Origin of the sequence: Pseudoneobacillus rhizosphaerae (assembly GCF_917563885.1) — a bacterium.
GTDB classification, from domain to species: Bacteria; Bacillota; Bacilli; order Bacillales; family Cytobacillaceae; genus Pseudoneobacillus; species Pseudoneobacillus rhizosphaerae.
Window position 1 is genome coordinate 57,672 of the sequence record NZ_CAKJTG010000005.1, and the last position, 185,121, is coordinate 242,792.

Consider the following 185,121-nt stretch of genomic DNA (forward strand, 5'->3'; position numbering starts at 1 on the left):
CGTCATGAGGAGCGCATCTAATGTAATATCTAATGCAAATACACTCGTATTAACGAAACGCAAGGAAACAGCATATAAAATCCCTGCAATGCCTGCAAAAATCCCAGAAATGATGCTAGCAATAATTTTATAATGTAATACTTGGTAGCCTAATGATTCTGTTCTTTGCTCATTTTCTCTAATTGCTTGCAGTACCCGACCCACCGGTGAATTCGTAAATCTACTTAATATTAGAAACACAGCTATCATACAGATCAAACAAATAAAATAAAAATCAGTTCGATCTTTTAATATCTCAGGCACCCTAAAGGTAAAGCCATCATTTCCATAAGTTAATGTTCTCCACTTTTCGGCTAGAACAAGGAATAAACCTGATAAGGATAACGTAAGCATCGCATAGAAATGGCTTTTCAATCTTAGTGTCAATAATCCAACAAAGAAACTAATAATAGCTGTTAACAAAATAGTCGTTAAAATGGCTAATACAAAGTTCAAATTAGTTGGTTCATAGCGCTTCATAAAAACCCCGATTGCATATGCCCCAATCCCAAAGTACATTGCATGCCCAAATGAAACAATCCCTGTAAAACCGAGTAAAAGATCATAACTCATGGCAAAAATAGAAAAAATAAAAACCTGTGTTAACAAAATAAATAAACTTCGAGAATCATGAACAAATGGTAAAAGGAGTAGAAAGGCAGCTATAATAAAGTAAATGGCGTTTGCACGATTGTTATAAGTCCATTTCATGTCTTTCACCCTTTCATCCCAAATAAACCTTGTGGTCTAAAAACTAAAACTACAGCCATTAACAGCATGTTTGCTGCTAAAGCCAAATCAGGTACATAGTAAGCCATAAACGAACCCGATAATCCAACTAATGCTGCAGCTAATAATGACCCTTTAAAGTTACCCATACCACCGATTACAACAACGATAAATGCCAATATCGCAAACTCTAACCCCATTTCAGCGTGAATCACTCCAGAATAAGGTCCTAAAAGCACGCCACCGAGAGCAGCCATACCAGCCCCAATCATAAAGACAAACATAAATACTTTTTGAATATTGATGCCTAGCGCCTGAACCATTTCTTTGTTCATAACTCCAGCACGAACAACCAAACCAATTTTCGTCTTGGACAACAAGAATTGAACGGCGGCAAATACTAACAACCCTACGAAAATAATAAACAATCGATACTTGATGATAATGACACCACCGATTTCCCAGCTTCCAACTAAATAATCTGGAGGGTTGGCAGATATTTGGTTAGGACCCCAAACAACCTTTAACATTTCAGATAAAACAAGCATCAATCCAAGTGTAATTAATATTTGTTGGACATGATTTCCATAAACAGGTTTAATAATCCATCTTTCTGTGAGAATTCCCAGTAAAAATCCAACGAGGATAGCACCTAAAATTCCAATAAAAAAACTTCCAGTCTTTGAATAGATCCAAATCCCACTATAAGCACCCCAAGCAAATAATCCACCATGAGCAAAATTAAGAACATCCATTAATCCCAAAATGAGAGTAAGCCCTGCTGCCAATAAAAAAATTAGCATGCCTGTTGCAAGCCCATTTAATGATAAGTTTAGTAAAACATCCAAAGATGAGCCCTCCTTCCTTAGGCAATGCCTAAATATTTCCTTCTCATATCTGCATCTTGTTTTAGTTGATTCATAACCCCATGACTTACGGTCCTACCGTCATCAATAATATAAAAACAGTCGCCTATAGTACTAGCCATCATGAAATTTTGTTCGACTAGAACGATAGTCGTTTGTTCTTTCATTTGGATAATCGATTCCATCACCTTTTCAACAACAATGGGTGCTAGTCCTTTACTTGGTTCGTCAATTAATAAAAGCTCATTATTGTTGATATATGCCCTTGCAATAGAGAGCATTTGTTTTTGCCCACCACTCAGTAGACCTCCAGGCTTTTTCCAAAACTTCTTTAAATCTGGAAATAAATCTAAAATCCAATCCATTCTATCTAATGTTTCTTGATTATCTTTTTGGATCGCTACCTTCATATTTTCCTCAACAGTTAAATCAGCAAATATCCCTTGGTCTTCGGGAACATATCCAATCCCTTTTTTAGCAACTAGATAGGTTGGTAGTTTTTTAATATCTTCCCCTTTATAGGTGATTGCCCCCTTCGAAGCGGGATTTAAGCCCATAATCGTTCTTAACGTTGTGGTTTTACCAGCCCCATTTCTACCTAGTAAAACCGTTACTTCTCCTTTTTTCACTTCAAGTGAAACACCCTGCAATATGTGATATTGACCAATGTAGGTTTCAACCGCATTTAGTTTCAAAAGCTCACTCATCGTGAAGACCTCCTAAATAAGCCGATTGAACCAATTCATTTTGCATAATTTCATTTGGGGTTCCATCAGCTAGTAATCTTCCATTAAATAACACCATGACTGAATCAGATAAATCTAGAATCATATCCATTTTGTGTTCTATTAATATTATCGTTCGGTTTCCTTGTTCTTTGATTTTTTTAATTACTTCCAAAATAGCCGGTACTTCTTCTAAAGACATCCCAGCAGTTGGTTCATCCAATAAAAGTACTTCAGTTTCCAAAGCAAGTAGCATGGCAATCTCAAGCTTTCTTTTTTCCCCGTGAGCAAGATTTTTAGCTAAGGAATCCTTTTTCTCATCTAATAAAACTAACTTCAACCAATCGATAGACTTTGTTTCAAAGTCCTTATATTTCTTAAAATGTGAAAACATCGTATAGCGTAACCCTCTTTGAGATTGAACAGCTAAACGGACATTTTCCAAGACGGTTAAATTGGGAAATACATTTGTAATTTGGAACGATCTCCCTATTCCTTCCCGAGTTCTTTTCGTAGGAGTAAATTTCGTAATATCCTTTCCATTGAATAGGATACTACCTTTAGATGGTGATAATTGACCACTTAGCAGGTTAAAAAAGGTTGTTTTACCTGCACCATTTGGACCAATTATTGACTTAAAATGGTTTTTGGGAACAGCAATTGTTACCCCATCAACAGCAATGTGTCCACCAAAGGTAATCGTCAAATCCTTTGTTTCAATCAAAGTAGTCATCATTTCACCTTCCTCGTTCTATAGAAATAATGAACTTCGGTAATTCTACCGAAGTTCATTATTTGGATTAATTTCTAATTGGAGGAGCTGTTTCTTCCGGTTTTAATTCACGAATTAATACTGGAACTGGGTAAGGTACTCCATCCTTTTTCTCTAGTTTAATTGCGTATAAACTTTGTAATGCTTGGTGATCTTCTGGACGGAAAGTCATTGTACCTTTAGGTGTTTCAAAGCTCATTCCTTCCATCGTACTAATTAATGTATCAGCGTTTGTATCACCTTCCGTTTTCTTTAACGCTTCCACAATCGCAATAGCTGCGCTCATACCACCAGGAGTGAAAAGGTCAGGTACATCGCCATTGAAACGCTTTTTATGCTCATCTACTAACCAAGTATTGATTTCATTTTGAGGAAGATCATGGTAATAAACTGAGAAACCTTCCATTCCAACCAACGCTTCCATTGTTGCTAGTGCTGGGATATCTGGTGCCCCTGTTGAAATTTTGATACCCTTTTCTTGCACTTTCATATCAGCAATTTGATTCCAAGGTGAGTTAGCCCCGGCCCATACTACGAATAAATAATCAGGTTTTGAATCAATGATCTTTTGGATATTTGAAGTGAAGTCAGTTGCGGCTGGATCAGCATATTCTTCATGAACAATATCTGCTCCAAGTTTTACAGCTGCTTCCTTAAATGCCGCTACTCCATCACGTCCAAAGGAATAATCTGGAGCTAAAGTAGCAATTTTTACTCCTTCACCAGCGATTGCTGCTGCACCTGCAACTGCATCCTGTGAAGAGTTACGAGCTGTACGGAAAATGTACTTATTAAACTCTGATCCTGTAATACTATCAGCTACAGCTGGCTCAACAACCATAATTTTTTCATATTCTTCTGCTAAAGGAAGAACAGCTAATGTATCTCCAGAACTTGAAGATCCTACTAGGAAATCAACAGCATCTTCTTCTAATAATTTTGTTGCTTTCTGAACTGCGACTTCTGGTTTTGTTTCAGTATCTTCGATAATTACTTCAATTTTTCTACCTGCAACCTCCATCGTTCCTTCAGTTGCATATTCTAAACCAAGTTCAAATCCTTGAATCGTTTGTTTTCCATAGGATTCAAGTCCACCAGTTTGAGAAGCTAGAAGACCGATTTTGATAGGCTCTGTGTTTTTCTCCTCTGTTGCTGGTTCGTCATTTCCTTTTGGTTCGTCAGATGTTTTTTCTGAACTGGAACTGCATGCGCTTACAAAAATCATTAGAAATGCAAGCAAATTAATAAAAATCGTTTTCCGTGATAATTTTTTCACGTTGTTGTTTCCCCCCTGTTTATATTTTTAAAAAATTTTAAAGCTTTGTCATTATCATATATAGGGGTAGTTACAATCGAGTTACAGAAATAAAGAGATGCAAAGATCGCATCTCTATTATTGTTAATATTAATACATCTGTTCATAAAATTTTGTTGACTCTAGGATCATTTCGTACATATGATGGGTTGGTTCTAAAGGTGAAACACCCAATTCTTCTTCTAAGATTTGAATACATTTTTCGTACCACTTAATTGCCTGTGGTCGGTTGTTCTTTCGATAATAGCAATACATTAATAGCCTGTAAGCTTCTTCCCATGTCCGGTCCCGTTCTAAAATACGTTCACACCAATTAATGGCCAAATCATAGTTTTCTTTTCTTACATGAAGTTGGGCCATTTTTTCTGCAGCTCGCAAATAGAATACTAGCATTCTCTCCCGTTTAGTTATACACCAATCTACATATCTTCGTTCTGTTAGGTATTCACCTCTGTATAACTCAAGACCTTTTTCTAACAATGGTATTGCTTTTACTGGATCTTGTTCATTTAGTCCTGTTTGAATCCATTCTTGAAACTGTACTGTATCTATTTCAATCGCTGCAATTGGATTTAAACCGTAGGATATTCCATCACGGATCACAAAAAACGGATTCGACCTTGGTTTCCGAAATGGTTCTAACACATGATTAAGAGCATTTAAAGCAACCTTGAAATCGCGGTCAGAACTAAGTTTATCCTGTGTGGGCCAAAGAATTTGTACAATTTCATCTTTCGCAAGAAGGTGAGCAGAATTCGTAATTAAAAGCTGAAACAATTCCTTGGCCTTCTCACGTTGCCAATCTTTTTCTCCTACTTCTTTTTCTCCTAACCAAATGCGAAAAGGTCCAAGAGTTTGAACTCGTATAGAGTATCCCGGATGAGAATCTATACTTCGTATGCCCATTTCTTGAAGTAATCTATTGGCAAAAGGACGTTCAATATTTTCCTTTGTGCATTCGATTAATAATGGAATAAAAGATTGTAAATCCTTAGGACCAAAGGTGGTTCTTTTATGTAAGAAAAACTCAAAATGATTTAATTCAACACTTTTTAAGAATAGTTTCATTTCATTTTTAAAGCCTTCAAAATCGTTAATCATATAAAACACATAAGCCTTCCAAAAATGACAGACCATTTCACCAAATATATCGTTGCAATCTTCGAATTCTTGTTTTGCCTTTTTAAAATAATCTAAAGCTTCTACTAGACGATTATTATAAGTACAAGCTAATCCCATAGCAAGAATTATTAAGGAAGAAAGCCAATGATCCTTTACTCTATCCGTTTCAATCAGCGCTAGATTACCAGCTTCAATCGCTCTTTCAAATTCACCATTCGTACCAAACAAAATACATAACCCCATTAGCGGTTCTGCCTTACCTCTTTCTATTTGTAGCTGTGACATCATTTCTAGGGCTGTTTCATAGCATTTTTTAGCAAGTAGGGAATCATATTTATTAATAATTTGAACAGCATGGCCCATTCGTATCCAGCCACAAGCTTCAACAAATGGTGCTTTCATAGCTACACCTAATTGAATACCCTCCTGAGCTAATGCCTTTGCTTCTTCTCCATTTCCCGTAAAAGAATGGATTAATGAAAGCAGTAAGTCTGTTTCCCGATGTGATTGTGGGAGAGCTACAGGGCTTTTCATTTGGTATGAATCCTTCCGTTGATAAAGGAGCTTTTTTGCTTTTTCAAATCTACCAGTACGCAAATAAATTCTAGCTTCTAAATTACTATACTGAATTGGAACATTTAGACCTTTAGCCCGAATTAACCATTTTTCCGCCTTTCCCGATTTACCTGAGTTTAATAGATTTTCTGCCAAAAGATGATAGAGTTTGCCTGTTTCTTCATTTGTACTATCGGTGCTTTTTTCCCGAAGGTCAATGGCTTCATATAGTAGTCGTTCTGCATGGTGGGGTTGAATCGTATCAAGGTATATGTTTGCCTTTCCTTCTAATACTCGGCTCATCCCAACTAGATTTTTCTTCTTATCGTATAAAACATATGCCTTTTGATAGCATGATTCTGCATCACTATAGTGTGATAAATACCGATTTACTTCACCCTTTAAATACCACAGATACTCATAGCGATTCATTTCATCAGAAGGTATGTTCGAAATATGTTCGAGTAGGCTAGCTAATTTTCCAGATTCCAGCAGTGTTAATCCTATATCTTGTAGAATGGAAGCGATAGCAGGAAAATGATTTATTTTTTTATAATGAAAAAGAGCTTGCTCCCACAAACCTTTTCTTTCAAAAAAACGGGCCGCCTTTTCATTAAGACTTAAAAATTGGGAGTAGTGGTTCTCTTTTACTTGCTTCTCTAAGAATTCCTTGAATAAAGCATGAAATCGAAATTGCTTATCGCCGATTTTTTGAATAAACAAATTCCTCTCGATTAATTGCTCAAGAAGTGAAAAGGATCCGGCTATTCCTATAATTTCATTACATATTTCCTCTGTTAGTTCCTCTAAAATACAAGTCTGCTCAAGAAATTGTTGTATCAAAGTAGGCTGCTTTGAATAAACCTCCATGGCAAGATACTGAAATAAATCACTTAAAGAAGAATATTCTTCTAAGCCTGAAAGGTTTTGATTATAAGGTACTTGCTGCGCTATCATACAAAGAGCTATGACCCATCCTTCAGTTAACTTGTAAATTTTCTCCAACTCAGAATGAGCTAGATCAATACCATAATTATCAACTAAAAGTAATTCCATTTCATCTATCGATAAAATCAAATCTTCTCTTGTTATTTCTAATAATTTCCCGCTAACCTTCATTTTCGTTAGCTGTTTCCACGATGGACGACTTCTACTTGAAATTACTATGTGGACATGAGAAGGAATATGTTCAAGAAACGTTTCCATCCAACGGTTTACTGTATATGAATGTTCTATTTGATGGAAATCATCTAGGATAATTGTCATTTCACTTCGAATAGCCAAAACATTATTAATAAATAATGAGCATAAAAGATTTATCTCTTCTTCCCGAATAAATCGATCCATCTCATCCATGTATGTTAATAATTCTTTACCAAAATCCGGATGTTTTTCACGGATAGAATGCGTTAAATACGTTAGAAAAGGGAGGATATCATCATCGGTTGATGAAATAGAATACCAGCTCCCCATTTGCTTTTCATCCATCATATTTAAAGATAAAGCAGTACTTTTGCCATAACCCGCACCAGCATGTATTAAGGTTAATGGAAAGTCCTTTATATTCTTTAATTTTCTAGTTAGTTTTGACCTTCTAATATAATTATCCTTTATAGCTGGAATCAATAGTTTTGTTTTAATAATAGGTATTTTCACCGATGTTCCTCCCTTCTGATTATTTATAATATTTACACTATTTTACCATATAAGAATAAATTAGTTAAAAAAAAATGCTGTTTTTGAAAAAACAAAATAAACAGAAAAAACTAGGAAGAATGACCTTCCTAGCAAGCTTTTACTCTTCTTCGACACCAAGTAGGAAATCAGGGTTTAAATCTTCAAACTCATCATCTAAATTGGTGCCCCATTCATCCTCGTCTCTGCAGTCACGGTGAACCTTAACACAAATCTTTGTTTCCCCAATAACCTCTACCATAAACTCTCTTTCAACGTGTACGATAATTTTGTTCCCATTAGGCGAAATAACTGCTTCACAGCAATTTGGTTGCTGTAAGACACGTGCAATGATTTCTTGATCATCAAAGCAATCAGGATCACGGTATTTAAGCTTAATGACATCTGTATAGGAAACGCGCTCCGTCACAACTTCTGTTCTTGTATTATCGCTAAAGGAGTACCAAACATTGATGTCATAGGAGCCGCTAATTTCTACCGTTTTACCGATTTTTTTCGCCTCGTATTTATGGTTGATAATCCAACATCCTAGGATGCTTGTTGGACTGTGTTCCGGGCGAATCGTATGATTGGACTGAGTGAATTTACGTCCTTTCGCTACGACCGCCTTCGCAAAAATCTCTCTGTATTCTCCCATATCGAGCGAACCCTCCTCATTCATTTTCATTTCATCCTATGCGTGATATTAGACTAGTGTGCGTGAAATATTTCTGCTACAGGATAAAAGTTTAGTCATAATTCATCTTATGCTTTTTTGGGTGGGATGTTCCTAATCGAAAGATAGTTCCTTTATCTTTAACATATTATGCATATCCATAGTCTGTTAGAATAAAAGATATCAACTAGATAGGCATCTAAAAATAAAGTCTTAAGTGAAGAAGATTAAATTTAATCCTGCAAGAAGAACGATATAAGAAGCTAATTTCTTTATGAGGTGGTTTGGTAATTTCTCAAACCAGTGTAAACCAAATTGAACACCTATTAATACTGGAATAATAGCAATTAATACATAAATTCCTAAAACATGATGAAAATCGCCATTTAACAAATGGAGAATAATTGTAAATAGGTTCGTTAATAAAAATACAGTTTGAAGATTAACATTATACTCAATCTTTTCAGAAAATCTAAGTAGAAGATAAATTACAAATACAGGTCCACCAACTGCAAAAACGCCACCAATCATACCACCTAAAAACCCAATGAATGCTGTGAATGTTTTCATTTTTATGATGTTTGAATCTGGGTTAATTGCATCCTTTTTAAAAAGGAAAAAAACAAATCCGATTAAGATTACCCCAAGTAATTTTTTCATAATTAATAAATCCCCAAATTCATTCAAGACAAAAAAGGAACAAATTCTACCTATAATAGCAAACAGTAAGATGTAACTAATTGCTTTCCAGCGAATCGAAGCTCTATATTTATAGACGATTTTTAATGAAATAACTGCTGTCGAAACAAGAACTAATAATGTACTATCCTTTAAAGGTAGTAGTAAAGGTAAAAAACTCATTGAAATCAAACCTAGTCCAAAGCCGCTTACTCCCTGAATAAAACTCCCAATCAATAAGACTGAAATAATGAAAAGTAATTCTCCATCAATACTGGCCACCTCCTAAAAATACAAATATCTTTCATTACAACAAGCAAGAGGCTTATCTCTAAATTGCTTTACATTTTGTTATATTACAGACTGCTTGTCACTATTCTATAAAAATGAGACTTGAGATTAATACTAAAACATGCATATCAAACAAGATAAAAAAATCCAGGCTACTAAAGTAGCCCGGATTTAATATTAATGATTATGGTCATGATCATGGTCGTGATCACAACTACCACTTTGATGTTTCACATTTGCACCAGTTTCAGCACGTAACACGTCTCCGCCAGTGGATTCGATTAATTCATCAGTAACTGTATTAGAAATAGTATTTGCAATTAACTGTAGCAATTCATTTACTTCAACTTGAGATTGTTTAAATTCTTTAACGATTGGAATCGCATCTAGCTCAGCCTCTATAGAAGCAATTTTATTTTCAACACGTTTTAGAGCTTCGGGTTTGCCATAATGTTGAAGGTTCACTGCTTGTTTTTGTAATCCCTTAATTTCGGAAATATATAAGCGAACATTTTCATTAGAATGGATTTGTGCTTCAGCACGTTTAAAGAAATCCACTTCTTCTGTTTCAGCAATCATGCTTGCTAGTTCTTTTGCTCGTGCAACGATTTCATCTTTTGTAAATTTTGCCAACTTAGTTCACCTCAACTAATTCTTCAACCATTTCTCCGTTTAATGACCATGTTTTTGTTTCTGTAATTCTCACTTTAACAATTTTGCCAATAGCAGTTTTAGGAGCTTTAAAATTAACAAGTTTACTTTTACTTGTATAACCAGCTAATACTTCAGGGTTATATTTACTTTCCCCTTCTACAAGTACTTCAACAATTTGCCCTTCGTATTTTTTCATAGCTGCAGCCGACATTTCGTTAACTAGGCTATTTAAGCGTTGTAGACGTTCTTTCTTAACTTCCATAGGTACATTATCTTCCATCTTAGCAGCAGGAGTACCCTCTCGTGGTGAATAAATAAATGTATAAGCTGTTTCAAAACCAACCTCACGATACAAAGACATTGTTTCTTCAAACTGCTCCTCTGTTTCATTTGGATATCCTACAATAATATCAGTCGTAAAGGAAACGTCTGGAATCGCTGCTTTAATTTTAGCCACTAGCTCCAAATATTGTTCGCGAGTATATTTACGAGCCATTATCTTTAAGACCTCAGTAGATCCAGATTGGACTGGAAGGTGAATATGGTTCATCAAGTTTCCACCACTAGCCAACACTTCAATTAAGCGATCATCAAAATCACGTGGATGGCTTGTCATGAAACGGACTCTAGGTATGTCAATTTTACGAATTTCCTGCATTAATTCGCCTAATCCGTATTGAATATCTTCAAAGTCCTTCCCATATGCATTTACATTTTGACCTAGTAAAGTAATTTCTTGATATCCTTGTGCAGCCAACTGACGTACTTCTTGGATTACGTCTTCTGGCCTACGACTTCTCTCTTTACCACGTGTATAGGGAACGATACAATACGTACAGAATTTATCACAGCCGTACATAATGTTTACCCAACCCTTAATATTCCCACGTCGTACTTTCGGTAAGTTCTCAATGACATCGCCTTCTTTTGACCAAACCTCAATAACAGTTTCTTTAGACATATATGCCTCATGAAGAATATTAGGCAAACGATGAATATTATGTGTACCAAATACCATGTCTACTTGTTGATAAGTCTTTAATATTTTGTTCACTACAGATTCTTCTTGTGACATACAACCACAAACACCGATAAGAAGATCAGGTCTTTCTTTTTTCAATGTCTTCAAGTGTCCTAGCTCACCAAATACTTTGTTTTCTGCATTTTCACGAATCGCACATGTATTTAGAAGAATGACATTGGCATCCTCTACTGTTGAAGTAATTTCATAGCCCAATGCCATGAAAATTCCAGCCATTACCTCTGTATCATGCTCGTTCATTTGGCAACCATAAGTACGAATATAAAATTTACGGCCATCTCCCATGTTGCGGAACTGTTCCGAAATTTGAAAATCAGAATGATATTTTACTTCTTCTTTTCCACGCTTCTTAGCATCCTTTAGTGAAGGAGCCTGTAGGACCGTTTCAAAGTATTGGCTATAATCCTTGGCGGATTTTTTGTCCGAAGAATTAGTAGACTCTACTTGTTGAGCTTCTAATCGCTGCTTTTCGTTCATTAGTTGGTAAATCCCCTTTCTAGTAAGTCAATAAAATGTTTGTTTACACGTGCTTTTTGCGTTTGCACATTATTATAGTATAAAGGTTTTATTTCTTTAAAACAATAGAAAAACGTGAGACACAAAAGGGGGATTCTAGTAACACTGTAGGCTATTTTATCGGAAGAACGGATATTTGAAAGTGATAATTATCACGAATTAATCTATTTCTATTAAAGTTAAAAATAATTTACTATCTGGTCAAATATTCACTTCTAGCATTCACCAGAAGAGGCAAGACTATATTCAAATGATGAAAGGAGGAAAAACTAGCTTATGACAGGCCAATATAAAAATCCAATTTTTGGTTATGCTTTTACAAACAATAATGATTCAGAAGCAAATGCAAAATTATCGGAAGACCGCTATGAAATTTATGTGAATAATGATTTTATCGGTTATAAGTCGTTAATGAATACAAGTGATGAATTATCAGATGTAGATGACTTTTTAAAAAGCCAAGGTATTAATGAGTTCCAAAGTCAGCTTGATGGAGACCATTACTATATTTCTGGAAGTGAAGCTGAAAGAATAAAAGATGTATTAAATGTATATTGTCAAAACCGTTAACAAAATCCGTAATATTGGAGAGATTACTATGTCAAAGCGAAATAGAATTCTTGTACCAGAAGCAAAAAAAGGATTAGATGAATTAAAAGCAACTATCGCGAACTCACAAAGTCCAGATTCTGCTAAATTTGAGGTGGCTGAGGAATTAGGTGTTCCATTGAAGCAAGGATATAATGGCGGACTGACTTCACATCAAGCTGGAAAGGTAGGAGGAAAATTAGGTGGAAGTATGGTCCGAGAACTTGTCAAAATGGCTCAGGAAAACTTAAGTAAAAATGGACCTCACTAAGTGATGAGGTCCATTTTTTTAATATGCCTTTGCCCAATATACCATTTGATTTGCTGTTACCCCACAGCAAACACATTTGTCAGAAACGGCTTCCTGTTCAAAAGGCATACAACGTGATGTTGCCCCCGTCTCTTCTTTTACCTTATCCTCACATTCACGATTTCCACACCACATAGCCTTTACAAATCCAGGTTTTGTTTCTAGGTTATTTTTTAAATGGTCTAAATTCGATGCGATAGATGTTCTCTCTTCTCTATGCTTACTAGCTTTTTGAAAAATATTTTTCTGAATGTCATCAAGAATTTGATTTAATTTTTCATCTAATTCTTCCATCGATACTATTATTTTTTCACCAGTATCTCTTCTAGCTAAAATGACTTGACCTTTTTCAATATCTTTTGGTCCTACCTCTAACCTTAAAGGAATTCCCTTCATTTCATACTCATTAAATTTCCAACCTGGCTTTTTATCACTTGCATCAATTTCCACACGGACCGATTTAGATAACCTATCCTTTAATTCATATGCAAAATCTAAAACACCCTCTTTGTGTTGAGCAATTGGCACAATCATCACTTGAGTTGGGGCTACCTTTGGGGGCATCACTAAGCCGCGATCATCCCCATGTACCATGATCATAGCACCGATGATTCGTGTGGTAAATCCCCATGAGGTTTGCTGGACATATTGAAGATTTCCTGCTTGATCGGTAAATTGAATTCCAAATGCCTTTGCAAAACCATCCCCTAAATGATGGGATGTACCTGATTGGAGTGCTTTGCCGTCATGCATTAAACTCTCAATTGTATAGGTGAATTTGGCTCCGGCAAATTTTTCCTTTTCAGTCTTTTGTCCTTTTATGACAGGTATTGCTAGGATATTTTCACAAACATCTGCATACACCTCTAGCATTCTTTTCGTTTCATCATGAGCTTCCTCGTCAGTAGCATGGCAAGTGTGACCTTCCTGCCAAAGAAACTCTAAAGTTCTTAGAAAAGGACGAGTAGTTTTTTCCCATCTAACAACGTTTGCCCATTGATTGTAAAGCTTTGGTAAATCACGGTAAGAATGAATGATATTTTTATAATGCTCGCAAAAAAGTACTTCAGAAGTAGGGCGAACACACCATCGTTCAGTTAGCTCCTCAGACCCACCATGGGTTACCCAAGCCACTTCAGGTGCGAAACCCTCAATATGGTCCTTTTCCTTTTGAAGTAAGCTCTCAGGGATGAATAATGGCATATATACATTCTCATGGCCTGTTTCTTTTATACGATGATCAAGTTCATTTTTAATATTCTCCCATAAGGCATATCCATAAGGTCGAATAATCATCGAACCACGGACACTCGAATAATCAATTAAATCAGCTTTTGTTACAACATCTGTATACCATTGGGCAAAATCTTCATCCATACTAGTAATATCTTTTACAAATTCTTTAGCCATCATGACACCTCAATTTTTATTATTTTTTAACGACAAAAAAAGCCTTAATCCCCTATAAAAGGGACCAAGGCTTGGCGGTACCACCCTAATTTGCAAAGCTTTTGCTTTACACACTCATCTTGATAACGGACATTATCCGCTGTGATCTTCAACTTATCCGATCCAGTGCTCAGAGGCAGGTTCAAGTGTATGTCCATAGGAGCCTTGCAGCAAGTGGCTCCCTCTCTAAAATAGACAATTAAACATTTTACTAATCCTCATCAATGCTCAATATAGTATTTTGCAAAATTATATAGTAGTCAAAATTAAATGTCAACTTACTTACCAATCTTACATTTTAGGTGCTTCCATACCCATTTGTGCCCATTCTTCTTTTGAAGGTCCATAGATACCAGGAATAGTTAAACCCGCTTGACGCATTAAAACCGTCATTTGACCACGGTGGTGTATTTGATGCTGGATTAAAAACTGTAGCATCATCCCATTTGTCATCTCTTGGCCAAAAAAGTCAACAGTTTGAGTTAGATTTTCATCTGTCCATTGATTTACGACCGCATTAAACAATGCCTCAGTTGCTTGGGAATAGCTATCTGCAATAAATTTAGCAGAGGGTGGCACTGGAAAATCTTCACTTTCTGCCACAAAAGCTAAATCTGACCCCGAGGTCATCGAACGAATGGCTGTCACAATATGCCATGAAACTCTTCCTAAAGTCCAATTTTCTTCAGTAATTTCTTGATTAAGTGATTCATCTGTTAGATTATTAAAAAGCTTTAGCGTTATTCCAGACTCGTACAACCATGATTTTAAGAAATCGTTTAATGAATAAAACATATAATATCCTCCTAAATGTATGTATATACTACTAATTCGTTATTCAATAATAATATTCCTGCTTAATTTTGTCGCACTTCCCAGTTTATTTTCACTTATAGATATGAACTAACCTTTTCAATATTCCCAGTTCAATTCATTTTACTACTTCTTTTAATAAAATATTTAGTGATGGCAAGATATTCCCGACTATACGATTTTGGTATAGCAATTGCTGGTGTATCCGCAGGTAATCCTGCTAATTTTAAACCTAAATCCTTTGCAATTAATTTTGCTCGATAAATATGAAAATCATTTGAAACTACTAATCCAGTTGTCAAATTATCTGGTATAAGTTTCATGGAATAGGTGATGTTTTCTACAGTATCGGTTGATTTAGATTCTAAAATAATCCTTTCTTCCTCAACACCTAGCTTTACTAACCCAATTTTAATCGCTAGGGCTTCTGTAATATCCTCCCCATCACCTTTTCCACCAGACGCAATAGCAATAGTAGTTTGATTGTCTTTTAAATATTGTGCAGCAGCATCTATCCTGTATTGAAGTGCTAAGGACGGTGTTGTACCTTTTACTCTTGCCCCAAGAATAATCATATAATCTACGTCTTTAGGAGCAACTAATAAACTATGCTCCCTTATTTTTAAATGTAAATAACCAAAATAGATAGAAATGAATAAAAAGACCGAAATAATTAGAATGACAATTTTTTTCTTCTTTTTCATTTTCTCAATCCAATCATATTTTATTTATTAGCTTTTCTCATAAAAAAATCCCGAGATTTACATCACGGGATTTTTTTACTTAATTATACGAATTCTGCTACTAGCTTATCAAAATGCGCTTGATCAAGTTTAAGATCAGATTGCGATAGAGGTTTTTCTGAATAACCTTGAACTAATTCTTGATACGATTTACGTTCTTTATCTTGGTAAATTAATCCTGTTACAAGACCATTATGTTTCATTAATGTTTGCATAGCCATTTCACGACTTGAAGAATCATAGCCTTCAACATCAGATAGCTTTGTTAAGTTTTCTTTAAACCAATCGTAAGTGTTTACTTTATTATAAGTTACACAAGGACTAAATACGTTGATTAAAGAGAAGCCTTTATGATTCAAACCTGCTTCAATTAATGCAGTTAAATCTTTTAAATCAGTTGAGAAACTTTGTGCAACAAACGTTGCCCCTACTGTTAATGCTGTTTCCATTGGAGAAATCGCTTGTTCGATTGATCCATTTGGAGTAGATTTTGTTTTAAAACCTGTAGCAGAACGTGGAGAAGTTTGTCCTTTTGTTAAACCGTAAATTTGGTTATCCATTACGATATAAGTGATATCTACATTACGACGGATTGCATGAATTGTGTGACCCATACCAATCGCAAAACCATCACCATCACCACCAGATGCGATAACAGTTAAGTCGCGGTTTGCCATTTTAACACCTTGTGCAATAGGTAATGAACGTCCATGGATACCATGGAATCCATAAGAATTGATATAACCAGAAATACGACCAGAACATCCGATACCTGAAATTACTGCTAAGTTTTCAGGTTCTAAACCAACATTAGCAGCTGCACGTTGAATAGCAGCCTGTACAGAGAAGTCGCCACAGCCTGGGCACCAGTTCGGTTTTACATCGTTACGAAATTCTTTAAAAGTGGCCACTCTAGAACAACTCCTTACATTTTGTGTGTACTTCATGTGGTAGGAACGGATTTCCGTCATACTTTAAGATTTTATGCATTTTTTCATGTTGGCTAACATTCATTTTCATAATGTTTGCTAATTGGCCAGTTGCATTATTTTCAATGATAGCAATTTTCTTTGCAGATTTAATTAGTGGCATAATTTCATCTGTTGGGAATGGGTGAATTAAACGCACATGTGCATGATTCACTTTAATTCCGTCGGCTTCTAAACGGCTCATTGCTTCTTCAATTGCACCACGAGTTGAATTGAAACCAACGATTAATAGATCAGCTTCTTCATGTGGAGCATTTTTATATACAGGTGTATTAAAACGAATATTTTCAACTTTACGGAATCGCTTATCCATTTGGGCATTTCTATTTGTAGCTGACTCAGACGGCTTTCCAGTTTCGTCGTGCTCTACTCCAGTAACATGGTGGATACCATTTTTCATACCTGGAATTACACGTGGTGAAACGCCATCTTCTGTTACTTCAAAACGTTTAAAATAGCCTTTGTTAGCGATTTCTGGTAATTCACCAGTTAATAGCTTTCCGCGTCTGATTTCAACTTTATCAAGTTCTAAAGGTTCAACAGTCTGTTTACCTAATGATAATTGAAGATCCGTTAACACGATAACTGGACATTGGTACTCTTCAGCAAGGTTTAATGCCTCAGCTGTATCGTAGAATGCCTCTTGAACAGTACTTGGTGCCATAACGATTTTCGGAATTTCACCATGTGTTCCATAAATCATCGCCATTAAATCTGATTGTTCTTGTTTTGTAGGTAATCCTGTTGACGGGCCTCCACGTTGTGTATCAATGATTACTAGCGGTTGCTCAGTTATTCCAGATAAACCGATTGCCTCCATTTTAAGAGATAATCCAGGTCCAGCTGAAGCTGTGATTGCACGTACACCACCGTAATTTGCCCCAATTGTCATAGTAACAGCTGCAATTTCATCTTCCGTTTGGATAACCGTTCCACCCAATGCAGGGAGGTTTTTAATTAAATATTCCATAATTTCAGAAGCTGGTGTAATTGGATAAGCAGCCATAAAGCGTGTACCGCCAGCTAAAGCTCCTAATGCGATTGCGTCATTACCAATCATAAATAAACGTTTTTTACCATCAGCCTTTTCTAACTGCATAGTTTCAACGTCACCAAGCTCTTTTTTCATATAATCAAAGCCAGCTTGAATGGCTTCCATATTTTTATCAACAACCTGTTGACCTTTACGACCAAAGATTTCTTTTACTACTTCTTCAAAAACTTTAATATCAAGGTCTAAAACTGCAGAAGTTGCTCCGATCGCAACCATGTTTTTCATAAGGGATGTTCCTAGTTCAGTTGCAATTTCTGTAAATGGTACCGCATACAAAGTTGCATTTGTATCTTCAGGCTTTTTAGGATCGAATTTCGAATCAGCCATCATAACACCATGGTCATGTAGCTCTTTGTAATTTAGATCAATTGTTTCTTGGTCAAAAGCAACAAGTACATCCAAATCGTCTGAAATAGAACGAACTTCTGTAGTGCTTACACGGATCTTATTGTTCGTATGTCCACCTTTAATACGTGATGAAAAGTGGCGATAACCATACAAGTAATATCCTAATCGGTTAAGTGCGATAGAAAATATTTCTCCGGTACTTTCAATACCTTCCCCTTGTTGCCCGCCAACTTTCCATGAAAGTTGCTTAATCATGACTTACACCCCTTTAGATATGTAAAAAACGTTATTATAGTAATGATAGTACTTAGCTTCCTTGGAATTAGACATTGAAATTCACAAGTCAATAATTTGGAAGGGTACTAAACGATTACAATTCTAGACCTATGAGCCCAAAAATGCAACCCTTTAACCTTAAATAATGAACAAAATAGGAATATTTTTTGATTTTTTAAAATAGGAATATATTTTTCTAAAAATTCAAAATTGGATAAATTAAAAACACATAAACCCATATACTAATGTTGTCCACAAATATAAAGGTAGCAAGAACAAATCAAAAGTATAGTATTCTTATATAAGACTGCTGACTCATAAAAGGAGGACCCACTTAAATAGTGAGTCCTCCTAGAAAACTTTTACTTTTATCTTGGTTCTACGATTAGTTTGATGGCTGTACGTTCTTCTCCATCAATCTTAATATCGGTAAATGCTGGGATACAAATTAAATCAACCCCGCTAGGTGCCACAAATCCTCTTGCAATCGCTACTGCCTTTACAGCTTGATTTAATGCACCCGCACCAATTGCTTGAATTTCTGCAGCACCCCGTTCACGCAGAACCCCGGCAAGCGCACCAGCTACCGAATTAGGATTAGATTTTGCTGAAACTTTTAAGATTTCCATTCCTAGCTCCTCCTTGTTTAATCCCGATAGGTGCATGTTTCTCCATGTACAATCAGGTAAATTAACAACTGATTAATAGGCTTTTTAACAACTCCCATTAATCGAAAGTGGATATAATCGGGTACTAAATGGGCAATTGGCAATTAAAGCACTAGCTTGCTTTAGTACTGATAAATCGTTCCACTGCTACTATATTCGAGGATAAAAACACATATTCCAGCTTGGACAAAATTTGTTAAAATAATAGAATTATTCTTTCATAACATAAAGAAACCTCCCAGTTATAGGAGGTTTCTTTATGTTATGAATAAAACGGCTTATCGTCATTGATTAATATTCGTTCGATTTTCTTTGCAAAGCCTGTTTTTTGATCAATTTCTATAAGTGCTGCGCTTAATAAAGCTCTTCCTGTTTTCGGCACTTCAAACCTGACTGGTAAATTTGTCAAAAACCTTTTAATAACTAAGTCCTTATCAACACCTAATATACCGTCATATGGCCCTGTCATACCAACATCAGTTAAGTAGGCCGTACCGTTAGGTAATATGCGATTGTCAGATGTTTGTACGTGGGTGTGCGTCCCAATTACTGCGGAAACACGACCATCTAAATACCAACCCATTGCCTGTTTTTCACTAGTAGCTTCTGCATGAAAATCAACAAAAATAATCGACGTCCTCTTTTTAGCTTGCTCTATCAATTCATCCGCTTTTTTAAATGGACAATCTATTGCAGCCATAAAAGTTCTGCCTTGTAAGCTAATAACAGCTACTTCAAGATCATTCATTTTCAGGTACACTATTCCTTTACCAGGATTCTCTTCAGGAAAATTAGCTGGTCTGACTAGATATTTTGCTTGGTCAATAAATTCAAAAATTTCTCGATTATCCCAAGTATGATTCCCCAAGGTGACGGCTTGTGCGCCAACCTCTAAAAATTGACGATATATTTCATTAGTAATCCCTTTTCCACCTGCAGCGTTTTCACCATTAATGATAGTTATATGAGGACGGTATTTTTCTTTCAATTTTGGAACGTATTCTTTTACCATTTCACGACCAGGTGACCCAACAACATCACCAACAAATAAAATATACATATAGGTTTCCTTTCTAAAAAAGCTTTTTTATACTTTACCACAAGGTTAGCACTTCTATTATTAGAAATCCTATGACCTGTATAAAAATAATAAAGCGATGCAAATGCACCGCTTTATTAATGTTTTATTTTGCATATTCTACGGCACGTGTTTCACGTATCACCGTTACTTTAATATGACCAGGATAATCTAGCTCTTCTTCTATCCGTTTACGAATATCACGGGCTAAACGATGTGCAGCTAAATCATCAATTGCTTCTGGTTTTACCATAATACGGATTTCACGACCTGCTTGAATCGCAAAGGATTTTTCAACGCCTTCATAAGACTCTGATATTTCCTCTAGCTTTTCTAAGCGACGAATATAATTTTCTAAAGTTTCACTTCTTGCCCCTGGTCTAGCCGCGGACAATGCATCTGCAGCTGCAACAAGTACAGCTATAACTGATGTGGGTTCTGTATCACCATGATGAGAAGCGATACTGTTTATAACAACGGCATTTTCCTTATACTTTGTTGCAAGCTCAACACCAATTTCAACATGGCTACCTTCAACCTCATGATCGATTGCCTTACCTATATCATGTAGAAGACCTGCACGTCTTGCCAACGTTACATCTTCCCCAAGTTCAGCTGCTAACAGACCTGCTAGGTAAGCGACCTCTGTTGAATGTTTTAATACATTTTGACCATAACTAGTACGGTATTTTAAACGACCTAGAATTTTAATTAAGTCTGGATGTAATCCATGTACACCAACTTCAAAAGTGGTTTGCTCACCGATTTCTCGGATATGTTCATCCACTTCACGGCGTGCTTTGTCAACCATTTCCTCGATACGTGCAGGATGGATTCGGCCATCTTGAACAAGCTTATCTAAGGCTAGGCGCGCTGTCTCACGTCTAATTGGGTCAAATCCGGATAAAATAACTGCTTCCGGAGTATCATCGATAATTAAATCAATTCCAGTAAGTGTTTCAAGAGTCCTGATATTGCGTCCTTCACGACCGATAATCCGACCTTTCATTTCATCATTAGGTAGGTTTACGACAGATACTGTAGTTTCTGCTACATGATCGGCTGCGCAACGCTGGATGGCTAGAGAAAGAATTTCTTTCGCCTTTTTATCGGATTCTTCTTTTGCACGACTTTCAGATTCTTTTACGATTAGTGCGATATCATGTGAAAGTTCTTGCTCGACACGGTCCAAAATAATTGCTTTTGCTTCATCTCTGGTTAAGCTGGAGATTCGTTCGAGTTCAGTTTGCTGTAATCGTACCATCTCGTCCACTTTGCTTTCCATCTCTTCAATATGCTGTTGTCTTTGGTTAAGAGAGTCATCTTTTTTCTCCAATTGAGTTTCACGTTTATTCAACGATTCATCCTTTCGGTCAAGATTCTCCTCTTTTTGCAGTAAACGATTTTCTTGTTTTTGCAGTTCATTTCTTCGTTCACGAACATCTCGTTCTGCTTCTGTACGAAGCTTGTGAATTTCATCCTTTGCTTCTAGCAAAGCTTCCTTTTTTAATGCATCCGCTTCACGTTTGCCTTCATCAAGAATTTGCTCTGCGGCACTCTTTGCACCAGCAATTTTTGCTTCCGCAGTGGATTTTCGAATAAAATAGCCAACAACTGCACCGACGATAAGGCTCAGCAAAATGGAGATGATGATTGTAATATTGTCCATCGTTACACCTCCTCTTGCTATGAACTATTTACGTTTTTAAGTGTCGGCATGTACATTGTTATATCTCAATATACAGCACAAGGCTTTTATACCTTTCAAAACTCATAAAAAATGTAAAATATACATATTTAATTGTATAGCTGCATATAGGGCATTGTCAAGGGTTTGTCTATTTAGGACTAGAAATATATAGAATAGATAATAATGATTTCTATTGTTTTTTGGGGTGAAAAATAGTTATTAATGTGCTTTTCATTATTTTTATATACAGTAAAGAGGACTAGAAAAATCTAGCCCTCTTGAATTTAATCTTCTAAAAGTTCAAACTGATCATCTTCTTCTACTTCTTCTGTAACTATTTTTTCACCATCAAGTCCAAAATGTTCACGGATTTTCGTCTGAATCTCCAAACGTATGGAAGGATTTTCCTTCAAGAATAACTTTGCATTCTCGCGCCCCTGCCCTATACGTTCATTGTTATAGGAATACCATGACCCACTCTTTAGAACGATATCAAGCTCTGATCCAATATCGACAATTTCGCCTTCTTTAGAAATACCTTCTCCATACATAATATCAACTTCAGCCGTACGGAATGGAGGCGCCACTTTATTTTTAACAATTTTAATTTTTGTTTTATTACCAACAATATCGGTACCCTGCTTTATTGCTTCAGCTCTACGCACTTCAAGACGTACTGTTGAATAGAACTTTAATGCGCGACCACCAGGTGTCGTCTCAGGATTACCAAACATAACCCCAATTTTCTCACGAACTTGGTTTATGAAAATAGCAATTGTATTCGACTTATTAATAGCACCGGAAAGCTTACGTAATGCCTGTGACATTAAGCGAGCTTGCAGACCCATATGAGAATCTCCCATTTCACCCTCAATTTCTGCTTTTGGTACTAGCGCTGCTACAGAGTCAACAACGATAATATCAATTGCCCCACTTCGAACAAGTGCTTCAGCAATCTCTAATGCCTGCTCCCCAGTATCTGGCTGAGATAAAAGTAACTCATCAATATTAACGCCAAGTTTTTGTGCATAACTAGGGTCTAGAGCATGCTCTGCGTCTATGAATGCAGCTTGTCCACCACCAGCTTGTACCTCTGCAATAGCATGCAGGGCAACAGTTGTTTTACCAGAGCTCTCAGGTCCATATACTTCAATAATTCGTCCACGTGGATATCCACCTACACCAAGAGCTGCATCAAGTGCTAATGATCCACTAGGAGAGGTTGATATTCTTCGGTCTGTTTGCTCCCCAAGTTTCATAACAGAACCTTTACCGAATTGCTTTTCTATTTGTTTCAGCGCCATTTCTAAGGCTGCTTTACGATCACTCACTTTATTTTCCTCCTTTAAATGATGTGAGAATAACCTATTTTCTAGCTTTCTCTCATCTTTTCCCTAACACTACTATAAACGTTTTTTTATAGTTTGTCGAGCAAAAAAACGAACACCTATTCGATTATTTTTTGGTAATAAATAGCCTCAAAATAATAGAATGAGAGAAGAAATTAACATTTTTATAAACATATACTCTCTAAAACACAAATTTAACAATTCGTCTGAAAAATAAAAACACAAGTGAGCTTCAGGATTGCTCAACTTGTGCATTAGTTAAATATTGCTTCAAAAAATGACAGCCAAATTTTACTGCTCTAGTACGGATGGCTTCTCTACTTCCAGCTAATTCTACCTTTTCAACAATTGGTTCATTGCCTTTCAAATAAATACCAATATATACTGTTCCAACAGGCTTGCCCTCAGATTCACTTGGACCAGCCACACCAGTGAAACTAATTCCTATATTAGAATTTAATTTATTAGCAACGTTTATTGCTAAGTCTCTTGCACATTCTTCACTCACAGCGCCCACTTGTTCAATTGTTAATGGATTTATATCAAGCAAGTCCATTTTTACTTCATTCGAATAACAAACTATCCCACCTTTTAAAAGATCGCCTGCCCCAGGTATTGCAGTAAATTGCTCCTGAAACTTACCACCTGTTAAACTTTCTGCACAAGCAATGGTTAATCCTTTAGTTTTTAAACTCGAAAAAGCTTCATCCATAAGGGATGTTGTATCATAGCCATAGAAAAATTGACCAACTCTTGAGCGTATTTTCTTTTCCACATCATCAATTAAACTTATTGCTTCATTTTTGTCTGGATGTTTCGCTGTTAACCTTAATGTCACTTCTCCATCTGAAGCTAAAGGAGCAATAGTAGGGTTAGTTTGAGAGTCAATTAAGTCTTCAATTTCTGTTTCTAATGCAGCCTCACCTATCCCAAAGAACCGTAGGACACGCGAGATGATTTCCTCATTAGTGTCAAGTTGCTTTAATAGAGTTTGACGGCCATAAGTCATAAACATCGGTTCCATTTCCTTCGGTGGACCAGGTAAAAGAATATAGATTTTCTCATTTTGTTTATAAAGCATCCCCGGAGCCATCCCATTATCATTTTGAAGTACATGACAATTTTCAAGAACAAGTGCTTGTTTTTTATTATTATCCGTCATAATTCGTCTCGTACGAGCAAAAAACTGCTCAATTGAATGAAGGGCGAACGGATTCATAACAAGTTTTGTGTTTAAATGTTTTGCTATTGTTTCTTTAGTCAAATCATCCTTTGTTGGTCCGAGGCCGCCTGTTAAAAGAATAATATCTGCTCTAGCTTCTGCATTTGTTAATGCTTGTTTAAGCCTATCGGGATTATCTCCTACAACTGTATGAAAATAAACATTAACCCCTAACTCCGCTAATTGTTGTGATAAAAAACGGGCATTCGTATTCACGATTTGCCCTAACAATAATTCTGACCCAACTGCTATGATTTCTGCATTCATTTTTTAGTTGTCCCCCTTATAACCAGAAAAGACTATTTAGAGTTTATAAATACTTCTTTATTTTTCACAAAATAATCCACGCCTGACCAAACCGTGAAAATCAATGCAATCCAAAGGGAAATTTCATCAAATGGAATTGAAAGTAACTCAAAAATAGTATTATGTAATAAAAAGGCAGAAATAGCAACAATTTGTGCCCACATTTTGATTTTACCTAGTGTTTTTGCTGCTGCTACTTCACCCTGGTCTGCTAAAACTAATCTAAGACCAGTTACTGCGAATTCACGACTAATGATCACAATTGCAATCCAAGAATCTATGTAACGAAGTTCTACTAACACAATTAACGCAGCAGATACTAGAAGCTTGTCTGCTAATGGGTCTAAAAACTTACCTAGATTGGTTACTAGATTGTGCTTCCTAGCGTAGTGGCCATCTACCCAATCTGTCGAAGCAGCAAAAATAAAAATTAATGCACCGACAAAGTGTGTAACTGGCATATCAACACCTAGAAAATACATATCTCCCCAATTGAAGGGGAAAAGCATTATGATTAAAAATAAGGGGATTAATAAAATCCTTGAAACTGTAATCTTATTTGGGATATTCATCCACAATAACCTCCAATTGCCATTTTAAACATGCGGAAGAATAGTCATTAACCGATGACTATTCTTCCTTAGGAACAAAACGGATAACAATATCTTGACGAACTTCTTCTGTTGGGGAAATGGCATATTCAATTTTTTGATCATTTATATAAATCTCAGTATTTGTAGAATTCCCAATAACCAGAGCTGCCTCAGTTTCTTTTGAATAATCAACTGTTTGGCTATCTACCTCATCTTTTTTCAACATACCTTGATAAAAGGAGAACCCTTTTCCATTTTTCATATTAACCCATGTTTCTCCAGTTGAAACAAGTTTTACATCAAAGCGATCAGCATTCTTTAACTCATATGTGGTTTTATAACCACTTGATGAAGCAACAATTACCTCTTGGGTAACCGTTTCTGACTGATCCTTAGTATCTTCTGTGATAGGGTCTTCTTCGATTGCTTTATCAGAACCTTCAACATTCTCATCATCATTTCCAGTCTTTTCATCAGAAGGTGTGTTCTTCTTTCCCTCATTTTTCTTCCCAGTATTATCCACTTCATATTTAACGGACTCTGCTCCTGTATCCAACGGCTCATTAGTCCTATCTCCGGCATTTTGTTGAACTAAATAATAAACTAATGCAGCTGCTCCAATTAGAAATACAGCAATTAATACTTTGGGTAGGGCATCTAATACCTTTCCATTTCCTTCTGAAATATCTTTCCTAGTTTTTACTCGTGAGAGCTCAGGTAGCTCGGTATTACCAACAGAAGGTACATCCTCTTTATAAAGATCAAAAATTTCTTCAGGATTTAAATCAACAGCTTCTGCGTATTGTTTAATAAATGCTCTAATATAAAATTTACCTGGCATTATACTGTAGTTTCCTTCTTCAATGCCTATTAAATATCGTTTTTGAATCTTTGTTACTTTTTGCAATTCTTCTAGGCTTATTCCTTTGATTTCTCGCGCTTCCTTTAGTCGACTACCTAATTCCGTCAAAGCTAACACCTTCCAATATATTAAGCTAATATTTCGTCCTTAACTAAAAATCAAATCCTCCAAAGTCCGAATCAGAGAATAATTGGTTTTGATTAACTACTTCATATGTAATTTCTTCTCCAGGATGACTTCGAAGCTCAATAATATAATCAAAATCATCAAGTGTATATTCAGTATTTTGCACGAAAATATCTGGGTGCTCTACAACTTTAACAGCTGGTAATCGCATAATTTCACGTACTAACTGCCAATGACGTTCGTTCGCTCTTCGGGTTGAGACGATTCCATCTAGAATAAAAAGATTATTCTCGTTATATTCATCCTCGATTAGTTGATTTCGTATAGTTTGTTTTAATAAGGTAGATGACACAAAAAGCCATCTTTTGTTTGCACAAACACTCGCTGCCACTATTGACTCGGTTTTACCTACCCTAGGCATACCACGGATTCCAATCAATTTATGTCCTTCTTGCTTATATAATTCTGCCATAAAATCAACTAATAAACCAAGTTCATCACGAGCAAACCGGAATGTTTTTTTGTCATCCGCATCTCTTTGTATATATCGCCCATGTCGTACAGCAAGACGGTCTCTGAGTTTGGGTTCTCGAAGTTTAATTACTTTTATTGTGTCCATTGTTTCCAAAATAGACTCTAGCCTTTGAATTTGATGATGATCTTTTGCCAAAATCAATAAACCACGACGACCTTCATCTACCCCATTAATTGTTACAATATTAATGGAAAGCATACCTAAAAGGGAAGATATGTCACCTAATAAACCAGGTCGATTTTTCTGAATCTCATATTCTAAGTACCATTCCGTTTTATCCATAAAAACCTCCTTAAGCCTATTGAGGACAAATTTTACCCTAAACCTTGTAACTATCATATATGATTTTAACTTAATAGGAAAGTAAAAACACATACAAGAACAACTCTTTAGCACTTAAATAAAAGGGGAGACTTTCCTTAAAGTACGGGAAGACTTAACGGAATAAAAAAAGAGAAGGAAATCCCTCTCTTTTTTGTTCTTGTTATTTTTGAACCAGTTTGACCATCATATTAGCTATGGCATGTTGCTCATCTTCGCTTGCTACTGACCAAAGGTCAGATAAGATTCTTTCTTGTTCGTTCTTAGGATCAACCTGAGCTGCAAGGTAGTCCCCAATTTGATAAGCAAGGTCATTAATTACACCCTTACTCATACCTTCAGTTTCAGCTTGGTCTAATCGATCTCCTAAGAAATCCTTCCATTGTTGCCAGTTATCTAATACAGACATAATTTGAATACCTCCTTAAAAGTAGTACAAGCTTATTATGTATCAGAAGGTATAGAATATACGTGTAAAAGATTTTGTTTCGTGAATGTTTTTTGAACAAAAAATTCTTTAACAATTTACTAGGTGTACCAGCCACCATTAATAGCTAAGACCTGTCCGGTTATATAAGAAGCTTTTTCAGATAATAAAAAGGATACACCGTTTGCAACTTCCTCTGGTCTTCCTAGCCTCCCCATTGGGATTTCCTCATTTATTAAGCTAATATCCTCTTCTGATAAATGACTGTTCATTAGGGTATTGATTGCACCTGGAGCAATTGCGTTCACTCTAATACCGTTCAAAGCTACTTCCTTGCTTAGGGCTTTTACAAACGAAATTTGGGCACCCTTTACGGTTGAATAAGCCACTTCGTATGCCCCTCCTGTTTGACCCCAAATAGAAGATATCACAATAATATTACCTTTTCTTTTATTAATAAGCTTAGGCAAAAGCAATTTAGTCAGAACTAATGGAGCTGAGACATGTACCTTTAACATCGCCTCAACTTCTACTTCATCAATATCTGTTAATAAACCGTAATGTGACTGACCCCCACAATGTACAATAGCGTCTAGAGCAAAGATATTGGATGTGATTTTACGATAGTCGTTCGATTCACTTAAATCTCCTTGAACCGGAATGTATTCACCTTGATACATTTGTAATTGTTCAAGAAGCCCCATTAATGTTTTTTCATTTTTATAGTAATGAAGATATAAATTATATCCTTCTTTTGCCAGCTGCAAAGCAATAGCTTGCCCTATCCCCCCGCTGGCACCCGTAATTAATACAAACTGACTCATATCATTTTCCTCATTTTTTACCCTTATTTTAACTCATTCTTCATATATTTAATAGTGAGGCATCAGAAAAAGGAATGACCAATTGGCCATTCCTTCCTATATGACTTATTTTTTAGGAACTACCTGACAAACCGTAAATCTTTCTTCTGAAATAAAGTCTGATGCTATTTTCTTTACATCTTCAAGCGTTATTTTTTCAAGGGTAGGCACGACATCAAAAAGATTCATTTCGTTAAAAGCGTAACGAGTAAATTGATTAGCAATATATTCAGGAGAGTTTACTGATCGTAAAAATGCACCAATTCTTTTCTTTTTCGCTTTAACTAATCCTTCTTCAGTAATTCCACTACCTGTTGCCGCATCCTTAAGCATTTTTTCAAGGGTTTCCTCCAAGCGATTAGGCTCCCCAGTATCTCCACCAAGCATAGCAAAACCGAAGCCTTGTTCAGAGGTAAAATCATATGAGAAGGTTTCATCAATAAGTCCTTCTGAATATAATTTCTGATAATTGTCTGAGCTCTTTCCAAAAAGTAAATCTAATAATAAATTGATAGCCAATTCATTTTTAAGCATCTCTTCTCCATTTAGCTGCTGATTAAGTGCTTTAATCCCTACTAAACACTTGGAAGTTTGCACATTCATTTCTAAAACTTTTTTCTTTTCAGCCACTTCATTTGGTTCATCTTCAAATTCTCTTTTTATTTCAGGCTGCTGCTCAATTGCCTTTTTGTCTTGATTTTCCTTAATGAACTTCATTGTATTTTCTACATCAACAGGACCAACAACAAACAATAACATGTTACTTGGGTGATAAAAAGTGTAATAGCATTGATAGAGCATATCCTTTGTAATTTTAGCAATTGAATCAATTGTTCCCGCTATATCGATTTTTACTGGATGGTTTTTGTACATATTTTGAATTAAACCAAAATATAATCTCCAGTCAGCATTGTCATCATACATCGTGATTTCTTGACCAATAATTCCTTTTTCCTTTTCAACCGTTTTTTCTGAAAAATACGGTTCTTGTACAAAGTCCATTAATGTTTCAAGATTTCTTTCGAAATTAGAGGTACTTGAAAATAAATAGGCTGTTCTTGTAAATGATGTAAACGCATTGGCAGATGCTCCCTGTTTGCTAAACTGTTGAAATACATCTCCATCTTCCTTTTCAAACAGTTTATGTTCTAAGAAATGAGCAATCCCATCAGGTACCTTCGTAAATTCAGCTTCTCCTTTTGGAACAAACTGATTATCTATAGACCCATATTTGGTTGTAAAAGTGGCAAAGGTTTTGTTAAACCCTTTTTTAGGTAATATATACACATCTAATCCATTATTTAGTTTTTCGTAATATAATTCTTCCTGAAGTTGATCAAAAGCTATTTTTTTCACTTTTGCTCCACCCCCATTCCCGTTAAGAAGTAGATAGTATCCATTTCTATTTTATTCGCTACAGCAACTATATCTTCTTTAGTCACCTTTTTCATGTCTCCAAGCCATTGATCCAAACTAATATTAACGTGGCTGACTACATTATGATAAAGTACCTCCACAATTCCTCGAGATGTATCGATTGTCTCTAACAATTGATTATCAATTACTGCCTTTGTTTGTTCGAGCTCTTCATCTGTAAAGTCGCCCTTTTTCATTGCTTCCATTTGTTCTTTAATAATACCAACTGCTTGATCATAATGATTAAAATCAATTCCTGACATCACCATCATAATTCCTTTATGACTTTCCATCCTACTCGCAGCATAGTAAGCTAAACTAGCTTTCTCTCGTACGTTTATAAATAATTTAGAGTGTGAAAATCCCCCAAATATTCCGTTAAAGATTTGAAGGGCAAAATAATCTGAATCACCGTATACGACATTAGTTCGATATCCAATATTTAGTTTTCCTTGCTTAATATCCTGCTCTTCTTTCACTACATGCACAGTCTGGATGTTTTTCTTTTCATAATTTGATATTACCTTTGGTGTACGTTGCTCGAATTGAAAAAGCTTACCGGCAATTTGCTCTACTTTATTTTCATCCACATCACCTATGACATATAAATCCAATTCATCTTCCTTTAAAGCTCTTTGATAAAATTGATATAAATTTTCTGAAGTAATGGAATCTACATCTTCCATTTTTCCATTAACATGAAGCGAGTAGGGCTCCATACCAAACATTTCTTCAACAAGCCTTAAATTTGAATAACGCATTTTATCATCGAAAACAGATTGAATCCGTTGTTTCAACGTCTTTTTCTCTTTCTCTACCGTTTCGGTTTGAAAATTATTATTTTGTATATTTGGATTTAGTAAGATTTCAGCCAAAAATTCCATAGCTTTTTCAAGTAATGGGGTTGGGTCCGATAAGAATTTTTCGTTTGCCACTTCGATACTAAAACTCATAATCTGATACTCGCCTTTTTTAGCTAAATCTACATATAAAGTAGTTCCATATAACCCATCTAAATATGACCTTAGTTCGGTAGTAGTAGGATATTTACTTGAGCTACTTTGTAATACATGTGGAAGTAATGCTCTTAAAGTAACATCTTCCTTTGTCAATGGTGCTTTCATCTTCCACACTATCGTATTGGTTTTATATTTTTCTGTCTTAACTAGATGAAGTTTATACCCCTTCATCTCCTTCACGCTTTCTGTTAAAACGGGCATAGAATGTCCTCCTTTACTAAATTACAACTACGCATTCGCACTATTTCATCATATGTAAATACATCTAAACTTATTTTCCCCTAATCTAAGATTTCAAAACATTATCCCTATTTTATATAATAAAAACACCTGACAACAAGTCAGGTGTATGGTTAATAATTTGATTATCTTTTCCCTTTAATATACGGTACGCCAGATGCTTTTGGTGCATCGGCACGACCAATAAATCCAGTTAAGGCAAGAATGGTTAATACATATGGTGCAATTAATAGGTACACACTTGGTATATTCTCAAGGAATGGTAAGCTCTTACCGATGATACTTAAGCTTTGAGCGAACCCGAAGAATAAGGCAGCTCCCATAACTCCTAGAGGATTCCACTTACCGAAAATTAATGCTGCTAGCGCCATGAAACCTTGCCCACTAATTGTTGCATGTCCGAAGTCAGATGAAATTGCTTGAGCGTAAACGCCTCCACCAATACCACCAAGAGCTCCAGAAAGGATAACTGCAATATATCTCATTCTAGTGACATTGATTCCCATCGTATCAGCAGCCATTGGATGTTCCCCTACTGCACGTAAACGAAGCCCAAATGGAGTTTTAAACATGATTACCCAAACAATAATTGCAACGAATATGGCAACATATGATGTGTAATAAGTATTAGAGAAGAAAAGATCTCCAATAACTGGAATGTCACTTAAAATAGGTATATCAATTTTACTAAAGCTTTTTTGAATAATATCTGTTTGACCTTTACCATAAATAAGCTTAACTAAGAAAAGTGCTAATCCGATGGATAACAAATTTATTGCCACACCAGATACGGTTTGATCTGCCCTAAAGGTAATAGAGGCAACTGCATGTAGAATGGAGAATATAGCACCCGCAACCATGGCTGCAAGTAAAGCAACCCAAGGTGTTGCATCTCCTAAAACACTATCAAATTGTAGGTTAAATACAATCGCTGTAAAAGCTCCAATAACCATTAAACCTTCAAGTCCAATATTTACTACTCCAGCACGTTCAGAAAAATTTCCACCTAAACCAGTGAAAATAAGTGGCGCTGCCCAAAGTAGGGTGGAAGGAATGATAATTAGTAAAATTTCCATTAAGCTCACTTATTTCACCCCCTTTTTACTAAAACGATCCATCACGATACGAATCATATAACTTGCTGCAACGAAGAATACAATCAACGCGATAATAATATCTACTAATTCATTCGGCACTCCAGATTCTAAAGGCATATTTAGAGACCCAACTTTTAATGCACCGAATAAAATGGCGGCTAAGATAACACCAAAAGCGGCATTTCCACCTAATAATGCAACTGCGATACCGTCAAATCCTACTCCTGTGAATCCACCTTTTACAGCTGCATATCCAAAAGTTCCTAAACCTTCCATAGCACCAGCAAGACCAGCAAATACACCTGAGATGACCATTGATAGAACAATGTTTTTGTTTACATTCATTCCTGAATATTGAGATGCATGTTGGTTAAATCCTACTGAACGTAATTCAAAACCACGAGTGGTTTTTTCCAATAAGAACCACATAAAAATGGCAGCAATAATTGCAATAAAAATTCCCCAGTGTAAGCGAGAAAAGTCTGTTAATTCTTCAAAAAACGGTGATCTTAACGATGCTGTTGCATGAATTTTTTCAGTTCTATCACCACTTGGCGATGGTAAATATCTACGAATAATGTAATTTGTTAAGTGTAAGGCAACATAGTTCATCATAATCGTAACGATTACCTCGTGAACGCGGAAACGAGCTTTTAATAATCCCGGTAAAAAAGCCCATAATCCACCAGCTACTGCTGCAGCAAGTACAGCTAAAGGTAAATGAATAAAACGAGGCAAATCAAAGGCAACACCTACCCAAACTGCTGCTAACCAACCAACAATTAACTGCCCTTCAACCCCAATATTGAATAGACCCGTTCTAAAAGCAAATGCCACTGCTAAACCTGCTAAAATATATGGCGTTACTTGACGAACAACTTCCCCAGTATAATATACTTCACCAAATGCACCGCTCCATAATGCCGAGTATGCAGCAATCGCATCGTAACCACTTATAAGCATTATAATTGTTCCAACTACAACCCCTAAAAGAACAGCAATAATCGGAATCGATAAATTTCTCAATCGATTAGACATTATTTACTTCACCTGCTTCCTTTCGCTTCGATCCAGCCATTAATAAACCAAGCTCCTGCTCGGTTGTTTCTTTCGGATCTACAATCGCAACAATCTTCCCTTCATAAATAACAGCAATTCGATCGCTAACATTCATGATTTCATCAAGCTCAAAGGATACTAACAACACCCCTTTGCCATTGTCGCGTTGCTCGATTAAACGTTTATGAATAAACTCAATTGCCCCTACATCAAGTCCACGTGTTGGCTGTGCAGCAATTAGTAAGTCTGGGTTTCTGTCAACTTCACGACCGATAATGGCTTTTTGTTGATTACCACCTGATAGTGCACGAGCTAAAGTAAATTCGCTGGGTGTACGAACATCAAATTCTTCAATTAAGCTTTTTGCTTTTTTATAAATATTTTTAAAATTTAATACACCCATTTTAGAATTAGGTTCCTGATAGTACGTTTGAAGTACCATGTTTTCACCAATTGGAAAATCAAGTACTAACCCGTGTTTATGTCTATCTTGAGGGATATGACCTATACCAGACTCTGTGATTTTCCGAGGAGATAATTTTGTAATTTCTTTACCATTAAGTTTGACAGATCCACTATCAATTTTACGAAGTCCTGTAATCGCTTCGATCAATTCAGATTGTCCATTACCATCTACTCCTGCAATACCGACAATCTCACCAGACCGTACTGTTAAATTCAAACCATTTACCGCACCTAGACCTCTGGAGTCTTTTACATGCAAATTTTCAATTTCGAATACATTGTGTTTAGGAGTTGCTTCCGTTTTTTCAGTAGTAAACGTTACTTCGCGTCCAACCATTAAACTAGCTAATTCATTTGGATTTGTTTCCGATACAGTAACAGTGCCAATTCCTTTACCTTTACGAATAACTGTACAACGATCACACACTTCCATAATTTCTTTAAGCTTATGCGTAATCAAAATGATGGATTTACCTTCTTTAATAAGCGTTTTCATGATTTGGATTAATTCACCGATTTCCTGTGGCGTTAAGACCGCAGTCGGTTCATCAAAGATTAGAATTTCTGCACCACGATAAAGCGTCTTAAGAATCTCCACCCTTTGTTGCATTCCAACGGATATATCAGCAATTTTTGCAGAAGGATCAACAGCTAAACCATATTTTTCTGAGATTGCACGAACATCATTCTCTGCTTTTTTAATATCAATCATACCTTTGGAAGTTGTTTCCTGTCCAAGAATGATGTTTTCTGTAACCGTAAATGGATCAACAAGCATAAAGTGTTGATGCACCATTCCGATACCTAAATCATTAGCAATATTAGGATTTGTAATATTGACAGGTTTTCCTTTAACGCGAATTTCACCTTTTTCAGGTTGATACAGTCCAAAAAGAACGTTCATTAACGTTGATTTTCCAGCACCATTTTCACCTAATAAAGCATGAATTTCCCCTTTTTTTACTTGAAGGGTAATGTTATCATTCGCAACAATGCCCGGAAATTCCTTACGAATGTTGAGCATTTCAATAACATATTCCATTATTTTCACTCCTTGCCCTAAAAAAGGAAATATTATACATAAGTAGTAAGAGGTCAGACCTTTAGATTTTATTAAAAAAGGGATTAACCCCTAGTCAGAATTTAAATCATTCCAACGTACTAAAATCTTAAATGAAAGGTAGAAAACTATATTTCCTATCTTTCAGTTAGGATTCTATAAAAGGATAAGCGGGCCGGCATTACAAGCCCGCTTATTCATAAAAACTATTAGATTATTTTACATCCTTACGGAATTCAGGAACTGTAATTTCTCCGCTAACAATTTTCGCTTTAAACTCTTCAACTTTAGCTTCGATGTCAGCTTTAGCAGCAACAGCATCGTTAATTGGAGCTAAACCAACACCCTCTTCAACTAAACCGTAAGTTGAAGCTTGACCGCCAGGGAATTCCCCTTTAGCAGCTTTAGCAGAAAGATCTTTAACCGCATTGTCTACACGCTTAAGTGCAGAAGTAATAATTACGTTATGCTCTGTTCCACCGATATCAACAATACCCTCAGCTGTTTGGTCTGAGTCAACTCCGATAGCCCAGTAATTTTTTGAAGGATCTTTCTTCTTAAGGTCACGTGCTTCCTTAAATAATCCGTTTCCAGTACCACCAGCAGCGTGGAAAATAACGTCAGCTCCACTAGAATACATTTTTGAAGCAATTGTTTGACCAAGTTCAGCTTTATCAAACGCTCCTGCATACTGAACATCAACTTTAATATCAGGCTTTACAGCTTTAACTCCTGCTAAGAAACCAGCTTCGAAACGCTCGATAACTGGAATTTCCATTCCACCGATAAAACCAATTTTATTAGATTCTGAAGTTAATGCAGCAGCAATACCAGCTAAGTAAGCAGCCTCTTGCTCTTTAAATAAAACGCTTGCAACGTTTGGTTGCTCAACTACAGCATCAATGATTGCAAAATTAGAGCCTGTTTGTTGACTAGCAACTGTATTTACAGCATCTTGCATCAAGAATCCAATACCGAAAACTAGGTCATAGCCTTGACGAGCAAGATTGTTAAGATTTGTTTCATAGTCAGCATCTGATTGAGATTGCAGGTAGCTATAGCCTTCTTTACCTTCAGATAATCCTGTTTCTGAACCAAAAGCTTGTAAACCTTCCCATGCAGATTGGTTGAATGATTTGTCATCAACTCCACCAACGTCTGTTACCATTGCAACAGTAAATGCTTCTTCAGTTGCTGGTGTTTCAGTTTCAGGCTTTTCACCAGTTGTTTCTTTTTCATCTTCTTTACCGCAAGCTCCTAAGATTGTTCCTGCTGTTAGAGCAAGAGATAAAGCTAAACCCATTTTACGCTTGTTCATCTTATATAACCCCCTATGATTGTTTAGTGATTTTTGTAAGAATGTTTTTTTAAGGCAATTATGATTCCGTTTTCATTTGTTCAAAAAACTTATACGCGTTTTCTCAACACATGAAAACTAAATTTGTCTGCCTTGAAATAGTTTACCGAAAATAGGACAGGTTCATCCATTTCATCAAAATGCATTTGCTTTAAAACGAGCAAAGCAGTTTCTGGTTCACATTCTAGAATAGGAGAAATTTTCTCATGATAACCAACCGGTTCGATATCTGCTACAGCATAAGTGATTTTTCGATCTGTAACATCTTCAATGATTGAAAAAATAGACTCCTCATCATGTGAAAACGTATCTGGCAAAATTCGTTTAGGAATTTTGTCCACACAATAAACGACCGGGTCACCGTTAGCTGTACGAACTCGCTCGATTACAACCATCTCCATATCTGGTGAACAAGAAAAGCGACGAATATCCTCTTCGGTAGGGTTCTCGGATGATGAACTTAGAAAAATAGTCCCTGGCTTCATATCAGCTTGTTTAATCATATTAGTGACACTGTTTAGTTGCTCGATTCCAGAGGTGAATAAAGGTCTTGCATTGACAAACGTCCCGACACCATGCCTTCGAATGATGACGTTTTCTTCTTCAAGAATTCTAAGTGCTTCTCGAAGTGTTGCTCGACTTACACCAAGTTGTTTTGCAAGATCAAATTCAGAAGGAAGTTTTTCTCTTTCTTTATATATTCCTTTCTCAATGTCTTGCTTTAATCGATCAATTACTTGTAAATACAGATGTCGGTTATCTAACTTGATTGACATGCAGTTTCCTCCAACTAATTCCCTAAGACATCAGACCTCAGATGTATTATCATTCCTACTAATCGAAAATACTATAACATTTTTCTGAGGATAAATAAATAGCGTTTCAATATTTTGTCGAAAAAAGGAGCATTCAACTTTTATGTCATAAATACTAGCACTATTTACCCAATTTTTATGGTATAATTCCCTACCGAAAACGACATTCACCTATACAACTGTCCATTACTAATAAATTATTTTTATTTTACAAAAATAGAACTAGGGATATATACCTAGTTCTAACTACTTGCTTCTTCTTTAGATTTATCCATTAAAACGACACGTGGTTTACTACCTTCATACGGACCCACTACTCCACGTGCCTCCATTTCATCAATAAGACGCGCAGCCCTTGTATACCCAATCCTAAATCTACGCTGTAACATAGATACTGAAGCTGTTTGCATTTCTAAAATTAAATCAACTGCTTCTTGGTATAGTTCATCTTCAACAGCTCCTGTGGTTTCGGGCACATCCTCTGGAATCATTTCCTCTTGATATTGTGCCTTTTGCTGTCCAATGACAAACCCGACTGTGTCCTCAACTTCACTATCTGATAAAAATGCCCCTTGGACCCTTATAGGTTTTGACGCACCCACAGGTAAAAACAACATATCTCCTCTGCCTAACAATTTTTCTGCTCCGCCCATATCAAGTATCGTTCTAGAATCGATTTGGCTAGAAACAGCAAAGGCAATTCGAGAAGGAATGTTTGCTTTAATAACCCCAGTAATGACATCAACAGAAGGTCTTTGTGTTGCTATGATTAGATGAATTCCTGCTGCTCGGGCCATCTGTGCAAGTCTCGTGATTGAATCTTCTACATCGGAAGAAGCGACCATCATTAAGTCCGCCAACTCATCCACAATTACCACAATATACGGAAGAAGAGGTTGTTTCTCTCCTTCTTCTTGGTTAATTCGCTTAATGTAATCGTTATAGCCTTCAATATTTCTAGTTCCTGTATGGGAAAATAAATCATATCTTCTTTCCATTTCATTTACGACCTTTTTTAAAGCTTGAGAAGCCTTTTTCGCATCTGTTACAACCGGTGCGAGTAAATGTGGAATACCGTTATAAACATTTAATTCTACCATTTTGGGATCAATCATCATAAGCTTAACCTCATGTGGTTTTGCCCTCATCAAAATACTGGTAATTATTCCATTGATACATACACTCTTACCGCTACCTGTAGCACCTGCTACTAATAAGTGAGGCATCTTATTTAATTCAGCCAGCACAGCTTCTCCAGTGATATCACGCCCTAAACCAATCAACAATTTAGAATCGGGTCTATCATTCTCTTTTGCTTCTAGCACTTCTCTTAAAGATACCATAGCCACTTCTGAATTTGGAACCTCAATTCCTATTGCACTTTTTCCTGGAATAGGTGCTTCCATACGAATATCCTTGGCAGCCAGTGCAAGTGCTAAATCATCGCTTAAACTTACAATTTTACTAACCTTTACCCCTACATCTGGATGAACTTCATACTTGGTAACTGCAGGTCCTAAATGGACTTGAGTCACTCTTGCTTTTACCCCAAAGCTTAGAAAGGTTCTTTCTAGCTTTGCAGCATTCGCATGGATTAATTCATATTCACCACTTTGATCTGTTTGCTTTGGTAGTTTTAAGATATGTAAAGGAGGGAGTTCATACGAATGATTCTCGACCTCAGTAAACGTAATAGGTGGAACACTTTCTTCTTCTTTTTCAGGAGAATTGATTGCATTTTTAGTTTTAACATCCTCTTTAGATGTATATGCCTTTTCTGTAAAGCTAGAAATAAGAGGCTCAGAATTAACCGAAACATTATTTATCGGCTTGGATGTAATGACTGGAACTGCTTGCAACTCATCAGTAACAGAATCAACTTCTTGCTTTTTCTTTTCAGCCTTATCTAACCTTTTTTGTTTCAATTTGTCACGTGAATCTGATATGTCAAGTAAAAATTGATTCCATTGTTTGGAAAAAAAGGTGGATACTGATAAGAAAATGCGCGCAACCGTATCTCCAAATGTTCTTCCCGTTAATAGTATAAAACCAATAATAATTAAAATAAAAGCTACTATTTTAGTACCGGTCTCAGCAAAAAGATAATAAGAGATAGCAAAAAATAAAGCTCCTACCATTCCACCGCCTAAATCACTAGTACTTGTTTCTCCGTTTATTTCCATCCTGTAAAGTTCCCATGTATTTGCAATGACACTAGGGTTCTCAAAATTACCTCCATTAGATAATAAGCTAAACAGAGTCATATGACTTAATAATAAAATAGAAATAACAATTAAATAAATACCCATTAACTTAACATGAAATAAATTAGGAATGTCCCTTTTAATCATAAAGAAGACACTAATACCTATTAATCCTAACAAGCTCAATATGTACCATTCACCTGTGAAAAATCGAAAGAAGAATACTGAAGTATTTCCGACAGCTCCCAGCTTTGCAATGGAAATAATTGAAAAAGCAAGTAGTGATAACCCTATCATTTCGTACTTTATTGTTTGTGTAAATTGCTCTTTCTTAATCCTTTGTCTGCGTTTTTTTTTCGCCAAGAATATCACCCAAAACTTTATTTATTGGAAATTAGAAAGCAGCCAATTTGGCTGCTTCACAAAATTGTACCTAATTATAACATACTAAAGAGGTTTGATAGAGAACAAGCTTATGTTAATAAGGAAATTTTAGCTCCTGGACAGCAACGCCCATCCAGATAATGATTGGGATCACTACTCATTACTCTTAATACCTGATAACAATTGTCTTCAGTTTGTTCAACTAATAATGGAATTCCATTATACTGAACCATCATCTGTTTACCAAATTCATTTTCGGCAGTCGGATAAATCAGCTCTGGAGGCATCATCGTGTATAGGATCATTGAATGATCACATCCTCTTTATCCTTTTGCAATTCAATTAGTTCATTTAATTTTTTAATTGCCTTCCCAATTCCTCCAACCTCATTAATTAAACCATTTTCAACCGCTTCTTTACCAATCACATTTGTCCCAATATCTCTCGTTAAATTACCCTTTGCAAACATTAATTCCTTAAAGGTTTCTTCAGTTATATTAGAATGACTTGTCACAAAATTAATAACTCGGTCCTGCATTTTATCTAGATATTCAAATGTTTGCGGAACTCCGATAACTAGACCTGTCAACCTAACGGGATGAATAGTCATTGTAGCTGTTTCAGCAATAAAAGAATAATTACAAGATACAGCGATTGGTACTCCTATAGAATGACCACCACCTAAGACAATTGAAACGGTAGGTTTTGATAAGGATGCAAGCATTTCTGAAATAGCTAATCCAGCTTCTACATCGCCTCCCACTGTATTAAGCACAATAATTAGACCCTCGATTTTAGGATTTTGTTCGATGGCAATTAATTGTGGAATAATATGTTCATACTTAGTTGTTTTATTTTGTGGTGGCAATGCAAGATGACCCTCTATTTGTCCTATAATAGTCAAACAATGTATTTTTGAATCATTAGAAAGTTGGGGAACATTAGTCTGACCAAGTTGTTGTATTTTTTCCATTAAACTTGATGGTTTGTCTTCTTTTCCAGGTTCTTGTGTTTCTTGGGTGGAATCATTTTTATATTGTTCGTGTTCCATTTTTTGATCTCCCTTCCATTGTGCAATATAGTTAGTATTATCCAACTCAGGTGATTAAATGTGGAATAATCCTTCCTTTTGTATTAAAAAATGCACTGGAGATCCAGTGCAGATTATACTTCTATTAATATTGGGATAATCATCGGTTTTCGTTTTGTTTTTTCAAACAAGAATTGATTTAGCTTTTCTCTAATTTCTTGCTTGATTCCTCCCCAATCAATAGATTCCTTTAATAAATACTTATCAACCGTTTCCTTAACAAGGGTATTTGAGTCTTTGATTAACTTCTCTGATTCACGAACATAAACAAAACCACGAGTAATCAATTCTGGGTCTCCGACTAATCGCTTCTCGGACTTTTTTATTGTTACAACGATGACTAATACCCCATCCTGTGAAAAAAGCTTGCGATCACGTAATACAATGTTCCCAACATCACCAACCCCAATACCATCAATTAAGACATTACCTGATGGTACTTTCCCATGATAGAAAATTTCTTCTTCATTAATTTCTATTACTTCTCCCTTTTCAGGAATAATAATATTATCAGATGGAATGCCCATTGACTTTGCAAGTTTTGCATGAGCTTTTAACATTCTATATTCACCGTGGATGGGAATAAAAAACTTAGGTTGCATAAGATTTATCATGAATTTTAATTCTTCTTGGCTGCCATGACTAGAAGCTTGTATTGTATGTTTACTTGAAATAACATTTGCCCCAGCACGATAAAGCATATCAATTATTTTATATAGAGCAACCTCACTACCTCTAGGCGGAGATCCAGCAAATAGAACTAGGTCTCCTTTTTTAAAATTAATTTGTTTGTGAATTTGTTTCGCCATTTTTTCTAATACTTCAAATAGGTCGCCCTGTCCCCCTGTCACTAGAACGATTACCTCTTCATCTTCAAATTGATTGATATCAGAAAAAGGAATGATTACATCTTCTTGAATTTCCAGATAACCAAGATTGACTGCAATATCATAAATCCTTCGCAAGCTTTTACCAGCGACAACAACTTTCCGATTATACTCATAGGCTATGTCGAAAATATGTTGAATTCGGTATATGTCAGATGAAAAGCAAGCGGCAATTACTCGCCCTTTTGCATTATTAAAAGCATCTAAGAGCTCCTTTTTTACAATTGCTTCTGATACTGTGTATCCAGGTCGATCCGCTTCAGTACTATCTGATAATAAGCAAAGAACCCCCTTTTCACCAACTTGTGCCATTTTTCCAATTTCAGGTTTATATAATTTAGTGGCCGCTTGATCAAATTTAAAATCTCCAGTAAAAACAATTGCCCCTTGACTAGTATGTATACTGATTCCTACTGAATCTGGAATGCTATGATTGGTTTGGAAAAATGATACTTCCACAGATCCGAACTGAAGTTTAGTATTAGAATCTATTTCTTCCATGTAAACATTTTCAAAAAAATCTTGGTCACTAAATTTTGCTTTAGCAAGTGCCAATGTCAATTTAGTTCCATACACTGGTACATCAACCCGACGAAGTAAATAAGAAAGTGCACCTATATGGTCTTCATGTCCATGTGTTAAAAAAATCGCTTTAACTCGATGTTTATTCTCTGCTAAGTAGGTTATATCTGGGATTACAATATCAATACCAAACATTTCATTTTCCGGAAACATTAATCCAGCATCGATGACAAATATGTCATCATCCACCTCGGCAACATACATATTTTTGCCAAATTCCCCTACTCCACCAAGAGCGACTAGTTTGATACTTCCGTTTTTTCTAATTACCAATTTTTTAGTCCTCCTATAAAATTCTCAGACAAGAAATTAATTAACTTTAGTATACTTGAAGAATGAAAATGTTTACAACTATATGAAAGCTCAAAAAATAAAGGTTGACCGTAAGATGATTACCATCTTAAAGGTCAACCTTTCAAGAAAAATTATAAGGTGTTAATTAAATCTGTAAGTGTCTTACGTTCTAGTTCAGTTAAAGAAACTAACGGTAGACGTACTGAACCAACATCTAAGCCCTTTAATTGTAGAGCTGTTTTAACTGGAGCCGGACTTGGTGCTGCAAAGAGCCCTTGCATAATTGGTAAAAGCTTTTGATGCATTTTAGCTGCCGTTTGGTTTTCACCAACTAAGAATGCCTGAATCATGTCTTGCATCTCATTTCCAATAATATGAGAAGCAACTGATACAATACCTACTCCACCAATTGATAAAACTGGGACAGTAATTCCATCATCCCCACTATACAGTAAAAAGTCTTCAGGTGTATTAGCAATGATATAAGACATTGCGTTAAGATCGCCACTAGCCTCTTTAACTGCAACGATATTCGGAATACTTGATAAACGAACGACTGTATCTGGTGAAATATTTACAACTGCGCGACCTGGAATATTGTATACCATTACTGGTAAACTCGTACTTTCTGCAACAGCTTTGAAATGTTGATATAACCCTTCTTGATTCGGTTTATTATAGTAAGGAGCAACAAGCATGATCGCATCGACACCAAGTTGCTCCGCTTTCTTCGTTAATTCGATTGAAGCATAAGTGTTATTGCTACCTGTACCAGCTATGACAGGAACACGCTTATTTACTACTTTGACAACATGTTGAAATAGAGCTAATTTTTCTTCTTTAGATAGGGTTGGTGACTCTCCTGTAGTCCCCGCCACTACAAGTGAATCAGAACCATTTTCAATTAAATGATTAATTAATTGAGTTGTTTTTGTAAAATCAATATGTCCCTTTTTGTCAAAAGGTGTTACCATTGCCGTAGATAGTCGACCAAATAATACCATAACTCCCACTCCTTATCTATTTATCGGTCCATTCAAATTCAACCGATTCTTCCTCTAATTGAAATACATCATGTAAAGCGTTCACTGCTAAGACTAAATCATCTTGTTTAACAAGAACCCAAATAGTAGTATGACTATCAGCTGATTGTAAAATGCGGATTCCTTTTTCAGATAAGGCCGTTACAATTTTAGAAGTTACACCTGGGACACCTGCCATTCCCGCTCCCACTACAGAAACCTTTGCACAATGTTTTTCAATAACTGGTTCATGGCCGATTTGTTTCAATAGTTGAATCGCTTTATTCGACATTTCATCTGTCACTGTATAAACAACACCATTAGGTGATATGTTAATAAAATCTACGCTAATTTTATTTTGTGCCATCGCCTTAAAAACTTCTGACTGTAAGTCATATTGATTTTTCTTAGCATAAACCTTTATTTGAGTTACATTTGAAACATGTGCAATTCCTGTAACTGGGCGTTCTTTAATATCTGTTCCATGAGTATTTTTATTAATAGTTGTTACAAGAGTTCCAAGTCCATCTGAATAGGTTGAGCGAATTCGGATAGGGATTTTTGCTTGCATCGCTATTTCTACAGCACGTGGATGTATGACCTTAGCACCTTGATAAGCCATATTACATACTTCCGTATAGGTGATCACAGATAAGGGTCTTGCATTTTCGGCTATCCTAGGATCAGCTGTCATAATACCATCTACATCTGTAAAAATATCAATCCATTCTGCATTTAATGCAGCTCCCAATGCAGCTGCAGATGTATCACTTCCGCCACGGCCTATCGTGGTTATATCACCATTTCTTGCGGCACCTTGAAATCCTGCTACAACGACTACGTCGTGTTTATCTAACTCTTTAATTAACCGATCACACTTCATATCAATTATTTTAGCATTAGAAAAGTCATCATTTGTTCTAAAGCCGGCTTGGGCACCCGTTAATGAGACAGCCTTAATTCCATTTTGCAAAAGTAGATTTGTAAAAACAATACTCGAAATCACTTCTCCACAAGATAAAAGCAAGTCCTGCTCTCTTTTACTAATAAGGTTTATATTTCCACCAATTAATGATAGCAGTGTATCAGTGGCATAGGGGTCACCTTTACGCCCCATCGCTGAAACAACTACAACGACTTTGTAATTTTCAGCTAATGCTTTTTTTATTTGGTGCTGTGCATGATCACGACTTTTCTCATCTCGAACAGAAGTACCACCAAATTTTTGAACGATTATTTTCATTCATCACACCTCTATACCTTTTTTAAATGGTCAGAGAATCTTTACTAATTTTTGACTAAACCAAGTTTAACTAAGCTTTCTGCAATTTGGACAGAATTCCAAGCAGCTCCTTTTAATAGATTGTCGGAAACAACCCACATATGGAACCCATGGTCTTCATCAATATCTTTTCTGATTCTTCCAACAAATACATCATTTTTACCGACACTGTAAGCAGGCATTGGATATAGTTGATTTTCAGGGTCATCTTGTAAAACAATACCTGGTGAAGCTTTTAATAGTTCTTTGATTTCACTTGAAGAAACCCCAGAAGAATTGATTTCAAAATAAACGGATTCTGAATGTCCAGTCTCAACAGGCAAACGAACGCAAGTAGCTGCCACTTGTAATTCTGGCATGTGCATTATTTTCTTTGTTTCATTAATCATTTTCATTTCTTCATAGGTAAATCCGTTTTCTGTAAATTTATCAATTTGTGGAATCGCATTAAAAGCAATTTGATAATGCTTTGGTTCTGACTTGACTGGTAGTACGCTAGGCTCATAACTATCCCCATTTAAGATTGCTTGAGCTTGCTCCTTCAATTCCTGGATAGCAGCTGCACCCGCACCAGAAACTGCCTGATACGTGGAAACAATTACTTTTTTCAATCCATATTTCTGACGAACTGGTTCTAGGGCAACGACCATTTGAATGGTAGAACAGTTTGGATTCGCAATAATCCCATTATGATTTTTCAAATCATATTCATTTACTTCTGGTACTACAAGTGGAATATTTTCATCCATACGAAAAGCACTCGTATTATCAATTACGATTGCTCCTCTTTTTACCGCTTCAGGTGCTAATTCCTTTGATACACTTCCACCAGCACTAAAAAGAGCAATATCTACCCCTTCAAAGCTTTCTGGTTTTGCTTCTTGAACGATATACTCGTTATCCTTAAACTGTACCTTTGAACCAGCAGACCTAGCTGATGATAGAAATGTAATCTTAGAAATCGCGAGATCACGGCTTTCGAGTGTTCGAATCATTTGTTGACCAACGGCTCCAGTAGCTCCCACTACAGCAATGTGTAATCCTTTTGTCTGTCCCATTAGTAATCCCCTTCCATTCCTTATACGAAATGAATACATTGTTTCTTAATAGATTGGAAATAGGAGGCACAGGTACGCCTCCTATTCATAATATGATTTATTTTATCATACAACCCTATTAAAGAATAATGTTTTATTAGGGTTTAATCTCCATCACGATATCTTTCTACAAGAACAGGCTGAAGCTGTCTACCTTCCATCGCTTCAATCACTGTATCTATCAGCATAGACATTCTAGCTACCATTGAATTTTGTTTTTTTACTGGGTCATCTTGACCAAAAGGAATGAAATATATATTTTTCGTTGCCATTAATCTCATTAAGTTAACTCCGTTTAAACCAAGGGCGTCATTTGTAGAGATACCTAATACAACTGGCTTTTGATTTCGAAGTGTAGCCTTAGCAGCCATTAAGACTGGTGAATCATTCATTGCGTTTGCAAATTTACTCATTGATACACCAGTTAGTGGCGCAATAACCATACAATCTAAAGGGAGTTTCGGCCCTAGTGGTTCAGCTTTTACGATTGAATCAATTGCTTTATTTCCAGTAAGGTCTTCAATTCGTTTGATCCAATCCTCACCTTTACCAAAGCGTGTATCTGTATTTTGAACGGTGAACGTGACTACTGGAATCACTTCTGCACCTGCATTCACTAACTTTTCTATTTCTGGATATACCGCATCATACGTACAATGCGAACCAGTTAACCCAAAACCGATTCGCTTTCCTTGTAAGTTCATGTTACTTCCCCTTTCTGCTCAATAAATCATCCTCTAGAAGTTGAGAAAGAACGTTTGCCAAAATTTGACCAGCTGTTTTCGGTGCAACAATACCTGGTAAACCTGGAGCTAATAGTGCTTTTATTCCTCGTTTTTCGGCATATCTAAAATCAGTTCCTCCAGGTTTTGATGCTAGATCAATAATTAAGGTATGTGCTGGCATCTTTGAAATGACAGTTGCATTAACAATCACAGTTGGTATTGTGTTAATTAAAATATCTACATCCTTAACTTCTGCCTCTAAGTTATTTAAATGAAAAGGCACTAATGCCATTTCGCTAATTCTGGCTAAATGCTCACTTTTGCGTGCACCAACCTTTACTTTTGCTCCTAAAGCTTGGAAGGTTCTCGCTACGCTCATACCAACCCGACCTAAACCTAATACAGTTACCCTTGAGCCGTGAATAGTAAAATCTGTATGCTGTATAGCCATCATAATTGTTCCTTCCACAGTTGGAATGGAATTATAAATAGCGACATCATCCCGCTCAAATAACTGTACTAACCGGCGATTTGCCTTTTTGGTAATTCCAGTTAAATAGGCATTACTAATACCAGAATAAATTGTGCAGTGAGCTGGTGTTTTCATAAGCATTTCTTCAATTAAAACGACCTTTTCGTTTGAGAAGATAGTCTCCACATGTCCTTCTAAATTTGTTCCAGGTACAGGAAGAATAATGGAGTCTACATGACTAAAATCGACTTCATCCACTTTCTCTTTTACTGCTCCTGTAAAGGCATGATCTAGCTGCTCAAAACCAACCAATGATAATTTTGCATCTAGTTCAGTTAATTTACGAATGATTTCTAGCTGCCTAGCATCTCCACCAATCACAGCTATTTGCATCCCTGTTAGCATATTTAAATATTCACCTTCTTTTTAAAAAAATCAAACAGGAAAGGACTTTCAATTTTTGTTTTGATTTTTTATTTGACCTACTTCAACATACTATGTATTGTTTTGAGAATCGGTGAGTCTTCCAAAATAAAAAAGCCCAAGCAATTTAAATAAAATTGCCTAGACTTTATTTTTACATCTCAGATTCATCATCAATATCAATAATAATCATATCGGTTCCTATTTTTTTTATATGCTTCCAAGGAACTCTCACTTCCCCACCTTGTCGCTTTAAACCAAACCATTTTAAAGAAGGAATTAGAAGTGCTTGGATTTGGCCCGATTTTTCGTTAATTTCTAAATCAGTTTGACCAAGAACCCCCAATCGTTCTGCTTTCTTTGCATCTACAATCTCTTTTCCACTTAACTCACTTAAACGCAAAGGTTTCCCCTCCTTTTACTATCTAATATAGTGTATAGGAAGTCCATCCAATTTAGACTATGTCAAAAAATAAAAAACCCTCACATAAAGGAGGGTTTAATTTTATGAAGTTTTAAGTCGACTTGGTAATTCACCATCGGGACTTACTAAAGCAACTGAGTATTGATCAGTGAAAATAGTATTCGCTAAACGATCAACACCATCTCTAGTTACTTGATCAATTTGATTTACGATTTCATCTAAAGAACGATGGCGTTTTATCATTAATTCATTTTTACCATTACGACTCATTCTACTATTAGTACTTTCTAAACTTAGCATTAAGCTTCCCTTTAGTTGCTCTTTACAATTTATGAGCTCTTTTTCAGTAATTCCTTCTTTTTTCAATTTCTCAAGAGTTTCTTGAATCGTATCAAACAAAAGATCTAATTGCTTTGCACCTGTACCGCCATAAATAGTTAAAATACCGCTATCCTGATACGCAGAGTGATAGGAGAAAACCGAATAAGCTAACCCCCGTTGTTCTCTAACCTCCTGAAACAATCTACTACTCATACTACCGCCTAGTACGTTATTTAAGACAATTAAACTATATATATCTTCGTGACCGACCTTTAGGCCTTCATATCCTAGACAAAGATGAGCTTGTTCTGTTTCTTTTTTACGTGTGATTTGGTTAGTTTGGAAAACGGGAATATTCTCAGTTTTCAGTGTGGTTCCAGCTTCATAAGAGCCAAAATATTTTTCAACTTCCTTAATAAATGCCTCAGAAACATTACCTGCAATTGAAATGACGACATTCTCAGGAGTGTATAAATCATGCATATACTGCTTTAACGTTTCCCCTGTAAAAGTGGCAAGCGTGTCTTCCGTACCAAGAATAGGATAACCAAGTGGATGGGTTCCATATATTGCTCTGCCTAATAAATCATGAACAATATCATCAGGTGTATCTTCATACATTTTGATTTCTTCATAAACCACATTCTTTTCTTTCTTTAACTCTTCTTCATCAAAGGTGGAATGAAAAAACATATCTGATAATACTTCGAGAGCAAAATCAGCATGAGTATCTAAAACCTTTGCATAATAACAAGTATATTCTTTTGATGTAAATGCATTTACTTGACCACCGATACTATCGAAGGATTCAGCTATCTCTCTTGCTGTCCTAGTTTTTGTCCCTTTAAAAAACATATGTTCTAAAAAGTGAGAAATTCCGTTACTTTCCGGCAACTCGTTACGTGACCCAGTTCCAATCCAAACACCGATTGCAACTGATCTTACTGTCGGAATATGTTCAAGAACGATTCTTACACCATTTTGACAAGTATATTTTTTGATCAATTAGATTCCTCCTAGTCATGGACAACATTACATGATGTCCAACTTAACGGTTACTTTAATAATTAGCATTACCTAAAATTGAAATGTTTTTCATAATTCTTTTTTCATCTAATACTTCCGAAACTGTACCGATTTGTAAATTTTTTGTTTTCAATTTATTAATTAGATAATCTAAGGATTTAGAGGTCGAATCAGTAGGATGCATTAATATCAATGCACCATTATGTACTTTTCCAAGTACTCGATTTAATAATGTTTCAACAGTCGGTTTTTGCCAATCAATTGTGTCAACACTCCACATAATTGTTCCCATATTTAATTCAGCAGCAATACCTACCGTTTCATCACGGTAGCTTCCAGAAGGTGGTGCAAACCACTTTGGTATGATTCCGGTTGTTGCCTTAATCACCTTATTTGTTTGAATCAATTCCTCTCGTGTTCGAGGAGAAGAAAGGATTTTCATATCTGGGTGTGAAAATGAATGATTACCTATTTCATGCCCAGCGGCTACAATCATTTGTGCGAGATCAGGATTCTTTTGGACCCATCTTCCTTCTAGAAAAAAAGTAACATGTATATTATGTTTTTTTAAAGTTTCAAGCATGTTTGAAAGGTACTCATTACCCCATGCTACATTAATAACAAATCCGACCATTGGTTTATCTGGATGACCTCTGTAAATAGGAGCAGGCGGTAAATCCTTTAAATGTACTTTAGGTTCTATCTGCTTAAAAACCAATTTTTTTTCATCAAAGGTATTTTGTTTTTTCATATTTTCTAAAGACGCAGTAATATCAACATCAAGTCCGTTGTAACCAGGCATGGCTTTCCAAACTTTATCAATTTTGGCATCAAGGGCTTGAATTTTATATTTTTTAGCTTGGATTTCAATTTCGTTTATTAATAAATTTTCAGCTTTTGAAACGGGTTTAGCCTCATTTTTTATCGATGACACGTAATCATGAATTAACGGGCTGTTTACCATGAAAATTGCAATTGCCACAATTAATATTATTCTTATGAATTTATTCATCATTTTACCAACTCCCTCCATAAAATTTATGAAAGGAAAGGACAAGGTAGAACAAAAAGTATGTTGGTGTCCAGCTGCAGCGCCTAGCCCCTCGAAGGAAAAAAAGTTCCTTTTTTCCTAGGTCATAAGCCAATCCCTGAATGAATGCAAAAAAACGCCAAATTTTCAGGTCTCGTCTTATGCTTGTCGGGGCTGATCGAGGCGCTTCCGCTTTTCTATGTACAAAGGGAAAAAGTCAGGGATTCCCTGACTTGCCTAAACATTTATTTCTGTTTTCCCATTTTATTGTTGTTCTGCTTTTTCTTTTTGCTCTTTTAATACTGCTTTTCGAGATAAGTTTACTCTACCTTGTTTATCAATTTCTGTAACCTTGACTAAGATTTCGTCACCTATTGCAACAACATCTTCAACTTTTCCTACACGTTCCTCAGCCAATTCTGAAATGTGAACAAGACCGTCTTTTCCAGCAAAGATTTCAACAAATGCACCGAATTTTTCAACTCGTTTTACTTTCCCTAGATACATTTGCCCTACTTCAACCTCGCGGACAATATCTTCAATTATTTTCTTAGCTTTTTTGTTCATTTCTTCATTTATAGACGAGATAAATACCGTACCATCCTGTTCGATATCGATTTTCACGCCAGTCTCTTCAATGATTTTATTGATTTGCTTACCACTTGGTCCAATTACATCTCTAATCTTATCAGGATTAATCGACATAGTTAGGATTTTTGGTGCATATTGTGATAAAGCAGATTTGGGCTCTGAGATAGTCGCAAGCATGGATCCAAGAATTTGCATTCTACCTGTTTTTGCTTGTTGAAGAGCTTCTTCAAGAATGACTCTTGATAGTCCTTCAATTTTAATATCCATTTGTAAGGCAGTAACACCTTTAGAAGTCCCAGCTACTTTGAAGTCCATATCTCCTAGATGATCTTCCATTCCTTGAATATCAGTTAACACAGTATAATGCTCTCCTGATTTAACTAGCCCCATCGCAATACCAGCTACAGGTGCTTTGATTGGAACACCTGCATCCATCATCGCTAGAGTACTTGCACAAATACTTGCTTGAGAAGTTGAACCATTTGATTCTAATACTTCTGAAACTAAACGAATCGTATAAGGGAAATCCTTCTCATCAGGAAGAATTGGTTCTAGCGCTTTTTCACCTAAAGCACCATGACCGATTTCACGACGACCTGGTCCTCTTGATGGTCCAGTTTCACCAACACTAAATTGAGGGAAATTATAGTGATGCATAAAACGCTTCTCTTCTTCAAGTCCTAAACCATCTAAAATTTGAACATCACCTAAAGCCCCAAGTGTACATACACTTAATGCCTGCGTTTGTCCACGTGTGAATAAACCTGATCCATGTGTACGTGGTAGTAATCCAATTTCTGAAGATAATGGGCGAATTTCGTCTGCCTTACGACCATCAGGACGTACCTTTTCTACGGTAATTAAGCGACGAACTTCTGCCTTAACTAACTTATCCAATACTTGCTTCACTTGTTTAAGTGTATCGGCATCTGCCTCTTCAGACTCATACTTTGCTAGTACTTCATTTTTAACGACTTTAATCGCATCTTCCCGTGCATGTTTTTCCTGTACTTGAATCGCTTTATTTAATTCTACCTCACACATATCGCGCACAGTAGCTTCGATTTCACTATTTATTTCGTATAAAGGAATATTACGTTTCTCTTTACCAATTTCTGCTACGATTTTTTCTTGAAACTCAATTAATCGTTTGATTTCTTCGTGGCCATGCATAATCGCTTCTAACATTACTTCTTCAGGTACTTCATTAGCAGCTGCTTCAACCATATTAATCGCATCTTTTGTACCCGCAACGGATAAATGGATATCACTTTGCTCAGCCTGTTCAACTGTAGGATTAATAATGAATTGCCCATCAATTCTTCCTACTATAACTCCTGCAATCGGCCCCTCAAAAGGAATATCCGATACACAAAGTGCTAAAGATGAGCCAAACATAGCTGCCATTTCAGACGAACAATTCTGATCTACGCTCATCACTATACTGATTACTTGAACATCGTTTCGGAATCCATCTGCAAACAATGGACGAATTGGACGGTCAATTAACCGACTTGCTAAAATAGCTTTTTCACTCGGACGCCCTTCACGCTTGATAAATCCTCCTGGAATTTTACCTACTGCATAAAGACGCTCTTCATAGTTTACAGTTAGTGGAAAAAAATCCAAATTCTTAGGTTCCTTAGAAGCTGTTGCAGTACTTAAAACCACTGTATCACCATAACGAATTAAAACCGCTCCACCTGCTTGTTTTGCAAGTTGACCATGTTCAACTGTAAGTTGTCGCCCTGCCCATTCTATTGAATAGCTGTGCTTTTCTTGTCCCATTTTTCTTATACCCCTCTCTATCTTCATGAAAAGGTAGCAAAAAATTCAGACATTTCTTGCTTTCCTCATTCGTTTAATTAAGTTTAATATAATAGCTATTTTACGTATTATTTAGTATGACCATTTCTCCAAATACTTAAAATCATTATGTATATGTATTTTTATCTTTAAACACTAAAAAAGCGGGATATATCCCGCTTCTTATCGTGTCTTATCTACGTAATCCAAGCTTAGTAATTAACTCGCGGTAACGTGCAACATCTTTATTACGAAGGTACGTTAAAAGATTACGACGTTTACCAACCATTTTCAAAAGACCGCGACGTGAATGATGGTCTTTCTTATGAGTGCGTAAGTGCTCATTTAAGTTATTGATAGATTCTGTAAGTACAGCGATCTGAACTTCAGCAGAACCAGTATCACTTTCATGAGTTTTGTACTCACTGATTAGTTCGTTTTTACGTTGTTGTGTGATTGCCATTTGTATTACCTCCTAGAATTTTTCAAATCCCCTGTTACCGAGCAAGCGTCGGAGAATCGACTTGCCAAGGAAAGGTTGATTTTTTAATACGTTATTAAGAATACAACTTTCTATAATAAAAAGCAAGTCTATCCAGCGCTTTTTATACTACAAAGTGGATCTTTCCAGATATTTAATAGAAGTATCTTTATCTATTTGAATTTGCTGTACCAATTCATCAATGCCGTTAAATTTCTGTTCTTTTCGAATAAATTTATGCCATTCAACATGAACTGTTTGCCCGTAAATATCTTGGTCAAAATTAAAAATGTGAACTTCAATGGACGGTTTATTGTCCTTCTCTAAATTAAAAGTTGGTTTAAAACCAATATTACAAACTCCATTATACCACTCATCTTTAACAAGGATTTTAACAGCATATACCCCTAGAGGCGGCAGTAGGTAATCTTCTTTTATTTCAATATTAGCTGTGGGAAATCCAATCGTTCGACCTCTCTTATCACCATGAATGACCTCACCAGTTGTCTGATAAAATCTACCAAGAAAAGAAGGTATTTTTTCCACTTTACCATCTGCAATAAGGGTACGAATCAAGGTGGAACCTATTTTCTCTCCTTCATTCGTAAGCTTAGATATGACTGTATATGAGAACTGGTTACGCGAGTGAAAAGGTAATGTTTCCATTGTACCCTTACCCATCCGCCCGTAACTAAAGTCAAATCCCGCAACTACATGCTTAATATTAAGACCGATGATAAAGAAATCAATAAATTCTTGAGGTAATAAATGGGCAAATTCTAATGAAAAATTGACAATGAAAACATAATCTATTCCTAAATCCTCTAATAGCTTGATTTTATCATTTAACGGACTTATATATTCCACATGCTGAACACTTTTCCCTAATACAACTGAAGGATGAGGATCAAATGTCATGACAGCACTTTTTAAGCCTAGCTTAAAAGCAGCTTGCTTTGCTTCTATAATAACTTTTTGATGTCCTAAATGAACCCCGTCAAAATATCCAAGAGCACAAGCAGAGGGAGGCATATTAGATATTTGATGAGGATGTTGCAAATTAATGACTTCCACTTGTGAATCACCTTTTTCTATAGGCTCTTTTCGTAAAAATTGTTGCTATTTGGTATAAATTAAAACCTCTGTCATAATAAGGATGATAATTTATTGAATAGGGAAAAGAGCACGAAATCCATATTCTATCCGGGAACAAAATGGTTTCGAAAAGCAACAATTTATGCGATAACAGCCACCTTTATTACAGTCCTTTTTCTAATGAATCATTCCTTAACACTTTCATTGGTTTTAATAATGAAGGTTTGGTTGGATGGTTCATATAAATGGCAAGGGCCTGTCCATGTACAGTCTCGACAATAATAGGACCATCTATATCTATTAATTCGTTCGGGGTAGGTAAGACAGCCCCATTCTTTACTTTCTCTGCTACTTTATCACTTATTGTTAATTTCGGCAAATGAGAGATACCAGCTTCAAGTGGATATAAGATTTTTTCAATTTCACCAGATTTCATGTGAGCTTCTACCTCTTCTATTGTAAAACAATCTTCTAGCTTAAAAGTCGCAGATTGGATTCTGGATAAATTTGACATATAGGCAGGAAAACCTAACTTTTCCCCAATCATTACTGCTAATGTTCTTATGTAAGTCCCTTTACTGCAAGAAACCCGAAATCTGAAGGATATTGTGTCACCTGAAAATTCATTTCTGTCATCTAATAATTCGATTGAATGAATATTTACTATTCGTGTTGGTCGTTCCACTTCTATCCCTTTTCTAGCATATTCATATAATCGTTTACCATTTACTTTTACGGCTGAATACATTGGTGGCGTTTGTTCAATTTCCCCTAGAAAAGAATTTAGAACTTCATTAATTACTTCTCTTGTGATTAGTTGGTCTACTACCTTTTTCTCAACCACTTCTCCTGAAGCATCTTCAGTTGTAGTTGAAAAGCCTATCGTTACTTCACCGTCGTATGATTTACCCGCATCTGTTATGTATTCAGCGATCTTTGTTGCTCTCCCAATACATATTGGAAGAACACCTGTAACATCAGGGTCAAGCGTCCCAGTATGTCCAACTTTTTTCGTTTTCAAAATTTTCCTTAGTTTAAACACACAATCATGAGATGTTAATCCAGCTGGCTTAAAAAGTGGAAGGATTCCTTCCATATTACCCCCTCCTTCTAAAAATCCATTACAAGAAGGGCTGACTCCAATAGGAAAGACAAATATTCCTTAAGAGACAGCCCTTTAATTAGTTCATATAATTATTCTTCCTCTTGATTTCCTCTAACATCGTTGTCATTTTGAAGTTGATGAAGAATGGTATTAATACGATTACCATATTCCATTGATTCATCCCATTCGAAAATAATTTCAGGGGTTTTACGAAGACGAATACGTTGACCTACTTCCGTACGGATGAAGCCTTTAGCCTTCGCTAAACCCTTTAATGTATTTTCTCTTTGTTCTTCATCTCCTAACACCGAGATATACACTTTCGCTTGCTGGAGATCTCCAGATACTTGAACGTCTGTAACGGTCACAAAACCAATACGTGGGTCTTTAATTTTCCGACCAATAATGTCGCTAAGTTCCTTTTTCATTTGTTCTCCAACTCTATTTGCTCTAACACTCATATGTTCACCTCATAATTAAAGCCATTCTAAAGCGGTGATAGTACGTTCTATCTCTGGAAAAGAATCAATAAATTTCAAGGCATTTTGTAATTCTGCTTCTGCTGGTACCTTTGCGGAAGCAACAGTCACAATAGCAATTTTTGACCGTTGCCATACATCTTGAAAATCGACTTCAGAGACAGAAACGTTAAATTTCTGCTTTAAACGTGTAAGAATGCGCTGCAAAACAGCTCGCTTCTCTTTTAAAGAATGGGCATCATAAATGATACATTCACATTCGGCAAAGCCGATTATCATTTACGTTCCACTTCCTCCATAATATACGCTTCAATGATGTCTCCTTCTTTTACATCATTAAAGTTTTTAATGGTAATTCCACATTCATAACCTTGGCTCACTTCTTTAGCATCATCTTTGAAACGTTTTAAATCATCGATAGCACCTTCAAATATGACAACACCATCGCGGATTAAACGAATACCACTATTTCGAGTGATTTTCCCGTCTGTTACATAAGAACCTGCGATTGTACCAACTTTAGATACTTTAAAAGTTTGACGAACTTCCGCTTGCCCGATCACTTTTTCAGCAAATTCAGGGTCAAGCATTCCCTTCATCGCAGTTTCAATTTCTTCCAATACTTTATAAATAATTCGATGTAAACGAACATCTACACTTTCAGCTTCAGCTGCACGTTTAGCATTTACATCTGGACGAACGTTGAAACCAATTACAATCGCATTGGATGCAGCAGCCAGTGAGATATCAGATTCAGTAATAGCCCCTACTGCAGAGTGAATAATCTTAACCTTAACACCCTCAACCTCTATCTTTTGGAGTGATGCACCTAAAGCTTCTGCGGAACCTTGAACATCAGCTTTGACTATCAAATTTAAATCCTTCAGCTCACCTTGTTTCATTTGTTCAAATAATGTTTCTAAGGTAACACGTGATTTTTCACCACGTTGAGCTAAAACTGCTTGTTGGGCACGAGATTCACCAACTTGGCGAGCAGTTTTTTCATCATTTAATACAACAAAACGGTCACCAGCTTGCGGAACATCACTTAGACCTGTCACTTCAACAGGTGTTGATGGACCAGCTTCTTTTACACGTCGACCAAGGTCGTTTACCATAGCACGCACACGTCCAAAGGTATTTCCAACTACAATTGGATCACCAATTTTCAATGTACCATTTTGGACTAATAGAGTTGCAACTGAGCCACGACCTTTATCTAGTTGAGCTTCAATGACAGTACCTACAGCATTCCGTTTAGGATTTGCTTTATATTCTTCTACTTCAGCTACAAGTAAAATCATTTCTAATAGTGTATCTATTCCTTCACCTTTTAACGCAGAGATTGGAACAAAAATAGTTTCTCCACCCCATGCTTCTGAAACTAGCCCATGTTCTGTTAATTCCTGCATAACACGTTCTGGATTTGCTGCTTCCTTATCCATCTTATTAACGGCGACAATAATTGGAACCTCGGCTGCCTTAGCATGGCTAATTGCTTCAACCGTTTGTGGTTTAACACCATCATCAGCAGCTACTACTAGAATCGTGATATCCGTAATTCTTGCTCCGCGTGCTCGCATCGTTGTGAAAGCCGCGTGACCCGGTGTATCAAGGAATGTTATTTTTTTATCCTTTTCTACTACTTGGTAAGCACCTATATGTTGGGTAATACCACCTGCTTCACCAGAAGTTACTTTTGTATTACGGATTGAATCTAAAAGGGTTGTTTTACCATGGTCAACGTGACCGATAATCGTTACTACCGCAGGTCGTTCAACAAGGTTTGCTCCCTCTTCCTCGACAAAGTAATTTTCAAGGTCTGTTATATCTATTTTGATTTCTTCTTCTACTTCAACGCCATATTCGCCTGCAATTAATTCGATAGCATCTTTATCAAGTGACTGATTAATGGTCGCCATTACCCCTAACAAAAACAGTTTCTTAATAATTTCAGATGGTTCACGATATAATTTTTTTGCAAGTTCAGCAACTGTTAAAGATTCAGTAAACGTAATTTTAGTTGGTAGCTCTTTTTCTTTTTTACGCTGAGGTTGAGCTTGAACCTGTTGGACAGGCTGTTGTCTTTTATTCTGATGACCTGGTTTACGATTTTTATTATTATTATTATTATTGTTGTTGTTATTGCTATTAGGTTTTGTAAAAACTTTATTTTCTTTTGATTGATACTCTTTATCATGCTTTTTTCCTTCAAGAGTCTTAGGTACCGTTTTTACTTTTACCTTTGTTGGATCTGTATTTTTATCATCTTCATCTACGATAGTTGTATTTGCTTTAGGAGTCTCATTACCCAATGTCTTCACCTGTTGTTGTGGTTTATTTTGTGGATTTTTGTTGCCAGCGTTCTTTTGCTGATGGTTAGAAGTTTGTGATTTAGATTGACCACTAGCATCATTTTTCTTATATAAATTATCTAATTTAATTAACGTGTCATCTTCTATTGTTGCCATATGGTTTGAAACCTCTATGTTTAATCCCTTTAATTTATCTATAACATCTTTACTTGAAACATTGTGTTTTTTGGCGTACTCATAAACACGTATTTTACTCATTCTTTCACCCCCGCAAAAATTAATCGAGCAACGTTACCAGTTTACCAGCAAATCCACCATCGAGAACTGCCACAACGACACGGGCCTCTTTCCCTATTGCCTGGCCCAATACCTCTCGATTTTCGACCATCTTAATGGGGACATTGTAATAATTACATTTGTCCGTTATTTTTTTCGTTGTATTTTGGGATGCATCTGCTGCTAGTAAAATCAGTTTCGCTTTACCATTTCGAACTTCCTTAAGGGCAAGCTCTTCACCTGAAATAATTTTACGTGCTCGATTGGCCAAGCCAAGCAATGACATCCATTGATTTGATTTCATCAGGATAGTCGTTTCTCCTTTTCGATTAGTTCTATTAATTCTTCATAAATAGAATCCTCGATATTTGCTTGTAAATGATTTGATAATATATTTTTCTTTTTGGCTAAAAGTATAGCCTCTGTTTCTTTAGATAAGTACGCACCACGACCCGATTTTTTACCAGTTAAATCGATACTTACTAATCCTTCTTTCGTGCGAACGATGCGAACAAGTTCTTTTTTGGGTTTCATTTCCCCAGTAGCCACGCATTTTCGCATAGGAACTTTTTTGCCTAGGTTCACATTCATCCACCTCTTTTAGTAATCATTATCTTCCTGGTATTCAATATCAAGATCTTCATCATCACCAAATAGTTTAAAAGATTCCTCACGAGGAAAAATCCCTGCTTCTCTTGCATCTGTTTCTGATTTGATGTCAATTTTCCAATTAGTTAATTTTGCAGCAAGTCGGGCATTTTGGCCCCTTTTACCTATCGCTAGTGATAACTGATAATCAGGTACCACAACGGTTGTAGCTTTATCATTTTCATTTACAATGACGTCAAGTACTTTGGAAGGACTTAAGGCATTTGCAACGAATACAACTGGATTATCAGACCATTTTACAATATCGATTTTTTCCCCTTTAAGCTCATTAACAATTGCTTGTACCCTTGATCCCTTTGGACCCACACAAGCACCAACTGGGTCAATGTCTTCGGATACAGAATGAACTGAAATTTTTGACCGGTCACCAGCTTCTCTGGCAACTGATTTAATTTCTACTGTCCCGTCATAAATTTCAGGTACTTCAATTTCGAATAATCTTTTTAATAAACCAGGATGGGTTCTAGATACATATATTTGAGGACCTTTTGTCGTCTTTTCAACCTTTGTAATAAAGACCTTTATTCGGTCATGAGGCTTGTATCGCTCATTTGGCATTTGTTCATTTATAGGAAGTAGGGCTTCAATTTTCCCTAAACTTACATAAATAAATTTTGAATCTAGTCTTTGAACAATCCCAGTCATGATATCTTCTTCACGATCAATAAATTCAGAATAGATAATTCCACGCTCTGCTTCACGAACTCTTTGGGTCACGACTTGCTTAGCTGTTTGTGCAGCGATACGACCAAAATCCTTAGGAGTTACTTCTAACTCAACTACATCTTCTACCTGGTAGTTAGGATTGATTCGTTGTGCATCTTCCACAGATATTTCTAAGCGAGGATCAAAAACTTGATCAACTACTTCTTTTCTAGCAAAAACACGCATTGTTCCTGTTCCAAGATTCATGTCTATACGGACATTCTGTGCTTGGTTAAAGTTTCGGCGATAGGCAGAAACTAAAGCTGCTTCAATAGCTTCGATTAAGATATCTCGAGAAATTCCTTTCTCTTTTTCTAAAATCAATAGAGCATCTAATAATTCACTGCTCATGAGACTTGTATCCCCCTTCAATGACACATCATCAATAATCTAAAGCTTAAAATAAAGTTTAGTTAGAAAGTAACTGCTAGCCGAGCACTGGCAACTTTATCATAAGGAATTTCCAATATTTTTTTTCTTGTCTTGATCTTAATTTCTATTTTTACGATTTCGTTTCTAAATTCTATTAAAGTTCCCTCAAAAGACTTTTCACCATCAATAGCTTCGTACGTTTTTAATAAAACATTTTTACCAATCGATTTTTGAAAATCTTTTTCTTTCTTTAGTGGTCGCTCTGCTCCTGGTGAGGAAACCTCAAGAAAGTAATTGTGCGGGATTGGGTCGAGTTCATCAAGTTTTTCGCTCAGCTTTTCACTAACAAGGCCACACTCTTCAATATCGACACCAGCGTCTTTATCTATATACACTCGAAGAAACCATTCTCTTCCTTCTTTAACATATTCGACATCGACCAATTCAAGCCCAGCAGCCGTAACAATTGGGGAGACTAATTCCGCAACTACCTCGGTAACTTTGCTCATATTTTACCTCCTTTGGACCTGACATTCCACTGTTAATTGCCAAAAAAATACATGTACACAAGACGAAAGAGTGGGTTTCCCCACTCTTGGTTACTAGAGTTTATACGTAGTATTTCCAATAAAACTATAACATAACCTGTTTTTTATTGCAAATAAGTAGCAGAAAAGGAGAGGCTTGGTAAAGCCCCTCCTTCTATACTAAAATAATGAAAGCTGATTCTGTTCTGGTAATGATTCTAAACAACCATGGTTGTCTAAAAATTCTAGAATCGTTTTAGATACCTTACCGCGTTGTTGAAGATCTTCTTTAGATAGGAATTCTCCATCCTCTCTGGCTTTTACGATATTAAACGCTGCGTTGGTTCCTAATCCTGGAATTGAATTAAATGGTGGGATTAACGAATCCCCTTCGATAAGAAATTCATCTGCACTTGATTTATATAAATCAATTTTTTTAAAGGAATAACCTCTTTCACTCATTTCTAACGCAAGTTCTAATACAGTTAAAGTGTTTTTTTCCTTGTTTGAAGCATCTAATCCCTTAACATTGATTTCATCGATTTTGGCTTTTATTGATTGCGAGCCTTTTACCATTGCATCAATATCAAAATCCTCTGCGCGAACGGTAAAATAAGCAGCGTAATATAAAAGTGCATGATGTACTTTAAAGTAGGCAATCCGCACCGCCATTAAAACATATGCTGCAGCATGGGCCTTAGGAAACATATATTTTATCTTTTTGCATGAATCAATGTACCATTCCGGTACACTGTTTTTTCTCATTTCTTCTTCCATATCTTCTGAAAGTCCTTTTCCTTTACGGACGGACTCCATAATTTTAAAGGCAAAGGCTGGTTCAAGTCCTTGGTAAATTAAATAAACCATAATATCATCACGACAACCTATTACTTCACTTAAATTACATATTTTTTGATGGATAAGTTCCTGTGCATTTCCTAGCCAAACGTCAGTACCATGTGATAAACCAGAAATCTGAACGAGCTCTGAAAAGGTTGTAGGTTTTGTATCTTCCAACATTTGACGAACGAACTTTGTCCCGAATTCAGGAATACCTAGAGTTCCAGTTTTACACATGATTTGTTCTTCGGTTACACCTAATGATTCTGTACCACTGAATATTTTCATTACCTCTGGATCATCTGTTGGAATTGTTTTAGGGTCTATTCCACTTAAATCCTGAAGCATACGAATGACCGTCGGATCATCGTGCCCCAAAATATCCAATTTTAATAGGTTATCATGGATGGAATGAAAATCAAAATGAGTAGTTTTCCATTCGGAAGTCTTATCATCCGCTGGAAACTGAATTGGAGAGAAATCGTATATGTCCATATAATCTGGAACAACGATAATTCCCCCTGGATGCTGTCCAGTAGTTCGTTTTACACCCGTACACCCTGAGGCTAAACGGTCAATTTCTGCCCCTCTTAATTGCAAATTATTTTCTTGTTGATACGCTTTTACATAACCGAATGCTGTTTTATCAGCTACTGTACCAATCGTACCAGCACGGAAGACATTATCTTCCCCGAACAATACTTTAGTATAGTTATGTGCACGAGGTTGGTATTCTCCGCTGAAATTGAGATCGATATCGGGTACTTTATCTCCCTTGAAACCTAGGAAAGTTTCAAATGGAATATCATGTCCATCTTTTGTATAGTGCTCCCCACAATTTGGACAATCTTTATCTGGGAGGTCAAAACCTGATCCAACTGATCCATCATTAAAAAATTCTGAGTGTTTACATGTCGGGCAAACATAATGTGGCGGAAGTGGATTAACTTCTGTAATTTCCTGCATCGTTGCAACAAGTGAGGATCCAACCGATCCACGAGAACCTACAAGATACCCGTCGTCTAATGATTTCTTTACTAGTTTATGAGATATTAAGTAAATTACGGCAAATCCATGCCCAATTATACTCTTTAATTCCTTTTCCAGTCTTGCTTCCACAATTTCCGGTAGTGAATCCCCATAAATACTTTTAGCACGAGCATAGCTCATTTCACGAACTTCATCATCTGCGCCTTCAATCTTAGGCGTATATAAATCATCCTTTATTGGTTTGATTGTTTCAATCATATCGGCAATCTTATTGGTGTTAGTCACTACTAATTCTTTTGCCTTCTCGGCCCCTAGGAAGGCGAATTCATCTAACATTTCATTCGTTGTACGAAAATGAACATCTGGAAGCTTATGACGATTTAATGGATTAGCTCCACCCTGTGAATTAACAAGAATTTTCCGATGAATTTTGTCTGTTTTATTTAAGTAATGAACATTACCTGTAGCCACAACAGGAATATCGAGTTTTTCACCTAATTGAACAATGTTCTTTAAGATATCTTCTAAAGCACGATTATCACGAACTAATTCCATTTCTAATAGATGAGCATACACAGGTTTAGGTTGAATTTCCAAATAATCATAGAAGCGTGCAATTTGCTCTACTTCTTCAGGACCTTTTTGCATCATCCCTTCAAATACCTCGCCTCTGTCACAAGCAGAACCCACAAGTAAACCTTCTCGATGCTTTTGCAAGACAGACCTAGGAATTCGTGGTACACGATAAAAATATTGAAGTTGCGAAATGGATACTAACTTAAATAAATTCTTTAACCCAACTTCTGTTTGAGCTAGAATTGTGCAGTGATACGGACGCGCTCTTTGAAAGGCGTTTCCTTGGCCCATATTATCATTTAATTGATCATGGTATTCGATTCCTTTTTCTAAAGCATCTTTTAGCATTTTTAAAAGTAAATATCCAGTAGCTTCCGCATCATATATTGCACGGTGATGCTGTGTTAACTCAATATCAAATTTTTTGGCTAAAGTATTAAGTCGATGGTTTTTAAATTCAGGATATAAATATCGTGCAAGTTCTAATGTATCAATAACAGGGTTTTTTACCTTTTCATGACCCATTCTCTTATATCCAACATTCAAAAATCCCATATCAAAGGAAGCATTGTGAGCAACAAAGATTGAGTCTCCAGTCCAGTCATGAAACTTTTGAAGTACTTCTTCAATTTCGGGTGCATTTTCAACCATATCATCCGTAATGCCTGTTAAATTAATAGTTGTAGCTGAGAGTCGATGGTGAGGATTGGCAAATGCTTCAAATCGGTCAATTACTTCACCGTCATAAATTTTTACCGCTGCCAATTCGATGATTTTATCGTAAACGGCTGATAATCCTGTAGTCTCAACGTCAAATACAACATAAGTATCTGAAGATAGCAGTCGATGTGAATCATTGTAAGCAATCGGGACGCCATCGTCTATAAGGTTTGCTTCCACACCATACAGTATTTTAATATCATTCTTCTTACCTGCGCCATAAGCTTCAGGAAAAGATTGAAGTACCGCATGATCTGTTACGGCAATCGCCTTATGTCCCCATTTTTTGGCTTGACTAATCAATGTACTGACTGATGTTACAGCATCCATTTGACTCATTGGAGTATGCAAATGGAGTTCGACACGTTTTTCTCCATCTGGAGAAGTGTCTTTTCTTTGGGGGCCTTTTATTTCATGTATGTCGTTTCCAATCATCACTAAGTCACGAACAAAGGTATCGTTTTGTACGCTGCCACGTACTTTTAACCACATACCTTTTTTAACTCGGCCGTAGGCAGCTGCGTCTTCTTTATCACGAGAAAACATTTTTACGATAATAGAGCTTGAATAGTCTGTAATCTTAAAGGTTAATAACGTACGTCCACTGCGGAGCTCTTTTGTTTCTGCATCAAACACAAAGCCCTCAATAGCAACTCTACGCTCTTCATCTACTATTTCAGCTAATCGTTTATATTCAGAATCATCTTTAATGGTTAATCCAATGGACAGAGGACCTTCATTATCACCATTACTCTGGTCTTGTTCAGTCTCCTTCTTCTGCATTTCAACCATTGCAATTAAAGCTTTCTCTTGATCTTCTTTCTGTTTTGCCTCTAAAAATTGCTGGTATTCTACAGAAGCACCTTCGTTATTTAATTCAGTATCGATAACCATTCCTGGGAATCCGTACGATTGGTATATGTTTGTAATCATATCAGCATACTTACGTTTTAGAGTTAACCCCTCAGTTTCATTTCGTACAGATATGATTATTTTTAAGCCCTGCACTTTAGGGAGTTGTTCGTTTAATAATTTTAGGAGTGGAGGTGAAATCCCATCTAATTCTTGAATACATGTATTCCAATATTCGGCAATAAGTTCATTCGTTACTTGTGGATTGAGCACGCTAATCGTATAAGAAACCTTAGCGATATGGGAAAATGTTTTTTGTAATTGGCTAGTAAATTGTCGATAAACTCCAAATGGTAAAATTTGTTCGAAGTTAAATTGAAAATGCCACTTCTGCTTTAATTTCTCAACTAGAACACGTTCAATTAATGCATTTTGAAAATGTTGAACATATACATCTTCAGTTAACTGTAATTGCTGTAATAAAATCTGAAAGCTCTCTTTTTTCTTAGAGGTAAGATTGCTCAATTTTTCACTCTCCCCTCGGGAATCTTGACCTTAAATAGGTTTATTTACTTTTAGGACATCAGTATTATATCATACTTAAATCAATCAATATGATTTTTAATTAGTAACAATTTTGGTATAAACAACATTAAAAAGAGTGCCTATTTATTTAGCAATAGGCACTCCTAAAAAAAATATTTAAAGTGATTTTACCAGGTCTGTTACCATAGTTAATAAATCAGCTTTTTGCACTTCATAAACTTCACCTGTTTTACGGACCTTAACCTCAACAATTCCTTCAGAAGCTTTTTTACCAACAGTGATTCGTAAAGGCAATCCAATTAAATCTGAGTCAGCAAATTTAACCCCTGGTCGCTCTTGACGCTCATCAAATAATACATCAAAACGACTCTGCTTTAAATGACTATATAGCTCCTCTGATAATTGGGCTTGTGCCTCGTCTTTCATATTGACAGCAATTAAATGAACATCGAAAGGAGCAAGGTTTACTGGCCAAACTAACCCATTTTCATCGTTAAATTGTTCAGCAACCGCCGCTAATGTTCTTGATACTCCAATTCCGTAGCAGCCCATTAACATCGGCTTAGTTCTACCATTTTCATCAAGGTAACTAGCATTCATTGCCTCACTATAGCGTGTGCCTAGTTTAAAGACATGACCAACCTCAATCCCTTTTGCAAAAACAATAGTCCCTTTTCCGTCTGGAGAAGGATCTCCCTCCTGGATAAAACGGAGGTCTACGAATTTGGTAACTTGGAAATCTCTGTTTGGATTTACGTTTGTATAATGGAAGTGTTCTTCATTAGCCCCACAAACACCATTCACAATCGATTCAACAGCGATATCAGCAATTATTTCAACATTAGAAATTCCGATGGGGCCAATTGAACCAATGGTACAAGCTAATACGGAATGAGCTTCTTCAGGACTCGCCAATTCAACTGAACTGGCATCAAGAATATTTTTAAGTTTAATATCATTTACTTCGTGATCTCCACGGACAAGAACTAAAACATATTTTTCATCTAATTTAAATAAAAGTGATTTAATACATTTTGCTGGACTTACACTTAAGAAGTTTGAAACATCTTCAATTGTTTTTTGATTAATTGTTTCAACCTTTTCTAAGGGTAGCTCTGCTTCACTACTCTTTTCATATTTTGCTACAACTGGAGCCATTTCAATATTTGCCGCAAAATCAGAAGAATCTGAGTATGCAATTGTATCTTCTCCAACATCAGATAAAACCATAAATTCGTGGGTGTCTTTCCCACCCATTGCACCTGAATCAGCAATTACTGCTCTAAAGTCAAGTTGACAACGGCTAAAAACATTTGAATAAGCCTGGTACATTTTGTTGTAAACATCATCTAAGCTTTCAGGATTGGAGTGAAAGGAATACGCGTCCTTCATTATAAACTCGCGTCCTCTTAACAACCCGAATCGCGGTCTCTTCTCATCACGAAATTTAGTTTGTATTTGATATAAAGTTAATGGAAGTCTTTTATAAGATTTAACTTCATCCCTAACTAAACTTGTAATCACTTCTTCATGTGTTGCCCCTAGCGCAAAGTCACGGTCATGACGGTCTTTTAACCGCATTAATTCTGGACCATAAGTATACCAACGTCCAGACTCTTGCCAAAACTCGGCTTGTTGAAGGGCAGGCATTAATAATTCGACTGCACCAGCTTCATTCATTTCTTCGCGAACAATTGCTTCAATTTTTCTAAGAACTATTTGAGCTAATGGTAAGTAACTATATACTCCACTTGCATTTTGGCGAATAAACCCAGCTCTTAAGAGTAATTGGTGGCTTTTCACTTCAGCATCTGAAGGAATTTCGCGTAGAGTAGGAATAAGTGTCATACTCTGTTTCATCTATTAGCACCTCTAAAATTTATATTTTATAAGAAAAACTTCTGAATATCATTCCATGTTACAACTAGCATTAACAACATTAATAAGGCAAAACCGATAAAATGGACCATTCCTTCTTTATGTCTGTCGATAGGTTTACCTCTTAATGCTTCAACACCAAAGAAAATAAGTCGTCCACCATCTAAAGCAGGGAGTGGTAAAAGATTCATTATACCTAAATTAATGCTTAAAATAGCTCCCCATTTCATTAAATTAAATATACCTGATTTCGCAACGGTATCAGTCGAAACATATATACCAACTGGACCCGAAAGCATATCAATTGAGAATTGGCCAGTAATCAGTTTTCCAACTTGGATGAAAATTTCTTTTGTCCAAAAATACGTTTGTTCAAATCCATATGTTAACGAGCGAACAGGTGATTTTTCAACTGGGCTATATACACCAATAATACCAATTGACTGATTCTCAGCTTCGACCTCTTTAGGAGTGACAGGAATTTCTAGTGCTTGACCATCACGGACAACAGAAAACATTAATTCTTTATTTGGACTTTGGCGAATGATTTCAACAACATCAGTCCATGTGGATATTTCAGCACTATCAATGGCCTCAACTTTATCCCCTTCCATTAGTCCCGCTTGTTTAGCAGCTCCATCATCCGTTAAATTACCAAGTGTTGGGTCATTCGCTGGTACTCCTTGAAATAAGGCAATAATAAGGAAAATAAAGAAAGCAAGGACAAAATTCATCAGAGGCCCAGCAAAAATAGCCATTGTTCGCTGACCTAGAGTTTTTGAAGCGAATTGACGATTATAAGGTGCAATTTGTGTTTCCGCCCCATCTTCCACGGCTACTGCCTTTGGACTAACCTGGAAATGGGTTAACACCTCATTATCATCCTCAGCATAACCACTAATCATCAAAGCATGGTCCAAATCAGCTTTTTCAACTTCTACAATTCGAGCACTTGGATATTTTTCCTTATTGTTTAAAATAATTTTATCAACAAGTCCATTATTAATGACTAAGCCTACTCGGTATCCTGGTTTTAACTCAATGGTTTCAGGATCTTCCCCAGCCATTCTGACAAATCCACCGATTGGTAGTAAACGAATTGTATAAACAGTTTCACCTTTTTTAAAAGAAATCACTTTAGGACCCATTCCGATCGCAAATTCACGACATAGAATGCCCGCTCTTTTAGCAAAAACAAAGTGACCTAATTCGTGAAAAAATACTAGAGCTCCAAAAATGACGATAAAGGCTATCACAGTACTCAATAAAAAAACCACCTTTTATTTGTGTCAAGCGCAAGCGTACTCCCCTTGTTGGAAAATATAAAGTCTTTTTCCTAGGTCACAAGCCGCTTCCGTTTTTATTAAAGAAGTGAACCTACGAGCTCTCTAGTCTCTTTATCAACCTCTTGTATGGTTGATAAGCTTGGGTTTGAAATATTGTCATGAGATTGAAGAGCTTTTTCGATTAACTCCTCGATTTCAAGGAATTTTATTTTCCCATCTAAAAAACCTGCAACTGCAACTTCATTTGCAGCATTTAATACAGATGGTAATGTTCCACCTTTTTTCCCAGCCTCATAAGCAAAAGCTAAACAACGAAAACGTTCAAAATCCATTTCTTTAAAATGGAGTCTTCCTATTTCGGCAAGGTTTAACCTTTTTTCTGTTTGAAGTGGGAGACGGTCAGGATAAGTTAAGGCATACTGGATAGGAACTCTCATGTCTGGAGTACCTAATTGAGCCATAATACTACTATCATGGAACTCAATCATCGAATGTATAATACTTTCTTTATGCAATAAAACTGAGATTTTATCATAAGGCATGGAAAACAACCAATGAGCCTCAATTACCTCTAATCCTTTATTCATCATGGTTGCTGAATCTATCGTAATCTTAGCACCCATCGACCAGTTCGGATGATTTAGTGCTTCCTTGACAGTAACACCTTTTAATTCACTTCTACTTTTATCTCTAAAGCTACCACCTGAAGCTGTTAATATCAGTCGTTCAATATTTTTTGATTTTTCTCCTTGCAATGCTTGAAAAATTGCTGAATGTTCACTATCAACTGGCAGTAATGAAACACCGTTTCTTTCGGCGGCCTCCATGACAATATGTCCGGCTGTTACAAGTGTTTCTTTATTTGCAATCGCAATTGTTTTTTTAGCTTCGATGGCTTGAAGAGTAGGGTAAAGACCAACACTCCCTAAAACAGCATTCACTAAAATATGTGCTTTTTCATAGGTAGCTACTTCTGTTAAACCTTCCTCACCATATGTAAATCGAGTATAAGGAAATTCTGCTTTTAACGTTTCATAACCTGATTTTTCTCCTGTCGCAACAAGTTCAGGCTTATGGTCGATAATCATCTTCCTAGCAAGGTCTATATTTTTCCCAACAGACATTGCAACCAGTTTAAAATTTTCTGGATGTTGGCTTATAACATCTAACGTCTGCTGACCAATTGAGCCTGTTGCTCCCAATAAACTTATTAATTTCAAAAAATTTCAACTCCAAATAAAAAATCAAGATATCAAATGCAAAAAGCTAATTAATGGCCAAACAAATAATAAACTATCAAACCGGTCTAATATGCCGCCATGTCCAGGTAGAATTCTTCCTGAATCCTTGACATTAAAATGTCGTTTTAATGCAGATTCGACTAAATCTCCAATTTGACCAAATATAGAGAGCACAATTGTAATTACAAACAGTTGTAAAAGTGAAGCATCAATGTCTGTAAAAACACTAAAAAGTGCAGCCACGATTACGGCACAAACTACACCACCAATTGATCCTTCGATAGTTTTATTCGGGCTAATTTCTGGCCACAGTTTCCGTTTTCCAAAAGCTTTACCAATAAAATAAGCACCTGAATCAGTTGCCCAAATCATAAATAATGAATAGAAAATATAGACGCGTCCTGCATCACGTGTCTCCATAAAATAATAAAATCCGAGACCTACATAGATAGTACCTAAAACAGAAAAACCAACATCTTCAAATGTGAATTTATTTTTTGTAGCTACTGTATAAGTCAAAAATAATAACACTACAATAAAGGCTAGTTCGACTTTTGTATAATCGAAGTCGTTTAAAAACTTTTGATAATCTTTCGGTAGAAGAAAAATCCAAAGTAAAACTATTGATAGGAGACCTGGTAATGTGAAAAGGCTAATATTCCTCATTTTTAACAATTCATACAATCCTACTGACGCCATGAGGTAGGTTAAAAATATGAAGGGTAACCCTCCATACATAACAATAGGGAGAAATACGGCCGCTGCTATAACTGCTGTTACGATTCTTTGCTTCATTAATAATTCAACACCTTTTTTATACTCCTCCAAATCTTCGTTGACGGCTTTGATATGCATCAACTGCATCTAAGAGATCTTCTTCATTAAAATCTGGCCATAACGTATCTGTAAACCAAAATTCGCTATACGCTAACTGCCAAAGCATAAAATTGCTTAATCGAATTTCGCCACTTGTACGGATTAATAGGTCAGGATCATTGAATTCAGAGGTCATTAAATAGGAAGAAAAGACATCTTCCGTTATTTCGTTTTCATTCATTATGCCACTTTTACAATCATTTAAGACATGCTTCACTGCTTCAAGTATTTCGACTCTACTCCCATAATTTAAAGCAAAGTTTAGAACTAGCCCTGTATTATCCTTTGTATCAACCATCGCCTTTTCAATTGCGTTCAAGGTATAAGTTGGAAGTTGTTCCTTGTTTCCCATCATTTTTACTTGTACATTTTCTTCGATTAATTCAGGTAAGAAGGTTCCTAAAAATTCTTCTGGTAGTTTCATTAAATAATCTACTTCTGATTTTGGCCTTTTCCAATTTTCGGTTGAAAACGCATAAAGTGTCAATACCTTAACCCCAAGTTGATTAGCTAATTTAGTTATTTTACGAACTACCTTCATTCCTTCATGATGGCCAGCAATTCTAGGTAATGCACGTCTTTTTGCCCATCGACCATTGCCATCCATGATAATAGCAATATGAGAAGGAATTGAGTGCTGCTTAGTGTTGACAATCCTATCTCGGAGAGTGGAAGAGTTAGAACTTTTCTTCCACAGATTGATTTTATTTAACATAAAACTTAACAGCTCCTCCAAATAAAGTAATCTTTCTCCGATAAAAATATAAAAATCCAGTTTATGAAAACTTTTAGAAGTTTTACCAAGATATCCTTTTTATCATACCAAAAATTCATAAAGATATCTCTATAAAATAACTTATGTCCCTGAAATGTAAAACAGAATAATTTTATGTACAGCACCATTATTTTAACACATTGATTTTAATTTAGAAAAACAGCCAAAAAAACCCCCTATAAAAGAGGGTCAGGTATTATACTTCTAATATTTCTTTTTCTTTGTCTTTTGTAATTTGATCGATTTTTGCAATATGATCGTCAGTTAATTTTTGAATGTCCTCAGAGTATCCACGTTGTGCATCCTCTGTGATTTCTCCATTTTTTTCCAACTTTTTCAAATCATCATTGGCATCTCGACGGATGTTACGAATCGCAATTTTTGCTTCTTCACTCTCTTTTTTCACGACTTTCACTAAATCTTTACGTCGCTCCTCTGTTAACTGAGGAATCATGATTCGAATAAGTGTACCATCGTTTGATGGGTTTAATCCTAAATCAGATTTAAGAATCGCTTTTTCAATATCACCTAAAACCGATCTATCGTATGGCTGAATAACTAGAAGTCGTGCTTCTGGTACACTGATACCAGCTAATTGATTTACAGGTGTAGGAGCACCATAATAATCAACATTTATACGGTCCAATAATGAGGCACTTGCTCTTCCTGCACGAACACTTGCAAGTTCTCTAGAATAAGATTGAATTGCTTTAGCCATCCGATCTTTAGTATTAGCAATGACTGATTTCGGCATGATTATTTCCCCCTCACAATTGTCCCTATATTTTCACCCATAATAACACGTTTAATATTGCCTTGCTCCATAACAGAGAAAACAATTAATGGAATATTATTATCCATACATAATGAAGATGCTGTAGAGTCCATTACTTCTAATCCCTCTTTTAAAACATCTAAGAAAGTAATTTCTTGATATTTTTTTGCATTCTTATCTATACGTGGATCAGCAGAATAAACTCCATCCACATTGTTTTTTGCCATTAAAATCACTTCAGCTTCAATTTCTGCTGCACGTAGAGAGGCTGTTGTATCTGTTGAGAAATAAGGATTACCTGTACCTGCTGCAAAAATGACAACACGTTTCTTCTCAAGATGTCGAATAGCACGTCGACGTATGTATGGTTCTGCAACTTGACGCATTTCAATTGAGGATTGTACGCGAGTTTCAACTCCAAGCTGTTCAAGGCTATCTTGTAAAGCAAGTGAGTTCATAACTGTTGCAAGCATGCCCATGTAATCGGCATTCGCACGATCCATCCCCATTTCACTACCTATCTTCCCTCGCCATATGTTACCGCCACCTACAACGACTGCAACTTCTACATTCAACTCAGCAATTTCTTTTACTTGATTGGCAATGGATTTTATCACAGATGGGTTAATTCCAAAGCCAGCATCTCCGGCTAACGCTTCCCCGCTTAACTTTAAAACAACACGTTTGTATTTAGGGCTACTCATAAGAACCTCCAAATATAGTTTACAGCAATTATATAAATTCTTGAAAAATAGGGAACACGCTGTGAGTGTCCCCTATTACTAATTTCTAAATTATATCAGATATTTATTATCTCTTAACTTGGTTCATAACTTCTTCAGCGAAATTATCTTCACGCTTTTCTAAACCTTCTCCAACTGCGTAACGAACGAATTCACGAACAGTTGCACCTTTAGATTCTACAAAAGCACGAACCTTTTGGTCAGGGTTTTTAACAAATGTTTGGTCAAGTAAACAAACATCTTCAAAATATTTACCTAAGCGGCCTTCAACCATTTTTGCTACGATATTTTCAGGCTTGCCTTCGTTAAGAGCTTGTTCAGTTAATACTTTACGCTCACGCTCTACTTCTTCTTGTGATACTTGATCACGAGACACATATAGAGGGTGCAGTGCAGCAGCATGCATAGAAACATCCTTTGCAGCACTAGCATCAGTAGTTCCTTCTAAAACTGTTAACACAGCAATACGTCCACCCATGTGTAAGTACTCACCAAATGCATCATTATCTGTTTTTGTTAAAATTTCAAAACGACGAAGGTTAATTTTCTCACCAATTTTTGCAATTGCAGCATTAATATGGTCAGCAACCGTAACTCCATTGTCCATTGTTTGAGCAGTAGCTTCCTCTACTGAAGCTGGCTTGTTTTTCAACAAATGTGCAGCTAGTTCTTTTACTAGAGTTTGGAAACCTTCGTTTTTAGCAACGAAATCTGTTTCTGAGTTCACTTCAAAAATAACAGCTTCGTTTCCTTCAGAAAGAATAGCAGTAGTTCCTTCAGCAGCAATACGGTCTGCTTTTTTTGCAGCAGAAGCAATACCTTTTTCACGTAAGAAATCGATTGCTTGTTCCATATCACCATTTGTTTCAGTAAGTGCTTTTTTACAATCTAACATTCCAGCACCAGTTTTTTCACGAAGTTCTTTTACCATTTGCGCAGTAACTGCCATTTGAGTAATTCCTCCTTAATAGGTTATAATATTAATTTTTCTCGAAAATATATGTACCATTTCTATATTGTTAACCATTTTCTCCACAGTTAACCAATGGCCAAATCTTTAAAAAAAGGTGATAAAGGGTGCTCCCTCTTATCACCTTTACTAGCACCTTTGTTATCTTTTAAAGCTAGAATTAAGCTTCAACAGCTGCTAATTCTTCACCTTGTTTTGACTCTAAAATAGCATCTGCAATTTTAGCAGTAATAAGTTTAACTGCACGGATTGCATCATCGTTAGCTGGGATCACATAATCGATTTCATCTGGATCACAGTTAGTATCAACGATACCAACGATAGGGATGTTTAATTTATGAGCTTCAGCAACTGCAATGCGTTCTTTACGAGGGTCAATGATGAATAATGCATCAGGAAGACCTTTCATATTCTTAATTCCACCAAGGAATTTTTCTAAACGCTCTTGCTCTTTCTTTAACTGAACAACTTCTTTTTTCGGTAATACTTCAAAAGTACCGTCTTCAGACATTCTTTCGATATCTTTTAAACGTGAAATACGTTTTTGAATTGTTTCGAAGTTTGTTAAAGTACCACCTAACCAACGTTGGTTAACATAGTACATTCCTGAACGTTCAGCTTCTTCTTTCACTGAATCTTGAGCTTGTTTCTTAGTACCAACGAAAAGCATTTTTCCGCCGTTTTCGCCAAGCTCTTTCACGAATTTGTAAGCTTCTTCGAACTTCTTAACTGTTTTTTGAAGATCGATGATGTAGATACCGTTACGCTCAGTGAAGATATATTTCTTCATTTTTGGGTTCCAACGGCGAGTTTGGTGACCGAAGTGTACACCAGCTTCAAGCAATTGCTTCATAGAAATTACTGACATGTTTGTTTCCTCCTAGGTTTATGATTCCTCCGCTCCGATCATTTTTAAATGATAACTGTTCAAGACAGCACCAATCATTTAAATCCAAGAGCGTGTGTAATAACACCATGAAATAATATAGCATAACTAGAATAGACAATCAAGTTATTCTTGAAAAATAATGGATTGTTTTTGCTTCTAGCACAGTGATTTTTGGCTCATTCGTGGAATGCGATAGCTTTCCACGCTTTCAGCGCAAGCTGAAAGAAGCATATATGGGATGAATCGGGTGAGGGAAAGCGAGCTTTCCTCCACCCGATTCATCCCATATATGCGCAAATGAGCCAAAAATCACCCTTTCAGGGTGAAATCAAAAAACCTGGATAGCTAATGCTACCCAGGTTTTTCCAAGCTGATTAGTTTTTTAATTTTTCTAACTCAAGTAAAAACTTATCATTAAGAACCTTAATATAAGTACCCTTCATACCTAAAGAACGAGACTCAATAACTCCAGCGCTCTCTAATTTACGAAGTGCATTTACGATTACTGAACGCGTAATTCCTACACGGTCAGCGATCTTAGAAGCAACTAGTAAGCCTTCGTTTCCATCTAACTCTTCAAAAATATGCTCAATAGCTTCTAATTCACTATACGACAATGAACTAATCGCCATTTGTACAACTGCCTTACTACGTGCTTCCTCTTCAATTTCTTCCGCTTTTTCGCGTAAAATTTCCATTCCAACAACAGTAGCACCGTACTCACCAAGAATTAGATCGTCATCATGAAATTGCTCTTCTAATCTTGCCAAAATCAACGTACCTAAACGTTCCCCACCACCATTAATCGGTACAATAGTAGTTAATCCGGTACGGAATAAATCTTTGTTTTCTACAGGGAAAACTGTATGCTCATTTTCAACATCTAAATTAGAAGATGTTTCTTGAATATTGAATAGGTTCTGTGTGTATTCTTCAGGAAATTGACGATTTTCAAGCATTTGCTTTATACGATCATTTTCAATTTGGTGGTGTATTGCAAATCCTAACAATTTCCCACGGCGACTAACCACGAAAATATTTGCTTCAATCACATCACTTAATGTTTCTGACATTTCTTTGAAGTTCACTGGTTTTCCAGCTGCTTTTTGCAATAAAGCATTAATCTTTCTAGTTTTTGATAATAAATTCATGGTACTTCCTCCTATTAATTCTACAATTAATTCTCTAATATATTTGTCATCCACTACTAAATAAAGGAGTCACTTTTTTGAATTGGTATTAAAAATACTTATAAAATAAATTGACTTAAGTCCTTATTTCTTGCTATTGCACCAAGTTTTTCCTCCACATATTGAGGAGTAATCGTTATTTTTTCCATTGTAATATCTGGTGCTTCGAAGGATAAATCTTCTAGTAGTTTTTCTAAAATGGTATGTAGTCTTCTAGCTCCGATATTATCTGTATTTTGATTTACCTCAAAAGCAACTTCAGCTATTTTACGTATAGCATCGTCAGAAAATTCAATTTGTATACCCTCAGTTTCCAACAATGCCGAATATTGCTTCACTAAAGCGTTATCAGGTTCAACTAAAATTCTATAGAAATCATCTACTGTCAATTTCGATAATTCTACTCGAATTGGAAAGCGCCCTTGAAGCTCAGGTATTAAATCAGATGGCTTTGCCATATGGAATGCTCCAGCTGCAATAAACAAAATATAATCAGTCTTTACAGAACCATATTTAGTTACAACAGTAGAACCTTCTACGACTGGCAAAATATCTCTCTGAACGCCTTCTCTAGAAACATCTGCAGATGATCCACCAGAATTTTTGCTAGCAATTTTATCAATTTCATCAATAAAAATGATTCCTGTTTGTTCAGCTTTTACAATAGCCTCTTGAGTAACCTCATCCATATCGATTAATTTTTGTGCTTCTTCGTTTGTTAATACCTTGCGAGCTTCTTTTACTGTTAATTTTCTTTTCTTTCGTTTTTTGGGCATGAGATTACTAAAAGCATCTTGCATATTCATTCCCATTTGCTCCATTCCAGAGCCTTGAAGCATATCAAACATAGATGGAGTTTGCTCATCAACTTCCACCGAAACCATTTCATTTTCCATCTCACCTAGATCTAATTTTTCTTTCAATACTCTTCGTTTTTCATGTAGAGTATATTCTTCATTAGGTGTCGCTTCTTGTTCTTGGCTGTTATTATTTCCTCCACCAAAAATAAGTTCCAATGGATTTTTAAAATTTGTCGTTTTCTTTGCTGACGGTGCTAGTAATTCTACTAGTCGTTCATTTGCATTTCGCTCTGCTCTATCTTTAACACTTAACATCTTTTCTTCTTTTACAAGTCTGACTGATGTTTCGACCAAATCACGGACCATTGACTCAACGTCACGTCCTACATAGCCGACCTCCGTGAATTTTGTCGCCTCAACCTTAATGAAGGGTGCTCCCACTAGCTTTGCCATGCGTCGAGCAATTTCAGTTTTTCCTACTCCAGTGGGTCCTATCATTAATATATTTTTAGGGATAATTTCTTCTTTTAATTTTTCATCTAAAAGATTACGACGGTATCGGTTTCTCAATGCAACAGCCACGGATTTCTTGGCGTCCTTTTGACCAATAATATATTGGTCTAGTTTTTCAACAATTTGACGGGGGGTTAAATTCGTTGCTTTTACCATGAACAATCCTCCTTTGCGGGTTAGAGCTCTTCAACGATAATATTTTCATTTGTGTAAACGCAAATTTCCGCGGCAATTTCTAAAGCAGCTTGAGCAATTTCCTTTGCAGTCAAATTATCTCCGCTGTATTTCTTTAAGCTACGACCAGCAGCAAGTGCATAATTCCCACCTGAACCTATGGCTAAAACTCCATCATCTGGCTCTATTACTTCCCCAGTACCAGATATTAAAAGCATATATTCATGATTCATAACGATTAACATGGCTTCTAATTTTCTTAATACTTTATCACTTCGCCATTCTTTAGCTAATTCTACTGCGGCACGTTGTAAATTACCGTTATACTCTTCTAATTTTCCTTCAAACATTTCAAAGAGCGTAAAGGCATCCGCTACAGACCCTGCAAAACCGGCAATTACTTTCCCATTAAACAACTTTCTAACCTTTCGTGCTGTGTGTTTCATCACTACTGCATTACCAAAGGTTACTTGACCATCGCCTGACATGGCGCATTCACCTTTATGCTGAATACCAAAAATGGTCGTTGCATGAAATTGAGACATTAATAAACCTCCTCTTAAAGCTACTTGAAACGTAAAAAATCATTGGAACAATTTACGCACGGGGATGATGATTCATATATGTCTTTCTTAAATACTCGTTACTAACATGTGTATACACCTGAGTTGATGATAAAAAAGCATGACCTAATAATTCCTGAACAGAGCGCATATCAGCGCCATTATTTAATAAATGAGTTGCAAATGAATGCCTCAGCATATGTGGATGAATTTTGCCGTTTAACGTAGATTTTTCAAACATGGAATTTAACACAGTTCGAACTCCTCTTTCAGTTAAAGGACCACCACGATAATTAACAAATAAAACATCGTGTGATTGCTTATTTGTTAGCAATTCTAATCTTCCATTTTGAATATACTGTTTTAAAGCTACATTTGCTTGTTTACCAAATGGAACATACCTATCTTTACTTCCTTTACCATGTACCAAGATTGTTGATAATGAAAAATCAAGATCTTTTATCCGTATTTGACAGCACTCACTTACTCGAATACCTGTCGCATAAAGTAATTCCAACAGCGCTTTATTTCTTTGACCAATTGGCGTAACTGTCTCACATGATTTAAATAACTGTTCTAGTTCCTCTTCGTAGAAAAATTCTGGAAGTCTTTTCTCTATTTTAGGAATAGATACAAGTGCGAAAGGATTATCCTGAATTAATTCTTCTCTTAACAGAAACTTGTAAAAACTTCTCAAACTAGAAATTCTCCTAGCAATCGTTTTTCTTGCCAATTTCCTCTCGAATAGGTTGGTAAGATAAAGTCTTGCATCCGAATATTGAACTTCAGAAATGGATGCAATCGATTGTTCAGACATGAACATAATAAATCCACAGATATCATGGTGGTAATGTTCAATTGTATATTTTGAGCAATTTTTCTCAATTTGTAAATATTCTATAAATAACTTTAAAGAATCGTTCACATCTTTTAACATTATTCTCACCTCACAAAGGCTATTAAATAGTATCATACAATAATAGCCCTTGCAATTGATTTTACAAATTTTTCACAAAGTTCTGAATTGTTTCCAATGCTCTATTTGCATGTTGTTCATTTCTTTCTTGTTTCCCTCGGATTTTTTCAGGTAGTTCTGTAAATAACCCAAAGTTAGCGTTCATCGGCTGGAAGTTTTTAGCATTTGTAGTAGTTATGTAACGAGCCATACTACCAATTGCCGTTTCATGAGGGAATTCTAGAGTATCTTTTCCTTCCACCAATCTCGCTGCATTAATCCCCGCAACTAAACCACTTGCGGCTGATTCAACATACCCTTCTACTCCTGTCATTTGACCAGCAAAAAATAAATCATGCCGCTCTCTAAATTGATACGTAGCATTTAATACCTTCGGAGAGTTAATAAATGTATTTCGATGCATGACACCATAACGAACTATTTCTGCATTTTCTAAACCAGGGATCAATTGTAAAACTTCCTTTTGTGGACCCCATTTTAAATGTGTCTGAAAACCTACAATATTATAAAGAGTACCTGCAGCATCATCTTGTCTCAGCTGAACAACAGCATATGGTCTTCTACCAGTACGAGGGTCTTCTAAACCAACTGGTTTCATTGGTCCAAATAACATCGTCTTTTTACCTCTGCTCGCCATGACTTCTATCGGCATACATCCTTCAAAGAAAATCTCCTTTTCAAATTCCTTTAAAGGAACAGTTTCTGCTGCAATTAGAGCCTCATAAAATCGATTAAACTCTTCTTCTGACATTGGACAATTTAAATAGGCGGCTTCCCCTTTATCATACCGTGATTTTAGGTATACCTTATCCATATTTATGCTATCTTTCTCGATTATAGGTGCAGCAGCATCATAAAAATACAAATAATCCTCACCTGTAATATTACGGAGGCTTGAAGAAAGTGCCTCGCTTGTTAAAGGTCCAGTTGCGATGATAGTTGGCCCTTCTGGAATCTCCTTCACCTCTTCATTAATAACAGTGACATTAGGATGGTTTTTTACTCGCTCTGTTACAAGTGCAGCAAATTCGTGTCGGTCAACTGCTAATGCGCCTCCGGCAGGTACCGCACAAGCATCAGCTGAACGAATAATAACAGAGTCAAGCTTCCTCATTTCTTCTTTTAAAACACCAACAGCATTCGTTAAAGTATTCGCCCGTAGCGAATTACTACATACTAATTCTGCAAATTTATCAGTATGATGGGCAGGTGTTTGTTTAACAGGACGCATTTCGTATAAATTTACGTTTATCCCTCTTTTGGCAATTTGCCAAGCAGCCTCACTTCCAGCCAACCCAGCTCCAATTACATTTACATAATGTTCACTCATGTATAGATCCTCCTGATAGAGAAAAAACTCTCTTTTACTATATTCTTGATTCATTATTATTTATTTTTTATTTATCTATCCACAATCATATCCATTTTGCATTGTACAATACCGAGTCTAAATAAAAAAGTTAAAAGGCTCGATTTCTATTAAAAAATCAAAAAGAGTGAGTTTAAACTCACCCTTAGCTTTGCGGTTCCTCTTTATAATCGCACTCCATACACTGAACTTGAACGCCTTTTTTCAATTTCTTTTCAACTAAGAGACTTTCACATTTTGGACAAGCTCTAGCAATTGGTTTATCCCAAGATAAAAAGTCACAGCCAGGAAATTGATCACAACCGTAAAAAATTCGGCGTTTTTTACTTTTTCGTTCAATAATATTTCCATTCTCACACTTTGGACATTTTACTCCAATTTCTTTTACAATTGGCTTTGTATTTCGACAGTCTGGGAAATTGCTACATGCCATGAATTTTCCGTACCGTCCCATTTTAAACACCATTGGACTTTTACATTCTTCACAATCTTCACCAGCTGGTTCGTCTTTAATTTCTACCTCTGCCATTTCTTTTTCGGCTTTTTGTAAATGAATTTCAAAATCTCTATAAAAATCATCAATAATTTTTACCCAATTTATCTTTCCATCTTCGATATCATCTAGTCCTTGTTCCATTTTCACAGTAAATGCAACATCGATAATTTCCGGGAAAAATTCGAGGATTAATTGGTGGATAATTTCCCCTAATTCAGTTGGAATAAACCGTTTATTATCTAGAGCGACATATCCACGTTTTTGAATGGTATCTAAAGTCGGCGCAAAGGTAGAAGGTCGACCTATACCAAGTTCTTCAAGCGTTTTTACCAGTCTAGCTTCTGTGTACCGTGGTGGCGGCTGGGTAAAATGCTGTTTCGGCTCAATGTCCTTTTTAATAACCTCGTCGCCGACTATCAGATTAGGTAACATTTTATCGCGATCTTCTGTTTGATCGTCCGTTCCCTCAACATATACCTTCATAAATCCTGGAAACTTAATCTTAGACCCATTTGCTCTAAAAATTACTTCTCCGTTCTTTAAATCTACACTCATCGTATCCATCACTGCTGAAGCCATTTGACTGGCAATAAATCTCTCCCAAATGAGCTTATATAATCGGAGTTGATCCCTTGACAAAAATTCCTTCATGGATTGAGGAGTTCTTAATGTACTTGTAGGTCTTACTGCTTCATGAGCATCCTGAGAATTTGTTTGTTTCTTTTCCTTTCGAAGAGTCTCAAGTAAATACTCACTACCAAAGGTTGTTTCAATGTATTGGTTAGCTTCTGTTTGAGCAACCTCTGAGACTCGAGTAGAATCGGTTCTCATATAAGTAATTAAACCTACTGTACCTTCTTTACCAAGTTCAATTCCTTCATAGAGCTGTTGCGCAAGCATCATTGTCTTTTTGGCCCGAAAATTTAATTTCCTGGCAGCTTCTTGCTGTAGAGACGAGGTTGTAAAAGGTGGCGCAGGATTCCGTTTTCGCTCCTTTTTAGTAACAGATTGAACGACAAACTTATTCCCTTTCATTTGTTTGAAAATTTCGCCAACTTCAACTTCAGAGTTTAACTCAACTTTTTTTCCACCAACACCAAAAAAGCTTGCTTCAAAGGATTCAATTCCTTTTAGAAAATCTCCATCAATGGTCCAATATTCTTCTGGATTAAAGCTATTAATTTCATTTTCACGGTCAATGATAAGTCGTACAGCAACAGATTGAACGCGCCCTGCACTTAAACCCTTCTTAACTTTCTTCCATAACAAAGGACTTATATTGTAACCAACCAATCTGTCAAGGATACGTCTTGCTTGTTGTGCATCAACTAAATCCATATTGATTGGTCTTGGATGCTTAAAGGATTCTTTAATTGCATCTTTTGTAATCTCATTAAATACTACTCGACAATCTGATGTTACATCAATGGCTAAGCTTTGGGCTAAGTGCCAAGCAATTGCCTCTCCTTCGCGATCCGGGTCGGCTGCCAGGTAGATTTTTTTGGCCTTTTTGGCAGCCATTTTTAATTCTTTTAAAATTGGCCCTTTACCACGAATGGTAATATATTTGGGCTCATAGTTGCCTTCTATATTTACCCCCATTTGACTTTTAGGTAAATCAATTAAATGTCCCATGGAAGCCTTTACTTTATATTTTTTTCCTAAATACCTTTCAATCGTTTTCGCTTTTGCGGGCGACTCCACGATTACTAAAAACTCCGACATCCATTAGTCCTCCTTAGAGGTATTAAAATATCCATTATTATTAACGAAGTAAACAGTCATTGTCAAATTTCTAACAACTTCTTAAGTTTTTTAAAAAAGAATTCATGTGAAGAAAACGTTTTCTTTTTGTCTACTTATCTTGCAAAATGTATGCCATAACTGAAATTTTTTCAACCTTTTTCCAAAAGATTCTTTTAAAACAACGAAAATAATCGATATTTTCACCTTTTTTTAGAAATTATTCTGCTTACTAGCCTATTCAAACTTAAACATTTTTCATCTTAATTCTGTTAGGATATCCTCCCCAGACATCACTAACTTAGCACCTTGTTGGATTAAATCATTTGTCCCTACAGAAGAGGGACCAAAAATACTCCCTGGTACGGCAAATACTTCCCTACCTTCTTGTAAAGCGTAATTGGCCGTAATAAGGGAACCACTTTTTCTTTTAGCCTCTACAATGATAGTGCCTTCACAAAGTCCACTTATTATTCGGTTTCTGGCGGGGAATTGCCATTTTGTTGGTCTCGTATCAGGAGGATATTCAGATAAAATTAAATGTTCACTAGCGAGTCTCTGGGCTAATAATTCATTTTCCTGTGGATAAATATGATTAAAGCCTCCCGCTATAACTGCGATAGTATCTCCACCATTATTTATTGTAGCCCTATGTGCTAAAGTATCTATTCCATTAGCTAGTCCACTTACAATTAAGATATCATGAGCTAATAATGGGGGAAGAATATAATCAATGACATTTTTCCCGTAGGTAGTAGCTTGTCGCGCACCAACGATTGCTAGCTTCCTAGTCTTATTAAGTAGTGAGGATTTCCCCTTAAGGAATAAACACCAGGGTGGTTGGAATATTTCCTTTAACAGTAGTGGATAACAATCATCAAAATAGGTGATCACTTCTATTCCATTGTTAGGATATTGGTTGATTTTATCGTGCAGATAATCAGGAAAGTACTCATACAAATAGAAATTAGATGATGGTTGGTTTGTCGAAAGGGAGAGTGATAATTGTCGAGGATATTGATGGGAGATATTCAACAGCATGGGATCCCGTTTAAGTGTATTGAATATCTCCTTCCAGGTTATGCCTGGAAAATGACAAAGATAAATAAGCTTTTTTCTGAAATCGTCCATATAGAAATCCCTCCAAAAAATATAGAAATAGCCCCTCTTAATTTAGAGGGGACTATGTTAATTCGTGATGTTAGATTTTAGTGTGTTTTACACTTTTCGTATAATCCATTTTCTTTCAATGCTTCAATTAATGTAACGCCCATTACAGATGGAGTGTCAGCAACTTTAATTCCACATTCGTTCATTACGCGGATTTTTTCGTCTGCTGTACCTTTACCACCAGAGATAATCGCACCAGCATGGCCCATACGCTTCCCTGGAGGTGCTGTACGTCCGCCAATAAAGCCTACTACTGGCTTAGTCATGTTAGCTTTTACCCACTCAGCAGCCTCTTCTTCAGCTGTTCCACCGATTTCACCAATCATGATGACAGCATATGTTTCTGGGTCTTCATTGAATGCTTTTAACACATCGATAAAGTCTGTTCCATTTACAGGATCTCCACCAATACCTACTGCTGTAGATTGACCAATACCAGCTTGAGTTAATTGATGAACCGCTTCATAAGTTAATGTCCCAGAACGAGACACAACCCCAACATGTCCTTTTGTATGGATGTAACCAGGCATAATACCAATTTTACACTCATCAGGAGTAATAACACCTGGGCAGTTTGGTCCAACAAGACGCGTTTTCTTACCTTCCATATAACGCTTCACTTTAACCATGTCTAAAACAGGGATATGCTCTGTAATACATATAGCAATATCAAGTTCAGCATCTACAGCCTCTAAAATTGCATCTGCAGCGAAAGCTGCTGGAACATAGATGACAGAAGCATTTGCACCTGTTACTTTAACTGCTTCTTCCAGCGTGTTAAAAACAGGTACTCCTTCAACTTCAGTACCACCTTTACCTGGAGTAACACCACCAACGATTTGAGTACCGTACTCTAGCATTTGTTTTGTATGGAATAGGGCTGTAGAACCCGTGATACCTTGAACAATGACTTTTGTATCTTTATTAATAAATACGCTCACGCCAAATTCTCCTTTCGAAATCCTATTTCACTAATGAAACAATCTTCTGTGCACCGTCTGCCATTGATTCAGCAGCAATAATATTTAGGCCAGATTCGTTTAAAATTTGCTTTCCTAAATCAACGTTTGTTCCTTCTAAACGAACAACTAGAGGTACAGATAAGCCCACTTGCTTCGCTGCTTCTACAACACCAGTAGCAATTACGTCACACTTCATAATTCCACCAAAGATATTAACAAAAATACCTTTTACGTTTGGATCTGATAGGATGATTTTGAACGCTTCTGTTACTTTCTCTGCTGTAGCGCCGCCCCCAACGTCAAGGAAGTTAGCCGGGTCGCCGCCATAATGCTTTACAATGTCCATAGTAGCCATTGCTAATCCAGCACCATTAACCATACAACCAATATTTCCATCTAATGAAATATAGCTTAAATCAAATTTAGAAGCTTCGATTTCTTTTGCATCTTCTTCATCTAAATCACGTAAAGCTAAAATATCTTTATGACGGTATAACGCATTAGCATCAAAGTTTAACTTAGCATCTAATGCCATTACTTTTCCATCACCCGTTACAACTAGCGGGTTAATCTCAGCAATAGAGCAATCCTTTTCAACAAATGCAGTGTAAAGACCCATCATAAATTTAACAGCTTGTCCAACTAGCTCTTTCGGGATGTTGATATTAAAAGCAATACGTCTAGCTTGGTATGCAGTTAAACCTACTACAGGATCAACTACTTCTTTAAAGATTTTTTCAGGAGTAGCTTCTGCCACTTCTTCAATCTCAGTTCCGCCCTCTTCTGAAGCCATTAATACAACTCTAGAAGTTGCACGATCAAGTACTAAACCAATATAGTATTCTTTTTTGATATCGCAACCTTCCTCGATAAGTAAGCGCTTTACTTCCTTACCTTCTGGTCCTGTTTGATGTGTAACAAGTGTTTTCCCTAAAATTTCAGTTGCATATGTACGAACATCATCAAGATTTTTAGCAACCTTAACACCGCCAGCCTTACCCCTTCCACCAGCGTGAATTTGAGCCTTCACAACAGAAATTTGTGTGCCAAGCTCTTTCGCAGCTTCTACAGCCTCTTCAACTGTGAATGCCACTTTACCGTTCGGAACTAGAACCCCGTACTGTCTGAGGATTTCTTTCCCTTGATACTCATGGATATTCATTTCCCATCCTCCTAATCAAACTGTTCAAAAAAATTACTGCGTTTTAATTTTATATAATGACACATACCTTGTCTACCTTAAAGCTCAAAAAATTATCTTTCTTAGGAAATTTCTCAATATAGTATTCCATTCAATCATGATTATTACTAGGTCAACAGTAAACCTTCATTAGTTATTTATTTTTCTAAAAAAGCAAATAAATTTCCTTCATCAAGCAGTAGCTCCTTAATTGGGGAAAAGCTTTTTCTATGAATGGGAGTGATTCCAAACTTTTCAATTGCTTCTAAATGATCTTTCGTCCCATATCCCATATTGTTTTGAAATTGATACTCTGGATACTTGGAAGCATATTCTTTCATCATTCTATCTCTTGTCACTTTAGCAACTATGGAGGCTGCTGCTATTGAAATACTTTTCGCATCACCTTTAATAATTGACTCCTCTAGATACGGCGTATGTAGCTTCATAGCGTCTATGAGCAGTACATCTGGATGTCTATTAAGTCCATGTATAGCGATGTTCATTGCCTTTTTTGTAGCCTCGTAAATATTAATATTATCGATAACCTCGGTCTCAATAATGCCTATCCCAATTGCTTTTGCTTTTTCTTGAATGACCTGATAATATTCATCTCTTTTTTTCTCAGAAAGTTTTTTAGAATCATCTATTCCACTTAAATAAAAATCATTTGGTAAAATTACTGCTGCTGCCACTACAGGTCCTGCTAACGGTCCCCTTCCTACTTCATCAACACCAGCAATCCATTCTTTACCACTACTTCGATATTTATTTTCATAATGATTCATTTCTAGAAATTTTTCCATCGCTTGTTTCTCAAGCTCAATCTTTTTCTCCCAGCGTGTTAATAGATGGATAACTCCCTTTCGATTATCCTTCCTCAGCTCGTTTATCAATGGATGATCATTCGACTTTATTTCTTTTAATATCTGCTCAACTTCAAGTATGGTTTTAGTAGACATGATAAGTTTCTCCTAATTAATCTATTACAAGCGTATCGTTGCAAAAATAAAAGCCCTCTTCACGAGGACTTATTATTCTTCAACTATAAGTATATCACTTGGACTTTCTAATGACACCCGTCCAAATTTTTCTGAGCGCATTTCTCGAACGACTAATTCTGAAACCTTATCATAGTCGACAAGTCCACCGCTAGCTAAACAACCACGTAATTTCCCAATATGTTCATATAGCTGAACTAAGTCATCAGGAATCTCCTTAAGCTTGTACCGTTCTTCTAACGATTTTGGATAACGTTTTTCAAGCATTCTTAAGGAGTAAACAGCAAGCTGCTCCAGATTTAAAATAGTGTCCTTAATAGCACCTGTAACCGCTAATTTCAACCCTACCTCTTGGTCTTCAAACTTTGGCCACAAGATTCCGGGAGTATCTAATAATTCTAACTCTTTCCCAACCTTAATCCATTGTTGGGCCTTTGTTACCCCGGGAGTATTCCCTGTTTTAGCAATGTTCTTTTTGGCTAAGCGATTAATAAGTGTTGACTTTCCTACGTTAGGAATCCCAACAATCATCGCCCGAATAGCTCTTGGTTTCACTATACCCTTCGCCTTCATCCGGTCGAACTTTTCTTGTAAAATTTCTTTAGCAGCGGAAACGATGGATTGCATACCTTCACCAGCATGAGAATTAATCGGTAGAGCTTTAATCCCTTTTTCAGCAAAATATTTGATCCACTCATTTGTGATTCTTACATCTGCCATATCCGCTTTATTTAATAACACTAAGCGTGGTTTATGTTGTGTAATTTCATCAATCATCGGATTTCTCGAGGATAATGGAATCCGGGCATCTAACAGTTCAAAAATGATATCAACAAGCTTTAGCTTTTCCGTGACCTCTCTACGAGCCTTGGCCATATGACCTGGAAACCATTGAATTGTCATAGAACAGTCACCTCCTAAAACGTCTATTTTACGATATGAAAATCTTCTGGTGGCCAATACACAATACTTGTGTTTCCAAGTACCTTCTCCATAGATACAGCCCCAATATGACGACTATCTTTACTAAATCGGCGATTGTCCCCCATTACAAATAAATGCCCTTCAGGTACCGTTTTTTCGCCAATCTTTTCTTCTAATGTAAACGGGTCTGTTAATGGCCCATCTATGACCTGTTTTTTGTATTCATCTAAGTAAGGCTCTTCATATGGTCTCCCATTTATGTACAGTGTATCATCCTTGTATTCCACTGTGTCACCTGGAAGGCCGATAATTCTTTTTATGTAGTCCTTATTTTCGGGTGCATGAAAAACAATGATATCAAAACGTTTAGGCTCTCCTATTTTGTAGTTAAGTTTGTTTACAATCATCCTATCTTGATCATGAAGTGTTGGCATCATGGACAAGCCATCCACAACTATTGGAGCAAAAAAGAAATAACGAATAACCGCCGCAAGCGCTACCGCGATAACAAGTGCTTTTGTCCACTCCCATATCTCACTCTTTTTCTTTGTCATCGTTTTCCCACCATTCTAAGATTAAAATTTCAATTAATACTTATTTTGTAAACAATGAGACATTTAAATAAAGGCTCTTTTCGTAAACTTTGTTGCTAATATTACTCAAATAAAATAAAAAACTACAGTAAAGCACAAAAATTTATTAAAATTACGAAAAGATGCCTCGAAACATTAATATGTAAGGGTTTAGACTAAGTTCGAAAAACTATTATCTTTGCGAAAACAGTCTTATTAAAAAAACTCAAATAAACTCTATAAAAAAAAGGCTTGTTAAACAAGCCTCTCTTTTTGAATAATTATCGAATTTCTTTAATACGCGCTTTTTTACCACGAAGATTACGTAGGTAGTATAGCTTCGCACGGCGAACTTTACCACGACGAATTACTTCTAGCTTCGCGATTTTTGGTGTGTGTACAGGGAATGTACGCTCAACGCCTACACCGTAAGAAACTTTACGTACTGTGAAAGTTTCGCTGATGCCACCACCACGACGCTTAATCACTACACCTTCAAACAACTGAATACGCTCACGAGTACCCTCGACAACCTTTACGTGTACACGTACAGTGTCTCCAGGACGGAAAGCAGGAAGATCAGTGCGAAGTTGTTCTTGTGTGATTTCTTTAATTAATTGTTGCATCGTTTTCAACTCCTCTCAACAGATGCTCTTACACGAATTTACTTGCAGCGGAACATCTAGATACAGACATAGACAAAGATACGCCCAAGTCACAAATAGTATCTTACCATAAGGACAATTAATTATCAATATTTTTTTGAATTTCTTCTAACCATTTTACCTGTTCTTTAGTAAGATCTATTTCCTTAAGCAGGTCTGGTCTTCTAGTAAGAGTTCGGCGAAGAGATTCCTTTGCACGCCATTCTTCAATATTTTTATGATTTCCAGAAATGATAACCTCGGGAACCTTCATCCCCCGAAAGTCAGCCGGTCGTGTATAATGTGGGTGCTCTAATAATCCCGTACTGAAGGAGTCCTTTTGGTGTGATTCTTCATTACCAAGAACTTCAGGTAGAAGTCGAACAACACTGTCGATGATAACCATTGCTCCAAGCTCTCCACCAGTAAGCACATAATCACCGATAGAAATCTCATCCGTCACTAAATGCTCGCGTATTCTCTCATCATAGCCCTCATAATGACCACAAATAAAGATAAGATGTTCTTCCTTGGCTAACTCCTCAGCTTTTTTCTGATTTAAGCGTTCTCCTTGAGGACAGAGTAAGATTACACGGCTTTTTTTCTCCTCATTATTGTTATTGATTGCTTTAACAGCATCAAAAATTGGTTGAGGTTTTAATACCATACCTGCTCCCCCACCGTATGGATAATCATCAACGGTCTGATGTTTATTATCTGAGAACTCCCTGAAATTTATAACATTATAGTGAACAGCTTTTTTTTCTGCAGCTTTTTTTAAAATAGAATGTCCGAGCACACCTTCAAACATCTCGGGAAATAAGGTTAAAACATCAATCTTCATCATGCAAGAAGACCTTCCATCGGTTCAATCAAAATCTTTTTGTTTTTCACGTCAATTTGTTTGACCACAGGCTCAATGAAAGGAATAAGAATTTCCTTACCACCTTTACCTTTAATTACCCAAACATCGTTTGCACCAGGCGTCAGGATTTCTTTAATCTTACCGATTTCCTCTCCACTAATGGTATAAACCTCGCAGCCAATAATCTCGTGAAAATAAAATTCATTTTCGTCTTCAAGAGGGTTCAATTGGCTTTCAGGGATTTTAAGAATCCCTCCCTTAAACTTCTCAACTACATTAATATCCTGGTGACCTTCAAACGTAAGTAAATCAAAATTTTTATGATTTCGATGACTTGCTACCTTCAGTTCTAAAGGATCCTTTTTTCCATCCATAAATAAAAATAACGTATTCCCAATTTTATAACGTTCATCTGCAAAATCCGTACTTGAAATGACACGAATTTCACCTTTTATTCCATGTGTATTTACTACTTTTCCAACATTAAACCAATTTATCATTCAATGATCACCTCTAGCGAATTTCTTGGACAATTCCATCTTTAATGACAATTTCCGCTTGGTTAATTTTATTCCAGCAATCCCCGACTTGGACGTCAATAATTGCTTGGACTTCCTTTTCTTTTATTTCACTACCTAACTCCAAATGGTTAAGCTGGTCAATTTGAAAACTGATCATATTCATTTTTTCGTTTCGTTTTTTTAGTTCATTTTCAAATTGACTTCGAATGTCTTTCACGAGCAATTTACTATTCTTTTCCAGTCTTTTCTGTTCGAATTGAAGCTGTTCACATTCTTTCCGAAGCCTATATAAATTTGACTCAAAGTTATTGAGGAGTTCTTTTTTACTGTTCTCAGTTAATACTTGTTTTACCACGACTGACTGAAGAATTTTCATAAAGGCACCTACAAAAAGCGAAAGCGCCTTGGTCAGCCCCGACAAGCATAAGACAAGCTCTGAAGGAAGGCGTTTTTTGCCTTCATTCAGGGATTGGCTTATGACCCAGGGAAAATTTTCTTTATTTTTCCCTCGAGGGGCTAGGCGCTGCAGCTAGATTTCATTTTATTTTTTATGTAAAAAAAAGAAGGGTTTCCCCTCCTTTTTTTGGCATTACTCGTTGATCTCTAAGAATATTTTCTTTTGCTGTGAGGTTCCTGCCGCATAGACAACAGTTCGTATCGCCTTTGCAACACGCCCTTGCTTTCCAATTACTTTTCCCATGTCATTCTTGTTGACAGAAAGCTGGTAGGTTACGCGAAAATCCTCTTCTACGACATTCACTTGAACATCTTCTGGATGATCTACAAGGGGCTTAACAATCGTTTCGATTAACTGTTTCATATGTCTAGGTTTCCTTTAATTACTTAGAGTTTTTAGCATTATGGAATTTTTCCATGATGCCTTCTTTAGAGAAAAGGTTACGAACTGTATCAGATGGTTTTGCACCATCTTGTAGCCATTTAAGAACTAATTCTTCATTGATTTGAACTGTAGCAGGTTGTGCAACTGGGTTGTAAGTTCCTACTACTTCAATGTAACGTCCGTCACGAGGAGAACGAGAATCTGCTACTACGATACGATAGAAAGGAGTCTTTTTTGCTCCCATACGCTTTAAACGAATTTTAACTGCCATTTTAATAAGCACCTCCGAATAGTTTCACACAAGATAGAATAATAACAGAAATAATATTAGTTTGTAAAGTGTTTTTTCTTTACATCCAATTTTTACTTAAAAATTGTCCAGATATAACGATAAGCTACAAACGTTTTTTTGCTTAAAAAGGTTTGAAAGGTAGTTTAAACCCGCCTTTTTTCTTGCCTTTTTGTTGCATACCCGTCATTTGTTTCATCATTTTTTTCATATCTTCAAATTGCTTTAAGAGGCGGTTAATTTCCGTTACGGAACGACCGCTACCTTTTGCAATTCGTTTCTTACGATTACCATTAATGATTTCCGGATGGATTTTTTCCGCCTTCGTCATCGATTGAATGATGGCTTCAACGTGAGCAATTTGCTTTTCGTCTACTTGAACATTGTTTAGCCCTTTAATTTTATTTGCGCCTGGCATCATTTTCAAGATTTCATCTAATGGTCCGAGTTTTCGAACTTGCCCTAATTGCTCTAGAAAATCGTCAAGAGTAAAGGAAGCAGTTCTCATTTTTTGCTCAAGATCCTTAGCCTTCTCTTCATCCACTGATGCCTGGGCTTTTTCAATTAAAGTTAAGACATCCCCCATACCGAGAATACGGGAAGCCATTCGTTCTGGGTGAAATGGCTCTATAGCATCCATTTTTTCGCCTAGACCGACAAATTTAATTGGTGTATTTGTGACTGCTCGAATCGATAATGCAGCCCCACCACGGGTATCACCATCTAATTTAGTTAACACAACACCAGTAAGACCCAATTGTTCATTAAAGCTTTGGGCAACGTTTACTGCATCTTGTCCAGTCATAGCATCTACGACTAGAAAGATTTCATCAGGCTTTGTCAATTCTTTAATGTTTTTTAATTCATCCATTAAATTTTCATCGACGTGAAGACGACCCGCTGTATCAATTAATACGTAATCGTTATGATCTTCTTTAGCCTTAATAATTGCTTGTTTAGCTATTTCGACAGGACTAACCTGATCCCCAAGCGAGAAGACTGGCATATTAAGTTGTTTCCCGAGAGTCTCTAGCTGTTTAATGGCAGCTGGACGATAAATATCAGCAGCAACTAGCAAGGGATTACGGTTATATTTTTTACGTATAAGATTTGCTAATTTACCGGAGGTTGTAGTTTTACCCGCACCTTGTAAACCAACCATCATAATTACAGTCGGCGGACGATGTGCAGAGGCAATTTTGCTGTTCTCTCCACCCATTAACTCAGTTAGTTCTTCTTGAACAACCTTAACAATTTGTTGACCTGGTGTTAAGCTTTTGAGTACTTCTTGCCCTACTGCTCTTTCACTTACTTTTTTGACAAAATCCTTGACAACCTTAAAATTCACGTCAGCCTCAAGTAAAGCTAAGCGAACTTCACGCATCATTTCTTTTACGTCTGCTTCATTAACTTTGCCTTTACCGCGAATTTTGTTAATTGTATTTTGCAGTCGGTCGGCTAATCCTTCAAATGCCATCAACGCCGCCTCCTAATCTAATTTCTCGAGTTCAGAAACTGCATGAATTATAGCTGAACGAGAGAGATTTTCCATAGCTGATAACTCTTTTAGCGCATGAATTAGCTTGTTTCTATCTTGAAATTTTTGAAATAACAGTAGCTTTTCTTCATACTCTTCTAACATCGTCTCGGTTCGCTTGATGTTATCATATACTGCTTGACGACTAACACTATACTCTTCAGCGATTTCCCCAAGTGAATAGTCATCTAAATAGTAGAGAGACATATAGCTTTGCTGCTTCGGTGTTAACAACGAATGATAAAAATCATACAAATAATTCATTCGAGTTGTCTTTTCAAGCATGCGAGCCTCCCCCTTGTTAAGTGAATAGCCTTTACAATACATAGTTTACACTAACATTTATCAGAGTGTCAAGATTATATCTTTACAGCAAGAAAAGCTGCAGCGCCTTTATCAAGGCGCTGCAGCTAGATCAGACAAAGTGCGATAGTCCGGGAATTATGCCTCTTCCTGGTCAATTAATTCTGAAAATAATCCATAAACATATTTCTCAGCATCAAATTCTTGAAGGTCATCCATCTTTTCACCAAGACCTACTAGTTTTACTGGTATTTTCAGTTCATTTCTTATTGCTAAAACGATTCCACCCTTTGCCGTTCCATCTAACTTTGAAAGAACAATCCCTGATACATTTGTTGCTTCTTTGAAGGTTTTTGCTTGAATTAATGCATTTTGGCCAGTTGTTGCATCTAAAACAAGTAGCACTTCATGTGGGGCACCTGGAACTTCTCGCTCAATCACTTTTTTTACCTTTTCAAGCTCTTTCATCAGGTTAACTTTATTTTGCAATCTTCCCGCCGTATCACATAGAAGTATATCTGCATTACGAGCTTTAGCTGAATGGACCGCATCAAACATTACGGCAGCTGGATCAGAGCCTGCTGCTTGTTTAATGACCTCAACCCCTACACGGTCTCCCCAAACTTCAAGTTGCTCGATCGCCCCTGCTCGGAAGGTATCACCTGCAGCCAATAGTACAGTTTTACCTTCTGATTTATATTTGTGAGCTAATTTACCAATGGTTGTCGTCTTACCTACACCATTTACGCCAACAAACAGAATAACAGTTAATGCATTTTCTTGAATGTTAATTTCAGTTGAAGTTTCGTCAGCTTCTCTATAGATTTCAACCAATTTCTCAGAAATCACGCTTTGAATATCTTTAGAATCTTGGATATTTTTACGTTTTACTTCCATTTTTAATTCATCAATTAGCTGCATCACTGTATCAAAACCTACATCAGCTTGAATAAGTATTTCCTCTAATTCTTCAAAAAACTCTTCATCCACTTTCCGATATCTAGCGACTAGTTCATTAACCTTACTAGAAAAGTTGTCTCTAGTTTTTGTTAAACCTTCTTTAAATTTCTCTGTAACTGTATCGGTTTGTTTTGTAATTTTTTCTTTTAACTTTTTAAAAAAACTCATCTTATCACTCACCTTTAAAATTACTCTACTTGAATTAATTCTTTTGAATCTTCTAATCTAACTGAAACTAGTTTGGAAACACCTGATTCTTGCATCGTTACACCGTATAATACGTCTGCACCTTCCATCGTTCCTTTGCGATGAGTGATGACTATAAATTGATTTTCGATGCTGTACCGTTTTAGGTATTGACTAAATCTGAAGACATTAGCATCATCAAGTGCTGCTTCGACTTCATCTAATACACAAAAAGGCACAGGTCGAACCTTTAATATTGCAAAAAGTAATGCAATAGCAGTTAATGCTCTTTCACCACCGGATAAAAGCCCTAAATTTTGAAGTTTTTTCCCTGGTGGTTGAGCAATGATTTCGACACCTGTGTTCAGTAAATCATCAGGATTTGTAAGCTTTAATTCTGCATGTCCACCTCCAAAAAGCACTTGGAAGACGGGTTCAAAATGAGTACGAATACATTCAAAAGTTTGCGAAAAACGCCTTTTCATTTCCTCATCCATTTCATCAATGACTTGAAACAAGGTATCCTTTGCTTCCTGAAGGTCCGTTTTCTGTTCCAAAAGAAATTCATATCTCTCCGATACACGATCATATTCATCAATGGCACCTAAATTAACGGTACCAAGCTCAAGAATTGCAAGCTTAATTAATTTTACCTTTTTACGTGCATCCTCAATAGGGATTTTTAGTGGATATTGCTCTTTTGCACTCTCAAACGAAAGCAAATATTCCTCACGAAGATGCGCAAACTTATTTTCTAATTCAACATCAAGGCGATTCAACTTCACTTCTTCATCCTTTAATGCCTCGACAAGTCCCCTGTGAAGTCGTTTTAACTCTTTAACCTCAAGTTCAACCTCTTCCAAACTGCCATTTAAATGATGACGCTTTTCCCTTCGAAGGGAGATTAGATTAATGGTTTCATTCTTATCTTGTAGCTTTTTCTTAGCAGCCAATTCTAATTGTTCTTCACCTGAATGGCTATTCGTCATTTCAGAATTTAATATTTCCAAATCTTCCGTATATGTTGTTAACTTCTCATTATTTTCGATTAATTGGGAATCTATTAATTGTAATCTTTCCTTAGAATGAGTAAATTGTTCATTAATAGCTGCATAGGAAACCTTTAAATCATTAATGACTTCTACTAAAGTTTCTTTTGATGTTTTTTCGGTTGTCCGTTGTTCGTTCAAGTGATCGATTTGTTGATCTAATTGTGATATTTCGAGCTCATTATTCATTAACTTAGTTTCTAATTGATCTTTTCTACTTTGTAGCAAACTCTTTTCTTCTGAAAATTGTCTCATTTCAATATCGTAGGAAGATAGCCGTTCATTAATGTTCTTTTCTTCCACTTCAAATTCTCGAAGGTTCCCCTTAATGGTTTGTTCTTTTAAACGAAGTTGTTCACCGTTTTTCCTTTGTGCTTCTAAACGCTGCTCGTTAATTTCTATATCCTGCTTTAACTTTTTCACTTGATGTTCAAGTGATGTGGTTTTATCATTCATTTCAATTAATTTTTTCTTTAAATCTTCTAATTCACCTTTTCGAGATAACAGAGAGGATGATTTTTGTTTCAACGCCCCGCCAGTCATAGATCCACCAGGATTAACAATATCACCATCTAAGGTAACTAGACGAGCGCGATATTGAAGAAGTTTCGCGATTTCATTTGCTCCTTTTAGATCCCTTGTAATCACAACAGTTCCTAATAGATTTAAAATAACTTCTTCAATCCTTGAATTATATTGAATTAGGTCTGTCGATATCCCAACAAAGGAGGAGTGCCCTTTAATCATTTGAAGCTGTGTGCTCGAAAGTGATTTTCCTTTGATGATAGTTAAAGGTAAAAAGGTGGCCCTTCCGTACGAATTCTTTTTTAAAAATTGGATAGCCAATCTACCACTTTCTTCATTCTCAACTACAATATGCTGCATGGCTCCACCTAAAGCCGTTTCAATCGCCAATTCATATTCCTTTGGCACCTGAATCAATTCAGCAATCGCACCCTCGATCCCTGTAAGCTTATTACCTCTAGCTTTTAATACTTCTTTTACACCTTGGAAGAATCCAGAAAAATCATCTTCCATTTCTTCGAGCATTTCTTTACGTGATTTTGCTTGCTGAAGGAATTGATAAGCTTGGTACAGAGTCTTTTCTAGGTTTTGATAACTTTGTTTTAATGACTCCAACTTTTTTTTACTATCTCGAAACGAGAGAACCTGCTCTTCAACTTCTTTTTGGATATTAATTATTGACGAATGAAGTTTACGTTTATTTTCTTCAATTACTTCACGTTCAGCTAAATATTTTTCGTTATCAGCAGCAAGCTTTGATGTTCTTTTACTTTGTTGCTCTAACTGTTGGATAATATTTTTAATTTCATTTTTAGAGCTCGCTTGATCATTGAGCTTATCTATATATTCACTTTTTAAGATTTCAATTTTTTCTTCAATGTTTTCACTGAATAACTTAAATTGTTCTCTATTTTCGTTCAAACGATTAAGTAAACTTTGTGCTTCTTTTTCAAGGTTAAGCACAATACTTTCCTGCTCTGCTTTTTGCTGATTTAAAAGCTCCAGTTTTTCTGAAAACTCTAAAATGTTCATTTCAAGTTGAAACCTATTTTGAGAAGCATTTTTCTTCCGTTCCTTTAATACTTCTTTTCGTCCCTCAAGCTTCTCAAGTTCTTCACTAGAATGAAGCAAGATAGATTGTAATTCTGTTATCGACAAATCAAGTGTACTGATTTGGTCTCGTATTTCCTGGTTTTGCATTTCCTTATTTTGAAGTTCTTCGGCAAGCTTGACCTCATCGTTTTTATGCTGTTCAAATTGCTTTGTTAGAGTTTGCCAGGTCAAATGTATTTCTTCTATTTCATAGACAGTCAAAGCAACTTCATATTTTTCTAATTCGTCCTTTTTGTCTAAAAATTCCCTTGCCATAGAAGCTTGTATTTTTAACGGTTCCACTTGACCTTCTAGCTCATATAAAATGTCTTGGACACGATTTAAATTTTCTTGTGTTTCTGTTAATTTACCTTCTGCCTTTTTCTTTCTAGTTTTATATTTTAAGACACCTGCAGCTTCTTCAAATATCGTACGCCGCTCTTCTGCTTTACTATTTAGGATTTCTTCTACTCTGCCCTGACTAATAATTGAAAAGGCTTCACGGCCTAACCCAGAATCCATAAATAAATCAACGATGTCCTTTAAACGACTAGGCTGTCTATTAATTAAATATTCACTGTCACCAGACCGGAATACACGTCTAGTAACACTAACTTCACTATACTCAATTGGTAAGGTGTGGTCTTCATTATTTAGCGTCAAGGTTACTTCAGCAAAATTTAAAGATTTTCTTGAATCACTACCTGCAAAAATGATGTCCTCCATCTTTCCACCGCGGAGTGACTTAGCTGATTGTTCTCCTAAAACCCAACGAATTGCATCTGTAATATTGCTCTTCCCACTACCATTTGGACCAACAACGGCAGTGACTCCTGGTACAAATTCAACCACACTTCGTTCTGCGAACGATTTAAAGCCAACGACTTCCAATCGTTTTAAAAACATACCGTTCCTCCTTCCCCAAAAATATATTAGCTATTGTTATGATCTTTTGTTTTTAATTTTTGTAGAGCCATTTGGGCAGCATGTTGTTCAGCCTCTTTTTTTGATCGTCCCGTACCGATTCCAAGTTCCTTACCATTTAATGCGACTTGAGACACAAATTCACGATTATGTGCTGGACCGATTTCTTGAAGAATTTGATATTCAAGCGTCCCCATCCCATCTCGTTGGACTAACTCTTGAAGTTGACTTTTAAAATCCATCACATGAGAAAAAGCACCGGCATTAATTTTGGGGTAAACGTTTTGTTCTAAAAATTCAATTACCGTTTCAATTCCTTTATCTAAATAAAGTGCTCCAATAAAAGCTTCAAAAACATCCGCTAATAGGGCAGGTCTTTCCCTCCCACCAGTCATTTCTTCTCCTTTTCCAAGAAGAATCAACTGACCAAATGAAAGCTCGTTTGCGAAGGCGACAAGAGATGGCTCACACACAATAGCTGCTCTTAACTTAGTTAATTCACCCTCACTCATCGTCGCGTACTTTTTATAAAGGAATTGTGAAACCGTTAACTCTAATACAGCGTCACCCAAAAACTCAAGCCGCTCATTATCTTCAAAGGGCTTTCTGCGATGCTCATTCACATAGGATGAATGAGTAAATGCTTGCTTTAATAATTTTTCATTTGAAAATTGAATTGCAATTTGTGCCTGAAATTGTTTAAATAACTGATCCTTTGAGCTTTTTGATAGAAAATCCCTACCATTTTTACGCATTCTGCTCACCTTACTTTCTGATTCCATAAAAACAATTTTAAAAAAACCTAATGAAAAAGGCAATTCGAAATAGAATAAAGCTCCGTTCAATAAACGGAGCTTACATGAAGTCTAACGATTACAGTTTGCTTTGTATGTAAGTTACAGCGTCACCGACTGTACCGATTGAAGCAGCATCATCGTCAGAAATTTCCATATCGAACTCATCTTCTAATTCCATTACAAGTTCAACTACATCTAGGGAATCTGCACCTAGGTCTTCCTTGAATGAAGCTTCTAATTTCACTTGTGATTCTTCAACGCCTAAACGGTCTACAATCACCTTTGTTACTCTTTCTAAAACCTCTGCCATGCTCGTTCACCTCCCCTCAAGCCATTATAGTAGATTTTTCTAAAAGAATAAAGTCTGGTTTTGCGTTTTCGAATTGTCCAGCTCCAGCGGCTAGCCCCTCGAGGTCATAAGCCACTCCAATATAGAAGGAAAAAGCACCTTCTATATTGGAGCGACTTATGCTTGTCGGGGCTGTTCGAGCCGCTTCCGCTTTTCGTTATCACATTACCATACCACCATCTACATGAAGTGTTTGTCCAGTCATATAGGCACTATCTTCTGAAGCTAAGAAGGATACTACTGTTGCAATGTTTTTTGCTTCTCCAAAGCGCGCCAACGGAATTACCTTTAACATCTCAGCTTTTACTTCATCAGTCAATTTATCGGTCATATCAGTTGTAATAAAACCAGGAGCGATTGCGTTTACAGTAATATTACGTGATGCTAATTCCTTTGCCGTCGTTTTTGTTAAACCAATGACTCCAGCTTTAGCTGCAACGTAGTTCGCTTGACCTGGATTACCACTAACACCAACAATAGAGGCAATATTAATAATGCGACCAGAACGTTGTTTCATCATTTGACGAGTTACCGCTTTAGTAGTGAGGAAAACACCCTTCAAGTTGATGTTAATAACATCATCCCATTCATCATCCTTCATCCGCATTAATAAATTATCTCTTGTAATCCCAGCGTTGTTAACCAAAATATCTAATTTACCGAAACGCTCGATCGTTTCCTTTACCATTGAAGTAACGTCTTCGGAATTCGATACATCACATTGTACAGAAAATGCATCTCGTCCCATTTCTTTTATAAGGTCAACTACTTCATTTGCCTTAGCCTCACTACCAGAGTAGTTTACTGCCACGTTTGCTCCAAGTCTAGCTAATTCAAGGGCAATTTCTCTACCAATCCCACGAGATGCACCTGTAACAAGGGCAACTTTTCCTTCTAATTTCATCGTGTTTCCTCCTTTAAGGCTTCAATAGCTGCATGAGCGCTTTCTATATCTGAAATAGCATAGGTTTTAACGGTTTTATCGATTTTTTTCACTAATCCAGATAAAACCTTCCCTGGTCCAATTTCGATAAAGGTTTCGACACCTAATTCAATCATTTTTCGAACAGAATCCTCCCATTGAACAGGTGAGTACAATTGTTCTACTAATTTTTCTTTAATCATATCCGCATCTGTTATTGGCTCAGCCATTACATTAGCAATGACAGGAATTTTCGCCTCAACGATGTTCATTCCGTTTAATACATCTTTAAATTTTTCAGCTGCTGGCTTCATTAAGGAGGAATGGAATGGACCGCTAACGTCAAGAGGGAGTGCGCGTTTAGCACCAACTTCCTTTGCCTTTTCGGATGCAAGTTCTACTCCTTTTCTAGATCCAGAAATAACGATTTGCCCAGGACAATTTAAATTGGCTAATTGAACAGGAAACCCTTCCTCGGTTATCTTTTCTGTAACTTCTGCTAATGGTTCACGGTCCAATCCAAGAATGGCAGCCATAGTACCTTCTTTGTTTGGAACAGCCGCTTCCATAAATTCTCCCCTTTTACGAACCGCATACACAGCTTCTTCAAAGGTAAATGCTCCAGCTGCAACAAGGGCAGAATATTCACCTAAACTATGTCCAGCGACATAATCTGCTTGTATGTTTGATTCACGAAAGTATTCAAGTATCGCGATACTAGTCGTTAACAAAGCTGGCTGTGCATTAATAGTAAGTGTTAATTCCTCCTGTGGCCCATTAAAGATCAATGAAGATAGTGAAGTATGAAGAGTCTCATCTGCTACCTTAAAATAAGCCGCACTCTTTTCATTATTTTCTGCTAATTTTTGTCCCATCCCTACTGTCTGGGACCCTTGCCCCGGAAAAATAAATGCAATTTTCCCCATAACAACACCCCTTATTTAAATCGTTTCATTCGGTTTTTCAATTGCTTTCTTAATTAGTGGTGTAACGTCTTGATCAACCATTAAGCTAGCTTGTTTTATTGCGCTAAAAATGGCTTGCGCATCAGAAGAACCATGTGCTTTTATAACAGGTGCTTTCAACCCAAAAAGACCTGCACCACCATATTCGGAATAATCCATTTTATTTTTTAATTGATATAAATCTGGTTTTAACACCGCAGCTGCAAGTTTACTTTTTATGCTACTAGTTAAAGCCCCTTTTAACATTTTAAAAACGGAGAGTGCCGTTCCTTCAATTGTTTTTAACACCATATTTCCAGTGAAACCATCTGTAACGACAACATCGGCCACACCTTCTAGCAAATCACGAGCTTCCACATTGCCGACAAAATTGATAGGTGCTCCTTTTAACAATTCGAACGAGTGCTTCGTTAACTCATTACCTTTTTTCTCTTCGGTACCTATATTTAACAAACCAACACGTGGATTTTGTATCCCTCTAACCTTTTCACTATAAATGGAACCCATAATGGCATATTGTAGGAGGTGTTCTGGTTTAGCATCGACATTTGCACCAACATCAAGAAGTAAAAACCCTTCGCCACCAATTGTCGGTAAAGTCGGCGTTAAGGCAGGACGTTCAATTCCTTCTATTCGACCAACTACAAACAAACCTGCTGCCATAAGAGCTCCTGTATTTCCAGCAGAAATACAGGCATCTGCTTTCCCATCAGCAACTAGTTGAGTTGCTAGGACCATGGAGGAATTCTTTTTTCTTCTGACCGCTCGTACTGGTTCATCCGTTCCTAGAATTACCTCTTCTGTATGTAAAACATCAATTCGTTCTTTATTTGTTAATAAGGGATTTATTTTTGTTTCATCCCCCACAAGTGTTATATGTAAATTTGCAAAATGGGAAATAGCTTTCATAGCCCCTAAAACAATTTCTTTTGGAGCGTTATCTCCGCCCATTGCATCGATGGCGAGTTTCATATTAATCAAATCCTTTTAACTATTTTTGGAACGAAACATATCAAAATTCCCTGTAAAGACAAGTTCATTATTAACAAAACTATTTACTTCGACCTGAGTTCTGCCACTTTCCTGTTCAATCTTTACCACTCTAGCTTTTGCAATCACCCGTTCATGTTCTTTTACTAAACGTTTAAACTGAATATTTGATTTAGCCGTCAATGCTAGTTCATCGTTAATTACTGCAACGGCTAATGAATTTGCTTGAGCGAATAAATGGTGACCACGGGCAATTTGATTTCGTTTAAAAACATGCTCTTCTTTTACATCAAATATGGAAATAGCACTATGATCTAACTGTATATCAATAATCTCCCCAATTATTTCTTCAATAGGCAGAGATCTCACTTCATTTTCAAAACGTGTTTCAGCTACTGTTTTAATCCGTTCCCTAAGTTCTGGAATCGAGAGCTCTAACCGGTCTAATCGGATAGTTTGAACACTAACAGTAAATTTATCAGCTAAATCTTCATCTGTAATAAAAGGATTCTCCTTTATTGTTTCAATCAACATTTGTTGACGTTCTTTTTTATTTAGTCTCATTATTCTACACCGTCCGAGATATTATGACTAGGTACTAATAGTAGTATAAAAGTAAAAAAAGCAGATTGCAAGAAATTCATTTGAACTTTGCATCTGCTACTGTTATTAAACTATTATTTTTATATTAATCTAATTTTTCTCCAGTAAGTATACCTGATAGCTGTAGATAGCTTCTTAATGGTTGATATTCGTCCGAATGCCAAAAGTTATTCGATTGAATTAGTTTTGCCGCATCATCTCGTGCTGTTTCCAGTGCTCTGTAGTCGTGCACCATGTCAGCAATTTTAAATTCAGGAAGGCCACTTTGTTTTCTACCAAAAAAGTCACCGGGTCCCCTCAATTCTAAATCTTTCTCACTTAGAACAAAACCATCATTTGTTTCGGACATAATTTTCATTCTTTCTTTACCAACTTCTGTTTTCGGGTCAGCAAGTAAAATGCAATAGGATTGTTCACTTCCCCTGCCGACTCGACCTCTTAGTTGATGTAGCTGTGATAGACCGAATCTTTCAGCATCATAAATTAGCATAAAGGTAGCATTAGGTACATTGACCCCCACTTCAACTACTGTAGTTGAAACAAGTACTTGCCTTTCATTTTCACTGAATGCTCTCATAACTTCTTCTTTTTCAGAACTAGACAATCTTCCATGCATTAGCCCAACTTGATAACGGTTGTGGAAATGGTTGGTTAAAATCGCATGAACATCTATTGCATTTTGGACATCTAATTTTTCTGATTCTTCTATTAATGGACAAATCACATAAGCTTGTCTACCCTTTACAAGTTCCTTTTCCATAAACCCTAATACCCGATCTAGCATATCCTGCTTTGCCCAGTAGGTTTCAATCACCTTTCTACCAGCAGGCATTTCATCTATGATAGAAACATCCATTTCTCCGAACACTGTAATAGCCAAGGTTCTCGGAATAGGTGTCGCAGTCATGAACAATACATCAGGACTTTCACCCTTTTCACGAAGAATCCTTCGCTGCTCCACTCCAAAGCGATGCTGCTCGTCCGTGATGACAAGTCCAAGGTTTTTGAATACGACTTCATCCTGTATGAGTGCATGTGTCCCAATAAGGATGTCAACTTCTCCTAGCTCTAATTTTTCGAGAATTCTTCTTCGCTCTTTTCCTTTTACCGAGCTTGTAAGTAACTCACATTGAATGTTCCATGGGTTAAATATTTCACGTAGGGATTCTGCATGTTGTTCGGCGAGAATTTCGGTTGGGACCATTAGCGCTCCTTGAAAACCTGCATTAACCGTTGCATACAAACAAATGGCCGCAACAATCGTTTTACCAGAGCCTACATCCCCTTGTAACAGTCGATTCATTCGAACCGGAGATTTAATATCGGTTAAAATTTCATTTATTACTCTTTTTTGGGCATTTGTTAGCGGAAATGGAAGATTACTAATAAACTCTTTTAATTTATTATTTTCAAATTTTTGTGAAATCCCTTTAGAATTTTCGCGTTCAAACTTTCGAAGAGCCTGCATTTTTATTTGGAATAACAAAAATTCTTCATAGACAAATCTTCTTCGTGCTTGTTTGACATCTGTCTCTGAAAGAGGAAAATGTAAGGCCCTTAAGGCATCCCGACGATTCAATAGCCGATACTTCATTAACAAATCTTGAGGTAAATTTTCTTCAATGTTAGCCCCAAATTGGGATATAGCAAGCTGGATGAACCGCCTTAGCCCTTTTACCGTTAAACTTCCCTTAATATGGTAAACGGGTTCGAACTCCTTTTTTTGCGAATTACCCGCTTTTTTCATCTCGTTGGCGGTAATGGTTTGGCGATGCTGATCCCATTTACCCGTCACTGTAATCGGGGTATTTATTTCCATATTATTTTTTAAATATGGCTGATTAAAAAAGATAACATTGATTAAATACCTATCCACTAATACACGTACAGTTAATCTAGATCTCTTTCGACCATAGTACATAAGAGAAGGCTCACTATGAACCTTCCCTTCAATCGTCACTTTTTCATCATGCTTTACATCTGCTAAATCTCTTATTCGATAATCCTCGTATCGATAGGGAAAATACTCTAATAAATCCTTAATAGTATAAACCTTAATCTCTGTTAAAGCTTCAGCGGTTTCTTCACCAATACCTGTAATGGCGGTTACAGATTGATTAATTTCTTGACTCATTTTTTATCTAAAGGAATACCAAAAATTTTCGCTTCTAAAGCACGACCCGTCGGTGTTGCCGCCAAACCCCCTTGAGCAGTTTCTTTTAAAGCAGTTGGCATAGATTGCCCAATTTTAAACATGGCTTCAATAACTTCGTCACAAGGGATACGACTAGATATACCCGCTAATGCCATGTCAGCAGCAACCATTGCATTTGCTGCACCCATTGCATTTCGTTTTACACATGGAACTTCTACTAATCCTGCCACAGGATCACAAACAAGGCCAAGCATATTTTTCAACGTAATCGCCATCGCTTCAGCACATTGTTGAGGGGTTCCGCCAGCCATTTCTACAATAGCCGCTGCTGCCATTCCAGCTGCTGATCCTACTTCTGCTTGACAACCTCCCGCTGCTCCTGAAATCGAAGCATTATTTGCAACTACAAATCCGAATGCCCCAGAAGTAAATAGAAATTTCACCATTTCTTCACGTGTAGGGTTTAATTTATTTTTGACTGCAAAGAGAGTTCCTGGAACAACTCCAGCAGACCCAGCTGTTGGTGTTGCACAAATAGTACCCATAGCTGCATTTACTTCATTTGTAGCAACAGCTTTGCTAACAGCCTCTAATACGGTTTGTCCAGAGAGAAAATTACCCTTTTCAATATACTTTTGCATTAAAACAGCGTCGCCGCCTGTTAGTCCAGAATGAGATCGAACACCTTTAATTCCTTTTTCTACCGCTTCTTCCATGACAACAAGATTCCGTTCCATTAGACCCATTATTTCTTCACGTGTAGTCCTACGTACTTTCATTTCTTGTTCAATCATAATATCTGAAATTTGTTTATTTTGACTCACAGCTAACTCAACTAGCTCTGCAACATTACGAAACATACTTATTCCCCCTTATTTTAAAAAGCGAAAGCGCCTTGGTCAGCCCCGACAAGCATAAGACAAGCTCTGAAGGAAGGCGTTTTTTGCCTTCATTCATGGAGTGGCTTATGACCTCGAGGGGCTAGCCGCTGAAACTAGACTCAGCTAGATTTTAATCAACAATTTTTGTTACCCTAAGAATATTTGGAAGCTGTTCAATTTCACTTAAGACAAAATCCTCAATATTGTGGTCAACCTCAATGGTCATTAACGCAAGCTTACCAACTTCCTTACGGGAAACTTCCATATGTCCAATATTAATTTCATGTTTAGCAAGAACACTAGCTACATTCGCTATTGCCCCAAATCTATCATTATGAACAACTAATATCGCAGGGTGATGGCCAGAAAGCTTTAATTCAAAACCATTTAATTCAATAATTTCAATCTTACCGCCACCGATGGAAATTCCAACTAATTCAAGTTCTCCTTGATCATCACCAATAAATACTCTAGCTGTATTCGGATGGTCTGTGATAGCATCTTCTTCTACAAAACTTATCTTCATCCCTTTTTCAGTTGCAATATCTATAGCTTTAATAATTCTTTCGTCATCTGTATCAAAATCTAGTATTCCACCGATTAAAGCCACATCTGTCCCGTGGCCTTTATAGGTTTGTGCAAAAGATCCATATAATGAAATGGATGCCCATTTAGGTTCACGACCGAAGATACTTCTAGCAACTCGGCCTATTCTTGCTGCACCTGCAGTATGTGAACTTGAAGGTCCAATCATAATTGGGCCAATAATATCAAATACACTTTTATATTTCAAAGGTTTCTCCCCCTATGCCATCTTTCATACTTTTGTAACGTATCTATTATAATTATATTAGAAACTTATCTGTTTGGCTCCAATTTTATTTATTTCCCAGTAATTCAATAAAAAAATAGAAGGGAGCCCCTTCTATTTTATCGATTTACTATTCGATTGCAAAGATAAAAGAATATAAAGGCTGTTGCCCTTTATGGATTTCAATTTCTACATCCTCGAAGTTCTCTTCGATGAAGCTTACTAACTCTTCCACTTCTTGATCATTCGTTTCTTCGCCTTGCAAAATGGTCAAAATTTCGGAATCTTCATCTAACATATTTTCTAGAAGTTCCTTTGCAGCTTCTAATTTATTCTTATTCTTAACGATGATTTTACCTTCGTTTATTCCCATAAAGTCATCTTTTTCAATGGAAAGTCCTTCAATACTTGTATCTCTTACAGCGAATGTAATTTGACCTGTTTTAACATGCTTTAAGGCCTCAACCATCGTTACTTCATTAGCCTTGAGGCTAGCACTAGGATTAAAGGCTAGTAAGGCTGTCATACCTTGAGGAACTGTTTTAGATGGTATAACAATTACTTCTTCGTCTGTAACATCCGCAGCTTGTTGAGCAGCCATTATAATGTTTTTATTATTAGGCAAAATAATAATTTTTTTTGCATTTACATCTTTAATGGCTTTAACAATATCCTCAGTACTTGGATTCATTGTTTGTCCACCTTCAATTACTGCATGTGCTCCGATGCTACGGAATAATTCAGCAATACCGGTTCCCATAGATACCGTTACAATCCCATATTCTTGTTTTTCTTTTAATATTGGTTTTTCAATTGTTGCGGTATGAGATTCCCCCACAATATTGGAATGCTGTTGGCGCATATTTTCAATCTTAATATTAATTAAGCTTCCAAACTTTTGTCCAAAGCTTAAGCAATCACCAGGTTGTTCTGAATGGATATGAACCTTTACAACTTCCTGATCTGAAATAACCAATAAAGAATCGCCATATTTACTTAATTCGTTACGGAAATTTTCCTCTGAAAAGGAGTTTTCAGTCATTTTTTCATCATCAAATTTAACCATAAATTCGGTACAGTATCCGAATTCAATATCTTCTGTGTTCATATGACTTTGAACTGATTTATGGTGTTCCTCACTGATAAGTGAATCCATGTTTACAGTATAATCTGTAACTTCAGGTAGGCTTTCTCCTTTTAGAACAGCTAGAAATCCTTCATAAACAAATACTAATCCTTGTCCACCACTATCTACTACTCCAACCTCTTTTAAGACCGGTAACAAATCGGGAGTTCGATTTAAGGAGGCCTTTGCTTCTTTCAAAACCTCTTCCATAATAACGATAATATCTGTTTCTTTTTTAGATACAAGAACTCCCTTTTTGGCAGAGTCCTTTGCAACGGTTAATATCGTTCCTTCTACGGGCTTCATAACTGCTTTATAAGCTGTTTCGACTCCAGATTCTAATGCTAGAGCAAAATCCCTACCAGTAATTTCTGACTTCTGCTCTATAGATTTAGAAAAACCACGGAATAACTGTGATAAAATAACTCCGGAATTCCCTCGAGCTCCCATCAATAAACCTTTTGATAATGCGATCCCAACTTTACCAATATGCTCCTGGATATTATTTTTTACTTCCTTTGCTCCAGACGTCATAGATAGGTTCATATTCGTTCCGGTATCGCCATCAGGCACAGGAAAAACGTTTAATGCATCTACCATTTTGGCATTGGCAGACAGGTGATTAGATCCCTGAACCACCATTTCAGCAAAACGTTTTCCATCTAATGCGGTAATTGACACAAATCTTTCCTCCTCACTAATGTTCGTAACAAACAACGAACTTACGGGTTTATCACTCGAACCCCTTGTACGAAAATATTAACTGAATCCACGGCAAGGCCGACTGTTTTGTCAAGCGTATATTTCACTTTTGATTGGACGTTATGAGCAACTTCTGAAATTTTCGTACCATAACTAACAATGATATACATATCAATATGTACTTCTTCATTTTCTTGACGAACGATCACGCCGCGTGTGAAATTCTCTCTTCGTAGAATTTCAGTAAGACCATCCTTTAATTGATTTTTTGATGCCATTCCGATGATCCCATAACAATCAACAGCAGCTCCACCAGCGATGGTTGCAATAACTTCATTAGAAATATCAATTTGGCCGAACTTTGTTTTCATTTCAATGGACATGAGTCGTTCCCCCTTTGGAAAATTGCTCCTTGACTACACACATTTTACTATATGATATTCATTTTTGAAAGCGATAGTTGTTAAAGTCCTTTTTCCCATTCCGAATATATACTTTTAAATTGCTCTTTTCCTTATTCAAATCGGTATTTACACTTAATTAGTAATAAGTCCCAAGCGTAAAATCCAATTGCCGATTTTTACTATTTGTAATTAATAGCTAATGGTTCTAAAAAGATCTTATGTCAAGTCATTTTTCTTGAAAGCTTTATTTACAAGTATTGCATTCAAACAAGTTGTATGATAAATTATTAAAGTGTGTTTGAGTATGAAAAACATGTACTATTCGTTTTTCTAATTAACATTAACAGATTGTCCAAACTTTATAAAATAAGCTTGAAAGTAATTTCAGCTTTTGATCGTAAGGAGGGAAATTATATGCCACGTAAATGTGTAGTAACTGGTAAAAAAACTCGTTCTGGTAACGCTCGTTCCCACGCAATGAATGCTACTAAGCGTACATGGGGTGCAAACCTTCAAAAGGTTCGTATTCTTGTTGACGGTAAACCTAAGCGTGTTTGGGTTTCAACAAGAGCTCTTCGTTCTGGAAAAGTAGAACGCGTATAGTCTTTTGTTTTAATCAACTAGACATCCTTTTGGGATGTCTTTTTTATTTTCACCATAATGAGCCCAAAATAAAAGTACCCTTAAGAAAAGGGTACTTTTATTTTAAAGGTTGTCTGAATAACCTGTTCGCAAATTCCTTTTTCTAATCTTTTTTAAAGGCACCAATCATTGCTCGGACAAGTCCGCCTAAAAATTTCGGCAGTTTAATCGTATAGAACTTCATATTGTCCCTCCTCACTACATTTGCACAACCATTGTTTTTTACACAAATCATCTTATTCAAAAGAACCAATTAAGTACCAAAAACAGCGCTATCAATCTTGACTTCTTACCACTATTAATATGCCGCCTGAAAAGGAATAAGTACCATAATTAGAAATAAGTTCGTTACTAATACATAGTGTTGAACCTATTGAAATATTCCTATCTATTAAAGAATATTTAAAACCTTGAAGAGTTAATTTTTCTATAGTTGAGGTTAACGGTAAGAAAGAAATATACTTTTTATCGTTGAGTTTTGGTAGAGTATATGTGCCTGCTTCTTTTAGAAATATGACATTTTTTTGATCGATGATGGACATCTCACAACTCACATTGTCTGAAAAGGCTTGAGATAATAATTGAACATTAGCAAAAAAATGATCCAATCTGCCACCTGTAGCACCAAAAATGTTTATTTTGTCTGCTGATTGTTTCATAGACCATTTAAGAGCTAGTTCTAGGTCTGTTTCATCCTTTTCTGGAAGATACTTATGGAGATGATGGACCTCACTCTCAACAATTTCTAATTCTTCTTTAGATACCGAGTCAAAGTCTCCAAAAGCATATATTGGTTTTATCCCCATCGATAGTAGGGTAAATACACCTCGATCGACCCCAACCCAAATACTGTCACTACCTTCATAATCATGTAAATTTGGCAAGTATGCCATCGGGCCCCCAGCTAATATGTTTATGATCATTATTTCACTCACCTTTATTAGAAAAAAAGACTAACCTTTTATGGTCAGCCTTTATACATATATTATTTAACCTTTTAATGTCGCAATGGCTTTTGCGCGGTCTTTTTGATTGTATATCGCTGAACCAGCCACTAGAACTGTAGCACCTGCTTCAATACAAAGTTTTGCAGTCAACTCATTAACCCCACCATCAATCTCGATTTCAACTTGTAGACCTTTCTCATCAATCATTCTTCTTAAGGTTTTTATCTTCTTAGTCACTTCAGGAATAAAAGCCTGTCCTCCAAAACCAGGATTCACAGACATTAATAAAACCATATCCACATCAGACAGGACATGTTGAATCGTATCGACTGGCGTAGCTGGGTTAAGAACAACTCCAGCTTTCACCCCGAATGATTTAATAAAATGAATGGTACGATGTAGATGTTTACAAGCTTCTACATGTACGGTTATGTAATCCGCGCCAGCTTTAGCAAACGCCTCGATATACTGGTCTGGATTTTCTATCATTAAGTGAACATCAAGTGGCAGTGTAGTAATTGGTCGTATGGCCTCTACTATTAAAGGACCAATTGTAATATTCGGGACAAAATGTCCATCCATAACATCAACATGGATATAATCAGCCCCGCCAATTTCAACATCCTTAATTTCTTCTCCAAGCCTTGCGAAATCAGCTGAAAGAATGGATGGTGCTATTTTTACCATATTTAGTACCTCGGCTTTCGATCTCTAATTTCTTGAATAAAATCCTTATAATCTGAATAACGGTATTCCGGGATAGTGCCATTCTCAACCTCGGATTTTACGGCACATTTTGGTTCTGCAAGATGGAGACAGCCTCTAAATTTACAATTTTCACTAGCAAGCTCAAACTCTGGAAAACAGTAATTTAAATCCTCTTGCTCAATTTCTGTAAACTCTAATGAACTAAATCCAGGAGTATCCGCTACCAAACCATTTGCTACCTTAATAAGCTCTACATGACGGGTTGTATGCTTTCCTCTACCTAAATGGGATGAAATAATATCTGTTTTCAAGTCTAAATCAGGCTTTAAAGCATTTAATAATGATGATTTCCCTACCCCTGACTGACCGGCAAATACAGAAATTCTCCCGTCTAAATGAGGATATAGTTCTTCCAGGCCAGCTTCGGTCTCAGAAGAAGTAAGCAACACCTCATAACCAATTGTCCGATACTCATCTGCATATTTATTAATTTGTAACTTCTCTTTATCATTTGTTAAATCCATTTTTGTTATTACTATAAGAGGTTGAATATTATTATACTCAACTAAAACGAGAAACCGGTTCAGTAACGCTGTACTGAAGGAAGGTTCGACAGCGGAAAATACGAGTAGAGCTTGATCAACATTGGCAATTGGCGGTCGGACTAGTTCATTTTTTCGTTCCTTCACTTCAAGAATATATCCTTCGAACTCATTTTCCGCTTGAAAAACGACCTCATCTCCCACTAGTGGAGTTATTTTATTTTTCCGAAAAACCCCACGACCTCGGCACTGTACGATCTCACTACCACTAATCACGTAATAAAATCCACTTAACGCTTTAAGAATCTTACCTTCAGGCATAGCAACGCTCCTTGCATTTTTAATCTATTCAAATTTACTCTTCTGGATAATCTACTGGCTCTTCTTCTATCACAACGTCATCCCTAAAGATTTTATATCCTGCTTTTGCACCATATGGGATTAAGAATTCAAGTATCCGCTCTTCTGGTCCTGTTATAGTAAAGGTTTCGTAAGGAGTTGTCATGCTCCGTGTCATATCCTCAATATAAATTCTGACTACTTGAGGTGTACCCTCGACTAATGGCTCATATGGTATAAATACCGGTACCTTTACTGTTTTAGGCGGAATTTCTTCCTTCCCTTTTGAGAGAATTACTCTAACTATATCACCTTTTTTTAGTTCTGTTCCGGGCTCTGGGGACTGCCTAATCACAGTTCCTTCAGGAATGGTTCCATGATATTCGGAATTTGATAAATCAATTTTTAACCCGGTGGATTCTAAGTATTCTTCCACACTCTTTTGGTTAAAGCCTGTTAAGTCTTTTAACTTAATTAACTCTGGGCCTTTACTCACAGTAAACTCTAATATTGTATCCTCTGCGATAATTTCCTCATTTGCCGCAGGAGATTGCTCCAATATCGTGCCCGGTTCACTAGCATCATACACTTGATTTTTTTTAATATCTTTAAAGTTTTTATCCTTTACTAATTGATAAACATCATCGTAAAGTCTACCAACATAATCTGATAACTCAAACTTTTTCTTACCTTTACTAATATAAAGATCAATGGTTGCATTTTCCTTTACTGTTTTTCCAGCAGCAGGATTTGTTTTGATGATATAACCAACGGGAATCTCTTGGTCATTTACTTCGATTTTCTCTCCAATACTAAACCCTTCATTTTCCAGGTCTGATATAGCTTTGTTATATTCTTGCCCACTAACATCTGGAACCTCTACTTCATCAGGACCGAGTAAGTCTGGTAATATAGTAACTGTAAAAATCCCCAAAAGCATAACGAAGATTAAACTAACTAATATAAATGGCCATTTTTTTCGTTTTTTCTTTTCAGGCTTTAGGTGTGATTCCACATTTGTAGCCGCACCTTTTTTCATCACAATTGTTTCATCTAAATTTTTAAATGGACGCTCTGACGTTATGACAGGTATAGCTTTTGTAGCCTCATCGTCTAAAGGAATTGAAAATTTTTCTTCATCGATGCGATTTGGATCTAATGCTGTGTATAGATCTTCTTCTAATTCATCTACGCTATTATAGCGATGGAATGGATCTTTTGCAGTCGCTTTTAAAACGATGTTTTCAACACTTTGTGGTAAAGTCGGATTCCACCTTTTAGGTGAAGGTGTTTCGGATTGAAGATGTTTTAAAGCTATCGATACGGCTGATTCACCTGAAAAGGGTAATCTTCCAGTTAATAGCTCGAACAGAACAATACCAAGTGAATAAATATCAGATTTTTTATTAGCGGTACCACCTCTTGCTTGTTCTGGAGATAAATAGTGCACAGATCCAAGTACAGAATTTGTCTGGGTGATACTTGTAGCACTAAGGGCCATAGCTATGCCAAAATCAGTAATTTTCACATTCCCTTTTCTGTCTACCAATATATTATGAGGTTTAATATCCCGATGTACAATATGGTTTTGGTGTGCATGAGAAATGGCTGAAGTAAGCTGTTTCATAATTTCTATAGCTTCATCCACTCTGAGTGGGGCATTTTGCTGTATGTATTGTTTTAATGTCTGACCCTCCACATACTCCATTACAATATAATATAGCCCATCTTCTTCTCCAACATCATAGATGCTTACAATGTTTGGATGAGCCAAGCTGGTAGCCGATTGAGCTTCACGATGAAATCTGCGGATAAATTCTTCGTCATTGGCGAAATCCAATCGCAGCATCTTAAGAGCTACATCACGGTCTAATATCATATCGTGGACAAGATAGACATTTGCCATCCCGCCTCCACCAATCATATCTATGATTTTATAACGACCGCTTATTCTTTTCCCATTAATCATGATTATTTTCCACTCTCCTTGCTTGTAGAGTGTTCCACAATACATAAGGTAATATTGTCTTCGCCACCATATTGATTCGCTAATTGAATAAACTCTTCTGCACGTACCTCTAACTCAGCATTATTGGATAAAATTTCTACCATTTCATTTTCACTGACTTTATTTGACAAACCGTCAGAACAAAGGAGTAAAAAATCTCCCTCTTCGAAAATAACTGTAATAATATCTATTTCAACGTTTTGTTCTGTCCCAAGTGCCCGTAAAATTACATTTTTTCTTGGATGATTTTCGGCATCTTCTTTTGAAATTTGGCCTGTACGAACTAGTTCATAAACTAAAGAATGATCTTCTGTTAATTGCTTGTAGCCTGATTCATTCAAAAGGTAACATCTACTGTCACCAATATGAGCTAATGTTACAAATTGGTCTGTACATATGGCTGCGATAATGGTTGTTCCCATTCCTTCGCATTCCAAGTTTTCAATAGAATGGATAAACAATTTTTTGTTTACCTCATAAATGTTTAGCCTAAGCCATTCTTCTGCCTGACCGGCAGAAGTAATGTTATTTGATTCTGCCCAAGCTGATTGAAGAAAATCGATTGTCATTTTACTTGCTACATCCCCAGCACGGTGGCCACCCATACCGTCAGCAACTACTGCAAGGCGGTGGCCATCACCATTTATAAAGATTCCCCCATCATCCTCGTTAAGGATTCGTACTCTTCCTGGATCCGTTTTAAAAATTGAGTTCATCCTTTCACCTCGTCTCCTCTTGCCGCTCCTTTGCACGAAGTTGTCCACATGCTGCATCAATATCATGACCGTGCTCGCGTCTAATTGTTACATTTACACCATGATTTTTTAATATTTTTTCAAATTCAAAAATTTGATCTCTAGGTGTTCGTACATAATCCCGTTCCGGGACATAGTTAACTGGAATTAAATTCACATGGCATTTAATTCCCTTTAATAGCTTTGCTAACTCTTCTGCATGTTCAGCTTGATCGTTCACTCCACCAAAAAGGCCATATTCAAAGCTTACCCGACGTCCTGTTTTATTTATATAGTAACGGACTGATTTCATTAGTTCCGGTAAGCTATACGCTCTGTTTATTGGCATTAAACGTGATCTAAGCTCCGTATTAGGAGCATGCAGTGAAATGGCAAAGTTAATTTGCGTATTTTCATCAGCAAATTGATATATTTTTGGAACAATTCCACTCGTAGAAACGGTAATATGACGTGCTCCAATGTTTAGACCTTGTTCATGGTTAATCGTTTTTAGGAAGCCTAGCATATTGTCATAATTATCAAAGGGTTCCCCAATTCCCATTATAACAACGGAGCTAACTCTTTCATCCGTTTCATCAAGCGCTTGCTGACACTTCACCACTTGTGCGACAATTTCACCTGAATCTAAATGTCTTTTTAATCCTCCTAGAGTAGAGGCGCAAAATGTACAGCCAATCCGACATCCTACCTGTGTTGTAACACACACTGAATTTCCGTAGTCATGACGCATTAGTACTGTTTCAATTGAATAGCCATCGTGTAGCTCAAATAAAAATTTAATGGTACCATCCTTTGAAGTTTGCTGAATAATGGTTTTTAGGGTAGTAATAGCGAAATTGTGTTCTAGCTTATCTCTTAAAGATTTAGGTAAATTAGACATATCTTCAAAAAGGGATACTCTTTTTTTGTATAGCCAATCATATATTTGCTCAGCTCTAAATGCTTTTTCTTCATGATCTTTCAACCAATTCTTTAATTCTTCTAGTTGCAAAGAATAGATGGAAGGCTTTGCTTCTACTTTTGTTGTTTGATTCGTTGTTGTTTCCATCATTGCACCTTCTTTCTTAATACCGCGATATAAAATCCATCAGAACCGAAATCTTGTGGAAAAACCTGTAGATCATAGCTTTGAATGAGCGGCTGTATTGCCTCAGGCATTCTTTCTTTCCATCCAAGATCTCCTTCAAATTCTGGGTTTGTTTCCAAAAATGTTCGGACTACTACTTCATTTTCCTCTTGATCGACTGTACAAGTACTATATACAAGAATACCATCTTTTTTTAACAATGGGGAAACAGCTTTTAATAAATCCAATTGAATAGTTTGCAGACGAGATAAGTCTTCTTCCTTTTTCGTGTATTTCATATCAGGTTTTCTTCTCATTACACCTAGGCCAGAACATGGAGCATCTAAGAGAATGCGGTCAAATTGCTGATTTACAAAATGTTCAGCAACCTTTCTGCTATCAAGTGCCTGAGCTTCGATATTTTCTAAACGAAGTCTGTCTGCGTTTTCTTTAATCAACTTCACTTTATGCTCATGTAAATCAAGGGAATATACCATTCCTGTTCCTTTTAACTTTTCGGCAATATGGGTTGATTTTCCACCAGGTGCTGCACATGCATCTAGAATTTTTTCGTTCTGAGTTACTCCAAGTGCATAGGCTACTAACATAGAACTTTCGTCTTGAATCGTTAAAAATCCTTCTTTATACGTATTGGAAGCGGCAATATTTCCTTGTAAACAATGAATCGACTCAGGAATTATAGCACTAGGTTCTACAGAATAACCTTCTTCACGTAATCGGCTTAAGGCTTCATCTCTAGTAATTAAAGATTGATTTACCCTAGCTGTTTGCGTTGGCGCGAGTAAATTTAATTCACACATTTCTTTTGTTTTATCTAACCCAAACTGTTTTGACCATCTTTCCACGAGCCAATAGGGGTGGCTCGTTTCGACCGATACTCGTTCTATCGGGTCTTGAATATTAGAAACGGATGGTAGCCCTTCTCTTTGGATATTGCGAAGTACTCCATTTACGAATCCAGCTACCCCTTTATGACCTCGTTTTTTAGCTATTTCGACCGCTTCATTGATAGCAGCATGGTCAGGGATTTTGTCCAAAAACTCCATTTGATAAAGTGTAAGCCTTAATAAATACGGAACCCATTTCTCCAATTTTTTACTTTTTTGCAAAAAAGGATTTAAGTAAAAATCAAGTGTCATCTTTCTTTGCAACGTACCGTAAACCAACTCTGTCAATAATCCAACATCTTTTTTAGGTACCTTATTTTTTTCAATCGCATGGTGAAGAATTAAATTGCTATAAGACTGATTCTTTTCTATTGTCTCCAATAATTCTAAAGCTGTTTCTCGCACATTTTTCATTGTTTTTGTCTTCATAATGTTTGTCCTAACTTTTTGTCAAGAAGTTGATTGTTTGTTCCTCTTAAAAACTGTTCACCTGACATTTTCTTTTTCCCAGAGGGTTGTAGCTCTGTTATTTTTATTGCAATCTGATTTCCAGTATGGACCACTAAACCGTCATCTTCTAAACTAATAATCGTTCCAGGCTCTGCGTTAATTTCTGTAGGGAATTTCTCTCCCCACCAAACTTTAATCACAACTCCATCCAATTCGGTATAAGCTACAGGCCAAGGGTTTAACCCTCGAATTTGATTGTAAATTTCCTCACCTGTTTTAGTCCAATCAATTTTTTCCTGTTCACGTTTAATATTTGGAGCAAAAGTTGCCTCAGATTCATTTTGAGGCGTAGATGTTATCTGTCCGTTTAATAGTTTAGGTAATGTCTCAGATAATAGGTTTGCACCCGCATCACTCAGTTTTTCATGTAATGTTCCGACTGTATCCCGTTCTTCAATTGGAATACTTACACTAGTAATAATATCTCCTGCGTCTAATTTTTCAGCCATATACATAATAGTGATACCTGTCTCTTTTTTTCCTTGAATAAGAGAATAATGAATTGGTGCTCCCCCTCTTAACTCTGGTAATAAAGAGGCATGTACATTTATACAGCCATATTTGGGTGCATCAAGAAGTTCTCTAGGAAGAATTTGACCGAATGCAGCTGTTACAATTAAATCAGCGCCTAATTCAAGGATTGGTGCCAAATCCTCCTGACGCCGTATTTTTTCTGGCTGAAAGACAGGAATTCCATTGTTTGAGGCTTCTATCTTTACCGGGGGGGCTGTTAGAACTTTTTTTCTACCAACTGGACGGTCCGGTTGTGTCACTACAGCAATCACTTCATAACCATCTGAAATAATTCTTTTCAATACTGGTACCGAAAAATCGGGTGTACCCATAAAAATAATTTTTGTCATTATTCTACAACCCCCTCTAATTCTTCATCTGTTAAATATCTTGTTACTTTCGTAGTAAATAAAATGCCATTAAGATGGTCTATTTCATGTACGATTGCTCTTGCTAGAAACTCTTCAGCCTCTAACGTATAAAATTTACCTTTTCTATCCTGAGCTCGTACCTTTACCCAATTTGGTCTCGTCACTTCACCATAAAGATTGGGAAAGCTTAAGCAACCTTCTGGTCCTGTCTGTTCCCCAGAAAATTCTAGTATTTCAGGATTTATCAGCTCTATTGTTCCAATTTCGTCACCAATATCCACTATAGCAATTTGTTGGTCAAGTCCAATTTGTGGAGCTGCAAGACCTACACCATCAAATTCAATCATCGTATCATACATATCATTTAATAATTTCGCGAGTTTTTTATCAAACACCCTTACCTGTTGACATTGAGTTTCAAGTATATCGGCAGGGTACATTACAAGTTTACGAATAGCCAATTTATTTCCTCCAAAAAAATCTAGTTGCTCTTATTTTTCACAAAAATCCGTTTATTCATAACCATTACATTAATATATATGGATTTAAGTCCACTGTTATTTGCAATCCTGATGAAGCCATTTCTTGTTGATACTGATCTAAAATAATTTTCAATGCATTGGAAAGTTCTGGTTCTTTCTTGTATTTTATCAAACATTGATATCGATATCTATTATTGATCTTGGGAATCGGTGAAGCTACAGGACCTAGAACAATAGCATTGTTTGAAAGCTTTGAGCGAAGGTACTTTGTTATTTTTTCTGTAATCGTTACAACCTTCATTAATTCTTCGTGTGTAATGGTAATTAAAGATAAATAATAAAACGGGGGGTATCTATGTGTTTTTCTTACCATCATTTCATATTGATAGAATTGATCATAATCTTGGCTACCCGCTAACTCCACACTATAATGCTCTGGAGAATACGTTTGTATAATAACTTCACCAGGTAATTCATGCCTACCCGCACGACCACTTACTTGAGTTAAAAGCTGAAACGTTTTTTCAGAAGAACGAAAATCCGGGAGATGCAGCATGGTGTCAGCAGTTAACACCCCAACTAATGTAATATTGGGAAAATCAAGTCCTTTTGCAATCATTTGTGTTCCAAGTAGGATATCTGCTTTTCCTTTTTGAAAGGCATCTAGCAATTTTTCATGTGAACCTTTCCGGCTTGTTGTATCTACGTCCATTCTGATCACTCTTGCTTCTGGTAAAACCTTTCCTAACTCTTCTTCCACCTTTTGTGTTCCCGTGCCAAAATAGCGTATATGCTCACTTTTACATTCGGGGCATTGCTTTGGTACATATTCTTCATGTCCACAATAGTGGCACTTCATTTTCTGTTGGCTTTGGTGATAAGTTAAGGAGATTTCACAATGCGGGCAATTAACAACATAACCACAATCACGGCACATGATGAATGAAGAATGACCACGTTTATTTAAAAATAAAACAATTTGTTGTTTTTTTTCTAACCGATCTTTTATTTTTTCAAATAGTACGCTTGAAAACATTGAACGGTTACCGCTCCTTAGTTCATCACGCATATCAATAATTTCTACAGCCGGTAGTGATTGATTATTCATTCTATTTGGGAGCGAAAGTAATTGGTACACCTTTTTATTAGCTCTTGCAAACGACTCAAGCGAAGGGGTCGCACTTCCTAAAACAACTGGACATTGAAAATGTTCTGCTCTTTGTATAGCCACATCTCGGGCATGATATCTTGGGTTTTCCTCCTGCTTGTAGCTCGTTTCGTGCTCCTCATCAATAATAATGATGCCGATATTTTCAAACGGCGCAAAAACGGCCGACCTTGCACCAACAACGACGGAAACTTCTTTCCTTTGGATTTTTCGCCATTCATCATATTTTTCACCAGCAGATAAGCCACTATGTAGGACGGCTACTTTATCTCCAAAGCGCCCTTTAAACCGATGAACCATCTGGGGAGTTAATGAAATTTCAGGAACTAACACGATTGCTTCCTTACCTTTTTCTAAAACAGTTTGAATCGACTGTAAATAAACCTCCGTTTTTCCACTTCCAGTCACACCGTATAGCAAAAACACATGATGTTCATCCATTAATATGGATTGCTGAATTGGATGTATGACCTTTTGTTGACCTTCAGTTAAAGGTAATGGATAAGTCTGTTTAAATTGTCTATCTTGATAAGGGTCGCGATAAACCTCTAATTCTTTCTCCATTAGAATTTTTTTTTCTACTAATGCGGAAACTGTTTGTGATGAAATTTTTAATTCAGACAAAAGGGTTCTTAACTCAATCGGCTTATGTCGATGAATAAAAAAATCAATAACATCTTTTTGCTTACCTGCTCGAGTATTGATTTTTTCTTTTTCAATTATTAGTTCTTCAATCGATAATTCAGGAATGATATGTTTTAATTTTTTCTTCCTAACTCTTTCTTTGACCTCATAGATTACGTCAATCAGCTTATTTGCAGCTTCTCTTTGGATCTCAGATAAAATTCCATGATTTATCGCTTCATCCCATTTCAGTTCGCGGCTATCTATAAAAAACGGTTGAAGAATCAAAGATAACTGTAGTGGATCTACATTTTCTGCTAGTATCAACTTTTTTTCATATTTCGCCTTTAATGCAGCGGGGAGCATCGCTTGAAAACCTGAGATTTTATAACACAGTGTTTTTTCCGCAAGCCAATCTCCTAATTCGAGAAGCTCTTTTGTTAATACAGGGTAAAGATCCATCGGTTCTGATATTTCTTTAAGCTTGGAGAAATCAGATTCATCCTTTAAATCAACTACAAAGCCTTGGATTTTTCTGGGACCAAAGGGGACTATTATTCTCATACCAGGTAATATACTTCCGATGTATTCATCTGGGATTAAATAGTCGAAACTTTTGTCGGTTTGGCGAGCTGGGACATCAACAATCACGCTTGCGATGTTCATTTGATATCTTCCTTAATCATTTTTGCTACTTCACTTAAAATTTTTCGAGCAACCTCTTTTTTTGACAATAATGGTAAGGCGATTGGGTCAGCATCTCTTTTGAACATCGTAACGATATTAGTCTCTGTTCCGAATCCAGCCCCTTCGGATAATACATTATTGGCGATAATCATATCAGCATTCTTCTTAATTAATTTTGATTTGGCATAATCCTCTACATTGTTTGTTTCTGCAGCAAAACCTACTAATAATTGGTTTTCTTTTCTTTTCCCTAATTCTAGTAGAATATCTTGTGTTCTCTCTAATTCAAGAAATTGATCACCAGTCTGTTTTTTGACCTTTTGGTCTGATGGAGATTTCGGACGATAATCAGCAACTGCAGCAGTCTTAATCACGATTTCCACATCATCGAAACGTTTGATGACCTCATCATACATGTTTTCAGCGCTCTCCACTGGAACGAAATAAACTCCTCTAGGGGGCTTGAGATTTACAGGGCCTGATATTAAATACACCTCAGCACCCAGATTGACTGCCTCTTCTGCAATGGCATATCCCATTTTCCCACTAGAATGGTTTGTAATGTATCTCACTGGGTCAATTTTTTCACGCGTTGGACCAGCTGTTACAATCATTTTTTTTCCTTTTAAATCTTTCTTTTCCATTTCACCAAAAAACCGGGAGAGTACCTCTACTATTTTTTCAGGCTCCTCTAATCTACCTTTTCCAACATAGCCACAAGCCAGAAAGCCTTCATTTGGCTCTATAAAAGAATATCCCATTTCATACAGGGTGTTGATATTTTTTTGCACAGCAGGATGGACATACATGTGAACATTCATTGCAGGAGCAATCCAAACTGGTGCTGTCGTCGCTAATAAGGTAGTTGTAATCATATCATCTGCGATTCCATTAGCAAGTTTACCAATAGTATTTGCCGTTGCAGGAGCAACGATAGCGATGTCAGCCCAATCGGCTAAATCTATATGAGCAATAACTTTAGGGTTTTGTTCTTCAAATGTATCTGTATAAACAAAGTTTCGTGAGAGGGCTTGAAAGCTTAATGGTGTGACAAATTTTAAAGCAGAACTACTTAGTATAACTTTAACTTCAGCACCAGCTTGTATTAATTTACTCGTTAAGGCAACTGCTTTATAAACAGCAATTCCACCTGTGACACATAATAAAATTTTTTTATTATTTAACATGATAAACCCCCGGAATTCATCTCTCTTTAGAAATCTAGAAGACAGGTATTTTTTCATCATTACCACTATAATACAATTTAACTAATAGAACAAAAATAACAACCTAACGGATATAGGTTGTTATTTTAATAAATATATCGAATTTATTCTTTAAAGTTTTCTAGATTTTTCTTAATCATGATTAATTCATCTGCATGAATTTCCTCTAAAGCTTTACCCACATATTTATGTGAAACATATTTTAACAACTTAGGGTTACCATCCACTTGCATTTTTCTTGCCCGTCTTGAAGCAACTGTAACTAGGGAATATTTAGAGTCAATTTTCGTTAATAAAGAGTCAATCGATGGATAAAGCATAATTATTCAACCTCCAGTAATTTTTTGTAGCGGTGTTCGACTCGCTCACGTCGGCAATGCTCTGCTTTAACAATGGCAATTATTCGTTCACTTGCAAGTTCCACTTGATCATTTTCAACGATATAATCATATAAGTCCATCATTTCTATTTCTTCACGAGCAGAAAGTAATCGATTCGTAATTAAATCATCTGTTTCGGTCCCACGCGTGACAATCCGATTTTTTAATTCATGTAGGCTAGGTGGCATTAGAAAGATAAATAGCCCTTCTGGAAATTTTTCTCTTACTTGACGCGCACCTTTAACCTCTATCTCTAAAAAAACATCCTTACCCGAATCTAATGTTTCTCTCACGTAATCAACTGGAGTCCCGTAATAATTTCCTACAAACTCAGCATATTCAAGTAATCTATCCTGCTCAATTAAGCCCTCAAATTCCTCACGTGATTTAAAAAAATAATCAACACCATTTACTTCCCCTTCGCGAGGTGTGCGTGTTGTCATTGAAATAGAATATTCAAATTCAGTATCTGGTTGTGAGAAAATGGCTTTACGCACAGTTCCCTTTCCAACACCTGAAGGTCCCGACAATACAATTAATAAACCTTTTTCTTGCATGAAAAAACCCTACCCTTCATCGATAATATCATCGCGATCATTGAGTCTTGCTGCAACCGTTTCAGGCTGGACAGCAGATAGGATAACATGGTCACTATCCATAACGATGACAGCACGCGTTCTTCTACCATAAGTGGCATCAATAAGAGATCCACGATCACGGGCATCTTGAATAATCCGTTTTATTGGAGCTGATTCAGGACTTACTATCGCGATAATCCGATTTGCAGAAACTATATTTCCGAAGCCAATATTTATTAATTTAATTGACATGATGCTCCCCCAGTCATCAGTAATATATTTTCACCGCTTTATGTCTATTCTAAACGGTTCTATTCAATATTTTGTACTTGTTCCTTTACCTTTTCAAGCAGACTTTTCATTTCGACCACTTCTTTTGCAATTTTTGAATCGTTTGCTTTAGACCCAATCGTGTTAACTTCCCTGTTCATTTCTTGTAATAAGAAGTCCAATTTTCTACCTATAGGTTCTGATTCAGTTAAAGTTTCTTCAAATTGACGAATATGGCTATGTAATCTCGTTAATTCTTCATTAATATCTGCTTTATCGGCAAAAATGGCCACTTCCGTTATAAATCTTTGTTCATCAAGTGCCCCAGATAGGTAATCGTTTAATCTCTTTGCTAGTCGTTCTTTATATTGTTTCACAACCTGTGGTGCATATTGCTTTACCTCGTTTATCGTACCATCCAAGATTAAAAGTTGTTTTCGAATATCCGTTTCAAGTTCTTTGCCTTCAGCAACTCTCATGGCCATTAATTGATTAGCAGCCTCTTCGACAGTTATGTTTACAAGCTTTTCTAACTCCTCATTGCCCAAATCCACTTCCTCTACTTGCAACCACTCTTCACGTTGTAGTAAATCATGAATTGAAACATGTTCTTGAAGCTTGTATTTTTCTTTTATTTTTAATATGTATTGATAATATTCTTCTAGAAGTAACCAATCAATGTTAACTTTCCGGTGTACAGCACTATTTCCACCTAATGTAACAAAAACTTCAACTCTACCCCTATGAATAGTATTTAATTGTTTTTTAATTTTATCTTCAATTTTTAAGAGTTGTCTTGGCATTCGGATATGGTATTCACAAAATCGGTGGTTTACGGTTTTAATTTCTACCGTAAGCAATAAATCATTAGATTCTCTTTGACTACGTCCGAAGCCTGTCATACTCTTGACCATTGAAACACACATCCAATCTGAAAATAAAGTAAACAAACAAAAGGTAATAGAGTAATACTCTACTACCTTTTGGATTATAACACAATTTAGTTTGATTTTCTTAGCAAAAATGAACCTGCTAATAAAAAAGTTGGTATGGAAGCCAAACCTAATATTAACATCCAATCACGAGGATCTATTGCGACGGTGTGAAAAATCGGTTGAAGCGGTGGATAATAAATCACTATTAACATCAGAATTACTGATGAAATCACTGACCAAACTAAAAATGGATTACCAAATGGATTACGTGATAGAACCGATTTCTCGCTTCGACAGTCAAATACGTGAATCAATTGCGCCATAACTAATGTAGCAAACGCAATAGTTTGAGCATAGATAAGCTCGTCAGGATGTTGGTTATACGTAATCATAAAGGCAATAAGCGTCATACTACCGATTAGAAATCCTCTTGAAACAACCTTCCATCCTAACCCCCTAGCAAATACCCCTTCTTTCGGATGTCTCGGCCCTCGCTTCATTACATTATCTTCAGGTTTGTCTAACCCGAGAGCCATGGCTGGAAGTCCATCTGTTACAAGATTGACCCATAGAATTTGGATTGGAACTAAAGGTAAAGGTAATCCTAGTAGCATGGCAAATAACATAACTAAAATTTCCCCTACATTTGATGCTAAAAGATAACGAATGAATTTTCGAATGTTTTCATAAATGTTTCTGCCTTCTTTGATTGCCGCTTTGATGGTTGCAAAATTATCATCTAGTAATACTAAGGAAGAAGCTTCTTTGGCTACATCAGTTCCGGTAATACCCATTGCTACCCCGATATCTGCTGCTTTAATGGCAGGAGCATCATTTACTCCATCACCTGTCATGGCAACAATATGGCCTCTATTTTGCAAAGCTTTGACGATTTTTAATTTATGTTCAGGTGATACACGTGCAAATACAGATACTTCATCTACAACTTCTTCAAGCTCATTAACACTCATCTCAGATAATGCTTTACCATCTAGCACTTTACTATTAGGTGTCAGAATTCCTAGCTGCTTAGCAATTGCCTTTGCGGTTATGACATGATCACCTGTTATCATAATCGTTTTTATTCCAGCGGCTTTACATTCTTTTACAGCTTCTTTTACTTCAGGACGAGGAGGATCAATCATTCCTTGAAGTCCAATAAATATTAAATCCTTCTCAGCCTCTTTTTCTGTAATGCTTAATGCATTGCTCGTTAATGGCTTATATGAAATTGCCAATGTACGTAAAGCTTGTGAAGCTAATTCATTAATGGCCTTTTGAACATCCGTTCTCTTATCTCCAGACATGATTTGTACTTTATCATTTACGAGAATAGACTCACTGACCGAAACGAGAACATCTGGAGCACCTTTTGTGACAACGAATTCACGACCTTGGGAATCCCTTACAATCACACTCATCATTTTTCTCGTTGAATCAAAAGGAAATTCTTTAATAATATCGTATTGTTTTAATAGACTATTTCTTTCAAAACCAGCTTTCATTGCACTAACCAAAAGCGCTCCTTCAGTTGGGTCACCATCTAGTATATATTCATCTTCTCGAATCACAAGGTTTGCATGGTTACACAGGATTCCAAACATTAAAAGTTGTTGAAGTGTCTTTTCCTTCTTAATATCAATAACATCATTATTTCTCGAAAAATTACCAGTCGGCTCATAACCAACACCACTTACGTTCCATGTTTTTCCACCGCTCCATAAATGAGTAACGGTCATTTTGTTTTGCGTCATTGTTCCCGTTTTATCTGAGCAAATAACAGAAGCACAGCCTAGCGTTTCTACTGCAGGTAATTTGCGAACAATAGCATTCTTTTTGATCATCTTTTGGACTCCAAGTGATAATGCTACCGTTACAATGGCTGGTAACCCTTCTGGAATAGCAGCTACTGCTAAGGATACTCCAGCTAAAAACATCGTATATAAATCATGTCCTTGAAGCACTCCAACGGCTACCACTAAAACAGTTAAAGTTAAAGCAGTAAAAATGAGGATTTTCCCTAACTGTTCGAGTCTGCGCTGTAGTGGAGTTTCCATCGTTTCAGCATTTTGTAGAAGATCAGCAATTTCACCCATTGCCGTTTTCATACCCGTTGCTATAACTACGCCTACTCCGCTTCCTCTTGTTACCATTGTGCCCATAAATGCGATATTCTCCATATCCCCAATACCGAGGTCTTTTGCTCTTAATGGATCCGTATGCTTTTGAACTGGAACTGATTCACCAGTTAATGCTGACTCTTCAATCTCCAAACTTGTAGTTTGGATAAGTCGCACATCTGCACCAATACGGTCTCCACTCGAAAATTTAATCACATCCCCAACAACAAGTTCTTTTGATGGAATTTTACTCCAAATTCCATCTCGAAGAACTTGAACTTGTGGTGCAGATAATTCCTTCAATGCTTGCAGTGATTTCTCAGCCTTTCTTTCCTGAAAAAATCCTAAAATACCATTAATTAAAACAATCGCTATAATGGCAACGGCATCGATATATTCGCCTAATAAACCTGATACGAATGTGGCTGCAAGCAGAACTAAAACCATAAAATCTTTAAATTGGCTAAAAAATAAGAGTAAAGCAGACTGCTTTTCTCCTTCCTGCAACTCATTATAGCCTTGTTGTTTCAACCTTTGTTCGACTTGATTTTCAGATAATCCTCCTGAAAAATCAGTATCTAATGCCTTCTTGATATCTGTCTCAGACATTTCATGGAATTTCATCCTGCTAACTCACTTCCCCCTTCTAAATTTGCACATGTTTGTCCTTACTCTAAAGAAAGCATATTCAGGCCAGTCCTAAAAAATGCTAAAATATCAGTTAAGGATTAAAATAAGGAAGCCATAATAAAAATAAAATATATTGAAGAGGATGTTCAATCATGTCTTTTGATGGTCTTTTTACTAAAATAATGACCAATGAAATTTCTTCTACGCTAATTAGTGGACGAATTAATAAAATTTATCAGCCTTACAAAAACGAAATCATTATGTTAGTAAGAGCAAATGGGAAGAATCATAAACTTCTTCTTTCGGCTCATCCAAGTTATGCAAGAGTTCAAATTACGAATGAATCATATGATAACCCAAATGAACCTCCAATGTTTTGTATGTTACTGCGCAAGCATATTGAAGGTGCCATTATAGAAAACATTTATCAAATTGGTCTTGATCGTATGATTTGTATAGAGGTAAAGGGACGAAATGAGCTTGGTGATATAACCTATAAAAAATTAATGGTCGAGATAATGGGGAGACATAGCAATATCATTTTAATTGATAAAGAGAAAAATACGATTCTTGATAGCATCAAGCATGTCTCCTATGCCGTAAACAGTTATCGTGCCATTTTGCCTGGACAAGCTTATGTCCTTCCACCCCAACAAGAGAAACTTAATCCTTTTCAGATAGAAGATAGTGATATTCTTAAAAAATTGGATTTTAATGCAGGAAAACTTGATAAACAACTCGTGGAGCAATTCGCAGGTCTCTCCCCTTTGTTAGCACGGGAAATCGTTTTTCGTTCTGGGATAGCTAATCGGATAACCCTACCAAAAACGTTTATAGAAATCATGAAACATATAGCTGAAGGAGAGATTCAACCGGCTATCACCACAAATCATTCGAAGGAAGCCTTTTACTATTTGCCTTTAGCTCATATGAAGGGTGAATCGAAAACATTTGATTATTTAAGCAATGTATTAGATCGATTCTACTTTGGAAAAGCAGAACGCGACCGTGTAAAACAGCAAGCAAGTGATTTAGAGCGCTTTATCCAAAATGAAAAGGATAAAAATGAAAAGAAAATTGAGAAGCTATTCCAAACCCTAGAAGATGCTAAGAAAGCTGAAGAATATCAATTGTTTGGAGAGTTATTAACAGCAAATATGTATGCTTTTCAAAAAGGAATGAAAGAAATTGAAGTCATTAACTATTATGAGGAAGATGGGGCATCGGTTGTGATTCCCTTGGACCCATTAAAATCTCCTTCTGATAATGCACAGAGATATTTCTCAAAATATCAAAAGGCAAAAAACTCGATCGACAAGGTGAAAGAACAAATACGTTTAGCTGAAGAAGAATTCTCTTACTTTGATTCACTTCAACAACAGCTTATGGCGGCGTCGATAAGAGATATAGCTGAAATTCGTGAAGAACTAGTAGAAGAAGGATACATTCGTGAGAGACAAAAAAAGAAAAACAAACACTCAAATCTTGGTAAACCACAGTTAGAGTCCTATCAGGCAAGTGATGGAACAGAAATTTTAGTAGGCAAAAACAATAAACAAAATGATTATTTGACGAGTAAACATGCAGGTAGAGATGAAATTTGGCTACACACAAAAGATATTCCTGGTTCACATGTTGTAATTCGCAGTAAAACACCGGACGAACAGACTATCAAAGAAGCAGCCATATTAGCAGCTTACTTTAGTAAAGCAAGGCTATCTGGCTCTGTTCCAGTTGATTATACAAAAGTACGATATGTCAAAAAACCAAACGGTGCCAAACCTGGTTTTGTTATCTACGATAATCAACAAACCATTTATGTAACACCGGATGAAGAAAAAATACTTGCCCTTAAAGCAAAATAACAAAGAACTCCTCTTTTTAAAGGGGAGTTTTTTATACTTAAAGAATTCACTTTCCAAATCTTCAACTATTTATCACAAAATAAAGAATATTGTTGTATATTGTTGAAAATCCTTGTAAAATTTTTCTATCAGCCCTTATTGGACGGTGAGCATATATGGAAATTACGAAGCATTTTCTTTATAATTTTTCCTTATTAATCTTTTTTCTATTTATCTGCTTAATATTATTTGAGAGAAGTAGAAAACCAGTTATCTCTAAATTCACTCTGTCCTTGTTATTTGTTCTATTGCTTTGGACAAGCATTCAATTCTCTTATCACCCAGTAGCTGATGCAAGGTTTGATTTAAGGCTGATTCCTTACGTCATTGGGAGTCTGTATCTTGGAATTGGCCCATTCCTTTCTGGATTTATCATCATTCTTCGGGGTTTTTATGGTATTGATTATGGTCTATTATTAACTACTTTACTTTATGCCCCACTAGCGTTTTTACTTTGGCGTATTAATCCTTGGATTAGTAAGCAAAAACCGAAGCGCCGTATTATTTTTGCTGTATCCATGGGAGTCATTCTGGGACTGCTAAGCGCTGGTGGTATGGAATTTATCAATTCTCCAAGCTTTTGGTTTGATGCTTTTTTCGCTTATGTAATTATTCCTCCGCTCGGTATTGGGATTATTTCTTATTCCATTGAGTTTATACGTAAGAATTTCGAAATGAAGCATCAATTAATTAAAGCCGAAAAGTTACATGCAGTTGAGCAAATGGGTGCAGCTATTTCCCATGAAATTCGAAATCCACTAACTGCCGCAATGGGATTTGTTCAATTACTTCAGAGTGGTCATCATACAAGAAAACAACAAAATGATTATCTTTCAATTATTAAAGAGGAATTAAAAGCTGCGGAAAGAGTTATTCAAGACTATTTAACCTTTGCAAAGCCTTCGTTAGTAAGCATTGAAGAGCTAAATGTGAAAAAAGAACTTCAGCATGTCATTAATATCCTTCATCCAATTGCTAACCAAAATTCGGTTGAGATTTCAACAGATTTTTCAGTTGTTGGAAGTATACAAGGTGACAGACAGAAGTTTCGCCAAGCCTTTATAAATGTGCTCAAAAATGCAGTGGAATCGATGCCAAATGGCGGGTATTTAAAGGTTGGAACTGATTTCAGTCAGAATCATATTTCAATCCAAGTAAAAGATACAGGTGTTGGCATGACAAAAGAGGTACTAGAACGTTTAGGTGAGCCGTATTACTCTACAAAAGGCTCACAAGGTACCGGACTTGGAATGATGGTTGTCTATAGTATCGTACGTGCTATGAATGGAACAATTAAAGTCCAAAGTGAAGTGGGGAACGGTACCACCTTCCAATTCAGTTTTCCTTCTTTTAAAGCTGCTTTAAAAAATGAATCTTTGAAGAAAGTAGACAGCATTTGAATTTTGCTGTCTATTTTTTAAGTAGTAATATACCAATCTTGAAAATATACTATAAAAAATGAAAAATATCGGAAAGGTTGTTTCTAAATGATTAATACTAGCGTAAAAAAAAGTAATCGACTGCATTACGGTTGGGTTGTATTAGGAATAACCTTTATTGCGATCCTCGTTGCAGCTGGAATGCGATCTGTAACAGGCGTAATTATGATTCCTCTAGAGAATGAATACGGATGGAGCCGAGCTGATATTTCCTTAGCATTCGCAATCAATTTAACAATCTATGGATTTTCAGGTCCATTTATTGCAGCATGGATGGAGAAGCTTGGAGTTCGTAAAATAATGGCTTATGCGATGCTCGTTTTAGTTTTAGGCATTGTTTTAAGTTTAACTATGACAAGTGTTTGGCATTTACATATTATTTGGGGTGTAGTAATTGGACTAGGTTCTGGAGTATTTCTCACGGTTCTTTCAGCAACTGTTGCAAATCGCTGGTTTGAAAAAAGACGTGGCATGGTAGTCGGTTTATTAATGTCAAGTACGGCTGCAGGGCAGATGATATTTCTTCCACTCCTCTCTTCAATCATTGAAGATTCATCTTGGCGGATGGCGTTATTGGTGTTTATTATTCTAGGTATCTTAATGATTCCGATAATTTCATTATGGATGCGAGATGAACCAGCTGAAAAAGGACTTCTCCCTTTTGGAGCAACTGAAAAAGTGGAAAAATCACCTTCTGCAAACAATAAAAACCCCATTTCTACTGCGTTTGAGGGGTTAGCAGTTGGAATCCGATCTTGGCCTTTTTGGCTTTTATGTTTAAGCTTTTTTATCTGTGGACTATCTACCTCTGGGTTAATGGGTACTCACTTCATTCCTGCCTCTGTTCATCATGGTATTCCAGAAGTTCGGGCTGCAAGCCTTTTTGCTTTTATGGGAATCTTTAATATTATTGGTACTCTTTTTTCTGGCTGGTTATCTGACCGGTTTGATAACGGTTGGCTTTTGTTTTGGTATTATGGCCTTCGTGGCTTATCCTTGCTAGTACTACCCTATGCCTTTGAATCTCAATCTTATCTTCTTTTAGTCATGTTTGCCGTATTTTATGGACTTGATTGGATTGCAACCGTTCCTCCTACCGTGAATTTAGCCGTCAAGCATTTTGGCAAAGAACGAGGGGCAGTCATTTACGGTTGGGTTTTTGCAGCTCATCAAGTTGGCTCTGGGGTTGCTGCTTATGCTGCAGGCTATTTATATGAGGTACAGCATAGTTATACAACCACGTTTATCTCAGCAGGTGTCCTCTGCTTTGTGGCTACATTATTTGTACTAAGCGCAAGAAAGAAAAAACAGATAAGTATACAAGTAGAAGGCAAAGCTATATAAAAAAACGAGGGATTTCACCTCGTTTTTTTATTTTACAAAATTTAAACCCCATTCTTGCGGGTTGCACTTCCAAGCTATTAAGCTTTCTAGTTCCTCTTTTTTGATATACCCTTTATCTTTAGCCACTTCTACTAGAGTAGTAAAATCAGTCAATGAAAAGGATGAAATTCCTTCAATTTTTAGATCTTGTTTAGCTATTTCTAGCTCATATGTAAAAATCGAAACAACCCCTAATACCTCACAGCCTGACCCTCTTAAAGCTTGAACGGTTGTAATTGCACTACCTCCAGTGGATATCAAATCTTCGACTACTACTACCTTTTGTCCTTTTAATGCTTGCCCTTCGATTTGTTTGCCTACTCCATGTGCCTTTGCCTTTGCACGAACATAGTTCATTGGTAGATTAAGAATATCACTAACCCAAGCAGCATGAGGAATTCCTGCCGTTGCAGTGCCTGCAATACATTCGACTTGAGGAAATTTCTCCATAATTAAAGCTGATAGCCCATTAGCAATTTTCCTACGAACCTCTGGATACCCAATCGTTGAACGATTATCACAATAAATAGGAGACTTAAGTCCAGAGGACCAAGTAAAAGGATCGTTTGGTTTTAAAGTAACGGCTTCAATGCCCAATAATCTTTCTGCTATTTCCTTTTTCATGCCTTTACACCTCTCCAATCATTTAATAAAAGCTGGTAACTTTCAAATGGGTTTGTTGCTTGAGTAATTGGTCTACCTATTACAATTGCGGATACCCCGATACTTCCTGCAAAAGTTGGTGTCGCCACCCGCTTTTGATCTTGAATATCCGAATTTGCTGGCCTTACACCTGGACATATGGTGAGAAATTCTGACCCTAATTTTTTGTGGATGTAAACTGATTCATGCACCGAGCATACCACTCCATCCAAACCTGCTTCCTTTGAAAGAGTTGCGTAGTGTAGTACTGAATCCTCCAAAGAAGTGTTAATCAATTGTTCTTTTATCATTTGTTCTTCTGTCGTACTTGTTAGCTGAGTTACAGCAACACAATAAGGTCTATTGCCTCCAACATTCGTACCTGCTTCAAGTCCCTCGCGAGCTGCTTGCATCATTTCTTGTCCACCTGCTGCATGAACATTGACTAAATCAACTCCTATGGAGGCAATTCCCTTCATCGCCCGATAAACAGTATTCGGAATATCATGAAGCTTTAAATCTAGAAAAACCTGATGCCCTTGTTCCTTTAAGAAGGTCACAATCCTCGGGCCTTCCTGATAAAATAGCTCCATACCTACTTTTAAGAATAGTTTTTCTCCCTTAAAGTGTTGCAGGAAGCTTTCCACTTCCTTTTTGGTTGAAAAATCAACCGCGATGATAAGTGAGTCTTTCATGCTTTCTCCAGCTCCTTCCCTCACACTCAGATATATGATCAAAACCTAATTTTTCTATTAACGAAGGTAATTCATCTATAATTTTCGGACAAATAAATGGATCAACGAAATTGGCAGTCCCAACTGCGACCGCACTTGCACCAGCATAAAAATACTCGATCACATCCTCAGCATTTTGAATTCCCCCCATTCCAATAATGGGTATGTTAACATGCTGACTAACTTCATATATCATCCTTATAGCAACAGGTTTAATGGCTGGTCCTGACAGTCCCCCTGAACGATTAGCCAAAATAGGCTGACCTGTTTTCAAATCTAGTCTCATTCCAATTAATGTATTAATCATTGTAAGTCCATCTGCTCCACCATCCTCGACAGCTAATGCCATGTCCACAATGTTAGTTACATTTGGTGAGAGCTTAACATATACCGGAACACTTGAAACTTCTTTCACTTTTTTCGTCAATTGTTTAGCTACTTCAGGTATTGTTCCAAAAGCAATACCACCTGTTTTGACGTTTGGACAGGAGATATTTAATTCTAGTGCGTGAACGTTAGAAGCCTTGGAAATTTGTGAGGCTACTTCTATATAATCTTCCTCTGATGACCCCGCAACGTTTGCAATAATCGGAACATCAAATTGATTCAACCAAGGAAGTTCTTCTGTTAATACTTTTTCAAGACCAGGATTTTGCAATCCGATGGCATTCAACATTCCAGCTGATGTTTCTGCCACACGGGGCGTTGGATTTCCGAATCGCGGAAGGGGAGTTGTTGCTTTAATCATGATTGCCCCTAGAGAACTTAAATCATAAAACTGGCTAAACTCTCTGCCAAATCCGAAGCAACCAGAAGCTGGCATGATTGGATTTTTCAAATCTAAACCAGGTAATTTAACATTTAATAAACTCATAGCACAACCTCCCCGATCCTAAATACTGGTCCATCGGTACATACTTTCTTATATGAATAGCCGGTTTCGTCCTCAGGTGTATGACAAACACATGCAAAACAAGCACCAATCCCACAGCCCATTCGTTCTTCCAATGATAGAAAAACCTTTTTATTTGAAAATCTAGTTTCTAATGCCTTTAACATAGGGGTAGGACCACATGCATAAAGAGAATCGAAATCAATTTGATATTGATTAATGACATCTGTTACATATCCCTTATAGCCGAATGTTCCATCTACCGTTACAACATAGGTTTCACCATTCTTGGAAAACTCTTCTTCACCAAATACAACATTGCCAGATTGAAACCCTAAAACATGGATGACTTTAACTCCATTTGCTGTTAATTGTTTGGAAAGTTCTAGTAAGGGTGGAACACCAATTCCACCGCCTACTAGCAATGCAGTACCTCCTGATTCTGTTTCGTTCACAGGAAAACCGTTCCCTAATGGTCCAAGTACGTCAACTGACATTCCAGGTACTTTATCTTTTAATTTTGATGTTCCAATACCTTCTTTTCGAAAAACAAGCGTAAATTGTTTTTTAGAACGATCAATACTTGAAATACTAATGGGTCTTCTTAGCAAAGGACCAGATTCATCCCCAACCCGTATATGGACAAATTGTCCTGGATTATTCATTTCAGTAACAAGCTCACCTTGTAAGGTGAGCTTATAAATAGAATCGGCAATTTCTAACTGATCTACAACAAGGCAGTTTTCCTGTTTAATCATACGTAATGAACCTCCTTGGTAGTGGTTGTTCCTTCCATCGCTATTGTAGAAAAAGTCATCGATTCAATCACTTTTAAGATAGCATCAGCAGTGTCTAAGGATGTTAAGCAAGGTATTCCATTTTCCACAGATTCTCTGCGAATTTTAAAGCCATCTCGTTCAGGCTGTTTTCCTCTCGTCAAGGTATTGATGACTAATTGGACCTTCCCTTTTCGAATGAAATCGAGCAATGTTATCCCTTCAGACCCAATTTTTCCAACTATATCAACATGGACACCTGCAGTTTTCAGATAATTAGCCGTCCCGCTTGTTGCTACTAGTTGGTATCCAATTTCTGCAAACCGTTTTGCTAGATTTAAAGCCTCTTCTTTATCCTTATCTGCTACTGTTAACAAAACCGTACCATACTTCTTAATTTTCATTTTTGAAGCGATTAAGCCTTTATACAATGCCTTCTCTAAGGTAGAATCCTTCCCCATAACCTCTCCTGTCGATTTCATTTCCGGTCCAAGGGTAATGTCCACTCGACGTAATTTTTCAAATGAGAAGACAGGAACCTTTACATAAACTCCCGCTTTTTCAGGTACTAATCCAGGAATATATCCTTGTTCAATTAACGATTGTCCTAAAATAATCTTCGTTGCAATTTTTGCCATTGGTACATTTGTTATCTTACTTAAGAATGGTACTGTCCGACTAGAACGTGGGTTAACTTCGATTACATACACTTCGTCATGAGAAACAACATATTGGATATTTAGTAAACCAATAATATTTAACCCTTTTGCTAATCGTTCCGTATAATCAACCAACTTCTGCTTGATAGCTGGTGACAAAGTTTGAGGTGGATAAACAGCAATGGAATCACCAGAGTGAACACCAGCTCGTTCAATATGTTCCATGATCCCTGGGATTAACACGTTTACCCCATCAGAAATGGCATCTACCTCAATTTCTTTACCTGTCAAGTAGCGATCAACTAATACTGGATGTTCTGGATTAATCTTTACAGCATTTCTCATATAATGTAATAGTTCTTCTTCTTGATAGACAATTTCCATCGCTCTACCACCAAGTACATAGGATGGTCGGACTAAAACGGGATATCCAATTTCTGTAGCAATTGCGACTGCTTCCTCCACAGATAAGGCTGTTTTTCCTAATGGCTGTGGAATATCCAAACGAACAAGTGACTGTTCAAATTTGTCACGGTTTTCAGCTCTGTCTAAATCTTCTAAGCTTGTTCCTAGAATTTTCACTCCATTTTCTACGAGTGCTGCTGCTAGATTAATAGCGGTTTGCCCTCCGAATTGCACGACAACTCCTTCTGGTTGTTCCAAATCGATGATGTGCATGACATCTTCAATGGTCAATGGTTCAAAATATAGTTTATCTGAGATACTAAAATCGGTCGAAACGGTTTCAGGATTACTATTAATAATAATCGCCTCGTAGCCTGCTTCTTTAATGGCCCAAACAGAGTGTACCGTGGCATAATCAAATTCGATTCCTTGCCCAATCCTGATAGGACCAGACCCTAATACTAATACACTTTTTCGATTTGATACGATGGATTCATTTTCATCCTCATATGTTCCATAAAAATAAGCTGTTTCCGACTCAAACTCAGCTGCACATGTATCAACCATTTTATAGACTGGGATAATATTATTTTCTTTTCTCCATTGATAAATCTGTGTTGCCTTTGCGCTCCATAATTTAGCAATGGTAACATCTGAAAAGCCCTTCTCTTTTGCCATTTTCCCTATTTCAAAATCAAAGGGATAGGATTCAATCGTTTTTTCAAATTGGATAATACCTTCGATTTTTTTAAGGAAAAAGAGGTCAATTTGACTCCAATCGTGAATTGTTTCAATTGAAATTCCTCTTTTAATTGCTTCTGCAATATAGAAAAGTCTTTCGTCCCCTGCTTTACGTATCCTCTTTTCTACAGTTAGATGATCAATATGATTAGCGTTTGCTAATTCTAAATGGAATGTATTGGATTCTAGAGAGCGTACAGCCTTTAATAATGATTCTTCAAATGTTCTTCCAATGGCCATTACTTCACCCGTTGCTTTCATTTGTGTACCGAGTGAGCGATTAGCTGATTCAAATTTATCAAATGGCCATCTAGGAATTTTAGTTACAATATAATCTAAAGCTGGTTCAAAGCTTGCATATGTTTTTCCCGTAACAGGGTTCATCATTTCATCAAGTGTTAGCCCAACTGCAATTTTTGCTGCAAGTTTAGCAATCGGATAACCTGTTGCCTTTGATGCTAAGGCAGATGAACGACTGACACGTGGGTTAACTTCAATAATATAGTAGTTAAAGCTATAAGGATCCAATGCTAGCTGGACATTACAGCCTCCTTCAATTTTAAGGGCACGGATAATTTTTAAGGACACGTTACGTAACAGCTGGTATTCACGGTCACTTAACGTTTGACTTGGAGCCACTACAATCGAATCACCTGTATGTACACCAACAGGGTCAATATTCTCCATATTACAAACGACAATTGCGTTATCATTTGAATCTCTCATTACTTCATACTCAATTTCTTTAAAACCAGCAATACTGCGTTCTAATAAACACTGACCTACTGGACTATTTTTTAAGCCGCTTAAAATAATTTCATTAAGATCTTCCTCATCGTGACAAATCCCTCCACCCGTTCCACCTAGTGTAAAGGCTGGACGGACGATAACTGGATATCCTACTTGTTTAATAAACTCATAGGCTTCATCAATACTATGTACAATTGCACTTTCTGGAACTGGTTCACCAAGTTCATTCATTAAATCCTTAAATAGCTCTCGATCCTCTGCCTGCTGAATAGCTGAAAGCTTCGTTCCAAGAATTTCAACCCCACATTCCTTTAGAATCCCAGACTCAGCTAACTCTACAGCTAGATTAAGTCCCGTTTGCCCACCTAATGTGGCAAGAATGGCATCTGGACGTTCTTTTCGAATGATTCGGTTAACAAAATCAAGCGTCAAAGGCTCTATGTAAACAACATCGGCCATTTCTGTATCGGTCATAATTGTCGCAGGATTGGAGTTCACTAAAATGACTTTATAGCCTTCTTCTTTTAATGCGATACAAGCTTGTGTTCCAGCATAATCAAATTCCGCTGCTTGCCCGATGATAATAGGACCAGATCCGATGACTAAAATAGAGTTTATATCTGTACGTTTTGCCATGCCGAAACCCCTTCCTCTTTTTCATGTTTCACCAATTGTAAAAATTGATCGAATAAGCCGTTTGCATCTTCTGGTCCAGGTGAAGCCTCTGGATGATATTGAACTGTAAAGGCAGGAAACTCCCTATGTTTTAAGCCTTCAATAGTTCCATCATTTAATGCAATATGTGTGACAAGTAATGGTGTATTTTCGATGGAGGATTCCTCTACAGTAAAGCCGTGATTTTGAGAAGTGATAGCAATTTTTCCTGTGGATAAATCTTTAACAGGATGGTTTGACCCTCGGTGACCGAATTTCATTTTGTCTGTATCCGCTCCACATGCTAATGCAAACAGCTGATGCCCTAAACAGATTCCAAACAATGGCACTTTTCCTAATACACCGTTTATCATTTCAATTGCCTCCGGGACATCCTTTGGATCTCCAGGGCCATTAGATAACATGATTCCATCCGGTCTAAGCTGAAGAATTTCTGTTGCAGTTGTATGATATGGTACGACAATGACATCGCAATCTCTTTTATTTAATTCTCTTAATATCCCATGCTTCATACCGAAGTCAACTAGAACAATTCTGTATCCACGTCCAGGACTTGGATACGCTGTTTTCGTGGAGACCTGTTTTACTTGATTTGTTACTAATCTATTCTGTTGAAGAGTTTGAATCACTTCTTGGGCATCTGATTCAATTCCACATAATGCCCCTTTAAGCGTGCCATATTGACGGATGATTCTAGTTAATTTTCTAGTATCAATTCCAGAAATTGCTGGGATATTTTTCATTTTAAAATATTCATCTAAACTCCAATCACTTCTCCAGTTTGAAGGATAATCAGCCACTTCCTTAACAATAAATGCACTAATTGCTGGCTGAATCGATTCAAAATCATCCCGATTGATGCCGTAGTTTCCAACTAAAGGATAGGTTAAAGTAACGATTTGTCCGCAATAAGAGGGGTCTGATAAGATTTCTTGGTATCCGGTCATCCCTGTATTAAAGACAACCTCGCCCACTGTATTGATTTCACTGCCAAAACCATTCCCAATGAAAACTGTACCATCCTCTAAGATTAATTGTCGTTTCATATTTCCACTCCTTCACGTTTCCAAACGATATTTCCTTCCACCATCGTCAGGACCGGCCAACCTTGACAATCCCAGCCAGTAAATGGTGTGTTTTTTCCTTTGGATAAAAACTCATTTGGATTAATGGATTTAGTTTTTTCTAAATCTACTAATACAAGGTCTGCTACAGATCCAACCTCGAGTTTTCCAAATGGAAGCTTAAAGGCTTCAGCTGGCTTTATCGTTAGTAAGTCAATTAATTGCCTTAACGTGATAATTTCTTTTTTTACTAGATTTGTATAAAGCAACGGAAAGGCAGTCTCTAATCCAACAATTCCAAATGGTGCAAGCTCCATTCCTTCCGCCTTTTCTTCTAAAGTATGTGGAGCATGGTCTGTAGCAATAAAATCAATTGTTCCATCCAGGAGACCTTCTATTAGTGCTTTACGATCATCTTCGCCTCGTAAAGGTGGATTCATCTTGAAATTGGCATCTAGTGAAGGGATATCGTCCTCGCTTAATAATAAATGATGAGGGGTCACTTCAGCTGTCACCTTAATACCCGCTCGTTTCGCATCCCGAACCACTCGAACAGATTCCTTTGTACTGATGTGGCAAACATGGTAATGACAACCAGTGGCTTCAGCTAACAAGACATCCCTTGCTATATGAACGGATTCACAAACAGAAGGTATTCCTCTTAAACTATTTGTCTTTGAAAAACTGCCTTCATGAACACAGCCTTTGTTAATTAATGAATTTTCTTCACAATGAGCCACAATTGTCATATTAAGTTCAGCCGCATTTATCATTGCTTCAAGCATCATACTTGCAGTCTGAACACCCACTCCATCATCTGTAAACGCAAATGCCCCAGCTTGTTTTAACTCTTTGAAGTTTGTTAATTCTTGACCTAATTCCCTCTTTGTAATCGAAGCATAAGGTAACACACGGACACTTGCTGTTTCCTCTATTCTTTTTCGCAACCAATCAAGCATTTCTGGATTGTCTGGTACTGGTCTTGTATTTGGCATTGCAGCAATTGTTGTAAAACCGCCTTTTGCTGCTGCCTTTGTTCCCGTTTCTATCGTTTCTTTTTTTTCTCCACCAGGTTCTCTTAAGTGAACATGTAAATCTATGAATCCGGGCGTTAATAAAAGGCCAGTTGCATCTATTATTTCTTCATTTACAGCTACTATTTCTTTTTCGATGGAAGCAATTTTTCCGTCTCTGATTAATATATCGAATGATTCGATTCCGTTATATGTATATAGGTTTCCTTTTTTGATGATCATTTTGCAGCCATCCTCCTTTAATTTCAAGCGCTCTTTTTAGTACAGCCATACGGATATAGACACCGTTTTCCATCTGTTTAAAAATTCTTGATTTTTCACATTCAACAAGTTCATCTGCAATTTCTACATTTCGATTGACAGGTGCAGGATGCATAATTATGCTAGTTGGTTTCATATTTTTTTCTCTCTCAACAGTTAACCCATATTTATGATGATAATTTTCAACTGTGAATGTACCATCATCACCATGGCGCTCATGTTGGATTCGCAAAAGCATCACTACATCTGAAGTTGCCACTGCGTGATCAATGGGTTCATATGAACAATCCTTTACAACTTCTTTATCAAACCAATTTTCTGGACCGGAGAATACGACTTCAGCACCTAGTCTAATAAGTGTATCTGCATTAGATCGAGCAACACGACTGTGTTTGATATCTCCAATAATAGCCACCTTCAAGCCCTTAAAAGTACCAAATTGCTGTTGTATCGTGAATAAATCAAGTAAGGATTGAGTAGGATGATGCCCGCAGCCATCACCACCATTTATGATGGGGATATTAATTTTTCCTACCAATTCATCATAATAGCTTTCTTTTTCATGTCGAATGACTATAGCATTTACACCAATTGATTCCAAGGTTTTGACTGTATCATAAAGAGTTTCTCCTTTTACTACACTTGAAGTATTTGTTTCAAATGGTATGATTGATAATCCAAGTTTTCTTTCAGCTACTTCAAAGCTACATTTTGTTCTTGTACTTGGTTCAAAAAAAAGGTTAGCAACAAACATTTGACGATCAGGTTTCCATTCTTTTCTGTCTTGAAAATCTTTTGCATCCTCTAAAATAGTAAGGATTTCATTACAAGATAAATCAGAGCTAGTTAACAAGTGATTCATTAAGCCTCTCCCCTTTATTTTGTCTATTGCCTACAATAAATAAAACACCCTGAACCATTTCGGTCAGGGTGTTTAGACAGTTAGAGAAAAAGGCAGACATACTTTTACCCTTTTCAATACCGACATGTAATCCAAACACCCTTTTAAGTCTCTCGGACTTGATTAAAAGGTACTATTTTCTACGCCACTCGGTTTGCTTGATTTGAATGTTCTTCGAATACGTCTTCTTTTACAGGCTCTCTACCAGGTAGGATCAGGTTCAAAATAATCCCAATAATCGCTGCAAGGGCCATACCTTGGATTTCAAAACCAGATACTTTAATGAATGCTCCACCAATTCCGATAACTAAGATTACTGATGAAATGACTAAGTTGCGTTTGTCACCAAAATCTATTTTACTATCCACTAACATACGTAATCCCGAAGATGCAATAATTCCGAAAAGGAGAATCGAGACACCACCCATTACAGGTGTTGGTATTGTTCCAATTAATGCAGTTATTTTACCAATAAATCCAAAAACAGTTGCTAGTACAGCCGCTCCAAAAATCACATAAACGCTGTATACCCTTGTAATGGCTAGAACACCGATATTTTCACCGTAAGTTGTCTTTGGTGGGCCACCTATCAATCCTGAAATCATTGTCGCTATCCCGTCACCCAAAATCGAACGGTGCAAGCCTGGCTTAATGATATAATTACGGCCAACTACTTTATTTAGGACTAGCTGATGTCCAATATGTTCGGATAAGGTAACGATGGCTACTGGCACCATTAACCAGATAATATCCGATGTTATTTTCACTGAATAATCTACACCAGGTATTAGGAAATCAGGCATTTCGAACCATTTTGCTTCTTGAACCGGTGTAAAATCAACAACACCTACGAAAAGTGCGTATATGTAACCGACGATGATACCGAACAGAATTGGGATAAGGCTCATTATTCCTTTAAAGTAGATAGAGCAAATTATAGTTGCTGCAAGCGTAACTAATGCGATGGAAAAAAGCTTTAAGTCGTATTCTTTTGTAACTTTATCGATCATCGCCATATTAACGGCTGTCCCTGATAATGCTAAACCGATAACAATGATGACAGGGCCCACTACAATCGGGGGTAGAAGATTCATAATCCAGCGGTAACCTGCTTTATAGATGACAAGTGCTACGATTCCATAAACAAGCCCAGCTATAAAAGTACCAATCATCGCTCCACCTGGGCCACCTGCTGCTTTAGCAGCAATGACGGGTGATATGAAAGCGAAGGAAGAACCAAGGTATGCTGGTACTTGCCATTTCGTTACAATTAAAAAGGCGATTGTACCAAGTCCACTTGATATTAGGGCGATTGCTGGACTTAAATCAACAAGAAACGGAACTAAGATAGTTGCACCAAACATGGCAAATAAGTGCTGTAAACTTAAAGATAACCATTGAAATGTACTAGGTACGTCATGAACATCTAAAATTGGCTTATTCATTTTTATTTCTCCCTCATTTCACCCTATAAAAAAAACCTCTTGCAGCAAAAGTGTGCAAAGAGGGTAGGAAGGCAGAAAAAGGATATATTCCTTTTATCTCTATCCCCTTTGACAGCCTCACAGGACCGCAATTAAAGGGTGTTTTATTTATTTTTCAAAAATACTTACTTGTTCTATTTTGTCTACTTCCATTAATGCTACAACTATTTTTTCATCACTTGATGTCGGGATGTTTTTCCCAACATAATCAGCACGTATTGGTAACTCGCGATGTCCACGGTCAACTAAAACAGCTAATTGAATTGCGGATGGCCGTCCAATATCCATTAGAGCATCCATTGCTGCTCTTACAGTTCTACCTGTATATAATACATCATCTACTAGTATTACTTTTTGATTCGATATATCGTAAGGAATATCTGAGCCTTTAACTAGAGGTTCTTCATTACTTGTTTTTTTTGTCAGATCGTCTCTATATAAAGTTATATCTAATTCACCTACAGGCATATCCTTTTCTTCAATTTCTGAAATTCTTTGAGCAAGCCTTTTAGCAATATATATGCCTCTTGTCTTAATGCCAACTAAAACGCAATTTTCAATTCCTTTATTTTTTTCAATTATTTCATGTGCTACTCTTGTTAGTGCACGTCTGATTGCTTGTTCGTCTAATACCACTGCTTTTTGAGTCATCTTAATTTCACCTTCTTCCATCTAAATTGGAAACGGATATAAAAAACCCTCTCACCATTGATGAGAGGGTAAACGAGTAATTTTAATAGAAGATATAAGTATCCAATCTTCCAAACCGTTTCCTTCTCAGCCTCACGGGACTGTCTTAAAGGACTTATTTAACTAAACTTATATTAAAATAAGATTTCCTCTATGTCAATGATTATTTCTAAGGTTCAGAAGGAGCTCTTCAAATTCCGCTGGTAGTGGAGCCTCAAACTCTAGATATTCATTTGTTCGTGGATGATTAAATCCAAGTAAGCCTGCATGTAAAGCTTGACCGTTAATATCCAGGGTTTTTCTAGGTCCATATTTTGGATCACCCACTAAAGGAAATCCAATATATTTCATGTGAACACGAATTTGATGTGTTCTACCTGTTTCTAACTGGCACTCTACATAAGTAAAGTCTTTAAAACGTTCTATAACATGAAAATGCGTCACAGCATGTTTTCCATTATCGACGACCGTCATACTTTGACGATCCCTAGTATCTCGCCCAAGTGGAGCATCGATTGTCCCATAATCATGAGGAATATGACCATGAACAATAGCCTTATACTTACGAGTTACTGTTTTTGCTACTAATTGATTGACTAAGCTTTCATGGGCTAAATCACTTTTTGCAACCATTAATAGTCCTGAAGTATCTTTATCAATCCGGTGGACTATTCCAGGTCTTAATACTCCATTTATTCCAGATAAATCTGTACAATGAGCCATTAACCCATTTACTAATGTACCTGAAGAATGACCAGGTGCTGGATGAACAACCATCCCCTTCGGTTTATTCACTACAAGAACATCAGAATCTTCAAAATAAATATCAAGATTCATCTCTTCAGCTACTACATCAAGCTCCTCAGGTTCAGGGATAATGATCTCAACTTGATCATTGACACTACATTTATAGTTCGTTTTTACCTTTAAACCATTAACTAATACGTGCCCTTCCTTTATCCACTGTTGTACTTGTGATCTTGACCATTCTTCGTTTATACTACTAATTGCTTTATCTATTCGATCATTCTTCTGATCTTCATGAATGATGTGTTCCATCTTCTCCATACGTTTTCTCCTTTGCTTCTCTCTCTTCTCGCAGCATTTGTAGCATTAAAAGCCCAACACCCACGACAAGTGCGGAGTCAGCAATATTAAATACCGGAAAATCATAGCTAAAAATAAATGTGTTTACGAAATCAACTACCTCTTTACGGATTACTCGGTCAATAAAATTACCTATTGCCCCGCCAAGCATCAATCCTAATGACAAACCAAGTAGCATTTTTCCTCTTGCATGCTTTTGTATATAATAAATAATACCAATAATCACAATTACTGTTATGACATAAAAAAACCACATTTGACCCTGTAATATCCCCCAAGCGGCTCCACGATTCCGATGGGAAGTAATATACAGAAAATCCTCAATAACGGTAATGCTCTCACCAAGACGCATATTCTTTACAACTAGCCATTTTGTTACTTGGTCTAATAAAATGACTAAAAAGGCAATTATGTAGTAAAACACAAAGAAACCTCCAAACTAATATCTATTGTTCCTTTGCATTTTAGCACACAATCCATAATAACCACAATCATCCCACCTTAATTATAGTGATATGTATGTGCCTTTTTTAAGTAGCTTTTCATATCATTAAAATCTTTCAGGCTTTTTGCAGTCGGTACTTCATAAAGTAAATCATAAGGGATTAGTTCCCCAGACATTTCACATTTTCCGAATTCCCCACATTCTAATTTGTGTAAGGTGGATTGAACATCTTTTAATTCTGCTTCAACATATTTTTTAATCTTTTGATGAACTAAATCATTTTTTAGTTTACCATCCAGTTCTCGTTCAAAATCACGGAGTTCCTCATAAAGCTTCTTTTCAAAAACTTTCAATCCTAACACCTCCGTAATAAGATTAAAATTAGTATTCGCCACCAAACTTAAATCAAACGCAACAACATTTGGCAGTTATTTTTTATACAAATAAAATAGAGGCTAAAACCAATGGTTTCAGCCTCCCTTTGTTAAGATTGTGTAGCATAGTTTCCTTTAATTACATCTGCACAACGTGGGCAAAGTGTTGGATATTCCGAAACATTTCCAACTTCTGGGGTAACAACCCAACAACGCTCACATATTTCTCCTTCTGCTTTAGAAATAACGATTGCTGAAGTTTCAAACTTCAGAGCATTTTCTGGAGCTTGATCAAAAGATCCAGCTACTTCAAAACCAGAAACAATAAAGAGTTGATTTAAATTTTCACTAATGCTATCTAACAATGCTTTAGATTTATCAGTTGCATATAATGTAACTTTTGCTGCTAGTGATTTACCGATAACTTTTTCATTTCTTGCCGCTTCTAATGCTTTCAATACATCATCACGAAGCTTCAAAAAGGCACTCCACTTTTCTTCTAATGCTTTTGCGTTTTCTAGCTCTTTAAATTCGGGCATATCTGTTAACTGAACGCTTTCCTCAGTTACAGATGGAATGTACTCCCAAACTTCGTCAGCCGTATGCGCAAGAATTGGAGATACTAGCTTTGTTAAAGCCAGTAAGCTTTCATGAAGAACGGTTTGAATAGCCCGACGCTCAGGATGATTTTTTGCTTCTATATATAAAACATCCTTAGCAAAATCTAAGTAGAATGCACTTAAGTCTAGCGTACAGAAATTATTAATTGCATGGTAAATGCCCGCAAATTCATAGTTTTCATATGCTTCACGTACATTTTTAATTAATTTATTTAGTTTCACAAGCATGTATTGGTCCACTTCACGTAGATTTTCGTAGGAAACTGAATCTGTTGCTGGATTAAAATCTGCAAGGTTCCCTAATAGGAAGCGGAAGGTATTACGAATTTTACGATATACCTCGGCAACTTGCTTAAGAATCGCATCTGAAACGCGAACATCCGATTGATAATCAACTGAAGCTACCCATAAACGTAATATATCAGCACCCAACTGATCCATTACTTTAGCAGGAACGACAACATTCCCAAGTGACTTACTCATTTTACGGCCTTCACCATCAAGTGCAAAACCATGGCTTAAAACACCTTTGTATGGGGCTTTTCCTGTAACTGCAACACTTGTTGATAAAGAAGAGTTAAACCAACCACGATATTGGTCTGAGCCTTCTAAATACAGGTCAGCAGGACGTTGTAGGTCCTCTCTTTCTTCTAGTACGGACTGATGTGAGGAACCAGAATCAAACCAAACATCCATAATATCCGTTTCTTTTGTAAACTGGCCATTAGGGCTTCCTGGATGTGTAAAGCCTTCCGGTAATAAATCCTTTGCTTCACTTTCAAACCAAATATTTGAACCGTGCTTACGGAATAAATTTGATACATGATTAATTGTTTCATCAGTGATAATCGATTCTCCATTTTCGGCAAAGAATACTGGTATTGGAACCCCCCAAGCACGTTGACGGGAAATACACCAATCCCCACGATCACGAACCATGTTAAATAATCTTGTTTCACCCCAAGCAGGTACCCATTTCGTTTCCTCTACTGCTTTTAAAAGTTCAGAACGGAAATCCTTAATAGAGGCAAACCACTGTGCAGTAGCACGGAAGATAACAGGCTTTTTCGTTCTCCAATCATGTGGATAGGAGTGAGTAAAGAAGTTTAGCTTTAATAACGCTCCAACACTCTCTAATTTTTCAGTTATTGGTTTATTAGCTTGATCATAAAATAAGCCTTCAAACCCTGGTGCTTCACTTGTCATAACACCTTTGTCATCTACTGGACAAAGTACGTCTAAACCATATTTTTGACCTACTTGGAAGTCATCTTCCCCATGACCAGGAGCCGTATGAACACAGCCAGTTCCTGCATCAGTAGTAACATGCTCGCCAAGGACAACTATTGAATCACGGTCATATAATGGATGCTGACAAACTACGAACTCTAGCTCTGAACCTTTAACTTTAGATACTACATTTGTCTGTTCCCAACCAATTTCTTTTGCTGCATTTTCAAGTAATTCTTCAGCAACTAAAAACTTCTCTCCATTTACCTCAGCAACCACATAGATTAATTCAGGGTGTAAGGAAATGGCCAAGTTAGCAGGAATCGTCCACGGAGTTGTAGTCCAAATCACTACATTCGTCCCTACTTCTAATACACCCTTTCCATCTTTCACTTTAAATGAAACATATATAGAAGCTGATCGTTTATCTTGATATTCAATTTCTGCTTCAGCTAAAGCGGATTCACTAGAAGGTGACCAATAGACAGGCTTTTTCCCTTTATAAATATATCCTTTTTTAGCCATTTCACCAAAAACCTTAATTTGCTGTGCTTCATATTCAGGCTTCAAAGTGATATAAGGATTTTCCCAATCTCCTCTTACTCCCAAGCGCTTAAATTGGGAACGTTGGTTATCGATTTGCTCATAAGCATATGCTTCACAAAGCTTTCTGAATTCAGCAACAGTCATTTCCTTGCGTTTGACACCTTTATTAGTTAATGCTTGTTCAATTGGTAGACCGTGAGTATCCCATCCAGGAACATACGGGGCATTAAACCCACTCATAGATTTATATCGAACGATTACGTCTTTAAGAATTTTATTTAACGCATGACCGATATGAATGTCTCCATTCGCATATGGTGGACCATCGTGTAGCACAAACATTGGACGTCCTGCAGTCCGAGCTTGAACCTTTTCATAAATATTCATAACACGCCATTTTTCTTGAACGTCTGGCTCTCGTTTTGGTAAATTCCCCCGCATTGGGAACTCTGTTTGTGGCATCAATAACGTATCCTTGTAATCCATTTCCAATTCCTCCAAACCAATCTTACTTTAACAGTGCTTTTGACAATATAACCGCAATCAACATGAATCATACTAGCTCTTAAGTTTTTGAAAACAAAAAAAGCCCTCTCGTCCCAAAAGGGACGAGAAGACTTTCCCGCGGTACCACCCTTATAGATTATCATTATAATCCACTCGTAAAAATTCGTAACGTGAATTTACGCCAAAACTACTCTCCTTTTTAAGGATTTCACTTCGGGACTTAAGGGTGATCTTCCATTAATCTTACTTTGATGGGCTTTCACCTTCCCCATCTCGCTTTATAAAGTAAATGATCTTGTACTGTCCCTATCATTGTCACAAGCATTATTTTAATTTTATTAAGAAATTATATGCTATTAGCTCGCATTTCGTCAAGATTTTGTCTCAAAATCCTCTTCTAAGCTCTTCAATTCGGTAGCATCAACTTCGTATTGAAGCAAATGATCCCAATCATCATTATTTAACAAATCAAGTTGTGCCTCAATTAACATTTTAAATCTAGTTCGAAACACTTTTGATTGCTTTTTAAGATCTTCAATTTCAAGTGCAATTTTTCTAGCTTTAGATAGGGCTTCGTTTACAATTCGGTCTGCGTTCTTTTCCGCTTCCTTTAAAATTAACTTTGCCTCTTTTTGTGCATTTCTCTTAACATCTTCTCCAGCTTCTTGAGCAATTACAATCGATTTATTTAAAGTTTCTTCAATATTTGTGAAATGACTTAAACGACTATTTAATTCATTTAAACGCTCATCTAATTCTTTTTTCTCACGGATAATCAATTCATAATCCTTGATCACTTGGTCAAGAAACTCGTTTACCTCATCTTCATCATAACCACGGAATCCCCGATTAAATTCTTTATTGTGTATATCTAACGGCGTTAATGGCATGATGCCACCTCCTCGAAACTATGTATTGTCTATGTATAGTCCATAATTCGACATATTTTTATATATTCCTGCTAAAATTGTATTTATTTTTGTTTTCCTACAATAATTCTCCATTTTTCTTTTTTGGTTTTACCCTCAATGGAAGTAATTTTTGTTCGACCATATCCTCTAACTGAGATCATATCAAACTCATGACATTCAAAAGAGGTTTTTAAGCTAGTAGCGAAGTTTACTTTAACTAGTCCTTGTTCGATTAAAATCTGTGATTTTTGCCTAGAGACATTATAGAGTGCGGAAATAATGGTATCTAATCTCATCGATGAGACAGTTGCTGCTTCCTCTGTCCATTTATTTTCAATTTTAAGTACTTCATTAGTCGGTATTTCTTTGAGGGAAATTTTTGCTCGTCCAATTGAAGCTAATTGTAAACGGAGATATGAGTTAATCTCTGTAGCTATAATTATCTGAATTCTATCACCCTCAAATAGAATATCACCGAACTTTTCCCTTTTTAGACCTAATGACATTAAACTTCCGAGTACTTCTCGATGTTCAATCGTAACAAACTTTTTTGGATATTCAACTTCAAAAATAGTAACTTGAAAATCGTTATGATCAACAATATGATATTCTGGATAAATTAAAGCTCTTTTTCTTTCTGCATTATCAACACCACCAAAAAAATGACAATGAACATCTGTTGAATCACCAATAATAAGATGAACAATTTGCTGTAATCTTGGATCAAGGAAATCAGTCAGTTTTGCTACATATGTGTCCGTAACAATCCGTTTCCACTCTAGTACTTGGTCAATAAATTCACGTTCCTCTGGACGAAAATGTTGATAAATACTCATATAATGCTCCTTTTACTATAGAGAAAAATAAAAACAAATAGGATCATTGTTAGATCCTACTTGTTTATACTAGCCAACCATAAACTTGAGCTAAACCTGCTGTAGCAAGCTTTAATACAAAAATGGCAACAATTGGTGAGATATCAATCATTCCAAGTGGTGGCACAAATCTTCTAAACGGCTCTAAGTACGGCTCACAAATGCGGGAAAGGATTTGACCAAACGAGGACTCTCTCGCATTAGGAAACCAAGATAATAAAATATAAATAATTAATGCCCAAGAATAAAGGTTAATAAGCTTATACAATAATCCAAACAATATTTCCATTTACACAGACCACCTTAATTTTTTAAAAATCATGATTTTGCATAATTTCTGATATATTTCCTGAAACCTCAACATTATCTGGGGTACAAAGAAAGATGTTTACCCCAATTTTTTGAATATGTCCACCTAAGGCATATACAGCACCACTTAAAAAGTCGACAATTTGTTTCCCTTGTTCACGGTCAATTCTTTGTAAATTAACGACAACCGTACGTCGGTTTCGTAAATGATCCGTAATATCTTGTGCTTCGGCATAATCACTAGGTTCAAATAAAACCATTTTTGATGATTTTTGGATACTCTGAAGACTAACAACATTTTGCTTACCAGTTGATTGTTTAGTTGGTGTAGCTGTTTCAATTTCTTTTTCGATATACTCTTCATCATTATCATCTAATTCATCATTTAAATAAAAAAATGTTTTAAACTTAGTTTTAATACTCATAATTATTACACCTCTTTCTCTTTATCTCCAACAAGAGCCGTTCCAATTCGAATGAAAGTAGCACCTTCTTCTATGGCTATATTAAAATCGTTGGACATTCCCATGGATAATTCATTACATGGGGCAAAAGGCAATTGTTTCTCAGCAATTTCTAATTGCAGTGATTTCAGCCTTTGAAAACAGTGACGAATGGTTTCCTCATCGCCGGTAAAAGGGGCCATTGTCATTAATCCACAAATAACAATATTAGGGTAATCCTTCATTTTTTCTATAAAAGATATTACCTCTAATGGTGACATTCCATGTTTAGAGTCCTCTCCAGAAACATTAACTTGGACAAAGCAATTTATTGGATGATCCGCGCGTTTATTAATTTCTTCAGCAAGTGTGATTCGGTCAAGTGAATGGATATAATCAACTAAATGAATGATATTCTTCACCTTTCGTGTTTGTAACGAACCAATATAGTGCCAAGTAGGTTTGTCTTTTAATTGTTCCCATTTTTCAAGAAGCCCTTCGTCTCGGTTTTCACCTAGATCGGTAATACCAGCTTGTAATGCCTCTTTAGCTCTATTAATACTTACATATTTGGTAACCGCAATTATCGTAATCTCATTGGGATCACGATTTGACTTTTCACAAACTTCCTGGATTTCTTGTTTAATCTTCTTAAGCTTTGTTGCGACATTCATATTGTTTGGGAATCCTCCTTCCACCCGATAAAACTCATCATTCGACCCGTTTTGCCTTTATCTCTTCTGTGAGAGAAAAATTCCTTATCATGACAACTTGAGCAATATTCCGTAACGTAAATATTAGATTCCGTAATACCAGCTTGAATAAGTTGTAATTTATTAAATTGTTTTAAGTTTAATCGGTATTGATCTTTATTTATTAAATTATAGGGCTTTTTTTCGACATCTACTAGTATCTTTCGTACAAAAGCGATAACAAAATCATCGACAATATAACAATCTTCGCAAATGGAAGGTCCAATAGCTACTAAAATGTCTTTTAGATTACTACCTTCACTTACCCAATTTAAGATCATTCTTTTGGCGATTCCATTAACACTACCCTTCCAGCCGGCATGTGCGATACCAATTCTTTTTGTAACCTTATCTATAAAGTATATTGGTACACAGTCAGCATAACAAAGGGTTAAAAGAATACCTTTATTCTCTGTGAAAAATCCATCTGTATCAGGAATCGAATCATCATATTGGTAGGAGCCACTTCCACATACCTCTTTTTGGATTCTCTTGATATTAATCCCATGAGTTTGTTCTGCCGCTACCCAACTTTCAACCGGGAATTTAATTATACTTGATAATTTTTGTTTATTATGGCAAACAGATTCCACTTTATCGCCGACATGAAATCCGAAATTAAACGAAGAAAAATCTTGTTGACTAACCCCACCGTTTTTCGTTGTAAATCCTACGACTAAATCTGGCCATTCTTTTTCCCAAGCCTCTATAGAGAAATATTCTTTTGTTTTTAAAACAAATGGTTCCATATTCCCCGTCCTCTTAATGTTTTTTATAGTTTACCATATTTAGCTACTAGTTCATAACAAATAACCAGTATAAATGCCTATTGTTTAGAAATAAATAAAGAGGCGTTTTACGCCTCTTCTTCGATGTACTTAACCTCTTGGTCCTTATAACGGACTAAAATAACATCCTCTCCTATTTTTAAAATATTTTTCCAAGGAATAATAATATCTTCGTCTTTACCAAAGAAACCTAATACCTTCCCAGCCCCACTAACTACAACTGCATCAATTTTACCTGTTGTTAAATTAATATCAATATCCCCGATGTTACCTAATTTTTTTCCATCAGATACATTTACAACATCTTTTATTTGAAAATCAGATATTTTGACCATATATTCACCCCTACTATTTGGCTTCTATAGTAAATATATGATTTTTAAGTCAAAAATATGGTATAGCATTCTTAATTAATAAAAAATAGCTGCCTCTAGGCAGCTAGCTCTGTATATTTTTATTCATTTGTTTAATGGCTGCTTTTTCTAACCTAGAAACTTGTGCTTGTGAAATTCCAATTTCTTCAGCAACTTCCATTTGTGTTTTACCTTGGAAGAAGCGCTTCCTTAGTATTAATTTTTCACGATCGTTTAATCTCCTCATCCCCTCTTGAAGAGCAATCTCTTCAATCCAGGTTGTATCCTTATTACGGTCATCACTTAGCTGATCCATCACATAAATTGGATCTCCTCCATCATTATAGATAGGTTCAAATAATGACACAGGATCTTGAATAGCATCAAGAGCAAAGACAATCTCTTCATGCGGAACTTCTAGGACTTTGGCAATTTCTTCAGCTGTAGGCTCACGGGATGTTTCACTCATTAACCGCTCTCTTACCTGTAAGGCTTTATAGGCGATATCACGCAAGGAACGTGATACTCGTATTGGGTTATTGTCACGTAGATATCTTCTAATTTCCCCAATAATCATTGGTACTGCATACGTTGAGAATTTAACGTTTTGGCTTAAATCAAAATTATCAATTGACTTCATGAGACCGATACAGCCAACCTGGAACAGGTCGTCCACGAATTCTCCACGATTGTTAAAACGTTGGATGACACTAAGAACTAATCGGAGATTTCCGTTGACAAGTTTTTCTCTTGCAGAAAGTTCTCCGCCCTGCATTTGCTTGAAGAGTAATCTCATTTCTTCGTTCTTTAAAACTGGAAGCTTTGATGTATCGACACCGCAAATTTCTACTTTATTTCGAGTCAATCCTTTTCCCTCCTCACAGGAGTTGCTGTACAAACATAAGTATCTCCGTGAGAAGGAAAAATATGCACCTTTAACCATTAAACAGACAATGAAAATATCTTGTAAAAATCAATTTCATTTAGATAAATCAAGGATATTAGGCTTTAAAAAATTTTTTCAAGAAATTTTTTTTCCTAAGTTTACACCATTTTGTTAAATTCTTTTCTAAGTCTTTTAATAATTCTTTTTTCTAATCTTGAAATATAGGATTGCGATATTCCTAACATATCCGCTACATCCTTCTGGGTCTTTTCTTCACCATTTGTTAATCCAAAACGTAGCTCCATAATTTGTTTTTCACGATCAGACAACTGATGTAATGCTTTCACTAATAATTTCCGATCCACATTTGCTTCTAAATCCTTAGTAATAATATCCTCGTCTGTTCCAAGAACATCCGATAATAGCAACTCATTTCCATCCCAATCGATATTTAATGGTTCATCGAATGAAACTTCCGAACGAATTTTATTATTTCTTCTTAAGTACATCAAAATTTCATTTTCGATACATCTAGATGCGTATGTAGCAAGCTTAATCTTCTTTTCAGGGTTAAAGGTATTAACAGCTTTAATTAATCCTATCGTTCCAATACTTATTAGATCTTCAATATTAATACCCGTATTTTCAAACTTTCTTGCGATATAAACAACTAGGCGTAGATTACGTTCGATTAAGATCGAACGAGCTGCTTTATCACCGTTAGGTAATTTGTTTAACAGTACTTCCTCCTCTTCTTTACTTAAAGGAGGGGGTAAAGCTTCGCTACCACCAATATAATAGATTTCATCTGATTTTAAGCCCATTTTCATTAATAACTTATACCAATAGTAAGTTAAGCGAAGTTTCAATTTTTTCATTTAAGGTCCTCCTTCTAAATTTCACATTTCCTTCGTATAGTAATATTAGCTTACCTTTATGGAGGTGTTTGTTGCACCTGCTTCAGTTAGCATTTTAGGATGTACAATACATTGAAACGAATCATCGCCAGAGAGCTGTTGCATCGTAAAGGAAATTAATGCCTTTGTAACTTTAATTACTCCTTGCTCCGTTTCTAATTTCAAATCATCTAGTTTAAATGCAACAATAATTTGATGGTCTTGACCTACTACTTTACAGGGGATAATCTTGACTTTACTTTCCCATTCAATTGGTATTTCTTTATCTCCAAATATATAGGCATCGGGTTCATTTGCCATTTCAATTATTTCTAACGGCAAATTCTCTTTTAATTGATGAATGGAAACAATCATAACAGGTGCTTTTGAGATTGGGTCATATAGTTGATTTCCACTATCCACTAATCCTTTAATAGAAAAACTTAAATTTTTTATTGTAAAATGTACATTTACTAGTTGATCATATTGAATTTTTGTCATTTCCAATTTCTCTACACCTTTTCTAGAAAAATACCATGCAATTGGAAACCCCACCAATACAAACAGCCAACTAATTGGATCTCCAAATCCTTTTATACTCGCTAGAAACACATCTGATTTAAGCTGATGATCAAACTTAATAAAGTAGTGAACTCCTATTAATGTTCCGCCTGTTAGGAATGTTGATAGATAGAGGAACAATAATGCCTTCAAGAAAAAGCGTAAACGTTTATACCCAAATGTTAAAAAAACCATTCCGAATGAAAAGAATAATTTAATGATTGGATTCCCACTTAAACTACCTAAAGGGGAGAATGTTAATAAAATGATCATGCTTCCAAGCAAACCACCTAAACAAATTCTCCACCAACTCGCTCGGCGTTTTAACATTATGGATGTTAAAGAAAGGAGAAGACTGTCAAAAAGAAAATTCAGAAACCAAATGACATCCAAATAAACAGTCAATTTTTTTCCCCCTCCAAAAGACTGAATAACCTTCCTACGTATTTTCTAAATTTTTTAATAGTTTCTATTATTCCGTTACGAAAAAGTATAACCTATACTGTAGGGGGAAGTGTGTCATATTCTGTAAATAAAAATGGAGAAATTTCCTCTATTCTTTTCGGATTTTGTCAAATAATCTTATATGTAACTTGTAAACAATTAAAAACTGTAAATTTTAATAAAAAAAAGTATGACTCCATGGGAATCATACTTTTTATTTTTAAGTTATCTTCTACGATTACGATTTCTTAAGAAGGTAGGGATATCTAATGTATCCTCTTGTTGTGTAGGTGTTGGGTTACGATAAGTTTCTTGTGGAATCTCTTCACGCTTTGGCTCCCGTTTCACAACGCCAATATTTGGCTTAACTTGTCCGAAAGATGGACGAGTTGTTTTTGGCATTATTACTTCCTCGTTGAACCCTGTAGCAATTACAGTCACAATTATTTCATCTTTTAAGTTTTCATTGATGACAGATCCAAAAATCATATTGACTTCTTGGTCTGAGGCAGAAGCAACAATGTCTGCAGCCTCTTGAACTTCATATAAGCTAAGGTTAGTTCCACCAGTTATGTTCATTAACACGCCTTGGGCACCATCAATAGAAGTTTCAAGTAATGGAGATGAAATAGCTTTTTTCGCTGCTTCAGCTGCACGGTTTTCACCTGCCGCAACACCGATCCCCATTAATGCCGAACCTTTGTTTGCCATAATTGTTTTTACATCGGCAAAATCAAGGTTTATTAATCCAGGTACGGCAATTAAATCCGAGATCCCTTGAACTCCTTGACGTAACACATTATCCGCCTCACGGAATGCTTCCAGCATTGGCGTACTTTTATCAACAATTTCAAGTAGACGGTCATTGGGGATTACGATTAACGTATCTACAGCTTCCTTCATTGAAGCAATTCCACCCGCTGCTTGACCAGAACGTTTTTTCCCTTCAAAAGAGAACGGTCGAGTAACAACACCTACTGTAAGAGCACCAAGGTCACGAGCAATCTGCGCGATTACTGGTGCGGCACCAGTTCCAGTTCCGCCGCCCATACCAGCAGTAACGAATACCATGTCTGCTCCGCGTAGAGCCTCTTCGATTTGTTCTTTACTTTCTTCAGCAGCTTTCTTACCTACTTCAGGGTTAGCACCTGCTCCAAGTCCCCTAGTTAACTTGCCGCCAATTTGCATTTTTATTTCTGCTTTAGAAAGGTTTAATGCTTGTGCATCTGTATTAACTGCAATAAAATCTACACCTTGGACACCGTGTTCTATCATACGATTTACTGCATTATTACCGCCACCGCCGACACCAATTACTTTAATTGTAGCAAGTTGATCTAAATTTGTATCAAAATCCAACATCACAAATCCTCCTAATTCGACCATATTCCTCTATACATTCTTAATTCAAAGGGTGTTTACACATAGATTGTTTTTTCCAAAGGTAGTTTATTACCCGTATTAAATATGGTTTTCGTACACATTTCTCATACTCAGTAGTTTTCTAATTATTGAGCTGGAATTTATAGTGGCAAAAATAACTTACAACGTCTTATTCAAAAAAGTAACCAAAGAATTTTTTTACTTTTGATGTCATTTTTTCTTCAGATAGCTTTTCAGGCTTTGACTTTTGCTGTGGTTGTTTTACTACTCGCTTCTCTTTTACTTGTGCTACTTTTACCGACGGTTCAATTTGTTGACCTTGTAATCTAGCATTCTCATAAGCGTATTTTATCAATCCTACAGCAGTTGTATATTGTGGTTCTCTTACTCCAATATAATCGGGTATAGCAATTCGAACCCGAATTTGGAAAATATCCTTTGCCAATTCAAGTACACCTTGCATATTAGTAACACCACCAGTTAAAACAAATCCTCCTGGCAAGTCTCGAATCCCCATTTTTTTCAACTCAACCTGAACTAATTCAAAGATTTCTTCTAAACGTGCTTCAATAATTTCAGCAACTTCAAGTTGATTAAACTGCTGGTGTTGATCACTACCGATGATAGGAACACTAAACACCTCAGTTTCTGAAGCATCATCATAAAAGGCATGTCCATATTGGATTTTGATGTTTTCAGCATCTTTAGTTGAAGTCTCTAGAACTTTAGCCAAATCGTTAGTAATATGTTCTCCACCAAGAGGTATTAAGGAAGTTGCTAATAAAAAGCCATCTTGAAAAACTGAAACGGTGGTTGTTCCTCCACCAATATCAATTAAAGCTACCCCTAATCTTTTTTCATCCTTTGAGAGAGCAAATTCACCTGCAGCCAAAGGTTGAAGGGTAAAGCCTATTATTTCAAGTCCAGCACGTTCCACACAGCGAAGCGTGTTATAGAGGATTGTTTTAGAGCCTGTAATAATAGAACCTTCCATTTCTAATCTAACACCAATCATTTTTCGCGGATTTTCAATTTCATCCTGACCATCAACAATATATTGTTTGTCAATAATATCAATAATTTCTCTCTCAGGAGGAATCGAAATCACCCTAGCATTTTCAATTACTCTAGAAACGTCATCGTTTGTTATTTCTCTATTTTCACTTGAAACGGCAACGACTCCATGACATGGTTGGAGACTAACATGATTACCCGTTATACCGACAATCACCTGATTAATTTCCATGCCTATCATTCGTTCGGCTTGCTCTATTGCACTTTTTATAGAATGAACGGTTTCATCAATATCAACTATTGAACCTTTCCTTAACCCTTCAGATTTCACATTACCAACGCCAATGATGTTAAGAGAGTCATTGACCATTTCCCCAATGATTACTTTCACACTGGATGTACCGATGTCAAGACTTACATATATTTCATTGCTGTTCATTCTTTGGCACCTCCCTCTACGCTTTTCAATCTCAGAACAACAAATATAAATTCGGATACTTTTACAAAGTTTTTCTTACTAAAATATTCGTCAAAATAAAGGATTTCCCTCTTAAAAATCTCAATTTTTTTCAATTTTTTCTTGTTTATTTGACCATTTAGTCAACAAAAGTCGTCGAATCACAGCAATGTTTTGGAAAAGCCTTACACCAAATGCAAAAACTGCTGCTAAATACAAGTCTACACCAAGATGTACACCTAGGAAAGCCAAACTTGCAGCAAGAATAATATTAAAGAAAAAGCCTGATACAAAAACCTTTTCGTCATATATATTTTGTAATTGTGCCCGTATTCCCCCAAATAAAGTATCCAATGCTGCTAATACTGCAATAGATAAATAATTAGAATACTCTTCCGGAATCCTAATTTCTGTTAATAACCCAAGAAAAATCCCTATAACTAAACCCATAAATGGAAGCCACATAATCAACTTCCTCCTTTGTCTGCCTTAATTGGTTCCATAAACCGAACTTGAATCTTATTTTCATAGGCAGGAATAGTAACTTCTTGTATAGGGTTTGATACTTTAACTCTTAGGTTATCAATAAAAAACTCTTCCACTGATTTAGAAACTTGCATTCGGTTATGTAATTTTCCAGCTTTGGTCATATTCTCTGTGATCACCTTTACCTCAAACGGTATTTCTGTGATAGGTTGTCCATCAATAGTTGTTTCATTATTGATATCTCTAATAGTAGTTGTATTAATAATTCGATTTCCATCTATAGAGATATATTTTGCCTCGTACTTATTTAGTTCGTTGAGGAGTCTTTGTAATAGTTCAGGTGAAACACTTACAACAGGTTGACCTAAAACAATTTCTGCAAAATCAGGTTCAACTGTTAGGATAATTCCGGGTCCGGTAATGGGTGTTAATCCAGCTTCCATCTTCAGTTCTTCCAAGGTTTCCCTTAACACTTGCTCTTTTCCCTGTGCACGTTCTGTTTCATACATGGCAATTTTTTCTTCATTTGACTGAATTTCTTTTATTAATTTTGATTGCAATTCTTTTTCTTTTAATAAGTCTTCCCGAAGCTGCCATTCATCTCTTGTATCTCTTATAACCGGTTCTTGGACGGTCTGAAATTGGATAGCAATCATAAATCCAATCACCAATGCGATAATGGTGAAACTCCAGTTTTTCATTATGTTCACCTTATCACCTAACCTTTACGTTGTTCCGTTAATCTGTATCAATTACCGAGAATTGGATCTAAAATAATTTCATCCTTTGTTGCTAAAGAAACCACAATATTATCGTTAACTAGTTGGTCTGTTACCCCACCTGAAAGGTTTAATGCCGAAGATAAAACTTCTGGGTCACCAATTGCAGTGACGACAAATGGGGCAGGATGTTGAAAACCATCGATGGTAATAACAGGTCCATTACAATTGATATAAGAATTATGTGATAGTCTTTGACCATTAATAGCGATTCCTGTTGCCCCAGATATGTATAACTCAGTGATTACTTTAAAGACATGATATTCATGAACGATATAGTTATTGGCATTTTCTTCAATTGGGTTATAGTCACCATCGGCAAGTGTTACCTCAACACCCTTACCTTTAACCTTTACTTTACCAAGAAACATTCGGTATTTTTCAGCATCCTCTGCTAAATTAAAAAACACTTGTGCTTCCTTAGATAACTCTTTTTCAATTTGTAAAACTTTATCTTGCTTCTCATTCAGTTCATTTTGAAGATCACGGTTTCTTTCTTGCTCATTAATAATCTGATTTCGAAGACTTAAGTTTCGCTCCCATTGCTTATTCGTTTTAGGTGCTCGCTCGTTAACCCGTTCAGTTATATGATATGAAAAAGCAATCATGTACCCTAGAACAAGAAAAACAAGAGCTAAGACAACATGATTACCTTTCACCTTCATCTTCAAGCATTTCCTCCCCTTCCGATGTATAAGCTTTGAAATAAGATCCTACCTCTAAATCAATAACCCCTTTAACATTAGGGTCTAATTGACTTAAAATAGAAGGGTAATGCAACATTTTTTCAGAAAAGGTACGTAGCGTTGCACTTACTTCAAAACCATCATTCATGTAAAGTGTAATATGATATTGGTCGTTTTCTTTAGGTGTATGTTGGATCTCAGATATCGAATTTACCACTTCAGGAGGTACTTCTTTTAAGCTCGTAATCATTTCATTTAGTACCTTTCCTTCTTTAAAATCCTTAAGAAAAGGTGCATTTATAGGCAATAGTGTAATCTTTTGACTTTTTAAGATTCTACCATTTTCTAAAACAGGATAAAAAGTTGTTTCATTTACGAAATAGGCCATTCTTTTATATTCACTTACTGTTATCTTTACAGTATTAGGGAAAACAGTTTTAATTTTTACTTCCTTAATTTCAGGTAGTTTTTTGATTTCCTTGATAATCTCAGTTTTATTCATTTTCCAAATGTTTTGCTTAGTAGTGATTTGTGATTTTGACACTATTTGATCCACACTATATAATTCATTTCCATGAACATCGATATTTTTGACTCTACTTAATGGGGATTGGAAGTAAGAAACACATGCAATTAGAGTAAAAAATAGTAATAATAATAAAACCAAACGCCGATTTGCTTTTTTTCTCCGTTGTTGTTTTAATTTTGGGATACGATCTTCAAGTGATACAATTTTACTTTTTTCCATAAACTCACCACCCCCAGCTCGTCCAAAAAACAAAAAATAATCTAGAAAATCCATCAAAAAAAATTTTATTCTAGTTATTTTTTATTTACTTACAAGATGATATTATATCACAATATTTGTAAATCGTAAGGGGGTTTTACCTGTTAAAGGATATTTTTTAAGCTTGTCAGTGCAGAGCTGACAAGCTAGCTTCTTTCTCTTATATGAATTATTTACGACCAATAATCTCAACTTCAGTTTCCATATGAATTTCGTATAATTCAAAAATGGTACTTTTTACATGTTGGATTAAATTTAACACATCTTGTGCGGTAGCATTTCCTGCATTGATTATAAAATTTCCATGCATTTCAGAAATTTTCGCTCCACCCATTGAATAACCCTTCAAACCTGCAACTTCAATTAGCTTCCCGGCATAGTTTGGTAATGGATTTCTAAAGATACTTCCTGCACACGGAAAGTTATATGGCTGTGTATCTTTACGATAATCTTTATTTTTTTGCATTTCTCCAACAATTTTGCTTTTTTCACCTTCTTTTAGTATTAAAACTGCTTCTAATACAATACCAGGTTTTTTCTTTTGAAGTACTGATGTACGGTAGGAAAACTCCATTTCCTCATTGTTTAACCAACTAATCGTGCCATCCTCAAAAAGAATTCTTGCCTTTTTCAATATTTTTGAAATATCCGAACCATGGGCACCTGCATTCATATAGACTGCTCCACCTACCGAACCTGGTATACCACTTGCAAATTCCAGACCTGAAAACCCCTTTTTACTCATTATTGTTGAAAGACTTACGATGGAATGACCACCACCAACAGTAATTTCCTGATCTTTTATCTCTAAATGATCGATACCTGCACCTAGTTTAATAACAACTCCCTCAATACCCTGATCTGAAACTAATAGATTTGAGCCCCTTCCAATTGCTCGCCACGGAATCTGCTCCTCAATAACAAGGTCCATTACTTTTTCAAGATTATCAATGGAGGATGGCTCTACAAAAAGGTCTGCAGGACCACCGATTTTTATCGTTGTATGATTTGCCAATGGTTCATTTACTTTCACTTTACCTAAATTAAGTTGCTTAATTTTATTTACTAAACTGTTCATTTTTATAACCTCCCTTTCCTTAACTTAAATGGAGTTATTTTTAGTTTATGCTTTCCTTTCATATTGGGCACCCTTTTTAAGATTTTTCAATATCTTATTCTACTATAATTTTCGCCCTGTTTTACATTTTGCAAACAGTTTGTTAATGAATTGTAATAATCCTATTTTATCATTTCATGTTTAAGAGAAAAAACAAAAAGACCCTGTAGATACAGGGCTAATATCTTGAATAACGACTTATATTTAGAAGAACACCAATTGCCATGAGCATTAATGTTAAAGAGGAACCCCCATAACTCAAGAAAGGAAGGGTTATTCCTGTAACAGGCATTAGACCTGTGACAACACCTATATTTATCATTACTTGAATCGCAATCATTGCAATAATCCCTACAGCCAAAAAGCTACCAAAGAGCTCGGGCGCACCTAATGCGATTCGTATTCCTCTCCATAGGAGAAGTGCGAATAGTAATAATATAAAGGAGCCACCAATGAATCCAAGTTCCTCAGCTAATATCGCAAAAATAAAATCGGTTTGCGGTTCTGGTAAATAGAAAAACTTTTGGCGACTTTGACCTAAACCAAGTCCAAATAACCCACCTGGTCCAATTGCATATAGTGATTGAATAATTTGAAATCCACTACCTAACGGGTCTTGCCATGGATCTAAAAATGAAGTGATGCGTTTAATTCGATATGGTGCCGAAATAACAAGACCAACAAATCCAGCTAAACCAATAATGCCAAATATAGCAAAATGCCATATTCTCGCCCCAGCTACTAATACCATTACTACACATGTTCCTACCATCACTGTTCCTGTCCCGAGATCAGGCTGTAGCATAATTAATGCAAACGCTAGAAAAACTAATCCAAGGGAAGGAATTATTCCTTTTTTAAAAGAAGTAATCAATTTTTGGTTTTCAGATAAATACTTGGATAAGAACGCAATCATAGCAAGCTTCATAAATTCAGAAGGCTGAATTGAAAAGGCACCAACACCAATCCAACTTCTTGATCCATTCCGAACATTACCAATCCCAGGTATAAGGACTAAAATAAGTAAGACAAAACAAACAATTAAGATAACCTTTGCCCATGTCTTCCAAGTCAAATAATTGATATTCATAATAAAGAACATGGCGACGATTCCAACACCTGCAAATAACATCTGCCTTTTAGCGAAGAAAAAGGAATCTTGAAACTTATAATCCGCCCAGATAGCACTAGCGCTATAGACCATGATTAAGCCTATTGCTAAAAGCATAAAGGTCACGATCAGTAAAATAAAATCGGGAGTAGTTTTTTTTGTCACACTTTACACACCTCGACTGCACATTTTTGGGCTATTCGAGTTTTGTTTCTCGAACCACTTTCGAGTCAGGCGGTACACCGAATTCGTTATGTAGACAAGCCCTTACTAAAGCTTATGCACAGCATTTATAAAAATGTCTCCCCTGACCTCAAAAGTTTTATATTGATCCCAGCTTGCGCAGGCAGGAGAAAGTAGGATAATGTCATCCGCTTCAGAAAGGTCTAATGCAACAGGCACGGCCTTTTCAACATTATCGACACGAATGATTGTTTTTATTCCTGCCTGTTTTCCAACTCTTTCAAGCTTTTCGGCTGTTTGGCCAAATGTGATTAACGCTTTAATTTGTTTAAATGCTGGTAAGAGCTCATCAAATTCATTCCCACGATCTAATCCACCAGCGAGTAAAACGACGGGCTGACGGAAAGCATTTAATGCATTTTGAGTTGCTAAAATATTTGTAGCCTTTGAGTCGTTATAAAACTTCCGTCCATGCTTATCACCAATATATTGGAGTCTGTGCTTTACACCAGTAAATGTTGATAAAACATAATGAATGGCACGATTTTCTACTCCAGTCAATTTAGCAGCAGCAATAGCAGATAAAATGTTTTCTAGATTATGATCACCTGGAAGAACAATTTGGCTTCTCTCCAAAATTGGCTCACCATTAAAATACACCCAGCCATCCTTTACAGATGCACCTGTTTCTAAAAATTGTTTAGTAGAAAAAGGAACGATAGTTGCTTGAGATAATCTTGCAATATTCATAACCTCTTCTTGCTCATAGTTTACAATAAAATAATCATCAACGGTCTGATTCTTCGTAATGTAAGATTTAGCTTCAAAATACTCTGGCCGTGTACGGTGATAATCCAAATGAGCATCATATAGGTTTGTTAAAACAGCAATTTTAGGTCTAAACGTATCAATACCCATTAATTGAAAAGAAGATAATTCAATAACGATTTGGTTATGTCCCTCTGCCATCTGAGCCACATCAGAAGCGACCGTACCAATATTTCCGGCGATCATTGGCATTTTACTACCTTTTTCTAACATTTCAAAAATAAGCGTTGTGGTAGTTGTTTTTCCATTCGTTCCTGTAATCCCGATAAAAGGTGCTTCTGAAATTTCATAAGCCAATTCAACTTCAGTAATAATTGGAATCCCTTTTTCAATTGCTCGTTTTACCATTGGATTATGATATGGAATTCCAGGATTTTTGACGACCAATTCAAAGCCCTCATCCAATAAATCAATTGGATGATCACCACAAATAACTGTAATCCCTTGTTCGAGTAAACCTTGTGCTTCAGGATTTTCTGAAAATGGTTTCAGATCATTGATCGTGACAAATGCACCTAATTTATGCAAAAGGGTTGCTGCACTGACTCCACTTTTTGCAAGTCCTAGCACTAATATTTTTTTATGTTGGTATTTTGTATTCTGCTTCAATTATAACCACACCTCTATATAGATTCCGAGTATTGCACATAATAATCCGACACTCCAGAAAGTAACAACTACACGCCATTCTGACCAGCCAACTAATTCATAATGATGATGAAGTGGACTCATTCTAAAAATACGTTTACCAGTTGTCTTAAAGGAAATAACTTGTAAAATAACCGATAATGTTTCCATTACAAATACAAAGCCAATTATTATGAGTAAAATTTCAAGCTTTAATAAAATGGCGATCGTTGCAATGGCCCCTCCTAATGCAAGTGATCCGGTATCCCCCATAAACACCTTTGCAGGATGGGCATTAAAAACTAAAAACCCCAGGACCGCTCCAACTACTGATACTGAAAAGATTGCTATTTCAAACTGTGACAAACTCCATGCCAAAACTGCAAAAGCTCCAAAAGCAATTGCAGATGTTCCTGAGACAAGGCCATCGAGCCCGTCAGTTAGATTAACAGCATTTGAAAATCCTACTAACCAAAATGTGACAAATAGGAAATAAAACCAACCAAGGTCAAAAGATATGTCTGTTAATGGTATGGATACTTCTGTTGAAAATTCATTTTGTTTAAAAATAAAATAAAAAATAGCCGAAACAATAATTTGTCCGATTAACTTCTGCCTCGATGTCAGTCCGAGATTTCTTTTCATAACTACCTTGATAAAATCATCTAAAAAACCAAGTAATCCAAAACCAAAGGTAACAAGTAGAAGTAGATAGGTTTTCACTGTTGGTTCAGCAAATTTCCCTGTCATAACAAAGGTTGTGACGATTATCGATAAAAGAATCATCACTCCTCCCATAGTAGGAGTACCCGATTTCTTTTGGTGACTCTTCGGACCTTCCTCACGAATACTTTGCCCAAATTTTAATCTTCTTAGAAAGGGTATAAATATTGGAGAAATTAATACAGTAATGAGAAAGCCCATAAAAATAGTCAAAAATATAACTTGTTCCAACATGTTATACCCCCCTTTCCGTTGGCGATACGAATTTTAATACAAGTTTATCATATGAAGAAAAGGTTTCATTCAGAAGCCTTTCTTCTTTAAAAAGGAATTTTGTCATATTCATAATCTCATTTTTATCTCCATTTAATTTATCTGCATAACTTTTTAATATGAATTCTAGTGCTTTGTTTAAATCGGGGGCAAAGAAGATTGGAAACTGACTAGGAATATAGGAGGGAATCTCCACCTTTACATCCCAAATGGCTCCAATCGCCCCATTATTAATGGCATCCTTTAACTCTCCTGAATCATTGAACATAGGGATAAATAACCCCTTTAACTGACTAAGAGTTGCTTCTGTTGAAACAGTATAAAATTGGAAATCATCCTTTATACCTTTTGAGTCAGGAAAAATGTTAGCCAAATCGTTATAAGTTAAAAACATTCTATCTCTCCTCAATAGCCTCTTTTGCTACTAAACGATCATCAAAATCAAAATTTTGACCACCGATTGTTTGATAGGTTTCATGCCCTTTACCTGCTATTAAGATAACATCCCCTTGTTTCGCGTGATTTATCGCAAACTTAATAGCTTCCTTACGATCTACGATTGAATGATAGGTTTTACCAATAACTCCTTCTTCCATATTCTTTAGAATGGAGGTGGGGTCTTCACTTCTAGGATTATCGGAAGTAAATATCGGCACTGTAGAATAAAGACATGCAATTTGGGCCATTAAAGGTCTTTTCGTTTTATCCCGGTCGCCTCCGCAGCCTATTACTGTAAAGATTTCTTTATTTGCAAATTGCTTAATTGTTTTTAAAACATTCTCGAGTGCTTCAGGAGTATGAGCATAATCTACCACTACTGAAAAATCCTGCCCCGCCTTAACTAATTCAAATCTACCTGGAACACCTTCTATTTTTTCTAACGATGAAATAATGTCATTGATTGGGATGTTAGATACTAATGCGGCTGCAATACTTGCCAATACATTGTAGACGTTAAATTTTCCTGCTAGTTGGATAGTAATAGGATAATCTCGCCCTTGGATAACTATGTCAAAAGTCGTTCCATTAGGTGTCATTTTTATTTGAGTTGCCATAATATCAGCATCATTGTCTATCCCGTATGTAACAATATGGGCGGCAGTCATCTTTTTATAATCCTGATAAGTTATATCATCTGTGTTGAAGATTGCGTATTTGGGATTATTAATTTTGAAACTGTTGCCTAATTGGGAAAATAATAAGCTTTTTGCCCTTTTGTATTCTTCCATCGTTTCATGATAGTCTAAGTGATCTTGGCTGAGATTGGTAAAAATAGCGACATCAAAATCAGTACCATGAACCCTACCTAAATCTAAAGCATGAGAAGAAACCTCCATAACAGCTACTTCCACATTTTTATTTAACATCTCTCGAAATGTTTTTTGCAATGTTAAACTATCAGGAGTCGTGTTTTTATTTTCGACTTTTTCTTCTACAATTTTCGTATACATCGTACCTATTAAACCTGTATTTCTATTTTGATCTGCGAATATTTTTTCAATTAAATGACTTGTCGTGGTTTTACCATTTGTACCAGTAATTCCAATTAAGTGAAGCTTCTGACTCGGCTGTCCGTAATATGTATCAGCAATAACCGACATTGCTTTAAATGAATCTTTCACAATAATAACAGGGACCTTAACTTCTTCTAGTTCTCTTTCAGCAATGATAGCCACAGCACCATTCTCAACAGCAGACTTAGCAAAATTATGACCATCGACAGTATATCCCTTTAAACAAATAAATAAGCTGCCCTTCTTCACCTGTCGGTTATCGTTTTCAATTGAAGAAATTTCAACATTTGGCCCATTATAAGGTGTTAATAAATGTAAACTATCTATAATTTGAATTAAATTCAAAAATAATCAGTCCTCTCGGGGTCAAATACAAGTAATCAAATGTCTTGTATCTCTTAGATGTGTGTATTATTTTACATGAAAATTAAGAAAAGCGGAAGCGCCCGTTTAGCAATGTTGGACTCGAAGCTGGGGCAACTTTCAAAGTTCTTATACTAATATAAAACGGACGGCGGTTATTTGTACCGCCGCCCTTTTCTTCTTTCTAATTTTGTACCTCGTCAAAATAAAGTCGAATTGTTGATCCTTCCTTAAGCTTAGTGCCTGCTTCAGGAGCCTGCCTAACAACAATATCTCCTTTGCCACTTGCATCAATTTTAAGGTCAATCATTTGTTGTTGTAATTCTTTCTTTGTTAAACCAACTAAATTAGGGACTTCAATAAAAGGGAGATCCTCCCAAGTCATTTTTTTAGGAATTTGATTTTTTCTTGGCTTAACATCAAGAGCATGTAGACTGTCCTCCATAATAGCTCCAACTATCGGAGCTGAAACAACGCCGCCGAATTGAACAGTCCCTTTAGGATTGTCTACCCCTACATATACTACTATTTGTGGATCATCTGCTGGTGCAAAACCAATAAAGGAAACAATGTGGTTGTTTTCAAGGTATCTTCCATTCTGTGCTTTTTGTGCTGTACCTGTTTTACCACCGACTCTATATGAATCAACAAAAGCTCTACCACCAGACCCTTTGGCAACAACACTTTCAAGAGCATGGCGAATTTCTTTTGAGGTTTTCTCAGAAATTACTCGTCGTTTTGCGATTGGAGATTTCTTCATTACTACTTCCTGGCTTATTGGATCGACAAGCTCTTTTGCGATATAAGGTGTATACAGTGTTCCACCATTAACAGCTGCAGCAACTGCTGCTACCTGCTGAATTGGAGTTACGGAAACACCTTGACCAAAGGCTGTCGTTGCTAATTCAACAGGACCGACATTTGCTAATTTGAACATGATTCCAGTTCCTTCACCTTGAAGGTCGATACCGGTCTTTTGGCCAAAGCCGAAATCCTTTATATATTTAAAAAGTGTATCTTTACCAAGGCGTTGTCCTAACTCTACGAAACCTGGGTTACATGAATTTTGAACAACCTCTAAAAAGGTTTGTGAACCATGTCCACCCCTTTTCCAACAACGTAAAGTGGCTCCTTCTACCTTTGCATATCCAGGGTCATGAAAATGACCATGCTCCAAATCTACCTTTCCTTCTTCTAGGGCAGCAGCTAGAGTGATAATCTTAAAGGTGGAGCCTGGTTCATAGGTGCTCCATACTGGTAAATTACGATTGTATACTTCTTGAGGAACAGTTTGGAATTTTGCAGGGTCAAAATTGGGACGACTAGACATCGCTAAGATTTCACCTGTATTAGGATCCATTGCTATCGCGATAATACCATCTGGATTATATTTAGCTTGAGCAATATCAAGTTCTCGTTCTACTATTGTTTGGACCTTTGTATCAATCGTTAACTTCAGATCTAAACCGTCTATTGGAGGCTGGTAGTCATCAGCCATGTTTTCCATACGGGCACCTTTTGCATCAGAATAAAATTGGACCGATCCTTTTTTTCCTTGTAATTCTTTATCATAAAATAATTCAAGACCCATTAAACCTTGATTGTCTACTCCAGCAAACCCAAGTACATGAGATAGATGTTTACCATATGGATAATATCTTTTAGAATCTTCCCCAATATATATTCCTTCAAGTCCTAAAGCACGAACCTCTTTTGCTTTTTCATGCGAGATTTTTCGACCTTCTTTTAATCTTACATTCATTGCCCTTTGAGTAATTTGTTTATAGGCACTTTCTTTTGACATTTTTAATACCGTTGCTAACTTTTCGGCCGTCTCAGCAGGGTTCTTTATTTGTCTAGGCACAATATAAACCGTTGGAGAACTAATATTAGTGGCAAGTGCTACCCCATTTCGATCCATTATCTGACCTCGTTCTGGTTCAAAGGGAATGTTTCTACTCCAGGAATCCCTTGCCCGATCGGTTAGCATATCCCCTAACACAAACTGGACGTATCCTAAGCGAACGTCAATAATTAGAAATATTAAAATCCCAATAAATAAGGCAACAGCTAATCGCTTTCTCACAGTAACATTCGAAACACGCATATTCTTGAACGCTCCTCCTTTTGCTCGTCCTACTTTAAGTTTATCGTTCAAAATATATGCTTGTACTTATTAGAATAGAACGAGCTGTGCTGAGGAGTTAATTCAATACCTCTATTTCATCCGTATCATCTTTAGGGGACTCCGCATCCCGTTTTGCTTTTTCTTCCTTTTCAAATTGTTCTAAGGGAGTTTCAAAGTCTACTATCAAGAATTCGCCTTCCTCAATAGGAGTACTTGGTGAAATATTTTGTTTTACGACAAATCCTTTACCGACTGGATTAAGTTTTAATGCAGCAAGATTTGCTACTTTAATCGTATCTCTTAGGGACCAGCCTGTTAAATCTGGCATATCTAAATTCCCATCCGTTTTTAATACTATTTTTTCTCCTTCTAAAACCTTTGAACCTATATTAGGTAATTGATCGATAACTTTTGTTCCATTCCCCAGTACTATGACCTTTAAACCTAATTGTTCAAGTGTCTTTTTAGCAACGTCTGGGGTTTGTTTGTTTACGTTAGGCAGGACAATCGATGCTGCTTTTTTCGTTTTTACGGGTTCTATATTCATATATTGTAGGCTATTTTTCATAACAGAATTAAATATCATCGATACAGGTATCGAACCATTAAAATAACTCTCAATTTCCGGTTGTTGAATCGCAACATACACAATTAATTCTGGGTTATCCTTTGGTGCCATTCCTAGAAAGGAGAATATATAATTTTTTGCACCAGTTAAATATTTTCCATCTGGCCCAGGAATTTGGGCAGTACCAGTTTTTCCTGCCACGCTATAACCGTCAATTTGATACCGATTACCAGTACCATTAGGCGAAGTAACTACTGATTCCAGGATATCTCTTACTTGTTTAGCCGTTGCAGCTGAAATCGGTTTCCCAACTACATCTGCCTTCCTTTCAGTTATCACTTCTTTACTATCTGCATCAACTATTTTCTTTATGACATATGGCTTCATCATCTTCCCATCGTTCGCTATAGCTGTTGCAGCCTGTATTTGCTGAATAGGTGTCAATGTTGAACCTTGTCCGAATGAAGTTGTAACTTTTTCAAGCGGATAGTTATAAAGAATAGTCCCAGATGTTTCATTCGGTAAATCAATCCCAGTGGGCTGATCAAAACCAAATTTAGTCAGATATTCACGGAATTTTTCAAATCCAAGCTTATCACTCGCTAGCTTTGCAAATGCAACGTTTGATGATCGTTGAACACCTTCAAGATAGGTGATACTTCCCCATCCACTCCAGTTGTGGTCCCGGATGGTATTCGGTCCAACCTTATAGCCACCTGACATATACCATTCATTAGGATCAAACTTCTTTTCTTCAATTGCTGCTGCCAAAGTGAATATTTTCATCGTTGAGCCTGGTTCAAACGGCGTCTCTATTGCTTCATTATGCCAGCTCTTATTAATTCCTTCTCTAGTTTTCGGATGAAAAGATGGTCGTTGACCCATGGCTAAAATTTCGCCTGTTTTTGGACTAGCTACAATTGCTATCATTTTCATAGGTTTATACTCTTCATCCACTTTATTTAAAGCGTCTTCTAAGAAGGTTTGGATTTTTTTATCAATTGTTAAGTACACATTTTTCCCATTTTCTGCTGGAACAATATCTTCTTTTCCATTCGGAAGTAATAAACCCCATATATCACTTTCATAGTTTATACTTCCATTTTTACCGGTTAATTGTTTATCTAGGCTTTGTTCTATTCCTAATGTGCCTTTTTTCTTAACCTTTCCATCTTTATCCTTTTTTTCTTCAATAAAACCAACTAAATGGGATGAAAAAATACCGTTCGGATAAAATCTAATCGAATCCCTAAGAAAGGATATTCCTGGAAGTTTAAGCTTTTCAATTTCTTGTTTCGTTTGATGAGGAATATCTTTACCTGCTTTTCCAAATTCTACTTGTTTTTTGGGTTTACTTAAGATGGCTTGAATTTCTGATTCAGGTAGATCAATGTATTTTGCTAATATTTTTGCAGTTTTTTCAGGGTCCTTAACATGCTTGGGCATCTTTTCATCCAGAATGGCAACTAGCGTATAAGAAGCTGCCTCTTCTGCAATAACCTCACCATTTTTATCAAAAATAGTACCACGTACTGCAGGGATTACACGTTTTTGATTGTATTGTTTTTCACTAATTTCAGTGAGGACTTGTCCTGAAACTTGACCCGAAAGTTGAATGGAAGCAAACCTAAATAGTAAGACAAAAAAGAGCACACCGAATCCAAAAAACAAAACGGCTGCTCCAATATTAATATTACGCTGTTTCTTTATCATTTATCGCGCACAACCTTAACGTTATTTTCATTAAGCTTCAAACCAAGGTCTCTCGCTTTTTCCCATATCCGTTCATAGGTGCTTAATTCACTTACTTGCATTTTCAAATCATTATTTACTTTTTTCTGTTCACCAATCGTCTTTTCCATTGAAACGATATCCTTTTTCACTTCATATATGGAGGCTTGGGCAGAAATCATGTGGTAAGCCCCAAAGCATACCATTGCGCCGAAAATGAGTCCTAACCCCTTTTCACCAGGTGTGATCCAAATACGTTTTTCCTTATTTGTTAATACTTGTCCACTTTTTTGCTGTTCATAATGCTTTTCTTGTTGATATTTCCTTGCTAAATTGCCCACGAAATCCCCTCCTATAGTTTATTTCTATACTTTTTCTGCAATTCGAAGCTTCGCCGAACGAGCGCGGTTATTCTGTTCTAATTCTTCTTCAGATGGAAGAATTGGTTTTCGAGTAATAAGCTTTAGTTCTGGTTCATAGCCTGCTGGAATGACTGGCATTCCAGGTGGAAGCTCTGGACCTTCACTTTCCTTTTTAAAGGTTACTTTACAAATCCGATCTTCAAGAGAATGAAAGGTAATAACACTAATTCTTCCCCCAGGATTTAATATATCAATGGCTTGCTTTAGTGATTTTTCAAATACAGCAAGTTCATCATTTACAGCGATTCTAATTGCTTGGAATATACGTTTCGCAGGGTGTCCACCTTTTCTTCTCGCTGGCGCAGGTATTCCATCTTTAATTAATTCCACTAACTCAAAAGTCGTTTGAATAGGTTTTATCGCTCTTGCTGCTTCAATTTTTCTAGCTATTTGTTTAGAAAACTTTTCTTCACCATATTGGAAAAATATTCTAACTAAATCTTCATACGCCCAATTATTGACGACATGGAAAGCTGATACTTCCGCTTCATTATCCATGCGCATATCTAATGGAGCATCATGATGATAACTAAACCCACGTTCTGGTGTGTCTAATTGCGGGGATGAAACCCCAAGATCATAAAGGATCCCATCAACTTTATCTATGCCTACTTCTTCTAATCCAGCTTTTAAATATAAAAAGTTTCGTTTAATAAAAGTAACTCGAGCTTTGTATTTAGCTAATTTATCTTTAGCGTGATTAATGGCTGTCTGATCTTGATCAAAGGCAATTAATCTCCCTTGGTCAGATAAATGAGAAAGAATGAGCTCACTATGTCCAGCTCCTCCTAAGGTACAATCTACATAAATACCATCTGGTTTTATATTTAAACCAGCAACCGTTTCTTTTAAAAGCACTGTTGTATGTTCAAACATCTGTATATCTCCTTTTCGAATCAAGCTTTTTTGAGCACGGAAATTTCATTATATATCAAACCCAATCATATTTTCTGCAATTTCCGCAAAAGATTCCTCTGACTCATTAAAATAGTCTTCCCAAATCTGCTTACTCCAAATTTCAATTCGATTGGACACACCTAAAATAACACATTCTTTATCTAATTTTGCATATTGAAGTAGTGGTGTCGGTATATTAGTTCTTCCTTGTTTATCAATTTCACTTTCTGTTGCACCAGAAAAGAAAAATCGTGTAAATGCTCGGGCATCTTTTTTCGTTAATGGGAGGGCTTTAAGCTTTTGTTCAATTTCCTTCCACTCACTTAATGGGTAACCAAATAAACACTGATCCAACCCACGAGTAAGTACAAATACTTCCCCAAGGTCATCACGGAATTTAGCAGGCACAATCAGGCGGCCTTTGCTATCAATGTTATGATGGTGTTCACCCATAAACATACCCAATACACCCACTTTCTAACTAAAATGTACCACAATCCCCCACTTTCCTCCACCTTTTTTTAATAATTCGCCTTAGTGATTAAAATACCTGCTAGCAAGTGGAAATATTTTATCTGGAAACACATAAAATATGTGGGGATCTTTTTTACCGCTAACTTGAATTTTGGGCTTTCGTGGGCACAATCGGCGACTCTATTTCACTTCTACAGACATTTAGCTTGATGTTTCACCACAAAAACAAAAAACCCCATCTAATATAGACAGGGTCAAAAGATTTAAAGCTTAACCACCTTATGCAATCCATCAAACTCAAATGGCAAGCTTAATAAATCATCAATCATAGTAAATCCATATTTATTGAGAAAATAGAATACATTCCAAATTCTTTCTTGGGGAGCACCATTGGGACGAAGCGAATTTTCAATTCGATTAAATTTTTGAAAGGTATTCGCATGCCTATGCTGAATGGAATTATCAATCCTCGTTTGCATAAAATCAATCTGTTCTAGTAGTTTCATTTCGTTTTTCGCCAATAAAGGTAAAAGCCCACGATCTAGGTTAGCAAGCTTCGCCTCAATTATTTTATATTGTTGGGAGACTTGATCTTTCATTTGAACAAACTGTTCCGCTAGCTCTGCGTCTTTTACCGAAGTAAAAAAGGTTTCTACAGCTGAGGCGGTACCATTTCGTAATACTTCCTCAATCGTTAAATTTAAATCAACTATATCGCTGTCTACCGCTCTTTCGACAAAGGTTAAGTTTAATCTTGGTACGATAGGGGGCATTTTCATTTCAAAGATTTCAAATACTTGTTTTAACTCAGCCCAATAGGCGATTTCCCCAGGTCCAGCGATAAAAGCAAGGGTTGGAAATAACGACTCTTGCATTAAAGGTCTTGTAACCACATTATTACTTATTCTCTCAGGAAACTCATTTGCCAATTGAAAGAGCTCATCAAAAGTAAAGGTGACAGCTTTATTTTTACTTACAAACAATTTGCTTTCAACATGATACTCGAGTAACAGTCGCTCATTAAACTTTTCCTCATAATAAAAAAGATTTGCTGATTGAAGTGAGGCATCAATCGTCAATGGGAAACCATGTTTTGATATTTCTCTTTGTTGATTATGTAAAGCATAGGATATCTCATTATGTTTCTCGATTTGCCTCAGAAAAATATCCTTCTCAATTTTTCTTAAATCAGCATTACCTGAATCAACAATCAATAGTCCTTTTTCCTTAAATAATTCCATAATAATAAACGCAAAAAAGTCTACATAATTTCTAGAATTATTTACTGCTTTCTGGATAAAAGTTTGAACTTCCTGAGTATATTCTGCCTCCCCAAGCATTTCGATAACTTCCTTTGCCCAATTGAAACATTTTTCCGAGTCCAACTCTATATCTGAAACCATTTTCTTTTGAAGCATTTTTTCAGGGTATACTTTTTTTACTAGTTTCTGTTCGAACGGTACAAAAAGATGATTTACCTCATGGTAATCGTGATCCTCTCCTGCAATCCAAAATATCGGAACAACAGGTATGTTTAATTGTCTTTCCTTTTCTTCTGCAAGTTTTATGATCGAAATGACTTTATGTATACTATATAATGGTCCAGTTAGAATTCCAGCTTGCTGTCCACCTATTACGACTGTACTTTGCGGTTGTTTAAATTTTGCAAGAGATTCTACAACCTTAGCTGACGTTGGAAAAGGTTTCATAAACTTCTCAATATGATCAGCTAATACGTCTCGTGGAAATGCTCGATTTTGTAATTCTACTATTCGATCTAAATCTTGAGCATGATTTCCATATCCGTAATCGAAAAAAGACATGATTTCAGACTCTTGTTGTAAATAACCGGATGCGAAGCGATTAGTAGCAGGTAACGAGAGATTTAAAATCTCCATTTATTAACGTCCTTTCTTTTGAAAAACACTTTTTCTTGAGTATAACATTGTTAAGGTAATCTTAAAAAAACTTTGCTTGAAATTTGAAAATTTATAAATGAGAAGTGATTTTTTGGAAAAGCCCAAATATGGTTAATGCCAGATAGGCAATAAAAAAAACGAGAAAACAAAAGCGCCAAAACCCTTTGAAACAGCGTGAAAACACAATTTCCCCTTTTAGTTTCCAATTAATAATTACAAAGATAATAGCACAAGTGAATAGAAAAATAAAAATAGCCCATAAAAACGATTTTTCCCATATTACAAGCACAAGAAAATGAACTGAAAGAATAAAGAAAACCGTACTATAATCAAGAGCAAATTGAACGGCTCTTCGATGATTTTTGGTTAGTAGTTTACTAATAACAAAAATGAGAATATAAACAAGAATTGGTACTGTAATAAATGTAGCAATTAAAGATGATATGATGCTAAGCATGTGTTCTATCTCCCCTAACTTTCACTCCCTTTAATAAAGTCATACAGCATCTGGCAAATAGGAGCTTTTATCTTCTTCCTCTCGGCTTCCTCTAATATAAACCCAATGATCGAATCTACTTCTGTTTGATTATTTTGTTCGATGTCTTTTAACATGGACGAACGATTGGCGGATGTTCTTTCACAAACTTCTAATACCAATTGGAAATAACCTCCCTCATCGTCTAAGTTTAAAATTTCCGCGATTTCCGCAAATAAGTTTCGAACCACTCGTAAATAATGCTCATTTTGAATAATTTCCCCATTTGTAACCCTTAGAATTGAAGTAAGCGGGTTAATGATTGCGTTAATAACGAGCTTTTTTATTAACATTTGATAATAATCAGCCTCAAAAACTACTGGGAAACCATGAATGAGAAATAGGGAATTCGGAAGAGTGTTACTTCCTTTAAACAAAGCTAGCTTAGTTTGACCGATTCCATTATGCTCCACTGTATATGGATTACATTTAAAGGCACCATGTTCTACAGTGCTTACATATATAGTTTCTGAATTAAGAAGCTCTAATAACTTTAGATGACCCATACCATTTTGGAGAAAAATGAAGTCCGTTTTTCCAGTTTGCTTCTCTATTAATTGCTTCATAATAGTCCTTAAATGATATTGTTTGACGGCAATAAAAGTTAAGTCTTCATCTCCATGCCAATTTTCAAAGGAATTAGTCTTTATTTCTCTTCGAAGGGTTTGCCCGTTATATTTTAATTGAATACCATTTTGACAGATCGCATCTGCCTGTTCCTTAGTTCTTGTATATAGTGTTACTTCATAATATTCGCTTAAATAATAGCTAAATAATAATCCGATAGAGCCTCCACCAATAATACCGATTTTCATTTTAATCCCTCTTTCAAATACACTCATCTATATTTTACCAAATAAGAGCAACACTTGTATTTACTAAAATAAAAAAAGAGAGACCCGTATTACTACTCATGCGGGACCCTCTATAGAAAATATTAATTTTAAACAGGATATACTGGATGCTTTCTAACGCTAAATAGTATTTCCTTTGATTCGTACAGTCCAAAACGATTTATTAATACATTTCTTAACTCTGAAGGAGCAACAATCTCATCAACAATTAATTCGGATGCTAGTTTATAAATATCAATATGTTCTTTATATTCCTGATGTTTTTCTTGAACATATGCTAACCTTTCCTTTGAATCGGTAATTTCATTGATTTTATTAGAATACACCGCATTGACAGCCGCTTCCGGTCCCATTACGGCAATTTGTGCAGTTGGAAGTGCAATACAACAATCTGGCTCAAATGCTGGGCCAGCCATTGCATAAAGACCTGCACCGTATGCCTTTCTAACAACAACAGAAATCTTTGGAACGGTAGCAGAGCTCATAGCTGCAATCAGCTTCGCACCATGACGGATAATGCCTGCTCTTTCTACTTTAGTACCTATCATAAATCCAGGTACATCCGCTAAAAATAACAAAGGTATATGGAAAGCGTCACATAGAGTGATGAATTTCGCCGCTTTATCAGCTGAATCTACAAACAGTACTCCACCTTTAACCTTAGGTTGGTTAGCAACGATCCCTACAACTCTTCCATCAATTCTTGCAAACCCTGTAATTAACTCAGGTGCAAATAGCTTTTTAATTTCATAAAAGCTATTTGCATCAATTAGATTATCAATACACTCATACATATCAAAAGGTGCATTCTGGTTTTCGGGAATAATGTCTTCCAATAGACGTCCTTGTTTAGGTATAATTGCTTCCACTTTTGCTGGCTTTTCTTTAAAGCTGGCAGGGAAATAGCTTAAATAATTTCTTGCTGATAGAATTGCTTCCTCTTCACTTAAAACTAATTGGTCACCACATCCACTGATGGAACAATGCATTCTTGCCCCACCCATCTCTTCTAGTGTTACTTTTTCACCAATTACTTTTTCCGCCATCCTAGGTGAACCTAAATACATAGAAGCATTTTTATCAACCATGATAACGATGTCACAAAAAGCTGGGATATAAGCTCCACCGGCAGCAGATGGGCCAAATAAAATACAAACCTGCGGAACCATTCCTGATAATTTAACTTGGTTATAGAAAATTTTACCTGCACCTCTGCGGTTTGGAAACATATCCAGTTGGTCTGTTATTCTTGCTCCAGCTGAATCAACTAAATAAAGAATAGGTACAGTTAATTTTTCAGCAACCTCTTGAATCCGAATTATTTTTTCGACAGTACGTGCACCCCATGAGCCAGCTTTAACTGTAGAATCATTCGCCATAACACAAACTGTTTGTCCGTTTATTTTGCCTATAGCAGTTACAACACCGTCAGCCGGAAGGTCTCCTGCTGAATAATTTGCAAACTTACCATCCTCTTCATATTCCCCATTATCGAAAAGCTTAGCCAAACGGTCACGAACGAATAATTTATTTTGCTCTTTTTGCTTTTCATGATATTTTGGGTGTCCACCTGCTTCAATCTCTTGTCTTTTGCTGAACAATATGTCATTAGGTGTTTTCGTTGTCATGCTTCTTTCCCCCATATATCTCTATTATTCAATTACGACTAAAACATCGCCTTCATTAACAAAATCACCGATGTTTACTTTTACTTCCATTACTTTACCTGAAAAAGTGCTTTCAACCGGAATCTCCATTTTCATGGATTCTAAAACAAGAACTTGTTGTGATAATTCGATATTGTCACCTTGTGAAACAAGGATATTGAAAACGGTACCTGCCATCGATGCTGTAATTTCTTTCATGAATAGTTCCCCCTATTTTAATGTTATTTTTTAGTTGATAAAAATGCGGTAGTATAATTTCCCTTTTTGAAATCTTCATCTTTTAGAATTTCTTGGAATAAGGCTGCATTTGTCTTAATTCCTTCTAAGTTAAATTTCTCAAAAAAAGCTTGTGCATTTAATAGTGTTTCTGTACGATTCTCACCAAAAACAATACATTTGGCAATCATTGGGTCATAAAACGGGGTAACCACCTGACCACTCTCATATCCAGAATCTATTCGAGCATTTATAGTTATTGGCCATTCTATACTTGTAATTTTTCCCGGTGAAGGTAAAAAGGTAACAGGATCCTCTGCATATAGACGAAATTCAATTGCATGCCCATTACGTTTTATTTCCGGTTGTAATAATGGTAGTTTTTCTCCTCTAGCGACCAATATTTGCCATTCGACCAAATCTAATCCGGTGATGGATTCAGTTACTGGGTGTTCGACTTGTAGTCGAGTATTCATTTCTAAGAAATAAAAATTTTCCTCTTCATCCACAATGAATTCTATTGTTCCTGCATTTATATAATTTACTGATTTAGCAGCTAGAATAGCGGTTTCAAACATTTTCTCCTTTGTTTCTGCAGATAAAAATGGGGATGGTGATTCTTCTATCACTTTTTGATTTCTTCGTTGAACCGAGCAATCCCTCTCAAACATATGCACAATGTTACCGTAATTATCACCAAATACTTGTACTTCAATATGTCGGCCATTTTCTATGCATTTTTCAATAAAGACTTCATCTGAACCGAAGTAGTTTTTTGCTCTTGTCTTAGTTGATGTGAATGATTTAATGAGCGATTGCTCATCTTCACAGCGAATCATCCCGATACCGCCGCCTCCCCCACTCGCTTTAAGCATAACAGGGTAACCAATTGTTTTTGCTAGTTCACACGCTTCCTCTTCATTTACTACACCTAAACTACTTCCCGGTACAACAGGGACACCAGCATTCATCATCGTATTTCTTGAAACAATTTTATCGCCCATGAGTTCAATCGTTTTCGGTGAAGGACCGATAAATTTAATACCTTGCTCAATCACTTGGGCTGCAAAAGCTGCATTCTCTGATAGAAAACCGTACCCAGGGTGGATTGCGTCTACTTTTTCTTGAATAGCGATTTCCAATATTAAATCAGCCCTTAAATAGGACTTATTTACTGGTGCTTCCCCAATTCTTACCGCTTTTGTCGCTTCTTTTACAAACGGCATTTCACTATCTGCATCAGAGTAAATCGCAATGGTTTCTATGTCCATTTCTTTACATGTTTTAATAATTCTTAAAGCAATTTCTCCACGATTTGCAATTAAGATTTTTTGCATCTAATACCCCTTTCTTTCCAAGACAAAACATTGCCTATAGACTTATATTTAAGTCTAATTGACTGATTTTTTTCCCATCCCTATTAAGTTTCTACAAAGTTCTCCCTTTTTCCTGCTTTCATCGAAAACGCTTCCATTAAAATAAGTGAGAATTTTTGCTCTTTCTGTATTATAATGAATGGAGAATATATTTAACATTTATTATATATAGAGGGGGAATTACATTGCCTTTAGAAGTAAAAAAATTAAAAGTGAACTACAAAACTTTAGAGGAATTTAAAAAGTTTAAAGAATACGGTCTTCAAGAGTTATCAATGCTGGAGGATCTTGAAGCGAATATTATTGAAAATGATAGCGATTCACCATTTTACGGAATCTACTTCGGTAATAAACTAGTCGCAAGAATGAGCTTATATCAAGTAGATGCACGATTTGATCGTTATTTTAGCCCTACCCAGGACTATTTAGAATTATGGAAATTAGAAGTATTACCTGATTACCAAGATAGAGGATATGGTACAGCCTTAGTTAACTTTGCAAAAGGTTTTGGATTACCAATTAAAACAAACCCTAGAGTAAAATCCAAAGAATTTTGGGAGAAGCAAGGTTTCACATCTGTTCATTATGACATGCAACGCGATTTAGGTGAAAATCCATTAATTTGGGAAGCGAAGTAAACAAAAAAGGGGTCTAACTTTAAAATGTACCCTATAGAGTAGACGCTAAAGAAAATGTCTTTCTATTGGGTACATTTTACATCCAGACCCCTTTTTTATTTTTCAATTCGTTCTAAATTACCATTTTTATCCATTTGGAACTTCACTTTCGGCTGTCGTTCTTCTTCCTGAAGAACAACCATTTTTCTTGCACGTTCCATAATCTCAATTAATGAACGGTAATCATTTTCAATTGTTTTTAATTCAAGTGATAATTTTTCATTTTCAGATGCTAAATAATATACTTTTTTCTCTAAATCACTAATATTATCTTGCTGTTTTTTCTTTTCTTCTTTTTCTAATTGATAACTTTCCACTTGGTCATTTAAATCCGATAAGAAATCCATAACTTTCTGGAAAGAAATATTTGGGTCTACTTCTTTCTTTTCTATCTTTGAATTTTCAGGTAAACTATTTATCTCTTCTGGACTAGCTACTAGGCTTGTGACTTGTTTTTTCAATTCTTTTCTTTGTTTTTTAGCTATCTCAATACCAGATTTGTATTGCTTTCGGACATATGAGTTCCAACGAAACCCACATGCAGCAGAGGTACGTGATAATTGCTTCCCCACCTCTTCAAAAGCATGTAATTGCGTACTTCCTTCGCGTATATGCCTTAGCACAACCTCAGCTAACAATAAATCTTCATCTTGATTCCAAGCGTCTTGGCGTGTAGAAGTCATCTGTATATCCCTCCTAGTGTACATTAATACTCATACATATGCACTTACTAGAAAAGATAGACTGCTATAATCTTCCTCTATGTATAAAATAATTACATTTTTTTGTTTTTTAATAAAAAGCTAGTAACCTTCTGATGGTGGGCTTCTGATTGCCATAGCTTTGCACAGTTACTTACTTCCTCCTGAATTCTCTTTTGAAGATTCGTTTCCTCCCATTTCCTTACAACCATTTTTTTATACGCTGAAAGGACTTCGGTTTCAAGCTTTAACATCTTTTCTATGTAAAGCTGGCATGCTTGCTGCTGGTCCCCATCATAAAGTTCATTTAAGAAACCTACTGCCAATAATTGTTCAGAGTCATACAAATCTGCCGTCATTAATAGCTTTAACGCATTTGTTATACCAAGCTTTTCTAGTAATATGGATCCACCACCCCAACCAGTGGTGATAGCTAATTTACCTTGAATAAATCCAGCCTTAAGCCCTTTTCGTCCGATTCTAAAGTCACAGGCAGAAGCAAGCTCACAACCTCCTCCTACAGCTGAACCATTTAATATGGCTAATGTAGGTTTAGGATATGTTAATAAACGATATAAAATAGACGACATTTTAGACAACATTTGATATGATTCATTTTCTGTTTTTAATTGATGAAAAGCAGAAAGATCTCCTCCAGAGCAAAAAGCAGATTCTCCAGCACCAGTTATGACAAGAGCTTTATATGCCTTATCTTTACCCATATCAAGAAGCTTTTCTATACCTTCCATCACATCATAATTGATTGCATTTCGAACATCCTCGCGGTTAATCGTAAACAAAAGATAACCGGTTTTTTCTTCTATTATGTACGAATTCATTTTTCCACCCACTTATTTTATTAATGGGAAAAGCACAAGGGCAATAAGCCCTTGTGCTTTATATCCGAACGGAAAAATTAGTTGCTAACAACTTCTTTTCCTTTGTATGTTCCGCAAGCTTTACATACGCGGTGAGCTAATTTCATTTCACCACAGTTTGGGCAACCTACCATACCTGGAACATTTAATTTAAAATGGGTACGACGTTTTCTTTTTGCAGTTTTAGAAGTTCTTCTAAAAGGTACAGCCATTCTTCCCACCTCCTTAAAGAGTGTTTTAAGAAAGTATAAAGGCCAGTTAATACTGGGACTTCACTTTGCTTCTTGTTTCAACCGATTATGAATCGGAAGATTTGTTGTTATCAAAAAATTTTGCAAGGTCTGCTAAACGAGGATCTATCTTGTCTTGTTGATTTAGTTCGCTAATTACTTCCCATCCTTTTCCAGATTGGAGGGCGACTTCATCACCAGATACCGTTACATCGTCACAAAAAACTTGCATTGGAATTTCAAGTAAGAGGATTTCGCGAATGACTGGAAATAAATCAATCACTTCTCCGTTTACTCGATGAACCTCCTCATCTGTCTCAAAATCTGATCCAAATAAAAGAAAGGTTTCTGTAGTTTCAACATGAATTGGAAGATTCACATCAACTAAAGTTCGAGAACAAGGTAGAACTAAATAACCTTCTATCGTTAAATGAAAAGTTATTTTCGTAGAACTAATATCCCCACGACCTTTAATGAGGATTGGTGAAACGTCACGAATAGTTGGGTCATCTTTTTTGATGTCAACCATACTTACTGTTTCATCAATTAGAAATTCCTTATTTCGATATTTTTGTAACTGACTTAATGTCCATTTCAATTGAATCACCCCAAGGCAACAAAGGTAATTATAGCTTTGTAATAAATATTTGTCAATATTTTTTCTTTACACTATAATTTATTTATTCTTACGTATCTTAACTGATATTTCATTTAAAATCTAGTATTCCCTAATTACTATTTTCAATTAAAGGAGGTAAAACTTGAAAGCACTAGGTTTAATCGTTGAATATAATCCTTTTCATAATGGTCACCTATTCCATATTGAGGCAGCTAAACAAACTGTTATGCCAGATGTTGTCATTGCGGTCATGAGTGGGAACTTTCTTCAAAGAGGGGAACCAGCACTTGTTAACAAGTGGTATCGAACAGAAATGGCCCTATTGGGTGGAGTGGACATAGTAGTTGAATTACCTTACCGATTTGCTACTCAGAAAGCTGAAACATTTGCATTAGGAGCTGTTTCGATTCTAAACGCCCTAAATTGTGATTCTTTATGTTTCGGAAGTGAGGATGGGGATATTAACTCATTTCTGAATACTAGGTCCATGATTGAAGAAAATAATGAACAATTTCAACAATACATAAATAGATATATAAAATCGGGAATTAGCTATCCAACAGCTCTAAAATATGCTTTTAATGATCTTGCTCCAACAGATGAGATGGTCAATCTTTCCAAACCGAATAATATTCTAGGGTATCACTATATTGAAGCTATAGATAAGCTCTGCAGTCCAATTAAAGCATTTACAATTAAACGGAAAAATGCTGAGTATCATGATGAACATTTCGCATCAGAAACGATTGCAAGCGCAACTAGTATTCGAAAGGCACTTTTTTCAAATAAGGGAGATATTGACCGATTTGTTCCAATATCGACGAAAGATTTATTAATAAAATATATCGATGATTTTCAAGAATTCCATCAATGGGAGAATTACTGGCCACTACTTAAATATCGTATTCTTCATGCAGCAAATAGCGAACTTAAAGAAATTTATGAAGTGGAAGAGGGATTAGAAAATCGGTTTAAAAATGCCGCTATTCAATCCCAGTCCTTTCAACAATTCATGCAGTCCATAAAAACGAAACGTTATACATGGACTAGACTACAAAGAGCATGCTTACATATATTAACGAATACAAAAAAAGTGGACATGCTAACCCAAATAGAAACTCCCTCCTATTTACGTTTATTAGGAATGAGTGAAAAGGGACGAAACTATTTAAATCAACAGAAAAAATCCCTTCAGTTACCACTCATCTCAAAAGTATCATCCTTCCACGGTAATGGGAATTTAGATTTAGAACTTGATCTTAAAGCCTCGAAGCTTTATGCACTTGGATTATCTGAGCCCTATCAAACAAGGTTATTAGATTTAGACTTTAGAAAGCCACCTATCATCTTGAAAAGATAAATACAAAAAAGCACCTTTAATGAACTGCACCCCAATTGTTAGACACTATCTAACAGTTGGAGGTGCAGTTTTTTGTATGTCAAAATATCCAAGTGATATTAAATTAAATATTATTCAAAGCTATAACCCAAAAGTGTTTTC

The 185,121-nt window shown here is 36.3% G+C and carries 174 protein-coding genes and 2 other annotated features (1 of these 176 cut by a window edge); of the genes, 8 read left to right on the top strand and 166 right to left on the bottom strand.

Annotated elements, in window-relative coordinates; translation table 11 throughout:
- The 10 genes from LRP83_RS05205 to miaB all read right to left on the bottom strand — a co-directional run.
- Positions 1–750, bottom strand: the 5' portion of a protein-coding gene (locus tag LRP83_RS05205) for a branched-chain amino acid ABC transporter permease (protein ID WP_230495625.1). The gene continues 249 nt to the left of window position 1, outside the view; the window shows 750 of its 999 coding nt (coding positions 1–750); the start codon lies at positions 748–750; its stop codon lies off the left edge, out of view.
- A 5-nt stretch (positions 751–755) separates the two neighbouring features.
- Positions 756–1,616, bottom strand: coding sequence for a branched-chain amino acid ABC transporter permease (locus LRP83_RS05210; RefSeq protein WP_230495626.1), 861 nt, complete (start codon positions 1,614–1,616; stop codon positions 756–758).
- Positions 1,617–1,633: 17 nt separating this feature from the next.
- Positions 1,634–2,341 (bottom strand): ABC transporter ATP-binding protein, encoded by a 708-nt coding sequence (locus LRP83_RS05215; RefSeq protein ID WP_230495627.1) that lies wholly within the window; start codon positions 2,339–2,341, stop codon positions 1,634–1,636.
- The gene (locus LRP83_RS05220; protein ID WP_230495788.1) at positions 2,334–3,092 is read right to left on the bottom strand and encodes an ABC transporter ATP-binding protein; all 759 of its coding nucleotides are present in this window, start codon (positions 3,090–3,092) and stop codon (positions 2,334–2,336) included. The genes LRP83_RS05215 and LRP83_RS05220 overlap by 8 nt, the downstream gene beginning before the upstream one ends.
- A gap of 67 nt (positions 3,093–3,159) precedes the next feature.
- Positions 3,160–4,407, bottom strand: a complete 1,248-nt coding sequence (locus tag LRP83_RS05225) for a substrate-binding domain-containing protein (RefSeq protein WP_435531328.1) — start codon at positions 4,405–4,407, stop codon at positions 3,160–3,162.
- Between the two features lie 129 nt (positions 4,408–4,536).
- Positions 4,537–7,779: a BTAD domain-containing putative transcriptional regulator gene (locus tag LRP83_RS05230; RefSeq protein WP_230495628.1), complete on the bottom strand. Its 3,243-nt coding sequence runs from the start codon at positions 7,777–7,779 to the stop codon at positions 4,537–4,539.
- 139 nt (positions 7,780–7,918) lie between these two features.
- Positions 7,919–8,455 (bottom strand): outer spore coat protein CotE, encoded by a 537-nt coding sequence (locus LRP83_RS05235; RefSeq protein ID WP_230495790.1) that lies wholly within the window; start codon positions 8,453–8,455, stop codon positions 7,919–7,921.
- 231 nt (positions 8,456–8,686) lie between these two features.
- A complete protein-coding gene (locus tag LRP83_RS05240; protein WP_230495629.1) occupies positions 8,687–9,433 on the bottom strand; it encodes a sulfite exporter TauE/SafE family protein in 747 nt (248 codons plus the stop codon).
- A 186-nt stretch (positions 9,434–9,619) separates the two neighbouring features.
- Complete coding sequence (locus tag LRP83_RS05245; protein WP_230495630.1) at positions 9,620–10,075, bottom strand: YlbF/YmcA family competence regulator; 456 nt, start codon at positions 10,073–10,075, stop codon at positions 9,620–9,622.
- A gap of 1 nt (position 10,076) precedes the next feature.
- Positions 10,077–11,615, bottom strand: coding sequence for a tRNA (N6-isopentenyl adenosine(37)-C2)-methylthiotransferase MiaB (miaB, locus tag LRP83_RS05250; protein ID WP_230495631.1), 1,539 nt, complete (start codon positions 11,613–11,615; stop codon positions 10,077–10,079).
- 315 nt (positions 11,616–11,930) lie between these two features.
- Between miaB and LRP83_RS05255 the strand changes: the two genes are divergently transcribed.
- Together LRP83_RS05255 and LRP83_RS05260 are read left to right on the top strand one after the other, a co-directional pair.
- A complete protein-coding gene (locus LRP83_RS05255; RefSeq protein WP_230495632.1) occupies positions 11,931–12,224 on the top strand; it encodes a hypothetical protein in 294 nt (97 codons plus the stop codon).
- A gap of 28 nt (positions 12,225–12,252) precedes the next feature.
- Positions 12,253–12,513 (top strand): alpha/beta-type small acid-soluble spore protein, encoded by a 261-nt coding sequence (locus LRP83_RS05260; protein WP_230495633.1) that lies wholly within the window; start codon positions 12,253–12,255, stop codon positions 12,511–12,513.
- Between the two features lie 18 nt (positions 12,514–12,531).
- Here the strand turns inward: LRP83_RS05260 and proS are convergent, their stop codons facing one another.
- The 88 genes from proS to LRP83_RS05700 form a co-directional block, all read right to left on the bottom strand.
- Positions 12,532–13,965 (bottom strand): proline--tRNA ligase, encoded by a 1,434-nt coding sequence (gene proS, locus LRP83_RS05265; protein ID WP_290369494.1) that lies wholly within the window; start codon positions 13,963–13,965, stop codon positions 12,532–12,534.
- Between the two features lie 53 nt (positions 13,966–14,018).
- Positions 14,019–14,235, bottom strand: a binding site (T-box leader).
- A gap of 57 nt (positions 14,236–14,292) precedes the next feature.
- Positions 14,293–14,796: a DinB family protein gene (locus LRP83_RS05270; protein WP_230495635.1), complete on the bottom strand. Its 504-nt coding sequence runs from the start codon at positions 14,794–14,796 to the stop codon at positions 14,293–14,295.
- 131 nt (positions 14,797–14,927) lie between these two features.
- Complete coding sequence (locus tag LRP83_RS05275; protein ID WP_230495636.1) at positions 14,928–15,518, bottom strand: YdcF family protein; 591 nt, start codon at positions 15,516–15,518, stop codon at positions 14,928–14,930.
- An 83-nt stretch (positions 15,519–15,601) separates the two neighbouring features.
- The gene (locus LRP83_RS05280; RefSeq protein WP_230495637.1) at positions 15,602–16,468 is read right to left on the bottom strand and encodes a 2-oxoacid:ferredoxin oxidoreductase subunit beta; all 867 of its coding nucleotides are present in this window, start codon (positions 16,466–16,468) and stop codon (positions 15,602–15,604) included.
- A gap of 1 nt (position 16,469) precedes the next feature.
- Positions 16,470–18,203, bottom strand: a complete 1,734-nt coding sequence (locus LRP83_RS05285) for a 2-oxoacid:acceptor oxidoreductase subunit alpha (RefSeq protein WP_230495638.1) — start codon at positions 18,201–18,203, stop codon at positions 16,470–16,472.
- A gap of 389 nt (positions 18,204–18,592) precedes the next feature.
- Positions 18,593–18,853 carry a stage V sporulation protein SpoVS gene (spoVS, locus tag LRP83_RS05290; protein ID WP_026692408.1) on the bottom strand — a complete coding sequence of 87 codons (261 nt, stop codon included), beginning with the start codon at positions 18,851–18,853 and terminating at the stop codon, positions 18,593–18,595.
- Between the two features lie 301 nt (positions 18,854–19,154).
- Positions 19,155–19,952, bottom strand: coding sequence for a TIGR00282 family metallophosphoesterase (locus LRP83_RS05295; protein WP_230495639.1), 798 nt, complete (start codon positions 19,950–19,952; stop codon positions 19,155–19,157).
- A gap of 124 nt (positions 19,953–20,076) precedes the next feature.
- Positions 20,077–21,639 (bottom strand): ribonuclease Y, encoded by a 1,563-nt coding sequence (gene rny, locus LRP83_RS05300; RefSeq protein WP_230495640.1) that lies wholly within the window; start codon positions 21,637–21,639, stop codon positions 20,077–20,079.
- A 305-nt stretch (positions 21,640–21,944) separates the two neighbouring features.
- Complete coding sequence (gene recA, locus LRP83_RS05305; protein ID WP_290369495.1) at positions 21,945–22,991, bottom strand: recombinase RecA; 1,047 nt, start codon at positions 22,989–22,991, stop codon at positions 21,945–21,947.
- Positions 22,992–23,241: 250 nt separating this feature from the next.
- On the bottom strand, positions 23,242–24,498 hold the full coding sequence (locus LRP83_RS05310) for a competence/damage-inducible protein A (RefSeq protein WP_230495641.1): 1,257 nt from the start codon (positions 24,496–24,498) through the stop codon (positions 23,242–23,244).
- 32 nt (positions 24,499–24,530) lie between these two features.
- The gene (gene pgsA / locus LRP83_RS05315; protein ID WP_230495642.1) at positions 24,531–25,109 is read right to left on the bottom strand and encodes a CDP-diacylglycerol--glycerol-3-phosphate 3-phosphatidyltransferase; all 579 of its coding nucleotides are present in this window, start codon (positions 25,107–25,109) and stop codon (positions 24,531–24,533) included.
- Positions 25,110–25,167: 58 nt separating this feature from the next.
- Entirely contained in the window at positions 25,168–26,109 is a 942-nt protein-coding gene (locus tag LRP83_RS05320; RefSeq protein WP_354002325.1) for a helix-turn-helix domain-containing protein, read from the bottom strand.
- 34 nt (positions 26,110–26,143) lie between these two features.
- Positions 26,144–26,935: a YmfK family protein gene (locus LRP83_RS05325; protein ID WP_230495644.1), complete on the bottom strand. Its 792-nt coding sequence runs from the start codon at positions 26,933–26,935 to the stop codon at positions 26,144–26,146.
- 202 nt (positions 26,936–27,137) lie between these two features.
- Positions 27,138–27,383: a DUF3243 domain-containing protein gene (locus LRP83_RS05330; RefSeq protein ID WP_230495645.1), complete on the bottom strand. Its 246-nt coding sequence runs from the start codon at positions 27,381–27,383 to the stop codon at positions 27,138–27,140.
- 119 nt (positions 27,384–27,502) lie between these two features.
- On the bottom strand, positions 27,503–28,225 hold the full coding sequence (gene ymfI / locus LRP83_RS05335) for an elongation factor P 5-aminopentanone reductase (RefSeq protein WP_230495646.1): 723 nt from the start codon (positions 28,223–28,225) through the stop codon (positions 27,503–27,505).
- 105 nt (positions 28,226–28,330) lie between these two features.
- The gene (gene yfmH / locus LRP83_RS05340; RefSeq protein ID WP_230495647.1) at positions 28,331–29,620 is read right to left on the bottom strand and encodes an EF-P 5-aminopentanol modification-associated protein YfmH; all 1,290 of its coding nucleotides are present in this window, start codon (positions 29,618–29,620) and stop codon (positions 28,331–28,333) included.
- On the bottom strand, positions 29,617–30,900 hold the full coding sequence (yfmF, locus tag LRP83_RS05345; protein WP_230495648.1) for an EF-P 5-aminopentanol modification-associated protein YfmF: 1,284 nt from the start codon (positions 30,898–30,900) through the stop codon (positions 29,617–29,619). The genes yfmH and yfmF overlap by 4 nt, the downstream gene beginning before the upstream one ends.
- A gap of 164 nt (positions 30,901–31,064) precedes the next feature.
- Positions 31,065–32,024 carry an ABC transporter permease gene (locus tag LRP83_RS05350; RefSeq protein ID WP_230495649.1) on the bottom strand — a complete coding sequence of 320 codons (960 nt, stop codon included), beginning with the start codon at positions 32,022–32,024 and terminating at the stop codon, positions 31,065–31,067.
- The gene (locus LRP83_RS05355) at positions 32,025–33,074 is read right to left on the bottom strand and encodes an ABC transporter permease (RefSeq protein ID WP_230495650.1); all 1,050 of its coding nucleotides are present in this window, start codon (positions 33,072–33,074) and stop codon (positions 32,025–32,027) included. It lies immediately after the preceding gene.
- Positions 33,067–34,602 (bottom strand): ABC transporter ATP-binding protein, encoded by a 1,536-nt coding sequence (locus LRP83_RS05360; protein ID WP_230495651.1) that lies wholly within the window; start codon positions 34,600–34,602, stop codon positions 33,067–33,069. The genes LRP83_RS05355 and LRP83_RS05360 overlap by 8 nt, the downstream gene beginning before the upstream one ends.
- A gap of 232 nt (positions 34,603–34,834) precedes the next feature.
- Entirely contained in the window at positions 34,835–35,938 is a 1,104-nt protein-coding gene (locus LRP83_RS05365) for a BMP family lipoprotein (protein WP_230495652.1), read from the bottom strand.
- Positions 35,939–36,027: 89 nt separating this feature from the next.
- On the bottom strand, positions 36,028–36,753 hold the full coding sequence (locus tag LRP83_RS05370) for a GntR family transcriptional regulator (protein WP_230495653.1): 726 nt from the start codon (positions 36,751–36,753) through the stop codon (positions 36,028–36,030).
- Positions 36,754–37,034: 281 nt separating this feature from the next.
- On the bottom strand, positions 37,035–39,359 hold the full coding sequence (locus LRP83_RS05375; protein WP_230495654.1) for a DNA translocase FtsK: 2,325 nt from the start codon (positions 39,357–39,359) through the stop codon (positions 37,035–37,037).
- 110 nt (positions 39,360–39,469) lie between these two features.
- Entirely contained in the window at positions 39,470–39,685 is a 216-nt protein-coding gene (locus tag LRP83_RS05380; protein WP_230495655.1) for a YlzJ-like family protein, read from the bottom strand.
- Positions 39,682–40,431: a ClpP family protease gene (locus tag LRP83_RS05385; protein WP_230495656.1), complete on the bottom strand. Its 750-nt coding sequence runs from the start codon at positions 40,429–40,431 to the stop codon at positions 39,682–39,684. The genes LRP83_RS05380 and LRP83_RS05385 overlap by 4 nt, the downstream gene beginning before the upstream one ends.
- A gap of 113 nt (positions 40,432–40,544) precedes the next feature.
- Positions 40,545–42,212: a ribonuclease J gene (locus LRP83_RS05390; protein WP_230495657.1), complete on the bottom strand. Its 1,668-nt coding sequence runs from the start codon at positions 42,210–42,212 to the stop codon at positions 40,545–40,547.
- Between the two features lie 152 nt (positions 42,213–42,364).
- Positions 42,365–43,237, bottom strand: a complete 873-nt coding sequence (gene dapA, locus LRP83_RS05395; RefSeq protein WP_230495658.1) for a 4-hydroxy-tetrahydrodipicolinate synthase — start codon at positions 43,235–43,237, stop codon at positions 42,365–42,367.
- Between the two features lie 16 nt (positions 43,238–43,253).
- Complete coding sequence (gene dapG, locus LRP83_RS05400) at positions 43,254–44,498, bottom strand: aspartate kinase (RefSeq protein WP_230495659.1); 1,245 nt, start codon at positions 44,496–44,498, stop codon at positions 43,254–43,256.
- Between the two features lie 44 nt (positions 44,499–44,542).
- A complete protein-coding gene (gene asd, locus LRP83_RS05405) occupies positions 44,543–45,595 on the bottom strand; it encodes an aspartate-semialdehyde dehydrogenase (RefSeq protein WP_230495660.1) in 1,053 nt (350 codons plus the stop codon).
- A 143-nt stretch (positions 45,596–45,738) separates the two neighbouring features.
- A complete protein-coding gene (gene dpaB / locus LRP83_RS05410) occupies positions 45,739–46,338 on the bottom strand; it encodes a dipicolinate synthase subunit B (protein ID WP_230495661.1) in 600 nt (199 codons plus the stop codon).
- 1 nt (position 46,339) lies between these two features.
- Positions 46,340–47,236, bottom strand: a complete 897-nt coding sequence (gene dpaA / locus LRP83_RS05415) for a dipicolinic acid synthetase subunit A (protein WP_230495662.1) — start codon at positions 47,234–47,236, stop codon at positions 46,340–46,342.
- Positions 47,237–47,408: 172 nt separating this feature from the next.
- Complete coding sequence (locus LRP83_RS05420) at positions 47,409–47,657, bottom strand: YlmC/YmxH family sporulation protein (protein ID WP_230495663.1); 249 nt, start codon at positions 47,655–47,657, stop codon at positions 47,409–47,411.
- Positions 47,658–47,759: 102 nt separating this feature from the next.
- Complete coding sequence (locus LRP83_RS05425) at positions 47,760–49,004, bottom strand: M16 family metallopeptidase (protein ID WP_230495664.1); 1,245 nt, start codon at positions 49,002–49,004, stop codon at positions 47,760–47,762.
- A 55-nt stretch (positions 49,005–49,059) separates the two neighbouring features.
- Positions 49,060–50,037: a polysaccharide deacetylase family protein gene (locus LRP83_RS05430; RefSeq protein WP_230495792.1), complete on the bottom strand. Its 978-nt coding sequence runs from the start codon at positions 50,035–50,037 to the stop codon at positions 49,060–49,062.
- 282 nt (positions 50,038–50,319) lie between these two features.
- Complete coding sequence (gene pnp, locus LRP83_RS05435; RefSeq protein WP_230495665.1) at positions 50,320–52,434, bottom strand: polyribonucleotide nucleotidyltransferase; 2,115 nt, start codon at positions 52,432–52,434, stop codon at positions 50,320–50,322.
- Positions 52,435–52,645: 211 nt separating this feature from the next.
- Complete coding sequence (gene rpsO, locus LRP83_RS05440) at positions 52,646–52,915, bottom strand: 30S ribosomal protein S15 (protein WP_230495666.1); 270 nt, start codon at positions 52,913–52,915, stop codon at positions 52,646–52,648.
- 147 nt (positions 52,916–53,062) lie between these two features.
- Positions 53,063–54,007: a bifunctional riboflavin kinase/FAD synthetase gene (gene ribF, locus LRP83_RS05445; protein WP_230495667.1), complete on the bottom strand. Its 945-nt coding sequence runs from the start codon at positions 54,005–54,007 to the stop codon at positions 53,063–53,065.
- 184 nt (positions 54,008–54,191) lie between these two features.
- Positions 54,192–55,124, bottom strand: a complete 933-nt coding sequence (gene truB / locus LRP83_RS05450; protein ID WP_230495668.1) for a tRNA pseudouridine(55) synthase TruB — start codon at positions 55,122–55,124, stop codon at positions 54,192–54,194.
- A gap of 98 nt (positions 55,125–55,222) precedes the next feature.
- On the bottom strand, positions 55,223–55,594 hold the full coding sequence (rbfA, locus tag LRP83_RS05455) for a 30S ribosome-binding factor RbfA (protein ID WP_230495669.1): 372 nt from the start codon (positions 55,592–55,594) through the stop codon (positions 55,223–55,225).
- 15 nt (positions 55,595–55,609) lie between these two features.
- Positions 55,610–55,891 carry a DUF503 domain-containing protein gene (locus LRP83_RS05460; protein ID WP_230495670.1) on the bottom strand — a complete coding sequence of 94 codons (282 nt, stop codon included), beginning with the start codon at positions 55,889–55,891 and terminating at the stop codon, positions 55,610–55,612.
- Entirely contained in the window at positions 55,888–58,185 is a 2,298-nt protein-coding gene (infB, locus tag LRP83_RS05465; protein WP_230495671.1) for a translation initiation factor IF-2, read from the bottom strand. The genes LRP83_RS05460 and infB overlap by 4 nt, the downstream gene beginning before the upstream one ends.
- Before the next feature lie 19 nt (positions 58,186–58,204).
- Positions 58,205–58,507 carry a YlxQ family RNA-binding protein gene (locus tag LRP83_RS05470; RefSeq protein ID WP_230495672.1) on the bottom strand — a complete coding sequence of 101 codons (303 nt, stop codon included), beginning with the start codon at positions 58,505–58,507 and terminating at the stop codon, positions 58,205–58,207.
- Positions 58,507–58,788: an RNase P modulator RnpM gene (gene rnpM / locus LRP83_RS05475; RefSeq protein WP_230495673.1), complete on the bottom strand. Its 282-nt coding sequence runs from the start codon at positions 58,786–58,788 to the stop codon at positions 58,507–58,509. Before rnpM ends, LRP83_RS05470 begins: the two co-directional genes overlap by 1 nt.
- Positions 58,789–58,803: 15 nt before the next feature.
- Positions 58,804–59,928, bottom strand: coding sequence for a transcription termination factor NusA (gene nusA, locus LRP83_RS05480; protein ID WP_230495674.1), 1,125 nt, complete (start codon positions 59,926–59,928; stop codon positions 58,804–58,806).
- A 62-nt stretch (positions 59,929–59,990) separates the two neighbouring features.
- A complete protein-coding gene (gene rimP / locus LRP83_RS05485) occupies positions 59,991–60,458 on the bottom strand; it encodes a ribosome maturation factor RimP (RefSeq protein ID WP_230495675.1) in 468 nt (155 codons plus the stop codon).
- Between the two features lie 198 nt (positions 60,459–60,656).
- Positions 60,657–64,979, bottom strand: coding sequence for a PolC-type DNA polymerase III (locus tag LRP83_RS05490; RefSeq protein WP_230495676.1), 4,323 nt, complete (start codon positions 64,977–64,979; stop codon positions 60,657–60,659).
- A 177-nt stretch (positions 64,980–65,156) separates the two neighbouring features.
- Positions 65,157–66,860: a proline--tRNA ligase gene (locus LRP83_RS05495; protein WP_230495677.1), complete on the bottom strand. Its 1,704-nt coding sequence runs from the start codon at positions 66,858–66,860 to the stop codon at positions 65,157–65,159.
- Between the two features lie 26 nt (positions 66,861–66,886).
- Positions 66,887–68,143 carry an RIP metalloprotease RseP gene (rseP, locus tag LRP83_RS05500; RefSeq protein ID WP_230495678.1) on the bottom strand — a complete coding sequence of 419 codons (1,257 nt, stop codon included), beginning with the start codon at positions 68,141–68,143 and terminating at the stop codon, positions 66,887–66,889.
- Positions 68,144–68,241: 98 nt separating this feature from the next.
- Positions 68,242–69,384, bottom strand: a complete 1,143-nt coding sequence (locus LRP83_RS05505; protein WP_230495679.1) for a 1-deoxy-D-xylulose-5-phosphate reductoisomerase — start codon at positions 69,382–69,384, stop codon at positions 68,242–68,244.
- Between the two features lie 24 nt (positions 69,385–69,408).
- Positions 69,409–70,200, bottom strand: coding sequence for a phosphatidate cytidylyltransferase (locus LRP83_RS05510; RefSeq protein WP_230495793.1), 792 nt, complete (start codon positions 70,198–70,200; stop codon positions 69,409–69,411).
- A 19-nt stretch (positions 70,201–70,219) separates the two neighbouring features.
- Positions 70,220–70,996: an undecaprenyl pyrophosphate synthase gene (uppS, locus tag LRP83_RS05515; RefSeq protein ID WP_230495680.1), complete on the bottom strand. Its 777-nt coding sequence runs from the start codon at positions 70,994–70,996 to the stop codon at positions 70,220–70,222.
- Positions 70,997–71,252: 256 nt separating this feature from the next.
- A complete protein-coding gene (gene frr, locus LRP83_RS05520) occupies positions 71,253–71,810 on the bottom strand; it encodes a ribosome recycling factor (RefSeq protein WP_230495681.1) in 558 nt (185 codons plus the stop codon).
- A 2-nt stretch (positions 71,811–71,812) separates the two neighbouring features.
- On the bottom strand, positions 71,813–72,535 hold the full coding sequence (pyrH, locus tag LRP83_RS05525) for a UMP kinase (RefSeq protein WP_230495682.1): 723 nt from the start codon (positions 72,533–72,535) through the stop codon (positions 71,813–71,815).
- A gap of 106 nt (positions 72,536–72,641) precedes the next feature.
- Positions 72,642–73,523 (bottom strand): translation elongation factor Ts, encoded by an 882-nt coding sequence (tsf, locus tag LRP83_RS05530; protein ID WP_230495683.1) that lies wholly within the window; start codon positions 73,521–73,523, stop codon positions 72,642–72,644.
- Positions 73,524–73,704: 181 nt separating this feature from the next.
- Positions 73,705–74,412: a 30S ribosomal protein S2 gene (rpsB, locus tag LRP83_RS05535; protein WP_230495684.1), complete on the bottom strand. Its 708-nt coding sequence runs from the start codon at positions 74,410–74,412 to the stop codon at positions 73,705–73,707.
- A gap of 395 nt (positions 74,413–74,807) precedes the next feature.
- Positions 74,808–75,584, bottom strand: a complete 777-nt coding sequence (codY, locus tag LRP83_RS05540) for a GTP-sensing pleiotropic transcriptional regulator CodY (protein ID WP_230495685.1) — start codon at positions 75,582–75,584, stop codon at positions 74,808–74,810.
- Positions 75,585–75,682: 98 nt separating this feature from the next.
- Positions 75,683–77,092 carry an ATP-dependent protease ATPase subunit HslU gene (hslU, locus tag LRP83_RS05545; RefSeq protein ID WP_230495686.1) on the bottom strand — a complete coding sequence of 470 codons (1,410 nt, stop codon included), beginning with the start codon at positions 77,090–77,092 and terminating at the stop codon, positions 75,683–75,685.
- 20 nt (positions 77,093–77,112) lie between these two features.
- Positions 77,113–77,655, bottom strand: a complete 543-nt coding sequence (gene hslV, locus LRP83_RS05550; RefSeq protein WP_230495687.1) for an ATP-dependent protease subunit HslV — start codon at positions 77,653–77,655, stop codon at positions 77,113–77,115.
- 52 nt (positions 77,656–77,707) lie between these two features.
- Positions 77,708–78,610 (bottom strand): tyrosine recombinase XerC, encoded by a 903-nt coding sequence (gene xerC / locus LRP83_RS05555; protein WP_230495688.1) that lies wholly within the window; start codon positions 78,608–78,610, stop codon positions 77,708–77,710.
- A 61-nt stretch (positions 78,611–78,671) separates the two neighbouring features.
- Positions 78,672–79,979 carry an FADH(2)-oxidizing methylenetetrahydrofolate--tRNA-(uracil(54)-C(5))-methyltransferase TrmFO gene (gene trmFO / locus LRP83_RS05560; protein WP_230495689.1) on the bottom strand — a complete coding sequence of 436 codons (1,308 nt, stop codon included), beginning with the start codon at positions 79,977–79,979 and terminating at the stop codon, positions 78,672–78,674.
- A 184-nt stretch (positions 79,980–80,163) separates the two neighbouring features.
- Entirely contained in the window at positions 80,164–82,239 is a 2,076-nt protein-coding gene (topA, locus tag LRP83_RS05565; RefSeq protein WP_230495690.1) for a type I DNA topoisomerase, read from the bottom strand.
- A gap of 276 nt (positions 82,240–82,515) precedes the next feature.
- Positions 82,516–83,388 (bottom strand): DNA-processing protein DprA, encoded by an 873-nt coding sequence (gene dprA, locus LRP83_RS05570; protein WP_230495691.1) that lies wholly within the window; start codon positions 83,386–83,388, stop codon positions 82,516–82,518.
- A gap of 77 nt (positions 83,389–83,465) precedes the next feature.
- On the bottom strand, positions 83,466–84,368 hold the full coding sequence (gene sucD / locus LRP83_RS05575; RefSeq protein WP_230495692.1) for a succinate--CoA ligase subunit alpha: 903 nt from the start codon (positions 84,366–84,368) through the stop codon (positions 83,466–83,468).
- Positions 84,369–84,390: 22 nt separating this feature from the next.
- Positions 84,391–85,551 (bottom strand): ADP-forming succinate--CoA ligase subunit beta, encoded by a 1,161-nt coding sequence (gene sucC / locus LRP83_RS05580; RefSeq protein WP_230495693.1) that lies wholly within the window; start codon positions 85,549–85,551, stop codon positions 84,391–84,393.
- A 176-nt stretch (positions 85,552–85,727) separates the two neighbouring features.
- Positions 85,728–86,531, bottom strand: a complete 804-nt coding sequence (gene rnhB / locus LRP83_RS05585; RefSeq protein ID WP_230495694.1) for a ribonuclease HII — start codon at positions 86,529–86,531, stop codon at positions 85,728–85,730.
- A 72-nt stretch (positions 86,532–86,603) separates the two neighbouring features.
- Complete coding sequence (ylqF, locus tag LRP83_RS05590; protein ID WP_230495695.1) at positions 86,604–87,473, bottom strand: ribosome biogenesis GTPase YlqF; 870 nt, start codon at positions 87,471–87,473, stop codon at positions 86,604–86,606.
- Between the two features lie 23 nt (positions 87,474–87,496).
- A complete protein-coding gene (lepB, locus tag LRP83_RS05595; protein WP_230495696.1) occupies positions 87,497–88,048 on the bottom strand; it encodes a signal peptidase I in 552 nt (183 codons plus the stop codon).
- Between the two features lie 299 nt (positions 88,049–88,347).
- The gene (gene rplS, locus LRP83_RS05600; RefSeq protein ID WP_160720849.1) at positions 88,348–88,692 is read right to left on the bottom strand and encodes a 50S ribosomal protein L19; all 345 of its coding nucleotides are present in this window, start codon (positions 88,690–88,692) and stop codon (positions 88,348–88,350) included.
- A gap of 118 nt (positions 88,693–88,810) precedes the next feature.
- The gene (trmD, locus tag LRP83_RS05605; RefSeq protein WP_230495794.1) at positions 88,811–89,554 is read right to left on the bottom strand and encodes a tRNA (guanosine(37)-N1)-methyltransferase TrmD; all 744 of its coding nucleotides are present in this window, start codon (positions 89,552–89,554) and stop codon (positions 88,811–88,813) included.
- On the bottom strand, positions 89,554–90,075 hold the full coding sequence (rimM, locus tag LRP83_RS05610; RefSeq protein ID WP_230495697.1) for a ribosome maturation factor RimM: 522 nt from the start codon (positions 90,073–90,075) through the stop codon (positions 89,554–89,556). Before rimM ends, trmD begins: the two co-directional genes overlap by 1 nt.
- Before the next feature lie 13 nt (positions 90,076–90,088).
- Positions 90,089–90,472: a YlqD family protein gene (locus tag LRP83_RS05615; RefSeq protein WP_230495698.1), complete on the bottom strand. Its 384-nt coding sequence runs from the start codon at positions 90,470–90,472 to the stop codon at positions 90,089–90,091.
- A 213-nt stretch (positions 90,473–90,685) separates the two neighbouring features.
- Positions 90,686–90,916 carry a KH domain-containing protein gene (locus LRP83_RS05620; RefSeq protein WP_230495699.1) on the bottom strand — a complete coding sequence of 77 codons (231 nt, stop codon included), beginning with the start codon at positions 90,914–90,916 and terminating at the stop codon, positions 90,686–90,688.
- A 19-nt stretch (positions 90,917–90,935) separates the two neighbouring features.
- Positions 90,936–91,208, bottom strand: a complete 273-nt coding sequence (gene rpsP, locus LRP83_RS05625; RefSeq protein WP_230495700.1) for a 30S ribosomal protein S16 — start codon at positions 91,206–91,208, stop codon at positions 90,936–90,938.
- 142 nt (positions 91,209–91,350) lie between these two features.
- The gene (gene ffh, locus LRP83_RS05630; RefSeq protein WP_230495701.1) at positions 91,351–92,703 is read right to left on the bottom strand and encodes a signal recognition particle protein; all 1,353 of its coding nucleotides are present in this window, start codon (positions 92,701–92,703) and stop codon (positions 91,351–91,353) included.
- A 12-nt stretch (positions 92,704–92,715) separates the two neighbouring features.
- Positions 92,716–93,048, bottom strand: a complete 333-nt coding sequence (locus tag LRP83_RS05635) for a putative DNA-binding protein (protein WP_230495702.1) — start codon at positions 93,046–93,048, stop codon at positions 92,716–92,718.
- A gap of 156 nt (positions 93,049–93,204) precedes the next feature.
- On the bottom strand, positions 93,205–94,194 hold the full coding sequence (ftsY, locus tag LRP83_RS05640) for a signal recognition particle-docking protein FtsY (RefSeq protein WP_230495703.1): 990 nt from the start codon (positions 94,192–94,194) through the stop codon (positions 93,205–93,207).
- Between the two features lie 20 nt (positions 94,195–94,214).
- Positions 94,215–97,784: a chromosome segregation protein SMC gene (gene smc / locus LRP83_RS05645; protein ID WP_230495704.1), complete on the bottom strand. Its 3,570-nt coding sequence runs from the start codon at positions 97,782–97,784 to the stop codon at positions 94,215–94,217.
- Positions 97,785–97,810: 26 nt separating this feature from the next.
- Positions 97,811–98,557: a ribonuclease III gene (gene rnc / locus LRP83_RS05650; RefSeq protein ID WP_230495795.1), complete on the bottom strand. Its 747-nt coding sequence runs from the start codon at positions 98,555–98,557 to the stop codon at positions 97,811–97,813.
- A gap of 118 nt (positions 98,558–98,675) precedes the next feature.
- Complete coding sequence (acpP, locus tag LRP83_RS05655; RefSeq protein ID WP_230495705.1) at positions 98,676–98,909, bottom strand: acyl carrier protein; 234 nt, start codon at positions 98,907–98,909, stop codon at positions 98,676–98,678.
- A gap of 199 nt (positions 98,910–99,108) precedes the next feature.
- On the bottom strand, positions 99,109–99,852 hold the full coding sequence (gene fabG / locus LRP83_RS05660; protein WP_230495706.1) for a 3-oxoacyl-[acyl-carrier-protein] reductase: 744 nt from the start codon (positions 99,850–99,852) through the stop codon (positions 99,109–99,111).
- Positions 99,849–100,796: an ACP S-malonyltransferase gene (gene fabD, locus LRP83_RS05665; protein ID WP_230495707.1), complete on the bottom strand. Its 948-nt coding sequence runs from the start codon at positions 100,794–100,796 to the stop codon at positions 99,849–99,851. The genes fabG and fabD overlap by 4 nt, the downstream gene beginning before the upstream one ends.
- A gap of 15 nt (positions 100,797–100,811) precedes the next feature.
- Complete coding sequence (gene plsX / locus LRP83_RS05670) at positions 100,812–101,807, bottom strand: phosphate acyltransferase PlsX (RefSeq protein ID WP_230495708.1); 996 nt, start codon at positions 101,805–101,807, stop codon at positions 100,812–100,814.
- Between the two features lie 15 nt (positions 101,808–101,822).
- Positions 101,823–102,389, bottom strand: a complete 567-nt coding sequence (gene fapR, locus LRP83_RS05675; protein WP_230495709.1) for a transcription factor FapR — start codon at positions 102,387–102,389, stop codon at positions 101,823–101,825.
- 124 nt (positions 102,390–102,513) lie between these two features.
- Complete coding sequence (gene recG, locus LRP83_RS05680) at positions 102,514–104,562, bottom strand: ATP-dependent DNA helicase RecG (RefSeq protein ID WP_230495710.1); 2,049 nt, start codon at positions 104,560–104,562, stop codon at positions 102,514–102,516.
- Positions 104,559–105,443 (bottom strand): L-serine ammonia-lyase, iron-sulfur-dependent, subunit alpha, encoded by an 885-nt coding sequence (gene sdaAA / locus LRP83_RS05685; protein WP_230495711.1) that lies wholly within the window; start codon positions 105,441–105,443, stop codon positions 104,559–104,561. Before sdaAA ends, recG begins: the two co-directional genes overlap by 4 nt.
- 151 nt (positions 105,444–105,594) lie before the next feature.
- Positions 105,595–106,257 (bottom strand): L-serine ammonia-lyase, iron-sulfur-dependent subunit beta, encoded by a 663-nt coding sequence (gene sdaAB / locus LRP83_RS05690; RefSeq protein WP_230495712.1) that lies wholly within the window; start codon positions 106,255–106,257, stop codon positions 105,595–105,597.
- Between the two features lie 148 nt (positions 106,258–106,405).
- Complete coding sequence (locus LRP83_RS05695; protein ID WP_230495713.1) at positions 106,406–108,082, bottom strand: DAK2 domain-containing protein; 1,677 nt, start codon at positions 108,080–108,082, stop codon at positions 106,406–106,408.
- A 41-nt stretch (positions 108,083–108,123) separates the two neighbouring features.
- Positions 108,124–108,486: an Asp23/Gls24 family envelope stress response protein gene (locus LRP83_RS05700; RefSeq protein ID WP_230495714.1), complete on the bottom strand. Its 363-nt coding sequence runs from the start codon at positions 108,484–108,486 to the stop codon at positions 108,124–108,126.
- 435 nt (positions 108,487–108,921) lie between these two features.
- Here LRP83_RS05700 and rpmB point away from each other — a divergent pair, with 435 nt between their 5' ends.
- Positions 108,922–109,110 carry a 50S ribosomal protein L28 gene (rpmB, locus tag LRP83_RS05705; protein WP_230495715.1) on the top strand — a complete coding sequence of 63 codons (189 nt, stop codon included), beginning with the start codon at positions 108,922–108,924 and terminating at the stop codon, positions 109,108–109,110.
- Between the two features lie 142 nt (positions 109,111–109,252).
- On the opposite strand, the gene spoVM is transcribed toward rpmB, so the two are convergent.
- From spoVM to LRP83_RS05790, 17 genes are all read right to left on the bottom strand, one after another.
- Positions 109,253–109,333 (bottom strand): stage V sporulation protein SpoVM, encoded by an 81-nt coding sequence (gene spoVM / locus LRP83_RS05710; RefSeq protein ID WP_230495796.1) that lies wholly within the window; start codon positions 109,331–109,333, stop codon positions 109,253–109,255.
- Positions 109,334–109,424: 91 nt separating this feature from the next.
- Positions 109,425–110,072 carry a thiamine diphosphokinase gene (locus LRP83_RS05715; RefSeq protein WP_230495716.1) on the bottom strand — a complete coding sequence of 216 codons (648 nt, stop codon included), beginning with the start codon at positions 110,070–110,072 and terminating at the stop codon, positions 109,425–109,427.
- 66 nt (positions 110,073–110,138) lie between these two features.
- The gene (rpe, locus tag LRP83_RS05720; protein WP_230495717.1) at positions 110,139–110,783 is read right to left on the bottom strand and encodes a ribulose-phosphate 3-epimerase; all 645 of its coding nucleotides are present in this window, start codon (positions 110,781–110,783) and stop codon (positions 110,139–110,141) included.
- A 2-nt stretch (positions 110,784–110,785) separates the two neighbouring features.
- Positions 110,786–111,667, bottom strand: a complete 882-nt coding sequence (rsgA, locus tag LRP83_RS05725) for a ribosome small subunit-dependent GTPase A (RefSeq protein WP_230495718.1) — start codon at positions 111,665–111,667, stop codon at positions 110,786–110,788.
- A 34-nt stretch (positions 111,668–111,701) separates the two neighbouring features.
- Positions 111,702–113,654, bottom strand: a complete 1,953-nt coding sequence (pknB, locus tag LRP83_RS05730) for a Stk1 family PASTA domain-containing Ser/Thr kinase (protein WP_230495719.1) — start codon at positions 113,652–113,654, stop codon at positions 111,702–111,704.
- Positions 113,655–113,656: 2 nt separating this feature from the next.
- Positions 113,657–114,409, bottom strand: coding sequence for a Stp1/IreP family PP2C-type Ser/Thr phosphatase (locus LRP83_RS05735; protein ID WP_230495720.1), 753 nt, complete (start codon positions 114,407–114,409; stop codon positions 113,657–113,659).
- Positions 114,410–114,413: 4 nt separating this feature from the next.
- Positions 114,414–115,499, bottom strand: coding sequence for a dual-specificity RNA methyltransferase RlmN (rlmN, locus tag LRP83_RS05740; protein ID WP_435531329.1), 1,086 nt, complete (start codon positions 115,497–115,499; stop codon positions 114,414–114,416).
- Positions 115,496–116,851, bottom strand: a complete 1,356-nt coding sequence (gene rsmB, locus LRP83_RS05745) for a 16S rRNA (cytosine(967)-C(5))-methyltransferase RsmB (RefSeq protein ID WP_230495721.1) — start codon at positions 116,849–116,851, stop codon at positions 115,496–115,498. Before rsmB ends, rlmN begins: the two co-directional genes overlap by 4 nt.
- Positions 116,848–117,795, bottom strand: coding sequence for a methionyl-tRNA formyltransferase (gene fmt / locus LRP83_RS05750; protein WP_230495722.1), 948 nt, complete (start codon positions 117,793–117,795; stop codon positions 116,848–116,850). The genes rsmB and fmt overlap by 4 nt, the downstream gene beginning before the upstream one ends.
- Positions 117,795–118,277 carry a peptide deformylase gene (gene def / locus LRP83_RS05755; RefSeq protein ID WP_230495723.1) on the bottom strand — a complete coding sequence of 161 codons (483 nt, stop codon included), beginning with the start codon at positions 118,275–118,277 and terminating at the stop codon, positions 117,795–117,797. Before def ends, fmt begins: the two co-directional genes overlap by 1 nt.
- Positions 118,278–118,341: 64 nt before the next feature.
- On the bottom strand, positions 118,342–120,756 hold the full coding sequence (gene priA / locus LRP83_RS05760; protein ID WP_230495724.1) for a primosomal protein N': 2,415 nt from the start codon (positions 120,754–120,756) through the stop codon (positions 118,342–118,344).
- Positions 120,753–121,964, bottom strand: coding sequence for a bifunctional phosphopantothenoylcysteine decarboxylase/phosphopantothenate--cysteine ligase CoaBC (gene coaBC / locus LRP83_RS05765; RefSeq protein WP_230495725.1), 1,212 nt, complete (start codon positions 121,962–121,964; stop codon positions 120,753–120,755). Before coaBC ends, priA begins: the two co-directional genes overlap by 4 nt.
- A gap of 143 nt (positions 121,965–122,107) precedes the next feature.
- Positions 122,108–122,323, bottom strand: coding sequence for a DNA-directed RNA polymerase subunit omega (gene rpoZ / locus LRP83_RS05770; RefSeq protein ID WP_230495726.1), 216 nt, complete (start codon positions 122,321–122,323; stop codon positions 122,108–122,110).
- 2 nt (positions 122,324–122,325) lie between these two features.
- Positions 122,326–122,940 (bottom strand): guanylate kinase, encoded by a 615-nt coding sequence (gene gmk, locus LRP83_RS05775; protein WP_230495727.1) that lies wholly within the window; start codon positions 122,938–122,940, stop codon positions 122,326–122,328.
- 9 nt (positions 122,941–122,949) lie between these two features.
- On the bottom strand, positions 122,950–123,213 hold the full coding sequence (gene remA, locus LRP83_RS05780; RefSeq protein WP_230495728.1) for an extracellular matrix/biofilm regulator RemA: 264 nt from the start codon (positions 123,211–123,213) through the stop codon (positions 122,950–122,952).
- A gap of 59 nt (positions 123,214–123,272) precedes the next feature.
- Positions 123,273–124,145 (bottom strand): YicC/YloC family endoribonuclease, encoded by an 873-nt coding sequence (locus LRP83_RS05785; RefSeq protein WP_230495729.1) that lies wholly within the window; start codon positions 124,143–124,145, stop codon positions 123,273–123,275.
- An 86-nt stretch (positions 124,146–124,231) separates the two neighbouring features.
- Positions 124,232–126,910 carry a calcium-translocating P-type ATPase, SERCA-type gene (locus LRP83_RS05790; RefSeq protein WP_230495730.1) on the bottom strand — a complete coding sequence of 893 codons (2,679 nt, stop codon included), beginning with the start codon at positions 126,908–126,910 and terminating at the stop codon, positions 124,232–124,234.
- Between the two features lie 158 nt (positions 126,911–127,068).
- On the opposite strand from LRP83_RS05790, the gene LRP83_RS05795 reads away from it, so the two are divergent.
- From LRP83_RS05795 to LRP83_RS05805, 3 genes are all read left to right on the top strand, one after another.
- Complete coding sequence (locus LRP83_RS05795) at positions 127,069–128,781, top strand: Rqc2 family fibronectin-binding protein (RefSeq protein WP_230495731.1); 1,713 nt, start codon at positions 127,069–127,071, stop codon at positions 128,779–128,781.
- A gap of 287 nt (positions 128,782–129,068) precedes the next feature.
- Complete coding sequence (locus LRP83_RS05800) at positions 129,069–130,220, top strand: ATP-binding protein (RefSeq protein WP_354002326.1); 1,152 nt, start codon at positions 129,069–129,071, stop codon at positions 130,218–130,220.
- An 87-nt stretch (positions 130,221–130,307) separates the two neighbouring features.
- Positions 130,308–131,603, top strand: a complete 1,296-nt coding sequence (locus tag LRP83_RS05805) for an MFS transporter (protein WP_230495733.1) — start codon at positions 130,308–130,310, stop codon at positions 131,601–131,603.
- Between the two features lie 27 nt (positions 131,604–131,630).
- Here the strand turns inward: LRP83_RS05805 and pyrE are convergent, their stop codons facing one another.
- The 47 genes from pyrE to LRP83_RS06040 all read right to left on the bottom strand — a co-directional run bounded on the left by pyrE (position 131,631) and on the right by LRP83_RS06040 (position 180,476).
- A complete protein-coding gene (pyrE, locus tag LRP83_RS05810; protein ID WP_230495734.1) occupies positions 131,631–132,266 on the bottom strand; it encodes an orotate phosphoribosyltransferase in 636 nt (211 codons plus the stop codon).
- Entirely contained in the window at positions 132,263–132,979 is a 717-nt protein-coding gene (gene pyrF, locus LRP83_RS05815; RefSeq protein WP_230495735.1) for an orotidine-5'-phosphate decarboxylase, read from the bottom strand. Before pyrF ends, pyrE begins: the two co-directional genes overlap by 4 nt.
- Entirely contained in the window at positions 132,951–133,892 is a 942-nt protein-coding gene (locus LRP83_RS05820; protein WP_230495736.1) for a dihydroorotate dehydrogenase, read from the bottom strand. The genes pyrF and LRP83_RS05820 overlap by 29 nt, the downstream gene beginning before the upstream one ends.
- On the bottom strand, positions 133,889–134,668 hold the full coding sequence (locus LRP83_RS05825) for a dihydroorotate dehydrogenase electron transfer subunit (RefSeq protein WP_230495737.1): 780 nt from the start codon (positions 134,666–134,668) through the stop codon (positions 133,889–133,891). Before LRP83_RS05825 ends, LRP83_RS05820 begins: the two co-directional genes overlap by 4 nt.
- Complete coding sequence (gene carB, locus LRP83_RS05830; RefSeq protein WP_230495738.1) at positions 134,665–137,877, bottom strand: carbamoyl-phosphate synthase large subunit; 3,213 nt, start codon at positions 137,875–137,877, stop codon at positions 134,665–134,667. The genes LRP83_RS05825 and carB overlap by 4 nt, the downstream gene beginning before the upstream one ends.
- On the bottom strand, positions 137,856–138,962 hold the full coding sequence (locus tag LRP83_RS05835) for a carbamoyl phosphate synthase small subunit (RefSeq protein WP_230495739.1): 1,107 nt from the start codon (positions 138,960–138,962) through the stop codon (positions 137,856–137,858). Before LRP83_RS05835 ends, carB begins: the two co-directional genes overlap by 22 nt.
- Entirely contained in the window at positions 138,959–140,236 is a 1,278-nt protein-coding gene (gene pyrC / locus LRP83_RS05840; RefSeq protein WP_230495740.1) for a dihydroorotase, read from the bottom strand. The genes LRP83_RS05835 and pyrC overlap by 4 nt, the downstream gene beginning before the upstream one ends.
- Positions 140,202–141,137, bottom strand: a complete 936-nt coding sequence (locus LRP83_RS05845; protein ID WP_230495741.1) for an aspartate carbamoyltransferase catalytic subunit — start codon at positions 141,135–141,137, stop codon at positions 140,202–140,204. Before LRP83_RS05845 ends, pyrC begins: the two co-directional genes overlap by 35 nt.
- Before the next feature lie 179 nt (positions 141,138–141,316).
- Positions 141,317–142,621: a solute carrier family 23 protein gene (locus LRP83_RS05850; RefSeq protein WP_230495742.1), complete on the bottom strand. Its 1,305-nt coding sequence runs from the start codon at positions 142,619–142,621 to the stop codon at positions 141,317–141,319.
- A 147-nt stretch (positions 142,622–142,768) separates the two neighbouring features.
- Positions 142,769–143,311: a bifunctional pyr operon transcriptional regulator/uracil phosphoribosyltransferase PyrR gene (gene pyrR / locus LRP83_RS05855; RefSeq protein ID WP_230495798.1), complete on the bottom strand. Its 543-nt coding sequence runs from the start codon at positions 143,309–143,311 to the stop codon at positions 142,769–142,771.
- 195 nt (positions 143,312–143,506) lie between these two features.
- The gene (locus LRP83_RS05860) at positions 143,507–144,418 is read right to left on the bottom strand and encodes an RluA family pseudouridine synthase (RefSeq protein ID WP_230495743.1); all 912 of its coding nucleotides are present in this window, start codon (positions 144,416–144,418) and stop codon (positions 143,507–143,509) included.
- Positions 144,390–144,881, bottom strand: coding sequence for a signal peptidase II (lspA, locus tag LRP83_RS05865; protein WP_230495744.1), 492 nt, complete (start codon positions 144,879–144,881; stop codon positions 144,390–144,392). Before lspA ends, LRP83_RS05860 begins: the two co-directional genes overlap by 29 nt.
- A 77-nt stretch (positions 144,882–144,958) precedes the next feature.
- On the bottom strand, positions 144,959–145,255 hold the full coding sequence (locus LRP83_RS05870) for a TraR/DksA C4-type zinc finger protein (RefSeq protein WP_230495745.1): 297 nt from the start codon (positions 145,253–145,255) through the stop codon (positions 144,959–144,961).
- A gap of 131 nt (positions 145,256–145,386) precedes the next feature.
- A complete protein-coding gene (gene ileS, locus LRP83_RS05875) occupies positions 145,387–148,158 on the bottom strand; it encodes an isoleucine--tRNA ligase (protein WP_230495746.1) in 2,772 nt (923 codons plus the stop codon).
- A gap of 115 nt (positions 148,159–148,273) precedes the next feature.
- Positions 148,274–148,501 (bottom strand) — a binding site (T-box leader).
- 49 nt (positions 148,502–148,550) lie between these two features.
- On the bottom strand, positions 148,551–149,069 hold the full coding sequence (locus tag LRP83_RS05880; RefSeq protein ID WP_230495747.1) for a DivIVA domain-containing protein: 519 nt from the start codon (positions 149,067–149,069) through the stop codon (positions 148,551–148,553).
- Between the two features lie 83 nt (positions 149,070–149,152).
- On the bottom strand, positions 149,153–149,926 hold the full coding sequence (locus LRP83_RS05885; protein WP_230495748.1) for a YlmH family RNA-binding protein: 774 nt from the start codon (positions 149,924–149,926) through the stop codon (positions 149,153–149,155).
- 64 nt (positions 149,927–149,990) lie between these two features.
- Complete coding sequence (locus LRP83_RS05890; RefSeq protein ID WP_230495749.1) at positions 149,991–150,254, bottom strand: YggT family protein; 264 nt, start codon at positions 150,252–150,254, stop codon at positions 149,991–149,993.
- Positions 150,255–150,276: 22 nt separating this feature from the next.
- Positions 150,277–150,699, bottom strand: a complete 423-nt coding sequence (locus tag LRP83_RS05895) for a cell division protein SepF (RefSeq protein WP_230495750.1) — start codon at positions 150,697–150,699, stop codon at positions 150,277–150,279.
- A gap of 5 nt (positions 150,700–150,704) precedes the next feature.
- Positions 150,705–151,391 carry a YggS family pyridoxal phosphate-dependent enzyme gene (locus tag LRP83_RS05900; RefSeq protein ID WP_230495751.1) on the bottom strand — a complete coding sequence of 229 codons (687 nt, stop codon included), beginning with the start codon at positions 151,389–151,391 and terminating at the stop codon, positions 150,705–150,707.
- Positions 151,388–152,218 (bottom strand): peptidoglycan editing factor PgeF, encoded by an 831-nt coding sequence (gene pgeF, locus LRP83_RS05905; protein WP_230495752.1) that lies wholly within the window; start codon positions 152,216–152,218, stop codon positions 151,388–151,390. The genes LRP83_RS05900 and pgeF overlap by 4 nt, the downstream gene beginning before the upstream one ends.
- Before the next feature lie 107 nt (positions 152,219–152,325).
- Entirely contained in the window at positions 152,326–152,592 is a 267-nt protein-coding gene (locus LRP83_RS05910) for a YlmC/YmxH family sporulation protein (RefSeq protein WP_230495753.1), read from the bottom strand.
- Between the two features lie 103 nt (positions 152,593–152,695).
- Positions 152,696–153,475, bottom strand: coding sequence for an RNA polymerase sporulation sigma factor SigG (gene sigG / locus LRP83_RS05915; protein ID WP_230495754.1), 780 nt, complete (start codon positions 153,473–153,475; stop codon positions 152,696–152,698).
- Positions 153,476–153,654: 179 nt separating this feature from the next.
- Entirely contained in the window at positions 153,655–154,374 is a 720-nt protein-coding gene (gene sigE, locus LRP83_RS05920) for an RNA polymerase sporulation sigma factor SigE (protein ID WP_230495755.1), read from the bottom strand.
- Between the two features lie 45 nt (positions 154,375–154,419).
- Complete coding sequence (gene spoIIGA / locus LRP83_RS05925) at positions 154,420–155,358, bottom strand: sigma-E processing peptidase SpoIIGA (protein ID WP_230495756.1); 939 nt, start codon at positions 155,356–155,358, stop codon at positions 154,420–154,422.
- Between the two features lie 264 nt (positions 155,359–155,622).
- Positions 155,623–156,759: a cell division protein FtsZ gene (gene ftsZ, locus LRP83_RS05930; RefSeq protein WP_230495757.1), complete on the bottom strand. Its 1,137-nt coding sequence runs from the start codon at positions 156,757–156,759 to the stop codon at positions 155,623–155,625.
- A 190-nt stretch (positions 156,760–156,949) separates the two neighbouring features.
- A complete protein-coding gene (ftsA, locus tag LRP83_RS05935) occupies positions 156,950–158,233 on the bottom strand; it encodes a cell division protein FtsA (protein ID WP_230495758.1) in 1,284 nt (427 codons plus the stop codon).
- A gap of 120 nt (positions 158,234–158,353) precedes the next feature.
- Entirely contained in the window at positions 158,354–158,716 is a 363-nt protein-coding gene (locus tag LRP83_RS05940; RefSeq protein WP_230495759.1) for a small basic family protein, read from the bottom strand.
- A 2-nt stretch (positions 158,717–158,718) separates the two neighbouring features.
- Positions 158,719–159,447, bottom strand: a complete 729-nt coding sequence (locus LRP83_RS05945) for a DUF881 domain-containing protein (protein ID WP_435531330.1) — start codon at positions 159,445–159,447, stop codon at positions 158,719–158,721.
- Between the two features lie 38 nt (positions 159,448–159,485).
- Positions 159,486–160,181, bottom strand: a complete 696-nt coding sequence (locus tag LRP83_RS05950) for a DUF881 domain-containing protein (RefSeq protein ID WP_230495799.1) — start codon at positions 160,179–160,181, stop codon at positions 159,486–159,488.
- Positions 160,165–160,950 (bottom strand): cell division protein FtsQ/DivIB, encoded by a 786-nt coding sequence (locus tag LRP83_RS05955; RefSeq protein ID WP_230495761.1) that lies wholly within the window; start codon positions 160,948–160,950, stop codon positions 160,165–160,167. The genes LRP83_RS05950 and LRP83_RS05955 overlap by 17 nt, the downstream gene beginning before the upstream one ends.
- A gap of 208 nt (positions 160,951–161,158) precedes the next feature.
- Positions 161,159–162,067, bottom strand: a complete 909-nt coding sequence (murB, locus tag LRP83_RS05960) for a UDP-N-acetylmuramate dehydrogenase (protein WP_230495762.1) — start codon at positions 162,065–162,067, stop codon at positions 161,159–161,161.
- A gap of 217 nt (positions 162,068–162,284) precedes the next feature.
- A complete protein-coding gene (spoVE, locus tag LRP83_RS05965; protein WP_290369498.1) occupies positions 162,285–163,382 on the bottom strand; it encodes a stage V sporulation protein E in 1,098 nt (365 codons plus the stop codon).
- 105 nt (positions 163,383–163,487) lie between these two features.
- Positions 163,488–164,837 (bottom strand): UDP-N-acetylmuramoyl-L-alanine--D-glutamate ligase, encoded by a 1,350-nt coding sequence (murD, locus tag LRP83_RS05970; protein WP_230495763.1) that lies wholly within the window; start codon positions 164,835–164,837, stop codon positions 163,488–163,490.
- Positions 164,838–165,812 (bottom strand): phospho-N-acetylmuramoyl-pentapeptide-transferase, encoded by a 975-nt coding sequence (mraY, locus tag LRP83_RS05975; RefSeq protein ID WP_230495764.1) that lies wholly within the window; start codon positions 165,810–165,812, stop codon positions 164,838–164,840.
- 1 nt (position 165,813) lies between these two features.
- Positions 165,814–166,245, bottom strand: coding sequence for a hypothetical protein (locus LRP83_RS05980; RefSeq protein WP_230495765.1), 432 nt, complete (start codon positions 166,243–166,245; stop codon positions 165,814–165,816).
- A 1-nt stretch (position 166,246) separates the two neighbouring features.
- Entirely contained in the window at positions 166,247–167,710 is a 1,464-nt protein-coding gene (locus LRP83_RS05985; protein ID WP_230495766.1) for a UDP-N-acetylmuramoyl-L-alanyl-D-glutamate--2,6-diaminopimelate ligase, read from the bottom strand.
- Between the two features lie 202 nt (positions 167,711–167,912).
- Positions 167,913–169,835 carry a stage V sporulation protein D gene (locus LRP83_RS05990; protein WP_230495767.1) on the bottom strand — a complete coding sequence of 641 codons (1,923 nt, stop codon included), beginning with the start codon at positions 169,833–169,835 and terminating at the stop codon, positions 167,913–167,915.
- Positions 169,836–169,932: 97 nt separating this feature from the next.
- Positions 169,933–172,137 carry a penicillin-binding protein gene (locus LRP83_RS05995; protein ID WP_230495768.1) on the bottom strand — a complete coding sequence of 735 codons (2,205 nt, stop codon included), beginning with the start codon at positions 172,135–172,137 and terminating at the stop codon, positions 169,933–169,935.
- Positions 172,134–172,496, bottom strand: a complete 363-nt coding sequence (gene ftsL, locus LRP83_RS06000; protein WP_230495769.1) for a cell division protein FtsL — start codon at positions 172,494–172,496, stop codon at positions 172,134–172,136. The genes LRP83_RS05995 and ftsL overlap by 4 nt, the downstream gene beginning before the upstream one ends.
- A 24-nt stretch (positions 172,497–172,520) precedes the next feature.
- Positions 172,521–173,453 (bottom strand): 16S rRNA (cytosine(1402)-N(4))-methyltransferase RsmH, encoded by a 933-nt coding sequence (gene rsmH / locus LRP83_RS06005; RefSeq protein WP_230495770.1) that lies wholly within the window; start codon positions 173,451–173,453, stop codon positions 172,521–172,523.
- 48 nt (positions 173,454–173,501) lie between these two features.
- Entirely contained in the window at positions 173,502–173,933 is a 432-nt protein-coding gene (gene mraZ / locus LRP83_RS06010; protein WP_230495771.1) for a division/cell wall cluster transcriptional repressor MraZ, read from the bottom strand.
- 278 nt (positions 173,934–174,211) lie between these two features.
- Complete coding sequence (bshC, locus tag LRP83_RS06015; RefSeq protein WP_230495772.1) at positions 174,212–175,846, bottom strand: bacillithiol biosynthesis cysteine-adding enzyme BshC; 1,635 nt, start codon at positions 175,844–175,846, stop codon at positions 174,212–174,214.
- A 91-nt stretch (positions 175,847–175,937) separates the two neighbouring features.
- A complete protein-coding gene (locus tag LRP83_RS06020; RefSeq protein WP_230495773.1) occupies positions 175,938–176,324 on the bottom strand; it encodes a DUF3397 domain-containing protein in 387 nt (128 codons plus the stop codon).
- A 14-nt stretch (positions 176,325–176,338) separates the two neighbouring features.
- Positions 176,339–177,217 (bottom strand): 2-dehydropantoate 2-reductase, encoded by an 879-nt coding sequence (locus LRP83_RS06025; protein WP_230495774.1) that lies wholly within the window; start codon positions 177,215–177,217, stop codon positions 176,339–176,341.
- Positions 177,218–177,345: 128 nt separating this feature from the next.
- Entirely contained in the window at positions 177,346–178,884 is a 1,539-nt protein-coding gene (locus tag LRP83_RS06030; protein ID WP_230495775.1) for an acyl-CoA carboxylase subunit beta, read from the bottom strand.
- Between the two features lie 24 nt (positions 178,885–178,908).
- On the bottom strand, positions 178,909–179,121 hold the full coding sequence (locus LRP83_RS06035; protein ID WP_230495776.1) for an acetyl-CoA carboxylase biotin carboxyl carrier protein subunit: 213 nt from the start codon (positions 179,119–179,121) through the stop codon (positions 178,909–178,911).
- A gap of 23 nt (positions 179,122–179,144) precedes the next feature.
- Positions 179,145–180,476 (bottom strand): acetyl-CoA carboxylase biotin carboxylase subunit, encoded by a 1,332-nt coding sequence (locus LRP83_RS06040; RefSeq protein ID WP_230495777.1) that lies wholly within the window; start codon positions 180,474–180,476, stop codon positions 179,145–179,147.
- 224 nt (positions 180,477–180,700) lie between these two features.
- Between LRP83_RS06040 and LRP83_RS06045 the strand changes: the two genes are divergently transcribed.
- Positions 180,701–181,153, top strand: a complete 453-nt coding sequence (locus tag LRP83_RS06045) for an N-acetyltransferase (protein ID WP_230495778.1) — start codon at positions 180,701–180,703, stop codon at positions 181,151–181,153.
- A gap of 95 nt (positions 181,154–181,248) precedes the next feature.
- Here LRP83_RS06045 and LRP83_RS06050 read toward each other — a convergent pair whose 3' ends face one another.
- From LRP83_RS06050 to LRP83_RS06065, 4 genes are all read right to left on the bottom strand, one after another.
- Complete coding sequence (locus tag LRP83_RS06050; RefSeq protein WP_230495779.1) at positions 181,249–181,875, bottom strand: RsfA family transcriptional regulator; 627 nt, start codon at positions 181,873–181,875, stop codon at positions 181,249–181,251.
- Between the two features lie 92 nt (positions 181,876–181,967).
- Complete coding sequence (locus LRP83_RS06055; protein WP_230495780.1) at positions 181,968–182,732, bottom strand: enoyl-CoA hydratase/isomerase family protein; 765 nt, start codon at positions 182,730–182,732, stop codon at positions 181,968–181,970.
- Positions 182,733–182,809: 77 nt separating this feature from the next.
- Complete coding sequence (gene rpmF / locus LRP83_RS06060) at positions 182,810–182,983, bottom strand: 50S ribosomal protein L32 (RefSeq protein WP_230495781.1); 174 nt, start codon at positions 182,981–182,983, stop codon at positions 182,810–182,812.
- 85 nt (positions 182,984–183,068) lie between these two features.
- Positions 183,069–183,599 carry a YceD family protein gene (locus LRP83_RS06065; RefSeq protein ID WP_230495782.1) on the bottom strand — a complete coding sequence of 177 codons (531 nt, stop codon included), beginning with the start codon at positions 183,597–183,599 and terminating at the stop codon, positions 183,069–183,071.
- A gap of 163 nt (positions 183,600–183,762) precedes the next feature.
- Here LRP83_RS06065 and LRP83_RS06070 point away from each other — a divergent pair, with 163 nt between their 5' ends.
- On the top strand, positions 183,763–184,980 hold the full coding sequence (locus LRP83_RS06070) for a nucleotidyltransferase (RefSeq protein ID WP_230495783.1): 1,218 nt from the start codon (positions 183,763–183,765) through the stop codon (positions 184,978–184,980).
- The last annotated feature ends 141 nt before the right edge of the window (positions 184,981–185,121 follow it).

Coding starts and splice junctions, on each gene's coding strand:
- LRP83_RS05215 (WP_230495627.1), bottom strand. CDS start 2,341: ATGAGTGAGCTTTTGAAACTAAATGCGGTTGAAACCTACATTGGTCAA.
- LRP83_RS05220 (WP_230495788.1), bottom strand. CDS start 3,092: ATGACTACTTTGATTGAAACAAAGGATTTGACGATTACCTTTGGTGGA.
- LRP83_RS05235 (WP_230495790.1), bottom strand. CDS start 8,455: ATGGGAGAATACAGAGAGATTTTTGCGAAGGCGGTCGTAGCGAAAGGA.
- miaB (WP_230495631.1), bottom strand. CDS start 11,615: ATGAACGAAAAGCAGCGATTAGAAGCTCAACAAGTAGAGTCTACTAAT.
- LRP83_RS05255 (WP_230495632.1), top strand. CDS start 11,931: ATGACAGGCCAATATAAAAATCCAATTTTTGGTTATGCTTTTACAAAC.
- LRP83_RS05260 (WP_230495633.1), top strand. CDS start 12,253: ATGTCAAAGCGAAATAGAATTCTTGTACCAGAAGCAAAAAAAGGATTA.
- proS (WP_290369494.1), bottom strand. CDS start 13,965: ATGATGGCTAAAGAATTTGTAAAAGATATTACTAGTATGGATGAAGAT.
- LRP83_RS05270 (WP_230495635.1), bottom strand. CDS start 14,796: ATGTTTTATTCATTAAACGATTTCTTAAAATCATGGTTGTACGAGTCT.
- LRP83_RS05275 (WP_230495636.1), bottom strand. CDS start 15,518: ATGAAAAAGAAGAAAAAAATTGTCATTCTAATTATTTCGGTCTTTTTA.
- LRP83_RS05285 (WP_230495638.1), bottom strand. CDS start 18,203: ATGATTAAGCAACTTTCATGGAAAGTTGGCGGGCAACAAGGGGAAGGT.
- spoVS (WP_026692408.1), bottom strand. CDS start 18,853: ATGGAAATCTTAAAAGTTTCAGCAAAATCTAATCCTAATTCGGTAGCT.
- LRP83_RS05295 (WP_230495639.1), bottom strand. CDS start 19,952: ATGTATATTTTATTTGTTGGTGATGTTGTTGGGTCACCTGGTCGTGAA.
- rny (WP_230495640.1), bottom strand. CDS start 21,639: ATGGACAATATTACAATCATCATCTCCATTTTGCTGAGCCTTATCGTC.
- LRP83_RS05310 (WP_230495641.1), bottom strand. CDS start 24,498: ATGAATGCAGAAATCATAGCAGTTGGGTCAGAATTATTGTTAGGGCAA.
- pgsA (WP_230495642.1), bottom strand. CDS start 25,109: ATGAATATCCCAAATAAGATTACAGTTTCAAGGATTTTATTAATCCCC.
- LRP83_RS05325 (WP_230495644.1), bottom strand. CDS start 26,935: ATGGATAAAACGGAATGGTACTTAGAATATGAGATTCAGAAAAATCGA.
- LRP83_RS05330 (WP_230495645.1), bottom strand. CDS start 27,383: ATGTCTGTATTAGATAACTGGCAACAATGGAAGGATTTCTTAGGAGAT.
- ymfI (WP_230495646.1), bottom strand. CDS start 28,225: ATGAGTCAGTTTGTATTAATTACGGGTGCCAGCGGGGGGATAGGGCAA.
- yfmF (WP_230495648.1), bottom strand. CDS start 30,900: ATGCCCGTTTTAACAGAAAGCGTGAAGGAGATGAAGGGGTATAAACTT.
- LRP83_RS05355 (WP_230495650.1), bottom strand. CDS start 33,074: ATGTCTAATCGATTGAGAAATTTATCGATTCCGATTATTGCTGTTCTT.
- LRP83_RS05360 (WP_230495651.1), bottom strand. CDS start 34,602: ATGGAATATGTTATTGAAATGCTCAACATTCGTAAGGAATTTCCGGGC.
- LRP83_RS05365 (WP_230495652.1), bottom strand. CDS start 35,938: ATGAACAAGCGTAAAATGGGTTTAGCTTTATCTCTTGCTCTAACAGCA.
- LRP83_RS05370 (WP_230495653.1), bottom strand. CDS start 36,753: ATGTCAATCAAGTTAGATAACCGACATCTGTATTTACAAGTAATTGAT.
- LRP83_RS05380 (WP_230495655.1), bottom strand. CDS start 39,685: ATGATCCTATACACGATGATGCCTCCAGAGCTGATTTATCCGACTGCC.
- LRP83_RS05385 (WP_230495656.1), bottom strand. CDS start 40,431: ATGGAACACGAACAATATAAAAATGATTCCACCCAAGAAACACAAGAA.
- dapA (WP_230495658.1), bottom strand. CDS start 43,237: ATGGTATTATTTGGTCGACTATCTACGGCAATGGTAACACCTTTTGAC.
- dapG (WP_230495659.1), bottom strand. CDS start 44,498: ATGAAAATAATCGTTCAAAAATTTGGTGGTACTTCTGTTCGAGATGAG.
- asd (WP_230495660.1), bottom strand. CDS start 45,595: ATGGGACAGACAAAAGGATTACACATTGCTGTAGTGGGAGCTACTGGA.
- dpaB (WP_230495661.1), bottom strand. CDS start 46,338: ATGAACTTACAAGGAAAGCGAATCGGTTTTGGGTTAACTGGTTCGCAT.
- dpaA (WP_230495662.1), bottom strand. CDS start 47,236: ATGCTAACAGGGATGCAAATAGCTGTGATTGGTGGAGATGCTAGGCAG.
- LRP83_RS05430 (WP_230495792.1), bottom strand. CDS start 50,037: ATGAATAAATTCATAAGAATAATATTAATTGTGGCAATTGCAATTTTC.
- pnp (WP_230495665.1), bottom strand. CDS start 52,434: ATGGGACAAGAAAAGCACAGCTATTCAATAGAATGGGCAGGGCGACAA.
- rpsO (WP_230495666.1), bottom strand. CDS start 52,915: ATGGCAATCACACAACAACGTAAAAACGAACTAATCAGTGAGTACAAA.
- truB (WP_230495668.1), bottom strand. CDS start 55,124: ATGGAAGGAATCCTTCCACTTTTTAAGCCAGCTGGATTAACATCTCAT.
- rbfA (WP_230495669.1), bottom strand. CDS start 55,594: ATGAGTGTTAGAGCAAATAGAGTTGGAGAACAAATGAAAAAGGAACTT.
- LRP83_RS05460 (WP_230495670.1), bottom strand. CDS start 55,891: ATGATAATCGGCTTTGCCGAATGTGAATGTATCATTTATGATGCCCAT.
- infB (WP_230495671.1), bottom strand. CDS start 58,185: ATGAGTAAAATACGTGTTTATGAGTACGCCAAAAAACACAATGTTTCA.
- LRP83_RS05470 (WP_230495672.1), bottom strand. CDS start 58,507: ATGAAATCAAATCAATGGATGTCATTGCTTGGCTTGGCCAATCGAGCA.
- nusA (WP_230495674.1), bottom strand. CDS start 59,928: ATGAGCAGTGAATTATTAGATGCTCTATTGATTTTAGAAAAAGAGAAA.
- rimP (WP_230495675.1), bottom strand. CDS start 60,458: ATGAGCAAAGTTACCGAGGTAGTTGCGGAATTAGTCTCCCCAATTGTT.
- LRP83_RS05495 (WP_230495677.1), bottom strand. CDS start 66,860: ATGAAACAGAGTATGACACTTATTCCTACTCTACGCGAAATTCCTTCA.
- LRP83_RS05510 (WP_230495793.1), bottom strand. CDS start 70,200: ATGAAGCAAAGAATCGTAACAGCAGTTATAGCAGCGGCCGTATTTCTC.
- uppS (WP_230495680.1), bottom strand. CDS start 70,996: ATGTTAAATAAAATCAATCTGTGGAAGAAAAGTTCTAACTCTTCCACT.
- frr (WP_230495681.1), bottom strand. CDS start 71,810: ATGCCGAAATCAGTCATTGCTAATACTAAAGATCGGATGGCTAAAGCA.
- pyrH (WP_230495682.1), bottom strand. CDS start 72,535: ATGAGTAGCCCTAAATACAAACGTGTTGTTTTAAAGTTAAGCGGGGAA.
- tsf (WP_230495683.1), bottom strand. CDS start 73,523: ATGGCAGTTACTGCGCAAATGGTAAAAGAACTTCGTGAAAAAACTGGT.
- rpsB (WP_230495684.1), bottom strand. CDS start 74,412: ATGTCAGTAATTTCTATGAAGCAATTGCTTGAAGCTGGTGTACACTTC.
- codY (WP_230495685.1), bottom strand. CDS start 75,584: ATGAATTTATTATCAAAAACTAGAAAGATTAATGCTTTATTGCAAAAA.
- hslU (WP_230495686.1), bottom strand. CDS start 77,092: ATGGTAAAAGCAACGAATTTAACCCCCCGTCAAATTGTTGAAAAACTA.
- hslV (WP_230495687.1), bottom strand. CDS start 77,655: ATGTCTCAATTTCATGCAACGACCATTTTTGGTATTCAGCATAAAGGT.
- xerC (WP_230495688.1), bottom strand. CDS start 78,610: ATGTTAAAAGATGTGAACGATTCTTTAAAGTTATTTATAGAATATTTA.
- trmFO (WP_230495689.1), bottom strand. CDS start 79,979: ATGAGTGAACATTATGTAAATGTAATTGGAGCTGGGTTGGCTGGAAGT.
- topA (WP_230495690.1), bottom strand. CDS start 82,239: ATGTCGGAGTTTTTAGTAATCGTGGAGTCGCCCGCAAAAGCGAAAACG.
- dprA (WP_230495691.1), bottom strand. CDS start 83,388: ATGGACGATTTCAGAAAAAAGCTTATTTATCTTTGTCATTTTCCAGGC.
- sucC (WP_230495693.1), bottom strand. CDS start 85,551: ATGAATATCCATGAGTATCAAGGGAAAGAAATCCTCAGACAGTACGGG.
- rnhB (WP_230495694.1), bottom strand. CDS start 86,531: ATGTCTACTAAAACCATACTTGAAGTTGAGCAGATATTAAAAGAAATA.
- ylqF (WP_230495695.1), bottom strand. CDS start 87,473: ATGACAATTCAATGGTTTCCAGGTCATATGGCCAAGGCTCGTAGAGAG.
- lepB (WP_230495696.1), bottom strand. CDS start 88,048: ATGACAAAGAAAAAGAGTGAGATATGGGAGTGGACAAAAGCACTTGTT.
- rplS (WP_160720849.1), bottom strand. CDS start 88,692: ATGCAACAATTAATTAAAGAAATCACACAAGAACAACTTCGCACTGAT.
- trmD (WP_230495794.1), bottom strand. CDS start 89,554: ATGAAGATTGATGTTTTAACCTTATTTCCCGAGATGTTTGAAGGTGTG.
- rimM (WP_230495697.1), bottom strand. CDS start 90,075: ATGATAAATTGGTTTAATGTTGGAAAAGTAGTAAATACACATGGAATA.
- LRP83_RS05615 (WP_230495698.1), bottom strand. CDS start 90,472: ATGAAAATTCTTCAGTCAGTCGTGGTAAAACAAGTATTAACTGAGAAC.
- LRP83_RS05620 (WP_230495699.1), bottom strand. CDS start 90,916: ATGAAACAGTTAATCGAAACGATTGTTAAGCCCCTTGTAGATCATCCA.
- rpsP (WP_230495700.1), bottom strand. CDS start 91,208: ATGGCAGTTAAAATTCGTTTAAAGCGTATGGGAGCAAAAAAGACTCCT.
- ffh (WP_230495701.1), bottom strand. CDS start 92,703: ATGGCATTTGAAGGATTAGCCGACCGACTGCAAAATACAATTAACAAA.
- LRP83_RS05635 (WP_230495702.1), bottom strand. CDS start 93,048: ATGCTTGAAAAGACAACTCGAATGAATTATTTGTATGATTTTTATCAT.
- ftsY (WP_230495703.1), bottom strand. CDS start 94,194: ATGAGTTTTTTTAAAAAGTTAAAAGAAAAAATTACAAAACAAACCGAT.
- smc (WP_230495704.1), bottom strand. CDS start 97,784: ATGTTTTTAAAACGATTGGAAGTCGTTGGCTTTAAATCGTTCGCAGAA.
- rnc (WP_230495795.1), bottom strand. CDS start 98,557: ATGCGTAAAAATGGTAGGGATTTTCTATCAAAAAGCTCAAAGGATCAG.
- acpP (WP_230495705.1), bottom strand. CDS start 98,909: ATGGCAGAGGTTTTAGAAAGAGTAACAAAGGTGATTGTAGACCGTTTA.
- fabG (WP_230495706.1), bottom strand. CDS start 99,852: ATGAAATTAGAAGGAAAAGTTGCCCTTGTTACAGGTGCATCTCGTGGG.
- fabD (WP_230495707.1), bottom strand. CDS start 100,796: ATGGGGAAAATTGCATTTATTTTTCCGGGGCAAGGGTCCCAGACAGTA.
- plsX (WP_230495708.1), bottom strand. CDS start 101,807: ATGAAACTCGCCATCGATGCAATGGGCGGAGATAACGCTCCAAAAGAA.
- fapR (WP_230495709.1), bottom strand. CDS start 102,389: ATGAGACTAAATAAAAAAGAACGTCAACAAATGTTGATTGAAACAATA.
- recG (WP_230495710.1), bottom strand. CDS start 104,562: ATGAGTCAAGAAATTAATCAATCTGTAACCGCCATTACAGGTATTGGT.
- sdaAA (WP_230495711.1), bottom strand. CDS start 105,443: ATGTTTCGTAATGTTGCAGAGCTAGTTGAGTTAGCTGTGAGTCAAAAT.
- LRP83_RS05700 (WP_230495714.1), bottom strand. CDS start 108,486: ATGTCCATTGAAATGAAAACAAAGTTCGGCCAAATTGATATTTCTAAT.
- rpmB (WP_230495715.1), top strand. CDS start 108,922: ATGCCACGTAAATGTGTAGTAACTGGTAAAAAAACTCGTTCTGGTAAC.
- spoVM (WP_230495796.1), bottom strand. CDS start 109,333: ATGAAGTTCTATACGATTAAACTGCCGAAATTTTTAGGCGGACTTGTC.
- LRP83_RS05715 (WP_230495716.1), bottom strand. CDS start 110,072: ATGATCATAAACATATTAGCTGGGGGCCCGATGGCATACTTGCCAAAT.
- rpe (WP_230495717.1), bottom strand. CDS start 110,783: ATGGTAAAAATAGCACCATCCATTCTTTCAGCTGATTTCGCAAGGCTT.
- rsgA (WP_230495718.1), bottom strand. CDS start 111,667: ATGCCTGAAGGTAAGATTCTTAAAGCGTTAAGTGGATTTTATTACGTG.
- pknB (WP_230495719.1), bottom strand. CDS start 113,654: ATGATTAATGGGAAAAGAATAAGCGGTCGTTATAAAATCATAGATATG.
- LRP83_RS05735 (WP_230495720.1), bottom strand. CDS start 114,409: ATGAACTCAATTTTTAAAACGGATCCAGGAAGAGTACGAATCCTTAAC.
- rlmN (WP_435531329.1), bottom strand. CDS start 115,499: ATGATGGAAACAACAACGAATCAAACAACAAAAGTAGAAGCAAAGCCT.
- rsmB (WP_230495721.1), bottom strand. CDS start 116,851: ATGAAGACAAAAACAATGAAAAATGTGCGAGAAACAGCTTTAGAATTA.
- fmt (WP_230495722.1), bottom strand. CDS start 117,795: ATGACAAAAATTATTTTTATGGGTACACCCGATTTTTCGGTACCAGTA.
- priA (WP_230495724.1), bottom strand. CDS start 120,756: ATGAACATCGCAAGCGTGATTGTTGATGTCCCAGCTCGCCAAACCGAC.
- coaBC (WP_230495725.1), bottom strand. CDS start 121,964: ATGTTAAATAATAAAAAAATTTTATTATGTGTCACAGGTGGAATTGCT.
- rpoZ (WP_230495726.1), bottom strand. CDS start 122,323: ATGCTTTATCCATCGATTGACTCTTTATTAACGAAAATTGACTCTAAA.
- gmk (WP_230495727.1), bottom strand. CDS start 122,940: ATGCAAGAAAAAGGTTTATTAATTGTATTGTCGGGACCTTCAGGTGTT.
- remA (WP_230495728.1), bottom strand. CDS start 123,213: ATGTCAATTAAATTAATAAATATTGGCTTCGGAAATATAGTTTCTGCA.
- LRP83_RS05785 (WP_230495729.1), bottom strand. CDS start 124,145: ATGGTCAAGAGTATGACAGGCTTCGGACGTAGTCAAAGAGAATCTAAT.
- LRP83_RS05790 (WP_230495730.1), bottom strand. CDS start 126,910: ATGAAATTCCATGAAATGTCTGAGACAGATATCAAGAAGGCATTAGAT.
- LRP83_RS05795 (WP_230495731.1), top strand. CDS start 127,069: ATGTCTTTTGATGGTCTTTTTACTAAAATAATGACCAATGAAATTTCT.
- LRP83_RS05805 (WP_230495733.1), top strand. CDS start 130,308: ATGATTAATACTAGCGTAAAAAAAAGTAATCGACTGCATTACGGTTGG.
- pyrE (WP_230495734.1), bottom strand. CDS start 132,266: ATGAAAAAGGAAATAGCAGAAAGATTATTGGGCATTGAAGCCGTTACT.
- pyrF (WP_230495735.1), bottom strand. CDS start 132,979: ATGAAAGACTCACTTATCATCGCGGTTGATTTTTCAACCAAAAAGGAA.
- LRP83_RS05820 (WP_230495736.1), bottom strand. CDS start 133,892: ATGAGTTTATTAAATGTTAAATTACCTGGTTTAGATTTGAAAAATCCA.
- LRP83_RS05825 (WP_230495737.1), bottom strand. CDS start 134,668: ATGATTAAACAGGAAAACTGCCTTGTTGTAGATCAGTTAGAAATTGCC.
- carB (WP_230495738.1), bottom strand. CDS start 137,877: ATGGCAAAACGTACAGATATAAACTCTATTTTAGTCATCGGATCTGGT.
- LRP83_RS05835 (WP_230495739.1), bottom strand. CDS start 138,962: ATGAAACGACAATTAATCTTAGAGGATGGTACAGTTTTCATTGGGAAT.
- pyrC (WP_230495740.1), bottom strand. CDS start 140,236: ATGATCATCAAAAAAGGAAACCTATATACATATAACGGAATCGAATCA.
- LRP83_RS05845 (WP_230495741.1), bottom strand. CDS start 141,137: ATGAATCACTTGTTAACTAGCTCTGATTTATCTTGTAATGAAATCCTT.
- LRP83_RS05850 (WP_230495742.1), bottom strand. CDS start 142,621: ATGAATAAGCCAATTTTAGATGTTCATGACGTACCTAGTACATTTCAA.
- pyrR (WP_230495798.1), bottom strand. CDS start 143,311: ATGACTCAAAAAGCAGTGGTATTAGACGAACAAGCAATCAGACGTGCA.
- LRP83_RS05860 (WP_230495743.1), bottom strand. CDS start 144,418: ATGGAGAAGATGGAACACATCATTCATGAAGATCAGAAGAATGATCGA.
- ileS (WP_230495746.1), bottom strand. CDS start 148,158: ATGGATTACAAGGATACGTTATTGATGCCACAAACAGAGTTCCCAATG.
- LRP83_RS05880 (WP_230495747.1), bottom strand. CDS start 149,069: ATGCCATTAACGCCGTTAGATATACACAATAAAGAATTTAATCGGGGA.
- LRP83_RS05885 (WP_230495748.1), bottom strand. CDS start 149,926: ATGAGTATTTATCAACATTTTCGTCCAGAGGAACGTGAATTTATTGAC.
- LRP83_RS05890 (WP_230495749.1), bottom strand. CDS start 150,254: ATGGAAATATTGTTTGGATTATTGTATAAGCTTATTAACCTTTATTCT.
- LRP83_RS05895 (WP_230495750.1), bottom strand. CDS start 150,699: ATGAGTATTAAAACTAAGTTTAAAACATTTTTTTATTTAAATGATGAA.
- LRP83_RS05900 (WP_230495751.1), bottom strand. CDS start 151,391: ATGAATGTCGCAACAAAGCTTAAGAAGATTAAACAAGAAATCCAGGAA.
- pgeF (WP_230495752.1), bottom strand. CDS start 152,218: ATGGAACCATTTGTTTTAAAAACAAAAGAATATTTCTCTATAGAGGCT.
- LRP83_RS05910 (WP_230495753.1), bottom strand. CDS start 152,592: ATGGTCAAAATATCTGATTTTCAAATAAAAGATGTTGTAAATGTATCT.
- sigE (WP_230495755.1), bottom strand. CDS start 154,374: ATGAAAAAATTGAAACTTCGCTTAACTTACTATTGGTATAAGTTATTA.
- ftsZ (WP_230495757.1), bottom strand. CDS start 156,759: ATGTTGGATTTTGATACAAATTTAGATCAACTTGCTACAATTAAAGTA.
- ftsA (WP_230495758.1), bottom strand. CDS start 158,233: ATGAACAGCAATGAAATATATGTAAGTCTTGACATCGGTACATCCAGT.
- LRP83_RS05940 (WP_230495759.1), bottom strand. CDS start 158,716: ATGTGGCTTCCATTTATGGGTTTAGTTATAGGGATTTTTCTTGGGTTA.
- LRP83_RS05950 (WP_230495799.1), bottom strand. CDS start 160,181: ATGAAGGTGAAAGGTAATCATGTTGTCTTAGCTCTTGTTTTTCTTGTT.
- LRP83_RS05955 (WP_230495761.1), bottom strand. CDS start 160,950: ATGGAAAAAAGTAAAATTGTATCACTTGAAGATCGTATCCCAAAATTA.
- murB (WP_230495762.1), bottom strand. CDS start 162,067: ATGAACAGTTTAGTAAATAAAATTAAGCAACTTAATTTAGGTAAAGTG.
- mraY (WP_230495764.1), bottom strand. CDS start 165,812: ATGTTGGAACAAGTTATATTTTTGACTATTTTTATGGGCTTTCTCATT.
- LRP83_RS05980 (WP_230495765.1), bottom strand. CDS start 166,245: ATGTTTTTAACTTATAACGATTTGGCTAACATTTTTCCTGACTCAAAA.
- LRP83_RS05990 (WP_230495767.1), bottom strand. CDS start 169,835: ATGCGTGTTTCGAATGTTACTGTGAGAAAGCGATTAGCTGTTGCCTTA.
- LRP83_RS05995 (WP_230495768.1), bottom strand. CDS start 172,137: ATGATAAAGAAACAGCGTAATATTAATATTGGAGCAGCCGTTTTGTTT.
- rsmH (WP_230495770.1), bottom strand. CDS start 173,453: ATGTTTGAACATACAACAGTGCTTTTAAAAGAAACGGTTGCTGGTTTA.
- mraZ (WP_230495771.1), bottom strand. CDS start 173,933: ATGTTTATGGGTGAACACCATCATAACATTGATAGCAAAGGCCGCCTG.
- bshC (WP_230495772.1), bottom strand. CDS start 175,846: ATGGAGATTTTAAATCTCTCGTTACCTGCTACTAATCGCTTCGCATCC.
- LRP83_RS06020 (WP_230495773.1), bottom strand. CDS start 176,324: ATGCTTAGCATCATATCATCTTTAATTGCTACATTTATTACAGTACCA.
- LRP83_RS06025 (WP_230495774.1), bottom strand. CDS start 177,217: ATGAAAATCGGTATTATTGGTGGAGGCTCTATCGGATTATTATTTAGC.
- LRP83_RS06030 (WP_230495775.1), bottom strand. CDS start 178,884: ATGACAACGAAAACACCTAATGACATATTGTTCAGCAAAAGACAAGAG.
- LRP83_RS06035 (WP_230495776.1), bottom strand. CDS start 179,121: ATGAAAGAAATTACAGCATCGATGGCAGGTACCGTTTTCAATATCCTT.
- LRP83_RS06040 (WP_230495777.1), bottom strand. CDS start 180,476: ATGCAAAAAATCTTAATTGCAAATCGTGGAGAAATTGCTTTAAGAATT.
- LRP83_RS06050 (WP_230495779.1), bottom strand. CDS start 181,875: ATGACTTCTACACGCCAAGACGCTTGGAATCAAGATGAAGATTTATTG.
- LRP83_RS06055 (WP_230495780.1), bottom strand. CDS start 182,732: ATGAATTCGTACATAATAGAAGAAAAAACCGGTTATCTTTTGTTTACG.
- rpmF (WP_230495781.1), bottom strand. CDS start 182,983: ATGGCTGTACCTTTTAGAAGAACTTCTAAAACTGCAAAAAGAAAACGT.